The sequence below is a fragment of the Psychrobacter sp. ASPA161_9 genome (assembly GCF_051970275.1).
In the GTDB taxonomy this organism is placed as follows: domain Bacteria; phylum Pseudomonadota; class Gammaproteobacteria; order Pseudomonadales; family Moraxellaceae; genus Psychrobacter.
Window position 1 is genome coordinate 173,015 of record NZ_JBEFNI010000003.1, and the last position, 177,922, is coordinate 350,936.

At 41.9% G+C, this 177,922-nt stretch carries 138 protein-coding genes, 3 tRNA genes and 1 other RNA gene (1 of these 142 only partly in view); 54 read left to right on the plus strand and 88 right to left on the minus strand.

The window, feature by feature from the left end; translation table 11 throughout:
* The 10 genes from ACTQ9S_RS05320 to ACTQ9S_RS05365 form a co-directional block, all read right to left on the minus strand.
* A protein-coding gene (locus ACTQ9S_RS05320; protein WP_068034956.1) for a BCCT family transporter crosses the window boundary here: on the minus strand, nucleotides 1-789 show its 5' portion. The gene continues 870 nt to the left of window position 1, outside the view; only the first 789 of its 1,659 coding nucleotides appear in the window; it begins with the start codon at nucleotides 787-789; its stop codon lies off the left edge, out of view.
* 248 nt (nucleotides 790-1,037) lie between these two features.
* Nucleotides 1,038-2,666 (minus strand): BCCT family transporter, encoded by a 1,629-nt coding sequence (locus ACTQ9S_RS05325; protein WP_068034955.1) that lies wholly within the window; start codon nucleotides 2,664-2,666, stop codon nucleotides 1,038-1,040.
* Between the two features lie 354 nt (nucleotides 2,667-3,020).
* A complete protein-coding gene (locus tag ACTQ9S_RS05330) occupies nucleotides 3,021-4,670 on the minus strand; it encodes a BCCT family transporter (RefSeq protein ID WP_068326640.1) in 1,650 nt (549 codons plus the stop codon).
* A 312-nt stretch (nucleotides 4,671-4,982) separates the two neighbouring features.
* The gene (locus tag ACTQ9S_RS05335; RefSeq protein WP_440454211.1) at nucleotides 4,983-6,221 is read right to left on the minus strand and encodes a PQQ-dependent sugar dehydrogenase; all 1,239 of its coding nucleotides are present in this window, start codon (nucleotides 6,219-6,221) and stop codon (nucleotides 4,983-4,985) included.
* Between the two features lie 165 nt (nucleotides 6,222-6,386).
* Nucleotides 6,387-8,984, minus strand: coding sequence for an ATP-dependent chaperone ClpB (gene clpB, locus ACTQ9S_RS05340; RefSeq protein WP_068326636.1), 2,598 nt, complete (start codon nucleotides 8,982-8,984; stop codon nucleotides 6,387-6,389).
* A gap of 397 nt (nucleotides 8,985-9,381) precedes the next feature.
* Nucleotides 9,382-11,355, minus strand: coding sequence for an acyltransferase family protein (locus ACTQ9S_RS05345; RefSeq protein WP_351119169.1), 1,974 nt, complete (start codon nucleotides 11,353-11,355; stop codon nucleotides 9,382-9,384).
* A gap of 256 nt (nucleotides 11,356-11,611) precedes the next feature.
* Nucleotides 11,612-12,193 carry a L,D-transpeptidase family protein gene (locus ACTQ9S_RS05350; RefSeq protein ID WP_351119167.1) on the minus strand — a complete coding sequence of 194 codons (582 nt, stop codon included), beginning with the start codon at nucleotides 12,191-12,193 and terminating at the stop codon, nucleotides 11,612-11,614.
* 160 nt (nucleotides 12,194-12,353) lie between these two features.
* On the minus strand, nucleotides 12,354-13,145 hold the full coding sequence (locus tag ACTQ9S_RS05355) for an SDR family NAD(P)-dependent oxidoreductase (protein WP_351119165.1): 792 nt from the start codon (nucleotides 13,143-13,145) through the stop codon (nucleotides 12,354-12,356).
* A gap of 72 nt (nucleotides 13,146-13,217) precedes the next feature.
* Entirely contained in the window at nucleotides 13,218-14,930 is a 1,713-nt protein-coding gene (locus tag ACTQ9S_RS05360; protein WP_351119163.1) for an AMP-binding protein, read from the minus strand.
* Between the two features lie 205 nt (nucleotides 14,931-15,135).
* Entirely contained in the window at nucleotides 15,136-16,254 is a 1,119-nt protein-coding gene (locus tag ACTQ9S_RS05365; RefSeq protein ID WP_351119161.1) for a DNA topoisomerase IB, read from the minus strand.
* Nucleotides 16,255-16,705: 451 nt separating this feature from the next.
* Here ACTQ9S_RS05365 and ACTQ9S_RS05370 point away from each other — a divergent pair, with 451 nt between their 5' ends.
* Nucleotides 16,706-17,161, plus strand: coding sequence for a GNAT family N-acetyltransferase (locus ACTQ9S_RS05370; protein ID WP_351119159.1), 456 nt, complete (start codon nucleotides 16,706-16,708; stop codon nucleotides 17,159-17,161).
* Between the two features lie 114 nt (nucleotides 17,162-17,275).
* Here the strand turns inward: ACTQ9S_RS05370 and ACTQ9S_RS05375 are convergent, their stop codons facing one another.
* The 4 genes from ACTQ9S_RS05375 to ACTQ9S_RS05390 form a co-directional block, all read right to left on the minus strand.
* Nucleotides 17,276-17,560, minus strand: coding sequence for a pyrimidine/purine nucleoside phosphorylase (locus ACTQ9S_RS05375; protein WP_351119157.1), 285 nt, complete (start codon nucleotides 17,558-17,560; stop codon nucleotides 17,276-17,278).
* Between the two features lie 59 nt (nucleotides 17,561-17,619).
* Nucleotides 17,620-18,715, minus strand: a protein-coding gene (gene prfB, locus ACTQ9S_RS05380; protein ID WP_149031842.1) for a peptide chain release factor 2 whose coding sequence is annotated in 2 segments (ribosomal slippage) — nucleotides 17,620-18,642 and nucleotides 18,644-18,715 — 1,095 coding nt in all. Because the reading frame shifts where the segments join, the coding sequence is not laid out codon by codon here.
* A gap of 277 nt (nucleotides 18,716-18,992) precedes the next feature.
* Nucleotides 18,993-19,700: an HAD family hydrolase gene (locus tag ACTQ9S_RS05385; RefSeq protein WP_351119155.1), complete on the minus strand. Its 708-nt coding sequence runs from the start codon at nucleotides 19,698-19,700 to the stop codon at nucleotides 18,993-18,995.
* A 261-nt stretch (nucleotides 19,701-19,961) separates the two neighbouring features.
* Entirely contained in the window at nucleotides 19,962-20,498 is a 537-nt protein-coding gene (locus tag ACTQ9S_RS05390) for a gamma carbonic anhydrase family protein (RefSeq protein WP_068034945.1), read from the minus strand.
* A gap of 407 nt (nucleotides 20,499-20,905) precedes the next feature.
* On the opposite strand from ACTQ9S_RS05390, the gene carA reads away from it, so the two are divergent.
* The 7 genes from carA (at nucleotide 20,906) to ACTQ9S_RS05425 (ending at nucleotide 31,531) form a co-directional block, all read left to right on the plus strand.
* Nucleotides 20,906-22,138, plus strand: coding sequence for a glutamine-hydrolyzing carbamoyl-phosphate synthase small subunit (carA, locus tag ACTQ9S_RS05395; RefSeq protein WP_351119152.1), 1,233 nt, complete (start codon nucleotides 20,906-20,908; stop codon nucleotides 22,136-22,138).
* 156 nt (nucleotides 22,139-22,294) lie between these two features.
* A complete protein-coding gene (carB, locus tag ACTQ9S_RS05400) occupies nucleotides 22,295-25,558 on the plus strand; it encodes a carbamoyl-phosphate synthase large subunit (protein WP_351119150.1) in 3,264 nt (1,087 codons plus the stop codon).
* Nucleotides 25,559-25,864: 306 nt separating this feature from the next.
* A complete protein-coding gene (gene greA, locus ACTQ9S_RS05405) occupies nucleotides 25,865-26,341 on the plus strand; it encodes a transcription elongation factor GreA (RefSeq protein ID WP_068034942.1) in 477 nt (158 codons plus the stop codon).
* 281 nt (nucleotides 26,342-26,622) lie between these two features.
* Nucleotides 26,623-27,561 carry a hypothetical protein gene (locus tag ACTQ9S_RS05410; protein ID WP_351119148.1) on the plus strand — a complete coding sequence of 313 codons (939 nt, stop codon included), beginning with the start codon at nucleotides 26,623-26,625 and terminating at the stop codon, nucleotides 27,559-27,561.
* A gap of 273 nt (nucleotides 27,562-27,834) precedes the next feature.
* Nucleotides 27,835-29,103, plus strand: coding sequence for a putative DNA modification/repair radical SAM protein (locus tag ACTQ9S_RS05415; protein WP_351119146.1), 1,269 nt, complete (start codon nucleotides 27,835-27,837; stop codon nucleotides 29,101-29,103).
* 65 nt (nucleotides 29,104-29,168) lie between these two features.
* Nucleotides 29,169-30,041 (plus strand): TIGR03915 family putative DNA repair protein, encoded by an 873-nt coding sequence (locus ACTQ9S_RS05420; protein ID WP_440454213.1) that lies wholly within the window; start codon nucleotides 29,169-29,171, stop codon nucleotides 30,039-30,041.
* 149 nt (nucleotides 30,042-30,190) lie between these two features.
* Nucleotides 30,191-31,531 (plus strand): glycosyltransferase family 4 protein, encoded by a 1,341-nt coding sequence (locus tag ACTQ9S_RS05425; RefSeq protein ID WP_440454215.1) that lies wholly within the window; start codon nucleotides 30,191-30,193, stop codon nucleotides 31,529-31,531.
* Between the two features lie 72 nt (nucleotides 31,532-31,603).
* On the opposite strand, the gene ACTQ9S_RS05430 is transcribed toward ACTQ9S_RS05425, so the two are convergent.
* Together ACTQ9S_RS05430 and ACTQ9S_RS05435 are read right to left on the minus strand one after the other, a co-directional pair.
* On the minus strand, nucleotides 31,604-32,311 hold the full coding sequence (locus ACTQ9S_RS05430; protein ID WP_440454217.1) for a helix-turn-helix domain-containing protein: 708 nt from the start codon (nucleotides 32,309-32,311) through the stop codon (nucleotides 31,604-31,606).
* Nucleotides 32,286-33,026 (minus strand): gamma-glutamyl-gamma-aminobutyrate hydrolase family protein, encoded by a 741-nt coding sequence (locus ACTQ9S_RS05435; RefSeq protein WP_068034936.1) that lies wholly within the window; start codon nucleotides 33,024-33,026, stop codon nucleotides 32,286-32,288. Before ACTQ9S_RS05435 ends, ACTQ9S_RS05430 begins: the two co-directional genes overlap by 26 nt.
* 479 nt (nucleotides 33,027-33,505) lie before the next feature.
* Between ACTQ9S_RS05435 and ACTQ9S_RS05440 the strand changes: the two genes are divergently transcribed.
* From ACTQ9S_RS05440 to ACTQ9S_RS05465, 6 genes are all read left to right on the plus strand, one after another.
* On the plus strand, nucleotides 33,506-34,849 hold the full coding sequence (locus tag ACTQ9S_RS05440) for a glutamine synthetase family protein (protein WP_440454218.1): 1,344 nt from the start codon (nucleotides 33,506-33,508) through the stop codon (nucleotides 34,847-34,849).
* A gap of 1 nt (nucleotide 34,850) precedes the next feature.
* A complete protein-coding gene (locus tag ACTQ9S_RS05445; protein ID WP_440454220.1) occupies nucleotides 34,851-36,209 on the plus strand; it encodes an NAD(P)/FAD-dependent oxidoreductase in 1,359 nt (452 codons plus the stop codon).
* 196 nt (nucleotides 36,210-36,405) lie between these two features.
* Nucleotides 36,406-37,899, plus strand: a complete 1,494-nt coding sequence (locus ACTQ9S_RS05450; protein WP_068326587.1) for a Na+/H+ antiporter NhaC family protein — start codon at nucleotides 36,406-36,408, stop codon at nucleotides 37,897-37,899.
* 128 nt (nucleotides 37,900-38,027) lie between these two features.
* A complete protein-coding gene (aguB, locus tag ACTQ9S_RS05455; protein WP_068326584.1) occupies nucleotides 38,028-38,897 on the plus strand; it encodes an N-carbamoylputrescine amidase in 870 nt (289 codons plus the stop codon).
* Between the two features lie 82 nt (nucleotides 38,898-38,979).
* The gene (gene aguA, locus ACTQ9S_RS05460; protein ID WP_440454222.1) at nucleotides 38,980-40,083 is read left to right on the plus strand and encodes an agmatine deiminase; all 1,104 of its coding nucleotides are present in this window, start codon (nucleotides 38,980-38,982) and stop codon (nucleotides 40,081-40,083) included.
* Nucleotides 40,084-40,211: 128 nt separating this feature from the next.
* Complete coding sequence (locus ACTQ9S_RS05465) at nucleotides 40,212-41,585, plus strand: NAD-dependent succinate-semialdehyde dehydrogenase (protein WP_068034931.1); 1,374 nt, start codon at nucleotides 40,212-40,214, stop codon at nucleotides 41,583-41,585.
* An 82-nt stretch (nucleotides 41,586-41,667) separates the two neighbouring features.
* Here the strand turns inward: ACTQ9S_RS05465 and ACTQ9S_RS05470 are convergent, their stop codons facing one another.
* The 3 genes from ACTQ9S_RS05470 to ACTQ9S_RS05480 form a co-directional block, all read right to left on the minus strand.
* Nucleotides 41,668-43,110: an APC family permease gene (locus ACTQ9S_RS05470; RefSeq protein WP_068034930.1), complete on the minus strand. Its 1,443-nt coding sequence runs from the start codon at nucleotides 43,108-43,110 to the stop codon at nucleotides 41,668-41,670.
* A 351-nt stretch (nucleotides 43,111-43,461) separates the two neighbouring features.
* Nucleotides 43,462-44,724: a 4-aminobutyrate--2-oxoglutarate transaminase gene (gene gabT, locus ACTQ9S_RS05475; RefSeq protein WP_440454224.1), complete on the minus strand. Its 1,263-nt coding sequence runs from the start codon at nucleotides 44,722-44,724 to the stop codon at nucleotides 43,462-43,464.
* 149 nt (nucleotides 44,725-44,873) lie between these two features.
* Nucleotides 44,874-46,349 (minus strand): NAD-dependent succinate-semialdehyde dehydrogenase, encoded by a 1,476-nt coding sequence (locus ACTQ9S_RS05480; RefSeq protein ID WP_440454226.1) that lies wholly within the window; start codon nucleotides 46,347-46,349, stop codon nucleotides 44,874-44,876.
* Nucleotides 46,350-46,604: 255 nt separating this feature from the next.
* Between ACTQ9S_RS05480 and ACTQ9S_RS05485 the strand changes: the two genes are divergently transcribed.
* The gene (locus tag ACTQ9S_RS05485; protein ID WP_350655861.1) at nucleotides 46,605-47,375 is read left to right on the plus strand and encodes an IclR family transcriptional regulator; all 771 of its coding nucleotides are present in this window, start codon (nucleotides 46,605-46,607) and stop codon (nucleotides 47,373-47,375) included.
* Between the two features lie 403 nt (nucleotides 47,376-47,778).
* On the opposite strand, the gene ACTQ9S_RS05490 is transcribed toward ACTQ9S_RS05485, so the two are convergent.
* Together ACTQ9S_RS05490 and ACTQ9S_RS05495 are read right to left on the minus strand one after the other, a co-directional pair.
* A complete protein-coding gene (locus tag ACTQ9S_RS05490; RefSeq protein WP_440454228.1) occupies nucleotides 47,779-49,020 on the minus strand; it encodes a CaiB/BaiF CoA transferase family protein in 1,242 nt (413 codons plus the stop codon).
* Between the two features lie 191 nt (nucleotides 49,021-49,211).
* Entirely contained in the window at nucleotides 49,212-50,396 is a 1,185-nt protein-coding gene (locus ACTQ9S_RS05495) for an acyl-CoA dehydrogenase (protein WP_068034925.1), read from the minus strand.
* Between the two features lie 170 nt (nucleotides 50,397-50,566).
* Between ACTQ9S_RS05495 and ACTQ9S_RS05500 the strand changes: the two genes are divergently transcribed.
* The 7 genes from ACTQ9S_RS05500 to ACTQ9S_RS05530 all read left to right on the plus strand — a co-directional run bounded on the left by ACTQ9S_RS05500 (nucleotide 50,567) and on the right by ACTQ9S_RS05530 (nucleotide 58,911).
* Nucleotides 50,567-51,412 (plus strand): IclR family transcriptional regulator, encoded by an 846-nt coding sequence (locus ACTQ9S_RS05500; RefSeq protein ID WP_440454230.1) that lies wholly within the window; start codon nucleotides 50,567-50,569, stop codon nucleotides 51,410-51,412.
* Between the two features lie 194 nt (nucleotides 51,413-51,606).
* Nucleotides 51,607-52,200, plus strand: coding sequence for a hypothetical protein (locus ACTQ9S_RS05505; RefSeq protein ID WP_068326567.1), 594 nt, complete (start codon nucleotides 51,607-51,609; stop codon nucleotides 52,198-52,200).
* Nucleotides 52,201-52,481: 281 nt separating this feature from the next.
* Nucleotides 52,482-54,284 carry an FMN-binding glutamate synthase family protein gene (locus ACTQ9S_RS05510; protein ID WP_440454232.1) on the plus strand — a complete coding sequence of 601 codons (1,803 nt, stop codon included), beginning with the start codon at nucleotides 52,482-52,484 and terminating at the stop codon, nucleotides 54,282-54,284.
* Nucleotides 54,285-54,354: 70 nt separating this feature from the next.
* Complete coding sequence (locus ACTQ9S_RS05515) at nucleotides 54,355-55,164, plus strand: phosphodiester glycosidase family protein (protein ID WP_440454234.1); 810 nt, start codon at nucleotides 54,355-54,357, stop codon at nucleotides 55,162-55,164.
* A 232-nt stretch (nucleotides 55,165-55,396) separates the two neighbouring features.
* Nucleotides 55,397-56,488, plus strand: coding sequence for a redox-regulated ATPase YchF (gene ychF, locus ACTQ9S_RS05520; RefSeq protein WP_440454236.1), 1,092 nt, complete (start codon nucleotides 55,397-55,399; stop codon nucleotides 56,486-56,488).
* Between the two features lie 185 nt (nucleotides 56,489-56,673).
* Nucleotides 56,674-58,122 (plus strand): deoxyguanosinetriphosphate triphosphohydrolase, encoded by a 1,449-nt coding sequence (locus ACTQ9S_RS05525; protein ID WP_440454238.1) that lies wholly within the window; start codon nucleotides 56,674-56,676, stop codon nucleotides 58,120-58,122.
* Between the two features lie 108 nt (nucleotides 58,123-58,230).
* Complete coding sequence (locus ACTQ9S_RS05530) at nucleotides 58,231-58,911, plus strand: TetR family transcriptional regulator (protein WP_068034913.1); 681 nt, start codon at nucleotides 58,231-58,233, stop codon at nucleotides 58,909-58,911.
* 56 nt (nucleotides 58,912-58,967) lie between these two features.
* On the opposite strand, the gene gspK is transcribed toward ACTQ9S_RS05530, so the two are convergent.
* From gspK to ACTQ9S_RS05560, 6 genes are all read right to left on the minus strand, one after another.
* Complete coding sequence (gene gspK / locus ACTQ9S_RS05535; RefSeq protein ID WP_440454240.1) at nucleotides 58,968-60,026, minus strand: type II secretion system minor pseudopilin GspK; 1,059 nt, start codon at nucleotides 60,024-60,026, stop codon at nucleotides 58,968-58,970.
* A 12-nt stretch (nucleotides 60,027-60,038) separates the two neighbouring features.
* Nucleotides 60,039-60,845 (minus strand): type II secretion system protein GspJ, encoded by an 807-nt coding sequence (locus ACTQ9S_RS05540; protein WP_440454242.1) that lies wholly within the window; start codon nucleotides 60,843-60,845, stop codon nucleotides 60,039-60,041.
* The gene (gene gspI, locus ACTQ9S_RS05545) at nucleotides 60,842-61,342 is read right to left on the minus strand and encodes a type II secretion system minor pseudopilin GspI (RefSeq protein WP_068326554.1); all 501 of its coding nucleotides are present in this window, start codon (nucleotides 61,340-61,342) and stop codon (nucleotides 60,842-60,844) included. The genes ACTQ9S_RS05540 and gspI overlap by 4 nt, the downstream gene beginning before the upstream one ends.
* 3 nt (nucleotides 61,343-61,345) lie before the next feature.
* A complete protein-coding gene (locus ACTQ9S_RS05550) occupies nucleotides 61,346-62,218 on the minus strand; it encodes a pilus assembly FimT family protein (protein WP_440454244.1) in 873 nt (290 codons plus the stop codon).
* 198 nt (nucleotides 62,219-62,416) lie between these two features.
* Complete coding sequence (locus tag ACTQ9S_RS05555) at nucleotides 62,417-63,106, minus strand: TetR/AcrR family transcriptional regulator (protein ID WP_068326551.1); 690 nt, start codon at nucleotides 63,104-63,106, stop codon at nucleotides 62,417-62,419.
* Nucleotides 63,107-63,375: 269 nt separating this feature from the next.
* The gene (locus ACTQ9S_RS05560; RefSeq protein ID WP_440454246.1) at nucleotides 63,376-64,164 is read right to left on the minus strand and encodes a TatD family hydrolase; all 789 of its coding nucleotides are present in this window, start codon (nucleotides 64,162-64,164) and stop codon (nucleotides 63,376-63,378) included.
* A gap of 241 nt (nucleotides 64,165-64,405) precedes the next feature.
* Between ACTQ9S_RS05560 and ACTQ9S_RS05565 the strand changes: the two genes are divergently transcribed.
* Nucleotides 64,406-65,071, plus strand: a complete 666-nt coding sequence (locus ACTQ9S_RS05565; protein ID WP_440454248.1) for an acyltransferase — start codon at nucleotides 64,406-64,408, stop codon at nucleotides 65,069-65,071.
* Between the two features lie 21 nt (nucleotides 65,072-65,092).
* Here ACTQ9S_RS05565 and ACTQ9S_RS05570 read toward each other — a convergent pair whose 3' ends face one another.
* Nucleotides 65,093-66,880, minus strand: a complete 1,788-nt coding sequence (locus ACTQ9S_RS05570; RefSeq protein WP_440454250.1) for a GspE/PulE family protein — start codon at nucleotides 66,878-66,880, stop codon at nucleotides 65,093-65,095.
* A gap of 44 nt (nucleotides 66,881-66,924) precedes the next feature.
* The gene (tsaA, locus tag ACTQ9S_RS05575; protein ID WP_440454252.1) at nucleotides 66,925-67,887 is read right to left on the minus strand and encodes a tRNA (N6-threonylcarbamoyladenosine(37)-N6)-methyltransferase TrmO; all 963 of its coding nucleotides are present in this window, start codon (nucleotides 67,885-67,887) and stop codon (nucleotides 66,925-66,927) included.
* Nucleotides 67,888-68,459: 572 nt separating this feature from the next.
* Between tsaA and ACTQ9S_RS05580 the strand changes: the two genes are divergently transcribed.
* From ACTQ9S_RS05580 to ACTQ9S_RS05610, 7 genes are all read left to right on the plus strand, one after another.
* On the plus strand, nucleotides 68,460-69,233 hold the full coding sequence (locus ACTQ9S_RS05580) for a ferredoxin--NADP reductase (protein ID WP_068034907.1): 774 nt from the start codon (nucleotides 68,460-68,462) through the stop codon (nucleotides 69,231-69,233).
* Between the two features lie 150 nt (nucleotides 69,234-69,383).
* Nucleotides 69,384-69,470, plus strand: a tRNA-Leu gene (locus tag ACTQ9S_RS05585).
* A gap of 163 nt (nucleotides 69,471-69,633) precedes the next feature.
* On the plus strand, nucleotides 69,634-70,992 hold the full coding sequence (locus tag ACTQ9S_RS05590; protein ID WP_440454254.1) for a tyrosine-type recombinase/integrase: 1,359 nt from the start codon (nucleotides 69,634-69,636) through the stop codon (nucleotides 70,990-70,992).
* Between the two features lie 265 nt (nucleotides 70,993-71,257).
* Nucleotides 71,258-71,863 (plus strand): YqiA/YcfP family alpha/beta fold hydrolase, encoded by a 606-nt coding sequence (locus tag ACTQ9S_RS05595; RefSeq protein WP_440454255.1) that lies wholly within the window; start codon nucleotides 71,258-71,260, stop codon nucleotides 71,861-71,863.
* 57 nt (nucleotides 71,864-71,920) lie between these two features.
* Entirely contained in the window at nucleotides 71,921-72,412 is a 492-nt protein-coding gene (locus tag ACTQ9S_RS05600) for a hypothetical protein (protein WP_440454257.1), read from the plus strand.
* A gap of 183 nt (nucleotides 72,413-72,595) precedes the next feature.
* Entirely contained in the window at nucleotides 72,596-73,207 is a 612-nt protein-coding gene (locus ACTQ9S_RS05605) for a hypothetical protein (RefSeq protein WP_440454259.1), read from the plus strand.
* Nucleotides 73,208-73,363: 156 nt separating this feature from the next.
* A complete protein-coding gene (locus tag ACTQ9S_RS05610; RefSeq protein WP_440454261.1) occupies nucleotides 73,364-74,386 on the plus strand; it encodes a hypothetical protein in 1,023 nt (340 codons plus the stop codon).
* Between the two features lie 62 nt (nucleotides 74,387-74,448).
* On the opposite strand, the gene ACTQ9S_RS05615 is transcribed toward ACTQ9S_RS05610, so the two are convergent.
* The 3 genes from ACTQ9S_RS05615 to ACTQ9S_RS05625 form a co-directional block, all read right to left on the minus strand.
* The gene (locus ACTQ9S_RS05615) at nucleotides 74,449-75,474 is read right to left on the minus strand and encodes a phage/plasmid replication protein, II/X family (RefSeq protein WP_440454262.1); all 1,026 of its coding nucleotides are present in this window, start codon (nucleotides 75,472-75,474) and stop codon (nucleotides 74,449-74,451) included.
* A gap of 230 nt (nucleotides 75,475-75,704) precedes the next feature.
* Nucleotides 75,705-75,911, minus strand: a complete 207-nt coding sequence (locus ACTQ9S_RS05620; protein WP_440454264.1) for a helix-turn-helix transcriptional regulator — start codon at nucleotides 75,909-75,911, stop codon at nucleotides 75,705-75,707.
* 517 nt (nucleotides 75,912-76,428) lie between these two features.
* The gene (locus ACTQ9S_RS05625; protein ID WP_440454266.1) at nucleotides 76,429-77,124 is read right to left on the minus strand and encodes a hypothetical protein; all 696 of its coding nucleotides are present in this window, start codon (nucleotides 77,122-77,124) and stop codon (nucleotides 76,429-76,431) included.
* Between the two features lie 374 nt (nucleotides 77,125-77,498).
* Between ACTQ9S_RS05625 and ACTQ9S_RS05630 the strand changes: the two genes are divergently transcribed.
* Nucleotides 77,499-79,439 carry an MrcB family domain-containing protein gene (locus ACTQ9S_RS05630; RefSeq protein ID WP_440454268.1) on the plus strand — a complete coding sequence of 647 codons (1,941 nt, stop codon included), beginning with the start codon at nucleotides 77,499-77,501 and terminating at the stop codon, nucleotides 79,437-79,439.
* Between the two features lie 89 nt (nucleotides 79,440-79,528).
* Nucleotides 79,529-82,126, plus strand: coding sequence for a DUF2357 domain-containing protein (locus ACTQ9S_RS05635; RefSeq protein ID WP_440454270.1), 2,598 nt, complete (start codon nucleotides 79,529-79,531; stop codon nucleotides 82,124-82,126).
* 7 nt (nucleotides 82,127-82,133) lie between these two features.
* Here ACTQ9S_RS05635 and ACTQ9S_RS05640 read toward each other — a convergent pair whose 3' ends face one another.
* From ACTQ9S_RS05640 to ACTQ9S_RS05680, 9 genes are all read right to left on the minus strand, one after another.
* Nucleotides 82,134-84,797, minus strand: coding sequence for a copper-transporting P-type ATPase (locus ACTQ9S_RS05640; protein WP_440454272.1), 2,664 nt, complete (start codon nucleotides 84,795-84,797; stop codon nucleotides 82,134-82,136).
* A gap of 114 nt (nucleotides 84,798-84,911) precedes the next feature.
* Complete coding sequence (locus ACTQ9S_RS05645; RefSeq protein WP_068326526.1) at nucleotides 84,912-85,091, minus strand: hypothetical protein; 180 nt, start codon at nucleotides 85,089-85,091, stop codon at nucleotides 84,912-84,914.
* Nucleotides 85,092-85,220: 129 nt separating this feature from the next.
* Nucleotides 85,221-85,697, minus strand: coding sequence for a DUF305 domain-containing protein (locus ACTQ9S_RS05650; RefSeq protein WP_440454274.1), 477 nt, complete (start codon nucleotides 85,695-85,697; stop codon nucleotides 85,221-85,223).
* A gap of 97 nt (nucleotides 85,698-85,794) precedes the next feature.
* Nucleotides 85,795-86,964 (minus strand): copper resistance protein B, encoded by a 1,170-nt coding sequence (locus ACTQ9S_RS05655; protein ID WP_440454276.1) that lies wholly within the window; start codon nucleotides 86,962-86,964, stop codon nucleotides 85,795-85,797.
* A 25-nt stretch (nucleotides 86,965-86,989) separates the two neighbouring features.
* Nucleotides 86,990-88,693, minus strand: coding sequence for a copper resistance system multicopper oxidase (locus ACTQ9S_RS05660; protein WP_440454277.1), 1,704 nt, complete (start codon nucleotides 88,691-88,693; stop codon nucleotides 86,990-86,992).
* Nucleotides 88,694-88,747: 54 nt separating this feature from the next.
* The gene (locus ACTQ9S_RS05665) at nucleotides 88,748-89,389 is read right to left on the minus strand and encodes a DUF411 domain-containing protein (RefSeq protein ID WP_440454279.1); all 642 of its coding nucleotides are present in this window, start codon (nucleotides 89,387-89,389) and stop codon (nucleotides 88,748-88,750) included.
* A 190-nt stretch (nucleotides 89,390-89,579) separates the two neighbouring features.
* Complete coding sequence (locus ACTQ9S_RS05670) at nucleotides 89,580-90,173, minus strand: c-type cytochrome (RefSeq protein WP_068326510.1); 594 nt, start codon at nucleotides 90,171-90,173, stop codon at nucleotides 89,580-89,582.
* Between the two features lie 115 nt (nucleotides 90,174-90,288).
* Nucleotides 90,289-90,561, minus strand: a complete 273-nt coding sequence (locus ACTQ9S_RS05675; protein WP_068326508.1) for a hypothetical protein — start codon at nucleotides 90,559-90,561, stop codon at nucleotides 90,289-90,291.
* A gap of 208 nt (nucleotides 90,562-90,769) precedes the next feature.
* Nucleotides 90,770-91,093 carry a hypothetical protein gene (locus ACTQ9S_RS05680; protein ID WP_440454281.1) on the minus strand — a complete coding sequence of 108 codons (324 nt, stop codon included), beginning with the start codon at nucleotides 91,091-91,093 and terminating at the stop codon, nucleotides 90,770-90,772.
* Nucleotides 91,094-91,467: 374 nt separating this feature from the next.
* Between ACTQ9S_RS05680 and ACTQ9S_RS05685 the strand changes: the two genes are divergently transcribed.
* Both ACTQ9S_RS05685 and ACTQ9S_RS05690 read left to right on the plus strand, forming a co-directional pair.
* Nucleotides 91,468-92,229 carry a heavy metal response regulator transcription factor gene (locus ACTQ9S_RS05685; RefSeq protein ID WP_440454282.1) on the plus strand — a complete coding sequence of 254 codons (762 nt, stop codon included), beginning with the start codon at nucleotides 91,468-91,470 and terminating at the stop codon, nucleotides 92,227-92,229.
* A gap of 1 nt (nucleotide 92,230) precedes the next feature.
* On the plus strand, nucleotides 92,231-93,829 hold the full coding sequence (locus tag ACTQ9S_RS05690; protein WP_440454283.1) for an ATP-binding protein: 1,599 nt from the start codon (nucleotides 92,231-92,233) through the stop codon (nucleotides 93,827-93,829).
* 24 nt (nucleotides 93,830-93,853) lie between these two features.
* Here the strand turns inward: ACTQ9S_RS05690 and ACTQ9S_RS05695 are convergent, their stop codons facing one another.
* From ACTQ9S_RS05695 to ACTQ9S_RS05760, 14 genes are all read right to left on the minus strand, one after another.
* Nucleotides 93,854-95,086, minus strand: coding sequence for an NADH:flavin oxidoreductase/NADH oxidase family protein (locus tag ACTQ9S_RS05695; protein ID WP_440454284.1), 1,233 nt, complete (start codon nucleotides 95,084-95,086; stop codon nucleotides 93,854-93,856).
* Between the two features lie 245 nt (nucleotides 95,087-95,331).
* On the minus strand, nucleotides 95,332-95,640 hold the full coding sequence (locus ACTQ9S_RS05700; RefSeq protein WP_068034893.1) for an ArsR/SmtB family transcription factor: 309 nt from the start codon (nucleotides 95,638-95,640) through the stop codon (nucleotides 95,332-95,334).
* Between the two features lie 54 nt (nucleotides 95,641-95,694).
* A complete protein-coding gene (locus ACTQ9S_RS05705) occupies nucleotides 95,695-97,005 on the minus strand; it encodes an arsenic transporter (RefSeq protein WP_440454286.1) in 1,311 nt (436 codons plus the stop codon).
* A gap of 93 nt (nucleotides 97,006-97,098) precedes the next feature.
* Nucleotides 97,099-97,857 carry an arsenical resistance protein ArsH gene (arsH, locus tag ACTQ9S_RS05710; protein WP_440454288.1) on the minus strand — a complete coding sequence of 253 codons (759 nt, stop codon included), beginning with the start codon at nucleotides 97,855-97,857 and terminating at the stop codon, nucleotides 97,099-97,101.
* Nucleotides 97,844-98,251: an arsenate reductase (glutaredoxin) gene (gene arsC, locus ACTQ9S_RS05715; RefSeq protein WP_440454290.1), complete on the minus strand. Its 408-nt coding sequence runs from the start codon at nucleotides 98,249-98,251 to the stop codon at nucleotides 97,844-97,846. Before arsC ends, arsH begins: the two co-directional genes overlap by 14 nt.
* Nucleotides 98,252-98,370: 119 nt before the next feature.
* Nucleotides 98,371-98,724 (minus strand): ArsR/SmtB family transcription factor, encoded by a 354-nt coding sequence (locus tag ACTQ9S_RS05720; protein ID WP_440454292.1) that lies wholly within the window; start codon nucleotides 98,722-98,724, stop codon nucleotides 98,371-98,373.
* 212 nt (nucleotides 98,725-98,936) lie between these two features.
* The gene (locus ACTQ9S_RS05725) at nucleotides 98,937-99,248 is read right to left on the minus strand and encodes a hypothetical protein (RefSeq protein ID WP_440454294.1); all 312 of its coding nucleotides are present in this window, start codon (nucleotides 99,246-99,248) and stop codon (nucleotides 98,937-98,939) included.
* A gap of 21 nt (nucleotides 99,249-99,269) precedes the next feature.
* Complete coding sequence (locus tag ACTQ9S_RS05730) at nucleotides 99,270-99,782, minus strand: amidohydrolase family protein (protein WP_440454392.1); 513 nt, start codon at nucleotides 99,780-99,782, stop codon at nucleotides 99,270-99,272.
* A gap of 301 nt (nucleotides 99,783-100,083) precedes the next feature.
* Nucleotides 100,084-100,809 carry a DUF3726 domain-containing protein gene (locus tag ACTQ9S_RS05735; RefSeq protein WP_440454296.1) on the minus strand — a complete coding sequence of 242 codons (726 nt, stop codon included), beginning with the start codon at nucleotides 100,807-100,809 and terminating at the stop codon, nucleotides 100,084-100,086.
* Between the two features lie 3 nt (nucleotides 100,810-100,812).
* A complete protein-coding gene (locus ACTQ9S_RS05740; RefSeq protein WP_440454298.1) occupies nucleotides 100,813-102,579 on the minus strand; it encodes a hypothetical protein in 1,767 nt (588 codons plus the stop codon).
* Between the two features lie 142 nt (nucleotides 102,580-102,721).
* The gene (locus tag ACTQ9S_RS05745) at nucleotides 102,722-104,395 is read right to left on the minus strand and encodes a BCCT family transporter (RefSeq protein WP_440454299.1); all 1,674 of its coding nucleotides are present in this window, start codon (nucleotides 104,393-104,395) and stop codon (nucleotides 102,722-102,724) included.
* Between the two features lie 223 nt (nucleotides 104,396-104,618).
* Nucleotides 104,619-105,608 (minus strand): membrane dipeptidase, encoded by a 990-nt coding sequence (locus ACTQ9S_RS05750; RefSeq protein ID WP_440454301.1) that lies wholly within the window; start codon nucleotides 105,606-105,608, stop codon nucleotides 104,619-104,621.
* A gap of 46 nt (nucleotides 105,609-105,654) precedes the next feature.
* Nucleotides 105,655-107,118, minus strand: coding sequence for an aldehyde dehydrogenase family protein (locus ACTQ9S_RS05755; protein ID WP_440454303.1), 1,464 nt, complete (start codon nucleotides 107,116-107,118; stop codon nucleotides 105,655-105,657).
* Nucleotides 107,119-107,263: 145 nt separating this feature from the next.
* A complete protein-coding gene (locus ACTQ9S_RS05760) occupies nucleotides 107,264-107,653 on the minus strand; it encodes a RidA family protein (protein ID WP_440454305.1) in 390 nt (129 codons plus the stop codon).
* 181 nt (nucleotides 107,654-107,834) lie between these two features.
* Between ACTQ9S_RS05760 and ACTQ9S_RS05765 the strand changes: the two genes are divergently transcribed.
* On the plus strand, nucleotides 107,835-108,752 hold the full coding sequence (locus ACTQ9S_RS05765) for a LysR family transcriptional regulator (RefSeq protein WP_440454307.1): 918 nt from the start codon (nucleotides 107,835-107,837) through the stop codon (nucleotides 108,750-108,752).
* A 62-nt stretch (nucleotides 108,753-108,814) separates the two neighbouring features.
* Here ACTQ9S_RS05765 and ACTQ9S_RS05770 read toward each other — a convergent pair whose 3' ends face one another.
* Nucleotides 108,815-110,605, minus strand: a complete 1,791-nt coding sequence (locus ACTQ9S_RS05770) for a potassium/proton antiporter (protein WP_440454308.1) — start codon at nucleotides 110,603-110,605, stop codon at nucleotides 108,815-108,817.
* Nucleotides 110,606-111,001: 396 nt separating this feature from the next.
* Between ACTQ9S_RS05770 and ACTQ9S_RS05775 the strand changes: the two genes are divergently transcribed.
* From ACTQ9S_RS05775 to ACTQ9S_RS05795, 5 genes are all read left to right on the plus strand, one after another.
* Entirely contained in the window at nucleotides 111,002-112,387 is a 1,386-nt protein-coding gene (locus ACTQ9S_RS05775) for a purine-cytosine permease family protein (protein WP_440454310.1), read from the plus strand.
* Nucleotides 112,388-112,504: 117 nt separating this feature from the next.
* The gene (gene capB / locus ACTQ9S_RS05780) at nucleotides 112,505-114,289 is read left to right on the plus strand and encodes a caprolactamase subunit beta (RefSeq protein ID WP_440454312.1); all 1,785 of its coding nucleotides are present in this window, start codon (nucleotides 112,505-112,507) and stop codon (nucleotides 114,287-114,289) included.
* A 56-nt stretch (nucleotides 114,290-114,345) separates the two neighbouring features.
* On the plus strand, nucleotides 114,346-116,424 hold the full coding sequence (capA, locus tag ACTQ9S_RS05785; protein ID WP_440454314.1) for a caprolactamase subunit alpha: 2,079 nt from the start codon (nucleotides 114,346-114,348) through the stop codon (nucleotides 116,422-116,424).
* 163 nt (nucleotides 116,425-116,587) lie between these two features.
* Nucleotides 116,588-117,592, plus strand: a complete 1,005-nt coding sequence (locus tag ACTQ9S_RS05790) for an AraC family transcriptional regulator (protein WP_440454315.1) — start codon at nucleotides 116,588-116,590, stop codon at nucleotides 117,590-117,592.
* Between the two features lie 344 nt (nucleotides 117,593-117,936).
* Entirely contained in the window at nucleotides 117,937-118,917 is a 981-nt protein-coding gene (locus ACTQ9S_RS05795) for a glutathione S-transferase family protein (RefSeq protein ID WP_440454317.1), read from the plus strand.
* Nucleotides 118,918-119,156: 239 nt separating this feature from the next.
* On the opposite strand, the gene ACTQ9S_RS05800 is transcribed toward ACTQ9S_RS05795, so the two are convergent.
* The 13 genes from ACTQ9S_RS05800 to msrB all read right to left on the minus strand — a co-directional run bounded on the left by ACTQ9S_RS05800 (nucleotide 119,157) and on the right by msrB (nucleotide 136,694).
* Nucleotides 119,157-120,158, minus strand: coding sequence for a D-cysteine desulfhydrase family protein (locus tag ACTQ9S_RS05800; RefSeq protein WP_440454319.1), 1,002 nt, complete (start codon nucleotides 120,156-120,158; stop codon nucleotides 119,157-119,159).
* Nucleotides 120,159-120,415: 257 nt separating this feature from the next.
* Nucleotides 120,416-122,941: a DUF3141 domain-containing protein gene (locus ACTQ9S_RS05805; protein WP_440454321.1), complete on the minus strand. Its 2,526-nt coding sequence runs from the start codon at nucleotides 122,939-122,941 to the stop codon at nucleotides 120,416-120,418.
* Between the two features lie 179 nt (nucleotides 122,942-123,120).
* Nucleotides 123,121-125,274 carry a class I poly(R)-hydroxyalkanoic acid synthase gene (gene phaC / locus ACTQ9S_RS05810; RefSeq protein ID WP_440454323.1) on the minus strand — a complete coding sequence of 718 codons (2,154 nt, stop codon included), beginning with the start codon at nucleotides 125,272-125,274 and terminating at the stop codon, nucleotides 123,121-123,123.
* A gap of 196 nt (nucleotides 125,275-125,470) precedes the next feature.
* Nucleotides 125,471-126,106 (minus strand): phasin family protein, encoded by a 636-nt coding sequence (locus ACTQ9S_RS05815; protein ID WP_440454325.1) that lies wholly within the window; start codon nucleotides 126,104-126,106, stop codon nucleotides 125,471-125,473.
* A gap of 237 nt (nucleotides 126,107-126,343) precedes the next feature.
* A complete protein-coding gene (gene phbB / locus ACTQ9S_RS05820) occupies nucleotides 126,344-127,090 on the minus strand; it encodes an acetoacetyl-CoA reductase (protein WP_068039019.1) in 747 nt (248 codons plus the stop codon).
* Between the two features lie 573 nt (nucleotides 127,091-127,663).
* Nucleotides 127,664-130,540, minus strand: coding sequence for a tyrosinase family protein (locus tag ACTQ9S_RS05825; RefSeq protein WP_440454327.1), 2,877 nt, complete (start codon nucleotides 130,538-130,540; stop codon nucleotides 127,664-127,666).
* A 108-nt stretch (nucleotides 130,541-130,648) separates the two neighbouring features.
* The gene (locus ACTQ9S_RS05830) at nucleotides 130,649-130,921 is read right to left on the minus strand and encodes a hypothetical protein (RefSeq protein WP_440454329.1); all 273 of its coding nucleotides are present in this window, start codon (nucleotides 130,919-130,921) and stop codon (nucleotides 130,649-130,651) included.
* A gap of 923 nt (nucleotides 130,922-131,844) precedes the next feature.
* A complete protein-coding gene (locus tag ACTQ9S_RS05835; RefSeq protein ID WP_440454331.1) occupies nucleotides 131,845-134,136 on the minus strand; it encodes a tyrosinase family protein in 2,292 nt (763 codons plus the stop codon).
* 94 nt (nucleotides 134,137-134,230) lie between these two features.
* Nucleotides 134,231-134,560, minus strand: coding sequence for a hypothetical protein (locus ACTQ9S_RS05840; RefSeq protein WP_440454333.1), 330 nt, complete (start codon nucleotides 134,558-134,560; stop codon nucleotides 134,231-134,233).
* A 576-nt stretch (nucleotides 134,561-135,136) separates the two neighbouring features.
* Nucleotides 135,137-135,213 (minus strand) — tRNA-Asp (locus ACTQ9S_RS05845).
* A 49-nt stretch (nucleotides 135,214-135,262) separates the two neighbouring features.
* A tRNA-Val gene (locus ACTQ9S_RS05850) sits at nucleotides 135,263-135,338 on the minus strand.
* Nucleotides 135,339-135,713: 375 nt separating this feature from the next.
* Nucleotides 135,714-136,202, minus strand: a complete 489-nt coding sequence (locus ACTQ9S_RS05855) for a glutathione peroxidase (RefSeq protein ID WP_440454335.1) — start codon at nucleotides 136,200-136,202, stop codon at nucleotides 135,714-135,716.
* Between the two features lie 66 nt (nucleotides 136,203-136,268).
* Complete coding sequence (gene msrB, locus ACTQ9S_RS05860; RefSeq protein ID WP_068326416.1) at nucleotides 136,269-136,694, minus strand: peptide-methionine (R)-S-oxide reductase MsrB; 426 nt, start codon at nucleotides 136,692-136,694, stop codon at nucleotides 136,269-136,271.
* Between the two features lie 655 nt (nucleotides 136,695-137,349).
* On the opposite strand from msrB, the gene ACTQ9S_RS05865 reads away from it, so the two are divergent.
* Nucleotides 137,350-139,005 carry an aminotransferase class I/II-fold pyridoxal phosphate-dependent enzyme gene (locus tag ACTQ9S_RS05865; protein WP_440454337.1) on the plus strand — a complete coding sequence of 552 codons (1,656 nt, stop codon included), beginning with the start codon at nucleotides 137,350-137,352 and terminating at the stop codon, nucleotides 139,003-139,005.
* 179 nt (nucleotides 139,006-139,184) lie between these two features.
* On the opposite strand, the gene ACTQ9S_RS05870 is transcribed toward ACTQ9S_RS05865, so the two are convergent.
* Nucleotides 139,185-140,792, minus strand: a complete 1,608-nt coding sequence (locus tag ACTQ9S_RS05870; RefSeq protein WP_440454339.1) for an inorganic phosphate transporter — start codon at nucleotides 140,790-140,792, stop codon at nucleotides 139,185-139,187.
* Between the two features lie 722 nt (nucleotides 140,793-141,514).
* The gene (locus ACTQ9S_RS05875) at nucleotides 141,515-143,263 is read right to left on the minus strand and encodes an ATPase (RefSeq protein ID WP_440454394.1); all 1,749 of its coding nucleotides are present in this window, start codon (nucleotides 143,261-143,263) and stop codon (nucleotides 141,515-141,517) included.
* Between the two features lie 317 nt (nucleotides 143,264-143,580).
* Here ACTQ9S_RS05875 and ACTQ9S_RS05880 point away from each other — a divergent pair, with 317 nt between their 5' ends.
* The 5 genes from ACTQ9S_RS05880 (at nucleotide 143,581) to ACTQ9S_RS05900 (ending at nucleotide 149,774) form a co-directional block, all read left to right on the plus strand.
* Nucleotides 143,581-144,294, plus strand: coding sequence for an FFLEELY motif protein (locus tag ACTQ9S_RS05880; protein ID WP_440454341.1), 714 nt, complete (start codon nucleotides 143,581-143,583; stop codon nucleotides 144,292-144,294).
* Nucleotides 144,295-144,458: 164 nt separating this feature from the next.
* Nucleotides 144,459-145,574 (plus strand): bifunctional demethylmenaquinone methyltransferase/2-methoxy-6-polyprenyl-1,4-benzoquinol methylase UbiE, encoded by a 1,116-nt coding sequence (ubiE, locus tag ACTQ9S_RS05885; protein WP_440454343.1) that lies wholly within the window; start codon nucleotides 144,459-144,461, stop codon nucleotides 145,572-145,574.
* Between the two features lie 88 nt (nucleotides 145,575-145,662).
* On the plus strand, nucleotides 145,663-146,370 hold the full coding sequence (locus ACTQ9S_RS05890) for a ubiquinone biosynthesis accessory factor UbiJ (RefSeq protein ID WP_440454345.1): 708 nt from the start codon (nucleotides 145,663-145,665) through the stop codon (nucleotides 146,368-146,370).
* Nucleotides 146,371-146,455: 85 nt separating this feature from the next.
* Nucleotides 146,456-148,117, plus strand: coding sequence for an ABC1 kinase family protein (locus tag ACTQ9S_RS05895; protein ID WP_440454347.1), 1,662 nt, complete (start codon nucleotides 146,456-146,458; stop codon nucleotides 148,115-148,117).
* A gap of 214 nt (nucleotides 148,118-148,331) precedes the next feature.
* Nucleotides 148,332-149,774: an FAD-binding oxidoreductase gene (locus ACTQ9S_RS05900; protein WP_440454349.1), complete on the plus strand. Its 1,443-nt coding sequence runs from the start codon at nucleotides 148,332-148,334 to the stop codon at nucleotides 149,772-149,774.
* Between the two features lie 98 nt (nucleotides 149,775-149,872).
* On the opposite strand, the gene ruvB is transcribed toward ACTQ9S_RS05900, so the two are convergent.
* From ruvB to ACTQ9S_RS05925, 5 genes are all read right to left on the minus strand, one after another.
* Nucleotides 149,873-150,850 carry a Holliday junction branch migration DNA helicase RuvB gene (gene ruvB / locus ACTQ9S_RS05905; protein ID WP_068039014.1) on the minus strand — a complete coding sequence of 326 codons (978 nt, stop codon included), beginning with the start codon at nucleotides 150,848-150,850 and terminating at the stop codon, nucleotides 149,873-149,875.
* Between the two features lie 172 nt (nucleotides 150,851-151,022).
* Nucleotides 151,023-151,643 (minus strand): Holliday junction branch migration protein RuvA, encoded by a 621-nt coding sequence (gene ruvA, locus ACTQ9S_RS05910; RefSeq protein WP_440454351.1) that lies wholly within the window; start codon nucleotides 151,641-151,643, stop codon nucleotides 151,023-151,025.
* A gap of 118 nt (nucleotides 151,644-151,761) precedes the next feature.
* On the minus strand, nucleotides 151,762-152,799 hold the full coding sequence (gene fba / locus ACTQ9S_RS05915; protein WP_440454353.1) for a class II fructose-bisphosphate aldolase: 1,038 nt from the start codon (nucleotides 152,797-152,799) through the stop codon (nucleotides 151,762-151,764).
* Between the two features lie 446 nt (nucleotides 152,800-153,245).
* A complete protein-coding gene (locus ACTQ9S_RS05920; RefSeq protein ID WP_068326392.1) occupies nucleotides 153,246-153,632 on the minus strand; it encodes a hypothetical protein in 387 nt (128 codons plus the stop codon).
* Between the two features lie 305 nt (nucleotides 153,633-153,937).
* On the minus strand, nucleotides 153,938-155,158 hold the full coding sequence (locus tag ACTQ9S_RS05925) for a phosphoglycerate kinase (RefSeq protein ID WP_440454355.1): 1,221 nt from the start codon (nucleotides 155,156-155,158) through the stop codon (nucleotides 153,938-153,940).
* Nucleotides 155,159-155,496: 338 nt separating this feature from the next.
* On the opposite strand from ACTQ9S_RS05925, the gene ACTQ9S_RS05930 reads away from it, so the two are divergent.
* Nucleotides 155,497-155,826 (plus strand): TraR/DksA C4-type zinc finger protein, encoded by a 330-nt coding sequence (locus ACTQ9S_RS05930; protein ID WP_068034844.1) that lies wholly within the window; start codon nucleotides 155,497-155,499, stop codon nucleotides 155,824-155,826.
* A 45-nt stretch (nucleotides 155,827-155,871) separates the two neighbouring features.
* Here the strand turns inward: ACTQ9S_RS05930 and ACTQ9S_RS05935 are convergent, their stop codons facing one another.
* Both ACTQ9S_RS05935 and ACTQ9S_RS05940 read right to left on the minus strand, forming a co-directional pair.
* Entirely contained in the window at nucleotides 155,872-156,549 is a 678-nt protein-coding gene (locus ACTQ9S_RS05935; protein WP_068034843.1) for a thiamine phosphate synthase, read from the minus strand.
* Nucleotides 156,550-156,650: 101 nt separating this feature from the next.
* Nucleotides 156,651-157,733, minus strand: coding sequence for a serine hydrolase (locus tag ACTQ9S_RS05940; RefSeq protein WP_068034842.1), 1,083 nt, complete (start codon nucleotides 157,731-157,733; stop codon nucleotides 156,651-156,653).
* A 448-nt stretch (nucleotides 157,734-158,181) separates the two neighbouring features.
* Here ACTQ9S_RS05940 and ACTQ9S_RS05945 point away from each other — a divergent pair, with 448 nt between their 5' ends.
* The 3 genes from ACTQ9S_RS05945 to ACTQ9S_RS05955 all read left to right on the plus strand — a co-directional run bounded on the left by ACTQ9S_RS05945 (nucleotide 158,182) and on the right by ACTQ9S_RS05955 (nucleotide 162,550).
* Nucleotides 158,182-158,817, plus strand: coding sequence for a response regulator (locus tag ACTQ9S_RS05945; RefSeq protein WP_068034841.1), 636 nt, complete (start codon nucleotides 158,182-158,184; stop codon nucleotides 158,815-158,817).
* A gap of 64 nt (nucleotides 158,818-158,881) precedes the next feature.
* The gene (locus tag ACTQ9S_RS05950; protein ID WP_440454356.1) at nucleotides 158,882-160,672 is read left to right on the plus strand and encodes a sensor histidine kinase; all 1,791 of its coding nucleotides are present in this window, start codon (nucleotides 158,882-158,884) and stop codon (nucleotides 160,670-160,672) included.
* Between the two features lie 189 nt (nucleotides 160,673-160,861).
* A complete protein-coding gene (locus tag ACTQ9S_RS05955; RefSeq protein WP_440454358.1) occupies nucleotides 160,862-162,550 on the plus strand; it encodes a sigma-54-dependent transcriptional regulator in 1,689 nt (562 codons plus the stop codon).
* A 41-nt stretch (nucleotides 162,551-162,591) separates the two neighbouring features.
* Here the strand turns inward: ACTQ9S_RS05955 and ACTQ9S_RS05960 are convergent, their stop codons facing one another.
* Both ACTQ9S_RS05960 and gpmI read right to left on the minus strand, forming a co-directional pair.
* Nucleotides 162,592-164,094: a S41 family peptidase gene (locus ACTQ9S_RS05960; protein ID WP_440454360.1), complete on the minus strand. Its 1,503-nt coding sequence runs from the start codon at nucleotides 164,092-164,094 to the stop codon at nucleotides 162,592-162,594.
* 231 nt (nucleotides 164,095-164,325) lie between these two features.
* Nucleotides 164,326-165,984, minus strand: a complete 1,659-nt coding sequence (gene gpmI / locus ACTQ9S_RS05965; RefSeq protein WP_440454362.1) for a 2,3-bisphosphoglycerate-independent phosphoglycerate mutase — start codon at nucleotides 165,982-165,984, stop codon at nucleotides 164,326-164,328.
* A 235-nt stretch (nucleotides 165,985-166,219) separates the two neighbouring features.
* Between gpmI and ssrS the strand changes: the two genes are divergently transcribed.
* Nucleotides 166,220-166,415, plus strand: a non-coding RNA gene (gene ssrS / locus ACTQ9S_RS05970) — 6S RNA.
* 77 nt (nucleotides 166,416-166,492) lie between these two features.
* On the opposite strand, the gene ACTQ9S_RS05975 is transcribed toward ssrS, so the two are convergent.
* Nucleotides 166,493-167,116, minus strand: coding sequence for an FxsA family protein (locus ACTQ9S_RS05975; protein WP_440454364.1), 624 nt, complete (start codon nucleotides 167,114-167,116; stop codon nucleotides 166,493-166,495).
* A 152-nt stretch (nucleotides 167,117-167,268) separates the two neighbouring features.
* On the opposite strand from ACTQ9S_RS05975, the gene ruvC reads away from it, so the two are divergent.
* Complete coding sequence (ruvC, locus tag ACTQ9S_RS05980; RefSeq protein ID WP_068034835.1) at nucleotides 167,269-167,853, plus strand: crossover junction endodeoxyribonuclease RuvC; 585 nt, start codon at nucleotides 167,269-167,271, stop codon at nucleotides 167,851-167,853.
* 79 nt (nucleotides 167,854-167,932) lie between these two features.
* Here the strand turns inward: ruvC and ACTQ9S_RS05985 are convergent, their stop codons facing one another.
* The 7 genes from ACTQ9S_RS05985 to ACTQ9S_RS06015 form a co-directional block, all read right to left on the minus strand.
* Nucleotides 167,933-168,802 (minus strand): META domain-containing protein, encoded by an 870-nt coding sequence (locus ACTQ9S_RS05985; RefSeq protein ID WP_440454366.1) that lies wholly within the window; start codon nucleotides 168,800-168,802, stop codon nucleotides 167,933-167,935.
* A 439-nt stretch (nucleotides 168,803-169,241) separates the two neighbouring features.
* Nucleotides 169,242-169,904, minus strand: a complete 663-nt coding sequence (locus ACTQ9S_RS05990; RefSeq protein ID WP_068039011.1) for a glutathione S-transferase family protein — start codon at nucleotides 169,902-169,904, stop codon at nucleotides 169,242-169,244.
* A gap of 231 nt (nucleotides 169,905-170,135) precedes the next feature.
* Nucleotides 170,136-170,774 carry a peroxiredoxin gene (locus tag ACTQ9S_RS05995; protein WP_068326362.1) on the minus strand — a complete coding sequence of 213 codons (639 nt, stop codon included), beginning with the start codon at nucleotides 170,772-170,774 and terminating at the stop codon, nucleotides 170,136-170,138.
* Between the two features lie 209 nt (nucleotides 170,775-170,983).
* Entirely contained in the window at nucleotides 170,984-172,234 is a 1,251-nt protein-coding gene (locus ACTQ9S_RS06000; RefSeq protein ID WP_440454368.1) for a TerD family protein, read from the minus strand.
* A gap of 42 nt (nucleotides 172,235-172,276) precedes the next feature.
* A complete protein-coding gene (locus ACTQ9S_RS06005; RefSeq protein ID WP_068034832.1) occupies nucleotides 172,277-173,029 on the minus strand; it encodes a phospholipase D family protein in 753 nt (250 codons plus the stop codon).
* A gap of 145 nt (nucleotides 173,030-173,174) precedes the next feature.
* Nucleotides 173,175-174,188: a patatin-like phospholipase family protein gene (locus ACTQ9S_RS06010; RefSeq protein ID WP_440454370.1), complete on the minus strand. Its 1,014-nt coding sequence runs from the start codon at nucleotides 174,186-174,188 to the stop codon at nucleotides 173,175-173,177.
* 214 nt (nucleotides 174,189-174,402) lie between these two features.
* Nucleotides 174,403-176,142 carry a glutamine--tRNA ligase/YqeY domain fusion protein gene (locus tag ACTQ9S_RS06015; protein ID WP_440454372.1) on the minus strand — a complete coding sequence of 580 codons (1,740 nt, stop codon included), beginning with the start codon at nucleotides 176,140-176,142 and terminating at the stop codon, nucleotides 174,403-174,405.
* 263 nt (nucleotides 176,143-176,405) lie between these two features.
* On the opposite strand from ACTQ9S_RS06015, the gene ACTQ9S_RS06020 reads away from it, so the two are divergent.
* Nucleotides 176,406-176,921: a peptidylprolyl isomerase gene (locus tag ACTQ9S_RS06020; RefSeq protein ID WP_068326350.1), complete on the plus strand. Its 516-nt coding sequence runs from the start codon at nucleotides 176,406-176,408 to the stop codon at nucleotides 176,919-176,921.
* A 101-nt stretch (nucleotides 176,922-177,022) separates the two neighbouring features.
* Nucleotides 177,023-177,868, plus strand: coding sequence for a UDP-2,3-diacylglucosamine diphosphatase (locus tag ACTQ9S_RS06025; RefSeq protein ID WP_440454374.1), 846 nt, complete (start codon nucleotides 177,023-177,025; stop codon nucleotides 177,866-177,868).
* Nucleotides 177,869-177,922 lie beyond the last annotated feature (54 nt).

Sequence of the window (177,922 nt, forward strand, 5' to 3'; positions counted from 1 at the left end):
GCTTAAGCGCTTGATACCTTTATCTAGTCCCATAAACAAGGACAATCCTGCCAGCACAGTGATAAATGCAATCAAGATAATCTGCACGGTAATATTGTTAGGGATACCGAATACACTCTCAAGACCAGAGTTAATCTGTAACACCCCAAGACCTAAGGTGGTCACCACCCCAAACATCGTACCAAATACCGCTAGCGTATCGACCGTATGACCCCAACCACCGTATATCTTTTTACCTAATATGGGATATAGCGTTGAGCGAATAGCTAGTGGCAAACCACGGCGATAGTGAAAGTAAGCCAAAGCCAAAGCGACCATGCCATACAATGCCCACACATGGAAACCATAATGCAAGAATGAGATGTTCATCGCAAGCTTAGCAGATGCGACAGTCTCTCCCTCACCAAGTGGCGGTGCCATATAGTGATAAAGCGGCTCAGCCGTTCCCCAGTACAGTAGTCCGATTCCGATACCGGCGGAGAACAGCATGCCAATCCAAGAAAGCAATTTGTATTCAGGTTTTTCTGTCTGATGACCAAGCCTGATATCGCCGTAACGACTAAATATCATATAGATACTCATCATCACGGTGGCATTAATAACCACAATAAAGAACCAGCCAAAGCGCAAAGAAACAAATTCTTTTGCTTGGCCAAATACTATTTCTGCTTGTTCATTAAAAAAAGCGCCAAAGATAATAAATAAGGTAATCAAAATTACCGAGGTTAAAAAAACCGGTTTACTTACCCGTGGAAAAGGGCCCACTCTGCCAACTTTGACATGATCCATAGAGCTTCCTAGAGACAAAATAGCGTCACAATATCAAGATATCAATCAATTATCAAATATAAAGTCGTTATGCTTAACTCTAATATAAGAAACGAACCTAAAAATTTTGGGATTATTTTTTGTTTATAAGTACTTCTTTGGAATAGCTTTTTTACATTCGTTACTTTATTAATTAGCTTAATAAGTAAAACCCCAGTCTACGAAGAGACTGGGGTTTCTTTTATCAACCATAGATTTAACGCTGTTTTTTAGTCACCTTTGGCAACTTCAGGTGGGCCTTCTAAAAACTCTTCATCAGTGAATTCATTAGCCGTATTATGCTGAACTGACTCATCAGTGATAAATCGTTGTTCTGCTCGATACAGTATCAGCTCATCACGACTAAACCCTCGCAACATAGCGTATAGCATGACGAAGACAACGATAGCGAATGGAAATCCAGCGACGATAGCTGCCGCCTGTAGAGCACCTAAGCCACCAGCCGCCAACAAGATAGCTGCAACAAGACCCTGCAGAATAGCCCAAAATAAACGCTGAATTTTAGGTGGGTTGGTTTCACCGCCAGACGTCAACATATCGATGACAAAACTGGCTGAATCTGATGAAGTCACAAACCATAGTACAATCATAATGACAATCAACATCGTAGTCGCTTTGGTAAATGGATAGAACTCCATTAACTTAAAGATAGCACTACCATAATCATTCTGTACTACTTCGATAAATCCAGGATTACCAATTAATTCCATATTTACTGCCACACCACCAAAGGTCGTGAACCAGAAAAACAGAATAATCATAGGTACAAATAAAACACCTAGCAAAAATTCACGGATAGTACGACCACGGCTAATGCGGGCGATGAATACGCCTACAAATGGTGACCAACTGACCCACCATGCCCAGTAAAATATCGTCCATGATGACTGCCAATCACCTTTGCTATAAGCCTCACTCCAAAAACCAAGCTGGACAAGATTTTGTAGATAGTTACCAGTATTTTCTACCAAACTATCCATGATGTATTGAGTAGGACCCATGATAAAGGCAAAGCCCAACAACACAAATGTCAAAATAATATTAGTATCACTTAAGCGCTTGATACCTTTATCTAAACCCATCATTAATGAGCCACACGCAAGCATAGTAATCAAAGCGATTAAGATAACTTGCATCGTTACTGTATTAGGCAGTCCAAACAACCCTTCTAATCCAGAGTTAATCTGCAACACGCCAAAACCTAACGTGGTCACCACACCAAACATCGTACCAAATACTGCCAACGTATCAACAGTATGTCCCCATTTGCCATAAATCTTCTGACCTAATATCGGATATAGGCTAGAACGAATAGCGAGAGGTAAGCCACGGCGAAAATGAAAATAGGCTAATGACAATGCAACCACAGCATAAATTGCCCAAGCGTGAATCCCATAATGTAAAAAGGAGATATTCATCGCTTGTTTGGCAGCTTCTACTGTTTCCGCTTCGCCCAATGGCGGTGACATAAAGTGATAAACAGGCTCAGCTGTACCCCAATACATAATGCCAATACCAATACCGGCTGAAAACAACATGCCAATCCAAGATGGCAAACTGTATTGCGGCGTTTCGGTCTGATGACCTAAACGGATATCACCATATTTACTAAATATTAAATACAAGCATAAAAATACGGCAACGTTCATCAGTATGACAAATAGCCAGCCAAAACGTTGGGTAATAAAAGTCTGCATGGTACTAAATAGAGTACTTGCCAGCTCTTGAAACAAAGCACCAAATATAATAAAACCTAAGATCAGTACTGCTGAAGCAATAAATACAGGTTTGTTTACTCGTGGAAAAGGCCCTAAACGGCCAATTTTGAGTTCGCTCATTATGCTTTCCAAAATCTAAGGGGTTGCTACCATAACAAGATGTTACCCAATTATCAATTTAATGGGATTTTATTGTAAAAAAAGTTTGCAATAAAAAAGGAGTTATTGATTTAAGTTATAGTTTATTTTTTGCTTAAGTAACGTATTGATTTTAAATATGAATGATTAAACAGCTACCTTCAGAGTACATATATCGTTAAGCCTTTATCATTACAAACTCGCTCTCAAAAAAAAGCCCAACTCATACAGAGTTGGGCTTTCTTATAGAACTTAATCACTAGAACTTAATCACTAGAACTTAATCACTAGAACTTAATCACTAGAACTTAATCACTAGAACTTAAACACTAAAAATTAGTCACCTTTTACAATTTTAGGTGGTCCCTTTAGCAGTTTTTCATCAATAAATTCATTGGCTGAGTTATGATCCGCAGATTCGTCAGTAATAAATTGTTGTTGAGCGCGATAAAGTATCAAACGATCTCGACCCAGACCACGTAAAAGTGCATACATCATTACAAATATCACTAAGGCAAACGGTAGCCCTGCCACAATAGCTGCTGCTTGCAGTGCACCTAAGCCACCTGCTGCTAATAATATAGCCGCAATCAGACCCTCCATCGTTGCCCAAAATAAACGCTGAATCTTTGGTGGATTGGTATCACCACCAGCCGTCAACATATCGATAACAAAGCTTGCGGAGTCTGATGAGGTCACAAACCAAAGTACAATCATAATGACGATTAACAAAGTAATAGGTTTGGTAAGTGGATAGTACTCGACCAATTTAAAGATTGCGCTACCAGTATCTGCTTGTACGGCTTCGACCAATCCTGGACTAACCAAGGCTGGATCAAGAGCTGCCAACAGCTCCATATGAATAGCAACGCCACCGAAGGCAGTAAACCAGAAGAATAAAATGGTCATTGGAATTAATAGTACACCCAATACAAACTCACGGATGGTACGACCACGGCTAATACGGGCAATAAAGACACCTACAAATGGCGCCCAACTTACCCACCATGCCCAATAGAAAATTGTCCATGACGACTGCCAATCGGTATTACTGTAAGCCTCACCCCAAAAACCTAATGGAATGACAGACATTAGATAGTTACCAATATTTTCAATGAAACTATCAAAAATAAATAGTGTTGGACCTAAAATCACTATAAAGGCTAACAGCACACCAGTAAGGCCCATATTGATATCACTTAAGCGCTTGATACCTTTATCAAGACCCAACATAAGAGATACGCAGGCTAAGGCAGTCACAAAGGCAATAATGAGAAACTGTACAGGTAAGCTGTTTGGTATGCCAAACAAACCCTCAAGGCCTGAGTTGATCTGCATAACCCCCAAACCTAGCGAGGTTACGACGCCAAACATCGTACCAAATACCGCCAAAATATCGACAGTATGTCCCCAACCGCCATAAATCCTTTGACCCAATAATGGATATAGTGTTGAGCGAATGGATAGAGGCAGACCACGGCGAAAATGAAAATAAGCTAAGGAGAGCGCTACGATGGTATAAATTGCCCAAGCATGCAATCCCCAATGTACAAATGAGATATTCATCGCTTGTTTGGCAGCTTCTACCGTTTCTGCTTCACCCATTGGTGGTGCCATGAAATGGTACAAAGGCTCCGCTGTGCCCCAGTATACCAGCCCAATACCAATACCTGCTGAGAACAGCATACCTATCCAAGAGACAAGGCTATATTGTGGTCGCTCTGTCTGTTTACCTAAACGAATGTCACCGTAGCGACTCGCTGCTAGATAGATACAAAAGACTAATGCCACGTTCATTAATATAATGAACAGCCAGCCAAACTTATCAGCAATAAAACTTTGTAAAAAACTAAAAAGTGCGGATGCAGTTTCAGTGAAAAAAGCACCAAAAATAATGAAACCAACAATTAAAACACCTGAGGTAATAAAAACAGGCTTATTAACCCTTGGGAATGGACCCAATCTTTCTACTTTTACTTCGTTCATGGGTTAAAATCTCGTAATCTAAGGAATGTAACCTTAACAAACTAATCCTTAATTATCAATTAATTACAAAATAAAACTCAATAAAAATACTACTGTTATCTCTCTGTTTAACTACTACTAAGTTTGTCTTAATGCCAATGTATCGTCAGATAAACCGCTCGCTCTAATGCAAATTGATTTAAAAAAACCAATATTTTTACTCAATATTCTTAATAGTCAAATGTTAAAAAACCTCACATTTCGTACAAATGTGAGGTTGAGATGTAGGATAATTAATCAAGTCATCTATCAATGCTGTCTAATGCAATCACCCTATTTAAGTAGCAATTTTAGCAACTTACCATTATCACCATCTTCTAGTAGCCATACTTCTCCATCTACTGCCAGCACGCTACGAATACGCTCACCCATATCATAACGGTAACGTTCATGAGCTGCGTCATTTTCATCCAAACTTACCACTATTAATGCTTTGGATGATAGACCACTGATAAGTGCACTGCTTTGCCATGCTGGAAAATCGTTTTGAGTACCAGAAGAATATATACTCATAGAAGACGGTGATATCACTGGTGTCCAAGTGATTTTAGGCGCTTCAAATTCATGACGAGTATTATGATCAGGAATATCAGTGCCTGAATAGTTACGCCCATTAGAGACGATAGGCCAACCATAATTGCTACCTTTTTTAATCAGGTTAAATTCATCACCGCCTTTTGGACCCATCTCGTGCGCCCAGAGTCTACCACTATCATCAAACGTCATACCGAGTACGTTACGATGACCTATCGTCCAAAACTGCGAGGCGATATCGTTAGCATTGCCTACAAATGGATTGTCTTTTGCTACAGAGCCATCAGCGTTTAGCCGTATTATCTTGCCCAAATTGACCGTCATATCTTGTGCAGGGTCTTTTTTCTGACGTTCACCTGAGCTGATATATAAGTACTGTCCATCAGGAGAGAATAGTAAACGATGGCTATAATGGCCTTGACCTTTAACTTTTGGCGTTTGCTGCCAAATTGGCGTAATCTCTTGCAAGCTTGGCGCATCAGTATCTAATCCTGCAAGTTTGGCTTTGATAACCTTAGCCCCAAATTGATTGCTATCTACGCCACTTCCTGCTTCAACGTAGCTAAGATATGCCATGTTGGTAGTAGCAAAGTCTGGCGCAAGAATTAAATCACCGAGTCCCCCCTGCCCACCATAAGCGACCTTGGGTACATCGTTTACTTTTGTCTTGTTCCCTGTTGCGGTATCGACAATAAACAGCTCACCTGCTTTTTGAGTCACTAGTAGTTTACGTGACTCATTATCGCTTTTAGGTAGCGCTGTCATCGCCCATGGCTCATCAAAGCTGGTTAGAGTCTTAGTCGTGAATTCAGGTTTGTCGCCATCGGCTTTTATTTCGGTAGCAGAGCTGTCGGACGCTTCTGATTGCACAGTGGCTGTGTCAGTATTCACTGTAGATGGATTAGAGCAAGCAGAGGCGCTAAATAATAGCGCTATTATGGTCAAAGGTACTTTTATAAGCTTAGTATTCGTTATCATAATATTATTCCTTTAAGTCCGCTTTCCTCTAATATAACAAGCATAACGCACGCTCTGGTACAGATTATGTTTTTGTATAGAAAAACCCCTTACCTGCTATTGCAAATAAGGGGTTGGTTTATTGCCAAACTAATATCCTAATGTAGGATCATTGAATTGACTTTATTAGCTCATTCTAAGTTTATCGAAAGTCAGCTTATCATCTAGACCAACATCGACTTTAATGATGTCACCCGCGACAAAGTCACCTGCCAGCAATTTCAATGATAGCGGGTTTTCAATCTCTTGTTGGATAGCACGCTTGAGCGGACGCGCACCGTATACAGGATCATAACCAACTGCGACCAGCTGACTCATTGCTTCATCAGATAGCGTAATGTCTAGCTCACGCTCTTGCAAGCGATGGCGCAGACGCTCTAGCTGAATATCAGCAATACCGGCCATTTGTTCTTGACCCAGCGCATGGAACACTACAATCTCATCAATACGGTTCACAAACTCAGGACGGAAATGCTCGCCAACTGAATCCATCACTGCCGCTTTGATGTCTTTGTAATCGTCGCCAACCATTTCTTGGATTTTATGTGAACCCAAGTTACTGGTCATGATGATAACGGTATTCTTAAAGTCTACTACGCGACCTTGCGAGTCAGTCAAGCGCCCATCGTCCAATACTTGCAACAAGATATTGAACACATCAGGGTGCGCTTTTTCTACCTCATCGAACAGCACGACACTATAAGGCTTGCGGCGTACCGCTTCTGTCAATGTACCACCCTCTTCGTAGCCGACATAACCAGGAGGCGCACCTACCAAGCGACTGACACTGTGCTTTTCCATGAACTCACTCATGTCGATACGCACCATCGCATCTTCACTATCAAACAAGAAGTTTGCTAATGATTTGGTCAGCTCAGTCTTACCTACACCTGTTGGCCCTAGGAATAAGAACGAGCCAGAAGGACGATTCGGGTCAGATAAGCCTGCACGACTACGGCGCACCGCATTGGCAACCGACTCAACTGCTTCATCTTGACCAATGACGCGTTCGTGGAGCTTGTCTTCCATCGCCAGCATCTTATCGCGCTCACCTTGCATCATTTTACTGACAGGAATACCGGTTGCCGCTGCGACTACTTCAGCAACCTCATTGTCAGTTACTTTATTCCGCAATAATTTGACGGATATTGGCTCGCCTGCTTGCTCCTTTTGCTCAGCCAAATCAATCTCGGCAATTTGTTTTTCAAGTTCGGGTATCACACCATATTGTAATCGAGACATTTCTGCATAATCGCCATCACGCGAGGCTTTTTCTAGCTGAATACGTGCTTTATCCAAGTTTTCTTTATGTTGTTTACTACCTTCAACTAAAGCCTTTTCAGCCTGCCAAATCTCATTGAGGTCAGCAGACTCTTTTTCAACTTCTTCAATCTGTGTATCTAGTATTTTGAGCTCTGCTTTCGCACCCGCATCTTCTTCGTTTTTCAACACTTCGCGCTGCATTTTTAACTGAATCAGACGGCTATCGAGCTTACCTAATGCCTCAGGCTTACTGTCCATCTCCATCCGCAGACGACTGGCTGCTTCGTCAATGAGATCAATCGCCTTATCCGGCAGTTTACGATCAGTAATATAGCGATGACTCATACGCGCAGCCGCAATGATAGCGCTATCTTGAATAACGACCCCATGATGCAGCTCATAACGGTCTTTGAGACCACGCAGAATAGCAATAGTATCTTCAACTGTCGGCTCATCGACCAAGACTTTTTGGAAACGACGCTCAAGCGCCGCATCCTTTTCGATATACTGACGATACTCATCCAAAGTAGTGGCACCGACGCAATGTAGCTCACCACGTGCCAGCGCAGGTTTTAACATGTTACCTGCATCCATCGCACCTTCCGATTTACCCGCCCCAACCATGGTATGCAGCTCATCAATGAATAAGATGACATTACCTTCTTGCTTGGCTAAATCACTAAGCACACTTTTGAGACGCTCTTCAAACTCGCCACGGAATTTTGCACCAGCTATCAATGCGCCTAAATCTAACGATAGCACTTCTTTGCGGCGTAGACCTTCTGGTACATCACCATTGATGATTTTTTGCGCCAGTCCTTCGACAATAGCAGTCTTACCAACACCCGGCTCACCGATGAGTACAGGGTTGTTTTTAGTACGACGTGACAGTACCTGAATGGTACGGCGAATCTCTTCATCACGGCCAATGACTGGATCAAGCTTACCGAGTTCTGCTTGCTCGGTTAAATTAATCGTATACTTATTAAGTGCATCACGCTGATCTTCAGCGTTTTGATTGTCTACCTTCTCATTACCACGTAGCTGCTCGATTACTACTTTTAACTTAGCAGCAGTCACTCCTGCACTTTCAAATATTTTTTTGGTCTCGCCTTGTTCAGCCAGTGCCAATATAACCCATTCTGTTGCAATAAAATCATCACCAGCTTTTTGCGCTTGGCGATCGGCCAAATTTAGAATTTTAACTGCGTTTGGATTTAGATTTACATCACCGGTAGGTTCAGCAATCTTAGCTTGATTGTCCAATGCCTTCGCCACGCCATTCTTTAATGCTGGAATAGATGCACCTGCTTGCTGACAGATAGACAAGTTAGACTCATCCTGTAATAAAACTGCCAGTAAATGCACCGGATCAATCCCAGTATTATCACGACCTAGTGCTAGACTTTGCGCCTCTTGAATGGCGGCCTGTAGCTTCTGCGTAAATTTTTCAAACCTCATATTCTCACCTTTTATAATTAGTATTTATCAATAGTCTTTGTAGTGGATTTATAGTGTAACCCTTTTGTTCAACTGTTATATATATGCGGTATGTTGAATTGTATTTCAACTAAAAAGTATACCGTGTCAATAATAGATAATGACTTTCTGGTATATACATAAGACAGACTGATTACAACCTCTGCAAAGATTAAACCTTACCACTAGTATTGATATTAATATTGACTATTAATTGGTATTTTTAGAATATATTTCAAGTGCAAAATCTCAAGACAAAAGACAATATTTTTAAGCAAAAAAGGAAGTAGGCTAACAGTTATACTTGTCGTATATCCATTACCCTACTTCCTAATTTTGGTGCTATCTTGATTTGCTTATATACGACTATAAACTCTATTTAACTGAGAGTGGATAATGCGCCTTTTAGCTTATCCTCAAATTTATCTTTTATAAAATGAGCATACTCTATGCTGATATGTTCAGCATCACGGTACATTATTTTTTCAGAAAAAGTAGTCAGACATTTTTCGGCGGTACAGAACATATCTGACATATCAATGCCCGTAATAATGTCTTGATACTCTAAAGTAGGATCAGTCGGTAGTAAAGCATCTGCACGATCTATGGTACAAGCATCTGCGTCTGACCCGTTTCTATTCCTATGTAGACAGTCCGGTACATCAAAGTCGAAACGTGGATTATCTCTTATACCGATAACATCGATTTTGTTATCAGCAAGCACTTTCCAGCTATCAACATATGATGGAGGAATAAATTCGCCTTTCTCTAAGTTCACTCTAGTAGAGTTTGTAATGACTGCATAAGGGTTTATATCTATAATTTTTTCAATGGCGGCTTCGTTCCATTTTTGACAAGATTCATTCGACTCTTCAAGTGCTCCTAAAGGGCATCCGGCCTTAGTCATATTGATAACTTTAAAATTATTATCTTGTCCAATGGTATCTAGCGCTGTAATCCATTGTACGGCATGAGATCCTCCTGCTAGTACAATTTCTTTATCAGAACTCAGGTCTCCAAATTCGCAAGTAGTGACCTCCTCTCCATCCATAGATTGATTACAGCCAGGAGCATAGGCAGCAGGAACTCTTTGTTTTATCGTAAGCAGCCGATCGCGATCTGGTTTGAAGGCTCGATCTTCTACGTAGATACTGTCGCCCTTAAAGGGTTCAACAGACTTACTTTCCAACGCTGTCTTTGCACTTTCGGTGGTAGATACTACTTCATGTCTAAATGCGAAAGCCGCTACCATCACCGGTAAGAAAAACAGGACTCCGATTGAGAAGTTAACAAGTACTTTTTCTCTTGGTATTTTTCTAAAAGGAGATTCTATTTTTTTACTGGTGAAGTATGCCAAAACTGTAGAGGCAATCATAATCATTAGTCCTTGTAACAGACTAACAGATTCATAACCAAAATATTCTTTATAAAATACTAAGATAGGCCAGTGCCAAAGGTAAATAGTAAAAGATATACCGCCTAAAAACACTAAGAATTTATTCGATAATAGGTTGTTTATTACGCCCTTACCGCCAACGCCCGACATGATAATAAAAACTGCACCCAGTACCGGAATTAATGATACAGGACCTGAAAAACTTGCCCCTCTAGGAATCAATATAGCTCCACCAACAATCAGAGCAATACCTACAACCCCCAATATTTGTCTATATTTTATTTTTTTAGCATTTGAGATTAAAAGAAATGCGAGTGATCCAAAGAAAAACTCCCAAATTCTTGATAGCGGATTAAAGTAACTCATCGCTGGATCATCTTTAACCAACACCGTAGCATATGCAAAAGACGCCAATATGACGAAAATTACTCCTAAAAATAAAGGCGCTGAGGTTTGTTTTTTCTTAGCGATATAAGCTAGAGGAATTAGAATTAGCGGGAAAACCACATAAAACTGCATCTGGATAGATAGCGCCCAAAACTGTTGTACAGGACTAGGCGGACTACCAGAAGATAGATAATCGACAGAAAGTCTAATCAGTTGTATGTTTTCAAGATGTAAGGCACTGGCAATTATCTCATGTAGCACAGTATATATAAGGACTGGAGATGAAATAAAGTAGCTAGCAATTAATGTAGCTGCAAGCACGATATATGCTGATGGTGCCACTCTCTTTATCACCCCTCCCCAGAAAGGAAATGGGCTAAATGTACCGTTTAAAAAATAACCCTTCAATACAATTGAAGCCATCAAAAACCCAGAAACGACGAAAAAGACATCAACCCCGCCTGATACCTTATTGAACCATATATGGAAAACCATAATAATAATGGCGCCTACCGCTCTTAATCCTTGGATGTCATTTCTATACTCATGGTGAGTATATTTATCAAACACAGTTTTCCCCTTACATTCGTATAAGCGATTATAGACAATAGCATAGAAATATTAAAAGAAAACTAGCAACATAAAACATAATTGATATACGGTCTTATTACCACGATATACGGTGTTGTTATAACCTAGTAATAATATTCAACCCACTTTTTATAGGTAAAAAGGTTCGTTCAGATTGAGGACACGCCCTAGTGCTTGAGAGTGAAAAATTATAATTAACGTTCATTATTAATGCAACAGAAAACAAAACTGCTCATCACTCTACTATTTCAATCGGAATGCCTAGCGCAACGGTATCCATAATCTCATCCATCTCATCGTTGGCGACAGCGATACAACCATCGGTCCAGTCGCGTTTTTGGTTAATCCACGCTAGATGACCAAAGCCATTCATTTGCCCATGAATCATAATATCCCCACCAGGATTCACGCCGAGCGCTTCAGCTTGAGCCTTGTCAGCGGCATTAGGATAACTGATATGGATAGAACGATAGGCGATAGAATTTTCATTCCTATAATCTAAATTATAGATGCATACTGGCGTACGCTGATCGCCTTCTTGCTGCTTATGACCTACTGGACTATCTCCTAGCGCAATACGATAGGATTTAATCACTTCGTTATTGCTGAGTAATTGTAGGGTGCGCGCAGATTTATCGACAAAGACTTTATCAATAATTACCGTATTAGGAATGGCTTTGGGGTTATGAAAGAGAGCTTGCGTATCGACCGATACTTTTTTTATATGAGCTATCGCACTTGTACTAACGACAGCAATCGCAAGTCCAATAGAAATAATTAGACAATGTTTGCTGATATTCATGGGAGAAAACGACATAGGCTTTGATCCTTATGATTGGCTATTGGAGAACTAAATCACAATGTACCAATCTGATAATGAATCTGCCTAATGTATCAAAGCGCTATGCCAAATTTTGTGAAAATTTTATGAATAAGACTTAATTGTTAAAGATATTTTGTAACTAGCTGGTAGTAAGTTAGACCATACGAATGGCGCCATCTAGGCGAATGACTTCCCCATTAAGGTAAGCATTATCAATAATGTGAGTGACCAGTTTGGCAAATTCATTTGGATTGCCCAAACGCTTAGGATAAGGAACGCCAGCCTCTAACTGCTCACGAGCTTTTTCAGGGATAGTCTCCATCATTGGAGTAGCAAACACCCCAGGTGCGATAGTCATGACGCGTATACCATGACGTGCCAGCTCACGCGCTAGTGGCAAAGTTAAACCGACCACGCCAGCTTTGGACGATGCATAGCTTGCCTGTCCTACTTGCCCATCAAAAGCAGCGATAGATGCAGTATTGATAATGACACCATTATCGACGTTCTTCTCTGCGGCGCTCTCTGTATCACTGTTATTCGCTATGCGCTTAGCAATGGAGGCCGCGACCAAACGTGCCACGTTAAAAGAGCCAATAAGGTTGATATTAACCCCGCGACTAAAGGCATCAAGGTCCGCTGGATTGTTTTCGCGATCGAGTAGCTTTTGTACGACAGCGATGCCTGCGCAGTTAATTGAACCTTGCAAACCGCCAAACTCTTTTTCGGCCTTATCAACAGCCGCTTGTACCTCTTCGCCACTGGTAACATCACAGCGTACAAAGCGAGCATTGTCACCCAGTTCATCGACCAATGCTTGTCCAGTTGACTCATTCAAATCAGCGATGACGACTTTGCCGCCTTCACTAACGATGGCACGAACGACTGACTCACCCAATCCTGATGCACCACCGGTAACCAAAAAGCTGTGTTGTTGAATTTGCATGATTATTCCTTAACCATTTAAGATTTAGTATTTTTAGTTGAAAGCATTAAAAATTTTGACAATTAAGCCTATTTATTCAGCAGTCAGACTTCGTAATAAAAAGCGTTGAATCTTACCACTTGGCGTCTTTGGTAATGCTGCAACAAACTCAATCTCGCGTGGATAAGCATGGGTCGATAAACGCTTACGTACCAAGTCTTTAATTTGCTGGGCAATCTCGTCACTGCCTTCGATGCCATCTTTTAGCACCACATAAGATTTGATATTATGTCCGCGCACCTCGTCAGGGACACCGACGGCAGCCGATTCAGCAACAGCCTCATGTTCTAATACAGTGTTTTCAACATCAGTTGGACCGACACGGTAACCTGCCGTAGTAATGATGTCATCATCACGACCTGAGAACCAATAACTGCCGTCACTATGGCGCTCAACCACATCTCCTGTCAGATAATAATCTTCAAAGAAAGCCTGTTTTTCGTTCCAGCTATAACCACGGAAATAAAACGCTGGCGATTGACTGACTACAACTGCCAGCTGGCCTTGCTCGCCATCAGGCAATACTTGCATATCATCACCCAATACGACGAGGGTGTGCCCTGGTAACGCCATGCCCATCGAGCCGACGGGACATTCATGTTCTAACGCATGATGCTCACAGCAGGTCATTCCGGTCTCTGTCTGTCCATACTGATCACAGACTTTGCAACCTAAGTGACTTTCAATCCAGCTTACTACTTCAGTATTCAAAGTTTCACCTGCTGAATTAGCACAGCGCAATGATAATTTTGAAGAGTTATTTTCGGAGATTTCTTCAAAGACACCGCTGGATTTCATCATGCGAAATGCCGTTGGCGAAGAAGCCAAATTGGTAATCTTATGACGCACCATAAAGTCGCGCGTATTGGTAGCATCAAACCCCGCTTCATTAAAATAAGTCGTGACACCTAATAATAGAGGTCCGGTAATCGCATAATACAAACCGTACGCCCAGCCTGGATCTGCCATATTCCAATAATTATCACTCTGGCGTAGATCAATTGCATAGCGCATATATAGATAAAAAGCTGGCAACGCAGCTAATGGAACACTGACGCCTTTTGACTTGCCAACCGTTCCTGAGGTAAACATTTGCAAAAATGACGCATCCGTATCTAACAAGACTGGTTCTATAGCTTGCGGCTGTGTTGCTATCATATCGTCATAATTGTCGTCACCCCAAGCCCTACTATCAACTGCACTACCAATTAAGACCATTTTGGTTTGCTCGGCCAAATCTTCAAACTTGCTACGATTCTCTTTATTGGTAAAAACGACTTTGGTATTGGCTTTATCCATTCGGTACTTGATTGAATCATAGCCAAAAGCGGTAAATAACGGTTGATAAACTGCCCCTAATCGCCACGTTGCTAACACAACTATTAATAACTCAGGTGTACGCGGTAGCATGGTCGCTACTTGGTCACCGACTTTTACACCATAAGACTGTAATAACCTGGCTACCTGTGCGCTGGCTTTATCTAATTCACCAAAACTCATACGCGTTACATTGCCCGCAGTATCTTCATGTACCAGTGCGATATTATCAGCACGACCATCACGCACATGACGGCCACAGCAAGCCATATAAGCATTAAGCCGATCGTCCAGATGCTCATCAAAGATTTCTGTTAATAACGCATCCATGTCAAAATTATTATAATAATCAGCATAGCTTGTTAGAGTGTTTGAAGTATTCGAAGCAGTGTTTTGAGATGAATTGATATTTGAAGATGAGATAGTCATGAGCTAATCCTTTAGCAATTTATAAATAGAGATCAACGGGTCAAATCGGATATATGTTAGTTCTAATAGTAAAACGGTCATATCCTATAGACCGTCTCTTATTCTTACATTTAATATAACCTATTAGTAACGCATTTCTATGTTTATTTCAATACATAACGTATCATTTTTACGATTAAATGCAAGCTTTCTAACAGCTATAAATTCATTCTAATGTACTTAAAAACCCAAGTAACGCTTTCTCTTCACAGCGTTGATATTCTTTAGTGCGTCCACGACGTGCTTGTTTATAAGTCTCAAAAAATTCTCCCACTAAAAACTTCTCAAGAATGACGGGATGAATATAGGAAGCTCGGCACACGGCGGGCGTATTGCCTAGCTCATCCGCTACATCTTTGACCATATCCGTAATGAGCTGTTGGCGCTCGTCGCTGTCAGGTGCACTTGCCAGTATCTCCTTGCCTACTGACGTTTGCAATTCATCATAAAGGTAGCTGGCCGCCAGCACACTCGCCATCCATGTACGAAAATCCTTTGCACTATACATCTTGCTTTCACAATCGTTGCCGCAAGTATGCGTCCGCAAATAGTCATTAATATTTGCACTATCAATAACTTGCTTATCGCCATTTTCATCCAAATATTTGAAAATCTGATAACCGGGCAGCTCACTACATGCCTGCACAATGTCAATTAAACGCTCGTCCTGCAGTTCAATATGATGCTCCTTCGAACTTTTACCGACAAAATCAAAAGCCAAACCCTTGTCTGTTTCGCTGACATGTTTGCTTCTTAAAGTGCTAAGGCCGTAGCTTTTATTGAGTTTAGCATAGCGGCTGTTACCAATACGAATCAAAGTAGTCTCAAGCAACTTGACGACTGCAGCCAGTACATTTTCACGCGATAATGACTCAGCTTCTAAATCTTTTTCGACTTGTGCGCGTAGATTTGGTAGGGCTTCTGCAAAACCTATCATGGCATCAAACTTAGCCTGATCACGGATATTGTTCCATGATGGATGATACAAATACTGTTTGCGTGCTTTGTCATCGCGACCCGTTGATTGCAGATGGCCTTTGTCATCTTGGCATATCCAAACCTCTGACCACATCGGTGGAATAACTAAAGCATCAAAACGCTTGCGCAAAGCTTTATCTTTCACAGTCTTGCCAGTCGCATCACGGTAAGTAAACCCGCGCCCCCAACGTCTACGTGTAAATCCAGGTTCATCGTCGCTCACGTAGCGTAGATTGGCACGGCGCGCTAAATGCTCGTAATCATGACGCGTATCTTCTGTAATTGCTTGCTGATTTGCCTTTGCCATAAAACAGTACGCCTATTGAAAGTTATTGTTTTAGCATAATTAACTGTCATTATTTTTGCTGTTTACTTGCCACAGATAAAGTGTAATGCTGTGTAAAATCTAACTTATTAGGGTCTGTTTGATTATTCAAATGTGGTACTGGCAGTGGCTATTTTTTAGACAATACGCAGTGAAATTTTTGACGCCTAGTCATTCTAGGTTAGACAATTTCGCCATGTATTGGCAAAAAATAGCCCTGCCCTGAAAGGCTGATGCTAAAACCACCCCAAACGTTGTTATAAACCTAGCTAAGGTCTCGACATTATCGTCGGTTTACGCCTGATTTGATAAGATGTTTGGGGTGATTTTAGCTATCAGCAGTCCTAATATTTGAATGTTCAACAGACCCTAAACTGCTACGAAAGTTATAAAATTCGTCTAACGTTAAATATCCATTAAGAGTGAGCCAAATATGACAAAAAATATTTCGATAAAAACCGCTACATTATCCAATACTGATTACGATAGTTGGTTAGACTTGTGGCAACGTTATTTGGCATTTTATGAAACCAGTTTGCCACTGAGTACGACTAATACAACGTGGCACAAACTACTTGATAATAACGCACCGATTTATGGCTTTGGAGCTTGGCAAGACGATACTTTGGTAGGTATCACGCATGTGGTGCTACATCTCAATACTTGGAATACGACCGAGTGTTGTTATTTAGAGGATCTGTATGTTAGTGAATCTGTTCGTGGGCAAGGTGTAGGACGTGCACTGATTGAACAGGTATATGAATTTGCTAATAAGAAAAATTGCAATCGTGTTTATTGGACAACTCAAGAAGGAAATACCACCGCGCGCAAACTATATGATGTAATTGCCACCCAAACTGATATGGTGCAGTATCGTAAAAACTTATAACGATTGCCAAATATTTTATGAATCATACCTAATTCAAAAAACATTTATAAAAAAAACGCCAAGCGTTAAACACTTGGCGTTAATTTAGCTAATATGTCTATAAGTTAAAAGCCACTATTTACCATAAGTACATAAATAAGCGGTTTCTACTTCAACTTTGACATTAAACTTCTTATTGGCTTCAATAGTAAATTGCTCGCCAGCATTAAAGGTTTGCCATTCATCACTTTCTGGTAGCTTTACAATCAACGCCCCACTAACGACTGTCATGGTTTCAAATTCGCTGGTACCAAACTCATATTCACCAATGCTCATGACACCGACAGTAGCTGGCTTAGTCGCCGTCTGAAAAGCAATAGAAGTTACTTTGTCATCAAAATAATTATTAACGCTTAGCATAACTTTTCCTTAAGTAGTTTTGTTTAATTTCTAGTTTATTTAAATCCTAAAAGATATCTTTATAATCCCGCTTTTAGGCTTGCCTCGATAAATTGATCGAGATCACCATCTAGCACCGCACCCGTGTTAAAGGTCTCAACGCCGGTACGTAAGTCTTTGATACGTGAATCATCGAGTACATAAGAGCGGATTTGACTGCCCCAACCGACATCAGATTTACCATCTTCAACCGCTTGCTGAGATTCCATACGTTTTTGCATCTCAAGCTCATAAAGCTTAGCACGTAGCATTTTCATCGCCGTGGCTTTGTTACCATGTTGGCTACGCTCGTTCTGACAAGTCACTACCACGCCACTTGGTTCGTGGGTGATACGTACGGCAGAATCGGTGGTGTTAACGTGCTGACCACCTGCGCCCGATGAGCGATAAGTATCGATACGCAAATCCGCTGGATTGATATCAATCTCAATATTATCATCAATTTCAGGCGAGACAAAAACGGCCGCAAATGAGGTATGACGGCCATTATTACTATCAAATGGCGATTTACGGACTAGGCGATGCACACCAATTTCGGTACGTAACCAGCCAAAAGCATAGTCACCCTTAATCTCAATCGTGGCCGATTTGATACCAGCGACGCTACCTGATGATACTTCAATCACTTCAACTTTGAAACCATGCGCTTCTGCCCAGCGCGTATACATACGCAGCAGCATTTCTGCCCAATCTTGCGCTTCTGTGCCGCCGCTGCCCGATTGAATATCCAAGTAGCAGTTATTTGGATCCATCTCACCGCTAAACATGCGACGAAACTCTAAGTCCGCAACGCGCTTTTCCGCATCGTCGAGCTCGGCTTGTACATCAGCAAGCAACGATTCGTCTTCTGCCTCTACCGCCAGCTCCAGCATGGCAGACGCATCTTCTAAGGTGGTCTCAAGCGAGACGACTACGTCAATGACCCCATCAAGCTGGCTTTTTTCTTTATTAATCTTGGTGGCACGCTCTGGATCATTCCATAGCTCAGGGTTTTCTAGTTCTAAATTGACTTCTTCTAAGCGTTCTTGCTTACCATCGAAGTCAAAGATACCTCCGCAAGTCCTGTCCACGCTCAGATAGATCTTTGATTTGTTCTTGATACGGATTGATTTCCATAGGTTTTCCTGTTTCGTTAATATTAAATATAGTTAATCTTAAATAAAAAGAGTACAAACATTATAACGTGTCACTGGTATAAATCTTACTTGCTTGCTGTGTCTACGCTGACAGAGGCTGCGCAAAATTTATCCCAGTAACACTGTATTTATTTTATAATGGATTGATTGTATCTTACTGATATGGCGTTATATTAAATGAGATTGGCACACCATGTTTGGCTAATTATTACTGCCTTTGTATTAAACAGTGTTTATATTAAGGAGCATTACACAGCCTAAATCGACCAATCCTCTACTGCCCAGCGATGGGCAAGCGCATGCGCATGCAGTGCATCATCAGGTGAGACACAAATAGCAATATCCGCCCAATTTAATAATGGGATGTCATTTTTGGAGTCTGAATACGCGTAAGTTTTCTCAAACTTAACCCCTGCTATTTGCTGCTTATCAAGCCATTTATCAAGATGATAAATCTTGCCAGCTTGGAAGTTTGGCTTATCAGTCAATTTGCCAGTATAGCGCTTATCTTTGATTTCAAGCGGTGTGGCAAGCACATTGGCCTCTGTAATGCCAAACCGTTCAGCAATAGCAGACACCACAAAGTCATTGGTCGCAGAAATAATCACAACATCATGACCTTGCTCAATGTGCTGACACAGTACTTCCATCGCTTTTGGACGAATATGAGGCTCGATTTCACTTTTAATATAATCCTCGCGCAATTCATGCAGTCTATCCATCGGCAAACTGCTCAAAAACTGCGCGACAAATTCATTATACTCCGTCGCATCAAGTGTGCCTTCGATATAGTCTTGATAAAACTTTTGGTTGGCAGTACGATATTCGGCTTCATCAACGAGGTCATGCTTGACGATATATTCGCCCCATAGGTAATCGCTATCGACATCGAGTAAAGTGTGGTCTAAGTCAAATAACGCTAGGGTACGTGCTACGGAAGCAGTGTCGATGTTTATGGTGCTCATATTAAATTACTCATTGAAAATAAGTGTTGGTTAAGATATTTTTATATCGTTGAATTGGTTGATATAGCCGATACTAAATAAAATGGATACGTTAGGTTATGACGCGGGACTGGTATAAGTTTTTCTGGCTTACTGTGCCGACGCCGACAGAGGATGCAAAAACCAACATTAAAAACTAAGCATCCCAGTCCCGCTGTATCTTTTTTATATTGAACTCACTATGCTTTTTATCGCTATTAACTCAGTGTTGTTAAAGTTATCTTATTCTGGCTGCTTAATCTCTTTTAGACCAGTTTTAAACTTCTGGCAACGCGCCGCATAATGCATAGCAGACTCTTTTATCATAGCCGCTTGCTCATCAGTCAGAGTTTTGACCACTTTTGCCGGTGCGCCCATCACGAGCGAATTATCTGGAATCTCTTTGCCTTCAGTGACTAAGGCTTTAGCACCAATGATGCAATTTTTACCAATTTTGGCATTATTTAAAATAACTGCGCCAATGCCAATGAGACTATTATCACCCACTTCGCAGCCATGTAACATGGCTAAATGACCAATAGTGACATGATTACCGATTTTGACATCAATGCCTTCATCGGTATGAATGACGCTGTTTTCTTGCACGTTGCTGTAATCACCAATATGAATGCGCTCATTGTCACCGCGCAGCACAGCACCAAACCAAACGCTGGCTTGATGACCCAAATAAACATCACCGATGACGCGCGCTGAATCTGCGACCCACCCGTTAAAAGGACTAGCAAACTCAGGCACTTTGTCTAAATATTGATAAATCATAACGAATCCTTGTTTTAGTTGTACGTGTTAACTTTATTATTTAGTAGATATAATTGAGTGCCATCCATTGTTGCAAAGCTATATATTAAAATCCAGCCGTTTTAGTAGTTAATTTATAGTGTAGCCATTAACCTAGAAAATCGGCTGGCTATATCGGCGTATATTGTATATAATGCGCAAAATCTGTGCCTAAGCGAGCGGACATGATGCAAGTTACCTATTCACTACCTAGTGAGTTTTGTAGTTTCCATCAATAATGTCTTCTCGCTTTTTTGTGGAAAAATTTTGGCTTTAGCCTTTTTTATTCTGGTTTTGACGGCAGTTATAACAGTATAGATAGCGATTATAGGTCAATATTTGAACCATCACATTATCGTGGCACTCACAAATAATAGCGGAGGCAACCCTTGAATTCATCGGCAGAAATACAAGCAATTTTGGCACTAGCAGACGGTACGATTTTTCGCGGTGTTAGTATCGGTAGTGAAGGTCATCGTGTCGGTGAGGTGGTCTTTAATACAGCCATGACAGGGTATCAAGAAATCCTGACCGACCCAAGCTACGCCCGCCAGCTAGTGACTCTAACCTATCCGCACATTGGCAATACTGGTACCAACGCTGAAGATGTCGAGTCTGGTAATGGACATCAAGTATGGGCAGAAGGCCTTATCATTCGTGATGCAACGCTGGTTACTTCAAACTTCCGCAACTCTGAATCATTAAGCGATTATCTACAGAACCACGATACCGTTGCCATCGCTGAAATTGATACGCGCCAGTTGACCCGCCTACTACGTGATAAAGGCGCTCAGAACGGTTGTATCATGACGGCCTCTAACGGCGCAACGATTAGCAGCGACGACGAGCAGCAAGCGATTAAATTGGCGCAAGAATTTGCTGGTATTGAAGGCATGGACTTGGCAAAAGAATGCTGTACGCCGACGACCTTTGAATGGAAAGCGGGTAGCTGGGATTTATCAGACACCTTACTCAACCGTGACGTGCCTGGTAGTCATGACAGCGGCACGGGCGGCTTTTTTAAGCATTTGGGTACGCATGTTGAAGCAAAATTTAACGTTGTTGCCTACGACTTCGGTAGCAAAACCAATATCTTGCGTATGCTAGTAGACCGTGGCTGTCATGTCACCGTTGTCCCAGCGCAAACGCCTATCGCAGACGTGCTCGCGATGAACCCAGACGGTATTTTCTTATCAAATGGCCCTGGTGACCCTGCTGCCTGTGATTACGCTATCGACGCGGTACGTCATATCATTGAACAAACAGAGATTCCAACTTTTGGTATTTGCCTAGGTCATCAGCTGATTGGTCTTGCCAGCGGTGCAAACACCATTAAAATGAAAACTGGACATCATGGTGCTAACCATCCAGTACAAGATTTAGCCACTGGTACGGTCATGATTACCAGTCAAAACCATGGTTTTGCAGTTGACGAAGATACGTTACCAGATAACGTTAAATCTACCCATCGTTCATTATTTGACGGTACCAACCAAGGAATTGAGCTGACCAATAAACCAGTCTTTAGCTTCCAAGGTCACCCAGAAGCCAGTCCTGGCCCACATGATGCCGCGCCACTATTCGATAAGTTTGCAGAAATGATGGCAGCAGCGAAAGCTTAAGTTATCCATGATTAACCGCAAGCAAATAAAAAGCATTAAGCTTGAATCACTAACGGTGGTTTAAGCTGCAGCATACCAAACACGATAAGCGTTATTTAAAATATCGTTAAAATCCAGATTACTCAAAATATCACCCAAACGAAGGTAGCCCTAACTATGCCAAAACGTACCGACATAAAAAGCATTCTTATCATTGGCGCAGGCCCTATCGTCATCGGTCAAGCATGTGAGTTTGACTATTCAGGCGCGCAGGCGTGTAAAGCGCTAAAAGAAGAAGGCTACCGCGTCATCTTGGTCAACTCAAACCCTGCGACCATCATGACCGACCCTGTCATGGCTGACGCAACCTATATCGAGCCGATTACTTGGCAGACGGTTGAACAAATCATTGCCAAAGAGCGTCCTGATGCTATCTTACCAACGATGGGCGGACAGACTGCACTAAACTGCGCCCTAGAATTAGACAAGCACGGCGTATTGACCAAATACAATTGCGAGCTAATTGGCGCGACCAAAGACTCGATTGAGATGGCAGAAGACCGTAACTTATTTGATAAAGCCATGAAGCGTATCGGCCTTGAATGCCCACGTGCTGAAACGGCTGAGACCATGGAAGAAGCTTTTGCGACCCAAGAAAAAATGGGCTATCCCTGTATCATTCGTCCCTCATTTACCATGGGCGGATCAGGCGGCGGTATCGCCTATAACCGTGACGAATTTATCGAGATTTGTGAGCGCGGTTTTGACTTATCGCCGAACCATCAATTACTTATCGATGAATCATTAATCGGTTGGAAAGAATATGAGATGGAAGTGGTTCGTGACAAAAACGACAACTGCATCATCATCTGTGCCATTGAAAACTTTGACCCAATGGGCGTACACACTGGCGATTCGATCACGGTTGCACCAGCACAAACCTTGACCGACAAAGAATACCAAATCATGCGTAATGCTTCATTAGCCGTACTGCGTGAGATTGGTGTGGAAACAGGCGGCTCAAACGTCCAGTTCGGTATCAACCCTGACACGGGTCGTATGGTCGTCATCGAGATGAACCCGCGCGTATCACGCTCATCAGCATTAGCATCAAAAGCCACTGGCTTCCCGATTGCGAAAATCGCGGCAAAATTAGCCGTTGGTTATACGCTAGACGAATTGCAAAACGACATCACTGGCGGCAAAACGCCAGCGAGTTTTGAGCCTGCGCTTGATTATGTTGTTACTAAGATACCGAGATTTAACTTTGAAAAATTCCCGCAAGCGGACAATATCCTATCGACGCAGATGAAATCAGTCGGCGAAGTGATGGCGATTGGCCGTAACTTCCAAGAATCAATGCAAAAAGCATTACGCGGCATGGAAACAGGCAATGATGGTTTTGATGAGCAAATTGATTTATCAAAAGTCAGCGTTGAGAAAGCCCGTAGCGAGATTACCAATCGCTTGACCATCCCTACTCCTGAGCGCATCTATTATGTCGCAGATGCTTTCCGCGTTGGGATGAGCGTCGATGAAGTATTCAACTTTACCAAAATCGACCCATGGTTCTTGGTGCAAATCGAAGACATCGTTAAAACCGAAGCACAAGTTAAAACTCTAGGCTTTGGTGGCCTAACCGAACAGAATTTGCGTAACTTTAAACGTAAAGGTTTATCAGATTTACGTTTGGCGAAACTACTTGGCGTCTCACAAAAGCAGCTACGTACGAAACGCTGGGATTTAAACGTTTACCCCGTCTATAAGCGCGTCGATACTTGTGCTGCAGAATTTGCGACTAGCACCGCTTATATGTACTCAACGTACGACAGCGAATGTGAAGCTAACCCGACTGATAATAAGAAAATCATGGTGATCGGCGGCGGTCCAAACCGTATCGGTCAAGGCATCGAGTTTGACTATTGCTGTGTACACGCTGCCCTTGCGATGCGCGAAGATGGTTATGAGACCATCATGGTTAACTGTAACCCTGAAACGGTTTCAACCGATTATGACACGTCAGACCGTTTATACTTTGAACCAATTACCTTAGAAGACGTGCTTGAGATTGTGCGTATCGAAAATCCTGATGGCGTTATCGTACAATTCGGTGGTCAAACGCCATTGAAACTTGCCCGCGCTTTAGAATCTGCTGGCGTGAAAATCATTGGTACTAGCCCTGACGCCATTGATCGTGCTGAAGACCGTGAGCGCTTCCAGCATATGATTCATCAATTAGACCTCATTCAACCTTCAAACGCGCTAGCGACTAGTTTGGAAGACGGCTTGGTTAAAGCAAAAGACGTTGGTTATCCATTGGTAGTGCGCCCATCATACGTCTTAGGTGGCCGTGCGATGGAAATCGTCTATAACGAAGACGAGCTCAGACATTACTTGCGCACAGCGGTACAAGCTTCAAACGAAGCGCCTGTATTGTTAGATCGCTTTTTGGATGATGCCATCGAAGTCGATGTTGACTGTGTCTGCGATGGTACTGACGTGGTGATTGGCGGTATCATGCAGCATATTGAACAGGCGGGCGTACACTCTGGTGACTCAGCGTGTTCATTACCACCTTACTCACTATCTAAAGAATTATGTGACGTGATGCGCGCTCAAACCGTTGCCATGGCAAAAGAGCTTGGCGTTATCGGTCTGATGAACGTACAGTTCGCGGTAAAAGGTGAAACGGTTTATATTCTTGAGGTCAACCCTCGTGCTGCCCGTACCGTGCCTTTTGTCTCCAAATGTATCGGTACGTCATTAGCACAAATTGCTGCGCGCTGTATGGCTGGAACCTCGCTAAAAGATCAAGGCTTTACTAAAGAGATTGTTCCTGCATTTTATGCCGTAAAAGAAGCGGTATTCCCATTTGCTAAATTCCCTGGCGTCGATCCAATCTTGAGCCCTGAGATGAAATCAACTGGTGAAGTCATGGGCGTTGGCAAAACCTTTGGCGAAGCCTTCTATAAAGCGGTTATCGGTAGCAATGAGCGCTTGCCTGGCTTACCAACTGAAGGCGAAACCAAAACGGTCTTTATCTCGGTACGTGATAGCGATAAAGAACAAGTCACTCCCATCGCTCGTCAGCTGGTCGAATTTGGCTTTAACATTGTCGCTACCACTGGTACGCAAAAAGTACTGAGCGATAACGGTATTGAATGTAAGAAAATCAACAAAGTCACTGAAGGTCGCCCGCATATCGTTGATGCCTTGAAAAACGGCAAGATTGACCTTATTATCAATACGACCGAAGGCAAACAGGCGCAAGAGGATTCATTCTCTATTCGCCGTAGTGCGCTACAAGGTAAAGTATTCTACGTTACTACCTTAGGTGCAGCAGATGCAGTCTGTAAATCTTATGCTATCGACTTACCGTTTGATGTGTATAAGCTACAAGATTTGCATGAGCAAGCAAAGTCTATTGACTTGGTTGAATAACTTCAGTAGATTAAGCATAATAGTAATGACGACTTAACACATAGTTCTTAGTTCAAAATTACAGTGTTTAGAATTATAGTCGCAACCTTAATGTCGTAATCATTTTAAAAAGCATAGTGGCCTACCTGCGACTATGCTTTTTATTACGTAAGCTTATCGTGAGCTACTGAATAAACCAATAAATTAATTGACGATTTAATGATCACATAACGCAAACACTGCCTTTTTTATATTCACATTCATTGCAATAACGCTGACACCATCTCTTATGAGGTGGTGTGATGTTATTGGTTTAAGGAAAAAAACATGCAACGTTATCCCATGACTCCGCAAGGACATGCGGCTTTAGAAGCCGAATTAAAACAGTTAAAAAGTATCGACCGTCCGCGCATCACTGCTTCTATTGCTGAAGCTCGCGAACACGGTGACCTAAAAGAGAACGCTGAATACCATGCCGCCCGTGAGCAGCAAGGGTTTTGTGAAGCACGTATTCGTGATATCGAAGCAAAACTTGGCGGAGCACAAGTGATTGATACTGCGACTTTAAAACAAGAAGGTCGTGTAGTATTTGGCGTTACTGTCGTTATTGAAAACATGGAAACTGAAGAAGAAAAACATTACCAGATCGTTGGTGATGACGAGGCTGACTTTAAAGCAGGCAAAATCTCTGTCAACTCGCCTATCGCTCGTGGTCTTATTGGTAAGTTTGAAGGTGATGAAGCCCGTATTGAAACACCAAAAGGTGTGGTTGAGTATGAAGTGATGAAAATCATCTACGGTTAGTATAGATAGTTACAGCTACTGACTATAGAATCTTCTGAAAGCTACTTAACATTTTATAAATTACACAATTGTGCTTTTCTAATATAATTTTTTTAGTGCATAATTGTTTGGGTTTAAATTAATACGTATCTTGTAAATGGTGTCGGTCGAATTGCTGGTTTCCATTAAGGTTCCTACCCTCGTGGGTTGACATGATTTAGATTGTCAACCCACGAGGGTTTTTTATATCTATGTATTTAATTATCTTAGCTTCATTTATCATTATCTGAAAGGACTCTGTTATGACCATCAATCTTAATATGCCAAAAACACTTAACAAAACTCAACCGGTGTGCATTAGCACTGCTATTATTGGTGTTCTTACTGGTTGTATTCTTGCTACTTCTACAGCAAATGCTGCTCCTGAAATTGTGATTAGCCAGCCTACGACTGGTAGTACTACCGTCGTTGAGCAGTACTCTGATGGCAAAACCGCTACCATCACTGCCACGCCTAATAGTATTACGATGCAAGACGGCCTACCGTTTGCAGTCACTCAAATCTCTAATGTGCCACGTTATACTATTCATCAAGGCACTACTCAGGGCAGTACAACTATCACTACAGTCCCAGTTAATACCATACCCCTCAATACCATACCGGTGACCAACCAAGTTACCCGAGCAGGTGTGTTGACCACTCCTGTAAATACAGTGGCCCAAGTGCTGCCTGTCGCTACCAATGTATCGCTGCCTGTTATCAATCAAACAGCAACGACCCAAGTGATTAGCAGCCAACCGATGACCAGCCAAATAGTCTCTGCAACGACATCTTTGGATACCTTGCAATTAAAACCGACTTTTAGTACGCCTGATATCGTTGGCGCGCAAACCAAAATTATGAAAATTCTAAAAAACAGTGATGGTCGTGAGCTTGCGGTGCCTGCTAATCATGTTGCACCCGGTGATGTCATTGAATATCACACCACTTATACTAATACTACTGCACAACCGGTGAATGATATTAATGCCATGGTTTCATTACCAACTGGCGTCAAATTAGTATCGCTAAATAGCCCACTACCGACGCTCGCTACTACTGGCGGTGACAGCTATCAAACCATTCAACAAGTTGGCAACACCGTTGTGGTTCAAGAGAACTATTCTGGTCTAAAATGGAATTTGGTCAATCTTGATGCCAATACTCCCCAAACCGTGGTTATACGCGCCAAGGTACAATAAAAGTTAGATTCTAGAGTATTGTTACTTAATAAATACTAAAGTTGATAAAAGGTCTTGCGGGCTAGTTTTCTAGTTGGCAAGGCCTTTTTTAGTTGGTGAAATTTTTTAATTAATTTTTCATACAATCATTTGAGCAGTTTTTACCAGTAATATCATTTATTTTCAGTACGACACTACCTGTCGTGTTGTTTTATAAATAATCCTATAAATACAATGACTTAACTACAAATTTGATAAAATAGTCTTTCATTAATTCATTGGTAACTACCACTTATGGCAACCATCAATTATGAACGACTGCAAGGTAAGCTCAACATTTTAGCGGATGCCGCTAAGTATGATGTCTCTTGCTCCTCATCCGCTGGCACTCGCAAAAACCAAGGCGGTGGTCTCGGTGACGCCTCAGCAACAGGTATCTGTCACAGCTATACCGAAGATGGTCGCTGTGTCAGCTTGCTTAAAATTCTGCTGACCAATCACTGTATCTATGATTGCGCGTACTGCACCTCCCGCAAAAGCAATGACACCCCGCGCGCGGCTTTTAGTGTCGAGGAAGTCGTTGATCTAACCATGCAGTTTTATCGTCGTAACTATATCGAAGGGCTGTTTCTTAGCTCAGGTATCTTTAAAAGTGGCGACCATACGATGGAGCGCTTGGTAGAAGTCGCTAAGATATTACGTACCCGTGAGCGCTTTAACGGTTATATTCACTTAAAAGCCATTCCGGGCGCTTCAAAAGAATTACTGTTAGAAGCTGGATTATATGCAGACCGTCTCAGCGTTAATATCGAGATTCCCACCAAGTCTGGTCTAGCTTTGCTCGCACCAGAGAAGTCGCACGAGCAATTAAAAGCACCGATGGAAACGGTAAAAGAAGAAATCATCACTATTCGTGAAAGCCGTAAAACTCATAAAAAAGCCCCTAAGTTTGTACCTGCTGGTCAAACCAGCCAGATGATAGTCGGTGCTAGTAACGAAACCGACTTACAGGTGATTCAGTTATCGAGTCATTTTTATAAACAGTATGACCTTAAGCGCGTTTACTATTCTGGTTACGTACCAATGCTATCCGATAGTCGCCTGCCAGAGATTGGCACACCAGTACCGATGGTACGTGAAAACCGCCTATATCAAGCCGATTGGCTGATGCGTTTTTATGGTTTTGGCGCACATGAAATTGTTGAACCTGAATCACCATTTTTAGATTTAGATTGCGATCCAAAACTGGCTTGGGCTATTCGCCATCGCGAACACTTTCCCGTCAATATTCAAACGGCGAGCTACGAGATGATTGTGCGCATTCCAGGTATCGGTACTAAGACGGCTAAAAAGATAGTGAAGGCACGCAAGTTTAATCAGTTAACGCTTTATCATTTAAAAAAGATGGGCGCAGCGGTCAATCGTGCCAAATACTTCATTGCTACTACAGGTAAAAACGAGCACCTTGCGCATTTAACGCGTGACAACTTCCGCCAATATGTACTTGCCCAAACGCAGACCAAGTTTAAAGATCAGCGCAGTGGGCAGTTGGCATTATTTTAAATATAGTGTTAAAAATTATTTATAAAATAAGCCACTACATTCTAAATGTTATCTTAGGATAGACGATGTCGCAACTTGCGCAACACACAACGTACGCTATCGGTCACTTAACGCCCAGTATTGTGCTTTATGAGCCAAGTTTTGAGGGTTGGCTAAGCGCCGTGTTTTACGTATATGCCAACCGATTACAAGACGATGAATCGTTACAACTGACCGCTCAGGACTGTTACGTACCTTCACTAATAGCTCAAGCAGCTAATGTTAGTATTGATGAAGATAAAGCCGAACGCGTACTGATAAAAATGAATAAGATATTAGGTCGTTCAGGTATGCGCAATATTTTATGGGGATTTTTGTCTGAAAAAGACAACATCGGCACCACTTTATTTCAGGTGATTAAATACGCTATTGATTACCCTATCCGTCATATTATGGAAGATTTGGGTAATTTAGATGTGCTGGAGTTGGTACAGACGGTAAAGTCTGTCGGTCGTGAGAAGCATCGCATGGAAGCGTTTGTGCGTTTTGAGCATACGACTGATGATATCTACTTTGCTCGCGTTGAGCCTGATTTTAATGTTTTGCCCTTGATTGGTGAGCATTTTCGGCAGCGTTACCAAGATCAGCACTGGGCGATTTATGATTTGGCTCGTGGTTATGGTATTTATTATGACAAGAGCCAAAGTACACCTTCGCGCCCTGCAGCCTTGCAGACCATTACTGACCTTGATGATGCCGTACTACGTAATCCTGCCAGTATTCATAGTGAGGATGAACAGCGCTATCAGAAATTTTGGCAAGGTTACTTTACCAACGTCAATATCAAAGAGCGTAAAAACCCGCGTTTGCATAAGCAATATTTACCGCAGCGCTACTGGAAATATTTAAGTGAAAAACAAGTATTGCCTAATGCTGAGCACCTGCAAAAACGGCGCTGACTTTTGATCAAACATTCTATAATTACATTTATTATAAAAACATAACTGCTAAAATTATTTGTAACCTCTAATTAGCCTTCATGGTTGAGTTTTTAGCGCTTTTAACTGACAATAGCAGCTTGATATTTTAACTGGTGACCAACGCTATTATGAAAGTTATGCGCTTACTGTCGTCTTTAAAGCATGATGAATCCGAACGCGGTATTTTTCATCTTGGGCGTGCCTTGGTCAAAAATGGACATACCTCCATTATTATCTCTAGCGCTAATGATGATAACGATTTGGTCAAACGTTTAGAGCGTGATGGCAATATATACCATCAGCTACATATGTATAAAAAGTCGTGGTTATCCTTATTACAGGTCGCACCGTTACGTCATCTTATTGAACAATACAATCCTGATATTATCCATGTGCATTCACGCACGCCTGCTTGGATATTACATTTAGCCTTACGTCGCGCACGCGTAAAACGTCGGCCAAAATTAGTCTCAACCATGTATGGCTTTTATTCTATTAATAAATACTCACAAGCGTTACTCGATGTCGATACCATTATTACGGTATCAGACAGTGTGACGAATTATTTAAGAAAAGGACTACAACGCGAAGATATCGACTCTAAAGTAATCAAACGCATTTACCGCGGTGTTGATACGCGTCGTTATCCGTATCGCCATAACCCATCCGTATACTGGTTACGACGGACTTTTGCAGAATACCCTGAGCTTGAACATAAAAAGTGGCTGGTATTCCCAACGGTAATCGGTAATGAGTATGGTCAAGAATGGCTGATTGATATTTTGGGAAATTTGCAGGAACAATTTCCCAATATTCACGCGATTATAATGGACGAAGATCATAGAGATGGCGATGTAGCACACGAGGATTTTCGGCAACGTACTCACGCTCTTGAGCTTGCGGACCGCATCACCTATGTTGGCAGTAAGCGTAATGATATGCGTGAGTGGTTATCAGCAGCAAATATCGTGATGGCACTTGCTAATGAGCCTGAATCTATTGGTATTAATGCACTACAAGCGATTCATTTGGGCACACCAGTAGTAGGTTGGGATCAAGCCGCATTTAGTGAAATTTTGCAACCTCTATACCCACAAGGATTGGTCAAAAAATACAGTGCTCAAGCACTGTGCAAAGTCGTTAAAAGTCAACTAGAGAGCGTCACTCGTCCTGAGATGACAGATAAATTCACCATGCGTGAGATGATTAAAGAGACGATTGAGGTCTATCAAAGTCTATATGACGAGCTACAAGCGGAAGAACAAGCACTATTGAAGGCTCACTCATTAAAGAGATCTAAAAAGCACCTGAAAGCTATTAACAAACCTGTTATCGAATCTATTCACAAAAAGCCAGAAGTTACTAAGGTTGAGCTATTAAAAAAGTCGCCAAAAGCGATGGGCGACGCTAAGGTAGTTATCAAAAAGACAGACAACACGAATAAGAAGGAAGTTGATAATAATCGATAAAAATAGACAGCGAAATTTATCGACATATCACTCTATAACATACTACTAAACAAGATTTACTAAGATTCTAATTTAATAAGTCGTTGGTGTATGCGCACTAACGATACGAGTGACAGTAGCGCTAGGATTGATAAAAGTATGCGGCTTCATGGTATCAATCACATAGCTATCACCCTGATTTAGCAAATACGTGGTCTCTTCGATGCGGATAAGAATTTTGCCTTCGATGACCGTGCCAATCTCTTCTCCTTCATGAGCGATCTTCTCTTCAGTAGAGCTATTCGGTTGATAAGTCTCAATCAGGAATCCTAGATTCTTTGTTGTGCTGCAGTTATATACCTGCTTGAGTGAAACTCTACTATTAGATTCACTGAGCTCAATCAAATCCTTAGGGGTAACCACTACTCTCGCCTTAGGCTCTTTCCATTCATCACTAAAAAAGGTGGTGAGATCAGAACCTAACACCTCTAATATTGCTTTTAATGTATTGACTGCTGGACTAACTTTATTGCGTTCAATAGCACTAATTGAAGTATTGGTCAGTCCTGCCATCCTTGCTAGTTTACGTTGTGAGTAACCTTTAGCAAGGCGCAGCTGATTAATCTTTTTGCCAATATCTTCTTCTGGTTGTTCATCTGTTTCGAGAACTGCCGACACTTTGTCAGGTATCAATTCATCGTCGATATCAGTATCAGTATCAGTATCAGTATCAGTATCAGTATCAGTATCAGTATCAGTATCAGTATCAGTAATATTATCTAGAGAGTTTTTTGCTGGCATATTGAATGAATTCCGTGAATAGAAATTTGGACAAGTTATCTTGCGCATAATTTAACTCAGGATGCCATTGTACACCAATCATAAATGGATGTTGTACTAAGCTTATAGCTTCTACTAGCCCATCAGGGGCCATTGCTTCAACAAATAAGCGCTCGCCTACTTCACTGATAGCTTGCTTGTGTAGCGAGTTAACATGCCACTCTTTGCCAAACGCCGCTAACCTTCCCTTCGGCTGAATGATAACGTCATGTACCGGCTGATACTGCACTTCAAGTGGTTGTGTATTGTCTTCTAAATGCGGCTCATAAAATCCATCTATGTCACGCCAATCTGGATGCAACGTTCCATCAAAATGGACATTCATCTCTTGTAAACCTCGGCAAACCGCTAATAAGGGCGTGCCAGTTTTATCAGCATATGCCAACAGCTTAAAACTGAGATCATCACGACCCAAATCTTGCTTTTCTTCAATATGCGTTGCTCCATAGCGTGTCGGTGCGACGTTACTATAGCTGCCAGTTAATAATATGCCATCAGCAATTTCTAGCAGTGCATCAAAATTTTCACTATCAGCAGCAGTGTTTGGCAGCAATATGGGATTACCGCCATAGAAGTTTACTGCATCGATATATTTTTGATAAACCGCTTGTGCTGGCTGACCATCAACCATTTTGTGACAAGAGACAATAGCGATAATTGGTCTGAAAGTATGCATGTTAGTCTTCCCTGAATGTGACATCTAAACCTAAAAGCCTAGTATGAGCTTCTCATGGACTAAAATTTAACATATTCACTCCTAAAATGTAAACTATAAACTTCATTATTAATATCCATTAATGAATATGAATGTAATAAATTACTTTTCAATAGTTTTAAATAAAAATTGACATATATAAATTTCAGTCATATATTGGAGGACATCAGTAAGACAAAAGACTCATTTTATACATTAAACAAATTGATAAATGTGGGTATGAAATAACGTTAAGTAGTTAATATTATTGTAAAAAATAAATTAATTAACGTTGATAATGACTCGTAGCAAGTAAATCAGCTCTTATCTTTTGCATCACTTATAGCCACTGTTTTATTTAAAACCATTTATAACCTCTACTAAAAGGTTATAAATGACAGCTATTAAAAACGTAGTAACAACAACCCAAGAAATCATCAAAATTAATAGGAATTATAGACATGACGACAACCAATGGAATGGTCGAATCTGCAAACAACACCGAATATGTATATGTTGCAGCAGGTGATATTAATGGCTTACTTCGTGGTAAGCGCATCCCTTTTAATCAGATGGAAAAAGCAGAAAACGGTGCGATACGATTACCTTTGTCAATCTTAGGAGTCGATATTTGGGGCGCTGATGTCATCGAGTCATCTCAATGTAATGGTGATATAGATGCCATTGCCCGTCCTACAGGCCGCGCAGCATATCCACTTCTTAACACTAGTGCACTATCATCCTTGCTACCCGTTTGGCTATATACCGAAGACAATGAGCCTTATTACGGTGATGCTAGACACGTTTTAGATTACATCAGTAAAAAATTCAAAGCGCTTGGACTCACGCCAGTGATGGCAACTGAACTTGAGTTTTATCTGGTTGACTACATTGAAGGTGAAACTCCAAAACCACCTATCCGTCCAAAAAGCGGTTTGAGATTAAATAAAACCTCAATTTTAAGTATCAATGACTTGCTACAATTCGATGAATTTTTAGATGAAGTCTATGCTCAATGCGAAAAACTTGATATTCCCGTTGATGCAGCTTTAGCTGAGAACGGTTGCGGTCAGTTTGAGATTAATTTATTACACGTTGACGATCCGTTAAAAGCAGCTGATGATGCTATTTTGTTCAAACAAGTTGTTAAAGCTGTCGCTGCACGTCGCAAGTTAACTGCCACCTTTATGGCAAAACCTTTTGGTCTACAATCGGGCAATGGCTTTCATGTCCACTGTAGCTTGCTTGATAAAGACGGCAATAATGTGTTTGATGATGGGTCAGATGAAGGCTCAGACATGTTACGTCATGCGGTCGCAGGTCTGCTAAAGACTATGTCAGATTGCACCTTATTATTTGCCCCACATGTTAACTCTTATCGCCGTTTTACCCCTGGTACACTGGCACCAAACAACATTTCATGGGGTTATGAGAATCGTACAGCGGCAGTTCGTATCCCTGGTGGCGATTCTAGAGCACGCCGCATTGAGCACCGTGTATCTGGTGCAGATGCTAACCCATATCTAGTCTGTAGCGCAGTTTTAGCAGGCATGTTATATGGCATCGAAAACAAGCTTGAAGCTCCAGAACCAATTAACAGCATTACTTATAACGAAGCTGAGCTTAAAACCTTGCCTTTAGATTGGCTCTCAGCCATCCGTAAGTTTGAAAGCAGCGATTTAATTGACTCTTTATTCCCAAGCGAGATGATTGAGCTGTTAATCGCAGTCAAAAAGCAAGAAGCCAAGCGCTTTGCTCAGCAAGTCACTAACCTTGAATACCTCACCTATTTACAGGATGTCTAATATGTCAAATAGCAATGCTACTCCGCCTATGGATCAAAACCTTCAGTCTAATAACAAGCGCAATATCCCGCATTATTCAGACAAAGGTCAATACCCTGATAGTTATTATGCTGCCAGTCGTAATCCTAAGCCCGACAGACCTACTTTGAAAAACGACATTCAAACTGAGATTTGTGTGGTTGGTGGCGGCTATAGTGGCTTATCAACAGCATTACATCTTGTTGAGACTGATCACGAGGTCGTAGTTCTTGAAGGGGCACAGATTGGCTGGGGCGCATCAGGACGTAATGGCGGTCAGATTGTCAACGGACTCAACGCTAGTCTACAAAAGATTAAAAAGTCTTATGGTCAACAGAATGCAGACTTTGTCGGTCAGCTAGTGACTCGCGGTGGCAAAATCATTCGCCGTTTCATCAGCGACTACAATATTGACTGTGACCTAAAAGAAAAAAATATCTTTGCCGCTTTAAATAACGGTCAATTAAAAGATTTACAAGAAACGCATGCACTGTGGGAAAGCCATGGTATGCATGATCGAGAGATGTTAGACAAGCATGGTATTCAAGAGCATATAAAAACAGATGCTTATGTAGGCGGAGTCATTGATCACTCGGGTGGGCATTTTCACCCGTTAAATCTTGCGCTTGGTGAAGCTGTTGCTGTTGAACAAGGCGGCGGTATCATTTATGAAAATACGCTCATGGTTGATATTGAGTATGCTGATGACTCTATCAAAATTATTACCGAGTTTGGCACGGTTACTTGTAAGCAAGCGGTTATTTGCGGCAATGCTTATTTAAATAAAGTCATTCCAAAACTGACTGACCGTGTTATGCCAGTATCCACTCAGATTATCGCTACCGAACCTTTAGGAGATCTAGCAGACCAACTACTCCCAACTGATGTCTGTGTTGAAGATGTACGCTATATTCTTGATTACTACCGTCTTTCTGCCGACAAACGTATGTTATTCGGTGGCGGTACTGTTTACGGTGGTCAAGACCCAGCCGACATCACTGCCAAGATCAGACCTAATATGAATAAAATCTTTCCAGAGTTGCGCGATGTCAAAATAGACTATGCATGGAGTGGTAATTTTGCCTTGTCTTTTTCTCGTGTGCCACAACTAGGTAAGCTACATGACCGAGTATTTTTTGCTCATGGCTATAGTGGCCATGGTATAACAGGATCACATTTATTTGGACAGATACTAGCTGATGCTATTAATGGGAAGACCGCAGAGTTCGATACTTTTACCAAGATTCCGTGGATACCTTTCCCAGGTGGCCGTGCATTAAGGGTTCCTTATTCTATGATGGGATCATGGTGGTACGCCCTAAAAGATAGTACTGGCATGTAGACTGGCTGGGTTTATTAATAGATAATAGTCCAGTTTTAAAAGCTTTATTTTGAGGATCGTTGTTACATTACACCATCATAACAATGGAGTGTTGTGATGGGCTTGATAGGAAGTCGATTCGCCACTCCTATTAAGAACTAATTAAAGAACGAATTTTGTTCTACAAAAACAATGAGGTTTTACAAGGAGTGTAAATATGAATATGAAGCTCAATGATGCTGTTGAAGGACAGTATCATAACAAGCGAGTTTTTCTAACGCTGGTAGTGGGTATAGCCATTTACCTTGCTTTTGTTTGGCTCTCAACCACTCGTGATGCATCTGAATCATGGGGCGCCTTATCACTACTACCAACGCTACTAGTACTAGTCACTGCTATTATCTCTAGACGTCCATTTGAGTCGATGATAGCGGGCTGTGTCGCTGGTCTGGTGATGCTTAATCCCTTCAATCTGGTCTCACCTTTTGCTGACAATATTTCTATGGTTCTAGGTAATGAGACTATTATCTGGATTGTTTTAGTTTGTGGCCTAATGGGTGGTCTTATTCAATTGCTCGAGATTAGCGGTTGTTTAGACGGCTTTAGCGAATGGCTACAAAAAATAATCAAGTCGCGTAGACAGTCACTATTGGCTACATTTGCTTTGGGCGTTGTGGTCTTCATTGATGATTATCTAAACTGTTTAGCAGTCTCAACGTCTGTCAAAAAACTTACTGATGTCTACAATGTATCCCGTGAGAAGCTTGCTTATATTGTCGATTCAACAGCTGCGCCGATGTGTGTAATTGTTCCTATTTCTACGTGGGCCGTCTATTTTGCAGGTTTATTAGAAGAAAATAATGTCGCAGTAGAAGGTGGCGGGCTGTCGCTCTATATTAGTGCTATTCCCTTTATGGCCTACGCGTGGTTTGCTCTCCTTATCGTCTTTTTGGTAGCCTACGGTATTTTAGGCGATTGGGGTCCGATGAAAAAAGCGGAAGCACGCGCCAAAGCTGGCAATCCTGTTCCTGAAGCGTTTGTAGAAGAGCAGCTAGTCTCTAACGTACAAGCCAAACGCAAGCTCTCTTTTAAGGCCAATATATTTAACTTCGCCTTTCCTATGATCCTATTAATCGGCTCAACGATTTATTTTGAGGTTGATCTATTACGTGGTGCATTATTTACCTGTTTTGTAACGGTTATCATCTATTGGATACAAGGCATCTTGAATTTTGATACGCAAGTTGAAGCTATCTTTAAAGGCTTTAAGGTCATGCTTTACCCACTTTCAACCGTCATTGGTGGTTTCTTCTTGAAAGAAATCAATGATAGCCTTGGCATGACAACTTATGTTATCGATGCCATTACCCCTTACATGACTATTATAATTTTCCCAGCAGTTATTTTTGCCGTTATGGCTTTCTTAACATTCGCGACTTCGTCAAGCTGGGGTCTATACGTTCTAGCAATGCCAATTGTATTTCCAATCTCATTAGCATTAGGTGTTAGTACACCATTGATGATCGGCGCATTATTATCTGCCTCTTCATTTGGTAGCCATGCTTGTTTCTTTAGTGATTCATCATTACTAGCAGCACAAGGAGCTGGCTGTTCACCGATGCAGCATGCCTTTACGCAGTTCCCCTATGCGATGCTTGGTGCAGTATTGTCCGTCGTAACCTTCTTAGGCTTAGGTTATATGATGGCTTAAGTATTGATTAGCGTTATTATTAACCGTTAAACCATGGGCAATTACTGATTGGTAGTTGCCCATTATTAACTGTCCAACATCATCTTTTTGTCCGACATTACTTATCCGCCTATAAAAGGAATTAGATTATGCGCACTGTAACCGTTGCTACCACTCAGATGGCTTGTAGCTGGGATAAACAACAAAATATTGATATCGCTACTGATTTAGTCACTAAAGCTGCCAAGGCTGGCGCCAATATTATCTTGCTACAAGAGTTGTTTGAGACCCCCTACTTTTGCCAAGTTCATGACTTCGATTATTTTAAGCTTGCTACCTCAGTAGCAGACAACGCTGCTATCAAACACTTTAGAAACTTGGCCAAAGAGCTAGCAGTGGTACTACCGATTAGCTTTTATGAAAAATCAGGTAATACTTTTTTTAATAGTGTCACCGTGATTGATGCCGATGGCGAAATACTGGGCACTTATCGTAAAACCCACATACCAGATGGTATTCCTTACGCCGAAAAGTTTTATTTTACCCCAGGCGATACTGGATTCAAGGTTTGGGAGACCAAATATGCCAAGATTGGTGTAGGTATCTGCTGGGATCAGTGGTTCCCTGAATGCGCGCGTAGTATGGCACTTATGGGTGCTGAGATATTATTTTACCCGACAGCGATTGGTGATGAGCCAACATTGGGTATCAACTCAAAAGGCCATTGGCAGCGTTGTATGCAAGGTCATGCAGCAGCCAACCTAATGCCAGTGGTGGCGTCTAATCGTATCGGCTCCGAGACGATAACGCAGAACGGCGTTGATAGCGTTATGGCGTTCTACGGTAGCTCATTTATCACTGATGGAAGAGGTGAGATTATCGAAGAAGCCTCAGCAGATAAAACTGAAGTGATTAGCGCAACCTTTGATTTGGATAAGCTTGCCAGTGATCGTCATCAGTGGGGTGTTTTCCGCGATCGTCGTCCATCTATGTATGGCACTTTACTTACCCATGGCTAAACTGCAAATAATGTCAAACTATGACTGATATAGGCCATACAAAATCGTTTCTTAAAATACTACTGCTAACAAGGTGACTCATATGTCTGAACTCATTCAAGACTCAACTCCGTCCGATGACGGCTTTTATATGCCAGCGGAATTTGAGCCATTACAGAAAGTATGGATGGTATGGCCCTATCGAGCGGATAACTGGCGTCAGCAAGCTATACCTGCTAAAGCAGCTTATGCAGCGGTAGCTATGGCTATCAGACGCTTTTGTGAGGTCGCAGTTTTAGTCAACCTTAATGACTATCAACAATGTCGTGATAGCCTGCCTGATGATATCGAAGTCATCTCCATGCCGAGCAATGATGCATGGGCGCGTGACATCGTTCCAACCTTTTTAATCAATGATGCAGGTGAGCTACGCGGCTGTGATTGGACTTTCAATGCATGGGGCGGAGACTATGACGGTCTTTATGCACCTTGGGATGATGATGATAAGTTAGCTGCGCGTCTATGCGATTATTTAGATATCAAACGCTATCGTACTGAAGGTTTTGTGATGGAAGGTGGCGCTTTTCATGTCGATGGCGAAGGCACAGTACTGACTACGCGTATGTGTCTGCTCAGTCCTGGGCGTAATCCGCATCTTACCGAGCGCCAAATTGAAGACCAGCTTAAAGCTTATCTTAATGCTCAAAAAGTGCTATGGATCGATGACGGTATTGATCCTGAAGAGACCACAGGCCATATTGATGATATTGCTTGTTTTGCGCGCCCCGGTGAAGTGGTTTGCTTATTTACCGATGATCCTAGTCATCCGTTTTTTGACGCTACGCAAAAAGCATATCAGCAGTTATCTGCTATGACAGATGCTAAAGGTAGACGTTTGAAAGTTCATAAGCTTTGTTGTACTAAAGACCCCGTAACTTTGCCTGAACATTACGACGTTGAGCAGTCTGATGATGCTAAAGCACGTCGTACAGGTGATGTATGCATCGCCTCGTATGCCAATTTTTTAATCTGTAATGATGCCATTATCGTACCGCAATATGATGATATTAATGACAGTTTAGCAATTGCGCAGCTTGAAAAAGTCTTTCCTAGCCATCAGGTAGTGGGAGTACGGACGAAAGAGATTGTCTTTGGCGGCGGTAATATACATTGTATTACCCAGCAGCAACCAGCAGCCAAATTGTGATTAATTAACAACAAACCTGTTAAGGGCTGTTTAGTTTAAGACTTTATTCTAAGATTTAAATTAATTTAACAGAGTAAGCACCTTTTTAAATAACAACCAGAAATGGATTTTGAACCTAAGGAATATTTATGAGCGAATATCAAGTAACCAACCCAGCTACTGGCGAAGTTGAAGCCACTTACCCTACTGCAAACGAACAAGATATTCAGAATGCTATTGAGCAAGCTGATACGGCTTATCAAGACTGGCAAAAAACGTCTCTTAGCGAACGTAGTGCAATATTAAATAAAGTCGCTGACATCTATATTGATCGTCAGGATGAGCTGGCAGATAGGGTTGCTACAGAAATGGGCAAGCCAGTTGCCCAAGCAAAGGGTGAAATTGGCCTAGTTGCTGAAATTTATCGCTATTATGCGGACAATGCTGAGCAGCTATTAGCACCAAATACCATTGATGTAGATCAAGGCTCAGCCTCGGTAGAAAAGCTACCAGTTGGCGTATTATTTGGCATTATGCCATGGAACTACCCCCATTATCAGGTAGCACGCTTTGTGGCACCAAACGTGGTAGCGGGTAATACCATTATCCTAAAGCATGCGCCGCAGTGTCCTAATACCGCAGAAGTCGTTGTTGAGATCCTAAAAGACGCCGGTTTACCTGATGGCGTTTATAACAATATCTTTGCTACCAACGATCAAGCAGCGACTATTATTGAAGACAGCAGAGTGCAAGGTGTATCGTTGACGGGTTCTGAACGTGCAGGACAAGCGGTTGCCAAAATAGCGGGCGGCGCCCTTAAAAAGGTCGTTTTAGAGCTTGGTGGTTCTGATGCCTTTATCGTTGCAGCAGATGCTGATATTGAGCAAGCCGTTAAAGGTGCAATCGAAGGTCGCTTTGGTAACACGGGACAAGCTTGTAATGCTGCTAAACGCTTAATCATCGTCGAAAGCGTGTATGACCAGTTTGTAAAAGGCTTCACCGATGCCGTACGTGGAATGACTTTGTCTGATCCGTTAGATCAGAAAACGTTTATTGGACCGATGTCATCACAGAGTGCAGCGGAGAATTTGCAAGAGCAGTTAGACGGTGCTATTAAAGCGGGCGCAACTGTATTGGTTGAAGGCGGCATTGTCAAAGACAAGCCCGGTGCTTGGTTTGCTCCTGCCGTACTTGCAGACGTTGATGATTCAATGGATGTCTATAGCCAAGAGCTATTTGGTCCTGTCGCAGTCATCTACAAGGCGCGTGATGTTGCACATGCTATCAAGATTGCCAACGATGTCCCATTTGGTCTTGGTGCTTCTATTCAGACTCAAGACTCAGCATTAGCAGCAGAGATCGCTGAGCAATTGGAAGTCGGTATGGTTACGATCAACTCACCTTCTGGTTCTGAAGCCAATACCCCATTCGGCGGCGTCAAACGCTCAGGTTTTGGTCGCGAGCTTGGTACCCTTGGTATCACTGAATTTTTAAACTATAAGTTAATTCGTGATAAATCGTAATTAATGAATTAATTTTTTAGAAAAAAAGCCTAACATTCAATGTTAGGCTTTTTTATTGGAAGATAATATTTTATCTAAAATATTATCTTTTGGGCGGATTGTCTTTTAACCACAACTGATTCACAATCTTCAATTGACGTAATTCTTCTGACATGATTGCTTCACTTTGACCTGGATATTTAACTGATGCATAGCCATACAATGCAATACCTAACACTGTCCAACCAAGGAAGATCCACCACTCAACACCTATAAGCGCCGAAGGCATACCTGGCATATATAGAATAAGTAGGCCAAAACATAAAACAATTGTGATTATGCCTACCAGCTTTCCAGCTGGTACTCTAAACGGGCGTACCATATCAGGCTCGCGGTAGCGTAGCACTAAGAACGAGATAGCAACACAGGTATAAGCGATAACAATACCAAAACCACCTGCATCAACGATCCACACCAGCATCTTGCGACCGAACAATGGCGCTAGCGTTGCAAGACCACCAATCAGTAAAATCGCATTAACAGGTGTGTTGTATTTTGGATGTAATTTACCTAAGAATGCTGGCAACATATGCGCTTTTGACATGGCATATAGTAAACGACTGCCACCGATTAGGAACGCATTCCAGCTAGATAGAATACCGAGTACACCGCCAATAACTAGTAAGATACCTGCCCATTTGCCTTGCCATGCGTTAGTCATTGCATCAGCAGTAGCAAGCGTTGAGTTTTCCGCTTGCAAAAGTGGCAATGTCGTACCAACGCTCCATGCGATGCCCACATACCACATCACAGCAACGACGATAGAGACTATCAAAAACTTACCAATATTAGGACGTGTCAGATCAATCTCTTCTGCCGCTTGCGGAATAACGTCAAAGCCTACAAACATAAACGGTACCATCACGATAACCGCCATCATGCCACCGACTCCACCGATAAAGGCTGGCGATTGCACTGCATTTGAAGTCTCAGGATTGTATAGTATTGCACCGATAATTAGCAGCGTACCAACAAACAAGATACCTAATACTGCTGTCTTCTGGAACCAAGCACTGACTTCCATACCACGAATATTAAGCCAAGTTACAACGACCGACCCTAGCATACCGACGCCTACCCACGTGGCATAAACTTCCCAACCGGCAATGGTCCATAGGTAACCTTGGTTATAATTGGGTATAAAGTATTCAACGACTGTTGGTAGGGCTACTGCCTCAAATGCGACTACTGAGAAGTAACCAAACAAAATACTCCATGAGCAAATAAAAGAGACATTGACCCCCAATGCTCGGTGGGTATAAGTATGCTCACCGCCTGTAATCGGCATTGATGATGCCAGCTCAGCGTAAGTAACGCCAATCAGTATCACTGCTATACCGCCAATTAAGAACGCTAGCATAGCGCCCCATGTGCCCGCAGATAAAATCCAGCCACCAGCTAAGACGACCCAGCCCCAACCTACCATAGCACCAAATGCTAGGGCAATAATATCGAACGTCCCCAACGATTTCTTTAATCCAGACATAATTTACTCCTTGTCCGTGTGTCATCCGTGTTAACCTTTTTAGGGTTAAGCTGACTTTGATTTATAGGTTAAACCTACCTATTATTCTGTTCAAATAACGTACTTATTGAGTACCGTCTCCAACGAACGTTTTTGAGTATTAGAGATTCTCAAATCCCAAAAACAGCAACGGCGTCTTGATTTACAAGACGCCGTTGCAGAGCTTATACTCAGAGCTAATGCTCCGAAGTCGAGGTAGACCTTGACTACTACATTGACATCTTAAATTTTAATTAAACTAATAAGTGTAACTAATAGTGCTACAACGCATAATATATTGTCTAATGTAAAATAGCTAAGACTTAATAAAAATTAAGCAGTTAGAATACCCTTAATGATATCAAGACCTTCTTGTAGGACTTCATCTTCAACTGTTAGCGGTACCATCACACGAATGGCGTTGCCGTGCATTCCACAAGATGCTAATAATAATCCTTGCTCGAAAGATTTGGTTTTTAGGTTAGCCGTCGCATCAGTATCAGGCTTGCCTTCGCTGTCGATTAGCTCAAAAGCTAGCATCGCGCCTTTATGGCGGATATGACCAATACTGCTAAGATTTAAGTCTTTTAAGAATGCTTCAATTTTGTCGCCAATCTCCACACTACGCTCAAGCAGGTTTTCTTCTTCAATTACCTCCATAACTGCTAACGCTGCTACACAAGCAAGTGGGTTGCCAGCATAAGTACCACCCAAACCGCCTACTTGCGGGGCATCCATAATATCAGCACGACCAATGACCGCAGAGATAGGATAACCACCAGCCAAGCTCTTGGCACTGGTCATCAAATCAGGCTCAACGCCTAACTGCTCACTTGCAAATAAAGTGCCTGTTCTAGCAAAACCACACTGTACTTCATCAAAAATTAGGACGATGCCGTGCTCATCACAGATGTCGCGTAAAGATTTAGCAAATGAAGGCGTTACTTGATGGAAGCCACCCTCGCCTTGTACTGGCTCGATAATCATCGCGGCCACTTCACTAGGATCAATATCCGCTTGGAAGATCATCTCAAGGCTATGCAGTGCTTGAGCTTCTGTAACATTTAGCTCTTCAGCAGGGAATAGCGCATGAAACACAGGACCTGGCATAGGACCAAAGTTCTTTTTGTATGGCAATACTTTACCCGTTAGGCTCATGCACATTAAGGTACGACCATGCCAACCGCCAACGAAAGAAATCACACCTGGACGACGCGTTTTAGCACGTGCAATCTTGATACAGTTTTCAACCGCTTCAGCACCAGTGGTTAAGAAGAAAGCTTTTTTCTCACCGCTGATAGGGGCTTTTTCACAAAGTTTTTCAGCAAGATCCACGTAGCATTCGTAGTTGATCATTTGCGCAGCAGTATGGGTGAACTTATCTAGTTGCTCATGCACACGCTGAGTGATTTTTGGATGGCTGTGACCAGTATTCAATACTGAAATGCCACCAACGAAGTCGATATAACGATTGCCTTCAACGTCCCAAACTTCTGAGTTCTTTGCTTTTTCTGCAAAGATAGGAAACGCAACCCCAAGTCCTGTTGGTAAAACAGCTTTACGGCGCTCAAACAATGATTGATTGGTAGTAGTCATAGAAATGTCCTTTTCTTTATTTTTAACATAAGTGCCAGTTATTAAGTGGCGGTTATTGAGTAGTGATTTATCTAATTAACCTTCAATCGAACAACTTATTTGATCAACTGAAGGCTTAAAACTAAATATTGAACCCGTTAGCTAGGCTATTAGCTAATATCAGAGCACCAGTATTTGGTTACAACATATTCTTCGATGCCATATTTTGATCCTTCACGACCAAATCCAGATTGCTTGACGCCACCAAATGGTGCGACTTCGGTAGAAATTAAACCCGTATTATGGCCGATGATGCCGTACTCAAGGCCTTCAGTCACACGCCATGAGCGTGCATAGTCGCCACTATAGAAGTAAGCGGCCAAGCCGTAGATAGTGTCGTTGGCCTTACGAATGACGTCTTCTTCATCTTTAAAGGTAAAGATAGTTGCGATAGGACCAAAGATTTCTTCGTGAGCAATATCCATATCACTACTAAGATCAGTGATGACCGTTGGATTGTAGGTCAGCTCCGATGCGCTGTTAGTGCTGCCTCCAGCAATGAGCGTCGCGCCTTTATCTAATGCATCTTTGAGTAGTGCTTGCACTTTTTCTAACGCTTTTTTGTTAATCAGAGGGCCAATATCAACGCCCTCTTCCAAGCCGTTACCCACTTTCAACTCAGCCACTTTTTTGACAAATACATCTAAAAATGCATCTTTAATACTGTCTTGAACATACACACGGTTGGCGCAAACACAGGTTTGACCAGCGTTACGATATTTAGAAGCAATTAAGCCTTCAGCGGCTTTTTCAAGATCGGCATCATCAAAGACGATGAAGGGCGCATTACCACCTAGCTCTAATGACAGTTTTTTGATAGTTGGTGCACATTGAGCCATCAAAGTACGACCTACTTCGGTAGAGCCTGTGAATGATAGCTTATGAATGCGAGCATCACCGGTTAGGATATCGCCGATGGTTGACGATTTACCAGTGACCACTTGGATAACGCCTGCCGGAATACCAGCTTGCTCCGCCAAAGCGCCAAGCGCTAATGCAGAAAATGGGGTCTCGGTCGCAGGCTTGATAATCATCGTACAGCCTGCCGCTAATGCAGGCGCTGCTTTACGAGTAATCATCGCTGCTGGAAAGTTCCAAGGCGTGATAGCCGCGCAGACACCAACGGGCTGTTTTAAGATGACATGGCGCAGTTGTGATTGATTGGCAGGGATAACATCGCCGTAAACACGCTTGCCTTCTTCGGCAAACCAGCGGATAAAGCTATTGGCATAGCCAACTTCACCGCGTGATTCGTTTAAAGGCTTACCTTGCTCGGCGGTCATAATGATAGCCAAATCTTCTTTATTGGCATCGATAAGGTCTGCCCACTTTTGTAGTAGCTCAGCACGCTCTTTTGGGGTTTTGGCCGCCCAAGTGATTTGCGCTTCATGAGAAGCAGCAACCGCATCGTTGACATCATCGGTCGTCAGGCTTGGAATAGTACCAATGACTTCGCCGTTGAAAGGATTGCTCACTTCAATAGCGGCCTCATCACTGGCGGCATGCCATCCGTCTTTAATCAAGCAATGTTGTTTGAGTAGGTCTGGGTTTGATAGCTTTAGCGTAGACTGTGGCAGTTGTGACATGTTGACACTCCTTGTCGATTAGGCTGATTGCGTGTTTATAATAATAAATAAAGGCATCGTTTGGATACGACTTTCTATCTATAAATAATTATTGATAACTGTTACATTGTTCAATATACTGAACATAAATTCTATATATGAGACATCATTATAAGAATGATAGGATACACTTTGCAACCCCTATTATCATTTTCCTGACTATTTGAAGCTTTATTTTTATATCCTTCTACTTCTACTTACTTTTATAGGTTACTTATGAGCTCGACCGCCGTTCCTGCATTAGATAAAACCTTCCAGATTTTAGACTTGATTACGGCCAGCTCTCAGCCTTTAACAGCAGCACATATCGCTAAAGAATTAGAGCTTCCTCGTAGCTCAACTCATAATATTCTGCAAAGTCTACTGACCAAGCATGTCATTTATAAAGATACTGAGAATCGCTTTCATCTAGGATCATACTTAATGTATTGGGCAGGCAAATATGAGCAGCAGCAGGGGGTCATACAGTTATTTAAAGATCTAATCGTACAATATCCGGCGCTCCTACAACATACTGTCACCCTATCCAAGCTAGACTTAGGCGAGGTCGTATTTTTGGCCTGTCATGAAGCGCCTGCCCCACTCGGTTTTACCTTCCGTGCTGGGGTGCGCGTACCAGCGGTATTTTCAGCGACCGGCAAGGCTATGCTCTCAACCTTATCTATGGACACCATCGAGACACTATACGAAGGCGACTTTCCTAAACCAATAACCCCAAATGGTGTAGACAATTTTGCTAGTCTATCCGACGAGCTGACCGCTATTCATAGCAGTCGTATCTCATTGGATGATGGGCAACTACGCGAGGGTATGTATTGCTTGGGTACTTATATTCGCAACGCATCTGGCACTGCAGTCGCTGGCATGGCGGTCAGCTTTTTGCAGGTAGAGTATGAATCTAAGCGTGCCGAAGTTAGTGCCGTCCTTATTGAATTAGCTAAACAAATTGAACAGCGCTTAGGCTTTATACCTTCGCATCCAGCCTAGTTGTTCCAACAGCTTTCACCTAAAGGCCTTGATTTATAAGCTTTTAAATTCAAAATACCTCAAAAAACAGAACCCTCAGAATAGTATCCAGAAACTTCCTGTTTACTATTTTGACTAATTCTAACTAGGGTCTGTTGTACATTCAAATGTGGTACTGGCAGTGGCTATTTTTTAGACAATACGCAGTGAAATTTTTGACGCCTAGTCATTCTAGGTTAGACAATTTCGCCATGTATTGGCAAAAAATAGCCATGCCCTGAAAGACTGATGCTAAAATCACTCCAAACGTTGTTATAAACCTAGCTAAGGTCTCGACATTATCATCGGTTTACGCCTGATTTGATGAGATGTTTGGTGCGATTTTAGCTATCAGCAGTCCTAATATTTGAATGTTCAACAGATCCTAAACAATAATTCCATCAGCTTTAAGCTTCGCTATCATCTCACTATCATAACCAAGATCTGCAAGTGTGCTGTCAGTATGCTCGCTTAATTTTGGTGGCGGCGTACGATAAGTGACGGGAGACCCTGAAAGCTTAATAGGACTACCAAGTGCTTTTACAGGACTGCCTTGCGCGGCGAAATCAACAATCATCTCACGTGCTTGTGCTTGCGGCATTGCTAAGGCTTCAGCGATATTATGAATAGCACCGCACGGAATACCTACCTGATCTAAAACCTCCAACCAATACGCACGCGGATGCTCAGCAAATTTCTTAGCCAGCTCATCGCATAGCAATTCACGCTCTGCCACTCGTGCAGGATTGGTCATAAAACGAATATCGGTATGCCAATCGACTCCTAGCACTTCACAAAGTTTGGCAAATTGACTGTCATTACCACATGCTAAAATAAAATGCTCTTCACTCTGACCTGCAAACACTTGATAAGGCACGATATTAGGATGCTGGTTACCCAGTCTTGGCGGTACAGTTCCTGACGCTAAATGATTCATACCGACATTGGCTAACATGGCCAGCGCACTATCGAGTAGCGCCACATCAACGTGCTGCCCAAGTCCGTTATGTTGACGCGCTAATAGTGCCGCTTGGATACCAATCGTGAGCTGCAAGCCTGCAAATAAATCGACAACGGCAACGCCAACCTTATGCGGTTCACCATCACTAGGACCAGTGATACTCATCAGTCCTGATAAGCCCTGAATAATATAATCGTAACCTGGACGCTTAGCATCTGGTCCCGTTTGTCCAAAACCTGTCAATGACGCATAAATCAGGCGCGGATTGTCTTGTTTCAAGCTATCGTAATCCAAGCCATATTTCTTAAGACCGCCAACCTTAAAGTTTTCCACCACGATATCGCTATCAGCGATTAACTGCTTGATAATGACTTGTCCTGCAGGTTTAGTAATATCAACGGTGAGCGATTTTTTATTGCGGTTAATAGTCGCATAATAGGCAGAAGTGTCATCGCTGAATTTTGGCGGGGCCCAGTGGCGAGTTTCATCGCCGATGCCAGGACGTTCAACCTTGATAACTTCCGCCCCAAGATCTGCTAAAACTTGCGTACAAGATGGACCTGCCAATACTCTCGATAAATCTAATACCTTGATACCCTGTAATGCTGCCTGAGGTGCATTATCGATATCGACTTGTGCATTAGAAGGTTGTAATGTTGTACTCATGATATTCCCTTACCTTTTAGAAACATTGAGATATCTATTATTTTAAGCTTGCTCATATACCATTATTTCAACTTATAAAAAAACGCACGCTAATGTTAAGCGCTATATTAAAGGCTAAACAGTAACGTACGTTAGTCGTTGAAAATCTATACTGAGTTGTACTTTAATCAAAAACTATTGAATGCTTTAGATTAATAAAACGCTTGAATGCCAGTCTGCGAACGACCTAGGATAAGGGCATGGATATCATGCGTACCCTCATAAGTATTGACCGCTTCTAAGTTCATAACATGGCGAATGATATGGAACTCATCAGAGATACCATTACCACCGTGCATATCACGAGAAACACGAGCGATATCTAGTGCCTTGCCACAGTTATTACGCTTAATCAGTGAAATCATCTCAGGCGCTGCATTGTCTTCGTCCATCAAACGACCTACACGTAGTGCCGCTTGTAAACCAAGAGCAATCTCAGTTTGCATATTAGCAAGCTTTAACTGTACCAACTGTGTCGCTGCTAGTGGACGTCCAAACTGCTTACGATCTAGCGTGTACTGACGTGCGCCTTTCCAGCAAAACTCAGCTGCGCCCATTGCACCCCATGCGATACCATAACGGGCTTTGTTTAAACAGCCAAATGGACCTTTAAGACCACGGATATCTGGGAAGGCATTGGCTTCAGGGACAAATACTTTATCCATGACGATTTCACCAGTGACTGAAGCACGAAGTGAGAACTTACCTTCGATCTTCGGTGCTGATAAGCCTTTCATACCTTTATCTAAGATAAAGCCACGAATGTCGCCTGCATCATCTTTTGCCCAAACGACAAACACATCAGCGATAGGACTGTTGGTAATCCACATCTTATTACCAGTCAGCTCATAACCGCCGTCGACAGCGCGCGCACGGGTCGACATTGACGCAGGATCTGAACCTGAATCTGGCTCGGTCAGACCAAAACAACCGACATACTCGCCAGTTGCAAGCTTAGGTAGGTACTTCTCTCTTTGCTCTTCAGTACCGTAGGCATGGATAGGATGCATAACCAAACTTGACTGCACACTCATCGCTGAACGATAACCAGAATCTACTGCTTCAACTTCTTTGGCAATCAAACCATAAGCTACGCTTGACAAGCCAGCACAGCCGTAACCCTCGATCGTCACACCAAGCAAGCCCATCTCGCCCATTTGGCGCATAATGTTGCGATCAAAGTTCTCATGGCGATTGGCTTCAATAATGCCAGGCATTAGCTCTTTTTGAAAAAACTGACGTGAGCTGTCATTGACCATACGCTCTTCATCGGTTAACTGACCACGTAATAAAAAAGGATCTTCCCAATCAAAACTTGGGCGAGTAGATGTTGCCATGTGGATCTCCTTTGTGTCAGTCATCCTGACCGACGATAATGATTGATTTGGTTAATGCAACTAGTAATTGACTTACATGTTCCGCTGTGCGAAACTTAGTTTCATAATATAAACCATTTAAGCAAAATTTATTCTTCTTGTAAACCCTTTTAAATATATATGGTCAAAAAATGATAAGAAAATCACTAGCAACTATGCCTTTACTAGATCGAATGGGTGCGACGCTTATTCAAAGCAAAGAGGAAGATGATCGGCAATTCGTCACTGCCCTTGGCCGTGGCTTAACCCTACTTGCTGCATTTGAACATCAAGATCAGCTAAGTCACCAGCAATTATGTCAAATGACAGAACTGCCAAAGGCGACTGTTACACGCTTAATTTATACCTTAACTACGCTTGGGTTTTTGCGTACGACGATACACGGTCAGTATGAATTGGGTAGTAGCGCGGTACGACTAAGTGCGACGGCATGGAGTCGTCATGATGTGGTCGCGTTTGCCGAGCCATTACTCCGTCAGTTTGCTGCTCAAAATGAAGTCTCAGTAAACTTGGCGACAGAAATCGAAGGTGAAATGCGCTACTTAGCTTGCTGCCGTAGCCCTGCTCGCCTATCCGTGAATCTACAAGTAGGCTCAGCGGTACCCGTCGCACGAACCGCTATTGGACGTGCGTTCTATGCGGCAAGCTTACCAACCAGACAAGCGGTCATTAGCTCTCACTTGCAAAATAATTTATCTGACACAGATTATAGCCATGCGCAAACAGCGTTAAATCAGTCAGCAGAATATTATAAGAAGTACAGTTATACGTTGTCTGACGGCGAGTTTTCTAGTGATATATTAGCAGTAGCCGTTGGGGTATTTGATGTTGCCACTGGACAGTATGCCTATTCACTCAATGCCAGCGTTCCGAGTGCTAATTGGCAAAGCGACGACTATGCAGCGGTAATTGTGCCTAAGTTGCAGGAATTGGCTGAGCGGATTGGAAATGGTGCTTATAATATAAGAAATCACTGATAAAAAATATGAGCCTGTGTTCAACACTTTTTAACTATTACGCTATTACTTTACTGCTCAGTCAGATAGCGATACTAATGGTATTATTAATGTGAAAAACATACTTATAACTATCAAATTGATGTCACTACGGATCTGACTGTGATTACAGAATATGACGTTGGTAACTGATGTTAGTGAATAAGGATATAACGATGACTCTATATGCTAGCTCGCACCGAATGATAGTAGTGATGACCGCTCTACTCTTAGGTTTAACCAGCTGTGCGCCACCGCCAGATACTATCACCGATATAGATACCAAAGTTAAGGTCGATGACCGCACTACTACTGATATCACACCTTCTGGTTCGTTTACTAAAAACAGCTTCGACAATATAAAGCTCGGTTCTGACTTTAACCCACAGATATTGACTCAAAACACTGAAAATTTAGACGGCTGTTTCGGCGCTCAGAGCACTGCTCATCCTGCTGCTGGTTATATAATCATCGACAATACTGTGGTTGAAATAGGTACATCAAGTACAGACATCTTATCTGCTTATGGGGTTATGGTAGGTGACAGTCTTGAACAACTATACGCTAAGCATCAAGGACAACAACCTGAAGTCGAAGACAGCCCTTACGGCAATCCAAACGAGAATATTATTCTCTACTATTGGTATGAAGATAATGGTCAAAGCAGTGAGCAAAAAATTGGCACTAAATATCAAGTCGATAATAATGTCGTGACCAGCATCAGTATCGGCTTTGAGTCTGCATTAAGGTTGGGAGAAGGCTGTGCGTAGATTGTAATTTATAATAAGTTTAAAGCCATTGATGGCGATAAAACATTGGTGCAGGTTATCTGTTAAAACCACCTAATAATATCAATGTCAGAATACTAGTATTAGCACATTGTTACTCAAATACCGTTATGCAGTGATATCATATGTGTATGATGTAGGCGATAAATCTGAGCGCGTTATCTGTGTTTGATAATGATGATAAAAGAGTGGACTTTTGACCTACTTTCTCTTTCAATCATCTTCGCCTTTTTAATCTTTACATATTACTGTTGAGCGTTGTTATGCCCCAATCTCGTACCAATCTAAACCCAGAACCCAAAACCAATTCGCCTTATTTAGTCGGTGTGCTGTTACGTTACAGCACTTTTGCCGCTGCTGTCTTGCTGTTTTTAGCAGGGCTATTATTGATGAATTGGTGGCTGATTATTCTTGGCGGGTTTGGGGTATGTTTGGGGATTTATGACGTCATACAGTCAAAGCATGCCATCTTGAGAAACTATCCAGTGGCGGGGCATATTCGCTACGTACTTGAAGACTTTCGTCCTGAGATTCGTCAGTATTTGTTAGAAAACGATAAAGAGCAAGTGCCGTTTTCACGCCAGCAGCGCGCCCTTGTTTATCAACGCGCCAAGAACGTCAGTGATACCAATGCCTTTGGTACGTTGGATAATTTATATACGCCCGGTAAAGAATGGTTTTTGCAGTCGGCGGTCAGCCAGCCTCTAGAAAACCAAGATTTTCGCATCATGGTCGGTAGCGAACGTTGTCAGCAGCCGCATGATATGTCAGTATTCAATATCTCAGCGATGAGCTTTGGGAGCTTATCTGCCAACGCCATTATGGCGCTTAATCAAGGCGCTAAGATGGGCGGATTCACCCATGATACCGGTGAAGGTGCGATTAGCCCCTATCACCGTAAATTCGGTGGTGATTTGATTTGGGAGTTGGGTACCGGTTATTTTGGTTGCCGTGATGATGATGGCAATTTTGATCCACAGTCTTTTGCCGAAAAAGCCGTCGACCCTCAAGTAAAAATGATTGAGATTAAGCTATCTCAAGGGGCGAAGCCTGGTAAAGGTGGCGTGTTGCCAGCGGAAAAAATCACCCAAGAGATTGCTGATACGCGTCAAGTGCCTACTGGTCAAGATTGCGTCTCGCCCTCTTCCCATACGGCATTTAGCACTCCGCGCGAGCTAGTTACTTTTTGGCAGCAGCTACGTGAGTTGTCGGGCGGCAAACCAGTCGGCTTTAAGCTATGTATTGGACAGCCTTGGCAGTTTATGGCGATTGTCAAAGCCATGATAGAAGCTGATAACTATCCTGACTTTATTGTCATTGATGGCGCAGAAGGCGGCACAGGCGCAGCACCAGTTGAATTTATGGATAACGTTGGCATGCCAATGGTTGAAGGGTTTTTATTGGTACACAACACCTTAGTTGGCGCTGGCATCCGTGACAAAATCAAGCTTGGCGTCAGTGGTAAGATCGTATCCGGCTTCGACATTGCTCGCCTAATCGCACTGGGTGCAGATTGGTGTAACTCAGCACGTGGCTTTATGTTTGCCGTTGGCTGTATTCAGTCGCGCTCTTGTCATACCAACACCTGCCCGACAGGCGTTGCGACCCAAGACCCCTATCGTCAAAAGGCGCTCGATGTGCCTAGTAAAGCTGAGCGCGTCGCAAGCTTTCATAAGAATACGCTCAAATCACTTTCTAATATCGTCGGTGCCGTTGGTCTACAACATCCGAGTCAGTTGCAGCCTTATCATATTGCGCGTCGTCTAGATGACGGGCAGATAAAACTTTTATCGAAATTCTTTTATTTCACTGATAGAGGCGCCCTACTTAATAGTAGCGCCCGCGCGGACGTGTTTAATCAGATGTGGGTCATGGCAAATCCTGATAGCTTTTTAGCAAATAACGATGCCCTAATTGCTTATAATAAAGATTCACGAGATAAAGGTAGAGAAACCACCACATCAACGGAACAGAGCCTTGGGAACTTTGCTAGCATCACTGGCGGTGGACAGTTAATCGGCAACGTCAACAATACTTTTCGCGAATTTCCATCTACTAGCGATTGAACAGTAGCTAAAAAGTGCTCAGCAATAAAAGTCTATAAATTATATCCATATTACAAAAGATAAGTAATTGATGCCAAGTTTCGTTTTTGCCTTACCCTTATCATTAGCACTGCTAGCGTTAAGCGTCAGTGCTTGCCAACCAATAGGCGCTGATGCGTCTGACAGCGACACAGAAAACTGGTCATGTCAGTCGCAAGATACGCCATTTACTTATAGTATTTGTAGCGTTAACGCTGACGCGTTAAATAGCGAACGTTATTCACTACAGCTTTTTTGGCAACAGCCCAGCGATACGCAGCCATTGCTTACTTTTGATAACTTATTAGCGACATTACCAACTAACCAAACGCTTAATTTTGCTATGAATGCAGGCATGTATAACGAAAGTTACGCGCCGATTGGTTATACAGTCATTAAAGGTAAAGAGATTCGCGCCTTAAACCTAAACGAAGGTGGTGGCAATTTCCATTTACTGCCTAATGGGGTCATGTGGTGGGATAAATCTGGCAATGTACAAATTACCGAAAGCAACGCTTTAGATGAACAGATTAAGAATGACGAAGCTAAGCCTTGGTATGCCACGCAATCAGGGCCGATGCTAGTCATCAACGATGAGATACACCCGCAGTTTAACTCTGATAGCAACTCAATCAAGTTTCGTAATGGTGCAGGTGTTTGCAGTGATGGCAGTATACGTCTCGTTAATAGTAATGAGCCTGTGACGTTTTATCAGTTTGCATCGCTGTTTAAAAATGACTTAAGCTGTCCGAATGCACTATTTTTAGATGGCGGGATTGCTTCGGCATTATATGCACCCAGTATCGATAAACACGATAAAAAAGAGATGGGTGTCATGATTGGAGTGGTTGAGTTGAAGTAAAATTAGCACATCTATACGCCCGTTGGCAGGTAATTTTTGCTACAATAGCGCCAATTTTTATTTCATATTAAACCAATTAACTATCTGACTCTTAGCTTTCTAGCTATCATTATCATAGGCTACCGTTTTAGCTCAGCTTAAATCTTTGCGAAAGCAAAATGCTGGGCTAAAACCATAGCCTAAACTAGCTTAAGAGTTGGATTCAGTCTTATTACTATATTGAGAAACTACTATGGGTTTTAACTGCGGCATCGTCGGCCTACCAAACGTGGGTAAGTCCACTTTATTTAATGCCTTAACTAAAGCGGGAATCGCCGCTGAAAACTTTCCATTTTGTACCAAAGATCCCAACACTGGTATCGTGCCAGTACCAGATCCACGCCTAAAGAAATTGGCTGACATCGTCAATCCTGAACGTGTATTGCCAACGACGATGGAGTTTGTCGATATCGCTGGTCTGGTCGCTGGTGCTTCAAAAGGCGAAGGCATGGGCAACCAGTTCCTAGCCAATATCCGTGAGACCGATGCGATTGCTCACGTGGTACGTTGTTTCGATGATGACAACGTCGTACACGTCGATGGTCGCGTCAGCCCTATTGATGATATCGAAACCATCAATACTGAATTGGCACTCGCTGATCTCGAAGCCGTTGAGCGCGCGGTATTTAACTTAACCAAAAAAGCCAAAAGTGGTGATAAAGATGCTGGGGCCATGCTTGATGTGTTCAAAAAAATCGAACCATTATTAGCAGAAGGTAAAGCCGCGCGCGCCGCCAATCTTGACAGAGATGAGCAAAAGCTTATTAGAAGTTATGGTTTAATTACCTTGAAACCAACTATGTATATCGCTAATGTCAGCGAAGATGGTTTTGAGAACAATCCTTATCTAGATGCCGTGCGCAACTATGCCACTGGCGAAGATTCTATCGTTATCGCTCTATGCAACCAAATTGAATCTGAAATCGCACAGCTTGATGAAGATGATAAAAAAGACTTTCTGGCCGAGATGAATATGGAAGAGGCTGGTTTAGATCAAGTGATTCGCGGTGGTTATGATTTGCTTGATATGCAGACTTACTTTACTGCAGGCGTTAAAGAAGTACGCGCTTGGACCGTTGAAGTAGGTGCTACAGCTCCTCAAGCAGCTGGCGTGATTCATACAGACTTTGAGCGTGGTTTTATTCGCGCTGAAGTAATCGCTTATGATGACTTTATTGAATACAATGGCGAAAAAGGCGCAGCTGCTGCAGGCAAATCACGTCTAGAGGGTAAAACTTATATCGTACAAGATGGCGATGTGATGCATTTCCGCTTTAACGTATAAGCCTTCTGATGGTTTAAGTATTTCGCTTACTTAATACCTTGCTTACATAGTCTTAGCATAGAACAACCAAAAGTCAGCCTTTGTGCTGGCTTTTTTTATTATACTGATTTAACCAGCGCTGAAAAATATCACACATTTTTACAATGCATATTTCAAAAACGATAATAAATAATGGATTATAGATTATGGTAGCTCATTTTAAGAAGCCACAGACTCCAGCCGATCATTGGGCGCAATTATTTACCGCACAGCGTTTAGGCAGTGTAAAAAAAGCACCTATCCAAGATAGTGCTCGCTCCTCCTTTCATAAGGACTATGATCGCTTGGTGTTCTCACATTCTTTTCGTCAGCTGAATCAAAAAACCCAAGTTCATCCACTAACCAATCAATTGGGTATCCATACACGCTTGACTCATTCACTGGAGGTTTCTTGTATTGGACGCTCGCTAGGGATAATGGCAGCAGAAAAATTGCATGACAAACTGGATAACGGACTACCAGCAGGCGTGTCGCCAGCTGATGTCGGGGTGATTGTACAAGCAGCATGCCTCGCCCATGATATCGGCAACCCACCTTTCGGTCACGCTGGTGAGTATGCTATCCGTGATTGGTTTACTCATCCTGATCGTCAAGCAATCTTGCAGCGTTTAAGCAGCAATGAGCAATTGGACTTGCTGGCTTACGAAGGTAATGCACAAGGGTTTCGACTGCTAGCGCGTAATGAGCATCATCCAGATAAGGGCGGTATGCGTCTGACCTGCGCAACTTTGGGCGCGTTTATGAAGTATCCGTGGCTAGCAACGCATAGCAATTCAATAAACAGCGACCAGAAGAATGAGGATGTTAACAAAAACTTATCGACGACCAAAGTACAAAAATTTGGCTGCTTTTATAGTGAAGCTGCGCAGTTGGAGCAATTGGCAGACTGTTTGCATTTGCCGCGCTCGCAGCAGCATGATGGCTTTGCGCGTCATCCACTCGCTTATCTACTCGAAGCGGCAGACGATATTTGCTATGCATTGATAGACTTAGAGGATGGTATTCATCTAAACATGCTGAGTTATAGCGATGTAGCAGCCATCCTTTATGAGCTGATCGGTGAACGCTCTGATACCATTGCATTGCCTATCGCTTTGCCACCGCAAGTTTCCGTCAGACAACAGCTAGCAGCTCTACGTGCTCGGGCCATGATGCGCTTGGTTAATACGGTAACCGATGCCTTTGTTGCCAACTCTAGTGCTATGCTTGCTGGCACACTCACAGGTAGCTTATTTAATCATTGCGAGCCCACTGTACAAAATGGCATTACCCAAGCCAAGCAGTTGGCCCGCGAACAAATATTTAATCATCCCAGTAAAGTACGTATGGAGCTGATGGCCAATCAATGCTTGCATCGTCTCCTTGATGCATTTATGCCACTGGCTTGGACAGCCCTTGCGGACGCACCAAAACCGTTTGAGCAGCAGCGCCTCTTAAGCTTGCTACAGCCGCATCTTGATGAGCATCGGCGGGTACTATCCGATAATATTTATCATAACATTCTAAATATTTTAGATTTTATTACTGGCATGAACGATCATGAAGCTTATAGGTTGGCGCAGGAGTTGCAAGGTCATTGGGGTACGATGGTCTAGTAAATTCACCATCCAATACCCATCTTATCCATCATAACTAGGGATTTCATTCGTATTTTTGCGTTGAAATGAGTATGATAAACATCTATTAGGTAATTTTGAAATATTATGAGCAGTCGCGAACAAAAAAAGCTTCAAACTCGGCGCGCATTTTTTAATGCAGTGCTAGACTTATGTATCACTGGGCAATCTTTTAGCTCTATCAGTCTTAGACAAGTAACTCGTGAGGTTGGCGTGGTGCCGACCGCATTTTATCGCCATTTTGATGGTATGGAATCGTTGGGCGAGGCATTAGTTGTTGAAGAGTTAGGTGGTACGCTTGCTACGTTGCGTGATGGCCTACAGATTGGCCGTAAACGCAGTTTTGATCGTCAGATTGCCAAGAGTATTCAGCTATTTTTACAAACCGTGAGCGCGCAGCCACGTTATTGGCAGTTTTTGGTCAGTGAACGCTTTGGTGGCTCAGAAGCTGTCCGTAAAGCTATTAGCGATCTGATAAAGATGCATGGGAAAATACTAGGAGAAGATCTAGCTTTACAGCCTGCTTTTACTCATATCAATGCTTATGACCGCCGGTTGCTCGCTGAGGCGGGGGTTAATATGTTTTTCTCTTGGATTATCGATTGGTTAGAGCTGACTTATTCTGAAGAGCATGACGATGAAGTTGATTCAGCAGAAATTGAAGATAAAAAACAGCTGATGCTACACAATTGTACCCGTCAAGCACAAATGCTATTTTATGGTGCTTATAACTGGAAATCGAGCGAAGAAACTCAGCTTAATGATTGATAGTGCATTAAATGATTGATAATGCATTAGCTGCTTCTCATTAATGGTATTAGTCATTAAAAGCTAGGACGGAATGTCCATAAGCGCTGTGATATTACTTCTACTGTCTTAGCCTCATTATTATTGCTTTCACTAGCATTGTTATTGTTGCCATTGTTATTATCATCCCTATCATCGTCGCTGCTAGCGCTCGTTTTGCTAATTAATACTGTCGCAAAACGTTGCCATGCTGCACCTACACCGGTGCTATCAGTGGCGGTGATAAGAGCTCTGAATGCTCGAGTATCCACCGCTAATAATGATTCCATTCCTTTACGCTCTTCAGTGCCCATACTAATAAACGGTGGCAATTGCCATAGATCATCAACAGATGCTAATACTTGTTGTGCACGCAGATCTGTCAGCGTTTGCATTTGTTTTGGGGTCACCTCATCCATCAGCGCAGCGAGCAATACAGGGCTTGCCGTATTGACATTGATAGGTAAAAAGTAAGGCACTGCGGTAATATACGGTCGTAAGATTGCCAAGGTCTCAGCGCTGACCCCGCGTACTTCTTGGAGCTGGTCTATACTAACCAATGGCTGATTGGGCAGAGTTTTATTGGCACTGCTACTTGCTGACTGGCTATATAAGACACTCTCATCACCGCCATCGTTATAGACTTCGTTGTCTGCATCTTGCCAATCAAGCACCGCAATAGCAATTTCAGGCTCTAGATTTAACTGTGTCAATAAACGCTGAAACACCGCTAATGCATTGGTATCGGCTGTGCCATCATGATAAAGATTATTGATGTTAAAGCGGCTAGCCTCATCACGTAGCTCCATAGTGATGCTATGCACCCCTAAAGTATAAGGCGGCATCGGCTGTGCCCAAATATCTTGTGCGCTATCGGTATCATTCAGCTTATCATCAGCGCGAATAATGGTAATTGCTAACTGCTGACCGGCCTCGATGTCTTGTAGTAGTTGATCTTGATTAAACAATAAGCCACTGCGGCGAATGGCGATTTTCTGACTAGCAAGCATTGCACCTGCTACTACTGTAATACTGACAACCAAAAGTAAAATGGTCAATAGTGCCACACCGCGCTGGGAGTCTGCTGTCATTGTCATAAGCGCCTCCTATTATTGACCATTTGTCATGTTATCAGAGTTATTTTCATTATTGCCGTTGTTATTCTCATTACCAGCAGCGCTATTGCTATTATTTGGTAGAGGTTGCGGCGCAAGCGCCCATTGCCATGTAATCGGCATATCTTGATAAGTAAAACTCATCCCTACTCCTTTAGGAAGTAAGATAGTCTCCGTCTCGTCAATAGCAGAGTTATCGCTATTATTGTTCTCATTATTACCAAATTGGTTATCTGCGCTAGGGAAATTATTACTCACCTCAGGTAGGTAGGCCTGCCAGCGCCCTGCTGTAACACCGTTAAGAAGCACCATATCTAAGCTGACGCTATCAGCCCCACCTTGGATACTGTTGTATTGTCGACGGATAAGACGCTCATCTGCAAAGATATAGTCAACACGCTGCAAGCTTGGACTGGTTTGGTAGCGTGGATCAGGATCAGCAAAACGCACAAAGCTAAGCTGCTCACCATCTAAGCTCATAAAGGGTTCAGCAGCTATAGAGTCTTGAGCGCTATTAGTATCATTGCTATTAGTGTTGCCATTGGTATTGGCGTTCAGGTTGGAGCCGTTCGCGCTACTATTTTGCGTAGAAGGTGCTTGATAAGCAATGACTTGACCCATATCTTGTTGTAATTGCAGATAAGCATACTGTAAGACCGCGAGCTGATCGGCATGAAACTGCGCCCGTTCGCGGGCACGGTTGACCCCATCAAATACTTGCCACCCTGCGACCGCAAGCATCGCAAATATCGCCATCGCTACCATGAGCTCAAGTAAGGTAAAGCCGCGCTGCTGCCTCACGGGTTGCCTCCATTTGGATTTAAGCTACCCAAATCTAAACTACCGACGTCTTGCTCTGCATTGCCTAGGATCACATTGATATCCGTTACCGCTGAGCGCACTTGCCCATCGATAATAGGGGCAACACTGATATTCACTTCCTTTAACGCTGGCGTCAAAGTGCTATTGACAGTCATGGCTACTTGCCACGCGCGGCCTTGGGCATCCATCGTTTGCGTGCTATTGGCCGTCAACCACGACTCTTGAATCCGCAAATCAGCCGCGGCGTTTTGTGCCACAAAGTGTGCAAGCGTACGCGTACGTAATACCTCAACCGAGTTCAGATATGCACTACTGGCACGGCTAGCGGCAACGGCGACCACTGCTAATATGGCGAGTGCCACCATCACTTCAATCAGTGTAAACCCACCCTCACGCTTTGAAAATGGAATTTGATATGCGCTACGATTTTTAATATGTGTTGTTGGTTTGTACTTATAATTATATTTCTTCGTCATCTGCTACAGCCCCTGCCCTATCGTCATACTGCCATCCGGCATAATAGTGATGACTTCTCCGACTAATCGCGACTGATGACGCACCTCAATCGTAACAGGAGTTGCCTGCCCAGTACCAAACCACAATACCTGCGGCACTGCTTGCCCATTGAACCAAGGCTGTAAAGTTTGGGTAGACTCTAGCCCTGACGCATTATTCGCCTGCAGACTTTGGATACTTAAGCTGACCCCAGCTGGCATTTCTGGCAACGTGACTTCCGATTCCAGCTCCCAGCTAGGCGTTGGTTGGCTTTCTCCATTAGCCCCTGACATACCGGACAAGTCTGCAGACAACTCCATTGAGTTTTTGGGCGTACTATCGCCGTTACTTGGCGTTACTGATTGGGTCTGATAGCTGATATAAGGGTTTGATAAACTCATAATGACGGGCGTCACTTGACCTTGCTTATTTGCTTGCAAGCTTAATCCCATCGGCTGCATACGCTCAGCTGCCAGTAGTCTGACATAACTTAATGAGTCAGTAAGATGCTCATAAAAGGCGCGGTTTTTTCTGGATTCACTACTACCGACTGACATAGCAATCATGCCAGCGAATATAGACAAGATAACCATGACTACCATGATTTCAACCAAGGTAAAGCCTGTCTGCGAACGCGGTAAGTTTGATAATGCGAACTTTGTGGGAAGTACTTGATTAGAAAGTACTTGATGATGGTTTTTTTGCGAACAGCTTTCTTGAAAATGCTTAGGAGTCTGACAACAGCGATGACTGAATTTTATAGCTGTGTCATTATTTAGATTAGTTAGCTTACTTTCTGCGGGGCAAAAAGCGTGCTCGACCACTGAGCTGGACTGAGTCTTGGCAGTGATCGGCATGATGTACCTACTATCAACAATATAATACGTAGAATGGGAGTAAGAAGTAATTATTAGAAACCTAGGTCGTTTTTCAGTAGAGTCATAAAAAAATCGAATCAACATGATTAAAAATTGGCAAGTTACTTTTAAAAATTATAAGAGGAATTTTTACAACCTACCAATCTTAATCTATGCTATCAGTAAAAGTACACCCTATCAGTAAGTCGCATTACGATGTTCTTCTGATTCAGTTTCAATTTGCTCAACCAACTCTTGCATGTCCTCATCCAGTGCATGTTGATCTATCTCATCAGCTGGGTAATGACTGGGCAATTCAAGCATTTGCTGCACAAAAACATAACGTAAAGTATCACGACGACCTAAATAACGCTGATAGAAACTGGAATTCAACAGTCCTGCTCCACCTTGACCCATCGCCCAAATGGAGGACAGATAATCACGGGTGCTTAAGCTGCTACGCTCATCTTTTAGATAAATACTGATTATATCGAGCAAACGCTTCATACGCTGGCGGCGAATATCGTATAGCTCACCGAATAGACGGTTGAGACCGGTCACCGAAGCAGCCAAACGTTCCTCTATTTGATTGAGCAGCATGGCTTTTTGGGGATTGAACAGTTGCTGAAATATCATTCGCGCAATCCCTGCTGACGGGCAATCATCAATACGATTTATCTCAAAAAGTTGCTCTTCATAACGAATGATAATACGTAAATAAAGCTCATCTTTACTCGAAAAATGCTTATATAGCGTACCTTTTGCCAAATCCAATTGATCGGCCAAACTGTCTAAAGTGATATCACCGTCGCCTGACTCAAGTAATAATTGTTCAGCCATCGCTAAGATATTCTCTTCGCGAGCTTTAAACTGATGTTGACGACTCATAACCTCTCCTAAAACCTGACAAGACTAAGCATATGACCCTATTGCTATGACAGTGCGATAGATAGTGAGTCGGCAATGACGGTATGAGAACTGCACGAAGACTATAAAGGGCTATAAGGGACTATGATATAAATAGTGGCTATGCTTACATTGCTTACGTTTGCTTAATAGTCATTGATAATCATAAGCTTACGTTTTAGAGCTTAATAGCTCTTTACGCAGTAATAGGACTATACAATTAATGACTGACTGGTCATAGCATAACGATTTTAATGATACTGTGCCAGTAAATTTTCAAAGTTTTTTGCAGTCAGTGCACCGACTTCATCGCTACTACAGCCATACATATCGGCAATACAGCTAGCGACATAAGGAACATATGCTGGCTCATTAGGTCGGCCACGTTTTGGCACAGGAGCTAGATACGGACTATCAGTCTCAATCAATATTCTATCCCTAGGCATATTTTGCGCAGCCTCTTTAATATTTTGCGCGCTCTTAAAGCTAACAATACCTGAGAATGAGATATAAAACCCTAAATCCAGCGCACGTTTTGCCGTGTCCCAATCTTCGGTAAAGCAGTGAATAATGCCATGTTCTGCACCTTCCGCTTTTAAGATATCGATAGTATCCTCTTTAGCATCACGCATATGTACGACTAGGGGTTTCTTCAAGCGTTGGCTGGCATGGATATGACGCGCAAGGCTTGCTTGTTGCTCTTTCTTATTTTCTGTTGACCAGTAATAGTCCAGCCCCGTCTCGCCTATTGCCCAGACGTGCTCAGCATCAGCGGTCTCTAGCAAACGCTCGACCGTCGCTGATTGCAATACGCCAATATCTTCACAAGGATGGATACCGACGCTCATGCCTAAATTTAAGGTCTCATCACCGTAGGTGCTGACGATATTGGCAATCTCATCGTATTCAGCAAAATCACACATAATCGCCATCGCACGCGTGACATTGGCTTCTTTCATGGCGGCAATTGCACCGGACAACTGACCGTCATACTTCGTTAAATCTAACCGGTTTAGATGGCAATGAGTATCAGTAAACATAAACAATCTCGTTAATAAAAATTAATAAGTGTAGGGTCTGTTGAACATTTATTGCTCTAATTAGCACTGTTTTCAAGGGGTCTTTAACAGTAAACTATCAGGTTAGCTGTTTATAACATTCAAATTGGATTTACTGATGATATAGATATGGTTAAAACGTCATAAAAATACTACGCTAATAATGGCGTGTCACTAGCAAAAACGTCGCATCCTTCATTTACCTTTTAAAAGCCCTATCATTATGAATCATAAAAAAACCGTTACCCTGCCCCCTATTATAAAGACTCTGCTACCTAAGTATTTGTACAAGCAACGGTTCTTATTGCAGGACAACGGACATGATAATCACATCGATATTGCTAAAGATACCCGTATTATTGGTAATTCAGTCATTACCATTCGTAAAGGTCATGATAATCAAATCACCATTGGTGAACATGGACAATTTAATAAGTTAAAAATCGATATCAATGGTAGTCACAATCAAATAACTATCGCAGAAAATGTCAAATTTTCTGGTCAATTATTAATCGTTGGCAATCATTTGCACATTCATATCGGTGAGCGTACCACTGCCATAGATTGTTATATTTTAGCTCGTGATAAGAGCGTGACCATCGGTAAAGCTTGCATGATATCGCGCGGCATCGAAATTCGGGCGACTGACGTCCATAAGGTCTACGATATAGACTCTAATGTAAGACTGAATGATGCTCATGCTGATGTGGTCTTAGGAGATCACATCTGGATTGCTGCCAATGTAACCATTTCTAAAAACGTCACTATCGCTAGCGGTTGTATCATCGCTGCAGGTGCTTTTGTCAATAAACCCGTTAAGACGCCAAACTGTATGGTTGCGGGTACACCTGCAAAAATCATTCGCCAAAATGTACGCTGGGAGCGCTGAATATAGCTTAAACCATTATAGTCAATTAAGTGGCACCACGCGCATCACCTCTTCTATAGTTGTCACCCCTTCACTGATACGCTTTGCCCCAGATAGACGCAGTGGTTGCACGCCTTCTCGGTACGCTTGTTGTTTGAGCGTATCCAAATTGGCATCGGCGGCTACCAGCTTTTTTAGTTCATTCGACAATGGCATGATCTCGTACAGACCGACACGGCCTTGATAACCTGTATGGCGACAGTGCTCACAGCCCTGCGCCGTATAAATTTGTGCTGGCACAGCAGCGCGCCAAGGCTGTACCAACTCCTGCCACTGGATAGCTATCTCGCTATCTGGCGTAACATCAGCTGCTTGCTTGCAATGCGGACATAATGTACGTAACAAGCGCTGCGCCATCACGCCCAAGATAGTTGCCGAAGTCAAAAACGGCTGAATCCCTAAATCGTGTAAGCGAGTGATTGAACTGGGCGCATCATTGGTATGCAAAGTCGAGAGTACCAAGTGTCCAGTTAAGGATGCCTGCACTGCCATATTAGCAGTTTCAGCATCTCGAATCTCACCGACCATAATGATGTCTGGGTCTTGACGCATCAAGGAGCGAATACCATCAGCGAAGTGCAAATCCACGCCTGCATTGACCTGCATTTGGTTAAAGGCTGGCTCAATCATCTCAATAGGATCTTCGATAGTACAGACGTTGACCTGCTCCGTCGCTAGCTGCTTAAGCGTACTGTATAAGGTGGTAGTTTTACCAGAACCCGTCGGACCGGTGACCAAAATAATGCCGTTTGGATGTACCGTCAGCTCATGCCAAGTCTCAAGCTGCTTACCCGACAAACCAAGCTGAGCAAACGAGCGCACCAATACTTCTGGGTCAAATACACGCATGACCAGCTTTTCGCCAAAGGCAGTCGGCATGGTAGAAAGACGCAGCTCGGTTTCCATCCCATTATGCGTACGCGTTTTTAGGCGACCATCTTGCGGTTTGCGCTTTTCTGCAACATTAAGACGTCCTAAAATTTTAATACGTGCGGTCACCGCTACTATAATCGCGAGTGGCATCTCATAAACAGTATGCAATACGCCATCAATTCGAAAGCGTACTTTGCCCGTCTCACGGCGCGGCTCTAAATGAATATCACTCGCGCGCTGCTCAAAGGCATACTGCAGCAACCAATCGACGACTTTGACGATATGTTGATCGTTGGCATCTGGATTGGTATTGTCGCCCAGTTGTAATAAGGCTTCAACATTGGTAACATCAGCTGCCGCACGCTTATGGATACTATTCGCCCCGGCAATCGCTTGCGTGACTTGATAGAACTCTTGCCGATAACGATTAATCTGCTCAGGATTAATATAGACCGTACGATAGCTTTTAGATTTGATGATTTTTTCGATATTTGAGTGCCAATCCGTATAAAACGGCTGATCGGTACCGATGACCACCTCATCTAACGTAACTTCAATTGGCAAAATATGCTGCGAGCGCGCATACTCAAAAGACATCAGCTGCGTCACTGCCGGCACATCAACCTTTAACGGATCAATACGCACGATTGGCATATCTGCTTTGGCTGCCAGCCATTGGTTGAGCCATGCTAGCGTTAGTTTATTCTCAGGCTTATTATCAAGCGCATGACCATTAGGCAAGCCGAACTCACTAATCGTCAGTAGCGGATGCTGCGCCTTATCACGGCGACTGGTAATCACCAAATTATAGCCACGCTGGTCAATCACCCTATCTGCCAATAGTTCATCAAGACACCAACGTAAATCAATCACTATCGAATACTGCTGAGCGGACATATTTTTCTTCTTTTATTATCGGTAAGTGGTGCTTAAAAAGCACCCTACAAGGTCTCATTCACTTCTACAACTGCCATTATTTGTAGCTGCCCTGATTCTATCAACTGAAAACTCACATCCACAGACTTATAGCGCATGATAAAAGGTGTATTTATCTCCGTACGGCGATAGGCTGGACGTGGATCTTGCGCGATTAAGGCTTTTATAGAGTCGATATCAGATTCCAGCAATTGCTTTTGCACCTTGTGGACAAGCCCATCTCTTGAGTTTAGCGAATTTGTTAAGTTTGTTAAATTCATTGAATTTATAAAAAGTAATGCAGCATTTTCCGTACCACTATTTGTGTTATTATTTTTATTATTAGCTTTATCAGATTGCTCTACATTAACCTGCTCTACATTAATCAGAGTCATAAACTGCTTGTAAGCAGATTCAGTCATTGTCACATCCAGCAGTGTTGGTGCAGTTGGCGCAAAGCCACTCTCTGCATCATCAACAGCATCGCTATAAGCCACATAGGGTTTGATATCGATAATTGGCGTACCATCAATCATATCAGCACCGCTAATGATAAGTAATACGCGACCTTCTACTACCTCAACCCGTTCAAGTTTAACCACAGACAGCCCTAAACCTGAAGGTCGATACATACTACGACTGGCAAACACGCCTATCTTCTCATTACCGCCTAGCCGTGGTGGTCGTACTTGCGCACGAAAATTGCTATCCGCTTTATTTACATGGCCGTTTTTATTTATATAGTTATGATGAAACTGCCAGCTAAGCCAAATATGACTAAACGCTTCTAATCCGACAAATGCCGCTGGTGTATCGTAAGGCGCTAGCATTTCAATCACGCTAGTCAGTGCCACCAAATTTGGCTGTCTTGGCGCCCCAAACTTCTGTGATAGTGGCGCACGATGATAGCCAATAATTGGCGCATGGTGATAGCCTTCTGACACACTGCCCTCTAACGCATTGTCCTCTAGCACATTGTCACCTGACATAAAAACTCTCCAAAAAAACTTGTCAATAGTGACAATTTGTCTATTTAAAACATATTCATATAATAAAACAGACTGACTATAAAACAGTCTCATCCAATCATACAAAATTATTTACTAACGATATTCTATTTTATCATGCCCGCTCAGAGCCACTTAGCGGATTTTTATTTTAAAGTTTGGTATTATGAGCGTGGAATTTGTTGAGAATCGCTTGCATTCATATGCTAGCGTATCTATACATAGACTTTACAGGCATTTTCACCCCCTTATAACGCTTCATAATAATGTTAAAATAGTGATTTATAACACAGCCTGTTTGCTTGACTCATGATGCTATTGGACTCATAACGCCCAAGTTTAATAAGCCTAATAGGTTTAATACTTTAGATCATGAGCAGTTACGATAGCTGTCTTTATAAATATCTTCATACTTTATAACTGTCTTTGTAATTATTTTGATAATGATTAAAAACAGCAGGTACTTTTAGAATATTGAATCCACCGTTGAAAATTTTAATTTAATACTCATTTAAACCTAATAATGTAGTCAGTAATCTATTAACGAGGACTTTATGTCAAAACTTCGCACCGAAACGGTCACAGAGGTTCATCACTGGAATGACGCTCTATTTAGCATCAAAACCACGCGCGATGACGGTTTACGTTTTCGTAATGGTGAGTTTGCGATGATTGGTCTCGCTATCGATGGCAGACCATTACTACGCGCTTACTCGATTGCTAGCCCTAACTATGAAGAGCATCTAGAATTCTTTTCTATCAAGGTTCAAGACGGCCCATTAACTTCACGCTTGCAGCATATCAAAGTTGGTGACGAGCTATTGGTCAGTAAAAAACCGACAGGTACATTAGTGCTTGACGATTTATTGCCAGGTAAACACCTTTATATGCTATCAACTGGTACTGGACTTGCGCCGTTCTTAGCATTAGCGCGTGACCCTGAAGTTTATGAACGCTTTGATAAAATCATTTTGGTACATGGCGTACGTTACATCGATGATTTGGCTTATCAAGATATGTTCGAAAATGAGCTGCCAAATGATGAAATCTTTGGCGAATGGTACCGCGAAAAGTTCATCTACTATCCGACTGTCACGCGTGAAGAGTTTAGAAATACTGGGCGTGTCACTGATTTGATGAAATCAGGCAAACTGTTTGAAGATATTGGTTTACCACCGATGAATAAAGAAGATGACCGTGTGATGATTTGCGGTAGCATGCCATTCAATGCGGAAGTTTCAGCGATTTTAGATGACTTCGGTCTTACTGTCTCACCACGCATGGGCGTACAGGCAGATTATGCGGTTGAACGTGCCTTTGTCGGGTAAGTTAATTAGTACTGAGTTAATTAATACGCAATTATCATAAATAATTCTTGACGGCTAAAAATAGGCTGTTATAATACGCAGCCTATACAGTTAACCCTGTAGCCCAATTCGATAATGTTTAGTTTTTAAACAGACTTTATCACCTAACACGCCGGTGTGATGGAATTGGTAGACATGACGGATTCAAAATCCGTTGCCTTTAAAAGCGTGTCGGTTCAAGTCCGACCACCGGTACCAATACCTAGTTCTACACAGTGTCATGTAATCTCAAAGCCCTTTATTATAGAGGGCTTTGCTGTATCTAGCGTATCATATTGTCGCATCATGTCCCTCCCAATCTCTGTATATAATGTACACTCTAATGTACACTATAGCTATATGTACACTTGGGAGACTTAGCATGAGCAAGCGCAAGCCTATAACCTCAGATAGAAGTATCAGTAGCCATAAATCAGAAGACAAAGAATACCTAGTCTCTGTAAAAAACTTTCCTAAGCTCAATCTAAGAGTTAAACCTAATAATACAAAATCATGGCTTTACCGTTATAACTCCCCCCACTCAAAAAAACAAAAAAATATGTCTCTTGGAGTATATCCAAGTGTCACATTTGCTCGTGCGTGTGAGTTATGGCGGGAAAATGAAGATTTGCTTAGTCAACAAATTGACCCGCAAGCCTATCGTAAAAAAAATAAAGAGACTAATTTAAAGCAAAGTAAAAATACTTTTGAAAACTTTGCTTGGGAACACTTTGAGTCATTAAAATTTAAACAAAAAGAAAATACCTTAGTGCGTAAGAGAAGGAATGTTGAGCTTGTATGTTCGTATATTGGTGGAGTTCCTATCGATACGATAGAGTCTACTAAGATGCTTGAGGTACTAACAGACATACAAAATAACTCGTTGAACAGTAAAGGTTTGCCTACGGAAAAGGCTGAACGGTGTGCTGGTATTGCTAGTGATATTTTTATATACGCTAGTGCTAGAGGGTTTTGTAAAACTAACCCAGTTTCATCAATTAAAAGTCAGCTTTTAAGTTACGCTTACGGTAACAGACCTGCTGTTGTTGAACCTAGCGATTTAGCTCAATTATTACGCAAGATTGAAACACTAAATGCCGAGTTAAACACACTTAATTCTTTACGCCTACTATCGATGCTTTATGTACGTAATGGTGATTTAAGACGCATGAAATGGACTGACTTAGACTTAATAAATGGGCGTTGGAATTTAAACCCATTAAAAGGACAAGGTAAGTCAAACATGGTTAATGAGATGATTGTACCTTTGCCAAGACAAGCAATTGGTATTTTAAAAGAACAGTATGAAATTAATGGACTTACGGAGTATGTTTTTTATAGCAAAACTGCCAAGCTAAATTTCATATCAGAGAATACTGCTAATAAGTGTCTAAAAGATTTAGGGTATAAAGACATACATTGTGTGCATGGCTTTAGAGCCACTGCTAGAACCATCTTAGAAGGAAACTTGAAGTATCCTGTCCATATTATTGAAATGGCTTTGGGACATACTACTAAAGACCCTAACGGAAACGCTTATGGGAGATTCCAATACTATGATGAGCGTGCGGAGATGATGCAAAACTGGGCAGACTATCTAGATGCTTTGAGGACATGCAAAGACACTGAGCAGTTTAAGTATGGGTTCAGAGCGCATGATACCTCTAACCAAATCCAAGCTTTAATTAATGAGCTTGGTGACGATGCAATATTAGAGATGTTATTAAAAGCAAAATCTTAATTTATTGTATGTATGTAGTTACTTAAACCATGCTTTTAAACCCACCTAATATTACGCTACAGTTGTTGTAGCTATCGTTTGATACATATGATGTACTCCCTTTTTTAACGTCTGTACAAGCAATATTATGCTTGTTCATATATAGGCAATGTACCTTATCTAGCCAGCGTAGTAATAGTAAAAACACGCCACGACTAACTCTAGTCAATTCTTAATATCTCAATATAAAAATTAAACAACGCTACGTTAATAAAGGGACATAAAAATGTTAGATATTATTAAAAATCCAAATTCATTTGTATTATTTTTTCATGGATTAGATGCAAATAATCAAAATGACAAATTTACCTCAATCAAGCGTAAACAAAAGCTATGTCAGACAGTTAACTATCGCCATAATTTTCAAAATATATTTGATGTTTATAATGATTTAATTCAATATCATCTTAATAATTATGATTGTTTAGTGCTAGCAGGAGACGGTTTGGGAGCATGGTTTGCAAATCACTTTGCTCATCAGTATGGGCTACCTAGTCTATTAATAGAACCATGTATATACCCTAAAGAATCAGTTACTAATAACACTTTTATACCTAATGAGATGCGTTTATCATTTCCAATAATTAATACTAATACTGTACGTGTCATTATTGTCGATAATAATACGTCATCTGTCGCGACAGCAAAAAGGACGTTAGTTAATCTTCCTGACTCATGGGAGATAGATTACCTTGAAGATACTCATAGCAACACGAACTTAGGTATTGATATTAACTATCACCTAAATTGGTTGTGTAATGACGAAATGATGATTGTTGATTTAGATTATGTAGATGAAAATGTCTATGCAAGCTTTAAAGACAAGTATTAAATCGGCTTACCTTGACCTTACTATTAATTAGTTAGACAGCTTTAGGAGCATGTATTATTGAATGATGTTAGTAGATATAACAAAAATGTTTATTTTGCAGTTAGACAAATTCTTAATAACTACGGCTTACAACATCTACCTTATTACCGTTTTAAACGATGGTGGGACTTGCCAAGCTCTAAACCTATAGATTTTAGTGGCTATATAACCCTTGAATCTATCGTAGAAGACTTTTATGCCAGTGAGATAGATGATAATACCGATATTGACTTCTCGTGCCATGAGCAAGCTCTCGTAGTCATAATTAAAAAGTACTACCTATCTGATAACAAAGCTATGTTTAAGCGAATTAGTGATGTTATCGGCTATCCAGTACCATTAGCAGAACAACACAAATTTATAGATAGCGTAGAGTTTTTTATAAACTTAAATGACGTTCATGCTGAGGTACAACATCAACTACATTTTCCACCATATAATATGCCTAGTCGTTTATCAAAGCAGTTAATAACTGATGTATTAGAGTGTTTATCTCACAATAACTTATAATGTTGGTTTTATTTTGACTTTTTGTACGCAAAATAATAGCCATTTAAAATACAGTGCTTATAGTAAAAGTCGACATTTTTCTAGTATAATAATGATTACCTATTCAAAGGTAGCTATAGTTAGGATAACCTGAATAGCAGGTGTTTTTGCTAAATTTAAATAATTAATCATTAAGGGCATCATATGAAAAAAGCACTTTTATTATTATTTTTTATAAGCAGTACCGCACTGGCAGATACATCATGCAAAGACACAACCGAGTATAAGTTCTACAATCATGTAAGCAGTGTTAGTACAAGCAATTTAGCTATTGAAGCAAATGAAGAGTCCTTAGAACAATATGAAGGAATGAGACCGACCCATCAGGTTAATGAGGCTATAAACACTATAAAGAAAGATATAAATCTTGCAATCTGGCTTAGAAACCATTCTTTTGCAGAATATAAAAAAATGGGAGGTAAGGCTAGTAATTATAATAGTTTAGAGCGTTTAAAAAACCCATGTGCTAATGAATACAGTGATGATAGTCTTTTAGTACAATTAAGGCGTGATTTTCGTGATAGGGAGGTGTATATAAAGCCTGAACAAAAAAGGGCTCCTGTACCATCAATAGGTGAATATACAGGTGAGGATGAATATGTACTAACAGATTTTGGTTTAGGTGAAAACCGTAACGGACGTTATGGTGAAGGTAATGGACGCAAAAGTAATACGGATAGACAAGGTAATGGTCAGAGTGATTTGCAAAAAACCATTGAGAGCGGCTTAAGCCTATATGAGCTTTTTAAACGCTGAGCCTTTTCTAAAAATAAGTAACTGGCTTATAACCTCTTAAAAAAGATAGAATATCTCGTATTTTGTGTAACTGCCATTTAGTTTGAATTTATGTACTTATACAAAATTTGAGGTACTCTCTACTATTTTTTGTGCTTCGGGTTTTAAGGTTACCTTATGAGTGAAGAGTCAAGATTAAACGACATCTTAAATAATGATAGTGTTGAAAGCACTGCTACTACCCTGATGGAAGTTGAACCTATTAGTATAGATACTTCTAACAAAGAAAATATACTGTCCAATGTTTCTAGAGCTATGAAGTTGAGCAATCTAGTCAATGTTTTCGAATGGTCTAAAGAGAATACGTCTACTGTTTTAGTATGGATAACTGCTATAGGTGCTTTTATTCAAATAATAGAATTGGCTGTAATTGATTTATCTTATATAAGATTCTTCTCTGTAAGTCAGTTAATTTCGGACGGTGCGTTAGTTTTACTAGTGTTTGGAACATACACGTTAATGTATCTAATTTCTCACAAATTTCTATTTTTTGAGTCAGCGTTGAAGTCTCGCTATAAAAGAATAGAGAACGGTGAGATTTTTGGATTCAATGAGAAGTACTTTAGTTTTATATCTGCATCTATAACTATATTTTTTGTAATGGATGGTCTTGCAAATTTTACAAACATGGATACTATTAATGGAATATTATGGTTAGTTGTTTTAATGCTGCCAGTAGCAACCTATCTAAATTATGTATTACTACGGATATTATTGCTGAATCTATATTATATAGTTAACACAAATGATGATTTTAAAATCGATGTCATTTTTTTAAAAGTTAATATCAAAATTCTGTATATTATAATTAATATTTTTGCAATTTTAGCAGGCATTTTAATGTTCATTGTAGCATTAGCTAAGTTCTTGATATTGATATATTTATCTATACGAGTTCCTTACTACATAGATAATTACAATCATTTAGAACAAAAAATAGCTGAGGATTACGATGGTCTTCAAGATTATAGACTATTGTACTTCAATGACGTTTATACGTTCGTCGAGATTAGTAAACCTGAAGATAAAGACAGTAAACTTATAAGTCATAGCATCAGCGGTGCAAACTATAATGTTAGCTTTTATAAAAATACGGACAAAAAGGTAGTAATATATAAAACTGAAGATGTACTATTTTGAGTAGCACTAAAAACATATTACTACCTTAAATACCTTAAACTTATATAAGCAACCTTATTAAACTACAAAGCAACTAGCTTTTGCTCATACGCCCACTCTGGTATACCTATGACGTTATCAGTTAAAACCTCAGCTAAATCTAAAGTAGGCTTTTTAAATTTAGGTAACACGATAGTTATGTCTATGCCATGCTTTAACAGCTCTCTTTTATGTTTATGATACGTACTAGGTTTCAAGCAATCTTTAAGACAGTACCCCTCTACCCACTTATAATATGTGCTTGCAAGAGTAGACTTTAAATCTAATAGTTTTTTATCACTCAATTGCATATTGCCTGTTAATACTATTCTAGACAATGATTCGTCAAGCAAAGACTCTACTAGCTCTTCATTCCAATTGCGTGCATAGCTTAATTCTTTTTCACGTAGCCACTTACTATTAAGTCTGACTTCAAACCTTAACATCTTGTTGGCATACTCTAATAACTGAGGTGTTTGTATGCTCTCTGCTAGACTCTTATTATCTACAATCTCACTACCCTTAGCATAAAACTTAAGCTCTTTAGTCTTTTCACCTTTACCAAAATACAGAGTGCTGTTGTACTGCTTGACGTGCCCATAGTAATTCATCGTCATGCCATCCTTAGCCTCAACAATCCATTTATCTGCTTCAGTTTTAGATGGTAAATGGAAGTTACGATTGATATCAATTTTTGTTATCTTAACAAAGCCATTATTAATATCTTCAAGCTGTGTTTTAGTAGGTTTTAAACCTAAATTGTTAATTATAAGCTGTTCAATAGTTAAACTAATTAACTTAACAGGGTCATTGATTCCAAATAAATTATGACCCTGTAAAAACTTAGCTAAATTACCTTCAATTTCAATCCTGTTATTAGCTTTGTCACCTAACGTTCTAATTCTAATTTTACTGTTGTGTTTACCTTTGACTTCAAGTCCAGTATAAAAACCGTAAGTAGTATCTGTATTATCCGTTAACTGAGCTAAAGAGACCTTAGCTATAAAATTACTGCCTATACCCATGGAGCTATGGTCACACTCTAAATTACATTTTATATAATCAATCATTTCATTATGTCCTACAATACCAATCAAATTGTTTATGACTTAGTACTTGTAAACACAACACTTAATATCTATGTTAAAAATAACACAAAAGTAAAGTATTACTATGAAGCTAAGGTGTCATTATAAAAATCAGACACGACAAAACCACAGTAAGCATATAGCCGTCTGTGGTAGCTTTGTACATTGTAATTTGTGTATAACAAGTAAGTTTATCAATGCGAATGTACTTGTTATACGTTATCTGACCGAGGTATTTTACTATCTATCCATGACAGGATTTCGTCATAACGCCAGACAGTAATAGTAGAAGTATACTTTGATGGTTTAGGGAATTTATCCTCTTTTACCCATCTCCATATAGTGGATTTGCTTAAAGATGTCATTTTTACAACATCATTGATTCGGATTGTAATTTGCTCTATATCGTTCGATTTCATAGGTGACTGCCTTTTAACTAGTCACTACAAAATAACCTCTAGTACTTCCAATAATATAAGATGACTTACGTCAAGTTCCAACAATTTTAGTAGTTATGTTTATAGCCTACTTTAATAACATAGTTTAGCTAACACATAATATTATGTGACTTTAAACTACAGTGAGCTACTATAATGGGGAGCCATCTTAAGCTTTGCAATAGCATTACAAAAAAATATAAAATGTTTTTTATTTTGTGTTGTTAGTAATTAAATGACTGTGTATTAGCTCAACTGACTACTTGATGTACACTGTAGTGTACACTACTAATATTTTTTAAAATTAAACTCTTTAAAATCAGTATTTTAATATACTAGTTAGGTACTGACCACCGGTACCAATACTAAAATACCGCTAACGATTTATGGTTAGCGGTATTTTTTTGCGTATTAGTTTATAAAATTGCTCAAAAAACTCACGATATATTGGCTCTGGCTCGTAGAGTACGTGCAATGTACCCTACGACTAAAATCAAACCTACTCAGCGTCATCTATTAGCTTATTTAGCGCATCTACCATGTCATCATCTATGATACTATCTTCAACATAATCAACTAATTCATAGATGGTGGTCAGATCCATCTCTCTGATACCCAAACTGGCTAGCTCTTCGTTGATAGACTCTAAGCTTACGACATCCTCAGGATTACCTAATAGGTGCTCATCAAACCCAGCATTGACGAACCAATATATTTTTTCTAACAACGTATCTCTTTCGGTTAAAGTAGAGTAACCCTCGCCTTGGATGAATACATTAAAGTGATAAGGCAGCTCTACATCATTGATAAAGAAAGTACGCATACAGTCTATCGTGTAGGCTTGGCTATCACTATTTTCATCGTCTGCATCGTCTTCATCTACTTCAATCTGCTCTTCTACTAAATTTCCTAATATCTGATAATCTCCTACTTTTACCTTATGATTATAGATAATACAAAAATCAGCGATGGCGTCAAAAATAACCGCGCTGATATCTAAAGTATTATCATCGATATCATAAAAGGCTTTTAGCGCTGGCAAAAACTCGGTTAGTTTGTCTTCGGGTACTTGCGTGAGAAACTGTTGCTCGTATATGGTTATCATGTCGTCAGGAGAATAGGTATTTACATTGTCTTCTTCGTTTCTGCCAGTAGGTTGCAGGGGCACAAGATTGTATGGGTTATTATTGGTCATTCAGAACTGCCTTGTTATATGAGTTTGCGATATTGAATGTCTGTTACTATAAGTTTTGGCTCGTTTTAGCCATTATAGTGTCGCAGAATCCATAATGGGTATTATCCCTTATTCAGACGCTTTTAGATATACAGCCTACTTTGGTAAAAAGCTACGCTATAAACGATTAGTCCGTAGGCTGAGGCTTTAGCTCAGCACAAACTCTGAGAAATATTAATATTTGGTTAATTGCTTAGACTATATAGATTAGAAAAATAACTGAGATCAATAGTTTTTATATTCTCACGATACAGAATCTATTACCTTATCTGGCCTAACTTATTAGTATTGTGTACACTAATCAACAAACTTAAGCTGACCTTTTGGATGAATAAATGGCTGACATGAACCTTGCAGAAAAATTAAAGAAATTTACTTCTAGTTGGGTTCAAGCAACTAATGAGTCTTTTACAAACCATCCAACCGCCAACTTTTTGAGAAACGACTTAAAAGAAGAAATAGCAGCTATCGTTAAAGATTTTGATAATAACTATTTAATAAAAGCTAGCGTGGGAGCTGGAAATTGGGCTAATATTCCATGGCTTGCAATACTTAATCCCAAAATAACGACAGCAATCCAAGATGGTATATACCCTGTGTACTTATTCAGTACCGATGGCTTAGGTTTTTACTTATCTTTAAACCAAGGTACAACAACACCTAAGGAAGAGCTAGGTAAAGTTAAAGCTGATATCAGGGCAGAGCTTATTAAGAAGTATATACTTGAAAAGTTTCCTGAATTAAAAGACTGGGGCGAGCAAAGAATAGATTTAAATGCGAATACACCACTAGGTAAGTCTTATGAGACTGCAAATATCGTTGCTAAGTACTATAGCCTAGATGTAGAGCTAGACAGTGAATCTTTAAAGCAAGATCTACGAAAGCTATTGTTTTATTATCGGAAGATAGAAACCTTAGATATTGAAGTAGAGTTGCAGAAATTTACTATGAATAAGCCAGAAGAAAGAACTAAACCTCTCCAAAAAAAGCAAAAATCTCTCCCTGATGATGTAACTCCCCTATCCAAACCCTTCCTACTCCTAGCTGGTATCTCTGGCACTGGTAAAACTCGCTTTGTCCGTGAGCAAGCCAAACTCACAGGTAGCCTTAGCGATACTTACTGCCTAACTTCCGTACGCCCTGATTGGCATGAGCCTAGTGACATATTGGGTTATATATCACGCTTGGGTGGAGATGGTAACGCTGAATATATCACCACTGATGTGCTGCAATTCATTGCTAAGTCGTGGCGGGCGATTATCGATGCTGGGCTTAAGCTAAGCGTCAGTGACTCTAACGGCCTTGATACAAGGCTCACTGTGACTGGCGATAAAGCTCAATTAGATAGAGTACTGCCCTATTGGCTATGCTTAGATGAGATGAACTTAGCGCCTGTTGAGCAGTATTTTGCTGATTATTTATCAGTGTTAGAGACACGCGTATGGCAATGGGATGCTGAGCAATTTGATTATTGCTGTGATCCTCTTTTGAAATCAGCAACTATTAAACAATTAGCGGACACAAACAAACTGCGTAGCGATTTGGGTTTTATAGATAGTAAATACGATAGAGAGTGGGAATTGTTTTGTGAGCATGGTTTAAGCCTACCCTTTAATCTAATCGTCGCTGGTACGGTAAATATGGATGAGACTACCCATGGCTTCTCACGCAAAGTTATCGATCGTGCCTTAAGTTTTGATTTTGGTGAGTTTTTCCCCAATAACTTTGATCATTTCTTTAAGTCAGAGGTCACTCATAACATCCTTAGCTATCCTATTTATTCTCACGCCACTGTTGACGATCTACCAGTGATAGATAGTGACGGTCGCAAAAGTATCGAGTTTTTAAAGGCAATTAATCAGGTATTGGACAATACTCCATTCCAACTGGCTTTTAGAGCACTCAACGAGCTATTGCTAGCAGTGATTAGTACCCAACCTACAGATGAGCAGCAGCTAAAAGCGGTATGGGATGACTTCTTGATGTGTAAGGTATTACCACGTATCGAAGGTGATCACGATAAACTGACTATTCATAATAGTACTACTAACAACGATTCATTGTTTGATGAGCTATCGCTCGTATTAGCACGAGAGCTTACTGATATTTGGCATGAATCAAAGAATTCTTCTAATGCTCGTCCTGACTTATATCGCGAGAAGTTAGTAGCAGAAGAGGATGATAAAGTATTGCGTATCACTTGTCGCAGTAGAGCTAAACTGGCATGGATGAAAGGACGTTTAGAGCGTTCAGGATTCACCAGTTTCTGGCCTTAATCGCTAAAATGCGTAAGCACATCTAAACTGAGTAGCTGCTCTTAGCCTTTGGCATTTAGCACTGATACAGCAAAATTAATGGAGCAATAATGCCAGAACTGTTACGGATACAAACTCCTGATTTTGAGCTGTCCATTTGGTGTAGCGATATTAGCAAACGGCAAGCTGCTTATCAGGCAACTGTAGAAAAACGCCAAGCACACCATGCGCCTAATGACCTTACTCATTACCAGATACCCGTTATCCGCTTTTCTCCGCCATTATCTATCATTGATGCTACCTTTATGGGTCAGCGAATCGACATAGATGATGCAATTAACCAGTCTACGCTGCTTAACCAAATTGAGATTAATGAGCCTATCTTCTTTGAAAATATCCAATATCAATTTGAATGGGTATTTTTTGATAAAAAGGGCTTTGATGAACAAGCGAAAACTGAAAACGCTTATTTAACCCATCGCAGTCATTTAGTAAATGAAAGCTTTCGCTTCGTTGAAGCACATCGCTCAATACCAGCACGTTTGACAGGATCTATTAACACCTCTAATCATGTCGGCTGGATGCGCCTTCCTCTCGAATATGTCACAAACGGTCAAACCCATCAAAGCCATATTGCCTTTGAAGTGCTGCCCACCAAGATGAGCTTGCACGATGACTTGCCAGCGATGTATCGGTCGATTGATAGCGTCTTTCCGCTATGGCGCTTTAGCTTAGTAGAAAAAACCGAGCAGGATGCCGCGAACAGCCAACAGCGTAACTACTTTCCATTGTTATGGTTAGCTAATTTTAGCCATCTGCGTAGCCAACTTGAGCAAGGTCTTAAAGTCATAAACCAAGCACCGCATAGCCGCCTGCAAGCACACACCTCTTATAACAAGGCATCACGACTAAAAGGCAAGCTGCCAGCGCGACTGGGTGCAAAAATAAAAGAAGATTTCGCTAATGGTCTGTATGAAAAGCGCTATCAAGTCACCAAAAAACAGCTGAGCGTAGACACGCCAGAGAACCGCTTTGTTAAGATGGTGGTCTCTACCTCCAAGAAGCGACTGGCTGACTTTGAACATAAGCTTAGACGAAACAACGCAGCACCGGATAAACAACGGCTGTCTAACACGTTTTTAGATGAGCTACACCACTGGCAACAGCCTCTACAGAAAACCCTGAAACAAGGCTTTATGACTGATGTCGGTGCTTATAATGGACGTAACCACGAGTCATTGGTATTGCAGCAAAAGGTCGGCTACAGCTCGGTATATCGAATTTGGCAAGAGTTAAAATTTTACCTAGATGTCTTTGACAATCAATCTAATATCTCTATGAAGTCGGTCGCTGAAATTTATGAGGTGTGGTGTTTTTTAACCCTCAGAAACATCTTGCTAGATGAGCTTGGCTTTGAAGAAATAACTACTGAAAAACAGTCACTAAAGTTGAATGACTTTTTTGAATATCAGTTAAAGGATGGCTTCGCTGGTGCATTTGAATTTAAGCGTAGCGATGGGGTTACAGCAAGGCTCGCTCACGAGCCAATTTTCACTAAAGCAGGGGCAGATATTCGCTCATATCTCATCAGCCAGAAGCCTGATATTGTATTAGAGATAACGCTACCTAAACCTAGCAACAAGCGCTTTATTTGGTTATTTGACGCTAAGTACCGTATTAAGACCATTAAAAATCGCTACGATGATACTGATATAAATATCGATACTACCGACTACGTGCCAGATGATGCGATAAATCAGATGCACCGTTACCGTGATGCTTTAATTCGTCTGACAAAGGATAAAGAAAGCAAAGATACGACTGAATTCCAAAAAAGCCGTCCAGTATTCGGTGCTTTTGCTTTATATCCCGGTTACTTTAATCAAGCAGTTACTACGAATCCTTATCTTAATGAGATCAACGAGGTCGGGATTGGTGCATTCGCATTACTGCCAAGCCCCTTTAAAACAGATTCAAATAGTAATAATGGGCATTATTGGCTATTGAGTTTTTTGCGTCAGCAATTGGGGAATAACCTTGCTACTAACCCAACGGATAATAGTGGCAAAAATAGCAGCGAAATCAAAAATAGCAGTGCTGTAAATAGTACCGCTGTAGCTTACCGAGTAAACGACTACGACTCTCACGCAGATAAACTAATACAACATACCCATAATCTTGAAGAGAGTCTTTATCTACAAGATGCTGCACGTATTCCCTATTCAGGTATGGAGCAAGTGCTATATCCTGATCTGATTATGACTATTGCTTTGGGAGGGGGGAAAGGACGCTATTCGGCCTATTTTGATAATTTTAAAAATGGATTGGCTACTTGGTATCATCTGCCTCAAAGTACATTTTTAGGTAAATACAAACAACACATTGTGAATGAAATACGCTATTTGGCATTGGCAATCACATCTGAGCAAAATACCAATAGCAAGCAAATTACCATGCTTTGGCCTATCAAAAATGTCATTACGTTAGCAAGAAACAAAATCACCATCACTCAGGCTGGTAGCCTTTCAAACTCTGCTGAGGATTATTACTTATTTGAGTTAGGTAAGCCGTTAACGCTGAAAGATGCGATAATTCGCGTGCCACACCGCCCCTTTAGAAATTCGATGAAGCTCACTACCTTAAACCACCTAGAACAAGCAGCTAAATTTAGTGAGCTTAAACAGGTCTATGACCAAGCTTTAGTATGAGCGCCTATCACAGCTCCAAACGACGCAATCTCAGCGCGTTACCAATCACCGATACTGACGATAAGCTCATAGCTGCCGCTGCTATCATAGGACTAAGAAGAAGCCCAAATACGGGATAGAGCACACCTGCGGCAATTGGAACACCAAGCGCATTGTAAATGAAGGCGAAGAACAGGTTCTGTCTGATATTGCGCATAGTTGCGTGGCTAAGCTTATAGGCTTTTGCAATACCCATCAAATCACCTTTTAGTAGGGTAATCCCTGCACTCTCCATCGCCACATCAGTGCCGGTACCCATAGCAATGCCGACATTCGCTTGCGCTAGTGCGGGCGCGTCGTTAATACCGTCACCTGCCATCGCCACCAATTTACCGCTGTCTTGCATCTCTTTAACGATGCGGTTTTTGTCCTCTGGCGAGACGTCGGCATGGACTTCATCGATACCTAATTTATTGGCGACTGCCTGCGCGGTTTTTTCGTTATCGCCCGTTAGCATAACGACTTTTAGTCCCGCGTCATGAAGCAGTGAAATAGCTTCTTTGGTGCTTGGTTTAATAGGATCAGCAACTGAAATAATACCAGCAGCTTTACTATCTATCGCCACGAACATTACCGTTTCACCGTCCTTTCTACGGACGTCGGCTTTAGTAGATAAATCCTGATCGAAGCTGTTTAAACTCTCCATAAGCTTTGAGTTACCAATAGCGACTTTTTTACCATTGACTACGGCTTGTACGCCCTCACCGGTGGTCGAATTAAAGTCAGTAGCTTTAGGAATAATGAGTGATCTATCTTGCGCGGCTCTCACGATAGCTTCTGCTAAAGGATGCTCGCTCGCGCTTTCTACTGCCGCTACCAGTGCGAGGAACTCGTCTTCATCTTGACCTGCGAGCGCATCAATTGCGGTAAGCTCGGGCTTACCAGCGGTGAGCGTTCCAGTCTTATCAACGACAATAGTGTCAACCTTTTCCATCGTCTCTAGTGCTTCGGCGTTTTTGATCAGTACGCCATTTTGTGCGCCTTTTCCCGTACCGACCATGATTGACATCGGCGTTGCAAGTCCGAGCGCACAAGGACAAGCGATAATGAGTACCGCGATAGCGTTGACCAGTGCATAGGCCATAGCCGGCTCAGGTCCGAATGTCGCCCATACAATAAAGGTTATGATAGAGCTGACAATGACAATGGGCACAAACCAACCCGCTACTTGGTCTACTAGGCGCTGGATAGGGGCACGGCTGCGCTGGGCTTCGGCGACCATTTGCACAATTTTGGATAATACCGAATCTGCTCCGACATTGACCGCTTCGACCAATAGCGTGCCAGTGCCGTTCACCGTACCGCCGGTGACCGTATCACCTTGCACTTTTGAGACAGGAATGGGTTCGCCCGTAACCATTGATTCGTCAACATTGCTATTACCATCGAGCACAGTACCGTCTACTGGCAGCTTCTCTCCAGGTCTAACTCTTAGCTGGTCACCACTGATGACTTCATCAAGTGAGACTTCGACTTCGTTGCCGTTTTCATCGACACGTCTTGCAGTCGGCGGTGCGAGCTCAAGTAAAGCACGGATTGCGCCCGAGGTCTGACTTCTGGCTTTTAGCTCCAGCACTTGACCAAGTAGCACCAAGGTTACGATGACAGCTGCCGCTTCATAATACACACCGACTTGACCAGCGCTATCTCTGAAACTGTCTGGAAAAATATGCGGGAAAAAGGTCGCGATAATACTAAAAATATAAGCAGCGCCTACGCCTATCGCAATCAAAGTAAACATATTTAGATTGCGGCTTTTTATAGACTGCCAGCCTCGAACGAAGAACGGCGCGGCGCCCCACAGTACAACGGGAGTAGCAAGCGCTAATTGCAACCACTGCGAGACGGGGCCTGAGATATCATATTGACCAATATTATCTAAGTTTATCCCGAACATATCGCTCATCGCGTATAAAAATAGCGGTATGGTGAGTACGGTACAAACCCAAAATCGACGGGTCATATCGTCAAGCTCAGACGTATCTTCTTCGCCAATAGTAACCGTTTCTGGTTCAAGTGCCATGCCGCATATTGGACAGCCACTATTTTCAACGTCTCGGACTTCGGGATGCATCGGGCAGATATAGACTGTACCCTTATAATCGTCTGGTACTTTGTCGTATTTCCCGCCTTTGATAGATTTTACATCGGTGCTGTTAGTAGTAGTTTTTGTGCCATGACAATGCGCATGACTGTCTTCATTGTCTTTGGAATCAACGACCTCTTTAACAATTTGGTCTTCAGGTTTAAGGAACATACCGCATATCGGACAGTCGCTCTTTTCAACATCTCTAACTTCTGGATGCATAGGACAAATATAGACCGTACCGTTATAATTTTCGGGTACTTTGTCGTACTTGCTGCCTTTGATAGACTTTACCTCAGCACTATTATCAGTAGTATCCGTACCATGACAATGCGCATGACTGTCTTCATTGTCTTTGGAATCAGCGACCTCTTTAACAACTTGGTCTTCAGGTTTGAGTGCCATGTTGCATATTGGACAGCCACTATCCTCAATATCTCGGACTTCGGGATGCATTGGGCAGGTATAGATTGTGCCACTATAGCCAGCAGGTACTTTATCGTACTGTCCACCTTCTATAGACTTTGTATCGTCAATATGTTTCATAAAACCACTCCTTGAAGACCATGAGTAGAGATCTTGAATCATTTATATCAACCGCTAATAGCCGTTGTCTCTACTCTTGCTTTACACGCTTAACAACTTAGTTAAGCGTAAGACTCAATCTCGTTTACGCAGATATTTGAGCAGCGACATAATTACTAATACTAATATGGCAAAAAACAGTAGGGCAAATACTAAACAGACAACCATCATTCCCCAGCTCATACCATGCATCATCGATCCATTCATCATGCCATCCATAGGCCCATTCATCATACCGTGCATCATAATAACCATTATAAGTACTCCTTATTTGTTATTTCCTTAGTATAAGTAATGATATAGTACTGGCGTGTGAACGTATACCTTTCAATAGGCTGCTTACTTAATGACACCTAATATGAAATGCTCAAAATTTACGACTGTTTATTCCAACTCATCAATAAGTTGCTGCATCTCATCGATTTCACGCTTTTGGGCTTCGATAATGTCATCAGCAAGCTGACGTACACGCGGATCTTCGATATCAGCACGTGAACTGGTTAAAATAGCAATCGAGTGATGCGGTATCATCGCTTGCATCCAATCCACTTGATCGACAGTTTGTTGTGATCTAACGCCCCATAGACCAAAGGCAAATAGCACGACGCTAATTCCATAAACCATTAGGTTGACCTTAATCTTTTTATACATATTGGTCATAAAGGCGAGCATGATAATAGCCATCATAGCGCCCATATATAACGCCATATAAGCTCTGGTTTCGCTAAAATAAACGTGATCCCATTGATAAGTATTAAAATACATCATGATAAACATCACCACTGTCGATGTTAAAATCATCAGGGTGAACTTCACATAGGGGTTCATTTGCTTCTGTTTATTATCCATATGGTTATTCATATTCTTGTCCTTAATTTAGTAAAAAAGGCACCTAAATGAAGAGGTGCCTTTTTTTGGAGCTAGTGTTATAAACTGTTTTTTGCTTACATGGTTAACACTAGAACCAAAATTTCACACCAGCTGTAACGCTACTAGAATCAACAGCTTCGTCTTCTTGACGTCGCAAATCTCTTGCGTTGCCTAAAGCGGTCTCATAGCTGATACCCACATAAGGTGCGAGCTGACGACTTAACATCTCGTAAGTAAGCCTAACGTCAGCCCCAAACTCATTAAAGCCTTTAGTAATATGGTTATCCGTATCATCTTTGCTAAATGCCGTCAGCTCTACTTCTGGAATCACTACCCAATGTTGATCTAAGCGCCACTCGTACTCTGCACCTAGATCTAGACGAACTTGCCCATCAGTATATAAATAAGCTCTAGCATCGGTTTCGATGAAGTAAGGTGCAGTGCCTGCAATACCAGCCATCACGGCAGATTTATCATTTTCGGTATCATAAGCAACACCGGCTTCCCCATTCCAAAAAATACTAAGTGGCTTCCAGTAAGCGAGTGAGGTTAAACTATCAATTTCTTTATCGTCTTTAGTTTGGATACTACCTTCGCTACGTAGCGTTACGCGGTTGCTGTCTGTACCGTACCACGTATCAAACTCATAATTGATTTGATCCTCCTCGAACTGATAGCCCAGATCGTCTACTGATACGCCCCATAACGGTAAGCTACCCATCATCACAGGCTTACCAAAGCGACCATAGGGAACACCGTTCGAGTAGTCAGGGCTTCGAGCATCGGCTGGTGCTTCGCCACCTTGCATCCCTGACATGTCCATACTGCCATGATCCATGCCCGACATATCCATGCCACTATGATCCATACCTGACATATCGCCCGACATATCCATGCCACTGTGATCCATATCAGACATATCGCCTGACATATCCATGCCACTGTGATCCATATCAGACATATCGCCCGACATATCCATGCCGCTATGATCCATATCTGACATATCGCCCGACATATCCATGCCACTATGATTCATATCTGACATATCGCCTGACATATCCATGCCACTATGGTCCATATCTGACATATTGCCCGACATATCCATGCCACTATGGTCCATATCTGACATATCCATACCAGACATGTCCATACTGCCATGATCCATGTGCGACATCTCAGCAGCATTTGCTAAAGGTGACATTAATAACATCAAAGATGACATGCCAATAAACGGTAGACCTACTTTATATATTTTCATAATAAGGCTCATATTCGAAGGTTTATTAAACAACGGCAACTTCTCTAAACATCCCTGCTTCCATGTGATAGAGCAAGTGACAATGCCATGCCCATCTGCCAGCTTCTCCGGTGACATCAAAGCTTATCTTTTGTGCAGGCTGTACCATTATCGTATGCTTACGTACTTGAAACTCACCTGAAGGCATCCGCAGATCGCTCCACATACCATGCAAATGCATGGGATGATTCATCATGGTGTCATTGACTAAGGTAATACGTACGCGCTCGTTGGGCTTAATATTGACCGGTGCGGCATCTTTGAACATAACCCCGTCTAGAGCCCAAATATAGCGCTCCATGTTTCCCGTCAGATGTATTTCAATCTCTCTGGTGGGTTTGCGCTGCTCTGCCATTATCTCATCGCCGACAGAGCGCAACTGACTATAATTCAAAACCTTTCTATCAATGTTACGTAGATTAATACCAGGGTCATCAAGGTTCATACGCGGACTATCAACGCGCATATCGGACTTAAAGTCATATTCTGTCTTAGCATGCTTGGCTTTATAGCCATCAGCGCCCATAGCACCCATCATGTCGGCCATCGTCAGCCATTCGATTTTGTCCATAGCAGGTATCGCAGGACGAGCGCCTTTTTTGGTCGCAAGCGTTGTCGCAACGTAGCCTGACCGATCTATGTTTTGAGCAAATATGGTATGCGCGTCTTTAGTCGGCGTCACGATGACATCATAAGTCTCGGCCACCCCAATACGGAAATCATCGATATCGACAGGACTGACATCAATCCCATCCGTCGCGACGACTTTCATTTTTAAGCCGGGGATGCGTACATCAAATATCGTCTGCGCTGAACCATTAATAAAACGTAGTTTGACCGGCTGTCCAGCCTTGACAAGTTGCGTCCAGTTAGCCGCTGTCGTTTTACCATTCATCAAATAGGTAAAGGTCTTTTCACCGGACAGATCAGTAAAATCTGTCGGCATCATCCGCATCTGATTCCACATTTTGCGCTTATCAAAAGCAGCTTTTAGATCTGTTGCGGCAATATCGGACAGCAGCTTCTTGAAATCTGGCAAATGATAATTATCAAAGTCGGCCCGTTGCTTTAATAGTTTCAGTAAGTTGTGTGGGTCACGGTGCGTCCAATCACTGAGTAAAATGACATGGTCTTCCTCGATAGGATGGCGTTCGCGTCCTTTCGGTTCAATGACAATCGCCCCGCGCATACCAGTTTGTTCTTGGAATCCAGTGTGCGAGTGATACCAATAAGTGCCAGATTGTTTTAGCGTAAATTTATACGTAAAGGTGCTATTCGCTGGGATACCATCAAAACTAATACCTGGCACGCCATCCATTTCAAACGGCACTAGCAGACCATGCCAATGGATAGAGGTTGACTCATTCATCTGGTTATGGACGCGTATCACTACCGTATCACCCTCACGCATTTTTAGCGTCGGCGCTGGTAATGAGTTATTAATGAGTGTCGCCGTGCTTGATTTTCCATTAACAATAATGGGTTTTTTGCTGACATAAAGATCAAACTCTTTGCCTGTCAGTATGGGTACTTTATGCTCGGGTTTATCACTGTTAATGACGGCGTTTTTTTGATTTGCACCCAACGCACTATTGGCAATGGTTGGTAACGTCGATAACATAGACGCGCCAAGTAGCGTAGATGACCCTGTCAAAAAACGTCGACGGTTAAGCATGTTTTTATTATTCATAATGATGACCTAACTTAATCTGCGAGATGGTGGTTAACTCTATTCAAACCAAAACTACAATTGCTGCTGCGGCGACTCAACATCAGCATAAACGCTTGTCGTACCGTCTTTGTTGATTTGCATAATTTGATACGGCATAAATTGGTTTTGATACTCCATACCAGGGCTACCGACTGGCATACCGGGTACGGCAAGACCGATAGCATCGCTAGGCGGATTTTTTAAGAATTGGGCCATGTGCTTGGCGGGGACATGGCCTTCAAAGACATAACCATCGGTGGTGACTGCGGTATGGCAAGACTGCATTTGCGGCGGTACGCCATAACGCTCTTTGAATAAAGACAAGTCTGCAACATCGTTTGCCGTTGCGTTTAGACCATTATCTTCTGCATAACCTACCCATTCTTTACAACAGCCACAATTGGCATCTTTATAAACAGTGGCAGAAACGTTTTTAAGAAGCTCTGATTGGTTTATCAAAGGAGCCGTCACCGCTGTAAGCTCAGCTTGTGGTTCTACTACCTGAGCCGTTTGTGTAGCAACCGTTGGCTCAGGTTGTACAGGCTTTGAATCAGAAGCGCTCGTATTTGATTGGCTACAAGCCGCTAATAATAGTGAAGATGTCACCATCACTAAAAGAACACGACCAGATAACCGGTTGTGTTCACTAGGAAATATATTGGTATAGCGTCTCATAAAGCCACTCCTAAGCGTTTGTTTACATATTTGATATTCTAAATACTTTACCCTGCATCTAAAGTAGCATAGGCCTATTATAAAATGTTAAGCGCAGCACTATTCGGTACTGCATTCTTGACATCAAAAACTATGTGTTAAAACCCATGTACTAAAACCACGATACTAAAAACCATAATATTGAAAATAATTAATGCTGCATTCCAGATTCATCGCCCGACATATCCATATTGCCATCAAATGACATATCCAACATATCGTCGTCTAACCTAGTCGTTAGCATGGTGTACTGACTTTCATTCAATTCAGGTAATGATCTAATAAAAGCAACCATTGCCCACATCCTATCGTCATCATGAGAAGCTCCCCATGCTGGCATTCCAGATGCCATGATGCCATGTTTAATCGCCCAAAAACTTTGTTGTGCACCCGCTTCCGTCTGATAACGTTCAACAACATCAGTCTTGGTAAAGTTAGGCGGTTTAGGATATAGACTCTCGCTGAAATCAGTCTTTTCTACCCCAGGAGACAAATGACAGCCTGCACACATATCTTTGTAATCCGCGCCACCAGTGCTAATCATGTCCACCTGTTCTAAATCTGGAACGATGATATCTTTACTCGCGTTTTCTATAGAACGATTACGAGCTGTCTCCAAGAAATTGTAGACCATAGGACTATGCTCTTGATCGGCCCCAACATTTGAGACGCCACTGATAACGACAATGAAAATACCAGCAATTGCGACAACAACAGTAAAAAGTGCCCCCAATAAAAATTTCATATACTTATCCTAAAAATCCATTTTTGTTAATACATCACTATCATTTAACAAAACTGCTTATTTAATAAAACTGCCTAATAGTGATGTATATTTAACAGGACTAGATTTGAAATTCTTAAGACTTACTGTCACTGCTCACACAGTGTTTTTGGTACATTTGTTTCATTTTGCCCATATTAGCCATCATTGCTTTCATAGCAGGGTCATTCATATCCATTTTGCTATGATCCATTTTGCCCATCATTTGCACATGCTTTTCCATCTTTTCACAGTTCATTTGATCCTTTTCAGCATGCATTTTTGGATCATGTGCCATAGCAGACGTTGAAACGACTAGAGCAACAGCAGTAACGATGATTGATTTAGGCATTGATTTGAATAGTGACATAATTAATTCCTTGTTTGATTTGATTAACAGCTTATAAAGCGTAGGTTTGGGTTGAATGCAGCTTTAATGTATTGAAACTTAAAGAATATATTGTCACTTAAAGTTGTCAAAGACTAAGGCTATTAAATCAGTTTAAATGATAACTTACTCATTCTGACTGACAGATGACACTAAGATGACAATTCTGTCATCTTCGCATCTATAGATTTTAATGCTGAACGTAATCCTTTAGTATTGCCTTAGCATTACTGTCGCGATCCTTACCGTACTGGTCTACAAAATACTTTTCAGCTTGCAGATGTTGATCTTGATGCTGAACCTGACAGGCTACTCTGGCATCGACATAGCTTTTCATTTGAGCATCAGATATTTGCGCATCATTGTGATCAGCGTTTTTTGCAAACTTAGTAACCGCATCGCAGTTGTTGATAATTGAAGCACTTAGGTTGGTAGTATGAGCATTTGCTGCTGACATGCCAATAAGCATCGACAATGATAATAAAGCTGCACTTTTTAGACCATAATTTTTCATATAATACTCTCAAAAATAAATAATTGGGCATTCAAGTAGAATGTTTGTTAGTGAAGCTATTTATAGAAGTTAACTTTATCTTCTAAAGGCCATCTCTAGCAGACAAAGCTTTCTATTTAGCGTTGATTAAGGATACTAAATTGACACTGACAGCTTAATGACGAATACATGACATGTTTGTTAGAAATAAATCAATCTTGTCATACTCTCCAATAAGACCAAATGCTAAAACTCACGGCGGCACCTATGTTTTTTGCCCGCGCAGTTATATCAAGCATCTTCTGTCAAGCTACGAATTATTAAAGTGTGGTAAGAAACGCTATTAATATAAGAAGTGCTATTAATATAAGAAATATCATTAAAAAGGATAGGCTATGAAAGTATTACTGGTAGAAGATGAGATAAAGCTTGGAGAGTATATAAAAAAGGGGCTAACCGAGGCTGGCTTCATCGTTGACCACCATACGACTGGTCTAGACGGCTATCATGCCTTGATGACAGATGAGTTCAGCGTGGTGTTAATGGATGTGATGCTACCTGATGTCAGTGGCTTTGAGTTGATACGCAATTACCGCGCTGCTGGGAAGCATACGCCCGTCTTATTTTTGACTGCAAAAGATGATTTGAGTGATAAAATCAAAGGTATTGAAATCGGCGGAGATGATTATCTAACCAAGCCTTTCGCCTTTGCAGAATTAATAGTCAGGATAAAAAGTCTGTTGCGCCGTGCCAATCAATCTGATTATAAAAGTACTATTATGGAGTTAGCAGATCTAAAAATGGACATTGCCAAGCGCACCGTATATAGAGGCGACAGCGCCATTAAGCTGACTGCAAAAGAGTTCTCCCTATTGCAGTTTTTGTTAGAACGCCAAGGTGAGGTATTGCCGCGCTCCGTCATCGCATCGCAAGTATGGGATATGAATTTTGATAGTGATACCAATGTCATTGACGTCGCTATAAGACGTCTGCGACTAAAAATCGATGACGAGTTTGCTATAAAGCTGATTCATACCGTGCGCGGGATGGGTTATCGATTGGATGCCTTAAATACTTCGGATACGAATACTGATAGCGCTACAATCAATGACAATGCAATGAATAGCGTTGCCATCAATAGCACTGAAGCCAAATAAAATGAAATATAACTTCGAAAATCGACGCTTACCCCTGCTATGGCGGACAATTTTTTTACTGACGATATTCGTTGTTATCTCTCAAATCGTTATTTACATTTGGGTTCAGCGCTCTGTAAATGGTCACTTTGAGCAAATGGATTCAGAGATTATTACTCACGCCGCCTTTAATCTACGCAAGCGAGTAACCCATCTCGACGAAGAAACGGCTTCTCCAACTTTACCCTCTTCAATATCTTCATCAACTTCGCTGAACTCGCCCACTTTACCAGCACAAGCGCCAGCACCAATTGGAGCTGACCACCTGCATTCCTCTTGGCTAGACTACGATCTAAAGACGCTCGTAGCCGATAAAAACGGACGCTTATTGTCTAGCACTCCTAGTAGTTTTGCCGATGAATTGCCCACAGATTTTAACCTGTCATCTCTATGGCAAGACCATCACGAACAGCAGTTTGTCATAGAGATAAATAATAGAAGTTACCGAGCAGTTATCATTCAAGACAATCAAATGCTCGCGCTTATCGCCCTGCCTATTGATGTCCATCATCAGTATTTATTACAGTTTAACCGCCAGCTCAGTATGATATTGATAGCGATTACCCTGCTATTGGTGTCAGTCGCAGCATTAAGTGTCTACTGGGGTTTTGCGCCTTTATCTACTATCGTACAAAAGATGAAGGGCATCAACCCTGAAAAGCTGGATGAACGAGTCATCGTTAGTGATATGCCGCGCGAGCTACGACCGCTTGCTGAGTCTTACAACTTAATGATGAGTAAGCTTGAGGGTAACTTTGAATCACTATCGCGCTTCTCGGATAACATCGCGCATGAGCTGCGTACCCCGTTGGCAACTCTTGGCACTCAGACTCAGGTCATGCTTAGCAAGACTAGGAATACGAATGAATATATCGAGCAATTGCATCATCAGCATGACACGCTTGAGCAATTATCTGCGCTGATTAATAACATGCTCCTGCTAGCTAAAACTCAAAAAGGGCTTTATGACTCCCAACTCAACGTTGTCGATACCGAGTCACTAATCACAAAGCTTATCTCCTACTATGAAATGATAGCGGAAGATCGTGAGATAACTTTTGAAAAAACGGGCAGCTTTGGCACAGTGCTAGGCGATGAAGGCTTATTGCAAAGATTGTTTGCCAATCTAATGTCAAATGCCATCTATTATGCGGCTAGTGATAGCGTAATTACTATTGCAGCATCTGCGATTGCCACTACTTCTATCGCCCCTCATCACGTGGTAAATAGCGCAAAATCTAATGTAAAAAACGGTGTGGAAAGCAGTGTAAAAAACAATGTGAAAAACAATGACATCCAAAATCTAGGGCAAACAATAAAACAAACCTCTAAACCATCACCTTTAAAAATAACCATCACCAATCGCTTGGACGAACCCTTGACTCAAACTGAGGCGAACAAATTATTTGAGCGCTTCCATCGTCATCATAGAACGACAACTATGCATGCAGGATCAGGTCTGGGATTATCCATTGTGCAAGCTATCGTCAACGCCCATAACGGCAAAGTCAGCATTACTATCAAAGATGATTATTACTTCCAAGTTGAGGTAATTTTGTAGCACTCAAAGTTAGAGGTTCCAAGTTTATTCTCTTAAGTAATCAAAGGTTTTACACCAGCCCTCACAGCGTTCTGCATCACGCTTGTCATATATGCTCATAGCAGATTCGAGATTCAAATTGAATTCATCCTCCTTATCTTCTGCAAGTGCTGTCAGTCGCATCGAATACCAAGCAGTCACACCGCCTGGAGGATTGGTATCGAATCTTGGAAACTCTGGATCGCCCCCATCAATACTTAGCCAATCATGTGCAAGATGTGGATTAAGCGCCATAGCACGTCCTATACTTACCATGTCTACAGCACCGCTTTCGACAGCATCAATTGCTTGCTGACGTGACTTAAAGCCACCAGTCGCCATGATTGGAATCGCAGTTATTTTTTTCGCACGGCTTGCAAAATCAAGGAAATAAGGCCCAGTACCTGAATTACTGTCTGAGCTTGCAACTGCCCCTGGAAAATAAGTTCCGCCACTGATATCGATTAGATCAATAGACGTCTGATCAAGCAATCGAACCATCTCCATAGCGTCGTCTTCCGTCAATCCACCTTCCAACTTATCGGTTGAATTGATTTTAATACCAATCGGAAACGCGTCTCCAACAGCTTGCCGAACCGTATCTATAATCTCTTGAACAATGCGAAATCTCGACTTGATTGATCCGCCATATTCATCCGTACGTCGATTGAATAACGGAGATAAAAACTGACTCAAAAGGAAGCCATGTCCAGCATGAATCTGCACACCACCAAATCCTGCATCCTTGGCAATTAACGCAGCCTTTGCGTAGATACTTGGTAACTCCTTAATATCTTCGACTGACATGCTCTCACACTTCAATCCTTCAAGGTCTAACGCAGATGGACCCTTAGGCCGACTGACAGGCAAATAGGATAACGCTCCAGCATGTCCGAGTTGCGGCCAAATATGCGCTCCATCGTTAGATCCTCGACGTGCCAAAGATTGCAATGCGTTTTGATCAGTAGTTGGTCCTAATACTAGATTGCCAGGTTTTTCAGGATGTCGAGGATCGCCCTGTACTTCGCCAATCAGAGACAAGGCTGCACCGCCTTCCGCCCAGCGCTCATAGAGCCGTGACTGTGCTGTAGTGGCGTTGCCTTTTCCATCACCAAGTGAGTCTGACATTGCGGCCTTTGCTAATCGGTTCTTGAGCGTCATACCACACGGCAGTTCAAGTGAAGCGGCTAATACATTGGCTGAACTTGAAAGTTCATGCTTAGTCTGTAATTGTTTCATCGACTTTCTCCATCGTTATATCGAAATATTTAGATATTAAGTGTCTGTTAAATACTGTGGTTCTGTTAAATGCATTGTCTTTAGTTTTATCAGTACGAAATAGAATAGATACGTTAATAGCCACATGTTACTGGTATAAATTTTCCTTGCTTGCTGTTAACACAGAGGCTGCGAAAAATTCATCCCAGTAGCGCTGTATCGGTTTTAAAGTGATTTACCTATATGCTAATTACTTATGTTAATGATTAAGGCTTTAACAACTCTTTCTCAACCTCATCAATGAACGCTTGGATATTGACCTCATTGCGTCGATAAAAGGTCCATTGTCCATGACGCTCAGCAATGACCAAACCAGCCTGCTTTAAAAGACTCATATAGGTTGAGATTGTCGATTGTGACAACCCTGCTTTTTCTTGAATGTACGCAACACAAACACCGTCCAAATCAGCATGCTCTGGTAGCGAAGGCGGAAAGTTCGACCTATCTTTCAACCATTCAAGAATTTTGCGCCGCATAGGGTTGTTAAGGGCGGAGATTACATTTTCAATATTCATAAATCATAATATCCCGATATATAGATAAGAGTCAACGGATAATTAAAACTAATTTCAATAACTCGGTAGCATCGGCAACCAAAATACCAAGGCCAACAGCGTGGCTAATAATACTGGCGGTGTGATGAGCAGCCCGATTTTCATATACTGCCCCCAGCTGATTTTATAGTCCTTCTCCGCCAATACATGTAGCCATAATAATGTCGCAAGGCTACCGATGGGCGTAAACTTCGGTCCCAAATCATTGCCAATCACATTAGCATAAATCATCAGCTCGCGAGTCGCTGCGGGTATTTGCGCGCTATCAATAGCCAGTGCACCTACTAAGGTAGATGGCATATTATTCATGATAGAAGCCACGATCGCTGAAAGAAATCCAGTCCCTACTGTAGCGATGACATTGCCCTGCTGCCCTAACCAGTTAAGTATTTGGGCACCATAAGCCGTTAACCCTGCATTACCCAACCCATAAACCACCAAGTACATACCGATTGAAAACAACACGATTTGCCAAGGCGCTTTACGTACAACATCAGATACAGAAATAACAGCACCCCGACCACCCTGCCACCAGCGCCCTGCAATAGCCATCAGCACCAGCGCAGCAGCGCCAGTGACGAAGGAGATAGGAATACCTAGTGATTCAGTCGCAAAATAAACAACAAGTAGTAATGCTAATAGCGGAAAAGCTGCCCTAAAAACCAACGGATCTTCAATAGCGGATGCGGGTGCACTAAGACTGGCAATAGAATAGTGTTTTGGAATTTGGCGCGCATAGACCACCCATAGCACTGCTAATGTCGCGATGACAGAAACGATATTGACCGGCACCATGACTGCCGCATAACGTCCAAAGCCAATATCAAAATAATTGGCGCTAACGATATTGACCAGATTAGAAGTCACTAGTGGCAAACTTGCAGTATCAGCAATAAAGCCCGTCGCTATGATAAAAGCCAATGCCGATGGCGGTGAAAACTTAAGCCGTAGCAAGATAGCGATGACAATCGGTGTCAGGAGTAATGCAGCGCCATCATTGGCAAAAAACGCGGAGATAAACGCGCCCAATATCACAATCATGGGAAATAATAACCGCCCTTGCCCATTGCCAAGCCTGGCTACATGTAGTGCCGCCCAACCAAAGAATCCCGCTTTATCTAATATAATTGAGATGATGATAAGCGCCACAAAAGTAAAGGTTGCATCCCAAACAATGTCCCAGACGATACCAACATCAGATAAATGCACCACACCAAAAGCTAAGGCGACCAATGCACCGCCCATCGCGCTCCAACCAATGCCCAATCCTTTAGGCTGCCATATCACCAAAACTAAAGTCACGATAAAGATAATTAATGCGAGCATGGAGCAACCTTATTTGAACTGACTTTTTTAACCGGCTTGTTTTAACCGAATTGGTTTAGCCGATTTGGTTTAGCCGACTTAATATATAGAAGATTAGATCGATTTTTGATTGACACGTTGCGATACTGCTTCAGCGTTTTCGACCCGTTCTGAATAGCGATCAGTCAGATAGGCTGAGCGTCCACGAGTGAGCCAAGTAAACTTCACCAGCTCCTCACAGACATCAACGAGGCGCAGATACAAGGGTGACTTGTCCATGCGGCTATCGTCATTAAATTCTGAAAAAGCTTTCGGGATAGACGATTGATTTGGGATCGTAATCATGCGCATCCAACGCCCAAGAATACGCAGCTGATTGACGGTATTAAAGCTTTGGCTGCCACCGCTCACTTGCATCACCGCTAAAGTTTTGCCTTGAGTTGGTCGTACGCCGCCCAGTGATAACGGAATCCAATCGATTTGTGCTTTCATAATACTGGTAATGCTGCCGTGACGCTCTGGACTCACCCACAGCATGCCTTCTGACCACTGCGCCAGCTCGCGCAGCTCTTGTACCTTTGGATGATCGCTATCAGCATCATCAGGCAGCGGCAACCCCGATGGATTAAAAATCCGTACCTCACAGCCATACCAAAGCAATAGTCGGCTTGCCTCTTCAGCCGCCAGTCTAGAAAATGAGCGCTCACGTAACGACCCGTATAGCACTAGTATCTTAGGCGGATGACGTGGGTCATTTGGCGCAATCAATGACTCAATATCAATCGGTTGTAATTTACTGGCATCAATATTAGGCAAGTCATCTAGATTGGCTAAGTCATCTACATCAGGTTGACATGTATTAACCTTGACCATGATATAGAACCTCTCCATCTTCTTTAGTAAAGCTGCTCACTGGATTTTCTAACAATTCAAACACTCGCTCTGAAGGTCGGCATAGCGCTGCGCCTTTATCTGTGACCACGATAGGACGGTTGATTAAAATAGGATGGGCAATCATTGCATCGATAATTTGATCATCAGATAACTCAGGATTGTCTAAGCTCAACTCATCATTGATGGCTTCTTTACTGCGTAGCAACTCTCTTGGCGAGATATTCATTTTTGCCAATAGCTCTACTAAGTAATCACGGCTTGGCGGGTTTTTCAGATATTCCACCACTTCTGGCTGCTCACCTGATGCCTTCATGATGGCTAAAGTATTACGAGAAGTACCGCAGTTAGGATTATGAAAAATTAATGGTTTCATAGCAATCTCACCTATTTTTTGGGTATGGTTATTAAGAATCTATTTGTTCAGAAGACGTTTATTAAAAATTTATTTATTGAGAGATAATTATTGAATCAGTTATTGGCTTAGTGGTTGTTTTAAGGACTGTCTTGATTATTAGGTTTAGCAGTCTCACATCCGCTCAAACTGTCTATAAGCGACACGCACAATTCTGGATGGCCTGCACAGCAATCTTGCAATAAAAACTGAACAACAGCCTCCATGTGGCTGAGTGACGCACGATAGATTATCTGCCGGCTTTGGCGTTTTGAGACCACCCACCCTGCTCGTGCCAACACCGATAAATGCGCCGACATAGTGTTATGCGGCACAGACAGTTGACGGGCTATTTCGCCCGCAGGTAAACCCTCAGGCTCTTGGCTGACAAGCAACCTAAAGGCTTTAAGGCGAGTATCTTGAGAGAGCGCAGCGAAGCTTGCGATAGCATTCATTATTTCCATATGTCCAATAATACAGACATATTGAAATAATTCAACAAATAATAAATCAAAAGTGCTGATAAGTGATGACTTAAAGCTTTTGACAATCTAACTTTTGACAAAATAGCTTTTAACAGTGCACAACACACAGTAAAAAGCCCGCTAAAAATAATTTAGCGGGTTTCTAATGTCAATAAACAAGTCAGGCTATCAACTAAACTGGGTTACACTGCCCAACAAGAGCAACCAAAGGCACCAAAGAAATCTTTAAAATTAGATACTGGCGCTTTCGAAGTCCAAGCTTTAGCATGGTTATGACCGTGCAGCGTACAAGCGCTGGCACAACCACAAGACATCGCTGCTTGATTCATCAATGGCTCTAGGAAATTTTTACCCGCACCTTCAGGTTCGCCCCATGCACCATAGCCACCATATTGATTGACTGGTGACCAGTCCGGAATCGCAGGCGGTAGCGGCGTATCATGATCAGAGAACTCGCCATCAGCATAAACGACTTTTCCGCCAACCACCGTCATATTCGAAGTCAAATATGGAATTTAATTTTCTGCCACGCTAAAAAAGTCTTTACTTGGCACAATAAAGTCAGCCAAATGTCCCACTTCAATGCGACCACGTTCGCCTACTTGATTAGAGAACCAAGCGACTTTTTCGGTCCACATACGCAGTGCCGTTTCGCGATCAACCAAATTGTCTTGATCATACAGTTTCATACCGCCAACAGTTTTGCCAGTGATAAGCCATGCTAAAGACACCCATGGATTATAAGAAGCGACACGCGTTGCATCGGTACCGGCAGATACGTTGACACCACTATCGAGCATTTGCTTAACTGGCGGCGTGTTGGCAGCAGCAGCCGTACCATAACGCTCAGCAAAGTACTCACCTTGATAGGCCATACGATGCTGTACCGCAATACCACCGCCAAGCTCCGCGATACGATCAACATTGCGTTGTGAGATAGTTTCCGCGTGATCAAAGAACCAGTTGAGACCGTCGATAGGCATGTCTCTATTGACTTTACTAAAATCTATTAGAGATTTAAACTCAATTTTGAAATTATAATATTAGTCAGTCTAAGCATTAATATATTTACAAATATTTATATTTATAAGGGAAAAATTAGCTTATTACAGTTTTAGTAAAATTAATAGCCTCTGTACTGTGTCCCAAAAAAGTATTTATACTAACAAACCTACCTAACATTCATAAAAGCATTAAACATAAAAAAACCCTAAGTAAATAAATACTTAGGGTAAAACTGATTAACGCAATCTTAGTTTTTAGATAGGGTGTGTACAAGAGGCTCAAACTTTAGAACCTAAGTTTTAAAAGTGTTAAAGGCTATAAAATCTACACCCCGCCCGCGCCTTTGCTTGACGCCTCGCTATTTTCTACCAGTATAGCGGCCGCTGTTTTTTTGAGTATTGCCCACTGTTCATCATCGACATGGATACCTTCCTTCCATGAGCGCTGATGCGTTGCAAATAGCTCATCCGTCGATATTTTATGATCGAAATGCTCGATTTCTTGCTCAATATCGAAGTTAGCAGTAGCCAGCTCAATGATCATATCGTTGGTATTGTAATTGTCTTGTGGTTCATTAAAAAAGTATAAATCAGGATAGACAAAGCCTTGGTTTAAGGTTAACAAGGTATGCTTGGGCACTGTGCCATTATCCCACTTTGCCAAACAAGCAATGCCATTATCAGCAAGCTTGACCAACTCACTATAAGCCAACCAGCGATTATGACAGTTCATTAAGTAAATCTGAAAATGATCCAAATCGCCCATCTTTTCTAGTGCATAGTCCATTATGGCAGGCAAGTGACAAATCAAACTACTGCCATGTAGATCAAAGCGAATCGCGCCAGTCTCTTGATGGATGATATCAATGGGCATATCTTGCTCAGTTAAGATATATGGGCTGGCATTATTAAAGTGACATACACCGTCCAAACCAGCCATTTCTAACTCAGCCACCATAGAGGCGATCACATCAGCTTCGCCTACTTCACGGTGCATACCAGTAAAGGCTTTATACACCATTGCTACGATTTCATTATGCGATACAATCATGTCTTAAACCTCCTTAGTAATGGCTGAGTCTTGTATGGACAGTTTTTGGGTAGGCGAGTTTTCTGTAGACAAACTCTTTGTAGACAAGTCAGGCAATAAAGGAAACAGCCATTCATCACTATGTACTTCTGCAAATAAAGGCGCACCTTGGAATAAAGTAATTCGCACCCAGCGATCAGATCTAGGATCGAACTTAGTTGCGCCAAACATCGATAGCTTACAGCGTAGCAGATGCATCGGCGGTGCATTCTTATGTAAGACATTCATCTGGATATCGCCCATTTTTTTATGGCCCATGTTCCATACGCGGCGAGCGATAGAGCGGTACTTAGGTTTGCTTAACATAAACTCAGATATGAGCTGCTGTGGATCGGCTTGCTGTAATGCTAAATACAGATTTTTTGCTTGCCGTGCGATGTCTAATGACAGCTCTCGATCATCACCGGGCTCTTGTCCGCGTACGCCCATGCGTGGCTCTTCTTTATCCACCGATCGATACCAAAACCAATAGCTATTTTCAGGCTCATTAAAATCAATAGTAATCGCCCATTGATAACGTGATTCTAATACGTTAAGCAAATCTTGAATCACTTTGCCTTTAGGTAGTATTAAGTTTTCATCGGCGTTGACCTTTTCTTGAAACGAATCCACACGTTCAGGATATAGCTCCATCAAGCAAGAGATGATAACTTCTTGGCTCTCAAAACTTAAATAATCATGAGCTTGTAGAAACTTTGCCCATGTCTTGTAGTCTTTAATCGTTGTCATCAAATTACTTTGTAATGACGTCAACTCTGTAACGACGGTCGTGTTTAACGCAGCTTGCTGCTCATTGATGGTAACGATTTCGGTAAAGTGCTGAATGGCACGCTTAAGTAAGCTTTCAAAGTACTCAGTCTTTTCAGCTTCAATATCGCAGACCAAAGTCGCTTGCACGGCTTCTTCACGAGTGGTGAGCCACTGATCAACGACGCAAGGATGGTTAATCAAATATGGCGCCATACCCAGACCCGTGGCATTACCGATACCGAGATAACGCTTAATCTCTGGATGGAGCGCGACCGCTTTGCTACCGCCTTTTTTCTTGGCTAAAAAATCGACCCAATCAAGGCTAAATTCGCGCAATAGATAAACTGCACACATCTGCGCACGAAATGACTGATTAAAGTCTTCGCTATGATCTAAGGGCTTAAAATCATAGATGCCAAATTTGCCATTGCCATAGACTGCCGTGGTACGCAAGATATAGCCAACTTGCGCAAGTACCTCAAGGTCTGGCTGCTTGCCATCAGCTAAGAATCTAACGATATGATCAAAGACCCGCACGCTCTTGTTCGCTCGTGCCAGCACCATCACCATATTGGAGTTACGACCTGCTTCTTGCAGCGGCACATTAGCTTTGAGATTATCAAGTAGCTCTTGACCTATTTCACCAAAGACCAGACCGAAGGTGACGTCCCATTTTTGAGCGATAACTCGATCATTACGCTCATCATCGGCCAGCTCATTACAGAATACCACCAGATGATAAGTATGCTCAGGGGTTTGCAGACGGTAGATCGCTTGTCCATAACCATTGTCATCCAAATCCCAAAGATGCGTGCTTAGCGTCCATTTTTCTCTATCAATTTTACGCAATAATGTGCGCACAAAGCTGATACGCGTCTGGTGCATGGCGCCCAGCCGTTCAGCATTCATAACCACATCGGGGCTGCGTAAAGACAGTGTCGCTACGTCAATGCTCTCATTGCTTGCGTGAACCAAATTCATAATGCCACTACCTTACATAATGTGTCAGACCAATTAACTGGCTAACTGTTTTAACGAACAATTTCAACCAAACTACTAAAAAATCCCTATCATAATCAATATGTTATATATAAATTACTAATTATGATAGTTGACTAATGGTCTATTTTTCTCCCATAATCTTTTGTTTAGCGAGCTTCTCTTCCGCTAATCGATGATTGACCTCAACTCGGTTCGGACGATATAGATCTTGCTCGCGGGCCATTTGCTGAGCGATTTGTGGACCATTCCATAAAGACGGCAATAGAATAAAGGATACAGGCACCGCCGTAATCACGATAAATGATTGCAATGCGGTCACGCCACCTGAACCAAGCGAGATTAAAACAATAGCGGTAACCCCCATCATAACGCCCCAAAATGTACGAATCATAGCGTTTGGTTCGTGCTCGCCACTGATAACGACACTGATGGTATAAGTCATCGAGTCACCAGTAGTTACGATAAAGACAGTGGTTAGAATCAAAAATAGAATGGATACAATCAAAGGAAACGGCAATTGCTGCGTGATCGCTAATAAAGCACCCGGCAAGTTAAAGCCTTCAAATGCTGCGCTCACGCTACCCGGATTGGCAATCTCAAACGCCAAGCCTGAACCACCAACCACAGTGAACCAAAAGCAAGTAACGAGTGGCGCAATAATACAAACGGTTGTGATCAGCTGGCGAATGGTACGACCACGTGAGATACGAGCAATAAAGATAGCCATCATTGGACCATAGCCTAGGAACCAACCCCAAAAGAATACCGTCCAGCCACCAAGCCAACCTTCATCACCGCGAAAAGTTGCCATCGGAATGAAGTTTTGAACCATCGTGCCTACGCCTTGAATGTAGCCATTAGTGATAAAACTGGTAGGTCCAAAAATTAGAATAAATAGCATTAGCGCTACTGCTAATATGACGTTGAAGCGACTGAGTAATTGCATGCCGCGAGCCAGGCCACTAATGGCTGAAATGGTATAAAGAGCAATAGCAAAGATAATAATAATCAGCTGAGTGACAAAAGTATCAGGAATACCAAAGAGTTCATTCAAAGCATAGCTGGTCTGCAAGCCCAAAAAGCCAATGGGGCCGATAGTGCCAGCAGCGACGGCAACGATACAGCAGGCATCGATGATAGCACCAGTCTGACCGGTAAGCACCCGCTCGCCAAACATAGGATATAGTAGCGTACGCGGCTTAAGCGGTAGGCCTTTATCGTAATGCAAATGCATCACCACAATAGCCGTCAAGCTACCCACAATCGACCACGCCAAAAAGCCCCAATGCATAAATGATTGAGATAACGCATTAAACGCTCGTTGTTGCAAGTCTGGTGACTCACCGTATAGAGGAGGTGCTGAGACAAAATGAGCGATAGGTTCAGCGGCTGCCCAAAAGACCCCGCCACCAGCCAGCAGCGTACAAAATAGAATAGCCATCCATTTAAAATTATCCATTTCAGGCACAGGTAGATTACCTAGAATGACACGTCCAGTGCGGCCAGCTGCAACCGCTAACGCAATCACAAAGGTTGCTAAAAGCAGTATTTGCCAAAAAGGGCCAAAGATTTTAGCCGACCAAACAAAGCCTGCATTGACTAGCGTTGCCAACTGCGCTTCTGCAAAGATAGCCATCAAAACGAAAGCGACCAAAAAACCACCACTGTACCAAAACGCTGGGTTTTTAAGTCCTAAAGTATCGGAAGGGCCCTCTACATGAGTCAAGGCGCCCTCTGTTTTGTTAGGGCTTGAGCGTCCTTGCTCATCGTTGTTAAATCCCTTTAAATCGGCCATGATGTGGCTCCATATGCTAACGTTGCGTTATTTAAATCAGGGGTATATCAATTTGGATATATCCAAACGGTCTCACTATTTTGTCTATCTGAAAAGGGGTTTAACGCTATAAAACGTAGATCGTCTTATAGCGCTTTCGAGTGATAGCTTGCAAAGCTTAGATCTAAAAAATGAGCCTTTTTAAGAGTGAGCTTTTAAAAGATTAGTTTTAAAGCATCAATCTTTAAGCCAAAGGCTTTAAACCTTGCTCTAAAAAATCAAACCAGTTTTGTCCAATAACTTTTCCAGCATCACTTTCATTAAAGCCATGCTTGAGTAGACCGTTATAGATATTTTCCATACCATCCTTGCCTGCAAACCAAGGCAAGGTATCCGGCCAACCTGAATTATTAGCATTGCCTTCACCATAATCCATCACTTTTGACCAACGTCCATTGCGCATCCATTCGAGCACCGCTTGCGGCTGATTGAGACATAAATCACTACCAATCGCTAAATGCTCGACACCGTATTTATCAGCGCAATTGGCAATCATGGTGCAGAAATCATCAAGCGTACAATCACTGCCATTGGGCAAATGGAACGGATATAAACTAAAACCTAATAGCCCGCCCGCCTTGGTTAAGGCGCTAATGACTGTATCCGATTTATTACGCAGGGCATCATGTGCAGTAGTCGGATTGGCATGACTGATACATATTGGACGCGATGACGCTTCTATCGCCTCAAGCGTTGATTGCTCAGCGCTGTGCGACATATCGATAATCATCCCGACGCGATTCATCTCTTTGATGGCTTGCTGACCAAAACGCGTAATGCCACTATCATTCTGCTCGTAACAACCGGTTGCCAATAAGCTTTGGTTGTTATAAGTCAGCTGCATAATCAGTAGACCTAAACGGCGCATGACGCTAATTAGGCCAATTTCGTCATCAATTGGTGAGCAGTTTTGTGCCCCAAAAAAGATACCAACTTTGCCTTGTGCTTTTGCGGTTTTGATATCGTCAACCGAATACACGGGCAAAATCAAATCGCTGTTTTGCTCAAAGCGCGCGTGCCATTCAGCAAAGCGAGTCATGGTCTGACGCGCATCTTCGTGATAGACCAAGGTGGCATGTACCGCATTGATACCACTATCTTTTAGCATCTTGAAGTAGTCGCGATCCCAATGGCTATACTGTAATCCGTCAATGACGATATGATCTTGGTACATATCAATTCCCTTTTTATGCTTTTACAAATACGATTTTTAATACAAATTAATACGCTTTTTGATAAGCAGTCTTGACGATGGTATAGAATTCTTTAGCGTATTGACCTTGCTCACGCGGGCCAAAGCTCGACTGTTTACGACCACCAAACGGTACATGGTAATCAGTACCAGCAGTCGCTAAATTGACCATCACGCAGCCAGCTTGTACTTGCTCTTTAAACATTGCGCTGCTACGCAAGCTTTGAGTGATGATGCCGCCAGTCAAACCAAAACGGGTATCATTGGTCATCGCAATCGCTTCTTCTAAATTCTTGACGCGCATGACACAAGCGAGCGGAGCAAACACTTCTTCTTGGTTGATATCCCAGCTGTTATCGGTTTCAGTAAACAAGGTCGGCGACATATAGTAGCCATCATGTGGCATCTCTAAACGCTCACCACCGAAGGCTAAATTGGCTCCCGCTTGTTTGGCTTTTTCGATCCAATCCATGTTTGACGCCAGTTGCTTGTCATCAACTACAGGCCCCATAAAGATACCGTCATCAAGCGCATGACCGACTTTTAAAGTTTTCATTTTTGCGACCACACCTTCGACGAAAGCATCATGGATACTGTCCATAACAATCAAACGCGACGAAGCGGTACATTTTTGTCCTGAACCACCAAACGCACCAGCAACCGCCGCATCAATAGCAACTTGCATATCGGCATCATCAGCGATGACCAAGGCGTTTTTACTACCCATCTCAAGCTGGCAGCGGATAAAGTTCGGTGCCGTAGCAGCAGCAACTTTGCGCCCTGTTGGTACAGAACCCGTAAAGCTGACCGCATCTATGTCTTTAGAATTGATGAGCGCATCACCGACGCTAGAGCCGCCACCCAATAGCAGGTTAAACGTACCTTCAGGCATACCTTGACGGTGAATAATTTCCGCTAACGCGACCGCACTGGCAGGAGTTAGGTTCGCAGGCTTCCAAATAACGCTGTTACCAAAGGCTAAAGCTGGCGCGATTTTCCATACAGCAGTTGCAGTTGGAAAGTTCCAAGGAGAGATAATAACGACTACACCGACGGCTTCACGGGTGACTTCGACTTTGACCCCAGGACGTACTGAGTCAGCAAGATCGCCCATTTGACGTAACACTTCAGCGGCATAATAATGAAAGAACTGACCAGCACGATAAATTTCACCGCGACCCTCTAGAAAAGGTTTGCCTTCTTCACGTGACAACAAAGTACCTAGCTCATCACAGCGGGCAATCATCTCATCACCAATCGCTTGCAAGATAGACTGCTTCTTTTCAAGTGGCGTCGCTTCCCATTTAGGCTGGGCCTGACGCGCAGCGGCAATGGCGTCTTTTACTTGATCCTGACTGGCTTGCGCGAACTCACCAATGGTTTCGCTGGTATCAGATGGGTTGATATTGGCGATGGTATCAGCGCCCGCTTGCCATTCACCATTGATATAAAGTGATTTAGTTGGGTCTTGTTTGAGGGCTTGAGTTAACATAAGATATTCCTTAACGAAAATTTAGAGCGTAGGCTGTGGCTTTAGCCCAGCATTGTGATTGTGCAAAGTCTTGAGCTGGGCTAAAGCCACAGCCTACAACAGCTTATATTGAATTAAAAATTTAGTGATTACCGACTCTCAGAACCTAAGGCACAGCAGCATAAACGACCAGCTCTACCAGCATCTCTTCACGAGCAAGTCCTGAGATAACAAGAGCGGCTCTGTTTGGGTATGGTGCTTCAAAGTATTCAGCGTAGACTTGATTAACGGTTTTGAGATACTCGCGATCCGTCACATAAATAAGCACTTGCAATACCGAATCCATGCCGACATTGGCACATTCCAAAGTATGTTTTAGATTATCTAGCGTTTGCCGAATTTGCGCTTCAATACCACCTGCAACCACTTCACCGTTCTCATCGATAGGAATCTGCGCAGTATACAGCGTGCCATTATTAGTAATCGCCCACTCTAACGGTGACTTAGAAGCGTAAAGTGAGGTTTTAACAGGTTGCTTGGCGGTGTGAGTTGTCATGTGGTGATATTCCTTAAATAGATGGTGGCATCAATTATTTACTTGATAGCCTGTATTGCTATATTGCATCCATGCTACCTTGTTAATAATGACAAATCTAACTAATTAAATATTAATATTGATAGATTTAATCTATCATAGAAGATGTATCATTAATGAATAGATTTAGGCAGTAGAGAATATGAAATTACAGCAATTACGGCATTTTTTATTTGTGGTAGAAGAAGGTGGCTTTCGTGCCGCAGCTGATCGAGCCAATCGTTCGCAAGCAGCTTTGTCAGCCTCTATCAAAGAATTAGAAAAGACGCTTGGTCAGCGTTTATTTGAAAGTGGTAATAAGGCCACGCTCACCTCTTTTGGCGAAGCCTGTTTGCCGAAGATTGAGCAGTTCCTCACCATTTATAAAGCACTAGAAGATGATCTCAAAGCATCTGCGTCTGGCGATAAAGGTAAAATAAGAATTGCCAGCGTGCCATCGCTGGTGACTAAGCTGTTGCCTAGCGTGTTGGTTGAGTACTCGAAAAAATATCCTGATATCGAAATTGTATTAATAGATGATAATTCTGTTGGTGTAGCCAATCGACTATTGGCAGGAGAGGTAGACTTGGCATTGGGCAACTGTACCAGTATGGATCAGGCGGATATAGATTTTACCCCGCTCATCTCGGACCCAATAGGCGTCGTTTGCTTAAAGAGCAATTCGTTAAACCAATTAAATAGCCAGCTAAAAAATCAACGAAAAAAAGGGCTTAAATGGCAACAGCTAGTCACGCAGCCTTTTATTTATAACGGCACTTGCCGGTTACTTGAGAACACGCCAGCTGAGGTGCTCAATCGCAATGCACGCTATACGGTCGAAAACATTACTTCCTTATTTTCACTATTACGCAATGACCTTGGTATCACGACTTTGCCCAAGCTTGCCTTCCCCTCTAATGAGCCTGAGCTTGTTTGGATTGATTTACTTGAACCGACTTTAAACAGACAAATTGGTATCTTTAAATTGGCCAATAAAACCGTCTCACCGCCAGCGCAAGCCTTTTATGAGTTGTGTATCAAGTACGTTCAGGAGCATTATCCTTTATCAGACATGGCCTGACTTTTCATGACTTAATGCTTCATAGTTTCGTTTTTTTAACAGTAGCCAAGTTGACTATCGCATTAGACCACCGTTGGCAATTCTTGGTGTTTTAAACCAATGGTTCTCAATGCTCCTTTGTCATCGACTTCCTTAATAACCAACGACCATTCGTCATTTATCGCGACGGTATCACCCGACACTGGAGCAGTTTCTAAATTTTCTTTAACATACTCAGCAACGGTCTGCTGCCACATATTTATTGATTGGTCGTCAGCTTTAGACTTGAGTTTATCTGCGAGGGTTTCGGATGCTATAACGCCCGTAAAAAATGGTAAATCTCCAAGTTTGACACTGGGCGATAATAACCAATCTCCGTAAAAGTCATCAATAGCTTTACGGTCTAACGTTGTGTCATTAAAAATCTTAGCAATTTTACTGGCATGGTTTCCCCTCATGGCGTACCAGACACTATCACCAAATTTTAGCTTGGTATTTTCATCGACAATGACGATTTGTTGTCCGCGCACTAGCGCAAAAATACTAATCTCATCAGGACTCACCCGGTTAGAGATACCTTTAGGATGACGACCGATAGCAAACGCCCCTGATTGAACTTCAAACTTATATAAGGTGATACCTGCCTTGTCTGACACCCAAACTTCATGCTCTTCTTTTGGATCTTTATTAGTCGGAATACGCACCTTAAATAAATTCGCCATGATAGGAATGGTCGTTCCTTGTAAAATCAACGATAAGACCACCACCCCAAATGCAATATCGAACAGCATAAAGGCACCATCTATCCCCGCCATGACTGGCAAAATAGCAAGGGTAATAGGGACAGCACCGCGCAAACCAACCCAAGAGATAAAACCGATCTCTCTGTCTTTAAACTTAAAAGGCTTAACACTGGTATAGACGGCAATAGGACGGGCAACCAAAATCATAAAGGCTGCAATTGCCACTGAATAATGCCAGACATTGATGACGTTAGATGGGGTGACTAATAGTCCTAAAACGACGAAAAGCACCGCTTGCGATAACCATGCAAAGCTATCCATCACTCGCATGACATGCTCAGTTGAGCGTACCTTATGGTTGCCGATTAGCACACCAGTGAGGTAGACGGCCAAAAAGCCACTACCGCCAATTAAATTGGTAGCCGCAAAGACTGACAAGCCAGCAGATAGTATCAAAATTGCATACATGCCCTCTGCCAAAAGAACTTTGGGTAGTAGCCTAGATAGTAGATAACCAAAGAGTAAGCCCATTCCTAGGCCAAAGCTTAACTGCTGTAATAGTAAACCTAAAAATCCGAATACCGTCTGCCCAGCAGGATCTACATTTAGAGCAATTAGACCCGTAACCAATAAGATAGCCAAAGGATCGTTGGCACCTGACTCTAATTCGAGCGTAGCTTGTACCCGATCATTGAGCTTGACGCCGCCATTACGTAATAGAGAAAACACTGCTGCCGCATCGGTCGAACCAACGATCGCTGCCATTAGCAAACCAAAGCGCCAATCAACATCGAGCAACCAAGTAACAAAGACCCCTAGCACCATGACGGTAGCAAGTACGCCCCAAGTTGCTAGAGTGACCGCAGGCTTTAGACCGACTCGAAATGACTTAAAAGAGGTGCGTAATCCACCGTCTAGCAGGATACAAGCTAAGGCTGCCTGCCCGACGAAGTTGGCAATGTTATATTGTGAAAACTCAATCCCCAAAATACCCTGCTCGCCCGCCAACATGCCTACTGCTAAAAACAACAACAACAATGGAACGCCTAAGCGTGCAGATAGCGTACTTGCCATAATACTGGCGAAAATTAACAATGCCCCTACTAAGTATAGGATATTTAAGGTATCCATCTTTTTTAAGCCCTATTTTTAATAATTATTACGGTGGTGTTGGTTATGGTGATCGAGCTAATTATATTCACTGATAGTACTATAAATAACTATTACAGATGTGGCTAGGTGGAAGTGAACAAAAACCACCAACCGATAAATTCTAACAAACCTGCACCCTCAATCAAAAATACTGCATCTCCAGTCATTTTATTTCTTAAAGTATTGTCTATAGTTAAATGACTACATTTATCTTTTTAGTTATAGAGATATTGTAGGAATAGCATCTTTTTACAGGACGTAAAAGGCATGGTGTGGCTACTGTCAACGAATCAAAAGTCTTTGCAACTAATTATGTTTAGTCGATAGACGATTATGACGACGGTACAACCAATAGACTATCATAAGGAGTGTGATATGGCGGGTGTAATACAACCAAAGAATAAAGGGCATGACATTTCTGCCACCCCTTCTGATCCTAACCAAGAGTTAGTGTCAAACGAAGATCGAGCTACCAAAGGCTCTTTAACCATGGCGTGGTGGGGCGTTTGTAGCGCCATGTTCTATCTGGTCATTGGTATTGCGATGGCAGAGAATTATGGAACTAAGAACGCTATTATCGGCTTATTGATAAGCTGCGTCGCTTACGGGATTATCAATGGAATCATCACTCGCTATGCCATTCGTACAGGCATGTCAGTGGCTTTGTTTTCTCGCGTATTATTCGGTCACAAAGGCGCAGCTTTGGCGACACTCATATTTTTTGCCACGGCTATGTATTACGCGGTATTTGAAGGCTCTGTCATTGCCGTCACCTTTAGCCAAACTTACCCCTCTGTCCCTTACTGGATCGCCGCTTTAATCGTGGTGGCTTATAGTGTGCCTATGATTATGGGCAGTGTACAAAACTGGCTAGACAAACTAAATGGTGTGCTCTTGCCGTTTTATATTATCGGACTCATTGCGGCGGTCGTTATGGCGACCAATGAGTATGGTTATAGTAGTGCTTGGCTGTCTTTAGGACCTGAAGAAGCACTGCCTTTTGGCTGGTGGAACGTTGCCGTATATTACATGGGCATATGGGTATTGATGATGTATACCTTTGATTATGCGCGTTATGGCAAGCAAGAAGACAGTAAATTCTTATCTTGGTTCAATTTCGGTATCCCCTTCTATATCGTCGCTTTTTTCTTAAGCGGATTGGCAGGAATTTACTTAGTGAGCACTATTCCATTAGAAGGCGCGTTATCCGAGGTGTCCATCACTTTAGGACTGGTAAAATTAATGGGTGTGTTTGGCCTCATCTTTGTGGTCATTACTCAAACTCGTATTAATACGGCCAACTACTTATTAGCGACGACCAATTTACAGGCCTTCCTCAAAGATACTATCAATATTAAGATTCCAAAATTCGTTGGTGCATTATTGATTGGTACCTTTATTTTCGTTCTTATGCTACTCGATGTATTTAGCTATTTATTACAAGCGCTGGCTTATCAAGGCGTGTTTGTGGTGGCTTGGGTGGCTATTGCCCTAACCCATATTCTTTATCCTAAACGAGAAGACATCTTTGGTGCTGTTCCCGTCATCGACCCGCAGCGCTTGCCAGCATTTGATAAGTCAGGATTGGTCGCTTGGATAGCAGCCTCAATCGTCGGAATCGTACTAATGAATCTGGGCGGCAGTTGGGTTAATTGGTATGCGACCTTAACCTTTATTACGGCGACTGTCCTATACGCTATATTGATGCCCAAAACTCAGCAACACGTTTTACAACTCTCACCAAAAACAACGACTGGCTAAATAAACGAGATAAAAAGTGCGCTCACAGTCAAATACTGTACCTGCACAATCCATTTATTTACAGTGCGCGTTGCTATAGTAAAGTCAGTGCGATAATAAGATTACAAGGAGTGAATCATGAATCAAGCTAAAAACACCTCGACCACCGCTTCAACCACGACCCTCGATCCTATCACCTTATCCGTTGTTCGTGGCGCGTTAGAAACCGCGCAGCGCGAGATGACACTTACCTTAGAAAAAACAGCACGCTCTAGTGTGTTTAACCTAGCTCACGATTATAGTAATGCGCTGTTTGATCATCTACCTGAGATGATACTGCAAGGTCAAGATATTCCTATCCATTTAGGCTCATTGATGCCAGCCATGAAAGCGGTGGCAGGATTTTATGGTGATGATATCCATGAAGGCGATATTATTTATCACAATGATCCTGTCGTCATGGGCAGTCATATTTTAGATTGTTGTATGTATAAGCCCGTATTTTATGAAGGTGAATTGGTATTTTGGACCGTATGTAAAGGTCATGTCACCGATATTGGTGGCCCTGTCCCTGCTGGATATAACCCAGACGCCAAAGAGATTTATGCCGAAGGATTACGCATTCCGCCGATTAAAATATGGGAAAAAGGCGTTAGACGTAACGACGTTATCAACCTAATTCATAGCAATATGCGGTCACGTCGCAATCAAGAAGGCGATTTGAATGCCCAGTACGGTGCTTGCGCGGTTGGTGAGCGCAACATGATTGCCTTGCTAGACAAATATGGTGTAGAGACGGTTCGTGCAGCTATCGAAGAGCTAAAGAACATGGCTGATAGGCATATGCGCTCGCTTATCGAATCACTGAATGATGGTGATTATCATGGCGAGGCCATTCTGGAAGATTCAGGACATGGTCTTGGCGATTTGACCATCACTGCTGACATTACTATCAAAGGCAGTGATGTCCATATCAAGATAGGCAGTCCGCCACAAGTGCCTTACTTTATTAACTCTTATGCTGGTAACTCGATGTCAGGCGTCCTGCTTGGCCTCATGATGTTCGCTCAAGTAGACCCTCCTTACAACGAAGGTCTGTATCGCTGTGTCACAGTAGATTTAGGTGAGCATGGCACGCTATGTAATGCCAAAGAGCCCGCACCTCATGTGAACTGTACCACCACACCCATGGAGACGCTGACAGATGCGGTTCGTAAAGCATTAGAGGACGCCGCACCTGAGCGCGTAACGGCATCATGGGGACATTCCTCAGGGGTTAACATCGCTGGTATTGATCCAAAAACGGGCGAGCAATATGTCACCATGGTACTTGCGTCAATTATTTCAGGTGCAGGAGCCACTCAGCAAATGGATGGATGGCATGCTTGCGGGCCTTTATGTTGCTTTGGCGCATTAAGCTCAGGTGATATTGAGTTATTAGAATACCAATACCCTATCGTCATTCATAAGTATGGATTGGCAGAAGACAGTGGCGGTGCTGGGCGACTGCGTGGCGGCTGCGGTACGGTTTGGGAAGTTGAGCCACTGGATCATACCATGACGGTTGTTGCTTTCGGTGAAGGACGTCATATCCCAACCATGGGTGCAGGCGGTGCTGAGCAAATCTCACCAGAGCTTAAGTTAGGCAAGTTAGAAGTGTTCCGTGAAGGCGGCCAGACTGACTTACATCTTCATAATACCGTGATTGAGATAAAGGCTGGAGAACGCGCGCGTAATACCAACCCTGGTGGCGGTGGTTTTGGTAGCTCTTTTGAGCGTGAACCTAAAGCGGTGCTACGTGACGTTATAGAAGGCATTGTCTCTATAAATGCTGCTGCCAAGGAGTACGGTGTCGTTATCGATAGCGAGACCTTGCAACTCGATGAAAAAGCCACTAAAGCCTTACGTGCAGAAGCGGCATAGTTAATACAGGGATGTATTGACTCTACATATTATATAAAGAAGTTTAAGGATGACTTATGAGTTATGAATTTCGTTTAGGCGTAGATGCTGGTGGTACTTTTACCGATTTCGTGTTGGCTGAAAAAGGCGGAGACATACATCTGTTTAAAGCCCCTTCTACCCCTGAAGATGGTACCAAAGCGATTGCTAACGGGCTGCAACAAATTTCAGAGAAGTTTAATCGCTCAATCACAGATATTATCCAAGCTTGTGACTTATGTATTAACGGTACGACTGTTGCCCTGAATGCTCTGATTCAAATGAAAGGCGTAAAAGTAGGATTACTCTGTACTAAAGGACATGAAGACAGTATCGAGATTCGTCTGGGTCATAAAGAAGAAGGCCACCGTTATGATGCCAGCTATCCCCCAGCACCGCAGATAGCACCGCGAGATTTGCGCTTCCCTATTCGCGGGCGGATACTGGCAGATGGTACCGAGCGTGAAGAGCTCAATGAAGACGATATTCTAGAAGCGATAGAAGAGCTTAAACGCCAAAATATCAAAAGTGTGGCCATCTCTTTTGTGTGGTCAATACGCGATACCAAGCACGAACAGCGTGCAAAAGAGCTGGTACAGCAGCACATGCCTGATGCATTTGTATGCTGCGGCAGTGAGGTCTATCCGCAAATTAAAGAGTATACGCGCACCTCGACGACTCTAGTTAATGCTTATTTGAGTCCGATTATGTCCTCTTATGTCTATAAGATTGATGACTACTTCAAACAGCTGGGCGCTGATCAACCGGTACGTTACTTCCAATCTAATGGCGGTCTTGCATTGGGCGAAGTGATGAAGGAGCGTGCGGTTAACGCCATTAACTCAGGACCTGCTTCTGCCCCGCAAGCTGGATTGTATATCGCTGAACCTTTCGGTATCAATAATGTGATTACTGTCGATATGGGTGGTACCTCGTTTGATATTACGTTAGCAAAAGACGGCAAAACCAGTCTGAATCGTGATATTGATTTTTTACGAAATCGTATTGGCGTACCTATGATTCATGTCGAAACCTTAGGTGCAGGTGGTGGCTCTATCGGCCATATCAATACCTTTGGCATGCTAGAGGTAGGACCACAAAGTGCAGGCGCGACCCCAGGTCCTGCGTGTTATGGTAAAGGTGGCACGCTACCGACGGTCACCGATGCCAACTTGATTCTGGGTTATCTGCGTCCTGGCGCGGTATTAGGCGGTATTGTCACCTTAGATGAAGACAAAGCAAGGGCTGCTATCGAAGAGCATATCGCTCGCCCATTAGATATTGATTTGCCGCATGCGGCTTATGGCATCAGCACTATTGTCAATCAAAATATGGCCAATGGTATTCGCCGCATCACTATCGAAAAAGGCTATGACCCTCGCGACTTTGCCTTAGTCTGTGCAGGCGGTGCTGCTGGTATGCACATTATTCCTTTAGCAGAAGAGATGGGTATTAATACCATACTTGTGCCCAAGTCAGCCTCTTGCCTATGTGCTTTTGGCCAGATTATCTCTGATGTCAAATACTCATATCTAGCCACTCAGATTATGATTATGTCCGCAGATGCTAACCTCGAAGCTTTGAATGCTACTCTTATAAGGCTAGAGAAAGATGGTATTGAAAAGCTTAAAGAGGACGGATTTAGTGACGACGATATAGAAGTTGAACGCGCTATGGAGATGCGCTATGTTGGACAAGTCCATGAATGCAATGTCATCGTGCCAAACGGCAACATAGATAGTAATGCTGCCGCAGGTATCCTACAAGCCTTTCATAAGCGTCATAAAGAATTATATACTTATGATGAACGAGATAGTGCTGTAGAGCTTGTGAACGTAGAAGTTTCAATCATTGGTAAAGTGGTTAAACCTGAGCTACCGACGCTAGATGCTCAAGTTGGATCTGTAGAAAGTGCTAAAGTGGATGAGCGCCAGATGATACATGATCATACTTACCAGTGGATTCAAACGCCTATTTATGATGGCAACAAATTGGGCGCAGGAGCAGTCGTTACTGGTCCAGCTTTGATTGAAGAGCCGACCACAACTATTGTGATTAAACCTAATTGGCAAGCTGATTTGCATCAATCTGGAACATATAAGTTGAGTAAAATTTAATAATGTGAATATAATACTCTTTATAGGTATTAGTTAAACCTTCGCCTTTCTCTCTTTATGGGAGAAGGGTATTTATCGTTTGTGTTAAGATAAATCTGAAAAACAAGTGGAGAAAGAATAAAGAGCTGTAAATTTATTACCTAGCATTTAAGGATGAATGCAAATGGAACATAGTCAAGTAGTAAACAAAAAACGTTTTGAGCAAATCAATAGTACTCAGGGGCTTCAATCAGAAAGTAAACCGCTGCTTAATGCAAACGGTTGGCAACATGTTGTTAATGAAACCTATTTTGACTTAAAAGTGCAAGTCAAAAGACCCAATCAGTTCACTGGACAAATTCAACAAGCAGTTTTGGATCAAATGGGTATCTCAGACTATGTTGCTGATTCCGTCCATTATCAGCGTAGTGGTCAGGATTTATCCAAGGCTAGCGATAGTATTTTGCTTACGTTTCCGCTCAATGGCTCAGTATGTTTCCAACAACAAAAACGGCAGTTAACTTGTCACCCAGGTCAATTCTTTATCGAGCTGTCTCACGAACCTTATCAATTTTACCACTCTGAAACTGTAAAGCTACAAGTCCTAAAAGTGCCTATCGCTAAATTAGAAAACCATCAGCGTTTGATAGAGCAATATTTTGCCCAGCCTATCACTACTGAAAAAGGCTCTGGCAGACTACTTAATCATCAAATCAATCATGCCCTGCACTTAGCCACTAATTTTGAATTATCATCTGTAGAGTCGCAATTACTAGAACAACAACTACTAGATTTAATCATACATACTCTGCATCGACCCGCCATGTCTCTAGCAGACAGCCAAGTCTCAACGATAAAAGCAGCTCACCTACAACGTATTGAAAACTTTATCCATTTTAACTTGGCCAACCCCCAGATTTCTCCCAAGCTAGTCTCGCAATCTTGTCATATCTCTGAGCGCTATATACATCTTTTATTTCAAGACCTGCCTTACTCGTTTTCGGAATGGGTCAAACTAACCAGACTGCTAGCCGCCAACAAGCTATTAACCAAGGCCAATTGTAGCTCTGTTGCAGAAGTTGGCTATCAGGTTGGCTTTACCGATCAAAGTTACTTTTCGCGTATCTACAAAAAACACTTCGGCTTCCCGCCCAAAGATACGCCTTCAACTCACTGTAAGCCTCACTAAATGGCTTACATAGCGTAAAAATGAAAACAATTTATCCGTTTCATCATTGTTCTTCAAATAAGAACTTTGATTTGTGATTATGGCTATTTATCTACTTCTAAATAACTAATAAACTGTAATGACAGTATAACGGTAAGATTGATAACGGTAAGATTAATTAAGATAGAGACGAACGCTTTGCCATAACTACAAAATCATAAGAATACAGTCCCTCTTTGCATACCTTTTTTAATAGATACTCAAGCTGAACTATCACCTATCTTTATCAATCCTCGTTATAGTCGTTTTTAATTCGAACTTAAATTAAAAATTAATACTTAAATCAAAATAAATGGGAGATCGGTATGGGCTTATTAGTCGATGGCAAATGGCAGGACAAATGGTACGATACCGACGCTAGTGGTGGTCATTTTAAACGTGAAGAGTCAGGCTTTAGAAATTGGATTACTAAAGATGGTAGCGCAGGACCAACAGGTGTAGGCGGCTTCAAAGCCGAGCCTAATCGCTATCATTTATATGTGTCTTTGGCCTGCCCTTGGGCACATCGTACGACCATTTATCGTAAGCTCAAAGGTTTGGAAGATATGATTTCACTATCTGTCGTTCATCCTTATATGGGTGATCACGGCTGGACGTTTGCAGATGGCGCTGGAGTAATTGCTGACCCTATCTCGCACGCTAACTACGCTTATGAGATATACACTAGGGCAAAATCAGATTATACAGGACGCGTCACCGTTCCTATCCTATGGGACAAAAAAACCAACACTATCGTCAGTAATGAGTCATCCGAAATCATTCGTATGTTCAATTCAGCCTTCGATGAGGTTGGTGCGCTATCAGGTGACTTTATACCGTCAGAGCTATTAGCGCAGATCGACGAGGTTAATGCGTTTGTATATTCTGCTGTAAATAATGGGGTTTACAAATCTGGCTTTGCAACCACGCAAGAAGCTTACGAAGAAGCCGTTAATGAGCTATTTGATGCGCTAGATGTACTAGAGAAGCGTTTGAAAGACCAGCGTTATTTGGTCGGTAATACCATTACTGAAGCTGATTGGCGTTTTTTTACCACGCTTGTGCGTTTCGATGCCGTTTATGTAGGTCATTTTAAATGTAACCTGCGCCGTATCGTCGACTACCCTAGCCTTTGGGGCTACCTGCGAGACTTATACCAAGTACTGGGTATAGCCGAGACCGTAAATATGGATCATATCAAGGGCCATTATTACACCAGTCATGCCAATATTAATCCAACTGGCATCGTACCTGTCGGTCCTTATATTGACTTTAATACGCCACATGGTCGCGAGCAGTTATCATAAATAGACAAGCGATGATAACAAGATACAGGACTACTGGTATGAATTTTTAGCAGCATCTATCTGCGTAGGCACAGCAAGCCAGAAAAATTTATACCAGTTTCGTGTTATCAAATAACGTATCCATTTTATTTAGTATCGACTATAGTAAATAGATGAGCATTCGCATACTAAAAAGGCTGCCTAAGATTATTCTCATAATCATGGACAGCCTCTTTTTTTAAAGTTTAAACGTAGTTTTATTAGTGTCTTTGAGTGACATCCAAATCACTTGAATAGGCAAATAAGGCAGGCGCACCGCCAGTATGCCAAAATAAAACACGGTCGGTTTTCTTAATTTTTCCCGTACGAATCATATCTATGAGCCCGCCCATCGCACGACCCGTATAAACAGGATCTAATAATATTCCTTCTGTTTGCGCCGTCAACTCAATGGCTTCATTTTCGAGTGTGCCAACCACTCCATAACCCTCGCCAACATAATCAGAATTAAGAATTAAATCAGACTCTGAAAACTCGTAATCTGCATTGATGAGTTTTGCCGTACTGTTAGCAAGAGAGATAGTATATTGATCAAATGGCACTTTATCGGTTTCGCCTTTATCAATGTTGATACCTACTATCTTATAAGGCGAGTTGAATATTCTATTACCAAGCATTAAGCCTGCTTGTGTGCCACCAGAGCTGGAGGCAAAGACGATATGAGTAAATGTTTCGTTGATGCTTTCACGTTGCGACTCTAGCTCTTTAAAGGCTTCTACAAATGCTAAAGCACCTAGCTCGCTTGAGCCACCATAAGGCACCACATAGACATTCCTGCCTGCTTTGGTTAATTGCTCAACGATTTTAGGAATGTCTTCACCTTTACGGTTGGCTCCTGCCCAATGAATATGACAACCGAATATTTTATCCAGCAACAGATTGCCACTTACTTGCTCAGGCTCTTCTCCTCCTAACACCAAATGACATTCAAGACCCAAGCTCGCTGCAGCGGCTGCCGTTTGGCGACAATGGTTTGATTGTGCAGCACCTGCGGTAATAATCGTATCTGCGCCTTTGGCAAGCGCATCACCGATGATAAACTCAAGCTTGCGGGTTTTGTTACCGCCTAGTGCTAGTCCTGTATTGTCATCTCTTTTCATGAAAATCTTAGGGCCAGCAAGTTCTTTACTCAATCTGGTGAGTTCAATTAATGGTGTTGGGAAGAAGCCTAGCGACTGTCTAGCTATATTGTTATATTCCATGTTTTGTCCATTTTATGATAGAAAATTATGGATAATATTAAGCCTTATCCATTGATAATATTTATTCATAGGTTGTTATTTAACTTATATTAATAGCACACTACCAAAAGTAGTAAAAGAAGCTATTTTTAAATCTTGCCTAGATATTTGGCATATTAACGACTTATTCATAAAACTCTTGGTGTTATTAAATAAATTAACAGACAAAAAAACCCCAAGTAAACGAATACTTGAGGTTTTTGTGCTTGTGAAAACTACTACTTGATATCAGCATCCGTCAAATCTAATACTGTTTTAATATCATTCATCATTGACAAGGTATCAGGGTTCTTGTCTTCTGATTTATTGCCAACCACATAGTAAACCAATTTGAAGGCGTCGATGCGTTCTGGCTTAGTCTCGATTAGTGTGCTTAAAGATTTAATAGAGGCATCTTCAGCAAAACGAACGATAAGCGTCTGAGTATGTATCATAGCCGCCAAATCAGCATGCGACAAGTGAGTAAATGGTTCTTGCTCAGTAAGCACTTCGGTCAAACGCATCAGCTGGTCACGGTCTATATTATTATCAGCAACAATATTGCATAGGATCATCATACGCACAACCGCCTCATTAAAACCACCTTCAGCGATTTTGGTCAGTGCCTCCTCTACCTTCGGCAATTCATGCAATTCGTCTTTATTCAAAAGACGGCGTGAGCCTACTGATTCTCCATACTCACGAAACCAAGGCATTGACCAAATGCCAAAGAACATACTCTCTGTGTACCTACCTTGCCAATCTCTCCAAAAGTCTAGCGTCACTCTAACACTATCCATAAACATTTTTTCTACTTGCAAGAAAAGATTATCCTGTTGCATAGATTCAATAGCTGGCAGTTTTACTCTGGCATAAACATCAGAAGGCTGATGCGTTTTTTGAGTTTTTTGTGTAGGAACGAAGTCTTCACTTTGTTGATGATCGGTTGTAGTAGTAATTGCTTTACTCAAATTACAGGCAGCTACTGCTAGCGGATTTTTACTACTCCATATGCTTCTTTGCAGTCTCAGTGGGTGCATAGTACGCATAAATTGAGCAGAAGTCTCATTGCTCATAGCCTTCACTAGTGGGCGCAAATTATGCTCATAAGCTTGGGTTTGAGTCATCGAATAGCGATGTACTGCCTTAAATAACTCTTCATCCGTTCGATTATCCCCTATCGCCTGACTTAAATCTTCAAAAGTACGACGCTTCAAATCAACGGTAAACGTTTTTTCTTGCCCAGATCCTTCAATACGGTCAATATCCAACTCATAGAGTCCAGGAGGTAAAACTTCGATCATATCCATTATCGAGGCAATACCTGTATGTTCATGGTTGGCTATTTTTGAGCTCACAAAGATACCCAAATGACCTACTTGTTCATGAATCATATAGATGATACGTTGACCGCATACTTCAACATCTCTCTCATCACTATAAGCATCCAAAATCCACGTTAATGCCTGTTGTGGAGGAGTAATATCATCACCACGTGAGGCAAAAGCTATAATCGGTGCTTTGACATTACGCAGGTCAATATTTGTCCCTTTTTCTAGCTGTGCGGTATTGCGAGCAAGACGATTACCAATAAAGATATTTTCTACAATCCACTGAATTTCTTTATCATTCATCAAGAAAAATCCACCCCACCAGCGTTCAAAATCAAGAAAGCGCTGACGATTAGCCTGTGGGTTTTTGTACAGATCGTAATATTTTCCCACATAGTTGCGATAGGGGGTCATTTTTTCAAAATTATCGACCAGTGCTGCCCCATCGAACACCCCGTTATTCATATCAGCACTAAGCATGGATAGCCAAGTGCCACCGTTGACACCTGCTTTGTAACGCATTGGATTGATCCCAACCTCTCCGCTCCAAGCTGAGATAGGCGCACCATTTAAGACGATAGGGCCTTTAATGTCTGGATTGGTTGCGGCTAAAATGAGCGCCGCCCATCCACCCTGACAGTTACCAATGATTACTGGTGACTCTGCATTTGGATGTCTCTTTTCTACCTCACGGACGAACTTTCCTTCTGCATAAGTAATATCGGCAATGGTTTGCGTCGGCTCTGGTAGACGCTTAAACGCCACAAAATATACAGGATGCCCCTGATTAAGTGCGACACCGACTTGACTCTCATGTTTAAAGCCGCCGATACCAGCACCATGCCCAGCTCTAGGATCGATAATAATATAAGGGCGTTCATTGTCATTGGTGACAATCCCTTCAGGCGGCTCTATTCTCAGTAAGACATAGTTGCACGGGCGTTCAAACTTGCTTGCATCCATGATTACTTGATAATCATAATCTAAAACCGGTGGACAGCCAGCCAGCTCATGCTCAAGAAAAATATCGCCACGCTCCTTGAGTACGTCGACCGTTTGTAGAAATCGTTTACTACTGTCAGTGCTGTAGCTTAACCATTCTTGCCATAGCCTTTTTGGGGTATACGTCTTTTGCCAACTGTTCATGATGGCATTCTTGTCTTGACTCAGTGTCCGTATGTTTTCTTGAATTTGTTGATGATTTTGTTGTAGATGTTTACAAGTAACTTCTATTAACAAACCAGCACTATCTGTCCTATAGTGATTTTGTAGGTTGAGTTCGTCTAAGGTACTTTCATTTTTGTAAAATTGATGGTTTACCATATCTTGAAAGTTTGGTATCAAACCTGTAGCTCTATGATGTGGGTTGCTACGACTTAACCATACTTCGGCTTTGTCTGGATTTTCAATATTTTCTTCAATAATGTCTGACATAGCTGGTTCCAATTTTGAGTTAACGATCATGTTTTTTCATACATTGTATATATTGATTTTAATACTGAATCTCGATACTGAAATCTTGATACTAAGTCTTAAGTTCAATAGGAGCTGTATACCGCCCCTATTTACTATCCGGTAAAGTTAGCTATTAACCAAAATATAAGAACTGTCAATTAGGTGTTAATCGGGCGTAAAGCTTCATCCGCTCTAACGTGTACATATTCTCCCGGAGCATCACATATTACCTGCCACTCTTTACCTGTGTGCTTCACACCCGGTTGTCTGCTATCTACTTCGCCTGCGCTGTGCTTCTTGATCCACTCTCCCCAATGCAGCCACCAGCTCTTATCCTGTTTTTCTGCTTTGGCATACCATTCATCAGGATCGGCGACATAATCTTCATGTATATAAAAGCCGTATTTTCCCGTTGGCGGGTTAATAATGCCAGCGATATGTCCTGACTCACCGAGTACAAAAGTAACATCTCCACCGAGCACTTGTGTAGACGCGTAGCTCCCTTTCCATTTGGCGATATGATCTTGCAATGTTGCCACGACATAGGTTGGGATAGTCACTTTTGACAAATCAATCTTCACACCGTCATATTCTAGTTCGCCTTTTTTAATCATCTTATTAGCTAGGTACAGCTCACGTAGTACAAAACTGTGCAATGCGGCCGTCACGTTGGTGGCATCAGAGTTCCAATATAAGAGATCAAAAGGAATAGGACGCTCACCTTTTAGGTAATTTTGCACATAATAATTCCAATAAAGGCTGTTTTCACGTAACAGACTAAAGGCGGCGCCCATTAATCGTCCGTCGAATACACCTTGTTGATCTCCTTCTTGTTCAAGAGCACTCACCGTACGTTCATCAATAAATACGCCTAAATCCCCAGGATCGCTAAAGTCAAATATCGTGGCCCAGAAAGTAGCACTAGCAATACGATCTGCCTGCTCATTTTCAGTTAACCAAGACAGCGTCAACGCCAGTAACATACCGCCGATGCAATAACCGATGACGTTGGCATCCGGCTCATCAGTAATCTCTTTAATGACATCTAAAGCAGTCAGCAACCCTTCGTGCATATAGTCTTTCATATCGACGTCTTTATAAGCCCGCGTTGGATTGGCCCACGACATAACAAATACACTATGACCTTCATTAAGTGCCCAACGGATATATGAGTTTTTCTCTTTTAAATCCATGATATAAAACTTATTAATCCATGGCGGTACAATCAATAAAGGGCGTTTATTAACTTTGGCTGTAGTTGGATTATATTGTATCAACTCAAACAACCGATTGCGGAACACCACTTTGCCCGTCGTCGTGGCGATGTTTTCACCCAGCTTAAAAGCATCATTATCAGTCATGCGAATGCTCAGCATTTTAGAGCTTTTTTCCATGTCTTCTGTTAGCTGCTTGAGTCCCCTTACTAGATTCTGTCCCTTTGACTCCATGGTCAATCGCAGTATTTCAGGATTACTCCATAAGAAGTTACTTGGTGCCATTGCATTTAGCCATTGACGAGTAAAAAAGGATAAACGCTGGCGAGTTTTTTCATCAACACCTTCAGTATTATCAATGGTGTCCATCATGCCGTTAACCGTTAGCAGATAACTTTGTTTTAGCAAGTCAAAAACAGGATTGTTGGTCCATTCATCATCTTCAAAGCGTCTATCGCCTTTTTCTGGGGTAACGAGAGGTTGTGGTTGATTTTCTGATCCCTTCATTAGGGTGTTTTGATACAGTTGGAACTGCTGTTTCCACAGATTTGTTTGCTGTTCAATTAACACAGTGGGGCTTTTGTCTGTGACGCCAGTATTGAACTGCTGCCATCCGTCTATCAAATTAAGCATTAGGGACTGGCTTATATTATCGTCCTGACCGACTCGTTTTAACATTTCGCTAAATAACTTTTGGGTCGATTCGTTAAAGTCACCCGCATCGTTGTCAGTATTTTGATCATTTTGCCATGAGTCTGGTTTCTGAGAACCCGCGTTTCCAGTAGCATTCGGCATCATAAAGTTGCCAAAACTCTTCATTGAATCTTGCCATAGCTTCATATTGGCTTCAAATGGATTTGAAGTTTGACCAGATTGATTAAATAAAGATTGATTAAATAAAGATTGGTTGAATTGACTAACTTGGTTTAACTGATCTAAATATTGTTGACCAAAGCCACTAAAATTAAAGGCATCATTAGTGTTGTCTTGGTTATTTTGATTATCTTGTGTATTTGACTCGTGCGATGACTTGTTTGATTGTTCATCGGACTGCTGGTTATCCCTATCGGACTGCTGATTATCCATATCTTTACCCATGTTCCTGTTTATAAACGATATCTAGCTATAAACTACATCTAATTTGTACGAAAGTGCAAGCACAATAACTTTACACTGCTAACACAATAGAAAAAAGATGGGATAGAGCTATCTAACCCACCTTTTAGGTGTGATAATTACATGATATCTCATTATTAACTACTAATAAGATAATTAAATTCATTAGTAATTACAATTACTTATTTGTTGATTTTCCAGTGCTGCTAGTATTACTAGTACCAGTCTTTGCATTTGTCTTAGCATTGGAATTTGTATTAGCATCAGCTTTAGTATCGGCTTTAGTATCGGCTTTAGTATCTGATTTGGTATCTGCTTGTGTATTTGTGCCGGTAGCAGTTTTTGCAGCCTTTGTGGCTTGCTCACTAAACTGCTCAGCCATCTTATTCATATTTGCTGCGTATTCTTGACCTGTCTTGGTTGCTTGGTCAGCAGTTTTTTGCATATTTTCCTGCATTTTTTCACTGGTTTGACCCTGAACTTCACCCAAAACTTTCATAACGTCATCATGCATATTACTGCCAAGCTCTGTCATGCGCTGAGCATCTGATAGCATTTTTTGACTAATTGTATTAAGCATTTCTGCTTGCTTGCTGCTAAAGTCTTTGGCAGCTTCTGGAGAGTCTATTTCTGAAACTTGACGCATATTCTCTAGACCCATTTCTGCGTAGGTCTTAATAGTATTAAGTGAAAACTCGGTCATCATTTCAGCATTTTTCAAAAAAGCTTGGTTTAGCTTTGTCCAAGGCTCGAACATTTTCTGTGTACTCTCATTGAACTGGTTCACGTAATCTTGCGGGGTCTGTTGTGACATATTATTACTCCGTGTATCGAATGATTGATTTAGCTTTGTCCAAGGCTCGAACATTTTTTTTGCGCTCTCGTTAAACTGATTCATATAATCTTGAGGGGTTTGCTGTGACATATTACTACTCCGGGGATTGATGGCTAAAAGAATTATGCGTGTTGGTTGTTAAGAAAACATTATAATGTTATTAAGTTTGTGACATTATTTAGTAATGTAACAAATATAATTTATTTAACATTAGAGTTAAGACATATATTGACCACCATTAACTGATATGGTTTCACCTGTGACGAATATTGCGTCATCACTAATAAGATACATACAAGCAGCAGCGATTTCATTTGCACTAGCTAAACGATTCATTGGTATAGTTTCTTTGATTTTATCCATGATATGTTCAGGTACACTTTCTACCATGGGCGTATATGTATAACCGGGAGCGACGACATTGGCGGTAACTGAAGAAGTAGCACCTTCATATGCTAGAGCCTTAGTAAATCCAATAATACCTGCTTTAGCGGCCGAATAGTTCGTCTGTCCATACTGACCACGTAAACCATTTATCGAGCTGATATTGACAATGCGGCCTGTTTTTTGTTCTAGCATTTTTACAAAAACTGGATGAACAATGGTATAAAGAGACGTCAAGTTGGTATCAATTACCTCCTTCCACTGCGCAAAGCTCATTTTTTTGAAGCTACTATCACGAGTAATACCTGCCCCATTTATCAAGGCGTAAATACTGTCATACTTATCAATTGTCTGTTGAATCGCTGCCATCGCGGTTTCGTGATTACTCACATCAACAGCCAGAAACTCAAAGTTACTCGAGTCAAATCCATTGTCATCGCACCACTTCTTCGTACGTTCTGGATCGTCTTTACTTAAAGTTGCAATAACATGGTAGCCACTAGCCACTAACTTTTCACAAATAGCCGTACCGATGCCACCAAGCGCGCCGGTTACTAAAGCAACTTTTTTATCTGACATATTTGATTTTGGCATAAAAAACTTCCTTGTTCGTTAATGAATAATTAGTGTACAGCTGTATTCTTTTTTCAGAATATAACATAGTTATCTCGTGATAGTTATCTTATGTTGGTAATAAACCATTGTTATTTGTAAGGGTTTAATACCAAATGAGGACAGATTATCATTAGTAAACTAATGAAGAGTAAAAGCCTGCAAATCTTACTTTATCAGAAATCAGGTTCTATAAGCTAATAACTATTACGTAAACGTGTCTTTAATCTAACATTTCGATGTTACAAATTAAGAGCACACAAAAAAACCCGAATAAACGAATACTTGAGACCGAAGTAGTTGTATCAGCTAATTATCTAAATAATGGTATAGAGTTTTCTATGAATAGAAGTTTCTGAAGATCATTTATACGTTAAATTAAAAACCAAAGGGAAAAATTATTTCATCCCTTTGGCTTTTTATATGTCTATAACACTACAACATACTTTTCATAGCTTTAAGCAACTTTGCTATTAGATCTGTGCTCTCAGAAAAGGCGAGTAAGATGTTGGCCAATTGTTTATTTCTGGCGATGTCAGATCAAAACTCTGGTTTATCGTCATCTTCACAAACTTTCTTGAGGCATTCGCTCACCTCTTCGGGCTCGATCTTTTGTCGTTTGAGAAAGCTGCGAATACTATCTTTCTCTAGCAAACACATGAGCAGATGGCAGAGTTGCTGTTCACGTCCATCCATGCTACTGCTCGGCAACGGATCATCACCGCCTATCCAGACAGAAGCACTTAAGAGCTGTTCCCTTGTAAAAGGGCTGTTTTGTATTGACTTTCCTTTAGCCAAAACTCGCAGCTTATAGACACCGGCTGACCCTGCATTGAATGCGACGTTAAAAACACTAGGCTCAACCTCCGATAGGATTAGGTTTGCTTTAGTGCCGTTAGGTCTTTCCAACTCCGCTCGGACAGACGCACTATTGTCCAAGGGGCGCTCGTATTGGGTTAATTGTGCTGATAACGTTATCATGCCACCTGGTTCTCGGGTAGCCTGCTCAAGCTGCGCTCTAAGGCGTAGATCAGAACTAGAATGCACATTGAAAGAATAGCGTAGCCCGTGTGTTTTGACCTCATCGTATTTTTCACGGTCATTTTCGAGGCTGGCTAAGTATTTAGCGAATACTTTTTCATTCAGATTAAGGACTGCAAGCCATTGACCTTCACGTTCTTCGAAACCTGCAACAGCGGTCGGCAAAGTCATGCGATAAAACTGCACATGTTTATTTGCTGAAAACGCTAACTCAACAGAAGCATTGGCAATGCTTGGATCGATAATTTTGCCACTCGGGGTTTCAAGCACATAGTGAAAAACATCTGGTAGAACGTCTCCCGTCAACAAGATTGCATCCGCTGTGATATCTGCTTCGTTAAGATCAAACGGAATACGTATCTCACGGTCAGGTTGAATCCAACCCTCGGGATCCATCACTACCTCCGTATTTTTAACCCCTGACAATATCTGCAAGAAGTATTTTTGAAGCGTAAAGTAGTCATCAGTATCCAAAGTACCGGTCATTAAGACGTAACCATTTGTACTACCAGTCAATGCTTCCAAAGCAGCAGGGCGGATCTGCGGCGCCGTTCCCAAGCCAATAGCAAAGACACTGTCATTGATGATGCCATCATCTATAAGTTGGCTAATGTAAGGCGATCGGTTTTCATGACCATCCGTTAGCACCACCATAGCAGTATGAGTATAGCTACCAGATGCTAAATCAGCTAACTCGCTACTTGCCAACTCAATCCCACTACCAATAGACGTTGAACCGCCAGGAGGTGATGGTTGATCTGTGATGGCTTCATTCGCAGCTATACGCCCAGAGCCACTCCCTAATGCGCCCGCAACCTCGATCGGAGTTCCCGGAGTCGCATCATTGTCGAAATACACCACACCAATACCGTCCTCGTCACCCAATAGCTCAACGAATACAGGCGCGCTATCCTTGAGCACTTCAATACGCGACCGACCATCGCCTGCGCCCCAAGCCATGCTACCAGATTTATCCAGCACTAAAACGGTGGCGACCGTTGGTTTAGCGATAGTGTTGGCAGACAAATCAATTGACCAAGTCTGTCCTGTTTGCACACAGGTAACTTGCGCAGTTCCCGTAACTGAATCACCGACACTGGTTGCCGTGTACGAAAACCAAACCTGTGCCACATTAGTACTGTCTCTATTAACGACGACCCTATCGAAGTCAGGGTCAGGCGTTCCAAACCCTGTGCCCGTTGGACCGGCCGTGATAGTAAAGATTAGTTCTCTACAAAAACTGTTGTCAGGACTGGGAGGACTTATGTTAAAAGTTGCAGCCCGCACCGCTATTCGACCCACAGGCGTGTCGTTAAACACTAACGTCGTGTTGATAGGTGTCACTATAGGTGGCGTATCCGTATCATATGAGTATCCCATAGCATGATGATCCAGCGTCGCGGATACCAGCGCCCCTAAACCAAAGAGCGTGTCGCTCAAGCGGTGACCCTCAAGATCATCGCTTGCTGTGTCGCTAGGTACATAAGGCACTGTTGGATGCAGCGCTTGCCAATCAGCCCACAGTTTATCCACAAAGCAATGATGTAGAAAGAAGACCGGATCATTGGGAGATGTGGAAGGAAACATAGAACCCCCTATCCATTCATGTACGCGGTTATGAGTATTGGATAATGTGCTTGGGAACCCGCTTGCAAGAGCCATACGTCCTTCGTTCGCGGCGCGATAACCATCGCTATTCCTATTAAAATTAGCGCTGTCATATGGCGTTATTCCCTGAATTTCGTCAACATGATCCTGAGTGGGCAAGTTCGGAGCCCTAGAGCTAAGGCCAAACCGCCGAACCAGATCTCCATCAATTCGAACCTGTGGATTTTCCAGATTCAGTTCACTAAAATCAACGCCAACGTCAACTTCAACGATATCCCAGATGTCTGCCCTGAATGGACCACTTTGAACAATGTTATTTGCGCCAGATCCATTGCTGCCCATAAGATCATTCGCCCAAACAGCCGCATTCATGGGGTCCGCTGCATCTGATGCCCAGTCCCAATATGGCAATGTCACCCCAGGTACCAATCTGTCCAAGTCTAGCTCGAACTGGCGTATAAACGCACGGTGCCATGGCAAAAACGCTGGACCGCGATGTGCTCCATTTCGAATCATGGGCATGTCAGCGTCTTCCTCATCTTCAACCCAACCCCAACCCCCCGGTGTTGCCCAGTTCGCGACCATATAATGGTCAAGTACATATTTGTCATAGGTATTGTTTATTAAAGGGTATAAGGCGCGTACGTGTGCTGCATCATTTTCATCGTCAACATATTCGTATAACTCAGCCTTCATGAGTTTAATAGCGCTAATGAGAGCGGCCTTTTCCTCTGTCGTCAGAGAATTCACGTTTTTTCTACAAGTCATGAGTGACAATTCCTTTATTAGATGCTTGGAATTAGATGCTTGAAATGAATGACTATGAGCAAAGGTCCAGGCATTGTGAATTTGCATAAACTGTGTATATCAAATAGGTTATTGTCTGAAATCCGGTATGTTATCAATCACGTCTTGTACCAACTCAATCGGTGATGAGTATGAAGAATACGGCGTTAAACCGGACTCGAATAATCCATCATGGAACTCTAAGACTCTAAACGCTTTGTCATCTACTTCAACCTTTAAGATCTGTAAAATCTTTTGGCTTTTGTCAGAGTTTGGCAGTTTAGAAAAGGTAATTTTCCGTCCTTTATACTCTATGGATTTGGGATACTTTTCGTCTGGGGTATGTTTGTTGTCCTCATTCATCTTAATTTCTCCATTAGCCAGATATTTATTACGATTATTTGGTTTAGCCTTACATTGCGGCAGACATCACAACTGAAAGTCAGCAGCACGAGCAGATGTAGAAATGATTACCAAACACACAAAATAAATGTACTAATGCTTGGAAATTATCCATCACATCAATGGTTTATCACCTTTATCTATACACAGTCTAATTTGAGTTGTCAAACCCATGAGATTCCATCTATAGAGATTTTGATTAGCATCCTGACGATAAAATCCATCCATATTTGATTTGATGTTTTTTAGAATTTGCAGCAGAAAAAGAGGGTCGAACACCTAATGCCCAGCCTCCAAATGGTTATAAGAGTTGCATTAATATCTTAAGAAGTATTGTTAGTTAAGCTAAACTCGACTTAGTTTTTTGATATATTCATAATTACAAATATACTCAATAACTAAATTTTAGTTAATAGGATTTCTTATAATTCTTTTTAAATGTAATTTTTAGAAGTGCTTACAAATATAAAGTGAAAATCTAATAGTAGATTAATGTTGTTTAAGTAAAAATATGATGATTAGAATGAGTCAAGGCTACATTCATATGTAATGGATTATATGTCGATGGATTAATTAGATACTTGCTCATTGGTACTACGTTAATTGGCACTATACTAATTGGCACTATGTTAGATGAAAAGAGGTTTACAATGAAAAATACACTGATTGAAAAGTAAGAATTATCTAACTCTTAATACTAAGCTATAAAAGCTAAGCCATAAAAAGCCAAAGAGACAATCTATGTCGTCCCTTTGGCTTTTTATATATCAGTAACGAAGCTATCAGCGTCATAATTGAGTGCACTGATATTAAAATTTTCAGATTACACGGCTGTACCACTTACAGCCGTGTCGTTAAACATTGACGCTTATTGACCAATGTCACTATGGAATACTATCCGTATCATACGAGTATCCCATAGCTTGATGATCTAGCGTCTCAGATACCAGCGTACTCAAACCAAAAAGCTCATCGCTTAAGCGGTGTCTATTGAGATTATTACTTGCCGTGTCATTGGGTGCATAGGGCACTGTTGGATGCAGCGCCTGCCAATCAGCCCATATTTTATCCACAAAGCAATGATGCAGAAAGAAGATCGGATCATTGGGTGACGTGCCAGGCATCATAGAGCCAGCTACCCATTCATGTACGAGGTTATGCATATTGGAGGGCGGAGGTGTTTTTCCGTTGACAGGCAGACGTCCTTCGTTCGCACCGCGATAACCCACACTGGCTTGATTAAAAGCAGCGCTGTCATAAGTGGAGATCTGCTGGATTGCGTCAATGTCCGCTTGAGTGGGCAAATTCGGAGTACTACTGCCAAAATCTCGAACCAATCCGCCGTCAGGTAGTCCAAAATAATTAATGATAACCCAGCTATTCTCTATGTCTGCTGCATCATAAGCAAATGGGCCATTTTGAACCACTCTATTCGCGCCAGATCCATTGCCGCCCATAAGATCATTCGCCCAGACAGCCGCATTCATAGGATCTGCTGCATCTGTTGCCCAGTCCCAATACGGCAAAGTTACCCCAGGTACCAATCTGGCCAAGTCCATCTCAAATCGACGTAGAAACGCACGATGCCATGGCAAAAATGATGGACCGCGATGCGCCGCATTGCGGTTCATGAAATCCCCTCCCCAACCTCCTGGTGTTGCCGTGTACATAGCGATATGGTGGTCAAGTACATACTTGTCATAGGTGTTGGTTATATTAGGATATCTGGTACGTACGTGTGCTGGATCGTTTGGATTATTAACGTACACGTACTCTTCGGCCTTCATGAGCTTAATCGCGGTAATGAGATCTGCCTTTTCCTCTGTCGTCAGAGCATTCACACTCTTTCTAGTGGTATTGACAGCTATAGTGTTGGCAGACAAACTAATGTGCCACGTCTGCCCTGTTTGCACACTGGTAATTTCTGCTTCTCCCGTAACTGGATCAGTGTCACTGGTAGCCGTGTAAGAAAACCAAACCTGCGCCGTATTCGTATTGTCTCTATTAACGACGACCCTATCGCCGTTAGGAGTTCCGAACCCCGTGCCTGTCGGGCCGGCTGTGATAGTGAATATCAAATCTCTACAAAAACTGTTATCAGGAGTTGGGGTGCTAATGTTAAAAGTTACAGCCTGCACAGCGGTGCTACCCACAGGGGTGTCGTTAAATACTAACGTCGTGTTGACCGGGGTCACTATAGGCGGCGTATCCGTATCATATGAGTACCCCATAGCATGGTGATCCAACGTTGCAGATATCAGCGTACCCAAACCAACAAGATTGTCATTCAAGCGGTGACCGTTAAGATTATTGCTTGCCGTGTTGCCCGGTACATAAGGTACTGTTGGATGCAGCGCTTGCCAATCAGCCCACAATTTATCCACAAAGCAATGATGCAGAAAAAACACCGGGTCATTGGGCGACGTGCCAAGCATCATAGAGCCAGCTATCCATTCATGTACGAGAGCATGGGTATTACTAGGCGGAGGTGTTTTTCCATTGACAGGTATGCGGCCTTCGTTTGCGCCGCGATAACCCACGCTACTAGTATCAAAATTACCGCTATCATATGTGGAAATCTGCTGTATTTCGTCAATGTCCGCTTGAGTGGGCAAGTTCGGAGTGTTACGGCGCGAGCCAAAATTCCGAACCAATCCGCCGTCGGGTAGTCCAAGATAATTAATAATAACCCAACTGTTATCTGGATCTGCATCATCATAAGCAAATGGACCACTTCGAACCACTCTACTCGCGCCAGATCCGTTACCGCCCATAAGGTCATTCGTCCAGACCGCCGCATTCATAGGGTCCGCCGCATCTGACGCCCAGTCCCAATATGGCAAAGTCACCCCGGGCACCAATCTGTCCAAGTCCAGCTCGAAACGGCGTATAAACTCACGTTGCCATGGCAAAAACGCTGGACCACGGTACACTGCATTGCGAGTCAAAAAACCATTCCCCCACCCTCCTGGGGTCCCTGTATACATAGCGATATGATGGTCGAGTACATACTTGTCATAGGTGTTGGTTATATTAGGATATCTGGCACGTACGTGTGGTTCATCGTTTGGGTTGTCGACGTACACGTACTCCTCGGCCTTCATAAGTTTAATAGCGGTGATGAAAGCTGCCTTTTCCTCTGTCGTCAGAGCATTCACATTTTTTCTACAAGTCATGAGTGACAATTCCTTTATAAGATGCTTGGAATTAGATGCTTGAAGCAAAGGTCCAGGCAGTGTGAATTTTGATAAACTGTATTTTTAAGAGAGTTTATTTTTTAAATTCTGTTATGTAGTCAATCACGTCTTGTGCCAACTCAACCGGCGATGAGTACGAAGAATACGGCAGTAAACCGGACTCAAATATCCCTTCATTTAACTCTACGACTTCAAATGCTTTGTCATCGATTTCAACCTTTAATTTCCGTAAGTGCTTTTGGCTTTTATCGATGTGTTTCTCGACTTCAAGTGCCGCCTTGTCCTTTAGGTCAGAGCTTGGTAGGTCAGAGCTTGGCAGATCAGAAAACTTAATTTTCCGTCCTTTATATTCTGTGGATTTGGGATACTTCTTGTCTGAGGTAGGTTTGTTATTCTCAATCATTTCAATTTCTCCATTTAGATGTTTAGTACAATTGTTTTTTTACACATTGCAAAAGCATGGATCATTGGTTCACTGCCGAATAAATCCGACACTGGATTTAAAATTATTATTATAAGCTCAGTTGACTAAAATACTTTTGTCAGACGCATGAGGAACAATTATTACAATCTGATAAATATATCCGCATATATGGATATATTTAGATGAAAATTAGCAACGGCATACATAAATTATCTATAACAGTAACCTTCTTGCAAAGACGACGCAAGCTGAATTTTTCGATATAAGCTATAACTAAAAACATTTAGTTAATAAATACATATCAATATTTCACCATCTTTTATCACATAATCTGCCAATATAATCCTCTAATAAGATAAAAAACAACAAAATCATTTTTGAGAAAACATACTGAATATAACAAGAGAGAAGTTTTTGACAAGTATTAAGTTATAAAAAAAATAATCTTATAAATCAATATTTTATACAAAGTAATCAAGCACAAAAAAACCCCAAGTAAATGAATACTTGGGGCAAAACTTGGATAAACTCGAGAGTCTAAATTCGTTTTAAATATGGCGCAGCGGACGGGACTCGAACCCGCGACCCCCGGCGTGACAGGCCGGTATTCTAACCAACTGAACTACCGCTGCTTAGGTCGTTTTAGCATCTAACCTTTCTACAGGTCCACTTGCTAATAAGTGGTGGGTGATGACGGATTCGAACCGCCGACATTCTGCGTGTAAGGCAGACGCTCTACCAACTGAGCTAATCACCCTGAGCGAGGAATAAATGAAGCACTGCTTCATCCGAGCGCAAGAGAATTTTCGTATCTGAAAATTCTATAAAACTCGTTTCCTATATCTTACTACAAGAGAAAATTCTTTAAATAGAATTTTCTAAAGCTTTTATTAACTAAAGTAGTCACGCTCTAGTTAATATCGAAATATCTTAACGACAATTTCTACAACTCAGAACTTATTAATTAAAGCCCCTTGCTGTGGGTGTGTATTATATAGATTTACAACTGGCTGTCAAATAGTATTTGACCTTTTATTCCATATTTTTTGCATTATCACTTAATAATTCGACAAGCAATTGTTTTAATTGGCTTTATATTTTTACAAATATGAAGCTATTTTAGTTATTCAGACTATTTAGCGGCTACTAATGCATGCTCGATATCAGCTTTCATTGATTCAGGCTTGGTCGTTGGTGCATAGCGATCGATTACCTGTCCATTATGACCGATTAAAAACTTAGTAAAGTTCCATTTGATACCATCTGTGAGTACCCCACCCTTTTGCTCTTTTAGCCATTCAAAGATAGGATGAGCATGGTCACCATTGACATCTATCTTGGCCATCATAGGAAAGGTCACGCCATAGTTCTTTTGACAGAACGCACCAATTTCGTCATTAGTGCCTGGATCTTGACTACCAAATTGATTACAAGGAAAACCGATGATCATTAGCCCCTGATCTTTATACTGCTGGTAAAGTGCTTCTAGACCCTCGAACTGAGGCGTAAAGCCACACTTGCTAGCAGTATTGACCAGTAGCAACACTTTATCTTGGTAGTCAGAAAACGCTTGCTGCGTACCATCTACACGCTCAGCCGTAAAATCATAAATAGTGCTCATCAGCTATCCTTGTTTTAATCACTTACTTGAATGGTGCAAAATGTAGTCGTCTTAACAGTACTTATTCTACTTGTCTGCTTCGTCCAAATCGATAGCAACTGAGTTGATGCAATAGCGCATGCCTGTCGTTTCACTTGGCCCATCTGGGAATACGTGACCTAAATGTGCACCGCAGTTGCTACATGTGACTTCTGTACGAGTCATGCCCAATGAATTATCAACATGCTCTTCAATAGCACTGTTATCGATCCCTTGATCGAAACTTGGCCAACCGCAGCTAGCATCAAACTTGCTCGCAGAGTCAAACAAATTAGCACCGCAGCCTTTACAACGATAGATACCTTTATCCTCAGTATCATTGTAAACGCCAGTAAATGGACGTTCTGTACCCTTCTCGCGCATTACGTGATATTCATCGGCGCTCAGGCGTTCTTTCCAGTCAGCTTCAGTTAACTGGCTGATCTCTTCTTTGCTAAGTTGATTGTCTTGCATGGTTTATCCTTAATTTGAGTATTTATTATCTAGTCTGCCAATCATTATCTAGTCTGTTAATAAAGTACTATTGCGAACACTTTAAGAGACTAATCTAACGTTCTTTATCTGTTGGTTATAAGCCAGTTATTCAAGGCAAGTATCTAAAACCCGCTGCCCGTATTTGTTAATGTATGTATGTGTGTAGTACTCAGCATAGTAAATAAATAAGATATAGCAATTCACCATGATTACACAATAAATCCTTCTCTACATTTACCAAATCTACACGTAGAAATGCGAGCTGTGAGGTAAACACTAATAAGCTAGTTAAAACTTTAATAACATCATGATTATAAAGAATATAACAACCCTATGTGACGATTAGAACCTGTGTCATTTCCAGTTTATTTAATGCAGATTACTAATTTCTATGTTAGCTATGATGATATTTATAATCTTATTGAAACTACCATTACATTCTCACTTAACTTAATGCAAGAATAACTTGCATTATCAATTGTTAAAAAACTTGCATCCATGTAAATAATGCAATAATATCTTGCAATAGACACAGTGAAAATATAATTCCATACCAATTAAAATCTTAATTTATTAAAAACACCTAATTAGAGTCATTAAAACAGCTCTAACAAAATAGAAGGCTGGGACGATTATGAGTGATACTAAGGACAAGCTGACACAAGCCGAACGTTTAGTACAGTTGCGTCGAGATAAGGGTCTTACTGCTGAGCAATTGGCTCAAGCGATGACTGAAGCTGGTGCAAAAGTTAGTCGCGGCGCGATCTCCAATTGGGAGCGTGGCACTAACGGTATCGTCTCATCCAAACTGCCAACTCTCGCACGTATCTTGGGATGTAGCGAAGGTTACTTACTTCGTGGCGACCTAAAGAATGACGACAAGAATCAAGACACCATTAACAACGATAGACCAGCTAGCCTATTAGATACTCAAGCCAGTCATCAGCCATCTTATAATTCACAAGAAAAAACTGTCAGTAAGCAAGCTAACAGCGCAATACAATCAACAGACCAGCAAGCAGACTCAAAAAATAAAATAACTACAGGTAGTAATACTATGACATCACTAAAAAAATCTACTAAATTACAAAACGTTTGCTACGACATCCGTGGACCATTGCTACAAACAGCGACTAAGATGGAAGCAGAAGGTCAGCGTATTTTAAAACTAAACATTGGTAACCCTGCTCCCTTCGGACTTAGCGCACCACATGAAATCCTGCGTGATGTAGCAATGAACTTGCCTGAAGCCACTGGATATTCAGACTCGCAAGGTATTTTTTCGGCACGTAAAGCTGTACTGCAATATTACCAATCAAAAGGCCTGCTATCTGCCGTAGACGTGCGTGATGTCTATTTAGGTAATGGCGTTTCTGAGCTGATCGTCATGACTATGCAGGCGTTGATGAATGATGGTGATGAGGTTTTGATTCCGATGCCAGATTATCCATTATGGACAGCAGCAACCAATCTCGCTGGCGGTACAGCAGTGCATTATCGCTGTAATGAAGAAGACAACTGGCATCCTGATATTGAAGATATCAAATCAAAGATTACTAGCAAGACCAAAGGCATTGTCGTCATCAATCCTAATAACCCTACGGGTGCGCTTTATTCAGATGAAGTCCTCAAACAAATCATTGAAGTTGCCATTGAGCATGACTTGGTCATTATGGCAGATGAGATTTATGATCGCGTGCTTTATGACGACATGGTGCATACGCCAATGAGCACCTTGTCTGATGAGGTTCTTATTTTATCGTATAACGGACTATCTAAATCGCATCGGATTGCAGGCTTTCGCGCTGGCTGGATGATGGTTTCTGGTAAAAAACAACATGCCAGCGATTTTATTGAAGGCTTGGACATGCTTGCGTCCATGCGCCTATGCTCAAACGTCACAGGACAGTATGCAATTCAGACCGCGATGGGTGGCTATCAAAGTATGAAAGAATTAACTTCAGAAAAAGGACGTTTACATAAGCAACGCGAAATGGCTGTTTCACGTCTTAATGCTATCAAAGGCATTTCTTGCACCATGCCTCAAGGCGCATTTTACTGCTTTCCAAAGATGGATCCTGCCGTTTATCCTATAGAGGATGACATGCAGTTTATGATGGAGCTGCTACTAGAGGAAAAAGTATTAATGGTGCAAGGTACTGGCTTTAACTGGGATGCACCTGATCATTTCCGCGTGGTGTTCTTGCCCAACCTGCATGATTTAGAAGACGCTATGGAGCGCTTAGATCGCTTCTTTGCCAAAAAACGCCAGCAATTCGGTACTGCTTAAATCTAGGGTATGTGATCATCTAGATCGTGAGGCTTAAAATGGCTAATTGATGTCACGCTCTAAATACTCAGCTTTAACTTGAATACAAAAAAACGCTTATCTGCAAAATACGGATAAGCGTTTTTTATTGTGTTTACCTAACTCATAAAGTCTGATTTACCAACTTTACAACCTTAGCATTAAAAGATGTTGACCAATACGATATAACTGATTGCAGACATTGAAGCCGCTGCAGGAAGAGTAACGATCCAAGCCAGACCAATCGGCTTCATGAGTTTCCAGTTGGTATCTCTATTAACAATACCAATACCCAGTACCGCACCTACTAAGGTATGGGTGCTCGATACTGGCAGACCCATCGTCGATGCACCCATAACTACAGCAGCGGCAGCCAATTCAGCTGAGAAACCAGAAGCAGGATGCATTTTTGCCAAATTTGTACCCACTGTTTGGATAACTTCTTTACCAATGAACCAAAGACCAACAATAAGTGCCACACCAAAGGTCAGCATCACAGCAGGTGGTACCGCAGCTTCTGTGGAAATGCTATTAGTACGAATCACATCCATGATCGCTGCAAATGGACCGACAGCGTTAGCGATATCATTTGAACCATGACTAAATGCAAAGGCTGATGCGGTAAAGACCTGCATCCAGCTAAACATAATAAACGTCGCTTTGGTCAAGTCTTCTTTATGTTTACCACGGATACTCTTGGTATAGATAAAGGTCGCGAGCCACACCAACGCCGCTATCATCCCCATGATTAAAAAACCCTGCAGGGTCGTCAAGCCGTTATTGACGTTTTTCAAGCCTTTAAAGACGACTAGAGAAGTCATTACTGCGCCACCTGCAGCGGCAATAATAGGTACCCATTGTTTGAGTGCTTTTAGCGTGTCAAGGTTACTGCGCTCGTTTTCAATTTCATAAAGCCGTTTATAATAATCGGTTTCTAATTCTTCAACGATACAATCATCATCTTTGTAGATTTCTTGGTCACGTAACATCGCTGAAGTATAAGCGAGTTGCTCTGATTCTGTTAGAGCGTCTAAAAACTTTTTATGATTTTGCTTTAAGGTTTTTTTGTTGCCTTTGAGTGTCGCAATGTGCGCCTCTGTTTTATCATTATATTCAATGATGTTTTTCTTAATCCGTCCATATAGGAGGTAGGACAGAACACCACCTAGTAGCGGCGACAATACCCAAGAGATAGCAATAGTTCCAACGGTTCCCCAATCTACCGTTGATAGCGCCATCTCAGTACCGCCCAGAGTGATGCCAAGGACAATGGAACTACCAACAACCCCACCGATAATGGAGTGCGTCGTTGAAACTGGTAAGCCTTTACGCGTAGCAAACAACAGCCAAAATGCAGCAGCAATCAAAGCTGAAAGCATGACATAGATGAACTGATTGGGCGTGACACTCAGACCATCTAAATCGACAATTCCGCTTCGAATAGTATCGGTCACTTCACCACCAGCAAGTACTGCCCCCGACACTTCAAATATCGCTGCCACACATAACGCTTGCGGGATAGTCAAGGTGCCAGAACCTACTGAGGTACCAAAAGAGTTGGCGACATCATTACCACCGATATTGAATGCCATGAAGACACCAAAAGCCGTCGCAACAATGAATAGCGTTGTCTGTTGACGCAGGGTGTAATCGAATCCCCACCATAAAAAATAGCTGGTCATCGCAATCAGTAAAATAGCAAAAAATAGATTGATTCTCATATTGCCAACTGGTTTGGTCGGCTCTGTAGAACTGCTGCTAATACCCATAAATTAATACGCCTTGCGTAAGCTGATTGAAAATACTTGCGATTGATAACATTGCAACGCATAACACTATCTATGTCAGAGGAGGATTAAAGTCATAACATCATATGCGCGACATGGTTCTTTTGAATACTGTTTTGAAGCACTGCTTTAAGTACTTTTTTAGAAATTTATTGGCTTGTAGATTTTTATCGATTTTTTGTCATTATATTGACTTTTTCACGTTATAAACGTGCGATAGAAATTAGAGCGTCTAACATACTACTAAGCCGCAAGGTATAACGCTAAATCATTTGATTAAAGCATCTTGCGGCTTAAATATTCACTCATGATAGCTATGTTCATGATACTGTCAATTTTAACAACTTAATTATTGCTATTAAATAAGGCTAATAACCCATTTGTAATATAACTTTGCGCTGAAATTAGCAGATTGCTTATTCAGCCATTGCGAGCACGTGCCTATTATATTAAATAATTGAACATAATGCATACTGATACTATAAGATTTGTAACCGAAGATATTTGCATCAGCTGTCTTTATAATGCCTTATTTTTGCTTAGGCTAAATAAGAGTATATAGAGTCTTCAGTTATTGTTGGCCCTATTATCAATATTCACAGTGAATTGTCAAAGAAAACATATGAAGTATTAATATCAAAATGTTTTAAACTCAATCACTTTTCAATTGATTTGCAATAATACTATCGTACTTAATGTAATATCTATGAGCGGGATTTTAGTTGTGAAATAGCATGGTCTAGTACCTCTAAACGCGCACGACGCTTTTCATTAGTTGCAATCACGCACCATGGTGTATCGATTGTATTAGTACGTGCCAGCATATCAGCCGCTGCCTGCACATAGTCTGACCATTTATCACGGTTGCGCCAATCATCATCAGTTAGTTTAAATTGCTTATGCGGGGTCTCGCGGCGATCTTCAAAACGTTTTAACTGCTCTTCTTTATCTATAGCAAGCCAGTACTTTATAACAATCGTTCCTGCTACTGTTAGGTCTGCTTCAAAACGATTAATTTCATTATAGGCTCGCTGCCAAACTGCCTCGTCTGTTAACGCCTCGACACGCTCCACCAATACTCGTCCATACCAAGTACGATCAAAGATAGCGATACGGCTTATACGATCAGTCTGCTCATTTGGCAGACTCGTCCAAAATCGCCACAAATATGGGTGCTGCAACTCATATAACATCGGTGCGCCAATATTATAAACTTGGTACTCACGTGGATCGAGTGGTGCAACCAGCCTTTTGATAGCGCCGCCCTTGCCAGCAGCATCCATTCCTTCAAAGGCAAATACCACATGACGACCCTCGCGTGCACGTAGTAACTCTGCAAGCTTGGCCTGCTTCTTCAAAAGTTGCTTATTATAGTCTGACTTATCCACATCTGGATCATCAATATCTATAAGCTTCTCAGGTATCTTGACAGGTACAAAGTTCCTAGATTCAGGGTTTTTAGATGCAAAGTTCTGATTGCTGTTATCGCTATTTTCGCTGTTGTTATTAATGTTATTAGTGTTGTTTTCGTTAGCATTAGTGGGTTTATCAGCCATTCCATCGGTAATTTCGTCAGTCTTGTCATCATCTGCAGGCACGCTACTCGCAAGCGCCATCTGCATAGCTTGCAATACTTCATGACAAAATTCAGTAGCGGCCTGCGACTTATCACTACCATCAATAATTACCCAGTCATCTTGTTGCCTTAATAACGCAGCTGCAACATGATTAAACTGCGCTAATATCTCGGTATCACTCCAATCAATTTGATATAAAAACTGTGGGTCGGCCTCTTTATCCTTTAGACGTGCCTGCAAGGTATCCACATCAACATGAAACCAGCATTTAAGTATCTTGGTTTGGTTCGCCGCTAGATCACGCTCAAATATCTGCAACTTAATCAGCTGCTGCTGCAAATAATCTTGCCATTTAGCAATAGGTAGCATTTGATGTTTATCTGAATCATTGTAGTTAATAGCTTTATGCTTAGAGCACTTATCTTTGGAATGTTTACTTTTATTACGCGTTGATTTTTTAATATCCTCATCCTGAATGGCTACGGTTGCCATATGCATCACGTTATATAGCAGGTCAGCATACCAGTTGCCAAAATAAACCATGACATCACCATGACGCGGCATGGCCTTTGTATGAGCTTGCCAAATAGGTTGGTATTTGAGAGGCGGGTGACCAATCGTTGCTTCAACTTTTAATAATCGCGGATCGACCCATTGTCGCAATTGCTTGACGGCAGTGCCCTTGCCTGCCTGCTCCATCCCATTGACGAGCACCAGCAATCCAGTTGGTTTATTGACGGTTGGCGGCGTTTGTTGTCGGGTCGCTCGCAAGGCGTATTGTGCAGTCACCAATGCCAACCTAAGCCCATCCTTATCCATCAAAAACTGACTCAATGGATTGAGAGTCAAACGCTGATCTATCACTTGCTTGCTCATTTGATTGTTTACTGCTTTTAGCTTCTGATCTTTAGATTGCTCTTTATGCTGAACAGGGTCTTGTTTATTATTAGACATATTTTAATTCCATTTTATTTTTATAAGCGCTTTTATTAATTATTACTGTTTAATAATAATAGCATCCGTTTGAGCAGGAAATAACAGTGCTATGTAACAGTTTGACATTTGTATTCTGCGTTAATTTCTTTTAAGGTAATATATTACGTTAGCGATGCTATTTACGACTATTTATAACTTTAAAATAAAAGCCATTTCCATTTAAAAAATACACATTTACCTATACAGGACGGATTGCTATGTCTGCTTTATCTGAATTACAACAGCATTTAACGCGTTATTGGGCATTACCTTATCACGATGATGAAGCATTACATGCTAAGCTTAATGACGTACAAGCATGGCAACGTGCGCGTATTCAACGCACCCATTCAGAGCTATTTGAGCAGCCAAACAACAAGCCAATGGCAAGCTATTTTCTCACTAAATTATATGGAGGTGAGGAGTTTAAGCTATTGGCCAAACAACTAGAGCGTATTCTTCCAAAAGCGAAAAAGCTTGAGCGACTTGCCAAAGAGTCCGTCTTAGAGACTGGTACTATGGCGGTACAGGCAGCTATTTTAGCGATTGAACTGGATATGCACTTGGCGCAATGGTTGATAGAGCAAGATCTACCAGTCAATGAAGAGAATATGCTTAAAGCTTACCGCGCTGTTAATGAAGCAGATGAACGCCGTGTTCAGATTAACAATCTTAAAGAAGTCTGTTACCGTACCGACAAATATCTCAACTCATTTATGTTACGTAAGGCTTTTTCTTTTGCTAAAGGCACGGCATATAGTCGTGGCTATCAGCCGTTATACGACTTTATCGATGCAGGTTTTACAGCGATGAAACCTCTCAAAAGTGTGGCTAGTTTTATTGAACCATTCTGCGAGCGCGAACTGAAAATTATCGATCAAGTTCACAATACTGATAGTGACGGCAACGTTGACGTATTTGCTGTATCATAGGCTAAAATAGGCACTGAATTGGGCATTTTGCGCGCACAATATTGGTCAATAACTATTGATCATTTAAGTGCTAGCAAAATGCTTTTACATTTGGAAAGATAATAATTATTATTAAATAATTGTCACTACCAAATAGACATAAAAATAAGCCACAGGATAATTCTATGACCGACACCTTAAAAAAGACCAATCACAAGTTCACTACAAACGGCCATATCCAAGATAAATTAGTCAAAGATAGTATTGCTCATACTAAAAACATTAGCTCGAAGGCTCAAGCTCGCCAGAACCCTACTCACAATACATCGATTAATAATTCAGTATCAAATAGTACAGTCACAGCAAATACCAATAATAGCGACTTCACGCAAGTACAAGATTTACCGACAGGAACGCCGCAAGGTCAGCAAACTACTATGCCAAACAATAATGAAATGAGTAAAACTTCAGCGCAGTCCTCAAATACACAAGCGGCAAAGCAAGCTGCCTTTAACCAACGTGATGATATTAATAACCCACATACGCCTGATACCGATGGTGCAGAAGAGACTCACTTCGGTTATAAAACTGTTAATAAAGCTGAAAAACAAGCGCGCGTGGCTGACGTGTTCACTTCGGTTGCCAAAAAATACGACATCATGAACGATTTGATGTCTTTTGGTATTCATCGTCTTTGGAAGCGCTTTGCCATTAGCTTGTCTGGCGTACGTGCTGGTCAGCATGTACTCGATATTGCTGGTGGTACTGGTGATTTGGCCAAAGTCTTTAGCCGCGAAGTCGGTCGTAATGGTCATGTGGTCTTATCAGATATCAACGCAGCCATGCTTGAAGTTGGTCGTGAGCGCTTGATTAACGCTGGTTGCAACAACGTTGACTTCGTCCTTGCCAATGCCGAAACGCTTGCTCCATTCGAAGATGAGAGCTTTGATTTATTGACGATCAGCTTCGGTCTACGCAATGTCACCGATAAAGATTCGGCATTACGTTCAATGTACCGTGTACTAAAGCCAGGCGGTCGTTTATTAATTTTAGAGTTCTCAAAGCCTATCTTTGAGCCGTTATCTAAAGCTTATGATTTGTACTCTTTTACTGCCTTACCTCTTATGGGCAAGCTTGTGGCTAACGATGCTGAAAGCTATCAGTACTTAGCAGAGTCAATTCGTATGCATCCTGACCAGCAAACTTTGAAGCAAATGATGGAACAAGCTGGCTTTGAAAATTGTGATTACCATAATTTAACGGCCGGTATTGTTGCTGTGCATAGAGGTTTTAAGGCATAGCAAATGCTGTTCAATAGAACTCAACACTAAAACCAGTGCTGACAATGCTGCAACATGACTATAATCATTTTAAATATGTGAGAGTATTATGCTAACGGTATTACTTTTGGCAAGTGCCGAAAAGCTCATTAATATGGCTATTGCTAGCGATGAGATTACTCAAGCTGGTCTTGTACCGCTTGCTGGTAAAGTGCTGCGGTTAAATATGGTGATGCCTAAGATACAATTAGATATTCTATTCAACCATGAGCATCTGCGTTTTGAGCCTATTACTGCTAATAGTGTGTTTGAACCACGTGGACAAAGCGTTGGCAGAAATTCTGACGAGCGTCAGCAAGCAGATATACATATGGGGCGTATTGGTCATAGTAGCCCAGACTGCACTATCAACGTTGAAAATCCTGCACAGCTACTCAACTTGATGCGCGGCGCTGAAGGCAATCTGCCCATTGATGGCGACTACCAGGTTTTGATGCAGCTCAAACAACTGGTTGCTGGATTTGATCCTGATATCGCCGGTCAGCTCGAGCCTTTCATTGGCAAACCAATGGCCAGCCAGTTACAGCTACTTATATCTCATCTTAAAGGCAGCTTTCGCCATACTGCCAAGCGTGCCTTTGATGATGTGAGTGATTGGGCAAATGATGTGGCGGGCAATAGCGCCCCTGACCCTGCCGAAAAAGCAGAAGCGGATAGTCTCAAACAGCAAATCCTTAAGCTGCGGGCTGATGTCGAGCGCGAAGAGGCACGGCTAGCAGCGATTAAAGCTGAGCAAGCACGCTTAACCAATAGATGAGCATGATTTATCTTGCCTCATTTACCCATCTGTATCCTTATCTGGCCTTATTATTTAGAGTAACTATTTAGAGTAATTATCACCCATGCTATTATCTCATCGCGCCCGTTTACTTGAGCTTTGGCGTATCGCTGCAAGCTACCGCATAGATACTCATTTTACCGTTGAAGAGTCTCCGCAATTACAGCCTCTTGTGCGCTTAATTCGTATGCATCCAGCTGCTTGGGGCAAAAATCACCAGCCAAATGCGGTGAAATATGCGCTAGAGGATATGGGTACGCTATTTTTAAAACTCGGTCAGCTCCTCTCTACTCGTCGCGATTTAGTGCCACCTGAAATTATCGAACAACTTGTTCAATTGCAAGATAAAGTAAAACCCTTTGACGCTGATACTGCCATCGCTCAAATTCAAGATACAAAACATGGTCTTGGTCAGTCTATTGAGGCTCTATTTGCGCGCTTTGATGTCAAGCCCTTAGCTGCTGCCTCCATTGCTCAAGTGCATACCGCTGCACTGACAGATGGCCGTGAAGTCGTGGTAAAAGTCGTCCGCCCTGATATCCGCACTACCATCATTTCAGATTTTGAGCTGCTGCGTGAACTTGCTAATTGGGCATCGGCGCGAATTGAAGCGGCACGTGCGATACATATCATCGATATCGTTGAAGACTATCGGCAAGTCATGCTCAACGAGCTGGATTTAACTTTAGAGGCAGATAACACTACCCAAATGCGTAACAATTTTTTGGGTTCTGCATTAATGTATGTACCTGAGGTTTATGACGCGGCCAAAAACGTCATGGTCATGGAGCGCATTCAAGGCGTACCGATCTCACAAATTCATATATTTGATCAGCTAGGCTATGATCGAGCAGCATTAGCAGAAAAAGGCCTCACGATATTTTTCACCCAAGTCTTTCGTGATAACTTCTTTCATGCCGATATGCATCCGGGTAATGTATTCGTAGAGACCCCGCCTGTTAAGACGCTAGGCAGTCATACGCAAGCGGTCAATCTCGGCCATGAGCCCCGCTATATTGGTCTTGATTGCGCCATTATGGGCACTTTATCAAAAGATGATCAACTTATTGTAGCGCGCATGCTGTTAGCAGTAATGAACAACAACTTCACTGCTATGGTTGATATCGTCAGCCGTGCTGGATGGATCCCACCGAATACTGATAAACATGCCTTGATGCGTGACATGAAGCGCACCGTTGGCCCAATGCTGCAGAAATCTATCAATGAGATCGATTTTGCTGGCGTCTTGATGCAAATTTTAGATATTGCCCGTCGCCATCATATGAGCATCCCGCCTCAGCTTATGCTACTTTTGAAAACATTGGTACATGTTGAAGGCCTTGGTCGTGATTTATATCCAGATTTGGATATTTGGTCACTGGCTAAGCCTATCCTGAGCAGCTGGATTAAAGAACAGCTTGACCCTATGCGCAATTTCCAACAGCTCCGCGCCCAGCTACCAGAGATTTTATTATCCAGTACTGATATTCCAAAACTACTAGATCAAGGTCTGCAAAGTCTAGCTTCACAAGGCTCACGTCAAGACAGTCAGTTACGTGAGATTCAGCAGATACGCGCAGATATGCTCAATGATCGCCGCCGTGACTGGTTAGCATTAGCAGGATTTGGGCTATTTATCGCCATTGCAACGCAAGTAGTCGGCTGGTTGTCACCTGTCTTTTATATTTTGGCAATGCTAGCAGTTGTTTGGCGCATCCTAGCTTAAAGCTATGCATCTTAGCTTAGAGCTATTAAAAAAATATTCTCGTATACAACCATAGCTCATTAGACGTATGCTTATAGCATGAGTATGCGGTTACTCAGCTATTGAGCATTCGTCTCAGCTTATTTGCTTAGCTGGCTTGCTTGCTTAGCTGATTTTAATATCTCTTATTCAAAACCTTATTTAATTCAATCTGCTCTATTGATAGGGATTATCTATGCCCCACTCTCAAGTTAATACCACACCGACTAAACCGGATCACAGCGCGGCTATTGCTGAGCTACAAGCTCAGTTTGGTGAGCAGCTCAGTGTCAATCTGACTGTACGTGAACAACATGGACATACGATGACATGGCTTGCTAACCAGCCACCAGATGCTGTGTTAACTGCTCATGATAAACATGACGTTGCTAAAGCGGTAGCGATTTGCAATCAACATAAAATGCCAGTGATTGCTTTTGGTATTGGCTCTTCACTTGAGGGACAATTAAACGCCCCTTATGGTGGACTCTCTATCGATATGCATGCGCTGGATGCTATTTTGCAAGTCAATAATGAAGATTTGACCGTTACCGTACAGCCTGGGGTCACGCGTGAGCAGCTGAATCATTATTTACGTGATACAGGCTTATTCTTCCCTATAGACCCAGGTGCCAATGCTAGTATTGGTGGTATGGTTGCGACCCGCGCCTCAGGCACTAACGCAGTACGCTATGGCACGATGAAAGATGTAGTGCTCGCGCTTGAAGTCGTTACGGCGAGTGGAGAGATTGTTCGAACAGGCACGCGTGCTAAAAAGTCTGCCGCAGGTTATGACTTGACACGCTTGATGATAGGCTCTGAAGGTACGCTTGGTATCGTCACTGAAGTCACGCTCAAACTGTTTGGGCTTAGTGAAAGTATCGGTAGCGGACTCTGTCATTTTCCAACGATTGAAGACGCCTGTCAGGCCGTGATGCTCACCATCCAGATGTGCCTGCCTATCGCGCGGATTGAATTACTTGATGCCTTGCAGATAAAAGCCTGTAATCAGTACGCAAACCTTGATTTACTTGAGACGCCAACGTTATTTATAGAGTTTCATGGTACTGAAGCAGGCGTACGCGAACAGGCACAAACTTTTAACGATATTATTGAAGAGTTCGGTGGTACGGACTTTGTCTGGGATACCAATGAAGCTGAGCGTAAACGTCTGTGGCAAGCGCGGCATAATGCTTATCATGCCAGCTCAGCTCTACGCCCAGAAGCCAAAGCTCTGTCTACTGATGCTTGTGTTCCTATTTCACGCTTAGCTGAATGCGTCAGCGCCACCGCAAAAGATATAGAAGACGCTGGAATGATTGGCCCTATGGTCGGTCATGTCGGCGATGGCAATTTCCATGTCTTATTACTGGTTAATGCCGATGATCCAGTAGAGGTTGCAAAGGCTGAAGATATCATCGGACGTCTAGCCACGCGCGCTATCGAGATGGATGGCACCTGCACTGGTGAGCATGGAATCGGGCAAGGTAAGCAGAAATATATGGATCAAGAACACGGCAACGCCATACCGCTAATGCAAGCCATAAAATCCGCTCTTGATCCCAATAACATCCTGAATCCCGGTAAAATATGGCCTCAACCTTTAATAGTAGAAACACAAGAAGTAGTAGAAGCATAAATAAACTAGGACAAAAAAATGCGCCTACTTTAAATTGATAAAGTAGGCGCATTTTTAATTGAGCAAGCCAAATTAACTATATTACATCTAATTAATCATTACATCTGATCAATCGCCATTTGCGTTAATACGCGACCACGCGCTGTGCGTAATACATAGCCTTGCTGAATCAAATATGGCTCAATCACATCTTCAAGTGTGCCACGATCTTCGGCCATCGCTGCCGCTATCGCTTCAACGCCAGCTGGACCACCATCAAAACGTTCATGCAAGATTTCAATATAACGTCTATCAAGATGATCTAGACCGCGTCTATCAACCGCTAACATATCAAGTGCACTGGCAGCAATCATCCCATCTATACTACCATCTCCTCTTACTTCAGCATAGTCACGGACTCGACGTAGCAAACGGTTAGCAATCCTTGGTGTACCTCGAGCACGACGGGCAATCTCGATAGCGCCATCTCCACTCATTGGCACCCGCATTAGACGCGCGGCTCTAGTAACAATGGTCGTCAAATCAGCAATATTATAAAACTCAAGACGCTGAACGATACCGAAGCGATCCCGTAATGGCGAGGTCAATAATCCTGCTCGTGTGGTTGCCGCAACCAAAGTAAACGGTGGCAGATCAAGCTTGATAGAGCGTGCTGCAGGCCCTTCGCCAATCATAATATCGAGCTGAAAATCTTCCATTGCTGGATAAAGTATCTCTTCGATGACCGAACTCAAACGGTGAATTTCATCGATAAATAACACATCACCCGCTTCTAAATTGGTCAGCATGGCCGCCAAATCACCTGGACGCTCAAGCACAGGCCCTGATGTTGAACGTAGATTACCGCCCATTTCGCGAGCAATAATATTGGCAAGCGTAGTCTTACCCAAGCCGGGTGGACCAAAAATTAAAGTGTGATCCAGCGCTTCATCACGACCTCGCGCTGCACCAATAAAGACTTCCATCTGCTCACGCACGACCGGCTGACCAATATATTCAGACAGCAATGCAGGGCGAATATTGCTATCCGGAGCATCATCTGCTCCTTGTAGCGGATTAATTAAGCGGTCTTGCATCATAGGTTTTATCATTATATTAAGAAAATAAACAGCATAACCAAACCTAGCGGATAAGTCATGCAAAACGTCTTAAACTAAGCATTAAAACAAAAGTAAGCGACAACTAGTGTCGCTTACTTAAAAGTGTTTATAGATTAACTATAATAATATTAAATCTGAACAAATTAGCTTAGAAACCAGATAATTGCTGCAGGGTCGCCTTTAATAAGCCTTGCGTGTCAGCAAAAACATCACCATTACTTTTAGCAGCTTTAATCGCTTGCTGAGCTTCTTTTTCTTTATAACCCAAGCTTATCAATGCGCCTTCCACTTCGGCAATGATACTGCCTTCGTGAGATACAGCAACTGGCTGAATAGCAAACTCTAAATTACTATTATCGACTTCGATATTTTTCAGCTTATCTTTAAGCTCAATTAATAATCGTTGTGCCGTTTTTTTACCGATACCCGGTATACGAGTAAGTGCCACCTCCGAGTCCTGCTCGACATGCATTTTTAACTCAGCCGCTGACATAGCAGATAGCATCGCTAGCGCCATTTTAGCACCAACACCATTAATTTTAATGAGTTGCCGAAAGACATCACGCTCTTTACGATCTATAAACCCGTACAGCAGCTGAGCATCTTCACGCACATGAAAATGCGTCCAAATACTTGCTTGCTGCTCTACCTGCAGCTGACAAAATGATGGCAATGGTAGCTCAATATCATAACCTACACCGGAGGTGGTCATGATACAAGCTGTTGGTGCCATTAAATATTGTACCTGTCCAGTAATCAGTCCAATCATAATCCATCACCTGTCATTAACAATCGAATAAGCGACTTTCGCTCAAAAGGCATTATTCTAAACAGTATTCCTAATGCCCTTTAAACGAAGCCTAAGCCAAACTATTTATTAGGTTCGCTTACTGATAAAAATCAACCATGCCTTCAAGGCTAATCGGACGAATCTTATGCGCTTGTCCAGCAGAACCGAAGGCTTCAAAGCGATTGGTACAGATATCTGACATCGCCACCATAGAAGCTTTGAAATATTTACGTGGATCAAACTCGCTAGGATTCTCTGCTAAAAATTGACGGATAGCACCAGTCGATGCCAAACGTAAATCAGTATCGATATTTACCTTACGTACACCATGCTTGATCGCTTCAACGATTTGCTCAACTGGCACGCCGTAGGTTTCGCCAATATCACCGCCGTGCTCATTGATTACTTTTAACCATTCTTGCGGTACTGATGAAGAACCATGCATGACAAGATGCGTATTAGGAATACGCGCGTGAATCTCTTTCACCCGCTCAATAGATAAGATATCGCCTGTTGGTGGACGCGTGAATTTATAAGCACCATGACTGGTACCAATCGCAATCGCCAAAGCATCGACATTGGTGTCTTTTACGAACTGCTCAGCTTCGTCAGCACTGGTCAGCAGCTGCTCATGATCGAGAATTCCCTTTGCACCAGAACCGTCTTCTTCACCAGCCATACCTGTCTCGAGACTGCCCAGGCAACCAATTTCCCCTTCTACAGACACACCACAAGCATGTGCAAGTTTGACTACTTCGCGCGTAACGCTAGCATTATAGTCATAGTCCATTGGCGTTTTACCATCTTCACCTAAAGAGCCGTCCATCATTACTGATGAAAATCCAAGCTGGATTGAGCGTTGGCAAATAGCTGGTGACATACCATGATCTTGGTGCATGACAACTGGGATATGTGGCCATTCTTCAATAGCAGCAATAATTAAATGACGTAGAAAAGCTGACCCTGCATAACTGCGTGCACCGGCACTGGCTTGTACAATGACAGGTGAATCACAAGCATCCGCCGCCATCATAATCGCTCGCATCTGCTCTAAGTTATTTACGTTAAATGCGGGAACACCATAGTTGTGCTCAGCAGCATGATCTAAAAGTTGACGTAACGAAATTAAGGCCATAAAACGCTCTCTGGTTGGTTTTTAAAAAATGATACTATTATTGAATACTGTCAAAAACATCATGCTACTAAAAGCATGTGCAGGTCACAAAATAGATTTAGCTTCGAAAAGTGAATGTCGACTTAATGGTTATTTAGCATTAAACATAGACTTTGCGTATAGATAATGACAACTATGTATAGCAATCAAAATCATAGCGGGGTGATTATAGCAAAATTTACCTACATCTCGTAGCGGTTGCATTAGTATTTATCTGTCTGGCAGGTTCTATAAGCAGTTAACGTCCACGCTAAGCTACTGTGCAAGATACAATTAAAATAGCAAACGCAAAAAAGCCCTGATTATTATCAAGGCTTTTTAATATTCTGGAGGCTTATAAAGCAATTACTAGTTTAATGGCTTACCTATCAATGAATAATCCATCAATAAACTAGCTGCTAATTTGCTTAGTATTGTTGCTCTGCATCAACAGCAATGTCGTTCGCGCCATCAGCAACAGCGTTAGCACCATCAGCAACAGCTGAAGCAGTACCTTCAACAGCTTTGTTAGTACCTTCAGCGATAGCATCACCAGTATTTTCTAGCGCATTTGTAGCGGCAGCACCAGCAGTTTCAGCACTCTCAGCAACTTCAGTACCAGCTTCTTGAGCAGCAACTTCAGCTTCTTGAGCAGCAGCTTCAGTATTAGCAGCAGCTTCTTCAGTGTTAGCAGCGGCATCGTCGCCAGCAGACTCAACAGCAGCTTCGGTTTGGTCTTCAGTTTGTTGGCTACATGCAGTGACTGCAAAAGTACCAGCAAGTACGCTAGCAAGTAACAAATGACGTTTTAACATAATAAACCTCTTGTAAATGGTGCATGTCAGAATACATGATTGCGCTATTTTATAGATAGCAAATAAGACATGCAATAACAATTTTCAGTATATTAACAAATAATAACTGCTTAATAATAATCCTCAATCGTCAGCGCTGCATACTCATTGGTATACCCTAAGCTGACAATATCTCTACAGCCTACCTTAAATATCAGATTTCATTTGTACGCGTAATGTTACTATTGTTGTTACCTATATTAATAATTAGTTATTAATCTGTAATAATCCTGTTACTTTTAAGAACTGTTGTTTTTTTCGAATAACTATTTCTTTTCTTCAACCTGTAATGCAGCTACCGCAGGCAAAACTTTACCTTCGACAAATTCTAAAAATGCACCGCCGCCTGTAGACATGTAGCTTACGCCATCAGCAACTTGGTATTTATCAATTGCAGCTAGAGTATCACCACCGCCAGCTATCGAAAACCCGTTACTAACTTGTACTGCTGTTGCCAAAATTTCAGTACCAGCACCAAAAGCATCCACTTCAAACACTCCAACTGGACCGTTCCAAAGGATAGTTTTAGCATCAATAATAGCCTTGGCTAATTGTTTAGCACTTTGCGGCGCAATGTCCAATATCATATCATCGGCACCAATATTATCTACCGCTTTGACAGTAGCTTTCGCTTGTTGCAATGAGCCTACAAAGTCATCAAAATCAATGTCGTTTTTATCAGCGACGACTACAAATTCAGGCAGCAGAATATCAGTCTTGGTCATGATTTGACGAGCAGTATCGACCAAATCAGCTTCATGTAGCGATGCACCTACACTATGACCTTGTGCGGCTAAGAAAGTATTGGCAATACCTCCACCAACGATGATTTGGGTACAAACTTCTGCTAAGCTATGAAGAACTTCAAGTTTAGTAGATACTTTTGAGCCACCAACAATCGCTAACATCGGTTGTGCTGGAGTCTCAAGTGCTAGACTCAATGCATCGAGTTCAGCTGCGAGCAATGGACCGGCGCACACAGTCTTACCTGCTTGACGCATTGCTTGAGTCACGCCTTCAGTAGAGGCTTGTGCACGGTGAGCAGTACCAAATGCGTCCATCACAAACACGTCACACAAGCTTGCATAAGCTTCTGCCAGCCCAGCATCATTCTTTTTTTCACCTTTATTGAAACGGACATTTTCCAATAAAACCACTTCACCAGCTTTAATAGTGACGCCTTCACCAAGATAATTATTATTAAGCATTACAGGCTTTTTTATCTGCCCAGCCAGCTTGTCTGTCAAGTAATCAGCAACTGGAGCGAGAGAATACTTGGACTCAGGTTCACCTTCTGTTGGACGTCCTAGATGTGAGCATACAATTACTGCCGCCCCTTTATCTAACGCCATTTTAATAGTTGGCATGCTGGCCTGCAGACGTGCATCGCTTGTCACTTTACCATCTTTGATAGGAACATTTAGGTCTTCACGAATCAATACTACTTTGTCCGTTAACGTCAGCTCACTCATACGTAAAAAATTCATTACCGCTCCTAGGCTATATGGATTATTTTGTCTATCGTTTTATGAAGTTAAATTAACCGCCAATATCATATGAGCCGTAGTTTATACAATAGAGCTTGCTCATTCTAGGCAAGAAACAAGTATTACAGTAAATTTTTAATAAAAATCTCAGATGCATAATATTTGGCGCCTGCTATTCAGGATACCATCATAATTTAGAGATATTTTTTAGAAGCCCATTAACATTTCGTGGTGGCACTTAGTAACGGTTCATTTTACTATAAAGCACTATCTGACTTTCGATCACTTGATAAATGATAACTCGGTAGAAAATAACAATAACCCATTAGGAGATTATAATGAGCATTGACTTTGATGTTGCCAAACAAAATTTACTAAAATTAAAAGAAGAGTATGAAACTCGCATTGATAAAATAGAAGATCATATCCAGCATCCACAAGATGATTTGAACGAACATTGGGATGATCAGGCAATATCATATCGTCAAAATGATATGCGTAAAAATTTGATGGCTGAAGCACGGCAAAGTCTTGTTTATGTCGAGAATGCCCTGAGTCGTATCGAGAACGGCACTTATGGTGAATGTGAAGTGTGCGGTAAACCAATAGAAGAAAAGCGCTTAGAAGCCTTGCCTTACGCTACCCTGTGTATGGATCATGCTGTGTAAGGTTTTCTCCATATACCATAAATCATCAATCTTATGGGCAGGTATTTACCAATCGGTAAGCGCCTGTTGCCACTCTTGACAGCGCTGCGCAATTGAATCTACTGGCAAGTCTAAAATGTCACCAACTACCGCAATATAAGCGATGGGTAACCCTTTTAGTTGAACAATATTTTCGACTGTCAAACCACCAATGACACAAAGTTCAATGTCGTTATGAATAGTCTGTTGGCAGCCATCTATAAGCTGTTGACGAGAGATAGTGTCGGCATTAGGTTTAGTAGATGATGCAAATATAGCACCCATTGCCGCATAAGTTGCGCCTGCAGACCTTGCTTCTTCTACTAACGCTACATCTCCATGACAAGTGCGGCCAATAATCTGATTAGACTCCAATTGCTGTTTAGCCTCACTAATAGCACCATCTTGTTGTCCAAGATGCACCCCTACTCCAAGCTTGACTGCTAAAGCGATATCATCATTTATAACTACTGGTACTTCGTATAGATTTGCTAGTGCTACTATCTTTAGCGCCTCGTCATATAACTTTTTTTGACCATGAGTCTGAGCCAATACTTGCTTGCGTCTGATTTGTAGCAACCCTATTACGCCTGTCGCTAGAGCTACCTCTAACTTAGCATAAAGCAAATCAAATTCATCATCATTAGTAAGCAGATACAGCATAGGCGCTGCTCGCTCTGAAGTTACAGTTGATTGTTCAGTCATAAATCATCCTTAAGCTTAATTAAGCCAAAAAAAGACTGTTATATTAAATAACAGCCTCTTTTGTCTACAAACTATGGTTTACAGTAGTTTAGATAAACATCTTATACTGTACGGCGTGTGGCTAAGCTGGTTAGAATATTCTTAGCATCACCCCAACGAGTTGCCGAGCTGTTAGCACCTAAAATTACGATAATAGCAGGGCGGTTGTTGACACGAGTCTCCATAACTACACAACGACCAGCTTCGTTAATAAAACCTGTTTTAGAGATACCAATTGGATAATCTCCTGAGCGCACAAGGCTACTCGTATTGCTGGCTTTATAGGTGCGGTTACCACTTGAATAGTTGGCAACGTAAAAGTCGTAGCTTTTGGTAGTAGAAAAACGACGAATAACATCATAGTTACCCGCAGCACGTACCATTTTTACTAAGTCATTTGATGATGCAACATTACGCTTATCAAGACCTGTTGGATCTCCAAAGTATGCTGTGGTCATACCCAACTCTTGAGCTTTACGGTTCATCGCCCGCATAAAGGCATCATAGCCACCTGGATAGTTACGTGCTAGGCTTTTAGCGGCAGGATTTTCAGATTTCATCAAAGCCATGAGTAGCATCTCAGCGCGATTCATGCGATCGCCTGATTTCAAACGTGAGCTTGCACGCTTAGGACCTACAAAGTCTTCTGGATCAAGCGTAATTTCTTCACGCATATCAAGACCAGCATCTAAGACAACCATGGCTGTCATTACTTTAGTAATACTTGCCATAGGACGCGCGATATCTGCATCTTTTTCGTATATAGACTTTCCAGTCTCGACATCTATGACTGCGACACTACGCGAGTCTGTGCTGATTGGTAGCATATCGCTGCTACCAAAACCGCCACGGTAGGTAGTGTTATAAGTATTATTATAGCTGTTACTGCTACTGCCATAACTGTTAGCATTAGTAATATTAGTAGTGCCGTAGCCGTTATCCACTTTTTTGATAGGAGTAGTAGAGCTTTTAGAGCTATACATAATGTTGCGTGCTTCTGATAAGCTATCCGCCCCACCCCAACTGACGCGTGCGCTAGACTCAGGGCTACCATTAATACTAAGCGCAGCTTGTGCAGCACTGCCTAAGCTTAACGAAATCATGGCAGCGACTAATTGCTGTTTGGTTAATGGTAAATGTTTCATTATTCCCCCTGCTGTTGGTATCGCGTCAATTGCAGATTATCATATGCAATTGATAAACGTAGCGTTTCTGATTGTGTTTGTAGACACTCGTATAGAGTTTTTGTACTTTTAGTGTATCATGGTTTGCATTTAAGTTTAATGTATCGGCCTGACTTCATGAGATTTTTTTGTACATGTACGAAGATTACTACAGTTGCTTTGGGTTCATGTAATATTGATTAACATTAGAGAAATATTTGTTTTATTATTACTGCAAAGTAATTCTATAGATAAGTAACTATAAAGCAAGATTATTATAAATAGCAACATCGATATAAAATAAAGTACTTGTATTGTATTGTATTGGATAAGTCACTGTTAAGTAATATATTTATAGCATAGCCAATCTTAACCAATGTTAGGCTATCCCTAATTCGCCTCAATCTATTAAATAGTAAAGAGTATAATTATGATTCGAGTATTAGTAGTAGATGATCACGATTTAGTACGAATGGGCATCAGTCGTATGCTGTCTGACAGTGCAGATATTGAAGTAGTAGGTGAAGCTGATAGCGGTGATATGGCATTAAAAATGGCTAAGCAGCTCAGTCCAGATGTGGTTCTACTAGATGTAAACATGCCAAATATCGGTGGTCTTGAAGCGACTAAGCGTTTGGTACAATTGGACATGGGTATCAAAATATTGGCAGTGAGTAGTATGTCAGCGCAGCCGTATCCATCAATGCTCCTCAAAGCTGGAGTTAATGGTTACATTACTAAGGGTACGCCACTCGATGAGATGATACGTGGTATCAAAAAAATATACCAAGGTGGGCGTTATTTTAGCCATGACGTTGCAGAGCAGTTGGCCGAAGTATTATTATCAGATAATGCCTCCTCACCTTTCGATTTGCTTAGCGATCGTGAAAAACAAGTCGCCATGATGGTAGTCAACTGTCAAAGCCCACAGCAAATTGCCGATCAATTATTCGTAAGCGTAAAAACCATTAATACTTATCGCTACCGTATCTATGAAAAAGTCGGTGTTGATAGTGATGTTAAATTGACTCATCTAGCCATTCGTCATGGGTTGATTCAACCTTAATTTCAGGGTTAGTCTGCTTCTTTAACTAATATATCTATATCTATTCCTTCCCTTCGGTCCATTTATGAAACCTGCTTCTAGAACTATTAACGCTGTTGTCCGATCTCTAAAGCAGGACAATACCCTACCTGCATCACAGTTACGCAAGCTTGGGCTAATTTATAATAGTTATCGTTTAGTAGTCAGTGCGTTTCTATTGTTAATGGTGTACGCCAATATCAAAGCAGATACCAATCTGCTATTACCAAGCTTATTGCAGCAAACTGCCCTTGGGTTTTATGTCATTCTTAGTCTGATTTTACTGAGTTTATTTTTGGTGGCAACCAAGCAGCTGCAACGCCAGTTAGTATTTGGTTTGGGTATTGATATAATCGTTTTAAGTTTGCTGCTATATACCAATGGTGCGCCAGACTTACAATTGACTATGCTATATATGGTCGTCGTAGCAGCGAGCTTTATGTTGTTACGCAGCTCACAAGCCCTGATTATCACTTTACTAGCAATTTTATTCGTCATTTATCAGCAATTTTTCCATGCGATTGCCAATAGTATGAGTCTAGCCAACCTAGGTGACGCCTTATTAATGTCAGCCAGTTTTTTAGCCGTTGGTTTTTTGAGCTGGTCGATCTCGCAGCGCTTAGTACATGTCGAACGATTTATAGCACGGCAAGCAGAAGAAGTAGAACGTCTTAATACAATCAATCAAGAAGTTATTAGCCAAATGCTTAATGGCGTGATGGTTATCGATCAGCAGCATATTGTTTTAGCCAATCATGCAACTTACCAGCTTCTAGGTATTTCTGAGATACCAGCATCGCCATTTAGAAAAGCACCCCCTAATAACGATAATACAAAGTCTACTCTCAGACAACAACAGCGTAATTTTAAGAATCATCATAATCCATTGTATGCTTTTCAGCAGGCTTTGGCTCATCAACATAGAGCCCTACTCAATAGCTGCCTCTCTGTTCCCGCCAATCAATCAAGAAACTTTATTTATGAGTTACCTGAGGCAGCTAGCGCTTCTGTTACAAACAAGCTGCGCGTACAAATCATTCCCTTAGAGGATAGTAGCCAGCTGGTATTGTTTGAAGATTTGCGTCGCGAACAAGCCAACGCTCAACAGCTAAAACTGGCTTCTTTAGGACAGCTAACGGCCAGTATCGCTCACGAGATTCGTAATCCACTTGCTGCTATCTCACAGGCCAGTCAGCTATTGCTAGAAGATATAGACGACAACCGTGACGTAGGCGAAAACACATCCTCACTGATAAAAAACCAAGCTGCCATCGACACAAATGGCAATAATGAGCTGTACAAGATGATATTTGCACAGACTAAGCGTGTTAATCGTATTATTGAAGACGTATTAAAGCTATCACGTCAGCAACGTTCCAATAAACAGACAATAGAACTTGCGACATGGATGCCACAATTTTTAGAAAATTATTTTCGCGGTAATGATATTTTTTTACGTGATGATTCACATCCCGTGGTACAGTTTGATAACCATCAGTTAGAGCAAATACTCATTAATTTAATCAACAACGGTTTGCGCTATTGTGGTCTTGTGCATCCACACGCTTATGCTGAGGTCGAGATATATTGTGTGCAGAACGATGTTATAATCGATGTTTTAAACGAAGGTGATAAGGTTGCTGAAACTGATGTAGAGCACCTATTTGATCCATTTTTTACTACTGATAAAGCAGGTACCGGACTGGGATTATATTTATCACAAGCATTTAGCGAAGCCAATCATGCACGGCTACTGTATGTCGCCGAACATGAAAAGACCTGTTTTCGATTGATTATACCATTGGGCTCCTGCCCAGAAGATGCTTGGGATGTTTGAGACTATTATTAATAGTTTTCAATAACGCCCACACTGATAAAATATTGATTTCCATAATCGATCAAGATAGTTAACCTGTACAGTTAATAAAGATAAAAAAGGTTAAAGGTTCTCTATTTATTGATGATAACCCTTTATATGAGCGTTTATTTAGTAACTTGTACCAATTGAACAAACATGAGGTTATGTATGACAGCAATCGCGCTAGTCGTCGATGATGAAGTAGATTTATGCCGACTTATGCAAATCACGCTAACAAAAATGGGCATCAGAAGTGACGTCGCCTATAGCCTGTCACAAGCAAAATCTTATCTGGAAAATAACCACTATGATTTTTGTCTAACTGATTTACAGCTGCCCGATGGCTCAGGACTAGAACTGGTGAAGCAGATTAGTAGCAGCTCCAATACGCCGGTTGCTGTGATTACGGCACACGGCAGCATGGATCTGGCTATTGAAGCGCTTAAAATGGGTGCTTTTGACTTTGTAAATAAGCCGCTTGAGTTACCTCGTTTACGACAGCTGGTCGAAAATGCACTTAAAGTCATCCATCAAGACGAAAGCACACAAGCAACCAATGAGATTACGCCGGAGCAGCAGCTATTAGATAGTCGTCTAATCGGTAATTCTGCCGTGATGCAAACCTTGAAAACCACCATTGTCAAACTAGCGCGTTCACAGGCGCCAGTGTTCTTATCCGGTGACTCTGGTACAGGTAAAGAAGTCGTTGCCAGACTCATTCATGACTTAAGTCCGCGCCGTGATGGTAGCTTTGTACCAGTCAACTGTGGCGCAATTCCATCTGAGCTGATGGAATCAGAGTTTTTTGGGCATAAGAAAGGCAGTTTTACCGGTGCAGTTGCAGACAAGCAGGGTTTGTTTCAACAAGCCAGCGGTGGTACGCTATTTTTGGATGAAGTTGCAGATTTACCGCTCGCTATGCAAGTTAAGCTATTACGCGCTATTCAAGAAAAAACGGTACGTGCTATTGGTGATACCAAAGAGATTCCCGTTGACATTCGTATTTTATCAGCCACTCATAAAGACTTGAATCAATTGGTAAAAGATAGCGATTTTCGGCAAGATTTGTATTATCGAATTAACGTTATCGAACTTAAATTACCCACGCTTAAAACGCGACGCGATGACATACCTTTACTCGCTAAGCATTTTTTAGCATTAATATCTGAAGAGTGGCAACTAGATACTCCAGCACAGCTCACTGAAAATGCCTGTGAGCGACTCCAACATCATGAATTTGCTGGTAATGTTCGTGAGCTTCGCAATATATTGGAGCGCGCAGTCACGTTAGCAGAAACCACAATCATAGACGATGATCATTTGGGGTTGCCTAAGCTCACTGATAATTATGATGATGAAGCCAATCCTAAAGATATGACCAGTAACGAAGATATGACTGCTGTATCCGCTGTCAATGATAAACCTATGCCTCTACAGACAAAAGGCTCTCCTAAACAAAGTAGCAGAAATGTTAATAGCAGACAGGTAATTAATAACTTACATCCGTATCGCACTCACACCCAAAGTTATTCCTCTGCTATCCGCATGTCTACTCCTAAATCTAATAATATCGGCACTTCATCTGTATACAATCAAGACCGCCGTAAACCAGAGCAATTTGTTGATGATATAAATACTCAGCCCTCAATAGTTAGTGTGTCTGAGGCTGAATTACCCCAAAAAGGGCTAGAGGCCTATCTTCAAGATCAAGAAAAGCGCTTGATTATCAAAGCGCTTAAGCAGACAGATTGGAACAAGACTCAGGCAGCTGAATTATTGGGTACTACCTTCCGCTCTCTACGCTATCGCATGAAAAAGCTTGAAATCGATGAAGATCAGGACAATAACTTAGAATAGCTTAACTGATTAAAATTAACTAAGGTTATACCTCATATTTTTTAGATACTTTCTTTATCGTTATCAGCGACAATATCAACATTATCTTTTTTTACAAAGCGAAGCCCTGAAGAGCGTACTTGCTGTCGCAACACATCAAGTGCTTGCTGCTCCCACGTACGCTCATTACCAGATAAAGCCACATCAGGCTGCACGCCTATCTTATCAATCTTCTTTCCTGTTGCTGTCAAGTAGTGAGCTACCGTTAACTTGACTGCTTGCTCATTATTGAGTGGTATAACCGATTGTACTGAACCTTTGCCATAGCTTACTTCGCCGACGATGGTTGCGCGTTGCTGTGTCTGTAGACTGCTTGCCAACACTTCTGCTGCCGAAGCAGAATAGCGGTTTTGCAAGATGACTACTGGTAAAGGCTTAAGTAGTGCAGCCTCTTGCGTGGACAAGGTACGCAACTTACTTTGTCTACTCTTTACCTGTACTACATCAGTATCACTCATAAACAAACTGGCTACTTTGACCGCTGAGATTAATACACCACCTGGATTATCACGTAAATCAAGCAGTATTCCAGTAACAGGCGCATCAAGATTGGTTAAGCTTTGCAGGATTCGTTCACGTGTATTGTTTTGAAAAGCCGGTAATTTAATAACAGCAATTCCATCAACAAGCCGCGTCTCGATGGTTTGCAGATGAGTATTATTACGTTGTAATGTGATGACACGCTTGCGCCGGCCAGCTTTAGAAACTGTGACATCGACTTGCGTACCTGCAATGCCGTTAAGCAGCTGTTCAACATCATTAGACTGTCTATCACCATCAATTTTAAACTGGCCGATTTGATGGATATAATCACCAACGGTAATTCCTTTTTTATCGGCAGGCGACTCATCTACAATATCAGTTACAACCCAATACCCTTCGGCCGGTTGATACTCTGCCTTTAAACCGACATTTCCTACATCGCCTTCGGTAAATGCGCGTAGGTTCTCGTACGCTTCAGCATCCAAAAACTCAGCATGACTATCAAGCTTGGTCAACATACCACTCATCGCATTGTCAAATAACTCTTCATCATTGACAGGATCAACATATTGACGGCGCACTAAGTCTACTACTGCGACAAAAGTTTTTAAGGTTTCAGGAGAGATTGCATTTAACGATACTTGCGCGACTTCGGCTGGTATATCAGTCAAGTTATCATCCGCTAAATCTGCTACGGCGTTATCTCCTAACGCATCTATATCATCATCTGTCCAGCTATCTGTTTCATCTGCGACGCTCAGCATTCCCGATTCTGATGCTTCACTATCCATCAGGTCATCATCAACATTTAAGCTAATAAGTTGCAAGCCTGCTGTAGGGCTATTACCATTGGTCGCACCTTTACCAGCAGGCTCCACATTAGCTGCTTGTGCGTGTAGATTGATACTGCTTATCCCTAGTAGCCCAAGCAAGCCAATCTTAAGCACAGGCTTAAAGATCGCACGTTGTGTCCATCCTAATTTAACTGGTTCGACCGATAGTTTTGAGGCTGATAAAAGCATAAGAGGACTCACATAAAATAAAAAGCACATACAACTTTATTATTGTCGTTTGATTACAAAATAGTTAACTGATATAAACGAGCTAGATGACTATAAGATAGCATTAAGACTCTACTGAAAAATAGGATATTATTGCAAATAAAAAGGGACAGATATGCGCTATCTCTCCCTTTTTGCCAGCTAATAAAAATTATCGAACCTAATCATTGAACCTATAGTGACTGTTTGAAACTATAATGTGGGAATCAACAAACTTTTACCTGTCATCTCAGCTGGTAGCTCAATATCCATCAATGCCAAGATGGTAGGTGCTACATCACTAAGTTTACCGCCATTACGTACTCGTACGTTTTGCTCACCAACATAAATTAGAGGCACATGTTCTGTAGTATGTTGAGTATGTACCTGTCCGCTTTCGTAGTCTTGCATCTGCTCGCAGTTACCATGATCTGCAGTGATTAGCATATCACCACCAGCTGCACGTACCGCTGATTCAATCCGACCAACGCATACATCGAGTGCTTCTACAGCTTGCACAGCAGCATCAAAAATACCAGTATGGCCGACCATGTCACCATTAGCATAATTTACTACGAGCACATCGTATTTGCCTGACTCAATAGCAGCTACCAGCTTATCAGTCACCTCAGGAGCGCTCATTTCAGGCTGCAAGTCATAAGTGGCTACATCTGGCGATGGCACTAAAATACGTTCTTCACCTTCGTATTCTGCTTCACGGCCACCACTAAAAAAGAAAGTAACATGTGCATATTTTTCAGTCTCGGCGATACGTAGCTGAGTTTTGCCTTGATCCTGCAAATACTCGCCTAATGTATTGGTCAATGACGTCGGATAATAAGCAATACTGGTTTTAGCATTATCTGCCAAGATATCTGAATATTTAGTCAACATCACAAAAGCAGCAAGTTTTGGTTGCTTATGACGAGCAAAACCCGAGAACTCATGATCTGGTAGTACAAATGCTTGCGCAAGCTCGCGAGCACGGTCAGCACGGAAATTCATAAAGATTAGCGCATCATTATCTTCGACCGTATATGGCACCTCATCACGTCCAATTACAGTCGTCGGGCTGATAAACTCATCGGTCTCACGTGCTTTATAAGCTGCCTGCACTGCGCCATCTGCACGCGTTGCTAGACGATCAGCCTTACCCTCAGTGATTAGCTCATAGGCTTTTTGGACACGATCCCAACGATTATCACGATCCATCGCATAATAGCGCCCGATGATACTAGCAATTTGTACTCGGCCACCCTCATAGTGAGCATTCAGTTTATTAATATGATCGCGTAGACGATTGATATATTTGTCAGCAGATTTAGGCGGTGTGTCACGACCATCTAAAAAACAATGGACAAAGACATTTTTGGCCCCATGAACCAGTGCAGAGTGGCACATCGCTTCGATATGGTCTTGATTTGAATGCACGCCACCATCAGATAACAATCCCATAATGTGTACATTACCGCCAAGCTCGTTTGCAGCTTTTACAGCGTCAACTAACGCTTCATTTTTATAAAATTCGCGGTTGGCAAGCTCATTTGAGATCCGAGTTGAATCTTGGTAAAGGACACGACCAGCACCTAGGTTCATATGCCCTACTTCTGAATTGCCGAATTGACCGTCTGGCAACCCAACGTCTTCTCCCGAAGCCGATATCAACCCATGCGGATACTGCTGATAAATCTTATCAAGGTTTGGCATGTTTGCGGCAGCAATAGCATTATCTTTCTCATCTTCACGATGCCCAAAGCCATCCAATATCATCAAAACGTGCGGTGTTTTTTTATTTTGCACGCTGCCTTGCTTACTATTAAGCTGCGCCTGATTGTCATCAATAGATTCTAATGGCTGCTGGTTACTGGTCATATATTACCGCTCCTCAAGTGAATGAACGCCTATAATTTTGTATTAGGGTGTTGAAAGCACTCTATATTAACACATATCTCAAAATAGCTGAAAACTCGACATTTTTTAACTAATTTACACAATTTCTAAGCCATTTTTTCCAATATGGCACCCTTAATAAGTAAAACAATTATTGATGCAAAGTATTAATCTGTAAATCAGACTTGCAATCAGGTATTCCATTAGTTAAGATAAAATTATTCTAGAGTGTTGGCTAGTAGATGTTTATTCCCTGAGCCGATAATGCTTTACCTGGATGTGCTATCTATTGCTTCATTGTGTATGCCTGCACCGCTTGCGGTGTATCAGGAAACCTGCCGAGGTAATGACGCATCCGCCCTGAACTTCACGGTTCATGGGTCACCATTTTACGGCGGCACTCTGGTTGTTATATTCGGTTACGACCATTAAAAGCCCCTTTTGTCATCGACGAAAGGGGCTTTTTTATGTTTGACTATAAAACAATCTATTATTCATCATTGGCAGATTTGGTGATTTTCTTCACATCTTTCGGAATGGTTTTTGCAGTACCATCGACAGTGGTATGTTGTTTAAAGGTGTCACCGAACGAATTCTGCTGTTGTTGCCCGAATGGGTTTTGCCCATTCATGCCTCCTGCACCGCCAAACGGGTTTTGACCACCCATACTACCAAACGGATTTTGACCCCCGCCCATTTGCCCACCCATCTGTTTGGCCATCATCTCCATCATTTTTTGCTGATTGTTCATAACATAGTTATTAGCCATATCTTTAAGCTTCTTTTGTACTGGTGGCAACACCACAAGCAATGCCAATAGATCGCTAATAACTCCTGGAATCAATAGCAAAATACCAGCTGCTGCCATAGCAACACTCTTTAGCATAGTAGATTCTTGCGGACGCATCGCGGGGTTCATCATACCCCCAGCTTTCATTTGCTGCGCCATTGGATTAAGGGCAACCATACCCTTACGAATCAGAGAGATACCAATGACAGCGGCAATAATGAACCACATAAATACCACCCAGCCACTCATAAATTGAGCAAGCAAATACCACAAGAGCATCTCGATAATAAACCAAACGATGGCAATACCAACTATCTGACCCATAAGGCGTCGTCCTATCAAATAAAAACTAAAAAATTGAGCGCCATGAAATTAAAATGGCTAACATATGATGTATATGGGGATTGATTGCTATACTATCAAACTTAAGGCTGATTTTTAAGCCATAAAATAAAATGAAAGTAAAACGGAATACTATGGCAATTATTATAGGAATTGATCCTGGCTCACGTATGACGGGTTATGGCATCGTTCAACAAACAGGCGATAAGTTAACCTATATTGATGCAGGCACCATTCGTACTGACACCAAAGAGATGCCTGAACGCCTTAAACGTATTTTCAACGGCTTAACTCGCATCACTCAGCATCATCTGAAGTATGCTGATGAGCCGATTTATACTGCTATTGAGCAAGTATTTATGGCAGAAAACCCTGATTCTGCGCTCAAACTTGGGCAAGCACGAGGTGCTGCCATTGCAGCAATGGTAGCATTAGACTTAGAAGTGTCAGAATATACGGCCCGTCAGATCAAACAAGCCGTATGTGGTTATGGTGCTGCTGCCAAAGAGCAAGTGCAAGAGATGGTCTGCCGTATATTGTCTTTAGATGTGGTACCACAACAAGATGCTGCTGATGGGCTTGCCTGCGCTATCTGTCATGCGCATTCAAGTCACTCTATGAATAAACTACTACTCAACAGCTCGATGCGTGGACGCGGCGGTTCTAAGAAAAAAGGCCGTTGGCGCCTAACGGAAGAAGATTTAGGCAATTTACGTTAAAATACATGACCATAAAAAACACGTGTCCAAATGGCGCGTGTTTTTTTATTGAAGTGTTTCTCTTTTAGCACACTGCTATTTAGTTAACAACTGAACTTTTGATAACCATATCTAGTACATAAGCGTATTCTGCATTTGAAGCGTCGTCAGCCTTGAGCTTATGACGCTGTAAACGTAGTATTTCATTATGCTTACCATCATGTTCATAACCATCAATACTACCCATGAAATCCGTCCATTCACCCTCGTTAGTCTTTATACCTTGATCATCGTAAGTGATGGGTTTTATTTGTAAACAAGCTTGTGTACTATCATCAGCACAAGGTGTAGTTTTTGCACTCACTGCCCAAAATATAGTTTCACCTTTGCTATTATATTTTGCCTGCGCCGTCATTTTACCTCTCCAAACCAAAGTTGTATTATTGCTAGCAACCTGAGTAAGGGTCGGCGGTGTACCATCTGCCAAGTTTATTTGACTCTCTCCCTGCATAAACTCATTTAGTTCATTTTCAGCTATATTTAAATCATCACATAGCATTTTGGTACTCATACCATCTTCGGTCATCAACATGTTATCTTGCAGTTGATAAGCAGCATTTATTGTATTACAACCAACACTATAGCTAATACTATTCTGACCTTGATACTTGCTGAAGCTCAGAACAACTTGCTCATTTATGTCCATTAACGACGTTACTGGTTGGTTACTTTCATCGGTTGCAGTTACCAATGTCCAACGATAGCGGGCAAGATTAGCAATCAACTTGTCTTCGGCGCTCAAAATTTCAGGGGCAGATGACGATTGGGCAGTAGTATTGATAGTCGTACCCTCTGCATTAGGCTCATTACTAGTTGAAGCATTATTACATGCCACTAAAGCCAAACTAGCTATTAGTAGGCTTGGCAATAATAATGTTTTTAGAGTTGGTTTTAAATTTGCACTTACCATGTTGCATCTCTCTTAGGGCACTCACCTAAAATTTCTTTCTTCAATGTATTTTTTTAACGAGATTGCACTATAAATATAGCGTTTCGGTTGCTCAATCTAACTTATAGACAGCCTATTTACGACCATTCAAAATACTAGCTCTGCTTTATCAAAGTAGTCTTGCAATAAACATTCCTTTAATTAAGTTTTTCTGTCTTAAATCGTGAGTATTTCTAGTATTCAAGTCGGTATGGCGAATATAAAATTAGTATAACTACTATAGACTTGACCATATTGTCTTATGTAATAAAATGTTTAGTTTTATTGCATGAAACCTTTGAAGTCCGCTAGACAGTAGTTTGTTAATACTTCATATTTTCAAAAAAATAATGGACAGCTGATTTCTCAACTGTCCCTCACTAAATATCGGATGAGTTCAATACCTGTAAAAAACCTTTATCTAATCGCTAGCTTGTGTAGATTTTGCCTTAGCAATTTTTTTGATACTAAAACGCTCATTCATCATCTGATAAAAACGCGCTAGGTTTTCTCCTTGCTCATTAGGATTAACCTTGAGTATTTTGCCAAAATCTAACCCCAAGTATAATACGATATCAGCAAAGCTAAGTTGATCGCCTACTAAATAGTCATGGCCTTCCAACGCTTTTTCAAAATAAGGTAACGCTTTAACCGCACGCGCGATAGAAGGCGCTACAAATTCTGGTACTTGCTCAACACGCTGAGCCTTTAAGGGATGACTGTGCTGAAATGCCAACATTAAGTTGTACAGTACTTCAAATTCAGCAATACGGCGCATAGAACAGACTTGCGCACGTTGTACCACATCGTTACCCATTACTGAGCGCTCACCATATACTCGATCTAGATACTCACACACTGCTTGTGAGTCATTGAGTACCGTACCATCATCCAACGTTAATACCGGTACTGTTTGCATCGGGTTCATTTGGGTAAAAGCATCTGACATCTGTTCATTAGCGGCAAAGTCGATATCTATTACATCGATATCGTCCATATCATCAACATCAATACCTTTCGATGCTAACAAAATAAGGGCTTTACGCGGGTTAGGGGCAGTACGGGTTACATATAATTTTTTCATGGCAAACTCCCTGTAAGGATAATCAAGCAGCGTCTCAGCGCTGATACGCTTTATTGTGGTTGTTACATTCATGTATACAGATCATTTTTATCGATAATCTGTACAATAGTTATAGCCTACTCCAGTCATCATAGCAAAGCCTTATTAGTGCTTGTCAAAAGAATAATAAAAAGCCCCATAACTTTAAGTTATGAGGCTTTAATTAATCTTACTTATCTATAAACATGCTATTTATTTATTAGGCGCAGGTGTCGTACGCAAATAAGGCTTAATTTCGGTATGACCTTTAGGATAATTAGCAGCAATATCTTCGTTTTTCACGCTTGGCGGAATGATAACGTCGTCGCCTTCTTGCCAGTCAACAGGTGTTGCAACGTTATACTCATCAGACAATTGCATCGCATCAATAACACGAACAATCTCATCAAAGTTACGTCCACAGCTGGCAGGATAAGTAAGCGTTAAGCGTACTTTTTTGTTAGGATCGATAATAAACACACTTCTGACCGTTGCCGTATTATCAGCATTTGGATGAATCATGTCGTAAAGATTCGCGACTTTGCGATCAGGATCAGCAATGATAGGGAAGTTGACAGCAGTGCCTTGGGTTTCTTCGATATCACTCACCCAACCTTTATGATCTTCTAAGCCATCAACCGACAATGCGATAGGTTTGACATTACGTTTTTGGAACTCACCACCTAATGCTGCGGTGCGTCCAAGCTCAGTCGTACATACTGGAGTATAGTCTGCAGGATGTGAGAAGAAAACAACCCAGCTATCCCCTGCCCACTCGTGGAAATTTATATCGCCTTCTGTGGTGCTCGCGTCAAAGTTTGGTGCAGTATCACCTAGACGTAAATGTGCCATACCTAATTCCTTGTTTATATTGATGAGCGCTAACACTAAAAAGTATCCTTGCGCTCTGTTATTATCATTGACGCGCTCGGCTATTAACTAATAACTCGGCTAACGTCAGTAAGAATCCTATTTTATATTAACAAACTGGTTACGAATGTCTTGTGACGGATTGTAATTCGATTATTCCATTTATCACTAAGTAGAGAGCTTAATGGTTGTTAAGATTTAAACATAGCGGCACCATCCATTTTCAATTGAACGGTATCGGCTTTCCATGTGAGTTTAGGGGTCGCCTCACTCATGCGCTTGCTCGTCTCGCCTGAGTGCCGCAAGGTAATACCTTGTTCATCAATAATGGCAATACCAATCACATAAGTATAAACAAAACGACTTTTGGCTTTGGGTGAGGCCTTTATATTAAAGGTACATTCTACAATTTGGTCCTGATACTGCATACGCATTTTTGGCTGTAAAGAAGCAATGGACACCACACCATTCGAAACTGCAGAATATACTGAAAAGACCAAGGCAACTTTACCACCATAATATTCAGCAATAGCAGGATTGACCAACACCGTCTCTTTTCCAGGCTCATTAGCACTAGCGACTTGTACATCACCTTGATGATGCACATAAGGCATGCTATTTAAGTTGCCTATTTGCTTGGGAGCATGGACATAGCTCATGTCTTTACTGCTCTGAGCCAATATTCCAACACGCAAATCTAAATCATCGTTATCGGCACTAGCATCACCATTGTCTATCCATATGGCTTCTACTGTTAGATAGTCATGACTGCCTTTCGTGAGGTTAATTCGATGTTCACTACCAGGTTTGTCTAAGATGACCTTTTTCAGACTAACAGCCGTTGGCTGCTCTGTTTTTGTCGCATTAACCAACGGTGCGGCAGAGGTAGTATTTATAGTAGATAATTGATCAGTAGGCTCATCTGCGACATCCCCACCGAAATGGGTCACCAATGCATCTAAACCACCGTTAAAACCTTGTCCAATGGCGTTAATACGCCAAATATTATTTTTACGATAGACTTGAAACAACATCATGGCGCGCTCACTATCAAATGCACTACCGTCAAATTGATAAGTTGCTAATATCTGCCCTGCTTGCTCTAACGTCACGCTACTAGCACCAAGCTCACGCATGGTCGCTTGACCATCGATTGTTGCCGTCAATACCAAATAATCTACGGAATCTGGTAGTTTACTGAGATCAATATCGAAGCGCTGTTGAGTCGCTGTTGACTGCCAACTGATAGCGCCACAAGGCGTTCTTGGCTGGTTATAAAAGGTCATATAATCATCATTTATTAACTTCTGCTGCCCACTCAAACCAAAGCAAGCCACATCAATAACGGTAGCGCCTGCTGTTAGCTCTGCAATCAATGTAAACTGCTGCATAACACCAACCTCAGTGAACTTGGCTTTTTGACCCATAATTAGATTGAGCATTATTATTGTCCTAATGATAATTTAGTATCAATTCAGGAATGGTTAAACAACCATTCCTGAATCCCACAAGCAAAACTCGCCAAACTTACCGCGCTTGCTTGTACCGCCAGCGGCACGCCCAGTGTCTGTTAATACCAATTCACCTTCTTGTTCTTGTAAATACCCAACTGCCAGCAACTTATCATTTAATTCTTGAGTCTTAAAACCTAGCTCTTTAGCAAGTTTCGCAGTCGTCAGCTTAGAGTAAGTAGGCTGCGCTGATTCCGTAATGGATTTTGCAGTTGCATTAGTGCCAACCGTTGTATTATTAGTAGTGGCTGTACTATCAACCCCACCATCCGATTCGGTCACCTTTTCAAGTGACATCCGCACTTCATCACTGATACGAATGATGCGTTGGGCTTCCTCATAAGTATCGGCATAGAGCTTAGTGTCTTCGTTACGGTAAATCAGTACCCCCATTTCATTATTATTTACTTGGCTAAACTCATAAAGGTTCAAACTGGTAATAATGCATTCGTTTTCATTGAGATAGCACTTAGCATGTAAGTTTTTACAAAAGCTGGTACGAATAAAGGTTAGATTTTTGAGCCAATTTATCTCTTCAGGGTGTAAGTCATTTTTGCCATAAACAATTCTAATATCGATTTTGAGACGGTTACGGTCCTCTAGTAGCTCTTTAATACGCTCATTAAGCTTTAAATACGGGCTAATAATAATCAATCTATCAGAAGCATTTTTAATCAATTCTTCTAAATGATAGGTTGTACCACTACTGTTTAAAAACTTTGCCATTCTAATGCCCTCAACATCTACTATTAAAATTCATATTTATTCATAAAAAAGCCCATCTCTAGCGTACTAGAAACGGGCACAATTGCAAACTACTATTGTTGAGTTTAATCTATAATATTAGAGCTATAGCTTATACATCATTCGTTTATAAAAATTCATTACGCAAATCCAGAGTAGAATCTTTACCTAGAGTTGCATAGTGCTTATCAAGGAAAGCCTTGGCAGACTCACGACCGATATCGCGCAGGTGGGTTAAAAATGCCCATTCGGAATTTATTTTACTAGACGCTGACAATGGATTGATTTGCTCAGTGGCTTCAATACGGTGCACGAATACTTCAGAATAACGTTCTCTATCCAGATTGTTCTCACGTAACTGACGGGTCACAAACTCGATAGCTCGCAACTCTCTTAGCAAAGATGAATTGAACGAAATCTCATTAATGCGATTCTGTATTTCTATGGCACTTTTCGGGGTTTCATTGCGTTCAACTGGGTTAATTTGAACGATGGCAATATCCTTAGACTTAGTGGTGCGAAACAAGGGATACAGAGGTGGGTTGCCAACATAACCACCGTCCCAATAGGGTACGCCATCAATTTCAACGGCTTGGAAATAAGACGGTAAACATGCCGAAGCTAAGATCATGTCTGCGGTTAGCTCTTCACGGTTGAATACTTTTATTTTGCCCGTATGCACGTTGGTTGCCGCAACAAACAGTTTTAACTCATTACATGCTCTGACCTTTTCAAAGTCAATAGTAGACTCAACCAAATCACGTAATGGGTTAATATTCAGCGGGTTGGTGTCATAAGGCGAAGCAACTCGACTAAATAGATCAAGCATTAGGTAAGCCGGTGAGTCATCCACATCCCATCTACCTGTCAGAATACTCAAAGGGCTGCGCTTAATAGGGCTCATTCTGCCCATGTATGCCACTTGGCGCCAAAACTGCTCAAGCGCCTCACGTGCACCATCTGCGCCACCATCCATATAGCCTTGTGCTAATACTGCTGCATTCATAGCACCAGCACTCGTCCCAGTAATACCTTCTACACTGACTCGACCATCTTCCATGAAGTAGTCCAGTACGCCCCAGGTAAAGGCGCCATGAGAACCGCCACCTTGCAGTGCTAGATTGATCGATTTTTTAACCATAATCTCTTTACACTCCCTTAGATGTATCGTTGAGCTTGCCTGTCTGGTTTTCTGATAGATAAAGCCAGCTAATAATTATTTGTTGCGCGTTCAGCAGCCAATAGCAGCCCGCCTAAATTCGATACTGATAAAGTATCAGCGCGATGCAATTGCTCAATATTAGCTGGTAACTCTAATCTGAGCATTGCATCTTCAAGAGTTTGGCAGACAGTAACTAAGCCGGTTTATAACTATCACGTAAGCTGACGATTTGATTAAATATAGGCTTATCACTAGTATGTTCTTCGCTATCCGCGATAAAGTAACCTTCACGCTCAAACTGGAAACGCGTACCAGCTTCAGCATTAGCCAATGATGGCTCAACTACCGCATTAAGTTCAGTCAACGAGTCCGGATTCAATACTTGATGTACATCAGCGACGCTACTTGGGTCTTCGACACTAAATAACTGCTCATACATGCGTACCGTTGCTGGAACGCCTTGGCTGGCCGATACCCAATGAATCACACCCTTAACCTTACGACCTTCAGGGTTGTTGCCTAGCGTTGCCGGATCAATCTTTGCTTTTAGCTCAACGACGTTGCCACTATCATCAGTAATATGCTCAGTCACTGCCAATACATAGGTATTGCGCAGACGAATTTCTGGCTTTTCTGGTGATAAGCGCTTATAGCCTGCTGGCGGCTCAATCTCGTAATCGCCTTGATCGATATACAAAGTTTCAGTAAACGGAATTTCACGCTCACCCATATCGACGTTAGGATGGTTCGGTTGAGTTAGCCATAAAGTTTGCGTGGCATCGTCAAAGCGCGCATTGACACTATCAGCTTTTTGCGCTTCCCAACTCCTAACTGCTTCCGCAAAGTTAGTAATGGTCACTTTTAATGGCTTTAGCACTGCCATACCACGTGCAGTGGTGGTTTCCAATGATTGACGAATGCTAAATTCTAATAAACGAAAATCAACAACACTGTCCACTTTAGTCACGCCAACACGTTCACAGAAGTCACGTAAGCCCTCTGGCGTATAACCACGACGACGCATGCCAGCGATAGTCGGCATACGCGGATCATCCCAACCACTGACAATACCTTCATCGACCAATTGCTTGAGTTTACGCTTACTGGTCAACGTATGGTCAACATTCAAGCGGCTGAACTCGTACTGATGTGGCGGTACATCAAAACCGACTTTTTCAACCGCCCAATCATAAAATGGACGGTGATCTTCAAACTCCAGCGTACATAATGAATGAGTAATACCTTCGAGTGCATCAGAAAGCGGATGGGCAAAATCATACATGGGATAGATACACCATTTATCACCCGTTTGATGATGCGCTTGATGCATGACGCGGTAAATAACAGGGTCGCGCATATTCATATTTGGGCTTGCCATATCAATCTTGGCACGCAAAACCGCTTTACCCTCAGCAAACTTGCCCTCTTTCATATCATTAAAGAGCGTTAAGTTTTCTTCAACACTGGCATCACGATGTGGTGATGGCGTGCCAGCCTCATTAAATGAGCCACGGTTTTCTTTAATCTGCTCAGGCGACTGCAAGTCTACATAGGCATCACCCTGCTCAATCAACTGCACGGCCCACGCATGTAATTGGTCGAAGTAACCTGACGCATGGTGCGCGTCCCCTGCCCACTCAAATCCAAGCCATCTGACATCGTTCTCGATGTTATCAATGAAATCTTGCTTTTCTGCGGTTGGGTTGGTGTCATCAAAACGCAAGTTACACACACCGCCAAACTCTTTGGCCACGCCAAAGTTTAGGCAAATGGATTTGACATGACCAAGATGCAAGTAACCATTTGGCTCAGGCGGAAAGCGTGTCACAATTTGTGGGTATTTTTGCGCATTGACATCATCACGAATGATATTACGAATAAAATCGTTTTTTTGTTCGTCTTTTTGTGCATTGTTGCTTGAGTGCTCACTCATCGGGCATTGCTCCTAACGCAAATTGTCATTTCATGCTACGTGCCATCACGCATCATGGAAAATTCAAACCAAACCATTAAAAAAAATAGGTTATCAAAAATTATAATAAAAAGTTAAAGTTGCGTTATTCTATCAGGTTTCATAAACGCATTAACAGCCTGATACATGACACGAGATAAAAAAGCCGTTAGACTAGCCATGACTTTTTATCAATCACTCACGACAGTGCTAATTAAGGCGCTGCAATCAAAAAGGAATATCACATGGTAGACATGCCACCAGTAGTAGAACTTGACACCAGTATGGGTGCGATCGTTATCGAACTCAATGAAGAAAAAGCACCTAAAACGGTAGAAAACTTTTTAAACTATGTAAAATCTGGTCATTATGACGGCACGATTTTCCATCGCATCATTGACGGCTTTATGATTCAAGGCGGTGGAATGGACGCTGAGATGAATGAAAAAGCGACCAATGCACCCGTTGAAAACGAAGCAGATAATGGTTTAAAGAACGATAAAGGCACCATCGCGATGGCGCGTACGCAAGATCCGCATTCAGCAACCAGCCAGTTTTTCGTCAACGTAAAAGATAACGACTTTCTAAACCACTCTGGCAAAAACATGCAAGGTTGGGGTTACACGGTATTTGGTAAAGTAACCAGCGGTATGGACGTGATTGAAAAGATGCGCGGCGTACCAACTGGTCGTTTCGGCATGCATGCTGATGTGCCAAAAGAGCCAGTGGTTATCAACTCAGCGACTATCGTTACTCAGTAGTGTTTAGTAGATAATAGTTATTTGATATATATTACTCAGTAAGCACTTATTAAGAGAGCACTTTAAGAGAGCATTTCTATAAGTCACGAGGATAAGGATAAATGCAAAGTTTTAACCATCTAATTACCACCCGCCCTCATGAGGTGCGGCAAGTATTGATTAGCGATTTGCATTTATCGCCTGAAGAGCCTGCCTTAGTGCAGGCTTTTTTGGCGCTGCTTGATGATTGTCTTGCCCTGCCCGCGCTAAAGTGCTTATTTATCCTAGGCGATTGGTTTGAAGTATGGCTAGGTGATGACGTTTACTTATCGTTATCAGAAGATGAGTGCAAAACCCATTGGCTCACCCCGCTTATCGTTAAATTAAAAAAACTACGGGTAGCTGGTTGTGAGATTTTGATTATGCATGGCAATCGTGATTTCTTATTAGATCAGCCATTTTGTAATTTATTCGGTGGTGAGCTTATCTATGAGCCATATACCTTAACTGTTGGACAGCTGAATTATCGCTTAGAACACGGCGATGCGTTATGCGTTGATGATAAGAAATATCAGTTTTTTCGCAAAATCATGCGCAATCGGTTAACCCAGTGGTACTTGCTGAATAAATCATTAGAAAAACGCTTGGCTATCGCAGATAAAATGCGCCAAAAAAGCCAACAGAATAATGCCAATAAAGCTGCCTACATCATGGATGTCAATGAAGATGCAGTGATACAAGCCGTGGCTGGTAGTGATGCGTTGCTACATGGGCATACTCATCGTCCAGATATTCATCAAGCCACGAGTAATAAAAAACGCTACGTACTTGGTGATTGGCGGTTGTTAGATGAAGATACGCGCCAGCCAAAAGTCAGCGCGGTGATTGGCGCAGTAACAGCAGATGAGAATTCTGATAATAATAAAGCTGAATTTGGATTGTTTGAATTTAAATTACTAATTTCATGATATTTATGTGAATGTCTCTTATTTACGATAAAAAAAAGTGTCTGTTAAAATAAC

Bases quoted from the DNA above. Each gene is read 5' to 3' on its own strand.
- ACTQ9S_RS05325 (WP_068034955.1), bottom strand. From the start codon at position 2,666: ATGAGCGAACTCAAAATTGGCCGTTTAGGGCCTTTTCCACGAGTAAAC.
- ACTQ9S_RS05330 (WP_068326640.1), bottom strand. From the start codon at position 4,670: ATGAACGAAGTAAAAGTAGAAAGATTGGGTCCATTCCCAAGGGTTAAT.
- ACTQ9S_RS05335 (WP_440454211.1), bottom strand. From the start codon at position 6,221: ATGATAACGAATACTAAGCTTATAAAAGTACCTTTGACCATAATAGCG.
- clpB (WP_068326636.1), bottom strand. From the start codon at position 8,984: ATGAGGTTTGAAAAATTTACGCAGAAGCTACAGGCCGCCATTCAAGAG.
- ACTQ9S_RS05350 (WP_351119167.1), bottom strand. From the start codon at position 12,193: ATGTCGTTTTCTCCCATGAATATCAGCAAACATTGTCTAATTATTTCT.
- ACTQ9S_RS05355 (WP_351119165.1), bottom strand. From the start codon at position 13,145: ATGCAAATTCAACAACACAGCTTTTTGGTTACCGGTGGTGCATCAGGA.
- ACTQ9S_RS05360 (WP_351119163.1), bottom strand. From the start codon at position 14,930: ATGACTATCTCATCTTCAAATATCAATTCATCTCAAAACACTGCTTCG.
- ACTQ9S_RS05365 (WP_351119161.1), bottom strand. From the start codon at position 16,254: ATGGCAAAGGCAAATCAGCAAGCAATTACAGAAGATACGCGTCATGAT.
- ACTQ9S_RS05370 (WP_351119159.1), top strand. From the start codon at position 16,706: ATGACAAAAAATATTTCGATAAAAACCGCTACATTATCCAATACTGAT.
- ACTQ9S_RS05375 (WP_351119157.1), bottom strand. From the start codon at position 17,560: ATGCTAAGCGTTAATAATTATTTTGATGACAAAGTAACTTCTATTGCT.
- ACTQ9S_RS05385 (WP_351119155.1), bottom strand. From the start codon at position 19,700: ATGAGCACCATAAACATCGACACTGCTTCCGTAGCACGTACCCTAGCG.
- ACTQ9S_RS05390 (WP_068034945.1), bottom strand. From the start codon at position 20,498: ATGATTTATCAATATTTAGACAAAGTGCCTGAGTTTGCTAGTCCTTTT.
- carB (WP_351119150.1), top strand. From the start codon at position 22,295: ATGCCAAAACGTACCGACATAAAAAGCATTCTTATCATTGGCGCAGGC.
- greA (WP_068034942.1), top strand. From the start codon at position 25,865: ATGCAACGTTATCCCATGACTCCGCAAGGACATGCGGCTTTAGAAGCC.
- ACTQ9S_RS05410 (WP_351119148.1), top strand. From the start codon at position 26,623: ATGACCATCAATCTTAATATGCCAAAAACACTTAACAAAACTCAACCG.
- ACTQ9S_RS05415 (WP_351119146.1), top strand. From the start codon at position 27,835: ATGGCAACCATCAATTATGAACGACTGCAAGGTAAGCTCAACATTTTA.
- ACTQ9S_RS05420 (WP_440454213.1), top strand. From the start codon at position 29,169: ATGTCGCAACTTGCGCAACACACAACGTACGCTATCGGTCACTTAACG.
- ACTQ9S_RS05425 (WP_440454215.1), top strand. From the start codon at position 30,191: ATGAAAGTTATGCGCTTACTGTCGTCTTTAAAGCATGATGAATCCGAA.
- ACTQ9S_RS05430 (WP_440454217.1), bottom strand. From the start codon at position 32,311: ATGCCAGCAAAAAACTCTCTAGATAATATTACTGATACTGATACTGAT.
- ACTQ9S_RS05435 (WP_068034936.1), bottom strand. From the start codon at position 33,026: ATGCATACTTTCAGACCAATTATCGCTATTGTCTCTTGTCACAAAATG.
- ACTQ9S_RS05440 (WP_440454218.1), top strand. From the start codon at position 33,506: ATGACGACAACCAATGGAATGGTCGAATCTGCAAACAACACCGAATAT.
- ACTQ9S_RS05445 (WP_440454220.1), top strand. From the start codon at position 34,851: ATGTCAAATAGCAATGCTACTCCGCCTATGGATCAAAACCTTCAGTCT.
- ACTQ9S_RS05450 (WP_068326587.1), top strand. From the start codon at position 36,406: ATGAATATGAAGCTCAATGATGCTGTTGAAGGACAGTATCATAACAAG.
- aguB (WP_068326584.1), top strand. From the start codon at position 38,028: ATGCGCACTGTAACCGTTGCTACCACTCAGATGGCTTGTAGCTGGGAT.
- aguA (WP_440454222.1), top strand. From the start codon at position 38,980: ATGTCTGAACTCATTCAAGACTCAACTCCGTCCGATGACGGCTTTTAT.
- ACTQ9S_RS05465 (WP_068034931.1), top strand. From the start codon at position 40,212: ATGAGCGAATATCAAGTAACCAACCCAGCTACTGGCGAAGTTGAAGCC.
- ACTQ9S_RS05470 (WP_068034930.1), bottom strand. From the start codon at position 43,110: ATGTCTGGATTAAAGAAATCGTTGGGGACGTTCGATATTATTGCCCTA.
- gabT (WP_440454224.1), bottom strand. From the start codon at position 44,724: ATGACTACTACCAATCAATCATTGTTTGAGCGCCGTAAAGCTGTTTTA.
- ACTQ9S_RS05480 (WP_440454226.1), bottom strand. From the start codon at position 46,349: ATGTCACAACTGCCACAGTCTACGCTAAAGCTATCAAACCCAGACCTA.
- ACTQ9S_RS05485 (WP_350655861.1), top strand. From the start codon at position 46,605: ATGAGCTCGACCGCCGTTCCTGCATTAGATAAAACCTTCCAGATTTTA.
- ACTQ9S_RS05490 (WP_440454228.1), bottom strand. From the start codon at position 49,020: ATGAGTACAACATTACAACCTTCTAATGCACAAGTCGATATCGATAAT.
- ACTQ9S_RS05495 (WP_068034925.1), bottom strand. From the start codon at position 50,396: ATGGCAACATCTACTCGCCCAAGTTTTGATTGGGAAGATCCTTTTTTA.
- ACTQ9S_RS05500 (WP_440454230.1), top strand. From the start codon at position 50,567: ATGATAAGAAAATCACTAGCAACTATGCCTTTACTAGATCGAATGGGT.
- ACTQ9S_RS05505 (WP_068326567.1), top strand. From the start codon at position 51,607: ATGACTCTATATGCTAGCTCGCACCGAATGATAGTAGTGATGACCGCT.
- ACTQ9S_RS05510 (WP_440454232.1), top strand. From the start codon at position 52,482: ATGCCCCAATCTCGTACCAATCTAAACCCAGAACCCAAAACCAATTCG.
- ACTQ9S_RS05515 (WP_440454234.1), top strand. From the start codon at position 54,355: ATGCCAAGTTTCGTTTTTGCCTTACCCTTATCATTAGCACTGCTAGCG.
- ychF (WP_440454236.1), top strand. From the start codon at position 55,397: ATGGGTTTTAACTGCGGCATCGTCGGCCTACCAAACGTGGGTAAGTCC.
- ACTQ9S_RS05525 (WP_440454238.1), top strand. From the start codon at position 56,674: ATGGTAGCTCATTTTAAGAAGCCACAGACTCCAGCCGATCATTGGGCG.
- ACTQ9S_RS05530 (WP_068034913.1), top strand. From the start codon at position 58,231: ATGAGCAGTCGCGAACAAAAAAAGCTTCAAACTCGGCGCGCATTTTTT.
- gspK (WP_440454240.1), bottom strand. From the start codon at position 60,026: ATGACAATGACAGCAGACTCCCAGCGCGGTGTGGCACTATTGACCATT.
- gspI (WP_068326554.1), bottom strand. From the start codon at position 61,342: ATGACGAAGAAATATAATTATAAGTACAAACCAACAACACATATTAAA.
- ACTQ9S_RS05550 (WP_440454244.1), bottom strand. From the start codon at position 62,218: ATGCCGATCACTGCCAAGACTCAGTCCAGCTCAGTGGTCGAGCACGCT.
- ACTQ9S_RS05555 (WP_068326551.1), bottom strand. From the start codon at position 63,106: ATGAGTCGTCAACATCAGTTTAAAGCTCGCGAAGAGAATATCTTAGCG.
- ACTQ9S_RS05560 (WP_440454246.1), bottom strand. From the start codon at position 64,164: ATGTTTACTGATACTCATTGCCATCTAAACCGGTTAGATTTAACGAAG.
- ACTQ9S_RS05565 (WP_440454248.1), top strand. From the start codon at position 64,406: ATGAATCATAAAAAAACCGTTACCCTGCCCCCTATTATAAAGACTCTG.
- ACTQ9S_RS05570 (WP_440454250.1), bottom strand. From the start codon at position 66,880: ATGTCCGCTCAGCAGTATTCGATAGTGATTGATTTACGTTGGTGTCTT.
- tsaA (WP_440454252.1), bottom strand. From the start codon at position 67,887: ATGTCAGGTGACAATGTGCTAGAGGACAATGCGTTAGAGGGCAGTGTG.
- ACTQ9S_RS05580 (WP_068034907.1), top strand. From the start codon at position 68,460: ATGTCAAAACTTCGCACCGAAACGGTCACAGAGGTTCATCACTGGAAT.
- ACTQ9S_RS05590 (WP_440454254.1), top strand. From the start codon at position 69,634: ATGAGCAAGCGCAAGCCTATAACCTCAGATAGAAGTATCAGTAGCCAT.
- ACTQ9S_RS05595 (WP_440454255.1), top strand. From the start codon at position 71,258: ATGTTAGATATTATTAAAAATCCAAATTCATTTGTATTATTTTTTCAT.
- ACTQ9S_RS05605 (WP_440454259.1), top strand. From the start codon at position 72,596: ATGAAAAAAGCACTTTTATTATTATTTTTTATAAGCAGTACCGCACTG.
- ACTQ9S_RS05610 (WP_440454261.1), top strand. From the start codon at position 73,364: ATGAGTGAAGAGTCAAGATTAAACGACATCTTAAATAATGATAGTGTT.
- ACTQ9S_RS05615 (WP_440454262.1), bottom strand. From the start codon at position 75,474: ATGATTGATTATATAAAATGTAATTTAGAGTGTGACCATAGCTCCATG.
- ACTQ9S_RS05620 (WP_440454264.1), bottom strand. From the start codon at position 75,911: ATGAAATCGAACGATATAGAGCAAATTACAATCCGAATCAATGATGTT.
- ACTQ9S_RS05625 (WP_440454266.1), bottom strand. From the start codon at position 77,124: ATGACCAATAATAACCCATACAATCTTGTGCCCCTGCAACCTACTGGC.
- ACTQ9S_RS05630 (WP_440454268.1), top strand. From the start codon at position 77,499: ATGGCTGACATGAACCTTGCAGAAAAATTAAAGAAATTTACTTCTAGT.
- ACTQ9S_RS05635 (WP_440454270.1), top strand. From the start codon at position 79,529: ATGCCAGAACTGTTACGGATACAAACTCCTGATTTTGAGCTGTCCATT.
- ACTQ9S_RS05640 (WP_440454272.1), bottom strand. From the start codon at position 84,797: ATGAAACATATTGACGATACAAAGTCTATAGAAGGTGGACAGTACGAT.
- ACTQ9S_RS05645 (WP_068326526.1), bottom strand. From the start codon at position 85,091: ATGGTTATTATGATGCACGGTATGATGAATGGGCCTATGGATGGCATG.
- ACTQ9S_RS05650 (WP_440454274.1), bottom strand. From the start codon at position 85,697: ATGAATAACCATATGGATAATAAACAGAAGCAAATGAACCCCTATGTG.
- ACTQ9S_RS05655 (WP_440454276.1), bottom strand. From the start codon at position 86,964: ATGAAAATATATAAAGTAGGTCTACCGTTTATTGGCATGTCATCTTTG.
- ACTQ9S_RS05660 (WP_440454277.1), bottom strand. From the start codon at position 88,693: ATGAATAATAAAAACATGCTTAACCGTCGACGTTTTTTGACAGGGTCA.
- ACTQ9S_RS05665 (WP_440454279.1), bottom strand. From the start codon at position 89,389: ATGAGACGCTATACCAATATATTTCCTAGTGAACACAACCGGTTATCT.
- ACTQ9S_RS05670 (WP_068326510.1), bottom strand. From the start codon at position 90,173: ATGAAATTTTTATTGGGGGCACTTTTTACTGTTGTTGTCGCAATTGCT.
- ACTQ9S_RS05675 (WP_068326508.1), bottom strand. From the start codon at position 90,561: ATGTCACTATTCAAATCAATGCCTAAATCAATCATCGTTACTGCTGTT.
- ACTQ9S_RS05680 (WP_440454281.1), bottom strand. From the start codon at position 91,093: ATGAAAAATTATGGTCTAAAAAGTGCAGCTTTATTATCATTGTCGATG.
- ACTQ9S_RS05685 (WP_440454282.1), top strand. From the start codon at position 91,468: ATGAAAGTATTACTGGTAGAAGATGAGATAAAGCTTGGAGAGTATATA.
- ACTQ9S_RS05690 (WP_440454283.1), top strand. From the start codon at position 92,231: ATGAAATATAACTTCGAAAATCGACGCTTACCCCTGCTATGGCGGACA.
- ACTQ9S_RS05695 (WP_440454284.1), bottom strand. From the start codon at position 95,086: ATGAAACAATTACAGACTAAGCATGAACTTTCAAGTTCAGCCAATGTA.
- ACTQ9S_RS05700 (WP_068034893.1), bottom strand. From the start codon at position 95,640: ATGAATATTGAAAATGTAATCTCCGCCCTTAACAACCCTATGCGGCGC.
- ACTQ9S_RS05705 (WP_440454286.1), bottom strand. From the start codon at position 97,005: ATGCTCGCATTAATTATCTTTATCGTGACTTTAGTTTTGGTGATATGG.
- arsH (WP_440454288.1), bottom strand. From the start codon at position 97,857: ATGGTCAAGGTTAATACATGTCAACCTGATGTAGATGACTTAGCCAAT.
- arsC (WP_440454290.1), bottom strand. From the start codon at position 98,251: ATGAAACCATTAATTTTTCATAATCCTAACTGCGGTACTTCTCGTAAT.
- ACTQ9S_RS05720 (WP_440454292.1), bottom strand. From the start codon at position 98,724: ATGAATGCTATCGCAAGCTTCGCTGCGCTCTCTCAAGATACTCGCCTT.
- ACTQ9S_RS05725 (WP_440454294.1), bottom strand. From the start codon at position 99,248: ATGACGGTGGTTGGCGGAAAAGTCGTTTATGCTGATGGCGAGTTCTCT.
- ACTQ9S_RS05735 (WP_440454296.1), bottom strand. From the start codon at position 100,809: ATGATTGTATCGCATAATGAAATCGTAGCAATGGTGTATAAAGCCTTT.
- ACTQ9S_RS05740 (WP_440454298.1), bottom strand. From the start codon at position 102,579: ATGAATTTGGTTCACGCAAGCAATGAGAGCATTGACGTAGCGACACTG.
- ACTQ9S_RS05745 (WP_440454299.1), bottom strand. From the start codon at position 104,395: ATGGCCGATTTAAAGGGATTTAACAACGATGAGCAAGGACGCTCAAGC.
- ACTQ9S_RS05750 (WP_440454301.1), bottom strand. From the start codon at position 105,608: ATGTACCAAGATCATATCGTCATTGACGGATTACAGTATAGCCATTGG.
- ACTQ9S_RS05755 (WP_440454303.1), bottom strand. From the start codon at position 107,118: ATGTTAACTCAAGCCCTCAAACAAGACCCAACTAAATCACTTTATATC.
- ACTQ9S_RS05760 (WP_440454305.1), bottom strand. From the start codon at position 107,653: ATGACAACTCACACCGCCAAGCAACCTGTTAAAACCTCACTTTACGCT.
- ACTQ9S_RS05765 (WP_440454307.1), top strand. From the start codon at position 107,835: ATGAAATTACAGCAATTACGGCATTTTTTATTTGTGGTAGAAGAAGGT.
- ACTQ9S_RS05770 (WP_440454308.1), bottom strand. From the start codon at position 110,605: ATGGATACCTTAAATATCCTATACTTAGTAGGGGCATTGTTAATTTTC.
- ACTQ9S_RS05775 (WP_440454310.1), top strand. From the start codon at position 111,002: ATGGCGGGTGTAATACAACCAAAGAATAAAGGGCATGACATTTCTGCC.
- capB (WP_440454312.1), top strand. From the start codon at position 112,505: ATGAATCAAGCTAAAAACACCTCGACCACCGCTTCAACCACGACCCTC.
- capA (WP_440454314.1), top strand. From the start codon at position 114,346: ATGAGTTATGAATTTCGTTTAGGCGTAGATGCTGGTGGTACTTTTACC.
- ACTQ9S_RS05790 (WP_440454315.1), top strand. From the start codon at position 116,588: ATGGAACATAGTCAAGTAGTAAACAAAAAACGTTTTGAGCAAATCAAT.
- ACTQ9S_RS05795 (WP_440454317.1), top strand. From the start codon at position 117,937: ATGGGCTTATTAGTCGATGGCAAATGGCAGGACAAATGGTACGATACC.
- ACTQ9S_RS05800 (WP_440454319.1), bottom strand. From the start codon at position 120,158: ATGGAATATAACAATATAGCTAGACAGTCGCTAGGCTTCTTCCCAACA.
- ACTQ9S_RS05805 (WP_440454321.1), bottom strand. From the start codon at position 122,941: ATGTCAGACATTATTGAAGAAAATATTGAAAATCCAGACAAAGCCGAA.
- phaC (WP_440454323.1), bottom strand. From the start codon at position 125,274: ATGGGTAAAGATATGGATAATCAGCAGTCCGATAGGGATAACCAGCAG.
- ACTQ9S_RS05815 (WP_440454325.1), bottom strand. From the start codon at position 126,106: ATGTCACAACAGACCCCGCAAGATTACGTGAACCAGTTCAATGAGAGT.
- phbB (WP_068039019.1), bottom strand. From the start codon at position 127,090: ATGTCAGATAAAAAAGTTGCTTTAGTAACCGGCGCGCTTGGTGGCATC.
- ACTQ9S_RS05825 (WP_440454327.1), bottom strand. From the start codon at position 130,540: ATGACTTGTAGAAAAAACGTGAATTCTCTGACGACAGAGGAAAAGGCC.
- ACTQ9S_RS05830 (WP_440454329.1), bottom strand. From the start codon at position 130,921: ATGAATGAGGACAACAAACATACCCCAGACGAAAAGTATCCCAAATCC.
- ACTQ9S_RS05835 (WP_440454331.1), bottom strand. From the start codon at position 134,136: ATGACTTGTAGAAAAAATGTGAATGCTCTGACGACAGAGGAAAAGGCA.
- ACTQ9S_RS05840 (WP_440454333.1), bottom strand. From the start codon at position 134,560: ATGATTGAGAATAACAAACCTACCTCAGACAAGAAGTATCCCAAATCC.
- ACTQ9S_RS05855 (WP_440454335.1), bottom strand. From the start codon at position 136,202: ATGAGCACTATTTATGATTTTACGGCTGAGCGTGTAGATGGTACGCAG.
- msrB (WP_068326416.1), bottom strand. From the start codon at position 136,694: ATGCAAGACAATCAACTTAGCAAAGAAGAGATCAGCCAGTTAACTGAA.
- ACTQ9S_RS05865 (WP_440454337.1), top strand. From the start codon at position 137,350: ATGAGTGATACTAAGGACAAGCTGACACAAGCCGAACGTTTAGTACAG.
- ACTQ9S_RS05870 (WP_440454339.1), bottom strand. From the start codon at position 140,792: ATGGGTATTAGCAGCAGTTCTACAGAGCCGACCAAACCAGTTGGCAAT.
- ACTQ9S_RS05875 (WP_440454394.1), bottom strand. From the start codon at position 143,263: ATGAGCAAGCAAGTGATAGATCAGCGTTTGACTCTCAATCCATTGAGT.
- ACTQ9S_RS05880 (WP_440454341.1), top strand. From the start codon at position 143,581: ATGTCTGCTTTATCTGAATTACAACAGCATTTAACGCGTTATTGGGCA.
- ubiE (WP_440454343.1), top strand. From the start codon at position 144,459: ATGACCGACACCTTAAAAAAGACCAATCACAAGTTCACTACAAACGGC.
- ACTQ9S_RS05890 (WP_440454345.1), top strand. From the start codon at position 145,663: ATGCTAACGGTATTACTTTTGGCAAGTGCCGAAAAGCTCATTAATATG.
- ACTQ9S_RS05895 (WP_440454347.1), top strand. From the start codon at position 146,456: ATGCTATTATCTCATCGCGCCCGTTTACTTGAGCTTTGGCGTATCGCT.
- ACTQ9S_RS05900 (WP_440454349.1), top strand. From the start codon at position 148,332: ATGCCCCACTCTCAAGTTAATACCACACCGACTAAACCGGATCACAGC.
- ruvB (WP_068039014.1), bottom strand. From the start codon at position 150,850: ATGCAAGACCGCTTAATTAATCCGCTACAAGGAGCAGATGATGCTCCG.
- ruvA (WP_440454351.1), bottom strand. From the start codon at position 151,643: ATGATTGGACTGATTACTGGACAGGTACAATATTTAATGGCACCAACA.
- fba (WP_440454353.1), bottom strand. From the start codon at position 152,799: ATGGCCTTAATTTCGTTACGTCAACTTTTAGATCATGCTGCTGAGCAC.
- ACTQ9S_RS05920 (WP_068326392.1), bottom strand. From the start codon at position 153,632: ATGTTAAAACGTCATTTGTTACTTGCTAGCGTACTTGCTGGTACTTTT.
- ACTQ9S_RS05925 (WP_440454355.1), bottom strand. From the start codon at position 155,158: ATGAATTTTTTACGTATGAGTGAGCTGACGTTAACGGACAAAGTAGTA.
- ACTQ9S_RS05930 (WP_068034844.1), top strand. From the start codon at position 155,497: ATGAGCATTGACTTTGATGTTGCCAAACAAAATTTACTAAAATTAAAA.
- ACTQ9S_RS05935 (WP_068034843.1), bottom strand. From the start codon at position 156,549: ATGACTGAACAATCAACTGTAACTTCAGAGCGAGCAGCGCCTATGCTG.
- ACTQ9S_RS05940 (WP_068034842.1), bottom strand. From the start codon at position 157,733: ATGAAACATTTACCATTAACCAAACAGCAATTAGTCGCTGCCATGATT.
- ACTQ9S_RS05945 (WP_068034841.1), top strand. From the start codon at position 158,182: ATGATTCGAGTATTAGTAGTAGATGATCACGATTTAGTACGAATGGGC.
- ACTQ9S_RS05950 (WP_440454356.1), top strand. From the start codon at position 158,882: ATGAAACCTGCTTCTAGAACTATTAACGCTGTTGTCCGATCTCTAAAG.
- ACTQ9S_RS05955 (WP_440454358.1), top strand. From the start codon at position 160,862: ATGACAGCAATCGCGCTAGTCGTCGATGATGAAGTAGATTTATGCCGA.
- ACTQ9S_RS05960 (WP_440454360.1), bottom strand. From the start codon at position 164,094: ATGCTTTTATCAGCCTCAAAACTATCGGTCGAACCAGTTAAATTAGGA.
- gpmI (WP_440454362.1), bottom strand. From the start codon at position 165,984: ATGACCAGTAACCAGCAGCCATTAGAATCTATTGATGACAATCAGGCG.
- ACTQ9S_RS05975 (WP_440454364.1), bottom strand. From the start codon at position 167,116: ATGGGTCAGATAGTTGGTATTGCCATCGTTTGGTTTATTATCGAGATG.
- ruvC (WP_068034835.1), top strand. From the start codon at position 167,269: ATGGCAATTATTATAGGAATTGATCCTGGCTCACGTATGACGGGTTAT.
- ACTQ9S_RS05985 (WP_440454366.1), bottom strand. From the start codon at position 168,802: ATGGTAAGTGCAAATTTAAAACCAACTCTAAAAACATTATTATTGCCA.
- ACTQ9S_RS05990 (WP_068039011.1), bottom strand. From the start codon at position 169,904: ATGAAAAAATTATATGTAACCCGTACTGCCCCTAACCCGCGTAAAGCC.
- ACTQ9S_RS05995 (WP_068326362.1), bottom strand. From the start codon at position 170,774: ATGGCACATTTACGTCTAGGTGATACTGCACCAAACTTTGACGCGAGC.
- ACTQ9S_RS06000 (WP_440454368.1), bottom strand. From the start codon at position 172,234: ATGCTCAATCTAATTATGGGTCAAAAAGCCAAGTTCACTGAGGTTGGT.
- ACTQ9S_RS06005 (WP_068034832.1), bottom strand. From the start codon at position 173,029: ATGGCAAAGTTTTTAAACAGTAGTGGTACAACCTATCATTTAGAAGAA.
- ACTQ9S_RS06010 (WP_440454370.1), bottom strand. From the start codon at position 174,188: ATGGTTAAAAAATCGATCAATCTAGCACTGCAAGGTGGCGGTTCTCAT.
- ACTQ9S_RS06015 (WP_440454372.1), bottom strand. From the start codon at position 176,142: ATGAGTGAGCACTCAAGCAACAATGCACAAAAAGACGAACAAAAAAAC.
- ACTQ9S_RS06020 (WP_068326350.1), top strand. From the start codon at position 176,406: ATGGTAGACATGCCACCAGTAGTAGAACTTGACACCAGTATGGGTGCG.
- ACTQ9S_RS06025 (WP_440454374.1), top strand. From the start codon at position 177,023: ATGCAAAGTTTTAACCATCTAATTACCACCCGCCCTCATGAGGTGCGG.